The sequence below is a fragment of the Paenibacillus sp. FSL L8-0470 genome (assembly GCF_038008625.1).
Taxonomy (GTDB): Bacteria; Bacillota; Bacilli; order Paenibacillales; family Paenibacillaceae; genus Paenibacillus_AQ.
The window spans coordinates 4998168-5228853 of record NZ_JBBOZM010000001.1 but is presented as its reverse complement, the minus strand read 5'-3'; the positions used below and the strand labels follow the sequence as shown (position 1 = coordinate 5228853).

219 protein-coding genes, 2 pseudogenes and 2 riboswitches (1 of these 223 running past the window's edge) are annotated in these 230686 nt (G+C 49.9%); of the genes and pseudogenes, 172 read left to right on the top strand and 49 right to left on the bottom strand.

The window, feature by feature from the left end; translation table 11 throughout:
- From NST99_RS23995 to NST99_RS23985, 3 genes are all read right to left on the bottom strand, one after another.
- Positions 1-1483: the 5' portion of an MDR family MFS transporter gene (locus NST99_RS23995; RefSeq protein WP_341094922.1), read on the bottom strand. It extends 140 nt beyond the left edge of the window; the window shows 1483 of its 1623 coding nt (coding positions 1-1483); its start codon is at positions 1481-1483; its stop codon lies off the left edge, out of view.
- A gap of 22 nt (positions 1484-1505) precedes the next feature.
- The gene (locus NST99_RS23990) at positions 1506-1934 is read right to left on the bottom strand and encodes a MarR family winged helix-turn-helix transcriptional regulator (protein WP_341094920.1); all 429 of its coding nucleotides are present in this window, start codon (positions 1932-1934) and stop codon (positions 1506-1508) included.
- Positions 1935-2847: 913 nt separating this feature from the next.
- Positions 2848-4062: an ROK family protein gene (locus NST99_RS23985; RefSeq protein WP_341094918.1), complete on the bottom strand. Its 1215-nt coding sequence runs from the start codon at positions 4060-4062 to the stop codon at positions 2848-2850.
- 360 nt (positions 4063-4422) lie between these two features.
- Between NST99_RS23985 and NST99_RS23980 the strand changes: the two genes are divergently transcribed.
- The 5 genes from NST99_RS23980 (at position 4423) to NST99_RS23955 (ending at position 10021) form a co-directional block, all read left to right on the top strand.
- Positions 4423-5241, top strand: coding sequence for a purine-nucleoside phosphorylase (locus NST99_RS23980; RefSeq protein ID WP_341094915.1), 819 nt, complete (start codon positions 4423-4425; stop codon positions 5239-5241).
- A 2-nt stretch (positions 5242-5243) separates the two neighbouring features.
- Complete coding sequence (locus NST99_RS23975; RefSeq protein WP_341094913.1) at positions 5244-6197, top strand: EamA family transporter; 954 nt, start codon at positions 5244-5246, stop codon at positions 6195-6197.
- 36 nt (positions 6198-6233) lie between these two features.
- The gene (locus tag NST99_RS23970; protein WP_341094911.1) at positions 6234-6695 is read left to right on the top strand and encodes a nucleoside deaminase; all 462 of its coding nucleotides are present in this window, start codon (positions 6234-6236) and stop codon (positions 6693-6695) included.
- Between the two features lie 160 nt (positions 6696-6855).
- The gene (gene deoB / locus NST99_RS23965; RefSeq protein WP_341094910.1) at positions 6856-8037 is read left to right on the top strand and encodes a phosphopentomutase; all 1182 of its coding nucleotides are present in this window, start codon (positions 6856-6858) and stop codon (positions 8035-8037) included.
- 727 nt (positions 8038-8764) lie between these two features.
- Positions 8765-10021 (top strand): nucleoside permease, encoded by a 1257-nt coding sequence (locus NST99_RS23955; protein ID WP_341094907.1) that lies wholly within the window; start codon positions 8765-8767, stop codon positions 10019-10021.
- A gap of 499 nt (positions 10022-10520) precedes the next feature.
- Here the strand turns inward: NST99_RS23955 and NST99_RS23950 are convergent, their stop codons facing one another.
- The 7 genes from NST99_RS23950 to NST99_RS23920 all read right to left on the bottom strand — a co-directional run bounded on the left by NST99_RS23950 (position 10521) and on the right by NST99_RS23920 (position 20044).
- The gene (locus tag NST99_RS23950) at positions 10521-12458 is read right to left on the bottom strand and encodes an NAD(+) synthase (protein WP_341094905.1); all 1938 of its coding nucleotides are present in this window, start codon (positions 12456-12458) and stop codon (positions 10521-10523) included.
- Positions 12459-12766: 308 nt separating this feature from the next.
- The gene (locus NST99_RS23945; RefSeq protein WP_341094903.1) at positions 12767-13609 is read right to left on the bottom strand and encodes a sugar phosphate isomerase/epimerase family protein; all 843 of its coding nucleotides are present in this window, start codon (positions 13607-13609) and stop codon (positions 12767-12769) included.
- Between the two features lie 22 nt (positions 13610-13631).
- Positions 13632-14336, bottom strand: coding sequence for a rhamnogalacturonan acetylesterase (locus NST99_RS23940; RefSeq protein ID WP_341094901.1), 705 nt, complete (start codon positions 14334-14336; stop codon positions 13632-13634).
- Positions 14337-14407: 71 nt separating this feature from the next.
- Positions 14408-15808: a glucuronate isomerase gene (uxaC, locus tag NST99_RS23935; RefSeq protein ID WP_341094899.1), complete on the bottom strand. Its 1401-nt coding sequence runs from the start codon at positions 15806-15808 to the stop codon at positions 14408-14410.
- Between the two features lie 42 nt (positions 15809-15850).
- Positions 15851-17338, bottom strand: a complete 1488-nt coding sequence (locus tag NST99_RS23930; protein WP_341094897.1) for a UxaA family hydrolase — start codon at positions 17336-17338, stop codon at positions 15851-15853.
- A 135-nt stretch (positions 17339-17473) separates the two neighbouring features.
- A complete protein-coding gene (locus NST99_RS23925; RefSeq protein ID WP_341094896.1) occupies positions 17474-18889 on the bottom strand; it encodes a tagaturonate reductase in 1416 nt (471 codons plus the stop codon).
- Between the two features lie 159 nt (positions 18890-19048).
- Positions 19049-20044 (bottom strand): LacI family DNA-binding transcriptional regulator, encoded by a 996-nt coding sequence (locus NST99_RS23920; protein WP_341094893.1) that lies wholly within the window; start codon positions 20042-20044, stop codon positions 19049-19051.
- 163 nt (positions 20045-20207) lie between these two features.
- Between NST99_RS23920 and NST99_RS23915 the strand changes: the two genes are divergently transcribed.
- Entirely contained in the window at positions 20208-21164 is a 957-nt protein-coding gene (locus NST99_RS23915; protein ID WP_341094891.1) for a pectinesterase family protein, read from the top strand.
- Between the two features lie 206 nt (positions 21165-21370).
- Here the strand turns inward: NST99_RS23915 and NST99_RS23910 are convergent, their stop codons facing one another.
- Positions 21371-21589 (bottom strand): hypothetical protein, encoded by a 219-nt coding sequence (locus tag NST99_RS23910; RefSeq protein WP_038595062.1) that lies wholly within the window; start codon positions 21587-21589, stop codon positions 21371-21373.
- Positions 21590-21752: 163 nt separating this feature from the next.
- Here NST99_RS23910 and NST99_RS23905 point away from each other — a divergent pair, with 163 nt between their 5' ends.
- The 6 genes from NST99_RS23905 (at position 21753) to NST99_RS23880 (ending at position 25571) form a co-directional block, all read left to right on the top strand.
- The gene (locus NST99_RS23905; RefSeq protein WP_341097736.1) at positions 21753-22103 is read left to right on the top strand and encodes a DUF3139 domain-containing protein; all 351 of its coding nucleotides are present in this window, start codon (positions 21753-21755) and stop codon (positions 22101-22103) included.
- 30 nt (positions 22104-22133) lie between these two features.
- Positions 22134-22664 carry a hypothetical protein gene (locus tag NST99_RS23900; RefSeq protein ID WP_341094888.1) on the top strand — a complete coding sequence of 177 codons (531 nt, stop codon included), beginning with the start codon at positions 22134-22136 and terminating at the stop codon, positions 22662-22664.
- A 275-nt stretch (positions 22665-22939) separates the two neighbouring features.
- The gene (locus tag NST99_RS23895) at positions 22940-24067 is read left to right on the top strand and encodes a hypothetical protein (protein ID WP_341094887.1); all 1128 of its coding nucleotides are present in this window, start codon (positions 22940-22942) and stop codon (positions 24065-24067) included.
- A complete protein-coding gene (locus tag NST99_RS23890; protein WP_341094886.1) occupies positions 24064-24345 on the top strand; it encodes a Dabb family protein in 282 nt (93 codons plus the stop codon). Before NST99_RS23895 ends, NST99_RS23890 begins: the two co-directional genes overlap by 4 nt.
- A gap of 189 nt (positions 24346-24534) precedes the next feature.
- Positions 24535-25065, top strand: coding sequence for a GNAT family N-acetyltransferase (locus NST99_RS23885; protein WP_341094884.1), 531 nt, complete (start codon positions 24535-24537; stop codon positions 25063-25065).
- A gap of 158 nt (positions 25066-25223) precedes the next feature.
- Entirely contained in the window at positions 25224-25571 is a 348-nt protein-coding gene (locus NST99_RS23880) for a hypothetical protein (protein WP_341094883.1), read from the top strand.
- Between the two features lie 503 nt (positions 25572-26074).
- Here the strand turns inward: NST99_RS23880 and NST99_RS23875 are convergent.
- Positions 26075-26629, bottom strand: a complete 555-nt coding sequence (locus NST99_RS23875) for a hypothetical protein (RefSeq protein WP_341094881.1) — start codon at positions 26627-26629, stop codon at positions 26075-26077.
- 161 nt (positions 26630-26790) lie between these two features.
- Between NST99_RS23875 and NST99_RS23870 the strand changes: the two genes are divergently transcribed.
- From NST99_RS23870 to NST99_RS23855, 4 genes are all read left to right on the top strand, one after another.
- Positions 26791-27366: a TetR/AcrR family transcriptional regulator gene (locus tag NST99_RS23870; protein ID WP_341094879.1), complete on the top strand. Its 576-nt coding sequence runs from the start codon at positions 26791-26793 to the stop codon at positions 27364-27366.
- A gap of 150 nt (positions 27367-27516) precedes the next feature.
- Positions 27517-28185, top strand: a complete 669-nt coding sequence (gene rnhA, locus NST99_RS23865) for a ribonuclease H (protein WP_341094877.1) — start codon at positions 27517-27519, stop codon at positions 28183-28185.
- Positions 28186-28265: 80 nt separating this feature from the next.
- On the top strand, positions 28266-28934 hold the full coding sequence (ung, locus tag NST99_RS23860) for a uracil-DNA glycosylase (protein WP_341094875.1): 669 nt from the start codon (positions 28266-28268) through the stop codon (positions 28932-28934).
- 31 nt (positions 28935-28965) lie between these two features.
- Positions 28966-29370, top strand: a complete 405-nt coding sequence (locus NST99_RS23855; protein ID WP_038595039.1) for a hypothetical protein — start codon at positions 28966-28968, stop codon at positions 29368-29370.
- Between the two features lie 100 nt (positions 29371-29470).
- Here the strand turns inward: NST99_RS23855 and NST99_RS23850 are convergent, their stop codons facing one another.
- Entirely contained in the window at positions 29471-30571 is a 1101-nt protein-coding gene (locus NST99_RS23850) for an AI-2E family transporter (protein WP_341094873.1), read from the bottom strand.
- A gap of 233 nt (positions 30572-30804) precedes the next feature.
- On the opposite strand from NST99_RS23850, the gene NST99_RS23845 reads away from it, so the two are divergent.
- Positions 30805-31278 carry a hypothetical protein gene (locus NST99_RS23845; RefSeq protein WP_341094872.1) on the top strand — a complete coding sequence of 158 codons (474 nt, stop codon included), beginning with the start codon at positions 30805-30807 and terminating at the stop codon, positions 31276-31278.
- A gap of 31 nt (positions 31279-31309) precedes the next feature.
- Here NST99_RS23845 and NST99_RS23840 read toward each other — a convergent pair whose 3' ends face one another.
- Complete coding sequence (locus NST99_RS23840) at positions 31310-31600, bottom strand: hypothetical protein (RefSeq protein WP_341094870.1); 291 nt, start codon at positions 31598-31600, stop codon at positions 31310-31312.
- A gap of 308 nt (positions 31601-31908) precedes the next feature.
- Here NST99_RS23840 and NST99_RS23835 point away from each other — a divergent pair, with 308 nt between their 5' ends.
- The 7 genes from NST99_RS23835 to NST99_RS23805 all read left to right on the top strand — a co-directional run bounded on the left by NST99_RS23835 (position 31909) and on the right by NST99_RS23805 (position 39501).
- Positions 31909-32673 (top strand): DeoR/GlpR family DNA-binding transcription regulator, encoded by a 765-nt coding sequence (locus NST99_RS23835; RefSeq protein WP_341094868.1) that lies wholly within the window; start codon positions 31909-31911, stop codon positions 32671-32673.
- Between the two features lie 32 nt (positions 32674-32705).
- Positions 32706-33617 carry a 1-phosphofructokinase gene (gene pfkB / locus NST99_RS23830; protein WP_341094866.1) on the top strand — a complete coding sequence of 304 codons (912 nt, stop codon included), beginning with the start codon at positions 32706-32708 and terminating at the stop codon, positions 33615-33617.
- Positions 33618-33652: 35 nt separating this feature from the next.
- Positions 33653-35575, top strand: coding sequence for a PTS fructose transporter subunit IIABC (locus NST99_RS23825; RefSeq protein WP_341094864.1), 1923 nt, complete (start codon positions 33653-33655; stop codon positions 35573-35575).
- 142 nt (positions 35576-35717) lie between these two features.
- A complete protein-coding gene (locus NST99_RS23820) occupies positions 35718-36218 on the top strand; it encodes a Crp/Fnr family transcriptional regulator (protein WP_341094862.1) in 501 nt (166 codons plus the stop codon).
- Positions 36219-36534: 316 nt separating this feature from the next.
- The gene (locus tag NST99_RS23815; protein ID WP_341094860.1) at positions 36535-37206 is read left to right on the top strand and encodes a YitT family protein; all 672 of its coding nucleotides are present in this window, start codon (positions 36535-36537) and stop codon (positions 37204-37206) included.
- Positions 37207-37697: 491 nt separating this feature from the next.
- A complete protein-coding gene (locus NST99_RS23810) occupies positions 37698-38630 on the top strand; it encodes a phosphotransferase family protein (protein WP_341094859.1) in 933 nt (310 codons plus the stop codon).
- A 76-nt stretch (positions 38631-38706) separates the two neighbouring features.
- Positions 38707-39501, top strand: a complete 795-nt coding sequence (locus NST99_RS23805) for a TIGR00266 family protein (protein WP_076108828.1) — start codon at positions 38707-38709, stop codon at positions 39499-39501.
- A gap of 124 nt (positions 39502-39625) precedes the next feature.
- On the opposite strand, the gene NST99_RS23800 is transcribed toward NST99_RS23805, so the two are convergent.
- On the bottom strand, positions 39626-40420 hold the full coding sequence (locus tag NST99_RS23800) for a class I SAM-dependent methyltransferase (RefSeq protein ID WP_341094857.1): 795 nt from the start codon (positions 40418-40420) through the stop codon (positions 39626-39628).
- A 119-nt stretch (positions 40421-40539) separates the two neighbouring features.
- Between NST99_RS23800 and NST99_RS23795 the strand changes: the two genes are divergently transcribed.
- Together NST99_RS23795 and NST99_RS23790 are read left to right on the top strand one after the other, a co-directional pair.
- Positions 40540-41241 (top strand): response regulator transcription factor, encoded by a 702-nt coding sequence (locus NST99_RS23795; protein WP_076108831.1) that lies wholly within the window; start codon positions 40540-40542, stop codon positions 41239-41241.
- Entirely contained in the window at positions 41238-42212 is a 975-nt protein-coding gene (locus NST99_RS23790; RefSeq protein ID WP_341094856.1) for a sensor histidine kinase, read from the top strand. Before NST99_RS23795 ends, NST99_RS23790 begins: the two co-directional genes overlap by 4 nt.
- Here the strand turns inward: NST99_RS23790 and NST99_RS23785 are convergent.
- Both NST99_RS23785 and NST99_RS23780 read right to left on the bottom strand, forming a co-directional pair.
- Positions 42202-42480 carry a PQ-loop domain-containing transporter gene (locus NST99_RS23785; RefSeq protein ID WP_341094855.1) on the bottom strand — a complete coding sequence of 93 codons (279 nt, stop codon included), beginning with the start codon at positions 42478-42480 and terminating at the stop codon, positions 42202-42204. The genes NST99_RS23790 and NST99_RS23785 overlap by 11 nt on opposite strands.
- Positions 42481-42607: 127 nt before the next feature.
- On the bottom strand, positions 42608-43042 hold the full coding sequence (locus tag NST99_RS23780) for a MarR family winged helix-turn-helix transcriptional regulator (RefSeq protein ID WP_341094854.1): 435 nt from the start codon (positions 43040-43042) through the stop codon (positions 42608-42610).
- Positions 43043-43291: 249 nt separating this feature from the next.
- Here NST99_RS23780 and NST99_RS23775 point away from each other — a divergent pair, with 249 nt between their 5' ends.
- From NST99_RS23775 to metE, 5 genes are all read left to right on the top strand, one after another.
- Positions 43292-44062 (top strand): ABC transporter ATP-binding protein, encoded by a 771-nt coding sequence (locus tag NST99_RS23775; protein ID WP_341097735.1) that lies wholly within the window; start codon positions 43292-43294, stop codon positions 44060-44062.
- Positions 44037-45986 carry an ABC transporter permease gene (locus NST99_RS23770; protein ID WP_341094853.1) on the top strand — a complete coding sequence of 650 codons (1950 nt, stop codon included), beginning with the start codon at positions 44037-44039 and terminating at the stop codon, positions 45984-45986. The genes NST99_RS23775 and NST99_RS23770 overlap by 26 nt, the downstream gene beginning before the upstream one ends.
- 17 nt (positions 45987-46003) lie before the next feature.
- Positions 46004-46636 (top strand): DedA family protein, encoded by a 633-nt coding sequence (locus tag NST99_RS23765; protein WP_076108835.1) that lies wholly within the window; start codon positions 46004-46006, stop codon positions 46634-46636.
- A 72-nt stretch (positions 46637-46708) separates the two neighbouring features.
- Positions 46709-47569 (top strand): undecaprenyl-diphosphate phosphatase, encoded by an 861-nt coding sequence (locus NST99_RS23760; RefSeq protein WP_341094852.1) that lies wholly within the window; start codon positions 46709-46711, stop codon positions 47567-47569.
- 286 nt (positions 47570-47855) lie between these two features.
- A riboswitch (cobalamin riboswitch) is annotated at positions 47856-48066 on the top strand.
- Between the two features lie 163 nt (positions 48067-48229).
- Positions 48230-50530, top strand: a complete 2301-nt coding sequence (gene metE / locus NST99_RS23755; RefSeq protein ID WP_341094850.1) for a 5-methyltetrahydropteroyltriglutamate--homocysteine S-methyltransferase — start codon at positions 48230-48232, stop codon at positions 50528-50530.
- Positions 50531-50764: 234 nt separating this feature from the next.
- Here the strand turns inward: metE and NST99_RS23750 are convergent, their stop codons facing one another.
- Positions 50765-50917 carry a DUF1540 domain-containing protein gene (locus NST99_RS23750; RefSeq protein WP_076108838.1) on the bottom strand — a complete coding sequence of 51 codons (153 nt, stop codon included), beginning with the start codon at positions 50915-50917 and terminating at the stop codon, positions 50765-50767.
- A 407-nt stretch (positions 50918-51324) separates the two neighbouring features.
- Between NST99_RS23750 and NST99_RS23745 the strand changes: the two genes are divergently transcribed.
- Complete coding sequence (locus NST99_RS23745; protein ID WP_341094848.1) at positions 51325-52446, top strand: DUF4349 domain-containing protein; 1122 nt, start codon at positions 51325-51327, stop codon at positions 52444-52446.
- Positions 52447-52584: 138 nt separating this feature from the next.
- On the top strand, positions 52585-53199 hold the full coding sequence (locus NST99_RS23740) for a hypothetical protein (protein ID WP_341094847.1): 615 nt from the start codon (positions 52585-52587) through the stop codon (positions 53197-53199).
- Positions 53200-53281: 82 nt separating this feature from the next.
- Here NST99_RS23740 and msrA read toward each other — a convergent pair whose 3' ends face one another.
- Positions 53282-54268: a peptide-methionine (S)-S-oxide reductase MsrA gene (gene msrA, locus NST99_RS23735; RefSeq protein WP_341094846.1), complete on the bottom strand. Its 987-nt coding sequence runs from the start codon at positions 54266-54268 to the stop codon at positions 53282-53284.
- Positions 54269-54438: 170 nt separating this feature from the next.
- Positions 54439-55047 carry a TVP38/TMEM64 family protein gene (locus NST99_RS23730; RefSeq protein ID WP_341094844.1) on the bottom strand — a complete coding sequence of 203 codons (609 nt, stop codon included), beginning with the start codon at positions 55045-55047 and terminating at the stop codon, positions 54439-54441.
- A gap of 135 nt (positions 55048-55182) precedes the next feature.
- On the opposite strand from NST99_RS23730, the gene NST99_RS23725 reads away from it, so the two are divergent.
- The 11 genes from NST99_RS23725 to NST99_RS23675 all read left to right on the top strand — a co-directional run bounded on the left by NST99_RS23725 (position 55183) and on the right by NST99_RS23675 (position 65374).
- Positions 55183-56118: a Gfo/Idh/MocA family protein gene (locus NST99_RS23725; RefSeq protein WP_341094843.1), complete on the top strand. Its 936-nt coding sequence runs from the start codon at positions 55183-55185 to the stop codon at positions 56116-56118.
- A 22-nt stretch (positions 56119-56140) separates the two neighbouring features.
- The gene (locus tag NST99_RS23720; RefSeq protein ID WP_341094842.1) at positions 56141-56464 is read left to right on the top strand and encodes a hypothetical protein; all 324 of its coding nucleotides are present in this window, start codon (positions 56141-56143) and stop codon (positions 56462-56464) included.
- Between the two features lie 125 nt (positions 56465-56589).
- The gene (locus NST99_RS23715; RefSeq protein WP_038594991.1) at positions 56590-56907 is read left to right on the top strand and encodes a winged helix-turn-helix transcriptional regulator; all 318 of its coding nucleotides are present in this window, start codon (positions 56590-56592) and stop codon (positions 56905-56907) included.
- A 371-nt stretch (positions 56908-57278) separates the two neighbouring features.
- Positions 57279-58001 carry a hypothetical protein gene (locus tag NST99_RS23710; RefSeq protein WP_341094840.1) on the top strand — a complete coding sequence of 241 codons (723 nt, stop codon included), beginning with the start codon at positions 57279-57281 and terminating at the stop codon, positions 57999-58001.
- A 211-nt stretch (positions 58002-58212) separates the two neighbouring features.
- On the top strand, positions 58213-59142 hold the full coding sequence (locus NST99_RS23705) for a MerR family transcriptional regulator (RefSeq protein WP_341094838.1): 930 nt from the start codon (positions 58213-58215) through the stop codon (positions 59140-59142).
- A gap of 194 nt (positions 59143-59336) precedes the next feature.
- Positions 59337-60005: an iron-sulfur cluster repair di-iron protein gene (ric, locus tag NST99_RS23700; protein WP_341097734.1), complete on the top strand. Its 669-nt coding sequence runs from the start codon at positions 59337-59339 to the stop codon at positions 60003-60005.
- 136 nt (positions 60006-60141) lie between these two features.
- Positions 60142-60903 (top strand): hypothetical protein, encoded by a 762-nt coding sequence (locus NST99_RS23695; RefSeq protein ID WP_341094836.1) that lies wholly within the window; start codon positions 60142-60144, stop codon positions 60901-60903.
- A 226-nt stretch (positions 60904-61129) separates the two neighbouring features.
- Positions 61130-63556, top strand: a complete 2427-nt coding sequence (nirB, locus tag NST99_RS23690) for a nitrite reductase large subunit NirB (protein ID WP_341094835.1) — start codon at positions 61130-61132, stop codon at positions 63554-63556.
- Between the two features lie 25 nt (positions 63557-63581).
- Positions 63582-63923, top strand: a complete 342-nt coding sequence (gene nirD, locus NST99_RS23685; RefSeq protein ID WP_038594983.1) for a nitrite reductase small subunit NirD — start codon at positions 63582-63584, stop codon at positions 63921-63923.
- 29 nt (positions 63924-63952) lie between these two features.
- On the top strand, positions 63953-64744 hold the full coding sequence (locus NST99_RS23680) for a formate/nitrite transporter family protein (RefSeq protein ID WP_038594981.1): 792 nt from the start codon (positions 63953-63955) through the stop codon (positions 64742-64744).
- 141 nt (positions 64745-64885) lie between these two features.
- Positions 64886-65374: an NUDIX hydrolase gene (locus NST99_RS23675; RefSeq protein ID WP_341094831.1), complete on the top strand. Its 489-nt coding sequence runs from the start codon at positions 64886-64888 to the stop codon at positions 65372-65374.
- A 152-nt stretch (positions 65375-65526) separates the two neighbouring features.
- Here NST99_RS23675 and NST99_RS23670 read toward each other — a convergent pair whose 3' ends face one another.
- Positions 65527-66246, bottom strand: a complete 720-nt coding sequence (locus NST99_RS23670) for a Crp/Fnr family transcriptional regulator (RefSeq protein ID WP_379140765.1) — start codon at positions 66244-66246, stop codon at positions 65527-65529.
- A 314-nt stretch (positions 66247-66560) separates the two neighbouring features.
- On the opposite strand from NST99_RS23670, the pseudogene pgmB reads away from it, so the two are divergent.
- From pgmB to NST99_RS23555, 23 genes and pseudogenes are all read left to right on the top strand, one after another.
- Positions 66561-67183: pseudogene (gene pgmB / locus NST99_RS23665) on the top strand (beta-phosphoglucomutase).
- Positions 67184-67267: 84 nt separating this feature from the next.
- Positions 67268-68071 carry an alpha/beta hydrolase gene (locus NST99_RS23660; protein WP_341094829.1) on the top strand — a complete coding sequence of 268 codons (804 nt, stop codon included), beginning with the start codon at positions 67268-67270 and terminating at the stop codon, positions 68069-68071.
- A 161-nt stretch (positions 68072-68232) separates the two neighbouring features.
- Positions 68233-70026: a cache domain-containing sensor histidine kinase gene (locus NST99_RS23655; protein ID WP_341094828.1), complete on the top strand. Its 1794-nt coding sequence runs from the start codon at positions 68233-68235 to the stop codon at positions 70024-70026.
- 16 nt (positions 70027-70042) lie between these two features.
- Positions 70043-71365 carry a response regulator gene (locus NST99_RS23650; RefSeq protein WP_341094826.1) on the top strand — a complete coding sequence of 441 codons (1323 nt, stop codon included), beginning with the start codon at positions 70043-70045 and terminating at the stop codon, positions 71363-71365.
- A gap of 114 nt (positions 71366-71479) precedes the next feature.
- On the top strand, positions 71480-72403 hold the full coding sequence (locus tag NST99_RS23645) for a carbohydrate ABC transporter permease (RefSeq protein WP_341094824.1): 924 nt from the start codon (positions 71480-71482) through the stop codon (positions 72401-72403).
- A gap of 1 nt (position 72404) precedes the next feature.
- The gene (locus NST99_RS23640) at positions 72405-73277 is read left to right on the top strand and encodes a carbohydrate ABC transporter permease (protein ID WP_341094823.1); all 873 of its coding nucleotides are present in this window, start codon (positions 72405-72407) and stop codon (positions 73275-73277) included.
- 134 nt (positions 73278-73411) lie between these two features.
- Positions 73412-74884 (top strand): ABC transporter substrate-binding protein, encoded by a 1473-nt coding sequence (locus NST99_RS23635; RefSeq protein ID WP_341094822.1) that lies wholly within the window; start codon positions 73412-73414, stop codon positions 74882-74884.
- Positions 74885-75326: 442 nt separating this feature from the next.
- Positions 75327-77948, top strand: coding sequence for a bifunctional acetaldehyde-CoA/alcohol dehydrogenase (gene adhE / locus NST99_RS23630; RefSeq protein ID WP_341094821.1), 2622 nt, complete (start codon positions 75327-75329; stop codon positions 77946-77948).
- Positions 77949-78208: 260 nt separating this feature from the next.
- A complete protein-coding gene (gene pflB, locus NST99_RS23625; RefSeq protein WP_341094820.1) occupies positions 78209-80470 on the top strand; it encodes a formate C-acetyltransferase in 2262 nt (753 codons plus the stop codon).
- A 136-nt stretch (positions 80471-80606) separates the two neighbouring features.
- Positions 80607-81347 carry a pyruvate formate-lyase-activating protein gene (gene pflA, locus NST99_RS23620; RefSeq protein ID WP_341094819.1) on the top strand — a complete coding sequence of 247 codons (741 nt, stop codon included), beginning with the start codon at positions 80607-80609 and terminating at the stop codon, positions 81345-81347.
- Between the two features lie 357 nt (positions 81348-81704).
- Positions 81705-83111, top strand: coding sequence for an extracellular solute-binding protein (locus NST99_RS23615; RefSeq protein WP_341094817.1), 1407 nt, complete (start codon positions 81705-81707; stop codon positions 83109-83111).
- 97 nt (positions 83112-83208) lie between these two features.
- Positions 83209-84093 carry a carbohydrate ABC transporter permease gene (locus NST99_RS23610; RefSeq protein WP_038594963.1) on the top strand — a complete coding sequence of 295 codons (885 nt, stop codon included), beginning with the start codon at positions 83209-83211 and terminating at the stop codon, positions 84091-84093.
- On the top strand, positions 84093-84920 hold the full coding sequence (locus NST99_RS23605) for a carbohydrate ABC transporter permease (protein ID WP_038594962.1): 828 nt from the start codon (positions 84093-84095) through the stop codon (positions 84918-84920). The genes NST99_RS23610 and NST99_RS23605 overlap by 1 nt, the downstream gene beginning before the upstream one ends.
- A gap of 27 nt (positions 84921-84947) precedes the next feature.
- On the top strand, positions 84948-86798 hold the full coding sequence (locus NST99_RS23600) for a cache domain-containing sensor histidine kinase (protein WP_341094814.1): 1851 nt from the start codon (positions 84948-84950) through the stop codon (positions 86796-86798).
- Positions 86776-87558 carry a response regulator transcription factor gene (locus tag NST99_RS23595; RefSeq protein WP_341094813.1) on the top strand — a complete coding sequence of 261 codons (783 nt, stop codon included), beginning with the start codon at positions 86776-86778 and terminating at the stop codon, positions 87556-87558. Before NST99_RS23600 ends, NST99_RS23595 begins: the two co-directional genes overlap by 23 nt.
- Before the next feature lie 343 nt (positions 87559-87901).
- Entirely contained in the window at positions 87902-90091 is a 2190-nt protein-coding gene (locus NST99_RS23590) for a copper amine oxidase N-terminal domain-containing protein (protein ID WP_341094812.1), read from the top strand.
- A 237-nt stretch (positions 90092-90328) separates the two neighbouring features.
- Positions 90329-90790, top strand: a complete 462-nt coding sequence (locus tag NST99_RS23585) for a Fur family transcriptional regulator (protein WP_341097733.1) — start codon at positions 90329-90331, stop codon at positions 90788-90790.
- A gap of 2 nt (positions 90791-90792) precedes the next feature.
- Positions 90793-91056 (top strand): membrane protein insertion efficiency factor YidD, encoded by a 264-nt coding sequence (yidD, locus tag NST99_RS23580; protein WP_341094810.1) that lies wholly within the window; start codon positions 90793-90795, stop codon positions 91054-91056.
- Positions 91057-91415: 359 nt separating this feature from the next.
- Complete coding sequence (metG, locus tag NST99_RS23575) at positions 91416-93437, top strand: methionine--tRNA ligase (RefSeq protein WP_341094807.1); 2022 nt, start codon at positions 91416-91418, stop codon at positions 93435-93437.
- A 258-nt stretch (positions 93438-93695) separates the two neighbouring features.
- Positions 93696-94703: a metal ABC transporter solute-binding protein, Zn/Mn family gene (locus NST99_RS23570; RefSeq protein ID WP_341094805.1), complete on the top strand. Its 1008-nt coding sequence runs from the start codon at positions 93696-93698 to the stop codon at positions 94701-94703.
- A gap of 34 nt (positions 94704-94737) precedes the next feature.
- A complete protein-coding gene (locus NST99_RS23565; RefSeq protein ID WP_341094804.1) occupies positions 94738-95487 on the top strand; it encodes a metal ABC transporter ATP-binding protein in 750 nt (249 codons plus the stop codon).
- A gap of 525 nt (positions 95488-96012) precedes the next feature.
- On the top strand, positions 96013-96816 hold the full coding sequence (locus NST99_RS23560) for a metal ABC transporter permease (RefSeq protein WP_341094803.1): 804 nt from the start codon (positions 96013-96015) through the stop codon (positions 96814-96816).
- A gap of 48 nt (positions 96817-96864) precedes the next feature.
- Entirely contained in the window at positions 96865-97578 is a 714-nt protein-coding gene (locus tag NST99_RS23555) for a cytochrome c biogenesis CcdA family protein (RefSeq protein ID WP_038594949.1), read from the top strand.
- Position 97579: 1 nt separating this feature from the next.
- Here the strand turns inward: NST99_RS23555 and splB are convergent, their stop codons facing one another.
- The gene (splB, locus tag NST99_RS23550; protein WP_341094802.1) at positions 97580-98656 is read right to left on the bottom strand and encodes a spore photoproduct lyase; all 1077 of its coding nucleotides are present in this window, start codon (positions 98654-98656) and stop codon (positions 97580-97582) included.
- A gap of 191 nt (positions 98657-98847) precedes the next feature.
- Here splB and mntR point away from each other — a divergent pair, with 191 nt between their 5' ends.
- From mntR to NST99_RS23535, 3 genes are all read left to right on the top strand, one after another.
- Positions 98848-99273 carry a transcriptional regulator MntR gene (gene mntR, locus NST99_RS23545; protein WP_038594947.1) on the top strand — a complete coding sequence of 142 codons (426 nt, stop codon included), beginning with the start codon at positions 98848-98850 and terminating at the stop codon, positions 99271-99273.
- Between the two features lie 178 nt (positions 99274-99451).
- The gene (locus NST99_RS23540) at positions 99452-101128 is read left to right on the top strand and encodes a family 10 glycosylhydrolase (RefSeq protein WP_341094801.1); all 1677 of its coding nucleotides are present in this window, start codon (positions 99452-99454) and stop codon (positions 101126-101128) included.
- A gap of 94 nt (positions 101129-101222) precedes the next feature.
- Complete coding sequence (locus NST99_RS23535) at positions 101223-102170, top strand: patatin-like phospholipase family protein (RefSeq protein WP_341094799.1); 948 nt, start codon at positions 101223-101225, stop codon at positions 102168-102170.
- A 242-nt stretch (positions 102171-102412) separates the two neighbouring features.
- Here NST99_RS23535 and NST99_RS23530 read toward each other — a convergent pair whose 3' ends face one another.
- Entirely contained in the window at positions 102413-102748 is a 336-nt protein-coding gene (locus tag NST99_RS23530; RefSeq protein WP_341094797.1) for a hypothetical protein, read from the bottom strand.
- A 7-nt stretch (positions 102749-102755) separates the two neighbouring features.
- On the bottom strand, positions 102756-103706 hold the full coding sequence (locus NST99_RS23525) for a DUF1385 domain-containing protein (protein ID WP_445745042.1): 951 nt from the start codon (positions 103704-103706) through the stop codon (positions 102756-102758).
- Between the two features lie 207 nt (positions 103707-103913).
- On the opposite strand from NST99_RS23525, the gene NST99_RS23520 reads away from it, so the two are divergent.
- The 4 genes from NST99_RS23520 (at position 103914) to NST99_RS23505 (ending at position 107639) form a co-directional block, all read left to right on the top strand.
- Positions 103914-104405, top strand: a complete 492-nt coding sequence (locus NST99_RS23520) for a YqhR family membrane protein (RefSeq protein ID WP_341094793.1) — start codon at positions 103914-103916, stop codon at positions 104403-104405.
- A 74-nt stretch (positions 104406-104479) separates the two neighbouring features.
- Complete coding sequence (locus NST99_RS23515) at positions 104480-105550, top strand: M24 family metallopeptidase (protein ID WP_341094791.1); 1071 nt, start codon at positions 104480-104482, stop codon at positions 105548-105550.
- A 45-nt stretch (positions 105551-105595) separates the two neighbouring features.
- On the top strand, positions 105596-106153 hold the full coding sequence (gene efp, locus NST99_RS23510; RefSeq protein ID WP_076108880.1) for an elongation factor P: 558 nt from the start codon (positions 105596-105598) through the stop codon (positions 106151-106153).
- Between the two features lie 232 nt (positions 106154-106385).
- Positions 106386-107639: an aspartate kinase gene (locus NST99_RS23505; RefSeq protein ID WP_341094789.1), complete on the top strand. Its 1254-nt coding sequence runs from the start codon at positions 106386-106388 to the stop codon at positions 107637-107639.
- A 75-nt stretch (positions 107640-107714) separates the two neighbouring features.
- Here the strand turns inward: NST99_RS23505 and NST99_RS23500 are convergent, their stop codons facing one another.
- A complete protein-coding gene (locus NST99_RS23500) occupies positions 107715-108581 on the bottom strand; it encodes a YitT family protein (RefSeq protein WP_341094788.1) in 867 nt (288 codons plus the stop codon).
- A gap of 339 nt (positions 108582-108920) precedes the next feature.
- Between NST99_RS23500 and NST99_RS23495 the strand changes: the two genes are divergently transcribed.
- The 26 genes from NST99_RS23495 (at position 108921) to spo0A (ending at position 130953) form a co-directional block, all read left to right on the top strand.
- Positions 108921-109184, top strand: coding sequence for a YqhV family protein (locus NST99_RS23495; RefSeq protein WP_445744984.1), 264 nt, complete (start codon positions 108921-108923; stop codon positions 109182-109184).
- An 83-nt stretch (positions 109185-109267) separates the two neighbouring features.
- Entirely contained in the window at positions 109268-110269 is a 1002-nt protein-coding gene (gene spoIIIAA, locus NST99_RS23490; protein WP_341097731.1) for a stage III sporulation protein AA, read from the top strand.
- Entirely contained in the window at positions 110262-110780 is a 519-nt protein-coding gene (gene spoIIIAB, locus NST99_RS23485) for a stage III sporulation protein SpoIIIAB (RefSeq protein WP_341094786.1), read from the top strand. The genes spoIIIAA and spoIIIAB overlap by 8 nt, the downstream gene beginning before the upstream one ends.
- Positions 110781-110793: 13 nt before the next feature.
- Positions 110794-110997 (top strand): stage III sporulation protein AC, encoded by a 204-nt coding sequence (gene spoIIIAC, locus NST99_RS23480; RefSeq protein WP_020426549.1) that lies wholly within the window; start codon positions 110794-110796, stop codon positions 110995-110997.
- An 8-nt stretch (positions 110998-111005) separates the two neighbouring features.
- Complete coding sequence (gene spoIIIAD / locus NST99_RS23475; protein WP_038594936.1) at positions 111006-111395, top strand: stage III sporulation protein AD; 390 nt, start codon at positions 111006-111008, stop codon at positions 111393-111395.
- Between the two features lie 49 nt (positions 111396-111444).
- Complete coding sequence (gene spoIIIAE / locus NST99_RS23470; protein ID WP_341094785.1) at positions 111445-112710, top strand: stage III sporulation protein AE; 1266 nt, start codon at positions 111445-111447, stop codon at positions 112708-112710.
- 96 nt (positions 112711-112806) lie between these two features.
- Positions 112807-113574: a stage III sporulation protein AF gene (gene spoIIIAF, locus NST99_RS23465; protein ID WP_341094783.1), complete on the top strand. Its 768-nt coding sequence runs from the start codon at positions 112807-112809 to the stop codon at positions 113572-113574.
- 51 nt (positions 113575-113625) lie between these two features.
- On the top strand, positions 113626-114270 hold the full coding sequence (gene spoIIIAG / locus NST99_RS23460; protein WP_038594934.1) for a stage III sporulation protein AG: 645 nt from the start codon (positions 113626-113628) through the stop codon (positions 114268-114270).
- 36 nt (positions 114271-114306) lie between these two features.
- Positions 114307-115203 (top strand): SpoIIIAH-like family protein, encoded by an 897-nt coding sequence (locus NST99_RS23455; RefSeq protein WP_341094781.1) that lies wholly within the window; start codon positions 114307-114309, stop codon positions 115201-115203.
- 151 nt (positions 115204-115354) lie between these two features.
- The gene (gene accB / locus NST99_RS23450) at positions 115355-115864 is read left to right on the top strand and encodes an acetyl-CoA carboxylase biotin carboxyl carrier protein (protein ID WP_341094780.1); all 510 of its coding nucleotides are present in this window, start codon (positions 115355-115357) and stop codon (positions 115862-115864) included.
- 54 nt (positions 115865-115918) lie between these two features.
- A complete protein-coding gene (gene accC / locus NST99_RS23445) occupies positions 115919-117262 on the top strand; it encodes an acetyl-CoA carboxylase biotin carboxylase subunit (RefSeq protein ID WP_038594931.1) in 1344 nt (447 codons plus the stop codon).
- A gap of 117 nt (positions 117263-117379) precedes the next feature.
- Positions 117380-117796, top strand: coding sequence for an Asp23/Gls24 family envelope stress response protein (locus NST99_RS23440; protein ID WP_341094779.1), 417 nt, complete (start codon positions 117380-117382; stop codon positions 117794-117796).
- A 74-nt stretch (positions 117797-117870) separates the two neighbouring features.
- Positions 117871-118410, top strand: coding sequence for an alkaline shock response membrane anchor protein AmaP (gene amaP / locus NST99_RS23435; protein WP_341094777.1), 540 nt, complete (start codon positions 117871-117873; stop codon positions 118408-118410).
- A 14-nt stretch (positions 118411-118424) separates the two neighbouring features.
- Positions 118425-118658 carry a DUF2273 domain-containing protein gene (locus tag NST99_RS23430; protein ID WP_038594928.1) on the top strand — a complete coding sequence of 78 codons (234 nt, stop codon included), beginning with the start codon at positions 118425-118427 and terminating at the stop codon, positions 118656-118658.
- A 385-nt stretch (positions 118659-119043) separates the two neighbouring features.
- On the top strand, positions 119044-119493 hold the full coding sequence (nusB, locus tag NST99_RS23425) for a transcription antitermination factor NusB (RefSeq protein ID WP_340897300.1): 450 nt from the start codon (positions 119044-119046) through the stop codon (positions 119491-119493).
- 45 nt (positions 119494-119538) lie between these two features.
- Positions 119539-120396: a bifunctional methylenetetrahydrofolate dehydrogenase/methenyltetrahydrofolate cyclohydrolase FolD gene (gene folD, locus NST99_RS23420; protein WP_341094776.1), complete on the top strand. Its 858-nt coding sequence runs from the start codon at positions 119539-119541 to the stop codon at positions 120394-120396.
- Between the two features lie 10 nt (positions 120397-120406).
- On the top strand, positions 120407-121792 hold the full coding sequence (gene xseA, locus NST99_RS23415) for an exodeoxyribonuclease VII large subunit (RefSeq protein ID WP_341094775.1): 1386 nt from the start codon (positions 120407-120409) through the stop codon (positions 121790-121792).
- Complete coding sequence (xseB, locus tag NST99_RS23410; RefSeq protein ID WP_038594924.1) at positions 121764-122021, top strand: exodeoxyribonuclease VII small subunit; 258 nt, start codon at positions 121764-121766, stop codon at positions 122019-122021. Before xseA ends, xseB begins: the two co-directional genes overlap by 29 nt.
- A complete protein-coding gene (locus NST99_RS23405; protein WP_341094774.1) occupies positions 122008-122955 on the top strand; it encodes a polyprenyl synthetase family protein in 948 nt (315 codons plus the stop codon). Before xseB ends, NST99_RS23405 begins: the two co-directional genes overlap by 14 nt.
- A 96-nt stretch (positions 122956-123051) precedes the next feature.
- Entirely contained in the window at positions 123052-124956 is a 1905-nt protein-coding gene (gene dxs / locus NST99_RS23400) for a 1-deoxy-D-xylulose-5-phosphate synthase (RefSeq protein ID WP_341094771.1), read from the top strand.
- A 44-nt stretch (positions 124957-125000) separates the two neighbouring features.
- Positions 125001-125873, top strand: coding sequence for a TlyA family RNA methyltransferase (locus tag NST99_RS23395; protein WP_341094769.1), 873 nt, complete (start codon positions 125001-125003; stop codon positions 125871-125873).
- A gap of 100 nt (positions 125874-125973) precedes the next feature.
- Positions 125974-126441 carry a hypothetical protein gene (locus tag NST99_RS23390; protein WP_341094767.1) on the top strand — a complete coding sequence of 156 codons (468 nt, stop codon included), beginning with the start codon at positions 125974-125976 and terminating at the stop codon, positions 126439-126441.
- Between the two features lie 29 nt (positions 126442-126470).
- A complete protein-coding gene (gene ahrC, locus NST99_RS23385) occupies positions 126471-126920 on the top strand; it encodes a transcriptional regulator AhrC/ArgR (RefSeq protein WP_341094765.1) in 450 nt (149 codons plus the stop codon).
- Between the two features lie 42 nt (positions 126921-126962).
- On the top strand, positions 126963-128690 hold the full coding sequence (gene recN, locus NST99_RS23380; RefSeq protein ID WP_341094763.1) for a DNA repair protein RecN: 1728 nt from the start codon (positions 126963-126965) through the stop codon (positions 128688-128690).
- Positions 128691-128861: 171 nt separating this feature from the next.
- Positions 128862-129938 (top strand): SpoIVB peptidase, encoded by a 1077-nt coding sequence (gene spoIVB, locus NST99_RS23375; RefSeq protein WP_341094761.1) that lies wholly within the window; start codon positions 128862-128864, stop codon positions 129936-129938.
- A gap of 196 nt (positions 129939-130134) precedes the next feature.
- Positions 130135-130953, top strand: coding sequence for a sporulation transcription factor Spo0A (gene spo0A / locus NST99_RS23370; protein ID WP_076108893.1), 819 nt, complete (start codon positions 130135-130137; stop codon positions 130951-130953).
- Between the two features lie 151 nt (positions 130954-131104).
- Here spo0A and NST99_RS23365 read toward each other — a convergent pair whose 3' ends face one another.
- Positions 131105-132844: an ABC-F family ATP-binding cassette domain-containing protein gene (locus tag NST99_RS23365; protein ID WP_341094760.1), complete on the bottom strand. Its 1740-nt coding sequence runs from the start codon at positions 132842-132844 to the stop codon at positions 131105-131107.
- 154 nt (positions 132845-132998) lie between these two features.
- Between NST99_RS23365 and NST99_RS23360 the strand changes: the two genes are divergently transcribed.
- Positions 132999-133772 (top strand): RNA ligase family protein, encoded by a 774-nt coding sequence (locus NST99_RS23360; RefSeq protein WP_341094757.1) that lies wholly within the window; start codon positions 132999-133001, stop codon positions 133770-133772.
- Positions 133773-133798: 26 nt separating this feature from the next.
- Positions 133799-134518, top strand: coding sequence for a hypothetical protein (locus NST99_RS23355; RefSeq protein ID WP_341094755.1), 720 nt, complete (start codon positions 133799-133801; stop codon positions 134516-134518).
- A 97-nt stretch (positions 134519-134615) separates the two neighbouring features.
- On the opposite strand, the gene NST99_RS23350 is transcribed toward NST99_RS23355, so the two are convergent.
- A complete protein-coding gene (locus NST99_RS23350) occupies positions 134616-135407 on the bottom strand; it encodes a FlxA-like family protein (protein ID WP_341094753.1) in 792 nt (263 codons plus the stop codon).
- 171 nt (positions 135408-135578) lie between these two features.
- Between NST99_RS23350 and NST99_RS23345 the strand changes: the two genes are divergently transcribed.
- Both NST99_RS23345 and NST99_RS23340 read left to right on the top strand, forming a co-directional pair.
- Entirely contained in the window at positions 135579-136238 is a 660-nt protein-coding gene (locus NST99_RS23345; RefSeq protein ID WP_038594913.1) for a helix-turn-helix domain-containing protein, read from the top strand.
- 120 nt (positions 136239-136358) lie between these two features.
- Entirely contained in the window at positions 136359-136667 is a 309-nt protein-coding gene (locus NST99_RS23340) for a hypothetical protein (RefSeq protein WP_341094751.1), read from the top strand.
- A gap of 196 nt (positions 136668-136863) precedes the next feature.
- On the opposite strand, the gene NST99_RS23335 is transcribed toward NST99_RS23340, so the two are convergent.
- The 4 genes from NST99_RS23335 to NST99_RS23320 all read right to left on the bottom strand — a co-directional run bounded on the left by NST99_RS23335 (position 136864) and on the right by NST99_RS23320 (position 138921).
- Positions 136864-137043: a sporulation histidine kinase inhibitor Sda gene (locus NST99_RS23335; protein WP_341094749.1), complete on the bottom strand. Its 180-nt coding sequence runs from the start codon at positions 137041-137043 to the stop codon at positions 136864-136866.
- Positions 137044-137270: 227 nt separating this feature from the next.
- A complete protein-coding gene (locus NST99_RS23330) occupies positions 137271-137606 on the bottom strand; it encodes a LytTR family DNA-binding domain-containing protein (RefSeq protein WP_341094748.1) in 336 nt (111 codons plus the stop codon).
- A gap of 143 nt (positions 137607-137749) precedes the next feature.
- Positions 137750-138193, bottom strand: coding sequence for an accessory gene regulator B family protein (locus tag NST99_RS33770; protein ID WP_445745041.1), 444 nt, complete (start codon positions 138191-138193; stop codon positions 137750-137752).
- Between the two features lie 71 nt (positions 138194-138264).
- Positions 138265-138921: a hypothetical protein gene (locus NST99_RS23320; RefSeq protein WP_341094744.1), complete on the bottom strand. Its 657-nt coding sequence runs from the start codon at positions 138919-138921 to the stop codon at positions 138265-138267.
- A gap of 137 nt (positions 138922-139058) precedes the next feature.
- Here NST99_RS23320 and NST99_RS23315 point away from each other — a divergent pair, with 137 nt between their 5' ends.
- Both NST99_RS23315 and NST99_RS23310 read left to right on the top strand, forming a co-directional pair.
- A complete protein-coding gene (locus tag NST99_RS23315; protein WP_341094741.1) occupies positions 139059-139577 on the top strand; it encodes a DinB family protein in 519 nt (172 codons plus the stop codon).
- A 141-nt stretch (positions 139578-139718) separates the two neighbouring features.
- The gene (locus NST99_RS23310) at positions 139719-139892 is read left to right on the top strand and encodes a hypothetical protein (RefSeq protein ID WP_341094740.1); all 174 of its coding nucleotides are present in this window, start codon (positions 139719-139721) and stop codon (positions 139890-139892) included.
- Between the two features lie 49 nt (positions 139893-139941).
- On the opposite strand, the gene NST99_RS23305 is transcribed toward NST99_RS23310, so the two are convergent.
- On the bottom strand, positions 139942-140511 hold the full coding sequence (locus NST99_RS23305; RefSeq protein ID WP_074085406.1) for a thymidine kinase: 570 nt from the start codon (positions 140509-140511) through the stop codon (positions 139942-139944).
- A gap of 220 nt (positions 140512-140731) precedes the next feature.
- Between NST99_RS23305 and NST99_RS23300 the strand changes: the two genes are divergently transcribed.
- The 3 genes from NST99_RS23300 to NST99_RS23290 are packed head-to-tail and all read left to right on the top strand — an operon-like array spanning position 140732 to position 144575.
- Complete coding sequence (locus NST99_RS23300; RefSeq protein ID WP_341094735.1) at positions 140732-140941, top strand: hypothetical protein; 210 nt, start codon at positions 140732-140734, stop codon at positions 140939-140941.
- A gap of 18 nt (positions 140942-140959) precedes the next feature.
- The gene (locus NST99_RS23295) at positions 140960-142747 is read left to right on the top strand and encodes an ABC transporter ATP-binding protein (RefSeq protein ID WP_341094733.1); all 1788 of its coding nucleotides are present in this window, start codon (positions 140960-140962) and stop codon (positions 142745-142747) included.
- Complete coding sequence (locus NST99_RS23290; protein WP_341094731.1) at positions 142728-144575, top strand: ABC transporter ATP-binding protein; 1848 nt, start codon at positions 142728-142730, stop codon at positions 144573-144575. The genes NST99_RS23295 and NST99_RS23290 overlap by 20 nt, the downstream gene beginning before the upstream one ends.
- A 112-nt stretch (positions 144576-144687) precedes the next feature.
- Here the strand turns inward: NST99_RS23290 and NST99_RS23285 are convergent, their stop codons facing one another.
- The 3 genes and pseudogenes from NST99_RS23285 to NST99_RS23275 form a co-directional block, all read right to left on the bottom strand.
- Positions 144688-145416, bottom strand: coding sequence for a hypothetical protein (locus tag NST99_RS23285; protein WP_341094728.1), 729 nt, complete (start codon positions 145414-145416; stop codon positions 144688-144690).
- A 2-nt stretch (positions 145417-145418) separates the two neighbouring features.
- Positions 145419-146096, bottom strand: a pseudogene (locus NST99_RS23280) (ATP-binding cassette domain-containing protein); the annotation flags it as partial.
- A gap of 128 nt (positions 146097-146224) precedes the next feature.
- On the bottom strand, positions 146225-146530 hold the full coding sequence (locus NST99_RS23275) for a DUF2627 domain-containing protein (RefSeq protein ID WP_076108915.1): 306 nt from the start codon (positions 146528-146530) through the stop codon (positions 146225-146227).
- Between the two features lie 167 nt (positions 146531-146697).
- Here NST99_RS23275 and lpdA point away from each other — a divergent pair, with 167 nt between their 5' ends.
- From lpdA to lipB, 5 genes are all read left to right on the top strand, one after another.
- Positions 146698-148119 carry a dihydrolipoyl dehydrogenase gene (lpdA, locus tag NST99_RS23270; protein WP_341094726.1) on the top strand — a complete coding sequence of 474 codons (1422 nt, stop codon included), beginning with the start codon at positions 146698-146700 and terminating at the stop codon, positions 148117-148119.
- A 252-nt stretch (positions 148120-148371) separates the two neighbouring features.
- Complete coding sequence (locus NST99_RS23265; RefSeq protein ID WP_341094724.1) at positions 148372-149403, top strand: thiamine pyrophosphate-dependent dehydrogenase E1 component subunit alpha; 1032 nt, start codon at positions 148372-148374, stop codon at positions 149401-149403.
- 3 nt (positions 149404-149406) lie between these two features.
- A complete protein-coding gene (locus NST99_RS23260) occupies positions 149407-150393 on the top strand; it encodes an alpha-ketoacid dehydrogenase subunit beta (RefSeq protein WP_038594755.1) in 987 nt (328 codons plus the stop codon).
- A 158-nt stretch (positions 150394-150551) separates the two neighbouring features.
- Complete coding sequence (locus tag NST99_RS23255) at positions 150552-151964, top strand: dihydrolipoamide acetyltransferase family protein (RefSeq protein WP_341094722.1); 1413 nt, start codon at positions 150552-150554, stop codon at positions 151962-151964.
- A 53-nt stretch (positions 151965-152017) separates the two neighbouring features.
- Complete coding sequence (gene lipB / locus NST99_RS23250) at positions 152018-152758, top strand: lipoyl(octanoyl) transferase LipB (protein WP_341094720.1); 741 nt, start codon at positions 152018-152020, stop codon at positions 152756-152758.
- Positions 152759-152804: 46 nt separating this feature from the next.
- Here the strand turns inward: lipB and prli42 are convergent, their stop codons facing one another.
- Positions 152805-152906, bottom strand: coding sequence for a stressosome-associated protein Prli42 (prli42, locus tag NST99_RS23245; RefSeq protein ID WP_144024217.1), 102 nt, complete (start codon positions 152904-152906; stop codon positions 152805-152807).
- 95 nt (positions 152907-153001) lie between these two features.
- Here prli42 and NST99_RS23240 point away from each other — a divergent pair, with 95 nt between their 5' ends.
- Positions 153002-154129, top strand: coding sequence for a M20/M25/M40 family metallo-hydrolase (locus tag NST99_RS23240; protein ID WP_341094719.1), 1128 nt, complete (start codon positions 153002-153004; stop codon positions 154127-154129).
- Positions 154130-154455: 326 nt separating this feature from the next.
- Here NST99_RS23240 and NST99_RS23235 read toward each other — a convergent pair whose 3' ends face one another.
- Complete coding sequence (locus tag NST99_RS23235) at positions 154456-154629, bottom strand: hypothetical protein (RefSeq protein ID WP_341094717.1); 174 nt, start codon at positions 154627-154629, stop codon at positions 154456-154458.
- Between the two features lie 76 nt (positions 154630-154705).
- On the opposite strand from NST99_RS23235, the gene NST99_RS23230 reads away from it, so the two are divergent.
- The 11 genes from NST99_RS23230 to NST99_RS23180 all read left to right on the top strand — a co-directional run bounded on the left by NST99_RS23230 (position 154706) and on the right by NST99_RS23180 (position 164594).
- Positions 154706-155278: an NUDIX hydrolase gene (locus NST99_RS23230; protein ID WP_341094715.1), complete on the top strand. Its 573-nt coding sequence runs from the start codon at positions 154706-154708 to the stop codon at positions 155276-155278.
- The gene (locus tag NST99_RS23225; RefSeq protein WP_341094713.1) at positions 155269-156474 is read left to right on the top strand and encodes an endonuclease Q family protein; all 1206 of its coding nucleotides are present in this window, start codon (positions 155269-155271) and stop codon (positions 156472-156474) included. Before NST99_RS23230 ends, NST99_RS23225 begins: the two co-directional genes overlap by 10 nt.
- 98 nt (positions 156475-156572) lie before the next feature.
- Positions 156573-157205 (top strand): stage II sporulation protein M, encoded by a 633-nt coding sequence (spoIIM, locus tag NST99_RS23220; protein WP_341094712.1) that lies wholly within the window; start codon positions 156573-156575, stop codon positions 157203-157205.
- 144 nt (positions 157206-157349) lie between these two features.
- Complete coding sequence (locus NST99_RS23215; RefSeq protein ID WP_341094710.1) at positions 157350-157814, top strand: hypothetical protein; 465 nt, start codon at positions 157350-157352, stop codon at positions 157812-157814.
- Between the two features lie 152 nt (positions 157815-157966).
- Entirely contained in the window at positions 157967-158434 is a 468-nt protein-coding gene (fur, locus tag NST99_RS23210; RefSeq protein ID WP_038594739.1) for a ferric iron uptake transcriptional regulator, read from the top strand.
- A 264-nt stretch (positions 158435-158698) separates the two neighbouring features.
- Positions 158699-158932, top strand: a complete 234-nt coding sequence (locus tag NST99_RS23205) for a DUF4227 family protein (protein ID WP_038594738.1) — start codon at positions 158699-158701, stop codon at positions 158930-158932.
- Between the two features lie 158 nt (positions 158933-159090).
- Positions 159091-159984: a site-specific tyrosine recombinase XerD gene (gene xerD / locus NST99_RS23200; RefSeq protein ID WP_341094709.1), complete on the top strand. Its 894-nt coding sequence runs from the start codon at positions 159091-159093 to the stop codon at positions 159982-159984.
- 285 nt (positions 159985-160269) lie between these two features.
- A complete protein-coding gene (gene deoB, locus NST99_RS23195; RefSeq protein ID WP_341094707.1) occupies positions 160270-161448 on the top strand; it encodes a phosphopentomutase in 1179 nt (392 codons plus the stop codon).
- Between the two features lie 47 nt (positions 161449-161495).
- Positions 161496-162320, top strand: coding sequence for a purine-nucleoside phosphorylase (locus NST99_RS23190; protein WP_076108927.1), 825 nt, complete (start codon positions 161496-161498; stop codon positions 162318-162320).
- A gap of 82 nt (positions 162321-162402) precedes the next feature.
- Positions 162403-163263: a purine-nucleoside phosphorylase gene (locus tag NST99_RS23185; protein WP_341094704.1), complete on the top strand. Its 861-nt coding sequence runs from the start codon at positions 162403-162405 to the stop codon at positions 163261-163263.
- Entirely contained in the window at positions 163263-164594 is a 1332-nt protein-coding gene (locus tag NST99_RS23180; protein WP_341094703.1) for a pyrimidine-nucleoside phosphorylase, read from the top strand. The genes NST99_RS23185 and NST99_RS23180 overlap by 1 nt, the downstream gene beginning before the upstream one ends.
- Positions 164595-164772: 178 nt before the next feature.
- Here the strand turns inward: NST99_RS23180 and NST99_RS23175 are convergent, their stop codons facing one another.
- Entirely contained in the window at positions 164773-165795 is a 1023-nt protein-coding gene (locus NST99_RS23175; protein WP_341094701.1) for a serine hydrolase domain-containing protein, read from the bottom strand.
- 344 nt (positions 165796-166139) lie between these two features.
- Between NST99_RS23175 and NST99_RS23170 the strand changes: the two genes are divergently transcribed.
- From NST99_RS23170 to sigF, 16 genes are all read left to right on the top strand, one after another.
- Complete coding sequence (locus NST99_RS23170; protein WP_340897330.1) at positions 166140-167090, top strand: DUF1177 domain-containing protein; 951 nt, start codon at positions 166140-166142, stop codon at positions 167088-167090.
- A gap of 60 nt (positions 167091-167150) precedes the next feature.
- The gene (locus NST99_RS23165; RefSeq protein WP_341094699.1) at positions 167151-167819 is read left to right on the top strand and encodes an AroM family protein; all 669 of its coding nucleotides are present in this window, start codon (positions 167151-167153) and stop codon (positions 167817-167819) included.
- A gap of 15 nt (positions 167820-167834) precedes the next feature.
- The gene (locus tag NST99_RS23160) at positions 167835-168779 is read left to right on the top strand and encodes an aminopeptidase (protein ID WP_341094696.1); all 945 of its coding nucleotides are present in this window, start codon (positions 167835-167837) and stop codon (positions 168777-168779) included.
- A gap of 54 nt (positions 168780-168833) precedes the next feature.
- A complete protein-coding gene (locus NST99_RS23155; protein WP_341094695.1) occupies positions 168834-169487 on the top strand; it encodes an aspartate/glutamate racemase family protein in 654 nt (217 codons plus the stop codon).
- Positions 169488-169705: 218 nt separating this feature from the next.
- Complete coding sequence (locus NST99_RS23150; RefSeq protein WP_341094693.1) at positions 169706-170116, top strand: hypothetical protein; 411 nt, start codon at positions 169706-169708, stop codon at positions 170114-170116.
- 273 nt (positions 170117-170389) lie between these two features.
- Positions 170390-171916: a PucR family transcriptional regulator gene (locus NST99_RS23145; RefSeq protein WP_341094691.1), complete on the top strand. Its 1527-nt coding sequence runs from the start codon at positions 170390-170392 to the stop codon at positions 171914-171916.
- Between the two features lie 256 nt (positions 171917-172172).
- The gene (locus NST99_RS23140) at positions 172173-173183 is read left to right on the top strand and encodes an ABC transporter permease (protein ID WP_341094689.1); all 1011 of its coding nucleotides are present in this window, start codon (positions 172173-172175) and stop codon (positions 173181-173183) included.
- Between the two features lie 29 nt (positions 173184-173212).
- Positions 173213-174112 carry an ABC transporter permease gene (locus NST99_RS23135; protein ID WP_076108936.1) on the top strand — a complete coding sequence of 300 codons (900 nt, stop codon included), beginning with the start codon at positions 173213-173215 and terminating at the stop codon, positions 174110-174112.
- Between the two features lie 189 nt (positions 174113-174301).
- Positions 174302-175903, top strand: a complete 1602-nt coding sequence (locus NST99_RS23130; RefSeq protein WP_341094686.1) for an ABC transporter substrate-binding protein — start codon at positions 174302-174304, stop codon at positions 175901-175903.
- Between the two features lie 88 nt (positions 175904-175991).
- Positions 175992-177278: a M20 family metallopeptidase gene (locus tag NST99_RS23125; RefSeq protein WP_341094682.1), complete on the top strand. Its 1287-nt coding sequence runs from the start codon at positions 175992-175994 to the stop codon at positions 177276-177278.
- 19 nt (positions 177279-177297) lie between these two features.
- A complete protein-coding gene (locus tag NST99_RS23120; RefSeq protein ID WP_341094681.1) occupies positions 177298-178275 on the top strand; it encodes an ABC transporter ATP-binding protein in 978 nt (325 codons plus the stop codon).
- Positions 178272-179234, top strand: coding sequence for an ABC transporter ATP-binding protein (locus NST99_RS23115; protein WP_341094679.1), 963 nt, complete (start codon positions 178272-178274; stop codon positions 179232-179234). The genes NST99_RS23120 and NST99_RS23115 overlap by 4 nt, the downstream gene beginning before the upstream one ends.
- A gap of 132 nt (positions 179235-179366) precedes the next feature.
- A complete protein-coding gene (locus NST99_RS23110; protein WP_445744983.1) occupies positions 179367-180581 on the top strand; it encodes a D-alanyl-D-alanine carboxypeptidase family protein in 1215 nt (404 codons plus the stop codon).
- Positions 180582-180755: 174 nt separating this feature from the next.
- Positions 180756-181109: an anti-sigma F factor antagonist gene (gene spoIIAA, locus NST99_RS23105; RefSeq protein WP_038594706.1), complete on the top strand. Its 354-nt coding sequence runs from the start codon at positions 180756-180758 to the stop codon at positions 181107-181109.
- Positions 181106-181561: an anti-sigma F factor gene (spoIIAB, locus tag NST99_RS23100; protein ID WP_341094677.1), complete on the top strand. Its 456-nt coding sequence runs from the start codon at positions 181106-181108 to the stop codon at positions 181559-181561. Before spoIIAA ends, spoIIAB begins: the two co-directional genes overlap by 4 nt.
- Positions 181562-181572: 11 nt before the next feature.
- Entirely contained in the window at positions 181573-182328 is a 756-nt protein-coding gene (sigF, locus tag NST99_RS23095) for an RNA polymerase sporulation sigma factor SigF (RefSeq protein WP_038594702.1), read from the top strand.
- 147 nt (positions 182329-182475) lie between these two features.
- Here the strand turns inward: sigF and NST99_RS23090 are convergent, their stop codons facing one another.
- A complete protein-coding gene (locus NST99_RS23090) occupies positions 182476-183330 on the bottom strand; it encodes a manganese catalase family protein (RefSeq protein ID WP_341094675.1) in 855 nt (284 codons plus the stop codon).
- A gap of 184 nt (positions 183331-183514) precedes the next feature.
- Between NST99_RS23090 and NST99_RS23085 the strand changes: the two genes are divergently transcribed.
- Both NST99_RS23085 and NST99_RS23080 read left to right on the top strand, forming a co-directional pair.
- Positions 183515-184756 carry an MFS transporter gene (locus NST99_RS23085; RefSeq protein ID WP_341094673.1) on the top strand — a complete coding sequence of 414 codons (1242 nt, stop codon included), beginning with the start codon at positions 183515-183517 and terminating at the stop codon, positions 184754-184756.
- A 70-nt stretch (positions 184757-184826) separates the two neighbouring features.
- Positions 184827-186269: an amino acid permease gene (locus tag NST99_RS23080; RefSeq protein ID WP_341094671.1), complete on the top strand. Its 1443-nt coding sequence runs from the start codon at positions 184827-184829 to the stop codon at positions 186267-186269.
- On the opposite strand, the gene NST99_RS23075 is transcribed toward NST99_RS23080, so the two are convergent.
- The 6 genes from NST99_RS23075 to NST99_RS23050 form a co-directional block, all read right to left on the bottom strand.
- Complete coding sequence (locus tag NST99_RS23075) at positions 186266-186925, bottom strand: LysE family transporter (RefSeq protein ID WP_445744982.1); 660 nt, start codon at positions 186923-186925, stop codon at positions 186266-186268. The two genes, NST99_RS23080 and NST99_RS23075, sit on opposite strands and share 4 nt — an antisense overlap.
- Positions 186926-187002: 77 nt before the next feature.
- Complete coding sequence (locus NST99_RS23070) at positions 187003-187503, bottom strand: spore coat protein (protein ID WP_341094669.1); 501 nt, start codon at positions 187501-187503, stop codon at positions 187003-187005.
- A 61-nt stretch (positions 187504-187564) separates the two neighbouring features.
- Positions 187565-188086: a DUF3231 family protein gene (locus NST99_RS23065; RefSeq protein WP_341094668.1), complete on the bottom strand. Its 522-nt coding sequence runs from the start codon at positions 188084-188086 to the stop codon at positions 187565-187567.
- A gap of 94 nt (positions 188087-188180) precedes the next feature.
- Positions 188181-189848, bottom strand: coding sequence for a ribonuclease J (locus NST99_RS23060; protein WP_445745040.1), 1668 nt, complete (start codon positions 189846-189848; stop codon positions 188181-188183).
- Between the two features lie 243 nt (positions 189849-190091).
- Positions 190092-190262 (bottom strand): hypothetical protein, encoded by a 171-nt coding sequence (locus NST99_RS23055; RefSeq protein WP_341094665.1) that lies wholly within the window; start codon positions 190260-190262, stop codon positions 190092-190094.
- A 2-nt stretch (positions 190263-190264) separates the two neighbouring features.
- Complete coding sequence (locus NST99_RS23050; RefSeq protein WP_038594678.1) at positions 190265-190594, bottom strand: RNA polymerase sigma factor; 330 nt, start codon at positions 190592-190594, stop codon at positions 190265-190267.
- Positions 190595-190785: 191 nt separating this feature from the next.
- Here NST99_RS23050 and NST99_RS23045 point away from each other — a divergent pair, with 191 nt between their 5' ends.
- The 10 genes from NST99_RS23045 to NST99_RS23000 all read left to right on the top strand — a co-directional run bounded on the left by NST99_RS23045 (position 190786) and on the right by NST99_RS23000 (position 202324).
- A complete protein-coding gene (locus NST99_RS23045) occupies positions 190786-190995 on the top strand; it encodes a hypothetical protein (RefSeq protein WP_341094662.1) in 210 nt (69 codons plus the stop codon).
- 176 nt (positions 190996-191171) lie between these two features.
- Positions 191172-192752, top strand: coding sequence for a sigma-70 family RNA polymerase sigma factor (locus tag NST99_RS23040; protein WP_341097727.1), 1581 nt, complete (start codon positions 191172-191174; stop codon positions 192750-192752).
- A gap of 110 nt (positions 192753-192862) precedes the next feature.
- Complete coding sequence (locus NST99_RS23035; protein WP_341094660.1) at positions 192863-193174, top strand: hypothetical protein; 312 nt, start codon at positions 192863-192865, stop codon at positions 193172-193174.
- Positions 193175-193386: 212 nt separating this feature from the next.
- Positions 193387-194445 (top strand): FecCD family ABC transporter permease, encoded by a 1059-nt coding sequence (locus tag NST99_RS23030; protein WP_341094659.1) that lies wholly within the window; start codon positions 193387-193389, stop codon positions 194443-194445.
- A 2-nt stretch (positions 194446-194447) separates the two neighbouring features.
- Positions 194448-195482: a FecCD family ABC transporter permease gene (locus tag NST99_RS23025; RefSeq protein ID WP_341094657.1), complete on the top strand. Its 1035-nt coding sequence runs from the start codon at positions 194448-194450 to the stop codon at positions 195480-195482.
- Between the two features lie 47 nt (positions 195483-195529).
- Entirely contained in the window at positions 195530-196570 is a 1041-nt protein-coding gene (locus NST99_RS23020) for an NAD(P)/FAD-dependent oxidoreductase (protein WP_341094656.1), read from the top strand.
- A gap of 106 nt (positions 196571-196676) precedes the next feature.
- Positions 196677-198235, top strand: a protein-coding gene (locus NST99_RS23015) for an IS3 family transposase (RefSeq protein WP_341091255.1) whose coding sequence is annotated in 2 segments (ribosomal slippage) — positions 196677-197310 and positions 197310-198235 — 1560 coding nt in all. Because the reading frame shifts where the segments join, the coding sequence is not laid out codon by codon here.
- A 205-nt stretch (positions 198236-198440) separates the two neighbouring features.
- Positions 198441-200012 carry a spore germination protein gene (locus NST99_RS23010; protein ID WP_341094654.1) on the top strand — a complete coding sequence of 524 codons (1572 nt, stop codon included), beginning with the start codon at positions 198441-198443 and terminating at the stop codon, positions 200010-200012.
- Positions 200002-201210 carry a Ger(x)C family spore germination protein gene (locus NST99_RS23005; RefSeq protein ID WP_341094652.1) on the top strand — a complete coding sequence of 403 codons (1209 nt, stop codon included), beginning with the start codon at positions 200002-200004 and terminating at the stop codon, positions 201208-201210. The genes NST99_RS23010 and NST99_RS23005 overlap by 11 nt, the downstream gene beginning before the upstream one ends.
- Positions 201211-201226: 16 nt before the next feature.
- Positions 201227-202324 carry a GerAB/ArcD/ProY family transporter gene (locus NST99_RS23000; protein ID WP_341094650.1) on the top strand — a complete coding sequence of 366 codons (1098 nt, stop codon included), beginning with the start codon at positions 201227-201229 and terminating at the stop codon, positions 202322-202324.
- A 4-nt stretch (positions 202325-202328) separates the two neighbouring features.
- Here NST99_RS23000 and NST99_RS22995 read toward each other — a convergent pair whose 3' ends face one another.
- The 3 genes from NST99_RS22995 to NST99_RS22985 form a co-directional block, all read right to left on the bottom strand.
- The gene (locus tag NST99_RS22995; protein WP_341094648.1) at positions 202329-202556 is read right to left on the bottom strand and encodes a hypothetical protein; all 228 of its coding nucleotides are present in this window, start codon (positions 202554-202556) and stop codon (positions 202329-202331) included.
- A 183-nt stretch (positions 202557-202739) separates the two neighbouring features.
- Positions 202740-203747, bottom strand: coding sequence for an ABC transporter substrate-binding protein (locus NST99_RS22990; protein WP_341094647.1), 1008 nt, complete (start codon positions 203745-203747; stop codon positions 202740-202742).
- Between the two features lie 69 nt (positions 203748-203816).
- Positions 203817-205433, bottom strand: coding sequence for an AraC family transcriptional regulator (locus tag NST99_RS22985; RefSeq protein ID WP_341094644.1), 1617 nt, complete (start codon positions 205431-205433; stop codon positions 203817-203819).
- A gap of 147 nt (positions 205434-205580) precedes the next feature.
- Between NST99_RS22985 and NST99_RS22980 the strand changes: the two genes are divergently transcribed.
- From NST99_RS22980 to NST99_RS22910, 15 genes are all read left to right on the top strand, one after another.
- The gene (locus tag NST99_RS22980) at positions 205581-205940 is read left to right on the top strand and encodes a (2Fe-2S) ferredoxin domain-containing protein (RefSeq protein WP_341094643.1); all 360 of its coding nucleotides are present in this window, start codon (positions 205581-205583) and stop codon (positions 205938-205940) included.
- A gap of 109 nt (positions 205941-206049) precedes the next feature.
- The gene (locus NST99_RS22975) at positions 206050-206988 is read left to right on the top strand and encodes a carbohydrate ABC transporter permease (RefSeq protein WP_341094640.1); all 939 of its coding nucleotides are present in this window, start codon (positions 206050-206052) and stop codon (positions 206986-206988) included.
- A 25-nt stretch (positions 206989-207013) separates the two neighbouring features.
- Positions 207014-207853, top strand: coding sequence for a carbohydrate ABC transporter permease (locus NST99_RS22970; protein WP_038594650.1), 840 nt, complete (start codon positions 207014-207016; stop codon positions 207851-207853).
- A gap of 155 nt (positions 207854-208008) precedes the next feature.
- Complete coding sequence (locus NST99_RS22965) at positions 208009-209403, top strand: extracellular solute-binding protein (protein WP_341094638.1); 1395 nt, start codon at positions 208009-208011, stop codon at positions 209401-209403.
- A 97-nt stretch (positions 209404-209500) separates the two neighbouring features.
- Entirely contained in the window at positions 209501-211312 is a 1812-nt protein-coding gene (locus NST99_RS22960; protein WP_341094637.1) for a sensor histidine kinase, read from the top strand.
- Positions 211305-212918 carry a response regulator transcription factor gene (locus NST99_RS22955; protein ID WP_341094635.1) on the top strand — a complete coding sequence of 538 codons (1614 nt, stop codon included), beginning with the start codon at positions 211305-211307 and terminating at the stop codon, positions 212916-212918. The genes NST99_RS22960 and NST99_RS22955 overlap by 8 nt, the downstream gene beginning before the upstream one ends.
- 31 nt (positions 212919-212949) lie before the next feature.
- Positions 212950-214839 carry a hypothetical protein gene (locus tag NST99_RS22950; RefSeq protein WP_341094634.1) on the top strand — a complete coding sequence of 630 codons (1890 nt, stop codon included), beginning with the start codon at positions 212950-212952 and terminating at the stop codon, positions 214837-214839.
- Positions 214840-214994: 155 nt separating this feature from the next.
- Complete coding sequence (locus tag NST99_RS22945; RefSeq protein WP_341094632.1) at positions 214995-216131, top strand: glycoside hydrolase family 88 protein; 1137 nt, start codon at positions 214995-214997, stop codon at positions 216129-216131.
- 219 nt (positions 216132-216350) lie between these two features.
- Positions 216351-216521, top strand: coding sequence for a hypothetical protein (locus NST99_RS22940; RefSeq protein ID WP_341094631.1), 171 nt, complete (start codon positions 216351-216353; stop codon positions 216519-216521).
- Positions 216522-216910: 389 nt separating this feature from the next.
- Positions 216911-218788 carry a DUF2264 domain-containing protein gene (locus NST99_RS22935; protein ID WP_341094630.1) on the top strand — a complete coding sequence of 626 codons (1878 nt, stop codon included), beginning with the start codon at positions 216911-216913 and terminating at the stop codon, positions 218786-218788.
- A gap of 410 nt (positions 218789-219198) precedes the next feature.
- Positions 219199-220008: a GNAT family N-acetyltransferase gene (locus NST99_RS22930; RefSeq protein WP_341094629.1), complete on the top strand. Its 810-nt coding sequence runs from the start codon at positions 219199-219201 to the stop codon at positions 220006-220008.
- Positions 220009-220048: 40 nt separating this feature from the next.
- Positions 220049-220780 carry an SDR family NAD(P)-dependent oxidoreductase gene (locus NST99_RS22925; protein ID WP_341094628.1) on the top strand — a complete coding sequence of 244 codons (732 nt, stop codon included), beginning with the start codon at positions 220049-220051 and terminating at the stop codon, positions 220778-220780.
- Positions 220781-220795: 15 nt separating this feature from the next.
- Positions 220796-221011 carry a phosphorylase family protein gene (locus NST99_RS22920; RefSeq protein ID WP_341094627.1) on the top strand — a complete coding sequence of 72 codons (216 nt, stop codon included), beginning with the start codon at positions 220796-220798 and terminating at the stop codon, positions 221009-221011.
- A gap of 262 nt (positions 221012-221273) precedes the next feature.
- The gene (locus NST99_RS22915; RefSeq protein WP_340897385.1) at positions 221274-222428 is read left to right on the top strand and encodes an AI-2E family transporter; all 1155 of its coding nucleotides are present in this window, start codon (positions 221274-221276) and stop codon (positions 222426-222428) included.
- A 20-nt stretch (positions 222429-222448) separates the two neighbouring features.
- Positions 222449-223930, top strand: coding sequence for a carboxylesterase/lipase family protein (locus NST99_RS22910; RefSeq protein WP_341094626.1), 1482 nt, complete (start codon positions 222449-222451; stop codon positions 223928-223930).
- A 154-nt stretch (positions 223931-224084) separates the two neighbouring features.
- Here the strand turns inward: NST99_RS22910 and NST99_RS22905 are convergent, their stop codons facing one another.
- The gene (locus NST99_RS22905; protein WP_341094625.1) at positions 224085-225257 is read right to left on the bottom strand and encodes a PstS family phosphate ABC transporter substrate-binding protein; all 1173 of its coding nucleotides are present in this window, start codon (positions 225255-225257) and stop codon (positions 224085-224087) included.
- A gap of 205 nt (positions 225258-225462) precedes the next feature.
- Positions 225463-225612: riboswitch (FMN riboswitch) on the top strand.
- 129 nt (positions 225613-225741) lie between these two features.
- On the opposite strand from NST99_RS22905, the gene NST99_RS22900 reads away from it, so the two are divergent.
- From NST99_RS22900 to NST99_RS22890, 3 genes are all read left to right on the top strand, one after another.
- A complete protein-coding gene (locus NST99_RS22900; protein WP_341094624.1) occupies positions 225742-226695 on the top strand; it encodes a DMT family transporter in 954 nt (317 codons plus the stop codon).
- 503 nt (positions 226696-227198) lie between these two features.
- Positions 227199-228929: a sensor histidine kinase gene (locus NST99_RS22895; protein WP_341094622.1), complete on the top strand. Its 1731-nt coding sequence runs from the start codon at positions 227199-227201 to the stop codon at positions 228927-228929.
- A gap of 29 nt (positions 228930-228958) precedes the next feature.
- On the top strand, positions 228959-230599 hold the full coding sequence (locus NST99_RS22890; RefSeq protein ID WP_341094621.1) for a response regulator: 1641 nt from the start codon (positions 228959-228961) through the stop codon (positions 230597-230599).
- Positions 230600-230686: the final 87 nt, after the last annotated feature.

The window sequence follows — 230686 nt, the reverse complement described above, 5'->3', positions numbered from 1 at the left end:
TCAGGAACACGGTGGACAATGTCTGGCCCAGAGCGTCACGGATGCTGTCAATCATCTGTACGAAGATCGGCTGGGCATCGGCTGGCAGGCTGGCTTGTGTCTGCTCAAGCAGCGGCTTGTTCATCAGTGCCTGCGGATTGGCGAAGGCCGTCATTTGCTGGGTCACTGCCGGATCCAGCTGAGAGAAGTCCGCTGCCGAGGAAGACTGCAGGGCTTCCTTGAGATGTTTCGTAAGATTGTTCGACATAACAGTCCCCATCACTGCGATACCGATGGTGCCGCCGAGGTTACGGAACAGCTGAGACGAAGCGGTAACTGCACCCAGCTCCGTATGGGAAACTGCATTTTGCGTAGCCAGCGAGAATACAGGCATACCCAGACCAAGACCGAGGCCGAATACGATCATACTCAGGACTGCCATTGGCACATTGTTCATGAATACCATAATTGCCATGCCGGCAATCATAACCGGTACGCCGATCAAGGCATAACGTTTGTATTTTCCTTTTTTGGCGATCATCTGACCGGTAAAGGTACTGGCAACCACCATAACGATCGACATCGGCATTGTGACATAACCGGCGTAAGTGGCGGAGATACCGAGCACACCCTGCACGAAGAACGAGAGATAAATCATCGCGCCCATCATGCTGAAGTTCATAATGAACCCGATCAGGTTGGAAATCGTAACTACACTGTTTTTAAATAAATGAAGCGGCAGAATCGGATTCTTCGCTCGGGTTTCGGTGAACAGAAAGATAAGCAACGAAACAACGGATCCGGCTAACAGGCCAAGAATTTGGGATGAACCCCAATCATATTCTGTACCTGCCCAAGAGAAGGCCAGCAGCAGCGGAACAATGGTCGTCGTCAGGAACAGTGAGCCGAGATAGTCGATGCTTGTAGACTCTCCGCGTTTGGCTTTCGGGAACAGGGCCAGGATCAGCGCAAAAGCAACAAAGCCGAGCGGCAGGAAGATCCAGAAGAGCCAGTGCCAATCCATATGGTCAACAAGATAACCGCCGAGTGTCGGTCCAAGTACACTGGAGAAGCCGAAGACGGCCGTCATTAGGCCCATCCATTTGCCGCGTTCACGCGGAGGGAACAGGTCGCCTACAGCTGTGAATGCGGTGGACTGGATAATACCGGCGCCCACCCCTTGAATCCCACGGTAGATGATGAACTGATACACATCATCCGAAGTACCGGTCAGAAAAGCTCCGACCATAAATATCAGAATCCCTGCCAGCAGAAAGGGCTTGCGGCCGAACATGTCGGACAGCTTGCCGACAAGCACCGTGGCGATTGTTGAAGTCAGCATGTAAATATTGATCGTCCAGGTATAGTAATCCATACCGTCCAGGATCGCGATAATGCGCGGCATAGCCGTGCTGGTAATCGTCTGATTGATCGCGGCAAACAGCATAGCTGCCATAATGGCGATCATAATGGTAAGCTTGCGCTTATCAGATAAATGTTCCATTGATTTTTTCCCCACCGTTTTTTTATTTTTTGTCTAATTCCGAAATTAATACTCCAAAAATTCTTCTTAAATGTGCGATATCCTCATCAGGCAAGATGCTGAAGTAGGAGCCCATGATCTCCTTTTGTTTATTATGCGCCTCCTCGATTGCAGCTTCCCCTTCCTTCGTCAGTGTAATATTAACCACTCGCCGATCGTCAGCCGCCCGTTCCTTCCCGACGTAACCTTCAGCAAGCAGCGAGTCTGTAACACCTGTGATTGCCGCAGGGGTCATGTTAAGCGCAGCGGCCAGCTGGGATACCATCATCGGGCCTTCCTTGGACAGAAAATGCAAAGCCTTGAATTGGGTCAGGCTAAGGGCAAAGCCTTGTTTATTCCAACCATGAGCCATTCCTTTCAGTAACGTTTTGAACATGGTAGAGATTTCAAAAAAATCATTGTGATCGGACAAAACTTCACCTCCGTAAGCTGTATGGAAAAACGCGGACAAGTTAATTTAGCGTTTAATCATTAATTGATAAATAGTTAAATACTAAATTATTAAGCTGTGAATCAATATATCACCCTTTTTTTATCCCGTCAAGACAACAAGCTATATAGATTGAACTTAAAAACTTGAGAGAAGGGAAAGGAGGAAAGTACTTTTTATTACCGCACATCCCCTAGTGGAGTCCGCATCTTATAGCTTTGCTGTAGGTAAAGCATAGATAAATATGTGTTCGTCACGCCTTTTTGGAATTTTTCATATCTTCGGTGATGAAAGCTTATATTGATGCTGTTCCTGTGGCATCGTCACCTTCAAGTCATCATGAATTTCTTCGGTGTACCTTCATTCTATTGCGAGAGCTAAAGATCTTGCCAATGTGGGATGCTTACTGTGGATGGTGTTATGGATTCTCGAAGGGCCTGCGGACATTTCATCAAAATCACTTAGAATTACCGATCAAAGTGTTGTCGGGTGGTCTTTTTGTATACAAAGCACCGGTTGGTAAAAACCTTCAAGTAATCAATTACCTTCAAGAATTCAGTCCAACCTAAGCAGCCAGTCGCCGAACTTCGGTGGCTGGCTGCTTAACATTTACAAGGTGTTTCCTCTGTCCTGTTCGCCAGGAGTACACAGTTATGAAAACTCAGCTTGGTTAAACCAAAGTTCTCTAATCTAATGGGTTGAAGAAAGGTTGAAATCATGACTAACAGTTTGTACCCTTTATGACGAGCAACTTACCGATCCCCATTTTCTTTACATGCTTCTTTTTCTGCTGAAGAATAATCATGTGAATGCACTTCTTCCAAACTAGGTAATATGAATTGAAATGTTAAAGGATTCAGGTTCCTATCACGTAGATAGGAACCTGAATCCTTATTTATACAGGTATTTCTTCAGTGAAATAATCCAATACCATACAACCAGCCCCCTGAGCCACAATGTTATAGGCTGCTGTTGATTTAATTATTTCGACTTTAGTATTTGGATGAGAACTTATACGGTCCTGTGCAGTTTTAGCAGCGACATCAAAAAAACGCGGTTTCGGCACTAGTGTACCTCCAAAAACGACAATTTCAGGACGCAATAAAAAAATAAGATTACTAAGGCCAATCCCAAAATAATAAGCAGCATCTTCTACCACAGATAAACAGAGCTCATCGTTTTGTTCTAAAGCATGCAATATATGAAATAGATCAATATCTTCAACATCATTTACTTCATGTGAAAGCATGGAAGGTTTGCCGCGTTTTATGAGCCGAACCATCTCCTCGCGAATAGCTGGTAAACTACTGTAAGCTTGAAGACATCCATATGAACCACATGAGCAACGCCGACCATGGATATCAATAATGATATGCCCAAAGGTATCCTCCACTTCACGTTTACTACTGACTAATTTTCCTTGTGAGATCGTACCACACCTAATTCCGATATCACTGGATACAAACACTAAGTTGTCCGTCTCCTTCCAATAGTTCATTCGATATTCAGCAAGAGCAGCTAAGTTGGTTCCGTTTTCTAAGAAAACAGGAATATCCATTTTGTTTTTTAAGTAGTCAACAATATTCAGATCCCATCCACCTGCAGGAAAGTGCTGAGGGTGCGAAATAACCCCCATGTCAGGGTTGAACGAATCCAACACTCCAATTCCAATACCTAATAAATTCTCTTTAGGAATCTGATTCTGAGCCAATAAGCTATCAACGCATGTTGCAATATAGTTTAATGTAAATTCTCCAGTGAATTCAGACGTCATTTTTAATTTTTCAACGCTTATGATATTAAGCTTTAAATCAAGGAGTAAGATCGTAGTAAATAGACTTGTTAGTTCTACACCAACTAAATAATTCGAATCTTGCTTAATAACATAGGCTAGAGGTTTACGTCCACCACTTGATTTTCCAATCCCACTATCATAGATAAGACCTTCCTCAACGAGCTCTTCCAGTAAACGACCACAAGTTACATGTTTAAACCCAGTATGTTCAGTTAATGTATTAATGGTTACAGGACCCAATCTACGTACTAAGCTATATAACAGCTTCAAATTTTTTGCTTTAGGTGAGGATAAGTCCTCAAATTTATTTAGCATTTTTTTTCTCCTTGATCTGTGATCTATAGGAAACCAATCAAAACAGATATAGTTTATTATCCAACTTTTTTAATCATAGTTCCACTTCATTTAATTATTATTCTACAAAATCACAACCATTAAATAAAACTGATTTAAATAGCATATTGCATTAATCACTTTTATGATTAAAGTTTGAAAAAAAGACGGGTTAAATAGAGGATATCCAATTGAAAATAATATACTTTTTATATAAATGATAAATAGTTGTTTACAAATAGAGAATAAGCCATTAGAATTAACTACAGAAAGTTCTGTAGTAAGAAATTTGAAATGTGCGTTAAGCATTTTATAGCACCATAAATTTAGGAGGAATACAACATGCAAAAAACGAAAAATATTCAGGAAGCTAGAGATTTTATCTTAAGTAAGACCTCGTATCGTCCAACAGTTGGGATGATTTTGGGATCGGGATTGGGTACATTAGCTGATGAAATTGCAAACCCTTTCACAATTCCCTATAGTGAAATTCCTTACTTTGCAAAATCAGAAGCAGTAGGGCATGCGAATGAATTAGTTATTGGGGAGCTAAAGGGGAAAACTGTGGTTGCGATGAAAGGACGCTTTCATTATTATGAAGGTTTTACTTTGGACGAAGTAACTTTCCCTGTTCGTGTAATGAAGGCGCTAGGAGTTGAAAACCTTCTTATCACCAATGCGTGCGGTGCTGTCAATAATAATTTTAAACCGGGTGAGTTGATGTTGATTACGGATCACCTCAATTTGGTAGGTACGAATCCATTGATTGGACCAAATAATAACGACTTAGGTACTCGTTTTCCTGATCTTTCCCAAGTGTACAATGCTGAATTGCGACAAATTGCTACGGAAGTTGCAAAAGCGCAAAATACAACTTTACGTGAAGGCGTATACTCCTGGTGGAGTGGTCCGGCTTATGAAACACCAGCTGAAATTCGCATGATTCGTACATTAGGCGCAGATGCCGTTGGTATGTCGACTGTACCGGAAGCCATCGTAGCTGTTCACTCGAACATGAAGGTCCTAGGAATCTCCTGTTTAACCAACATGGCTTGTGGAATTCTAGATCAGCCTCTAAGTCATAACGAAGTTATTGAGGTAGCCGCTATGGTAAGAGAAAGTTTCATTGCTTTAGTTAAGGGAATTATAGAGAAGGTTTAGTAATGATAAAATCAGATGAAGAAAAAGGCGGGGTTATGAAAGGGTATATATATGTCATATTAGGTGCGATTTGTTATGGTTTATTATCTACCTTTGTGAAATTAGCCTACAAAGATGGTTTTATCGTTAATGACGTTGTTGGAATACAACTCTTATTAGGATCGATATTATTATGGGGCGGAGTGTTTTTTACTAAAGGCAGGGAGAGTACAAAACAGAAGAGGTTTGTAACGCCAAGTAAAAGGGAACTGCTTTTATTAATGACTGTAGGGTCTACAACGGGACTTACAGGAATGTTTTATTATCTCTCACTTCAATATATTTCAGCTTCATTGGCTATCGTACTCCTTTTTCAGTTTACATGGATCGGTGTGTTACTTGAGGCAATTTTCAATAGAAGAATTCCTGAAAAAGGAAAGCTACTATCAATTATTCCTTTACTTATCGGAACGATAAGTGCAACGAATATTTATTCGACTGGAATTTCTGCCGTTCATTGGCTTGGCTTTTTGTTTGGTCTGCTTGCAGCATTATCCTATTCCATTTTTATGCTTGTTAGTGGTAAGGTCGCCGTTCAAGCAAATCCGATTATGAAGACAGCTTTCATGACTACCGGAGGTCTGATCGTTTGTTCGGTCATTTTACCTCCAACGTTTTTGACAGACGGAAAGCTTCTATTACAACTGGCCGTTCAATATGGTTTTGTTTTAGCTTTTGTCGGCCCTTTTCTGTCCACACTACTGTTCTCGAAAGGTGTTCCGTTAGTGGGATCTGGAATAGCATCAATATTGGGGGCTATGGAGCTTCCAACAGCCTTACTAATGTCTGTCTTCGTCCTGAATGAGCACATTGGTGTTCCGCAATATGTAGGGATCGTCCTAATCCTAATTGGAGTATCATTACCTGGATTACTGAAGAAAAACAAAAAGGACACCTTAAGCGTTAAGACGTTTTAAGCAAGTTAATAATTATTGATTAGGGAGGAATTTGGAATGATAAACAAAGATGAAATCTTTATGAAAAAGGCAATTGAAGTTGCCCTACAATCCCGAGAAGAGGGAAATGAGCCTTTTGGTGCAATTTTGGTCAAAGGAGAGGAGATCGTAATGGTTGGGGAAAATAAAATTAATACATTTTGTGATCCAACACATCATGCAGAAATCGGTTTAATCCGGAAATTTTGTTCTGACAACAATATATTTGATTTAAACGAATACACTTTGTATACAAGTTGTGAACCTTGTGTAATGTGTTCGGGTGCCATGGTGTGGTCTAACCTGGGCAAAATAGTATATAGCGTATCACATGATCAGTTAGCTGAAATCGCTGGGAGCAACATTATGATCGCTTGTAATGAAGTGTTTGAAAAAAGCCCTCAAAGACCTGAACTGGTAGAACAAGTGCTCAACGAAGAAGGTTTAAAAGTATTTGATGGATACAAATTTTCTCATTAAATAAGTTATTTAATAAGATGGGAACTTTATGAATTCATTGGGCAACTTCACTCTAAAGTGAAGCTGTCCTCTTTTATGTGTGTTGTGTTACTGCTTAGAATCTAATTACTAATAATTTGACTATAATACAAGGCTGAGAGTGGAAAGGTGAGATTGACATATGAATAATAAATTTCAACGAATTCACATAATTGTTCTTGATTCTGTTGGTATCGGAGAAGCACCAGATGCAGCATCTTTCGGGGACGGGGGTGCTGATACGTTAGGACATATTGCAGAAAGAAGAAACGGATTGAATATGCCCAATTTGGCTGCGCTTGGTTTATCAAACATTAAAGAAATACAAGGTGTACCTAAGGCGGACCATCCATTGGCTTATTGGACCAAAATGCAGGAAGCATCTAACGGTAAAGATACGATGACAGGACATTGGGAAATTATGGGTCTAATTGTTGACAAGCCGTTTCAGGTATTTCCAAATGGGTTTCCTGCTCCATTGATTGATTATCTTGAGAGGGAGTCCGGTAGAAAAATCATTGGAAATAAACCTGCAAGCGGCACTGAAATATTAGAAGAGCTAGGGGAAGAGCACATGAAAACAGGAGCTTTGATTGTCTATACATCAGCGGACTCCGTTTTGCAAATTGCTGCCCACGAAGATATCGTACCATTGGATGAATTATACCGTATCTGTGAGATCGTACGTGAATTAACTAAAAGCACTGAGTATATGGTTGGTCGCATCATAGCTAGACCTTTTATTGGAGAAATGGGGACGTTTAGACGTACAGCTAATCGACATGATTATGCATTGAAGCCTTTTTCCAGGACAGTCATGAATGAGTTGAAGGATGCTAACTTTGATGTCATAGCTATAGGGAAAATTTCAGATATTTATGACGGAGAGGGCGTCACCGAGACTATTCGGACCGTATCCAACATGGACGGGATGGACAAGTTTATTCAAGCTGCAAAGAAAGATTTCACCGGTTTGTCTTTCTTAAATTTGGTTGACTTCGATGCTCTTTATGGTCACCGGCGTGACCCGGAAGGCTATGGTAATGCACTTGAAGAGTTTGATGCTCGGCTGCCAGAACTGTTAGACAATCTCACAGAGAAAGATTTGCTTATTTTGACTGCGGATCATGGCAATGATCCGATTCATCATGGGACAGATCACACTCGCGAGTATGTCCCGTTACTCATTTATTCCAAGGCGTTTTTAGAAGGCAGAGAACTGTCTGTTCGCAATACATTTGCAGATATTGGAGCTTCGATAGCTGAAAATTTCGGAGTCAAAATGCCGAAGCACGGCAGCAGCTTTATTCGGGATCTAATGTAACTTTACAAAGATCACAGGGCTTGATTTTATCATCTATTGTATGCCCAGGGAAAAGTAAAGAGGAATGTGACATCGATGTTAAAGAGATGGCTCCGGAAAAGTCTTTATTCGAGGCCATAGGCAACGGAGCTATACTTGGTGGAAAAACAGCTCTGATAGTTGGAGCAATGTTAATCACGTATATCGTCCTTCCAAGAAATTAAACGTTATATCTTTGCGCCAATTGCTCTAATAATGGGGATACCTGTGCCCGAAATTGTAGCATATTTGATATCCTTTGCTAATTTCTCATCTTTCGGGATCCTATTACTTTTTAAAGGCTTAGCTAGTACACACTAGCTGGCCTATTTGGTTTGCACATTTTACTCAAAATATTATAGTAATATTATATTTATATAAAAAGATGGAGTTGAATTATAGAATATCTAATGTGAATAAAGGTATATCTTTATTCTTTTTATATAAATGAAAATTAGTTCTTTACATTGCGAGTCTTGCCGGATAGAATATGGATATCAAAACTAATAGTTTTATTACTTTGAGGAGCATCAAGGGGGAGTTTAACTATTGTAAATACATTAAGAACTTTTGCTTTAAGCCGTGTTCGATTTAATATTAAAACCCTTATAGAATTTCTTGAATGAATGTGTAACCCCTTACAAAAATCAAAAGTACATTGGTTAAGAAAAAAACAAGCAACAAGTAGAGCTCAAAAGGAGACATTAAAATGACAATGAAAACAAGACTTAGAATTATGAATTTCTTTCAGTTCTTTATTTGGGGATCTTGGCTTGTTACCTTAGGTTCCTATATGATAAACACATTACATTTTACAGGTGCTCAAGTTGGATTAGTTTATAGCGCAAAAGGGTTAGCGGCCATTATTATGCCAAGCTTGGCCGGAATTATTGCGGATCGCTGGATCAAAGCTAACAGACTATATTTAATTTTTCATGGTCTAGGAGCGATTTCTTTATTTATCGCAGCACAAGTTTCAGATCCAACGACAATGTTTTGGGTAATATTTTTTAATTCGGTAGTGTACATGCCTACCAGTGCTTTGACAAATGTTATATCATATGTTGCGCTTGAAAAAGCAGGGCTGGATACAGTGAAAGATTTCCCGCCAGTTCGGGTGTTTGGAACCATTGGATTCATATCTGCAATGTGGTTAGTTAGCCTCAATGGACTTGAATTAAGCAACATTCAATTATATATAGCTGCAAGTATTTCGCTTTTGCTAGCTCTATACTCACTTACGCTGCCTGATTGCCCAACATCTAATGAGAAAAGAGACAAGTCATGGATTAGTCTTTTTGGCTTAGATGCGTTTGTGTTATTTAAACAGAAAAGAATGCTTATATTTTTTCTATTCTCAACACTTCTAGGTGTTGCACTGCAAATAACCAATACATTCGGTAACCCATTTTTACATGATTTTGGGTTGAATCCTGATTTTAAAGATAGTCTCGTGGTACAGTATCCATCCATTCTATTATCAATATCACAGATTTCTGAAGTATTTTTTATTCTTGCTATTCCATTCTTCTTGCGGAACTTTGGAATTAAAAAAGTTATGCTTATTAGTATGGTTGCTTGGACATTACGTTTTGTATTTTTCGCGTATGGTGGCCCATCTGGATTTGGCTTCACACTCCTCCTGTTATCCATGATTGTGTACGGGTGTGCATTTGATTTCTTTAACGTCTCTGGAGCTATTTTCGTGGAAAAGGAAGTTAATCCTCGTATGCGTGCAAGCGCACAAGGTTTATTTCTAGCCATGGTAGATGGAATAGGAGCATATGTAGGAGCTATTGTAAGTGGAAAAGTTGTAGATTACTTCACAGTAGACGGCGTAAAGGATTGGCACAATATATGGTTAGTTTTTGGGGCATACACACTCGTACTGGCAATTATTTTCTCTGTTAGTTTTAAATATAAACATGATCGGAATGCTATGAAGGATGTAACTGACAGTCATTAATTACTTTACAAGCAGCTACCAAACATCTGTTATAAAGACAGACTAGCGAAAAACATGTCTAGAGCCATACTGGCGTCAGAGCAGACACTAAAGAACGGGAGGTAAACTGCCAATAATTGTTCAGACGTTTCAATGTTTAGGACGAGAGCCTGCACGGTGATTTCCCCTTCAAGCATACTCCAGCGTCCAGGCGATGCCATAAAGACGGACCGTCCGGGCGGGGGGATTAACCGCTATCCATGTGCCGACATCTGAAATGAATGATCAAATTATTACAAATTCTAAGTAAAGGAATAATTGCCTCTCCTTGTGGGAATCGGATGATCTTGTGAACTGGTCCGATCAGAGAATGATTGAACTTGGTGATACAGATTTCGGCTGTGCTGGCTATAACAAAGGAAGAATACAACCGGATCAAGGAAGCATTCGCCGGACAATAGAACAAAAGGAGCATCCGCCAGCGCAGCGGATGCTCTTTTTTGTTCATAAGCCTGTATCTCTACAATTCCTCTACTTCCCGCAGCCAGAGCGCGGCGGAAGCGTCGCTTGGCATCCGCCAGTCGCCGCGCGGTGAAAGACTGACGGTCCCGACCTTCGGGCCGTCCGGCAGGCAGGAGCGTTTGAACTGTTGGGTGAAGAAACGGGTGATGAATACTTTCAGCCACCCGACCAGCTGTTCCCGGGTATAGCCATCGCCGAAGGCATGTTGGGCGAGGTACAGGATTTTGCCGGGGGAAGCGCCGGTGCGGAGCATATAATAGAGGAAGAAATCATGCACAACATAAGGACCGAGTATATTTTCGGTCAATTGGACAATTTCCCCTGTCTTCGAAGGCGGCAGCAGCTCTGGGCTGATCCCCGTTTCAATAACGCTGTAGAGCAGTTTGTTCACCGTCTCGTCCGCTTCGTGATCCGCGTACCAGGCAACGACGTACTGGATCAGTGTCTTCGGAATGCCTGAGTTGACACTGTACATCGACATATGGTCCCCGTTATAGGTACACCATCCAAGCGCCAGCTCGGACAAGTCGCCGGTGCCGATGACGATGCCGCCGTTTTTGTTAGCCAAATCCATCAGGATTTGTGTCCGTTCTCTGGCTTGTACATTTTCATAGGTCAAGTCATGAACATCCTTGTCATGGCCGATGTCCTCGAAGTGCTGCAGACAGGCAGCCTTGATATCGGCAACCTTAAGTGAAGCTCCAAGCGCTTTAATCAGGCCGACAGCATTATCATAGGTCCGGTTCGTGGTGCCGAAGCCCGGCATCGTAACGGCGAGGACGTCGCTTGCCGGGCGGCCGAGCAGCTCCATGGCCCGTACGGCCACCAGCAGCGCAAGCGTGCTGTCCAGGCCGCCGGAAATGCCGATAACGGCCTGCTTGGTGCCGATATGGCGGATTCTTTTCATCAGGCCGGAGGTCTGGATGGAGAGGATCTCACGGCAGCGTTCGTCGCGCTGAAGCGGATTGCCGGGAACAAAAGGATTAACGCCGACGGTACGAACCAGTTTCCGTTCACTGTTAAGGAGGGCAGGCTCAGCATACAGCACCTCACGATAATTGCGGCCGCCCTTTCCGGCACGGAAGGTACCCATGACCGCGCGGGAATACTGGATTTTCGGGATGTCGATATCGGCGATGATGATCCGGGTCTCATGGGTAAAACGCTCCGATTCCGCAAGTGTCAGACCATTCTCAGCGATCAGGGAATGGCCGCCGAATACGACATCGGTTGTGGATTCGCCGGCATTGCAGCCGGCGTAGACATAACCTGCCACGCAGGAGGCGGACTGGCTGGAGACAAGCTGGCGGCGGTAGTCTGCTTTGCCTACCAGCTCGTTGCTGGCTGAAGGGTTAAACAGCAGCACAGCGCCGGCTTGAGCCAGCAGACTGCTCGGTGGAACGGGAACCCACAAGTCCTCACAGATTTCAACGCCAAAGGACAAATTGCTGTTCGCTTCACATGCGAAAATAAGATCATTGCCGATGGGAACGGTGATTTCCCCGAGACGCAGCTCTGTGATCTCAAGCTCTTCGGCACCTGCAAACCAGCGCGGTTCATAGAACTCACTGTAGCCGGGAATACAGGTTTTGGGCACAATGCCCAAAATATTCCCCTGCTGGATGACGGCGGCACAGTTGAACAGCCGCCCCTTAATGGCAATGGGCAGCCCGGCAATGACTACCATGTGAAGTCCGGCACTTGCGGCGGCAATACTATGAAGGCTCTTCAGAGCCGCATCCAGCAGCGCGGGCTGCAGGAATAAATCTGCGCAGGTATAACCGGTGATGCAAAGCTCGGGCAGCACCAGGTACTCTACCTGTTTCTCGTCCGCCTGCTTGATCACCTCAATAATTTGTGCTGCATTAAACTCGCAGTCAGCCACCCGCAGTTCCGGGGAAGCGGCAGCCACCCGCGCGAATCCGTAATGATGCATTGGTTTCACCTATCCTTTTTATAATAACGCGTTTCTAGTAATTGTACCCATGATTCCCCATCAGTAACAAGCGGCAGTTTCATGAGTTATAGATTACGCGCAGCGGGGCGGGGACGGTGTCGCAGCAGCATGGTTAAAGTAGAACTGTGCGTCGTTACATAAAAATGCCCGGAACTCCAGAGAGCCCGGGCATTCAAGTGCAGCCCGGATGATTTCAGATTATATATTCTGGGATCATTCGGCATATTAGACGCGGTAAACTGGTCCTAAAATGTGTTTTGCATCATCCTAAGAGGTGAAGCATTTCGCTAGACTTCGCTGTATAACCGCTGCAGGAAATCTACACTTTCCCGCAGATGGGGTTCGGAGGTGCTCTCCAGAAGGCCCTGAATATGCGGGCGGTTATATTTCATATAATGTAGAATGGGGGCAAACTGCAGCTGCCCCTGACCGACAGGAACAATAACGATCCTGCCGTCTTCGACCGTGAAATCCTTCAGATGAATCACCGCGATTCTGTCCCCAAGCAGCTCAAGTGCTTCGGTAATGACACCTTCCTGCTGCCGGTAATTATCGGGCGACATCAGATTCGCGCAGTCCAGAATGATCTGCAGATTATTGGAGGGAATCAGATCCAGCAGCCGCCTCGTCAGCTTCGCAGAGTGCAGAGGATGATTCTGGCCTGCCTCGATGCCTACCGTTACGCCGAAACGTTCCGCTTCCGCCACCATTGCCTTGACCGAAACGACTACCTCCTGAAAGGCTTCCTCCGTAAAGTTATCCGTTGTATAGCCCTTGCCTACGCTGCCAGTTTCTGTACCTACCAGGCTGGCTCCGAAATCACGTGCCAGGCGAAGGTGGGTGCTGAAATCATCTAGCGCCTGCGCCCTTTTGCCGGGATCGGGATCAATGATATTCACATAACAGCCGAGAACGGCAATCCGGACCCCGGCTTGCCGGAACGCTTCGCCAAAGTATGCCGCCGTTCCCGGGCTTAATGCCGCCAGAGAGGGGACGCTTTCGGGAAAAGATTTGCGTACCGCAAACTGAATATGCTTAAAGCGGTATTGATCCAGCTTGGCGATCAGCTCCGGCAAAGGAAGCCGGGCAAAATCATGGGCGCGGATGCCAAGATGAAGCGGTGCGGACATAGGGTACATCCCCTTTTCTTAGTTAAATCCGGTTCTGTTGCAATGGTTGCATGTGTTGAATAAGGGTGGGCAAGCCTGCAGAATGGCGGATTGCTTCTGCTATCAGCTCTGCTACTTGTTTGGCCCCTTCATTAGAGAAATGGGTATCATCCGTAATTCCTTCCGGATAATTGGGATGCCCGTTCTTGGGCAGATGCATAAATAAATGCCTGGACCCCTCAATACCGAGCTTCCGGTAGAGCTGCTGGGAAGAAGCGAAGATATCAAGCAGAGGTGTGCCGGTAAACTTCGCCACTTCACGCATCGCCTGCGGGTAAGCTCCCACCGCCAGCGGATCGGGATCGCCCTGCGGAGTGAAGCGGCGGCGGCTGACAGAGGTCAGCAGAACAGGGAAACCGCCGCGGCTGCGGGCTGAATCAATAAACGTGATCAGATTGAGGCGGTAGTCCTTGCCGGGATCGGTATAGCGGGCCGGATCCTCCTGCTTCTCGTCATTGTGGCCAAATTGGATCAGCAGAAAATCACCGGGCTGGAAATCCTGTTCAATATCCGCGAGCCGTCCTTGCTCGAGATATGATTTGGTGCTCCGCCCGTTAATTGCGCGGTTGTCCACGGTGATTTCCGGGCCGAAATGGCCCTGGAGGTATTCTCCCCAGCCGGTCATCGGCTTCTGGTCCGCACCTTTCTGCGCTGCGGTGGAGTCACCGGCGATAAATAGTGTCGGCATGAAGTATTCTCCTTCATTACATATTAGTGTTTTTGCGCCAGCTCTTGCAGAGTAGATTGCGTCTGCTTTCTTTATTCCCCGGTTGGAAAACCGAAGAATCCGGCAGCGTTGTTATACGCGATATTCTCCACCAGTTGACCCAGCAGCATTTCGTCATCCGGCGCTTCACCGCGCTCGGCCAGTTCACCGATCAGCCCGCACAGCACACGGCGGAAATATTCGTGGCGGGTGTAGGAGAGGAAGCTGCGGGAATCTGTCAGCATGCCGACAAAATTGCCCAGCAGGCTGTTGTCCGCAAGCAGTGTCAGCTGCTCGCGCATTCCGCTGCGGGTGTCGTTGTACCACCAGCCGGAACCAAGCTGGAGTTTGCCCGGCGTGTCTTTTTGATAGCAGCCCATCAAGGCCAGCAGGGCGGGATAATCGCCCGGATTCAGTGAATAAAGAATCGTCTTCGGCAGGCCGATCCCGCATTCTGCGCGGTCGAGCAGCTTAGACAACGCTTCGGTCAGCGGCAGGTCATTCAGGCCGTCATAACCGGTATCCGGTCCCAGCTTCCGGAACATTGGTGTATTATTGTTGCGGAAGGCGTGCAGATGCAGCTGCATCGTCCAGCCTTTATCGTGATAGAACCCGATTAAAGCCGACAGCAGCTCCGTGCGGTAGAGTGTGATTTCGTCCGGAGAGAGGATTCCGCCCTCCAGCCGCTTGGCGAAGATGGCTTCGGCATCAGCAGGCTCACCTGCACGGTAGCGCAACACATCCAGTGCATGGTCGGACAGGCGGCAGCCGTTCTCATGGAAGAATTCTACCCGGTTTCTCAGTGCGTCCAGCAGCGAAGCATACGACACCACGCTTAAGCCGGATGCTTCTTCCAGCCGCTTGATCCAGACCGGGAATCCTTCCGCGTCAATGTTCAGCGCCTTGTCAGGACGGAAGGTAGGGAATACCTTGAAGGCCGTCTCCGAATCTTTTAACAGCCGGTGGTACTCCAGCGTATCAGCCGGATCATCGGTAGTGCAGATGGTCTTGACTCTGGAGCTGCGGATCAGTCCACGGCGCGAGAAGGCCGGTTCCGCAAGCTTGCGGTTGACTTCCTCCCAGATGGCCGGGGCAGACGTTTCGTTTAGCAATTCATGGATACCGAAAAAACGGCGCAGCTCCAGGTGAGTCCAGCTGTACAGCGGATTGCCTACGGCTTGCGGTACGGTCCGGGCCCAGGCCAGAAACTTGTCATAATCCGAGGCATCTCCGGTAATATGCGATTCCGGAACCCCGTTGGCACGCATCAGCCGCCATTTGTAATGATCTCCGTAGAGCCAGGCCTCGGTCAGGTTGCTGAATGCACGGTCTTCATAAATTTCTTTTGGATCGAGATGGCAGTGGTAATCAATAATGGGCATAGCTTTGGCATGTTGATGGAACAGAAGCCGTGCGGTATCGGTTGTTAATAGAAAATCATCGTTTAAAAACATAATGACGCTCCCTTTGCATGGATTTGGAATGGAAATAGGGTATTATAGCGTGACTCCAGTTTTGAAAATAGCCAGCTCGCGCACTTCGTTTTGCTCATTCCGTGTTTTTTGGCCGCTGGCAACATCGATAATATAGCCGATAAACTCCTCAAGCACATCGGCCATCGGAACCTCCAGCAGCGGACCGGCGTTGAAATCCATCCAATGGCCTTTTTTGGCGAAAAGCTCATTGTTGGTTGCCACCTTAACCGTAGGCACAAAGCTTCCGAACGGGGTTCCTCTGCCTGTTGTGAACAATACCAGCTGGCAGTCCGATGCGGCCAGCGCAGATGCGGCCACCAGGTCGTTGCCCGGTGCCTGCAGGAGACTGAGCCCTTTTTTGCGCAGCTTTACACCGTATTGCAGCACATCCACCACTGGGGAGGTTCCTGCCTTCTGGGTACAGCCCAGCGATTTGTCTTCCAACGTGCTGATGCCTCCGGCTTTATTGCCGGGAGAAGGGTTCTCATAGACCGGTTCCCCGTAAGAGAGGAAGTATTGCTTGAAGTTATTGATCAGGGATACGATATCTTCATAGACCTCACGGCTTTCCGCACGGGCCATCAGCATTTTCTCTGCTCCGAACATTTCAGGCACTTCGGTCAATACCGAGGTTCCGCCCTGGGAGATAATGAAATCGGAAAAAGCGCCCAGCAGCGGGTTGGCGGTAATGCCCGAGAATCCGTCAGAGCCGCCGCATTTCAGCCCGATGTTCAGCTCGCTGAGCGGAACCGTCTCACGGGCATCATCCTTAGCTGCTTCATACAGCTCCTCCAGCAGCGTGAGACCTGCTTCCACTTCATTACCCACCTCCTGGGCGACGAGGAATTTGACCCGCTTCTCGTCATAATCACCCAGCATGCTGCGGAACTCGGAGACGATGTTGTTCTCGCAGCCGAGTCCGAAGACGAGCACACCCCCGGCGTTGGGATGATTCACGGCATCCAGCAGAATGCTGCGGGTCATCCGGTGGTCATCGCCAAGCTGGGAGCAGCCGTAAGGATGCTTAAGCACGGTAAAGTTGTCGAAGGTGCCCATATCCGGATGTTCAGCCTTGAACTCCTGGAGCATTTGCTCAGCGATGCCGTTCACACAGCCTACTGTGGGAATAATAAACAGATCGTTGCGGATACCAACCTTGCCGTTTGTCCGGCGGTAGCCCTGAAAGGTCAAATCACGGGAAGGGTAAGTGACCGGATGAAGATCGGGCACGTATTCATATTCTTCTTCACCTGCCAGATTGGTCTTGATGTTATGCGTGTGAATCCATTCTCCCGCTTGAATCGTAGCAATCGCGTGGCCGATAGGATAACCATATTTCGTAATAACGTCATCCGCCGCAAAGCTGGTCAACGCCATTTTATGACCCTGCGGGATGTCCTGGACTGCCTTAAGAGTCATTCCTTCAAAAACAAGCTCTTCTCCGGCGGAAATGGGGCGCAGCGCCACAGCTACCGTATCCCGGGGATTCATTTTCATTAGACGCTTCATGCTGTCCCTCCTAAAAGTATGGTGATTTCATTAACTTTCTTGATCAGCTTCTTCTAAAGCTTGCTTTGGAACCTTTAGAAGAAGCTGTGATTATTAGTCCGCCTATCGTTCATTTACCTGCCAAGGGTAGAAGTCTCAGCTTACAAACTGCTCCAGTGCAGCCCGGCTGTCCGAGCTTTCCAGCTTCTGCAGATGGGACGCAAGCACCTCGGCCAGCCCCGGCACCTGCGACAAATCTTCGCCCCACAGGCTCTCGTCCTTCAATATCGCCTGAACGAAGTTGGCAGGATTGCTCCATGCTTCATCAAAAATGGCCAGCACCTCCGGACTGTCCTGACGCGCCACAAGGTCTCCGCGGTAGCTGAGCAGCAGGCCGGCAAAGGAGAGGGTAATCAGCTCCGGCAGCTTGCCGCGCTCCTGCTGGTACTTAAGCAGCACAGGGAGCAGCCGGGTTTTGAATTTGGAGATGCTGTTCAGGGAAATGGATGTAAGCTCATGACGGATAAAAGGGTTCTTGAACCGCTCCTGCACAGCGTCAGCATAAGGCAGAAGCTCCTCTTTCGGCAGATCCAGCATCGGGATCAGTTCTTCCTCTATCAGTTCCCGCACAAACCGGGAGAAGGTTTCGTCATTCATCACATCCTCAACCGTCTCAAGGCCGGCCATCATGCCCAGTGGCACCATCGCCGTATGAGGTCCATTCAGCAGATGAACCTTCCGTTCACGGTAAGGTGTCATGTCATCCGTTACCACGACATTCAGCCCGGCTTCCGCCAGCGGCAGCTTCTCTGCAAGCCATGCCGGACCTTCAATGACCCAGAATAGAAACGGTTCAGCAGTCACCATCAGGTTGTCGAGATAACCGAGTTCAGCCTCCAGCTCCGCGGCTTTATCGCGGGGATACCCTGGTACAATCCGGTCTACCAGACTGCAGCAGAACGTATTCTCCTGTTCCAGCCATTGCAGGAAGGTTTCACCCAGGTTCCATTCCGCAGCGTACTGCTGTACAATTTGCCGCAATTTCTCGCCGTTGCGGTCGATCAGCTCACAAGGGATGATGACGAAGCCTTTTTTACCGAGTTGAAAACGCCGGTGCAGAAGTGCTGTCAGCTTAGCCGGGAAACTCTTCGGCGGCGTACCGTCTGCGCGGTCACCCGGATGATAGGCAATCCCGGCTTCAGTGGTGTTGGAAGTGATGAATTCCAGCCCATCGTCCTCAGCCAGAGCGAGATAAGCTTCATAATCGGTATAGGGGTTAATCACCCGGCTGACACTGGAGATAATCTCGCGTGAATTCACCGGCTGCTGCTGCATGATTCCGTTTAGCAGTACAGTGTAGAGGTTATCCTGGGCGGCCATCAGCCCGCCAAGACCCTGCTCGATCGGCTGAACCAACACTGCACTTCCGTTAAACAGTCCTTGATTGTTCATTTGCTGCAGCTGCCAGTCTACGAAGGCGCGCATAAAGTTGCCTTCACCGAACTGAATCATCCGTTCGGGATGCAGGGGCAGATGGGGATGAGTGCTTCGGGATAAATGGTTTGTCGACATTAGTTTGATCTCCTTTGAGTTCAAATAGTTATATGCACACGTTAACATTTTATTTTAAAAAAGAGAGGCTCTTTTTTAAACAATACCAGGGGCCCGGTATTTGCTCTGCCGGAGCGCATTGGACCGGCAGGGCAGGGGCGGGCAGATCCTTCCACATCCCTAAATTTCTGTGACCGTGTCCCGTACGACCAGCGAAGTCTTAACGAACAGCTGCTGGGGTTTGGTCTCCGGCTGCTGCAGGAGCTGAATCAGCATCTTGGTGCCGAGCTCACTGATATCGGCAATAGGCTTGCGGACCGTAGTCAATGCCGGATTCGTGTAGCGGGCGAACATAATATCGTCGAAGCCGATGAGTGAAATCTGTTGCGGAATGCTGACCTTACGGGCATAGCAGGCATTCATGGCGCCGATAGCCATATCGTCATTGGAGCAAAAGACGGCCGTAGGCGGATCAGGCAACTCAAGCAGTGTTGTCATTGCGGCATATCCGCTTTCAATGCTGTAATCACCGGCTGCAAAATAACTTGAATTCAGCTGAAGCTGGCGGGCGATCAGGCTATCTATGAAGCCCTGTTTGCGTTCGGTTGAGGACTTGAAGCCGGGTTTGCCTTCAATAATTGCAAAACGCTGATGCCCTTGTGTTACGGCATAGTCGATCGCTTCCTTCACACCTTCGCGGTCATTGGCTACAACGTTCATAATGCCGGGATCCTCCAATTGGCGGTTCAGTACCACAAGCGGGATGCCCATTGTTTTGACATGGTAGATAAAAGCGTTATCCTCGTCGCTCTGGCTCATGACCAGAATACCGTCAAAGCGCTGCGGCTGAATGTTGGCGTAATTGTGAACGCCGTCAATTCCGTTTACAGTCAGGTTAAAGTTCTCATCCAGTACATGGCTGATCCCTTTAATGACGTCAACCAGAAAGCTGGACGATGTTCCCTGATCAATACTGGAGAAGAACAGCCCGATGGTAAAGGACCGTTTGGTAACCAGACTTTTGGCGCTGTAGTTCGGCACATAATTCATTTCCGCGGCGATTTTCTCGATCTTGTCCCGGGTTACTTTCTTGATTAGCGGGCTGCCGTTTAGTGCTCTGGAAACGGTGGTATGGGAAACGCCGGCAACTCGTGCAATATCTTTGATAGTAATCATAATATCTCTCCGGGAAATAGAATTGTTAACGATTCCAGTGTAGTTCCTGAACGGGATCAAGTCAAGCGATTTATGAAATGCACACGTTAAAATTTATACTGGCAGAACACGCTGCCGGGCGCTATAATTTATTTGCATGCGGACGGAAGAGGAGGAAAATGAAATGCTGGTGGGCAAAGAGGGCTTTTGCGATTTTCATTCGATCCAGGAGGCGGTGGATGCGCTTGAACGGCTGCCTTCAGGTAAAACGGAGACGTTGTATATTCTGGCTGGTATTTATGATGAGGCTGTGCGGATCTATCGTTCGGACCTGAGGATCAGGGGCATCGGACAAGTTGAGATTACCAACAACCGTTACGCAAGGCAGAAAGATGAGACTGGAGAGGAACAGGGCACCTTTGCCACTCCTACCTTGTTTCTGGGTGGGAGCAGGCTGGTGCTGGAAAACCTGACCCTATCCAACACGGCCGGGCAAGGCAGTGAAATCGGGCAAGCACTTGCAGTATATGCACATTGCGACGAAACGGTCTTCCGCAACTGTATCTTAAAGGGGCACCAGGATACCCTGTTTACCGGTCCGCTGCCTCCGGCGAACAAACAGGGGGGAGCTTTCAGAGGAATCCCCCTCAAAGAGCGGCATAACCATTACCGCCAGCTGTATACCCATTGCTACATAGAAGGTACGGTGGATTTTATTTTTGGCGGTGCGTCTGCTTATTTCGAGCATTGCGAAATCCGCAGCCTGCGGCACTACAATGATGGTCCTGGCTACATTACGGCAGGCTCCACACCGCCGGGCCAGCCTTACGGCTACCTGTTCAAGGATTGTTATCTGACAGCTGACCCGAATGTGGATGAAGTGTATTTGGGCCGTCCCTGGCGCGGCTACGCCAAGACCGAGATGGTGAATTGCCGTATGGGCGGGCATATTCATCCAAGCGGTTGGAATAACTGGGAGGATCCGGCCAATGAAGAGACCGTCCGTTACCGCGAATATGGTTTGGCGAAGGGTGACCCTTTGAGAAAACAGCGTGTAAGCTGGGCTATTTTGCCGGACATGGGGGAAGCGGCGCCGGGCAAAGAGCAGGTTTTTGCCGGTACGGATTTTTGGAAAGTGTAATTCCCTGCCCGATTTTGAACATTTGTTTAAATGCAGGGATAACATAGCCCGCTGCAAGGGCATAAAAAAGTGGACACCGTGTCAATTCAAGTGTCCGCTTTTTTGCGTTGGGGTCATCTTTAAATCCGGATAGCTATTGTTTTACTAGAAAAAGCAGGGGAATTGCCCTGAAAGGGGAAATTAAAATAAAGCTTATGTGCGGTGCGTTAGGCCTTATTATGCTGAAACTTCGTAATATCCCTGTCATAGTGCGAGATGGAGCCGTCGAATCTTTTTAAGCGTACATACTCTTCGGAGAATTTCTCAACAATCCCGAAGCCTACCTGGGAGTACATTCCATCGGGGTCAAGCTGCAGTGCGGACACAAAGGTCTGCGACAAGGCAGCAACAAAAAAATCGGCATTTTTAACAAGTGTTTGCGGCATATCCCGTTCCTCCGTTTATCAGCTCGAATTTTAATCGTTCCATAAAGTCATTTCAATCATTTTACGACAGGCTGTGACTTTTGAAAATAGGATTTAATTTGTAATATTTGCGAAAATAAAACTGTGGTTATGCAGGGAGGCAGGTGGCTTTCTAGTGAGGCCTATGAGGAAATTCGCTTATAACCTACTTGTTGTGCTGATTCTGCTAGTTATTTTGACTCCTGAGGTATACGTGCAAGTCAACAAATTCATCTTTGCTCACAGGGTAAAGGCCTATCTGATCGAAGAGAAGGGGTATAGCGATGATGCGATATCTTCGGTAAAAGGAGTTTGGGGAATCAAAGCACCGCCTTTTTATGCCGTAGTGAGTTTTAGCGATGAGCCTGAAGTGGAGTATACTTATTTTGCCCATGATGAAGTAATGCAGTTCAGCCATGAGATCAGTCTTAAAGGCCGGAAGTCGGGAATCCGCGAGTCCAGTCTTAAGCATATTGAGCCCTATAATCCTTATTAAATACAATCTACAGAACAAGGTGGAACCCTCATGAATGACCTGACACAGCAAGCAAAAGAATGTTTTGCCCGTTATTTGGGCAGCTTTGTGCAAATGCACCGTGAAGGTGTGCTGGAGCAGTACAAGCAATATGAAATCCCAAGGGAAATGGAGCTGCAATGGTTGCAGGAGATGGTAACCGGTTATTTGCAGCAATTGTCTATCCGTGATTGGGAGGCGGTGTCCGCACTGGGTGCACTTTCCAGACAGTTCCAGGATCCTGTTATCGTAGAAAATACAGCTTCCTTCGCTGCCCGCAACCTGCTCAGCGCCGACAGCATCGTCCGGCTGATGTATGCCGAAAGTCTGGTGGGAATCCTCCGCTCGAACAAAGGGGTCATTCCCCGCGGGCTTTTGTTCAGCGCTTGCCGCACAACGGTTCAATTGCTTGAGTCTGTGATTGCAGAGCCGCTGGTCATAGATCCCGGACATGAACTGCAGCCGCTTGGACTTAAAGATAAGCGCGGGCTGAACAGCAGAGCGAAAAAAAGCATAGAAGAGATAGAAGTGCTGATCAATTAAAGCAAGCAACGGTATTTGATCTAAATTACCGTGCTTTTGGAAACCGCAAGGATGAATCGAGGCTGATTGAAAGAATAAGAGAGTCGGCAGACTTCATTCCTGAGCTTTCCATTGTGGCTGTGGAGAATGAGATGGTCATCGGCCATCCCTCCCATTATCCCAAATTCGGCTTTACACCAGCACCCTTAAATGAATATGACATAAGGTTGTCTGGTTCGTTATGCTACGCTTTCCTGACAGAGAGTCGGAATGAAACAGCAGGAGGAGACTAACGTATGGCTGAACCATTAAAAGTAATGTACAACGAGGAATTTCTGCGCGGCTTCGGCGGAAAGATTAAAGCCGTATACGGGCTGTTCGATCTGGAAGGCTTCGTCCAGTCGGCGATGAAGGCGCCTTGGGAGGAACTGGAGCTTAAGGGACGGATGCGGCGCATTACAGAGACGCTTGGGGCTTTTTTGCCCCCGGGATATGAGGACGCCTTGGATATTCTGTATGCAATAGATGCTCAATGTGTAGGGTTTCCCTACCTGATCTTCCCCGACTTTGTCGAGGTGTACGGGCAGGCGGAGGAACACTGGGAACGGTCGATGGCGGCACTGGAGCGATTCACAAGAGGATCGTCGGCGGAATTTTCCGTTCGTCCCTTCCTGCTGCGCGATCCGCAGCGGATGATGGCGCAGATGCTGCGCTGGTCCGGCCATTCCAGCGAGCATGTGCGGCGGCTGGCCAGTGAGGGTAGCCGGCCCCGTCTGCCGTGGGGGCAGGCGCTGCCGATGTTCAAGCGTGATCCGGCTCCGGTGCTGCCGGTGCTGGAACGGCTGAAGGCTGACCCGTCGCTGTATGTGCGCAAGAGTGTGGCCAATAATTTGAACGATATCGCGAAGGATCATCCTGATGTTGTCATCGGGATTGCCCAGCGCTGGAAAGGTGAGAATGAGTACACGGACTGGATTGTGCGGCATGCCTGCCGTTCGCTGATCCGCAAGGCGGTCCCGGAAATTATGGCGCTGTTTGGATATGCGGCTGAAGCGGAGGACACACCGCTTGTTGCAGATGCCTCGCTTTCTGTCGATCCGGCTATCGTGCAGATTGGGGGAAGCTGCGAACTGCGGTACAGCCTTCATATTGCTCAAGGCGGCCCCGTGCGAATCCGGATTGAATACGGCATTGATTTTGTGAAAGCCGGAGGAAAGACATCACGCAAATTATTTCTCCTGTCTGATAAAACAGTGCCCGGCGGCAGTACTTTAAAGGCCACACGGACACACCGCTGGGGTGATTTGACGACCCGGCGCCATTATCCGGGAGAACACCGGATAATGCTGCTGGTGAACGGACGCGAAGCTGCTACAGCCATGCTGCAACTGGAGAAGCAGGAGAAGGGGGATATCAGGCTGTGATTATCAACAACTTATTAATCAAGCTGAACGACAGCAGTCCGGGCAGTATAGCCAAGACAAGAGAGGTATTGCTTGGTATGCGCGAGAGAATAGAGTATATCCGCGATCTGAAAGTAGAGATTGAGGTCCGAAGCGGCTCATATGATCTTATGCTAATCGTTCAGTATGCATCAATGGCGGACATGGAGGCTTATCTGGTGCATCCTTATCATCTTGAGGTGTCCGGTTACATTGCGGGCGTACTGAAATCGTCAGCCTCCCTCTGCTATGAATCGTGAGTTACTGGTAAGAGAGGAGTGACTACTATATAGATTGAACTTAAGAATTACATGTAGGGAAAAGTGGCGGAGGGCAATTTTGGAGCTGGAGGAGCGGTAGCGGCCGGAAGTCCAAACATTCTCTGTAGTCACGGCCAATCCAAATTAGAAGAATTATTGATTCAATTTTTATAGGGGGGAATAAAGTGAATGTTTGAATTTCCTGTATTGGAGACGGACAGGCTTAGATTAAGAGAAATTACAGCAGAGGATGCCGAGGGGATCTTTGCCTGCTTTTCCAGCAGCGAGGTCATGCGCTACTACGGGCAGGGGCCGCTTACGACACTTGCACAGGCGGGAGAATATGTTGATTTCTTCGCAGACAGCTTCCGGGACAAGCGAGGTATCCGGTGGGGCATTGAGCTTAAGGGCAGCAAAGGGCTTATCGGGACGATCGGGTTTAACGCCTGGTCACCAAAGCACCAACGGGCCGAAATTGGCTATGAGCTCAATCCCGATTTTTGGCGCAAAGGTTATGCTGGGGAAGCGGTGTCCAGGGTTCTAATTTATGGCTTCGAAAGAATGGAGCTGACCCGGATCGGCGCTGTAGTATTCACTGGAAATGAAGCCTCTAAAGCGTTGCTGGTTAAACAGGGGTTTCAGCAAGAGGGGCTATTAAGAAACTATATGGTCCAGGATGGCAAGCCGCATGACACAAATGTATATTCCATCGTAAAATGAGCAAGTGTTCTCTGAGTACAGCAATTTCAAAGATACGATCCCACGCGGATGGTATCTTTTTCTAGTTTTCGGCAGCCTATCTGCAACATATTGGAGTGTTATCATCGTTTAGAAAGAAATGGAGCAAGCGCGGGAAACCGCCAAAGGAGGAAATGAAGATGTCTAAGCTGCTGGCCTGTCTGCCGCTGCTGCTGATTCTGCTGCTAGCAGGGTGTGAAAGCACGGATGGAGGAAACGGAAGCACTATACAGTCTGCAACTCCACTGCAGAGGCCTGACCACCTTATGCCTGAAGTGATGCCGGAGGATTTTGCCTTCTCTGTCCGTTTCGGAATTACCGGGAAGAATGAAATCAATACCTTTGAAGGTACCGTAACCAAGGATTTGGTGACCCAAGGTGAGGCAACTGCGGAGCTGACGTTTACCGAGAGCGAAATGGCAGACATCTATACCCGCCTGCGGGATATTGATGTAATGGGTGAGCTGAAGCTGGAACCGGCGAGGTAAAACTGCAACCAGACACCCTATGATGAAGAGCATTGGCAGATAAGGCTGAATGGAGAAGAGCAAACACTGGAATGGTCCGAGGAAAAATGCGAGGTCACCGAAGATGCCAAAAAGCTGAAGGAAATAAGAAGCTATATCTTTGAACTCGTCAAGACAAAAGCGGAATATCTGGAGCTGCCTGAAGCGGTGGGCGGATATGACTGAGTGAGCGAAGGGGCGTCCATCTAAGTGATCGCGTTAATCCTGCTCAAAAAACGAGAGTTGTCGTTTGAACATTGAATCGTCATCCTCCTTAGAACTTCTGCATAATAACTCTGCTCTGCCCTGACTTGAACGCAATCCGCTGTCCTTAAACATTAACGCTCCGGCAGTGTCACCTGCAGTTACTGGTTAACCCTCAGTTCACGCCCGGCCATTCCCAGGACATGAACTCCGCAGTCCGCCAGAGAGAGTATTCAGCAAGGCTGCGGATATCGAGATTGCCGGCAATCAAGTCCTTCGGTTTATTTCTTCACTTCTGTGACGCCGGATACAATGCCCTGATCTGATGAGTCGAAGGTGGATTGATATTGAGCATTCGCGAAATAGACGTTGCCATTGATGGTGGCATTCACAACGCTGAAGCCGTCCGCCTCCACATAAACGTCCCCGACAAAAGTACCGCCCTGAATCCGGGCATTTTCACTCCTAATGGTGATTTTGGGAGCAGTCAGTATGAACGAGTTAGTGATATTGTGCTCCGCATCCTGAGTATAGAGGGCGATTTTGCGAGCCGGTTCTTCCTTGTTGATGAACTGGCCGTCCACAACGAGATCTTCGGTGAACGTAAGGTCATTTAAGGTTGCGGCAATCCAGGTGCCGTCTTTACTGATCGCTTTTTTGAAATCCTCTCCATTGTTAACTACGGATGCTGAGGTAACAGCGTCAGTGGTTTCCGTTACATTGGTATTGCCGTTTGCTGACGTATCTGGATTTGCCGCATTATTGTTGCTCGAGTTACCGCATCCTACGAGTAGGGTAAAAGCGAATACTGCGGCCAGGCCTGCACTCTTTCTCATCTAAAGAACCTCCTTAGGGTAGGTGTGACTTTGTGATATGTTCTTTCAAAATTAATGTAGAATGATTAGTGCTGAAATATTGCGGTGGAATTCACATTTCCTTCATTATATTTACCGATCGTTCTATAAATGGTAAAATCGATCCAGAGAGGAGCATGATGATGGCAAGAAGCAAAGAGTTCGATATCGATAATGTACTCGGTAAAGCGATGAATGTTTTTTGGCAGCAGGGCTATGAAAAAACCTCTATGCAGGACCTGGTGACCGGAATGGGAATTCATAAGCGCAGCATGTATGATACTTTTGGCGACAAGCATACTTTATATATGAAAGCTGTAGACCGGTATGTGCAGAATACCTCAGCCAAGATGGAAGAACAAATGAAGGAAGCGGCCTCAGCAAAAGAGGCAATTCGTCAACTGTTTGAACTGATTCTCCAGATGGCAGAAATCGACCCGAAGGGCTGCCTGCTTGTGAACACTGCGGTTGAGCTGTCCTATCATGATCCCGAGGCAGCAGCCAGCGTGAACGAAGCGTTCTTGGATACAGAACAGCTTATTGAAAGATTGCTGCTGGAGGGCCAGGCAAGCGGAGAAATTTCCAGACGCCGTCCGGCGGCGGATCTGGCGGCATATCTGCACAACGCCCTGGTGGGACTGAGGGTAATGGTCAAAACAACCAGGGATGTAGATAAACTACAAGGGATTATAGATACTACGCTTGTGGTGCTCGATTAAACTTCTCGTATAGTATGAGCTAGTGTCTGTCCAAATATCCGCAGATTTTTGAGCGGCAACAGGCTCTGATTATAATTTGACTTCAATATGGCCGCAGTTTGGATTACAATATTCTTCTGATGAATTTTTACGCGAAGGAAGGTCTGTTCCATGGCTAAGCAGAAATTTTATGTAGTATGGGAAGGCAAACAGCCGGGAGTGTACGGTACTTGGGCAGAATGTCAGGCCCAGACGGATCATTACACCGGAGCTAAATACAAGTCCTATGAATCCAGAGCTGCCGCAGACGCAGCGTACAAGGCTGGCTGGAAGGGGAATTGGGGAACGGGGGCATCCTCATCCGCTTCCGGTGGCTCAAAGGGGAAACCGGCTGCCTCACGGGGACGGAGCGCTAGTGTAGAAACCTCGGCAGAGATTGATTATGACAGCATATCCGTTGATGTCGGCACACGGGGCAATCCGGGACCGGTAGAATACAAGGGTGTGGACACTCAGACAGGCGACATTATATTCAGCTGCGGACCCATTAAGAAAGGCACTAATAATCTGGGTGAATTTCTGGCAATTGTTCATGCGCTGGCCCTGCTGAAGAAGGAGGGCAGCAACAGGACGGTTTACAGTGATTCCCTGAACGCGATGAAATGGGTCAAGCAGAAAAAGGTGGCCACGACTCTGCCTAGAGATGCCTCTACGGAGGAGATTTGGATACTGATTGACCGCGCCGAGCGGTGGCTGCAGAGCAATACATATGACAACAAGCTGCTGAAATGGCAGACCAAAGAGTGGGGCGAGATCAAAGCGGATTACGGGCGGAAATAGCCCTGGCAACCCAGCCTTATATTATGTGTATTAACAGGTAATGAATAATGATTACGTGAAAGATCGGAAGGAGAACGGGGATGTTCGGCAACGATTGGGATGAGGTATTGCAGGAGGAAACAATAGAGTCCTATTTTCAGGAACTGCGCTACACGCTTGCGAGTGAATATAAACAACATACAGTTTATCCGCCTAAAGAGCTGTTGTTCTCGGCGCTCAAGCTGACGCCATACAGCAAGACCCGGGTGGTTATTCTGGGACAGGACCCTTATCATGGTGCGGGACAAGCTCACGGGTTAAGCTTCTCAGTGAAGCCCGGGGTGCGTATTCCGCCTTCACTGCGCAATATTTATGCGGAGCTCCATACGGATACCGGGCTGCCGGTTCCGAACCACGGCTCACTGCTGCACTGGGCCGAAGAGGGTGTCCTCATGCTGAACGCAGTGCTGACTGTGCGTGAAGGCCAGCCCAATTCACATAAGGGACTAGGCTGGGAGACATTTACTGACGCCATCATGGAGAAGCTAAATGAACGGACGGAGCCGATGGTATTTATTCTGTGGGGAAGCCATGCTCAGCAAAAAGGGGCTTATATCGACCGGGACCGGCATATGGTGATTCAGTCACCGCATCCGAGTCCGTTCTCGGCACATCGTGGCTTTCTGGGCAGCCGCCCCTTCTCCAGAGCCAATCAGTATCTGGAGTCACATGGCCTTAAAGGAATAGATTGGTCCATACCGAATGTATAGGTAGCACGGACACAGCGAAGGGGGTGGAGCAATGAAGCATTGGGTTGGCAGACCGGTCATTATGTATTGCGGGGAAGAGCCTTACACCATCATGAAGGGCGTTCTGCGCAAATGGGATCCAGCCGCTTCGGTGGCCGTGATCGGCCATCAGGAAATTGCTGTACCTTTTCGTGACATTGTGTTCATTAAGGCTCTGGCTCCCAAAGAGAGAGCTTTGCCCCCGGTTCTTCATTCCGTCGGATATGTCATGAGAGAGCGCCAGCAGTTCGATAACGCAGTATATTTTAAATCAGCAGTAACCGTGTGGAAAGGTGATCAGCTGATTGCTTTTAATACAACCATAGCTTCACATACCAAAGGTTCGGTTACCCTGGTGGACGGGCAGAATCTGATGAAAGGTACACACATCTTTGTCGTCCGCTCCCTGCGTGGCTGAGGAATCAAAACAAAAAACGGCTGCACCCTCCCGATTAAGGATGGCGCAGCTGTTTTTTGTTTCAGGGGCCTATATGAGAAGTTAGCCTAACCAACAGCTGCTATAGCTGTTCTTCCTTGACGACCTCAACTTCTTCAATACGTTCCGCGATGATAATCTCATAGATTCGCAGAAAGATGATTTTGATAATCATATACACGGGAAGAGCAATCAGCACACCGATGATGCCGAAGAAATCTCCGCCGATCAGCACAAGGAGTACCGTCGTGAGCGGGTGAACATCCAGCGACTTGCCGTAAATAATCGGAGAAAGCACATTATCTTGAATTTGCTGGGCAACCACAATAATGACCAAAGACCAAATCGCCATGGATGGCGAATCAATGAATCCCACAATGACTACCGGAATTGCCGCCAGAAGGGAGCCGACATAAGGAATGAAATTAAGCGGTATGGAAATTACGGCGAGCAGGAGCGAATACGGCAATCCAATAATCAGAAAGCCGATATAGAGCATAATTCCCAATACAACATTGAGCAGAACCCGGGTCACGATAAAACCGCTGAGTGCGCTGTCGATATCCTTCAGCATTTCCTGGCCTTCCTTGCGGTACTTTTTCGGAATCAGGCTCTGAAGAATAGGGGACAGCTTGTGTCCGTCCTTCAGCATGTAATAAAGAATAATCGGCAAAGTGGCGATGACGACCACAATGCTTGAAACGACACCGATAAGATTGGTCATCGAGTTAGTAACCCAGGTAATCCCAGCGTTCAAATATTCCGAGAGCCGGGCAGCCACGTCGGTATCCCCTTTGAAGAATCTTGACAAGGAAGGATCATTCTGCAGCTTGTTGAACTGATCCTGCATTCCCTGAACCAGGTAAGGGGTGTTGTCAATAAAGTTCTGAATCTGTTCACGAAGTGTCGGCCAGACCAGCACCCAGAACAGGATGAACAGTCCCACAGCGACAAGATAGATCAGCAGGATGGATAATCCGCGTCCCAGTTTATGGCGCTCCAGGAATGAGACCAGCGGCCGCAGCAGATAATACATGAATCCGGACAGCATCATCGGCACAAGCAGCAGATTCAGGATCGCCACCACAGGAGTGAACAGAAAAATAACTTTGGAGCCCAGATACAGAATCGTCAGAAAGGCGATAATGGCTAGGCATGTTCGAAAATACTTGCTTTGTAGCATAGCAGCCTCCCCTTCATTCAAAATAATGCCCGTATGTATCAGCATCAGAATCATTGGTAGATCTACCAATATACTAATAGTACATTAAAATCGCAATAAATCTAAACCCGATTCTATCTTTATAACCGATATACGAGAGTTTGATTCAAGTTTATCCGGAACCAGGGCAACCGGCCGGCAGGTTCAAGCCGCAAAGGTGGCGGTTAATATCGCTTTAACAGGAGGGATGTCATATGACTATGCTGGTTGTAGGAATATTCGGGCACCGGAGCGATGCAATACTGGCGATAGAGGCGGTGCTGGAGCTCGGAGTCAAAGCGAAGCAGATATCGGTTGTGACGAAGGAGAAAAATACGCTGGAGGTTATCAGCCACGATACAGGGATTGGCAAGCCCGAAGCCGGGGAAGGCAATGCAGGCTTGTTCGGAACAGCGAGAGGCCTGGGGGTGGGGCTGGATATGTTGTCCGATACGGCGGTGGCAGCGGGGCCTGCAGCGAAGAAGCTGGCTGGGGCTGATCTCGATATCGACGGTCTTGCCGTCAGCCTGATTAGCATCGGAATCCCCAAGGACGATGCGGAGGCCTATGCCAAACATGCTGACCTCGAGCATATTATTGTGATTGTCACACTTAAAGATGAAGAACCTCGCTGGAAGATAAACGCCATATTTGAAAAGCATCAGGCCATACCTCTTGCGTCTGCCTAATGCGAAAGAATTTATTGCCATAGATTAAGCTTTAACGCGGTGGACGGGATTTCCGTCGGGCCGCTTTTTTTTTTCTGGATTGTATGAATAAAAGCGGGTCGATATCTACCTGGCCTCCGGTTTCCTTGGTCACTTGCTTCGCTTTGACGAGGGCCAAAAATGCGAACACTTCTCCCAAAGCGGCTAGACCGGCAGCGATAATTTCATAATCTTCAGCGCTTAGCTCCGCGGATTCTACCGGATTGCTGGCACCGGGATTATTATTCAGATTGCTGTTGCCTATGCGGTTGCGATTTCCAAAGTTGTTTTTGTAATTGGCCATTTCCTGTTCACCCGCTTTTCCCCATATGTATTATAAAATATGTAACACCCCGGGCAGATGAAATAGGCGTTCAGGAGGATATTTCAGACAGCCGGCTTTGAGCAGATCTGCTCAAGAAAAAGGAGCTTTACAGATGATGAAAACGCTGTTATTATCATAAGTGAGCAGAAGTAATCACAAATGGTCATATTCAATCAAAATCGAGCAGTTGATTCTATTCGATCAAAATATGGAGTATAAGGATTATTGTTATTTCAGATCCTAAAGAAGCCGGAAGGTAACGCTGTTCCGTTAAGGAGTGAACCGTCATGCTGTTTGAAGAGGAAAGAAAGCGTAGCATCGTGCAGTTTGTCGAGAAGCATACGAGGGGCTCGGTGCAGGAGCTTAGCCAGCAGCTTGGCGTATCCGAATCGACAGTACGCCGCGATCTTAAAGAGCTGGAGGAAGCACGGCTGCTGAAACGGACGCATGGCGGGGCGGTCTCCCTGCAGAGCGTCAACTTTGAAGCGGTATTTCAGGACAAGGAAGACCGGTTCCTGGAGGAGAAGCTGCGGATCGCCCGCAAAGCGGTGGAGATGATCCAGGACGGTGATGCGATCCTGCTTGACGGAGGAACAACAACCCTGCAGATTGCCAGGGAGCTGAAATCCTTCTCTAATCTTAAGGTCATTACTAACTCTATCATGGCGCTAAATGAGCTGAAGGAATGCCGTAATATCGAAGTATCCATCACGGGCGGTATGCTTCGTCCGGATACACTTGCTTTTGTGGGACCGATGACGGAGCGGTCACTGGAGATGGTTCGGGTGGATAAGGCGTTTCTCGGTACGAACGGGCTGGATGTGCATGAAGGCATTACCACACCGAATATGCTGGAAGCCGCCACCAAACGTAAAATGATCTCCGTTGCCAAGCAGGTCATCCTGCTGGCCGATCATAGCAAGGTCGGGCAGGTATCTTTTTGCAAGGTGGCGGATCTGCAGGAAATTGATCGTTGCATTCTGGATTCGGAAACGCCGGAGAGTTTTATCCGCGAGCTTGAAATGATGGATATGGACTATACATTAGTTTGAAAACTAGAAAACCATAATAATGAGGGATAATCATGATATATACTGTGACACTTAACCCTTCCATTGACTATATCGTGGAAGTTGACCAGGTAAAGCTTGGCAGCCTGAACCGGATGAAACGTGATTTGAAGCTGCCGGGCGGTAAAGGGATCAACGTCTCGCGTGTTCTGAACCAGTTGAACGTCCAGAACAAGGCAATTGGCTTTCTTGGGGGCTTTACCGGCCGTTATATTGAAGATTGGCTGCATGAAGAAGGCATTGCGAGTGATTTCGTATCCGTCTCGGATGATACCCGGATTAACATCAAACTCAAAGCCGGAGAGGAGACGGAGATTAACGGAATGGGTCCGGTAATCCGGGATAACGAAGCTGAGGCTCTGCTTCAGAAGCTTGCTACTTTGCAGGCGGGTGACATCGTTATAATGTCCGGAAGCATTCCTCCTTCGCTGGGTGAGGATTTCTATAACAGGCTGATTGGCGTATGCAAGCAGCACGGGGCCGAATTTGTTATTGATACGACCGGACATGCATTGCAACAGGCATTGCCTTTGGGACCGCTGCTTGTTAAGCCGAATCATCATGAGCTGGCAGAGCTGTTCGGGGTTCAAATCAGCAGCAAGGACGATCTTATCACCTACGGGCGCAAGCTGCTGGAGCTCGGGGCAAAGCATGTGCTGGTCTCCATGGCCGGAGAGGGGGCTCTGTTCATATCAGAGAATAGCCTGTTCCGCGCCAACGCGCCGGCAGGCAAGGTGAAGAATTCGGTAGGTGCGGGGGACTCTATGATTGCTGGTTTTGTCGGCACATTGTCCCTGACAGGAGATGTACTGCAGGCATTCCGTGCAGGAGTAGCTTCCGGCAGCGCAACCGCATTCTCCGATGATCTGGCGGACAGAGAACTTATTGAGCAGCTCAAGCCCTTGATCGAAATTTCACAGTTGTAAACAAGCAGTTCAAGAAAAAAGGGGAGTTGAAATAAATGAGAATTACGGACTTGATGATAAAAGAAACGATGATTATGGACCTCAAGGCCACGACCAAGGAAGCGGCGATCGACGAACTGATCGCCAGTCTTGCAGGCAGCGGGCGCATTAATGATCCCGTGCAGTTCAAGGAAATGATCCTGCTTCGGGAAGCCCAGTCCAGCACTGGCATTGGCGGAGGCATTGCAATGCCACACGCCAAAACCCGGGCCGTCAACGAGGCAACGGTAGTATTTGCCAAAAGCGCAGCGGGCGTTGATTTTGCCTCACTCGATGAGGAACCGGCACAGCTGTTCTTTATGATTGCCGCGCCGGAGGGTGCTGGAAATATGCACCTACGTACACTGGCTTCATTGTCCAGGTTGCTCATTGAAAGCGAGTTCATCGAGGCGTTGATGAAAGCTTCCACCCCGGAGGAAGTATCCGCTTTGTTCGATGCCAAGCAGGCAGAGCAAGAGGCCAAGGAAAAGGACAATGAATCCGGAAGCAGCACAAAGCAGGCTTCTGAACGCGTAATTACAGGCAACCCCGCTTCTTCAAGCTTCGTCGTTGCGGTCACGGCGTGTCCTACAGGAATCGCCCATACCTTTATGGCTGAGGATGCATTAAAGAAAAAGGCCCTGGAAATGGGTGTCAACATCCGTGTGGAGACAAACGGTTCTGAAGGGGCACAGAATGTGCTGACCGAGGACGAAATCCGCCGGGCCAGCGGTGTTATCATCGCTGCCGACAAAAATGTGGAGATGGCCCGGTTCTCCGGCAAGCCGGTGCTGCAAAGACCGGTAAGCGACGGCATCCGCAAACCCGAAGAGCTGATCACCAAAGCAATGAATGGAGATGCGCCGATATACCGCAGTGAAGGCCGCGGTAGCGGGGATGCCCCAGCAGGGAACTCCTCCAGCATCGGAGGCAAGATCTACAAGGACCTGATGAACGGCATTTCACATATGCTGCCATTCGTAGTCGGCGGGGGGATTCTGCTGGCGATCTCCTTCCTGTTCGAACAGGTGGCAGGTGTAGATAATCCGTTTGTGAAGCTGCTGCAGACGATCGGCGGGGGAGACGGCGCCTTCCATTTCCTGATTCCGATTCTCGCCGGATTTATCGCGCTAAGCATCGGCGACCGCCCGGCACTCATGCCCGGGATGGTCGGCGGTTATATGGCCTTGAACTCCAATGCCGGATTCCTTGGCGGACTTGCTGCAGGTTTCCTGGCAGGGTATGTGGTCATCCTGCTTCGCAAGGTGTTCGCCGGTCTGCCCAAAACCCTGGACGGCTTGAAGCCGATACTGCTCTATCCGGTATTCAGTCTGCTCATTACCGGCGGCGTTATGTTCTACCTGTTTGATCCGGTATTCAGCTGGATCAATGAAGGACTTATCGATGGTCTCAACAGTCTGGGCACCAGCAATATGATCATTTTGGGAATTATTCTCGGTGGAATGATGGCGATTGATATGGGCGGTCCCTTCAATAAAGCAGCCTACACTTTTGCCATCGGTGTATTTACATCCAGCGGTAATACCAACGGATTGATGATGGCGGCTGTCATGGCGGGAGGAATGGTTCCTCCGCTGGCCATTGCGTTAGCAACGACATTCTTTAAGAACAAGTTCACAGAAACGGAACGCAAGTCAGGTGTAACGAATTATGTGCTCGGCTTGTCATTCATTACCGAAGGAGCTATTCCCTTTGCCGCAGCCGATCCGCTGCGTGTCCTGACCAGCTGTATTATTGGTTCAGCTGTAGCTGGCGGACTTACACAGCTGTGGAACATCAACGTCCCGGCTCCGCACGGCGGAATTTTTGTAGCCGCGCTGTCCAGCAACGCTCTGCTGTTCATTCTGGCTGTTCTTATCGGAGCTGTTATCTCCGGCCTGACGCTGGGACTTTGGAAGAAGCCGATTAAGGCTAATTAAGACAGTAAACCATTCGTACTGCGGGATTCAGAATTCAACTCTGAGTCCCGCAGTATTTTTTTGCCTGAACGAACTGCATTTTGCAGGCGTATTTCTGTATAATTACTAATATATATAACGAGAAGATAAAGGAGCGAGCGAGATGATTCTGCACAAAGGGGAGGCTTTGTTCCGCCAGGGAGACAGCTGCCAAAATCTGTACAAGGTAAAGAGCGGGCTGTTTAAGGTGACAAGGCTGCATGAGAACGGGAACATGGTGCTGTTCAACCTGTTGTATCCCGGTGAGACCGTTCCCCATCATTCCCTCATTTCGCCAAAGGAGGCGCATGGAACGGCGGTGGCGATGATGAGGAGCGAGGTGGAGGTCATTCCGGCTGCGGAATGGTACCGCGAGCTGCGTGAGGAGCCGGATAAAGTGATGGAAATCGCTCTGCTGCTCCAGGAGAAGGTTCGTTTTATGCAGACACGCATTGACCACCTTACTGTCGGATCGCCGGGGGAGCGGATGGAGCTGCTGACCCGCTGGCTGAATGAGTACTCATATGGAGCACAGCTGACAGACCTGCTGACACAGGAAGAAATTGGGCAATTGATCGGCGTCCGGCGGGAGACGGTGAACCGTCTGCTGCGAAATCAGGGCTAATTCATGCTTTTTATTGGAAAACTGTTTAGAGTGACTCCTTTGCGTGGTATAATCTAAACAGAACATATCAAACTAAAGAAAGGATCAGGATACCATGTGTCCCCGAAGGACGATTCCCCAAAGGACGATTTGGAAACGTTATGATCTGTCTTATACTTAGCTTCCCTGTAGAATGTGCGCGAACCGTTGTTAATTGACGAAGCCGCCTCTGCGTGGGAAGGGAGTATTGTATGCGAAGGAAGAACTCTTCTGGTTTTACCCCTCGTAGAGGCTGGCGGGACGTCTAAGCCGCCATTTACGATAAGGGGAGACCTGTATGAAGAAACAAGACAGTGGCATGAGGTTGCCGCTACGGCTCATTATTATTTTATCCGGAACATTTTTACTTGCATTTACTTATTATCACATCAATTATCAGAATCATTTGACCGAGGGCGGGTTTGTAGGCCTGGCACTGCTCGGCAAATACGTATTAGGAATTTCACCATCACTATCTACGCTAATCTTAGACATTCCAGTACTCTTGATCGCATTGATATTCAAAGGGAAATCGTTCGTGGTGAACACCTTCATCTCGGTAGGGGCCTTCACGGCATTCTATGGACTGATGGAACGCTATTCCGGATGGGTCATCGACTTGCAGGATAACTTGCCGCTTGCGGCGTTGTTGTCCGGTGTACTGACAGGTCTAGGAGCGGGAATGGTCCTGCGCGGCGGCGGGGCGAGCGGTGGAGACGATATTTTGTCCCTGCTGATCAGTGAATGGAAAGGAATTAAAGTAGGTACGGTATTCATCCTGATGGATGTTATTGTTTTGGCGTTGTCACTCTTCTATATGCCTCTCAAGGAAACCTTGTATACGGTGATGGCCGTGGTTGTAGCCGGTTATGTGATCACCTTTACCACGTCCTTGGGCAGACCGAAGCTGAGCAAGGCGCCGAAGATCCAGCCTGCACGCGTGAAACCGCAGGATGGTACGGTAATGTGAATAGGGCAAAGTTAGCCCCATGTCATGGGGATCATTATGAGAGGCCAACGGGAACTTACCCGGCTGGCCTCTTGTTTGTATGGCGAAGTGAACCACCTTCCGGTAAAAAACAATTAAAAAAGTTGATGCCGGGGGATTGTGTTATATAATGGAAACAAATAAAATAACGGTGGGATCAGTGCTTTGATGATGATTATATTCCTGACAAAAGAAATCGGTTAATCCATTAACTGAATAACGCATGAACTGACCAGGCACAGGTATTCCCGGAGTAATGAGGGATTAGTCCGCATGGCTCAGCCCATGTTTCTTATGTTGAACTATAGTCTAGTCTCAAGCTGCCGTACCCATTACCCGATAGAGGTCTCTCTATTGCCGGTCAACGTTTGCGTACAGCCGTGGATGAACAATGTTCATTCACGGCTTTTTGCTGTGCCCTGGAGGAGGCAGACCGGGCTTTATTTTACCAATTTAAAGGGAGATGATGAGTAATGAACGGAGTTAAACCAAACGTCACTGCAAAGGAAACCGGAAGGATTGTCAGAAATGACCGGGGAATGGAGGCCGAGAATATCAGGGCAATGGAAGGCGGGAATCTCAGCACTGTCTTTTCATTCAAGGCTGAGGAACGCGAGTATGTTATTAGGTTCAGTGCAATGGAGGATGACTTCCAAACCGAGTCCTATGTTGCAAATCTGCTCGCCTCACAGGGAGTACCTTTTCCGAGAGTATTGGGGCTGGGGCTACATAAGGCTTACAGTTATTGTATCTCGGAGCGCATGGCAGGGCATAATCTGGCAGACTTGCAAGCAGAGCAGAGGGCAGCACTGCTTCCCGAGCTGGTTCAAGTCATTACCGGGATGAACGGGGTGAAGCTGGACAGCAGCTCTTCAGGGTATGGTTTCTTGAACAAGGAAGGCAATGGCATCTATGCCAGCTGTGAGGGGTTCATCCGCTCTTTTTACGGGCAGGAGCAGCAGGAAGGCTTCTGGGAGAATTGGTATGAGCTGTTCACCAGCAGCTGTCTGGAAAAGGATGTGTTTGACGAGTGCTACGCCCGGTTGCTTGCATACAGCAAATATAATGCGCCACACCGCCATTTTGTCCATAATGATTGCCATGAGTGGAACATACTCACAGACGGCCGCCGGATTACCGGAATTATCGACAGCAACAGCATTTATGGGGATTTCATGATTGATGTGGCCTCAATGCATGCAATGATACCTGGTGTGGATATGTCACAGGTTTTCCTCAGGCATTATGAAGAGCTGGGGACACCGGTTGCCCATTTTGAGGAGCGCTTAACAGGTGCCCACTATTTTAAAGGGCTGGACGCCATGAGGTTTTACGCAAAAATGGGCTGGGACCATGCTTATATGGAGACGCGCGACCGTCTGCTGTCCATGCCCTGCAATATTTAACATAATGCTGAAACCGCTGCAGGAGGGAGCGCGTATATATCTCATTCAAAAACGAAACTTTAGGGGGATAACAAGGATGAGTGCTCACGAAATTGATTATGTCATTATGGGCGAGGAAATACAGTGTGTGGAGGTGCAGCTTGATCCGGGGGAGAGTGTGATCGCAGAAGCGGGAAGCTTCATGATGATGGACCCGGAGATAACGATGGAGACGATCTTTGGCGACGGATCAGGATCTGGACGGACAAATGGTCTGGTAGGCAAGCTGATGGGTGCAGGTAAACGCCTGCTGACCGGAGAAAGCTTGTTTATGACGATCTTCACGCACAGCGGGGCCTATGGCCGGAAGAGTGTCACCTTTGCCGCCCCGTATCCGGGCAAAATCATCCCGCTTGATCTCCAGCAATACCACGGCAAAATCATCTGTCAGAAGGACTCCTTTCTCTGCGCTGCCAAAGGCGTGTCGGTGGGCATTGAATTCCAGCGCAAGCTGGGCGCAGGCTTCTTCGGCGGTGAGGGATTTATTATGCAAAAGCTGGAGGGCGACGGCCTCTCCTTCGTGCATTCCGGGGGCTATGTGCTGGAACGGACGCTGCAGCCTGGAGAGACAATCAAGATCGACACCGGCTGTCTTGTGGCCATGACTTCGTCTGTAGATTATGATATCGAATTTGTCAAAGGTGTGAAGACCGCGTTGTTTGGCGGGGAAGGATTGTTCTTTGCTACCTTGCGCGGGCCGGGCAAGGTATGGGTACAGTCGCTGCCGTTCAGCCGGATGGCGGACCGCATTCTATCGGCTGCCGGCAACACCGGCCGCAAGGAAGAAGGAAGCATCCTTGGCGGCCTTGGCAATCTGCTGGATGGCAGATAGGATCGCCAGAGACAAGAATCAGAATTGCCGCTTTTTTACCTTGCGGGTACAGCGTGATTAGAGAAACAGCCGTCTTCACCGGATTACCGGGAAGGCGGCTGTTTGTTTAGCTGAGTCCTTAGTGTTATTTTACGGCCAGAATAATATTAGTATGTATTCCTTCAGTAAAGACTCCTTTGGGGTCCAGAAGCAATAATCTCTCTTTCAGCTCTCTCTCGAATAGAGGTGCCTGGTCGCCGAGAAACCGCTTCGAGCCAAAGGAGGTGGAATACAGATTCCCCAGTATGGCTTCTATAGTCCACTGATATTCATACATTGGCAGCCGGTGAGTTTCAAGGCGGAAGCTGGATCCGGCTACGATATCCGTGTGACTTTTGACCGGATGAGAATAGGTTGTATTGCCAGCCTTCCGCTCCTCGCCATACCATTTGCGTACGATCCGGTCCACTTCTTTCTGCCAAGGCAGGGGCGCTTGATCGGGCTTGTATTGATCCACAATAGCGACTCCGCCTCCCGGAGCAACCCGGTTGTAGAGCAGTCCGAGCACCAGGTCCCTGTCCATCCAGTGAAAAGCTTTGGCTATAGTGACTAGACGGTAGACGGGAATGGTGGACAGAGCCAAATATTCTTCCGCTTTTCCCGCAACCCATTCCGTATTAAGCGCTCTCATTTCCTTGCTGATCCGCACCGCCTCATGGATCATTTCCTGTTCGTAATCGAGTCCGGTCACGCGCTGAACCCAATCGGCAAAACGTAAGGCAAGCTGCCCGGTTCCACAGCCCAAATCCAGCAGTTCGCCTTCCCCGTCCAGCCCAAAGCGGTTCACAAGGAATCTTACGAGCCCGGAAGGATAGAGCGGGCGATACTTCGCGTAATAACCTGCCGATCCCTTGAAAAGATCCTGACCATAATCTATCATGCCACTCATCAGCTCCTTTGACTGAAAATTATAACCTATATTTGACTAGCCTGCAGTGACTGTATATATTATTGGGCAAACCCCTTAGCTTTCACTAGGGCGTAAACCGGAGGCCTGATATGTTCAAAATATTTATCATTGAGGATGACCGGGGGCTGGTGGCGCTGCTCCAGGAATATTTACATAGGTTCGGCTATGAAACACAGGCGGTGAACGATTTTGAAGCGGTACGGACCGAGTTTGAGCAATATGCACCGCATCTCGTACTGCTGGATGTTAATCTGCCTAAGTTTGACGGTTATTACTGGTGCCGCCAGATCCGCGGAATCTCGACCTGTCCGATTCTCTTCATCTCTGCACGCGACGGCAAAATGGATCAGGTGATGGCGCTGGAGAACGGAGCGGATGATTACATTACGAAGCCGTTTGATTATGAAATAGCCATGGCCAAAATCAAAAGCCATCTGCGCCGTGCCTACGGCTCCTATGCTGTGGGAGCGAACGAGCGCAGTCTGGCGGTGTCAGGGCTGACACTGGATGTGGAACGTCTGGTGCTGTCGCGCGGCAATGCCAAAGTCGACCTCAGCCATACGGAAGCGAAAATTCTCGACGAGCTGATGAAAAAAACAGGCACCATCGTCACCCGCGACCGGCTGCTGGAGAAAATCTGGGATGACCAGGCGTTTGTTGATGATAATACGCTGAATGTCTATGTCACCCGTGTGCGCAAAAAGCTGGCAGCGATGGGTATTCAAGACGGGCTGCAGACCGTACGCGGGCAAGGATACCGGTTAAGCGACAACTGGGGTGAAGTGACGTGAAGCTATTTTTGCGGGAACAGACGCCGTTAATCGTGATCTACCTTGCCCAGCTGATGATCATTACTCTGGTGTACCGGCTGGACGGAGGAAGCGGTGTGAATGTCAGTCTGTACGCCGGGCTGCTCAGCACCTTTTTGCTGCTGGCCTATCTGGCGTACCGTTATTTCTCCAACCGGTCATTCTATGAGCGGCTGGAGAGCCTGCCTTCATCGCTGGATGAATCGGGAGGGCCCGCACAGGGCTCTCCGCTCGCGGAAAGCCTACGCAAGCTCCTGGCACAGCAGTTCCGGCTCTACCAGAATGATTTGCACAGCTACCGCCACAAGCTGGAGGAGCATATTCATTTCATCAACCAGTGGGTGCACGCTATGAAGACTCCGCTCTCGGTGATCCACTTGATTATTCAGGATAAAGACGGTCCCCCGTTCACGGCCATTGGTGATGAGCTGGACCGGCTGAAAAAAGGGCTGGATACGGTGCTCTATACCGCAAGACTGGATACGTTCGAGCATGATTTCTATGTAGAGCAGCTGGAGCTGGCGGACGTCGTGCGCGGTGTGACTTCAGAACAAAAACGGCTGTTCATCCGCAAACGGGTGTTTCCGGCGATAGCGATGGACAGCGGCATAACCATCACCTCTGACGAGAAATGGCTGACCTTTGTACTGACACAGCTGATAACCAATGCCTTGCGCTATACGGTAGAGGAGGGGCGTGTAGTTCATTTTCGCGGATATCTTCAGGAGAAGGGCAGGGCGGTACTAGAAGTCCGCGACGAAGGAGTCGGCATCCCGCCGGGGGATTTACCGCGCGTCTTCGATGCTCATTTTACTGGTGTGAACGGCCGCAGCTTTCAGGAATCCACGGGGATGGGCCTCTATTTGGTGAAGCAGATCTGCAGCAAGCTGGGGCATGAGGTGGAAATTTCCTCTGAGGTGGGCAAGGGTACGGCAGTGCGGATTATTTTCTGAGCCGGGGCTGAAACCGCAGGATCAGAATAACGACAACCGATACTACGGTTAAAGACATGGTGTTTGTGATAAAAAAAGCAAGTCCCACGCCCGTCAACACCAAGCTGACAGCATAAGCCTCCATTAAACCAATCCCCAGCAGCATCAATAAGTAGGATTTCAGGTTTAAGTCCGCAACCGATTTTGTCTTGAGAATTTGGATGATTTGCGGAAGCCAGCCGAGGGAAAGAATGACACCGCCGATCAGCTGCATAAGCGAAAAGAGCATGAGAGCACCTCACAGTTCTTTTTGTACGTTGTATGCGCCGCGGGCGGAATGGGTTCTTTTCACGCAAAAAAAAACCGCCGCCTCTGGGATGAGGCAGCGGGTCATTCAGGAAGCCAGGATTGCGCCATCATTGCTGTTTCAGACGCAGCAACTGCTCCAGCAGCTCCTGCACTCTGGTGTCAGGGAACGATTGGGCCAAAACCTCGTTAACAGTCACCCGGGCCCGGTCCAGCTTGTCTTGCCCTATGGCAGTAAGCGAGGTATAGATGCTTCTGCGGTCAGCATCACAGGTCTTTCTTTGGAGCGCGTCGCAGCCTTTGGCTTCAAAACGGCTGACCAGTCTGGAGACGGCGCTCTGGCTTAACCCGACCATCGACTCCAATTGCTGCAGCTTCAGCTTCTTCTCCGGGGCTTCGGAGAGAAACAGCAGCAGATAGAATTCTTTTAGAGACAATTTGTAGTTCTCCTGAAGTTTGGTTTCTAACTCATTTGCTACATTCATTTGTATATGGGTCAATGACAACCAGCTGGTTATCAGTTCATTGGCAAGAGTATCCTTCATCACATATCACAATTCCTCTCCCGGCTATATACCGACTCATGAAATTAAATATTCAACTATTATAGCATCATACGCCCGTGGTTTGATAGATACAGAGGAATCGGCTGCGCAGCGTACCGGAATTCTGTCAACGCTATTCTGCTTACAATAATGTAAGGTGACTGTAAGTTTCAGAAATAGCAGCTGTAGTTTACAGTTTGTATAATGAAATCAATCCAAAACGATCAGGTAACGAAGGAGCGGAAGCACTTGCCCATATTAGACGTCCATAATTTATCCAAAATATATGAGGGCAAGGTATCAATTCATGCGCTGAACCATATTCGTTTTGCCGTGGAGAAGGGTGAGTTTGTAGGTATTATGGGACCTTCAGGCAGCGGAAAAACAACACTGCTCAACGTGATCGCCACGATCGACGAGCCTACCTCAGGTGAGGTGATGATCAACGGCGGAAATCCGAATGCGCTCGGGCGCAAGGACAAAGCGCTCTTCCGGCGGAAGGAGCTGGGTTTCGTCTTTCAGCATTTCAATCTGCTTGATACGCTTACCGTAGAAGAAAATATCGTGCTGCCGCTGACGCTCACCGGGGTGCCGCTTCCGGAAATGGAACACAGGCTGCAAGAGGTGGCTGAGCGGCTGGCCATCGGTCCGCTTCTTCATAAACGGACGTATGAAATCTCCGGCGGGCAGATGCAGCGGGTGGCGATTGCCCGGGCAATGATTCACCGGCCGGCGCTGATTCTGGCCGATGAGCCAACGGGTAGCCTGGACTCCAAAACAGCGGCCGAAGTGATGAGCCTGCTGGCAGAAGTCAATGAAGCGGAAGGGTCCACGGTGCTGATGGTCACCCATGACGCAGTGGCGGCGAGCTTTTGCCACCGGGTCATCTTTATCAAGGACGGACGGTTCTACAGCGAGATGTACCGGGGCAGCAGCAGGCCGGCTTTCTTCCAGAATATCATCGACATGCTGTCGCTGCTGGGAGGAGCAAGCCATGACCTTTCGGCAGTTCGCTTATAGAAATGTAACGCGGAATAAGCGTAAATACGCTGCTTATTTTGTCAGCAGCGCATTTTCCGTAATGATCTTTTTTCTCTGTGCACTGTTTATATTTCATCCGGTGATTTCGGGCGATATGATCCTGGATACGGCGGCTGACACCATGATGGTGGCTGAGGGAATTATTTTTGTATTTTGTTCCCTGTTTGTGCTGGTGTCCGTAGGATCTTTTCTGCAGTCCCGCAAGCTGGAATTCGGCATCCTGCTGATGCACGGCATGACGAAGCGGCAGCTGAACCTGATGGTTTTTTTGGAGAATATGATGATCGGCAGCTCCGCCATCCTCACCGGCACTTTGCTCGGTCTGCTGCTGGGCAAGCTGTTCCTGATGATTGGAGCGGGGTTCCTGGGCATTGGCCCGCTGGAATTTTATCTTTCCTGGCACGCACCGGTACTGACGATTTACAGCTTTGCTCTGCTGTTCATGCTGATCTCGTTAAGTACCTTTGCCTTTATCGGGAATGAGTCGGCGAGAGGTTTGTTTCAGGGCGGTCGCAAAGGAGACAAGGAGCCGCGGGTGTCTGCCTTACTGGCGTTCGCTTCGGCCCTGCTGCTGCTTGGAGGCTATATTCTGGCCACTACCACGACCGCAGCATCGGTGGAGAGAGTGATGTTTCCGGTGGTGGCGATTACGGTCGCCGGCACTTACTTATTCTATACACAGCTTAGTCTATATGTGGTTAGGATAATGAGGAAAGTCCGGCGGTTTTATTGGCATAAGACAAACATTATTACACTCTCGGGCTTAACCTACCGCTGGAAAGACAACGGGCGGATGTTTTTTATGGTGACGATTGTTTCGGCGGTATCCTTCACCTCTGTCGGGGTATTTGCTTCTATTCATACACTCTCCAAAGAGCTGAAGCTGGACTATCCGGCAGCGGTCGGTTATGTGGCCAAGGGCAATGAGGCCGGGGCCGTTGCGGAAGAGGATTTAAACGGGATAAAAGCGGAACTGGAGCGGTTGAATCTTCCCTATCGCTCGCTGGAGATCCAAATCAAATATGCGGAAGTACAGTCTCAGACCGGTCCTGACCGTACAGAGCGTCTGCCGCTGATGGCTTACAGTGATTACAAACAGGCGCTCCAGCAAGCCGGATTTACCTCCCGTGAGCAGCCGCTCCAGGGGAATGAAGGTCTGGTCATGATCGGTTCCCAGCGTGACCGCAGCCTGACCTCTGAACGGGTTCATGCCCTTTATAAGCTGAAGCAGGGAGTAGATATTCAGGAAATCGGATATACGGAGCATGTGCCGATTGCTGAATATCTGCTGCCGGAGCTGGATGGGAGGGATGGCGGTGATTTCAGCGGAGTAGTCGTTAGTGACAGCTTGTTCGCCACCATTAATCCCGTGCAAAGAGATTTGTATACCGGGTTCTATGTGGACCCATTCCAACAGACGGTTGGCATTGCTTCGGGACTTGCGGACAAAGGCAAAGTGTCCTACGAGAGCAAATCCCCTTATGCCGTTGTGGTCAGCGGCACGCTGTTCGAAATTCAGCGGACGTTATACAGTACGATGCTGTTCGCTTCGCTTTTAGTCGGCACCGTTTTTTTTATCGCCGCAGGCAGCTTCTTGTACTTCCGGTTGTACATGGATCTTGACCATGACCGGCTGCAGTATTCCACCTTGTCCAGAATGGGCCTGACCGACCAGGAACTGGACCGGACTGTGACCCTGCAATTGTCACTGATGTTCTTTGTTCCGGTGGGGCTGGCCATCCTGCACAGCTTGTTCGCCTTTATTGCGCTGCAGCGGCTGTTCTATCTGTCCATCGCTGCCGAAACGGGAGCGGTGCTTATCGGCTACCTGGCTGCGCAGGGGTTATACTTCTTCCTTATCCGCAGCCGTTATTTGCGCAATCTCAAAAAAAATCTCATCTGAACGCGGAGGAGCACGAAATGAAAACATGGATTACCGATTTTATGGAACAGTTCGGCTATCTGGGCATTTTTCTGATGCTGGCCCTGGAAAATATTTTTCCGCCTATCCCCTCGGAGGTAATCCTTCCGTTCGGCGGTTTCATGACAACCACTTCCGGGATGACCATCCCCGGCGTGCTGATCGCCTCAACGGCCGGCTCGCTGCTGGGAGCACTTGTGCTGTACTGGATCGGCCGGATGCTGGACGTGAACAGACTAGAACGGATTGTGGACCGCTGGGGCGGACTGCTCCGGATCAGCGGAAAGGATATCCGCAAAGCGGATGCCTGGTTCGACAAATACGGCTACTGGACGGTATTGTTCTGCCGCATGATTCCGCTGGTACGGAGTCTGATCTCCATTCCTGCAGGAATGTCGGGGATGAAATTCGGGTTATTCATGCTGTTTACGACGATCGGGACGCTGGGGTGGAATGTGCTGCTTATTCTGCTGGGTGCTGCACTGGGAGAATCCTGGGAGGATATTGGCGTGTACATGGAAGCTTACTCAAGTGTCGTCTACGTATTGATTGCTGTGGGAGTTGTTGTGGGTGGTGTGCTCTATTTCCGCAAACGCCAGTCCGGTAGAAAACCGGTAGATACCACAGATTAATTAAATTCACAGGTTTCGCAGAACTATTTAAAGCCTCTCATAGGGGAGGTCAACAAAAAGGAGGGGATCAATATGGAGCTGTTAACAATTATTAAAGCCATCATTCTGGGCATTGTAGAAGGATTAACTGAATTTGCTCCGGTATCCTCGACCGGTCATATGGTAATCGTGGATGATATGTGGCTGAAATCCCAGGAATTTCTCGGAAAATATGCGGCGAACACGTTCAAAGTAGTCATCCAGCTGGGTTCGATCCTGGCGGTAGTTATCATTTTCCGCAACCGGTTTATCGACCTGCTGGGTCTCAAGCGGTTCAGCCGCAAGGAGCTGACGGCGGTGCCGGAAGGACAACCTCCGGTGGAGACGGAAGGCCGGCTGAAGCTGGCGCAGGTCATTGTGGGACTTATTCCGGCAGGAATTCTCGGATTTCTGTTCGAGGATTACATCGACGAGCATTTATTCTCGACATCGACGGTCCTGATCGGACTAGTCATTGGGGCAATATTCATGATTTTTGCCGACCGGTTCGCCCCCAAAAAAATCAAGACAGAGAGTGTTGACCAAATTACATATAGACAGGCGCTATCGGTAGGTTTGATCCAATGCTTGTCGCTCTGGCCCGGATTTTCACGCTCCGGATCGACCATCTCAGGTGGAGTGCTGCTGGGTATGAGCCACCGTGCGGCTGCCGATTTCACCTTTATTATGGCAGTGCCGATTATGGCGGGTGCGAGTCTGATTTCACTGGTCAAGAACTGGCAGTATTTCACGATGGATGCCCTGCCGTTTTTTATTGCCGGGTTCATTAGTGCATTCCTGTTCGCGCTGCTCTCTATGAAGTTTTTCCTGAAGCTGATCAACCGGATCAAGCTCATGCCGTTTGCGATTTACCGTCTCGTTCTTGCCGGGGTAGTCTACCTCGTCTGGTTCTAAAATACAGTTTGAAACAGCCCGTTGATGGCTATCATTTATCGAAAAGGAACCGGCTGTACCTCCTTACCAAGGACGGTGCAGCCGGTTCTTTATGCTGTATACCAAACGTTCTGCTGAAGCTGCTTCTTGAAGAGAGGCTGTGAGGGAATGTGTGGCAGAATCGCAGCAAAATGAGCCTGCACGGCGCCAGCTATAGGGAATGTGTATAACGGGAATACCCGTAATTCTGTTGCGGATAAGGTATCGGATTCAGTATGATGGCATCAGATTACGGGATGAATACAATTTGCAAATATCGGAGACAGGCGCCAGCCGGAGCATCAGAAAGGCCCGGAGGCTTAATAGGGAAATTCGGTGACAAGCCGATGCGGTCCCGCCACTGTAACGGAAGAGTTCATAGCAGCCCATGTCACTGGCCATCTCTACTTCGCCGGGAAGACTTGCTGATGGATGCCGACGCCGCTAGTCAGGAGACCTGCCTGTCTCAACAGCACTGCAGTACCTACGGAAGATAGGGAGGTGTTAAGACGTTACCCATTGGCAGCCCATGGGCGTCTTTCCCTGCGGCCTGGTTAGGGGAAGACGCTCTTTATTATTGATACCGACTGAAATCATTAACTAAAGCTTAAGGCAATTATTATAAACAAGGGAGTGACTGTAATGACAAACAACATCAAGACGAGCAGCCTCGGTTATCCGAGAATCGGAAAGAACCGGGAGTGGAAAAAGACGCTGGAGGCTTACTGGAGCGGCAAAATCAGTGAAGAAACCTTCCGCGCGGAAATGGCCGGTATTCAGCTTCAGCACCTCAAGACACAGCAGCAGGCCGGGATCGCACTGATTCCTGTCAATGATTTTACCTTTTATGACCATGTGCTGGATACCGCTGCTATGTTTGGCATTGTTCCTCCGCGTTATGCCTACGACGGCGGAGACATTCCGCTCGATCTGTACTTCGCCATGGCGCGCGGCAATTCGGCTGCCCCTGCCTGCGAGATGACTAAATGGTTCAATACGAATTACCATTATATCGTTCCGGAAATCGGCGGGCAGACTCCCCGCCTGATTGAGAACAAACCGCTCGCTGCCTACCGTTTCGCCAAAGAGCAGGCGGGTATTGAAGGCAAGCCGGTTATAGTCGGACTCTATACCTTCCTGAAGCTCTCCAAGGGATTCGCTGCCGATCAAATTGCAGAGGTTGCTGCCCGTTTCCTGCCGGTGTATGTGCAGCTGCTGCAGGAGCTGCAGCAGGAAGGCGTGGCTTGGGTACAGATCGACGAACCGGCTATCGTAACCGGCTTAACCGCGGAAGAAGTTGAACTGCTGGGAACGATCTACAGAGAGATCGCTGCAGCAGTGCCCGGACTTCATGTCTTGCTGCAGACTTACTTTGAAGCTGCAGAGCCGCTGGAAGCACTGCTGGAGTTGCCTGTGCAGGGCATCGGATTGGACTTCGTCCATGACGGCAGGGTCAATCTGGCGTCGATCCGGCGCCTGGGCTGGCCGGACGACAAATGGCTGGGAGCGGGCATTATCGACGGGCGCAATATTTGGCGCTCCGATCTGGATGCCAAGCTTGAGCTGGTCCGCGCGCTGAAGTCCCATGTGCCGGACGAACGGCTGATCCTCCAGCCATCCTCCAGTCTGCTGCATGTGCCGGTAACCGTTCAAGGCGAGGATAAGTTAAAGCCTGCGGTACGGCAGGCGCTGGCCTTCGCCGACGAGAAGCTGGCGGAGCTGAGTCTGATTGCAGCAGCGGCGGGAGAGGATGGGCAGGTCTATGCCGCAGCGCTCGCCGAGAGCCGCGAGGCGCTGAATGTGTTCCGCGCCCTGCCGGAACGCGGGCGGCAGGATGTGGCTGAGCAGGTGCGCAGCCTGGATAAGCTGCCGGACAGCCGCAGCTTGCCCTTCGCGGAACGCGTAAAGGTGCAGCAGCAGAAGTGGCAGCTCCCGCTGCTGCCGACAACGACGATCGGCAGCTTCCCGCAGACGCCTGAAGTGCGCCAGGCCCGGCTCAAATGGCGCAAGGGCGTCTGGAACCAGGAGCGCTATGACGGATTTATCCGCCAGCAAATTGCAGATGCGATTACTTTTCAAGAGGAGCTCGGACTGGATGTGCTCGTGCACGGTGAATTTGAGCGGACGGATATGGTTGAATTCTTCGGCGAGAAGCTGGCAGGGTACCTCTTTACTAAAGGGGGCTGGGTCCAATCCTACGGTTCACGTTGTGTGAAGCCGCCGGTCATTTATGCCGATGTTGCGTTTACCGGCCCTATGACCGTGAAGGAAAGTCTGTACGCCCAGTCGCTCACCAGTCTTCCGGTAAAAGGAATGCTGACCGGTCCGGTGACCATTCTGAACTGGTCGTTTGTCCGTGATGATCTCAGCCGTGAACAGGTGGCCAACCAAATCGCCCTTGCCCTGCGGTATGAGGTGCAGGCGCTTGAGGAGGCTGGAATCGAGATGATTCAGGTGGATGAACCGGCGATCCGTGAAGGCCTGCCGTTAAAGGCAGAAGATCATGAGCATTATTTGAACTGGGCGGTAAGATCTTTCCGTATCGCTACCAACCATGTGAAGGCGACCACGCAGATCCATACGCATATGTGCTACAGTGAGTTCAATGACATGATCGGATCAATCTCGGCGATGGATGCTGATGTCATCTCCATCGAGACCTCGCGCAGCCATGGGGAGCTGATCGTCAGCTTTGAAGAGCAGGAGTATGACAAGGGAATCGGTCTTGGTGTGTATGATATTCATAGTCCGCGTGTACCGAAGGTAGAGGAAATGGCACAGGCCATTGAGCGGGCGCTGCGTGTGCTTGATGCCGGACAGTTCTGGATTAATCCGGACTGCGGCCTGAAGACACGGGGCTGGGAAGAAACCGGAGCGGCGCTGCGCAACATGGTGCAGGCTGCCGTGATTGTCAGAGAGAAGAGCGGGGCGGTCAGCCGCTGATTCGTCCATTATACCGGGCGCCCATTTTCCCAGTGTTCTGTAGGGGCTGAATATCCCCAGGAAGTCCAGCTAGGGTCGTTATATATACTGTAAAAACCAATCCGGGGTATACCACCCTGGATTGGTTTTTTGTGGCGATCTTTTTTAGCATAAACACTTGATAATAATTCTCATTCTTGATAGAATGGGTAACAGAAAAGAAGGAACCGTGGAGGGTCCCTTCTAAGTCTAACCTTATTTACTTTCGAAAGTTTTGCAGTCTGTTTCTTCAGACTGTGTAGGCTCTTTGGAGCTGTGATAAGCTACAAAAATGGACTCAGCGTTGCATTTGTTCTCTTCTGCCCAATAGGTGCAAGAGTTCACTGCGCACAATACGTCTTTTGCCATGAGGGTTCACCTCCCCTTATAGTGGATTGGCAACATAATTAGAACGTTGTGATTTGTCCTGTTCAGCAAGGTGGAGCTTGTCCGAACAGAACCCTGCCCTTATTCCTTGCGAATAGAGGGTTTTTGGTGTTTTGTGTCTTTTCAGACACGATTATTGTAGCAAATTAAGCCTGATTTCGCAAACAGGATCATTCAGTATTCGAATGATCCTGTTTGCGCTGTAAACGTTGTTATTTTTGGGAATAAACATCAAAAAAGGTCCGGAATTCTCCAATCTCCTGCAACCTTCCAGCTTTTGGGACGTCAAAATAAATAACGCGGAAGAGACTCAGAGATCAAAGGGCCTTTCGCCGGAGTAGTTTATATAGAAGAAGCTGAAATTCCACTACACTTTTGGAGGAATGAGAATGCGAAAATGGGGTCTGCATTACTTTTTATTTTTATTGGTTCTAGCAGTTGTGCTGGCGGGCTGCGGTTCAGGCGACGACAACAACTCGGCAGCTGATCAACTCAGTACAAACACCTTCTCTGAGGGAGGGGCGGCAGATTCAGCACCTGCGGCTGCTTCGGTTCAATCGAAGGATTCTTCGGCGGAGTCTGCTACAGTAACAGCAGGCGGGCAGGATCAGAAAACCGATGCGAACAAGACGGGGACAGCCAAGAATCTAGGTACAGAACAGGGTGCTGAACAACCTTCCGGATTTACCGGGAGCGATGTTGCAGCCGGACTGAACAAGAAGCTGATCTACCGGGCAAACCTCAATATGGAGGTAAAGGACTATGCCTCAGCGCAAAGTGATGTACGGAACATGATTACTTTGGCCGGCGGCTATATTATTGAATTTTCGGAGAATATGTCTGAATACGAGAAGGGCGGGACCTTTATTCTGAAGGTGCCGGCTTCCGGATTCGCCTCTTTTCTGGATAATCTGGAGAAGATCAAGAATGAAAAAATTCAGCAAAGCATCACCGGGCAGGACGTCTCAGAAGAATACGTTGATTTGGAATCACGTCTTAAGGCTAAGCAGCTGATGGAGAACCAGTATATCGAGTTTATGAAAAAAGCAACCAAATCGTCCGATCTGGTCGCTTTCGCTAACCAGCTTGGAGCGATTCAGGAGGAAATCGAGCAGATTAAAGGCAGAATGCGTTATATTGATCAAAATGTCTCCTTCTCCACCGTGGAGCTCCGCCTCTATCAGACGGACGAAAGCCTTGCTGTTACGCAGAAGAAAGAGCAGGGTCCGCTGTTAGAGCGGGCATCGGATGCACTCAAGAGCAGCCTGAGCGCTATGTCTATTATGTTGCAGTGGCTGGTTGTTTTCCTAGCAGCGGCACTTCCGGTGCTTCTTGTAGCCGGTGTGGTTACAGTGATTGTCCTCTGGTTCCGGAGAAAATCCAAGCAGCATGAGAAGACGCATATGGAGCGGAGCAACAGGGAGAATCTGAACCGCAGCAGCGCAGAGCCTGCGCCGGAGAATAAAACTGCCCCCGAGGAAGATGGCGGTGAACCTGAGAATAAAGGATAAAGAAGGAGCTCCCTGTAGGGGATGATAAGTTTTTTCGGAGCTTGGTTGTAATTCCCTTGTGAAATTTCCCTAATAGATGAGAAGCAAAGATGGCGCGCCAGCTTCTACTCACTAATAGGTATAGGGAGATGGATAAGAATGAACAGACACGGAGCAGTTAGAACAATTACCAATGCAGCCAGCTACACAGGGGTATCAACAAAGCTTATTCTGCCGACAACCATTAATCCGGTGAATGGCTATGTCGACTGGTACTTGGGCATCGGAGAGGCCTCTATTGAAGCGGGGATTTCCTACTCTTACCTCGGGTTTAAAGTGTTTCTTGGAGCTTCCTACGGAGGAACCAGCACGTACTATAATTCCCAAGTTGTATCGAGTCTTGCCAAAGGCCAGACGGTTGACCTTAAGCTCACTTATGATCATTCCACGCGTCAAGCCACCTTGTATCTGAATGGTGCGGCGCTCCCTTGGACCGACCACAAGGATGTCGGCGATGCGTCGAAGGCGCTGGGGACGTATAACAAAGTGAAAATGATACACGGTGTGGAGGATCAAGGCGCAAGCTCGTACAGCCAGGCCAGCTTCTCCCAAACCCAGCTGCGTACGGACACAGCCGGGGCCAATTACACCCCTTGGACGAGCAGCCTCTCAACCACACAAAAGGTTGCTGTAGGCAGTGGTGATCCAACCAGTGCGAATAAATTCTCAGTGATTAATTTTGCACCACTTATTACGAAGCTTGACCCTGCATAAGCGAATACAAAAAAAGAAACTCTGTAATCAGAGTTTCTTTTTTTGTATTCGTTAGATGTTTAGAATTCCTGTTCTTTATGAATCAGGCATGCTGGAAGAGCACACGGTACTCTCCATAGCCTTCCTTCTCCAAATCTTCTTTCGGCACAAAGCGCAGCGCAGCCGAATTGATGCAGTACCGCAGGCCATTTTCACCGGGACCGTCGTTGAACACATGACCAAGATGGGAATCGGCAGTTTTGCTGCGTACTTCCGTGCGGATCATCAAGTGGCTGAGATCGGTATTCTCCTTGACCGAATAGTCGCGGATCGGCCGGGTAAAGCTGGGCCACCCGCAATCGGAATCGAATTTATCATGGGAACTGAAGAGCGGCTCACCGGATACGATATCTACGTATATACCGTCTCCATGATGATCCCAGAATTCGTTGCGGAAAGGCGATTCCGTAGCGTTGTTCTGCGTCACTTCGTATTGCAGCGGTGTCAAACGTTCCTTCAGGCTGTTCTTATCCTCCTGATGTGTCCAGTGATTCTCGATAAAAGCATCCCGGCCGGAGCCCTTGCGGTAACGCTTGTAGTGTCCGGGATTCTTGTGATGATAACCCTGGTGGTACTCTTCGGCAGGGTAAAACGGTTTAGCCGGCAGGATTGGAGTTACAATTGGCCCCGAGAAACGTCCGCTGGCCTGTAGCGCAGCCTTGGAAGCTTCTGCCTGCTGGCGCTGCTCCTCCGAATGGGTAAATATTGCCGTGCCGTAAGAGGTTCCGCGGTCATAGAATTGTCCTCCGGCATCGGTAGGGTCTATCTGTTGCCAGAACAGCTCCAGCAGCTTGCTGTATGGGAAAATATCCGGGTTAAAGGTAATCTGTACCGCTTCAACATGGCCGGTCGTTTCTGAGCACACTTCTTCATAGGTCGGATTGACCGTATGCCCGCCCGTATAACCGGAGAGGATCTCGACAATACCCGGCAGCTCCTCAAAAGGAGATACCATGCACCAGAAACAGCCTCCCGCAAAGGTCGCTTTTTCTGTTTTGGTGCCTATATGGTTAGACTGAACATCACTCATAAATATCCCTCCATTCATAGAATGCAATTAAATAGATCACAATTCAATTTAATTATAAAGCAAATTAGATCACTCTGCCAGCGGATGCCATTCGTGAGGCAGAATGCTCGTAAGCAACATCCTCATAGCTGCCGGTACTCTCCCTGCTACATGTGTGCTCAGTTGACTCTTTATTCCAAGGAACGGCGGGGCCGGAGGGACCATACGGCCAGTGCGATTACGGCGACATAGACCAGAATAGCTATAACAGCGCTTTTCGGATGAAGGAACAGTTGTCCTCCAAGAAAGGCGTACAGCGATATGCCGGGGATTTTGCCTAGGCCGGTAGCGGCGAGATAACTCCAGAAGTGCAGTCCGGATACACCGGCGTAGATGTTCACCGCCATTTGCGGAATTACCGGAGTCAGACGGGCAAGCACAATGGAAGCAAAGGGGCGCCGCTTCACGGCGGACGAGAATTTCTCAAGCAGTGGTAAGGAGGCTAAATATGTACCCGCCCTGTCTTGAAATATATATTTTACGATGCCGTACACAACCGCGGCAGCGATAGTGGTCGCTAACCAGCAGATGGCTGCGCCGGCTACACTTCCGTAGGCATATCCGAATAAAGCGATGACAGCTTTATAGGGTATGACAGGAATAAAGGCCAGCAATGTGGCCGCGCCGATTGACAGAAGGAGATTGTGATCCTCCCGCAGCCAGTCCAAGATTTCATTTCTATAGATAAACGCAAGGATTACTCCCGAAACATACAGCAAAGCCGTCAGCCATTTTCTCATTCTACTATTCCCTTTCTTCCGTTCATTCATCTCATCATACTGAAAAAAAAGTAATTAATGAAGCAAAGATCATTTGTCGAATGAGCTTGTCACTGTATAATACATCTAAGAATGACAGAAGAGGGAGATGCTGCGATGAATAACACTGCACGTAAAAGAGTGGCGATGGTCGGCATCGGGGATATCGCCCGTAAAGTCTATTTGCCGCTGCTCTCCCGTCATGACCAGGCCGAGGTAGTTGGAGTGCTAAGCCATTCTCCGGTTACGGTTCAGGGAGCGGTTGGTATGTACCGCTTGCCCAAAGGCACCACCGATCTAAATGAGCTGCTGTCCTGGGATCTCGATGCGGTCTTCGTGCACAGTCCCACGCCTACTCATTATGAGATTGTGACCCAGTGTCTGGAGCACGGATTGTCGGTGTATGTAGATAAGCCGCTGTCTTATGAGCTGGAACAATCCCGGCGGATGGCGGAGCTGGCCGAAGACAAAGGACTGCTTTTGGCTGTAGGCTTCAACCGCCGGTATGCCCCGATGTATATGGCAGCCAAGGCCTGGCTAGCCAAGGCAGGCGGTATCAGCCATTGTCAGGCGGTCAAACACCGCACGAAGCTGCAATCCGGAAGCAGCCGTGAAACTGTATATGATGATCTGATTCATATGCTGGACCTGCTGCTCTGGCTCTGCGGCGGGGATTATGAGCTGCTTCACAGCAGTCTTAAGTCCGATCGGGAAGGCAGGCTGCTTCAATCCTCTGGAATGCTGTCCTGGACCAGCGGGGAGAGCGGAATGTACAGCATGGTCAGGGATGCCGGAGCTGACCTTGAGAAGCTGGAGCTGCACGGAAACGGCAGATCAGTAGAAGTGGTGGACATGGAGAAGGTTACGTTATTCGAGAAGGGTTCCCTGCCACGCAACCAAAGCTTCGGAAGCTGGGATACAATTCTGGAGCGGAGAGGCTTCAGCGGCGTGGTCCGTCATTTTTTGAACAATATTCATACCCCGGAGCAATGCGGCATCTCAGCTTCTGCCGTTCTGCCCAGCCATGTGCTGGCAGCGAAGCTTGCCGAATGACAGAAGCAGAAAGGAGCACACTATGGACGAGTACAGCAAATCAATGGAAGAGCAGATTATCGAAAGCTACAAACGGGATGAGGAAATGATGATTCTCGTGTTTGCCCAATGGTGTGTGAACAACAAATTAGACCCGCATGCGCTGTATCTGCAGGCTTACCCGCATCAGGAGGGCAATGCCGCGCTCAGCAGGGCACTGGCGCTGACTGTACCCGAGGAGGAAGCAGGCTTTATCTCCGATGATACGGTTCTTGGAGTGTTGTCCCTCTATAGCAACGATGATCTGGCTTACGTGGTAACCGGGGCGATTGCACAGCGAAAGCCGCCGCAAGGCACCGTGGATTGACATCAGGGATATAATAAGGTAGGCTAGTGAACTTTTTTTTGGTAAACGATGTTCATTACGCTATAAATGTGGTAAAATTATATATACTAACTAATTGTAAGTTTCACAAGTGAGAGGTGAGAACAATGGAAGAACATCAGCTGACGATGTGCCCAAGATTCGAAACGGCCTTCTCTTTCTTAGGCAAACGTTGGAATGGGCTAATTATCCAGACATTGATGAGTGGACCGAAGCGTTTTAAGGATATTTCCGGCCTGATTCCATCAATGAGCGATAAGATGCTGTCCGAACGAATGAAGGATCTGGAATGTGAGGGTATTCTGGTAAGGCATGTGTATCCGGAAACTCCGGTGCGCATCGAGTACGAATTAACCACTAAGGGCCGCGCACTTGAGCCGGTTATGCAGCAAATTCAGTCCTGGGCAGAGAGCTGGGTCGAGTAGCCCGCGCTTCAGCGTCCTATTGATCGCCTCTTTTCCGCTTCATGGAAAAGGGGCTTTTTCAAATTTATTCAAATTTATTCAAATAAAACTTGCACAATCAACCGCAGGATATAATATAATAGAAAAAACTGTTGCCGGACGTGTGCGAGCGTTACCAAGTATATGAATATGCTTTCGAAGTAAGTTTTGTCGTAGTGGACTCGATAGAAGTAACGCTAACAAAACTAAGTGTATGCTTTCGAAGTAAGTTTTGTCGTAGTGGACTCGATAGAAGTAACGCTAACAAAACTAAGTGTATGCTTTCGAAGTAAGTTTTGTCGTAGTGGACTCGATAGAAGTAACGCTAACAAAACTTTTAGGAGGCGAGGAAGATGAAAACCACCTTGTTTTCCCGGGAAATAACATATGGAAAAGATGATGTTGCCGAGCTGGAGACCGCCTCAATTAAAGTTCAGCTCATTTACGACAAGACGTTGTTTATGCTGCACGGGCATCTTCCCGGCTCGTTATGGGATGCGTGGATTGGAGTGCCCTACGAAATCATATCCTCCTTATACAAGGGAGACAACGATAGCGGAAGCGTGTTTCAGAAATGGATTCAGAGCCCGACCGGCTGGAAATGTATCGGCTGTGAACGGCATTGCCTGGAACCATCGGCAGTCCCGGACAATCTCAGCTCCAGCCAGCAGCGCAGGTTCACCTTCCATAATGGCATCAGGCAAAGCATGGTGCTGCAGGCTGTGATATGGTCGCTGTATGAGAATACGGTGCTGTTTCAGCCGTACTTAGGCGAAGAAGCCTTTCTGGATGGCGATGATCTCGATACAATTTCCACGTATTTCGTACCGACCTATATGAATAATCTAAGGCTGGCCGAGATTGGCAAACCCAGCAAAGAATATAAAGAAAAGAACATAAGAGTGTATCAGGAATGGATCGCAGCTCCCGATCTTGTACTGCAGTGGAATGGCGGCCTGACTGAGGGCCGATGGATGACAGGGGTGTATGTAGACCATTCACGCTTTGCCGGGCTGGGACCTTATCTGAAGGACGCTAAGGGCAAACGGACGTATATGCAGGCGACGGTCCGATAGCGAAAATTGATATTTGTAAGAATATAAAATAAACCAGTGGGAATGTCTATGACAACAGCGCGTGCCGGTACAATCGGTGCGCGCTGTTTTGAGTTGGGCTTGAAATCGCAATCAATAATAAGCACGGACAATCTGAACTATGGCTATGGGAAATAAGCTATTGACTGTTCCCTTGGGTATTAGCTTATTTTATTACAAGGAGGTGTTATTGATGAAAATAAGTGCGATTATGGATATTACGGGCCTTACCAAAAAAGCAATAAACTATTACGAGGAAGAAGGGTTAGTAAGCCCTCATGTTAATGCTGAAAACAATTATCGGGAGTATTCGCTAAGTGATGCCGATGTATTGGTGCAAATATCTGTTTTGAGACAATTTGATGTACCCCTGAAAGATATCAAAACAATGATATCGAACCCTCAAAGGTTAAAAGATTGTTTAGAGCAACACTTGGCAAGACTTGACAGTGAGATCAGAAGACTTGAAAAAAGAAAAAATGTGCTTCGATCCAGCCTGAGCAGTTTTGATTCTGATGAGATTGGACTTCTGCAATTAACAAAACAGCTATCGGTTCTGAGTAAAACTCTTGAGCTGGATGAGCGAAGCAGAGAGGGCTTTATGAAAAAGCAGATTGAGCGTATTTTTCCAGGGAACTTTGGGAAGATGTTGATCATGCAATACAGTTCTTTCTTAAATGAACCTATAGATACGCCGGAAAAAGAGGAAGCATGGATTTCCATAATTAAATTCTTAGATGAAGTCGAAGCGATAAAATATCCCCAAGAAATAGTAGACATGTACGAAAAGCTGACCATTAAAGATATTGAAAAGTATGAAAAATATATTCATGACTATATCGAGAAATGGCTTACCATAACAGAGGAGGGATTTGTAAATGAACGAGAGAAAATTTCTGATTATACTTACCGATTAAAAGACGATCCTGATATGCAGGCAGAATATATAAAATTAACAAATCTATCGGAAGGGATGAGGGGATTGATGAATGAAATTGGATATTATGATAAGTTTGTTAAAAATCTAAAAATTCTAAGCAAAGCGTTTTGTGTTTATAATGAAAAAGTGGAAAAGCTTTCGGAATTTTCAAAGTTATCGAATATTACATTTGACGTTCAATAAAATTTTATATATTCAGTGCGTTCAATCACTAGCTTGAGCTTCTCTGGGCGTTAAGGTGGAAGGGTAACAGAAACCAATAACGTAAGGGAGGGGCCATCATGACGGCCAATCAATTCAATAATACAATTACAGGAACACGGGACAATGCGGGAAGCGATTCTGCGGCAGCGCCTATCCAATTTACCGGAGCGGACATGGTCAGAGATATTGTACTGCAATTCCCGAAGGCGGCAGATTATTTCAAGGGACAGCGGATCGATTTCTGCTGCGGGGGCGCAAAGCCGCTGGCCGAAGTGGCAGCTGAGAAAGGGCTTGATTCGGAGACACTGCTTGCAGATCTGCATAAGCTGCTGAAAGAGCATCCGGTGCTTGATGTGGACACTGCCTGGAATGAGGCATCCTCCGCTGAGCTGGTTGAGTATATTGTGGGCAAGCATCACCACTACTTGCGCGAAGAGCTGCCCCTGATCAGTCAGAATGTAACCAAGGTATTCCGCGTCCATGGCGAGGATTCTCCGCATCTGGCTGAAGTTTACCGGTTGTTCAACCTCCTGCGGGAAGATTTGCTCCAGCATACAGCGAAGGAGGAAGAATCCGAATTCCCTAAGATGCTGGCCTACTCCGAGAATCCGAGCGAAGAAGGATTGGCCGAGCTGCGCGGGCTGCTGCATACACTGGAAGAAGAACATGATGGAGCGGGTGAGATTTTGCGGGAGCTCCGCAGAGTTACAAACGACTTCACTCCGCCAGAGCATGCCTGCACAACCTACCGCCTGACCTATGCCCGCCTGGAGGAGCTAGAGGGAATGACCTTCGAGCATGTGCATCTGGAGAATAACATCTTGTTCCTGCGTTATCAGTAAAATAGAGCATGTTGTTCTCAAAGTCCCTGCGGGGACTTTTTTTTATTCTGTACCGTCTCGCTGCCAGATTAAAAACCTGAATTTATCGTTTGAGAACAAAGCTAGTTTGCGTTATTCTTAAAAGATAGTATACATAATGACTAAAGACCTGAGAAAAATGATTGAGGTTATGATCGGGCGGAAGAGGGCGGTGCCGGGAATGTCCACGAAATTTCTGTGGCGTTTATGGGTAGGTTTAATTATCATTGCGACGGTAGGCGGATGCTCGTCATTTGGTTCAGATACGAACGGAAACAATGCCGCAGCCGGGGCTGCAGGCCCGGCTTTTTCACTAATGGCCGGTGATAATGAGCTGGCAGGGAACTCGGGGAGACAGCTCGTCGAAGCATACAAGCCAGGAATAACGCTTATAGAGCTGCTGAAGAGTAGCGGTGTCGTTACTTTTGCCGAAGACGGATTTAGCATACTGGCAGTCAATAAAATTTTTCTTGCCCCGGACATGATCTGGCAGATTCAGCTTGGCGGCAAAATCATAACCGATTGGAATAGTCCAGTCTCGCGGGAGCAGGCGATTGTTATTACTGCGAAGCCGGCAGCCGGAGATGCCCCGCTTCTGCCCATTATTCTTACGGTGAACGGCGGGAGTGAGCAGCCTGAACTGACACATTCACATATTTTATCTTATAGCGAGGACCTGTCTGTCCGGGGTCTGCTGAAGAGCAGCGGAATTGTTCAGTTGGCGGAAGACAACAAGACGGTACTCACGGTCATGGGGTACACTCCGCTCACCAGTGAAGACTGGAAGCTGAAGGTGAACGACAAGACGCTGCTTGACAGCGGAATTGATATGAAGCTGAGACCTCAAGATTTACTCGAGATTTCACTGGTTCTCCGGTAAGAGGATAAATATCATAGCCAGTTTTCCTTAATGCAAGAGGAAGCATAAGGGAAGCTGGCTATTTTTCTTTGACCAATAAACCTAACATAAGCTGGCATAAAAATATGTGAAAACATTCACATTTATTGTGATTTGAATCACAAATGCTCTTCAAATTTAAAACGTATAATTTTGTTATCAGAGATGTATATGAAGAAATCCAGAAGCATTGAGGAGGGTCTTAACAGTGACCGTGGAGAGAGAAAAGTTAGTTTTGATAGGGAATGGTATGGCTGGCGTAGGCACTATCGAACAGATCCTTAAGCTTGGCGGCGCTTATGATATTACGATCTTTGGAAGCGAGCCTCATCCCAACTACAACCGGATCATGCTGTCCTATGTCCTAGAAGGAAGCAAGAGCATTGAGGATATCATTCTGAACGACCGCCAGTGGTATGAGGATAACAATATTACTCTGCATACTGGGACCACTGTTGTCCGGATTGATGAAGCCTCCCGTCAGATCATTACAGATAATGGAATGTCGGTTCCTTACGATAAAGTTATTATTGCAACAGGCTCAAATTCATTCATTCTGCCTGTACCGGGCAGCACAAAGGATGGAGTTGTAGGCTTCCGTGACATTGCGGATTGCGACGCCATGCTGGCTGCGGCACAGCAATACCGCACAGCTGCGGTGATCGGCGGCGGACTGCTTGGTCTTGAAGCAGCCAAAGGACTTGTGAACCTCGGCATGGATGTTACCGTCGTACATCTGCTGGAGGATTTGATGGAGCGTCAGCTTGACCATACTGCTTCCTCCATGCTTCAAGCCGAGCTTGAGCGCCAGGGTGTGAAGTTTGCCATGGGCAAACAGACGGTTGAGCTGACCGGGGAGGAACGGGTAAACGGCCTGCGTTTCAGTGATGGAACCGAGCTGCAATCAGATTTTGTAGTGATGGCTGTCGGAATCAAACCGAACGTCCAACTGGCCAAAGACAGCGGCATCACAGTTAACCGCGGAATTGTCGTGAACGATTATCTCCAGACCTCGATGGCGGATGTCTATTCTGTAGGAGAATGTACAGAGCACCGCGGCACCTGCTACGGGCTGGTAGCTCCGCTGTTCGAGCAGGGGATGGTGCTGGCAAAGCATTTGTGCGGCGCCTCCACCCAGCCGTATGAAGGTTCTGTCGTAGCCACCAAGCTGAAGATCTCCGGAGTGGATGTCTTCTCTGCCGGTGATTTCACTGAAACAGCGGAACATACCGTCATTTCGGCAAAAGATGAATGGAAGAGAACCTATAAGAAAATTCTGCTCAGAAACAATATTATTGTCGGAGCAGTCCTGTTCGGCGATGTGACTGAGTCCGCCAGTCTGCAGAAGCTGGTCAAGCAGGGCACCGAAATGACCGACGAAATTTATGGCGAAGTAATGGGCACGGGCTGCTGCGGCGGAGGCAGTGCAAAAAAAGGCATGTCAGTCGAAGCGATGGCTGATGAGGAGATTGTCTGCGGCTGCAACGGCGTGACCAAGAAGGCGATCGTTGATGCCGTTACGGAGAATGGTTTTACCACGGTAGACGAAATTAAAGCCTGCACCGGAGCTACCCGCTCCTGCGGTGGCTGCAAGCCGGTTGTCGAGCAGATTCTGCAGTTTGTTCTCGGTGACAGCTTCCAGGAAAGTGCGAAGCAGGGGATTTGCGGATGCACCACCTTGAGCCGCGATGAGATTGTAGCAGAGATTACCGCTAAAGGCTTGAAAACGACCAAAGAGGTTATGAATGTGCTGGGCTGGAAACAAGCGGAAGGCTGCTCCAAATGTCGTCCGGCTGTGAACTATTATCTTGGCATGATCTACCCGGATACCCATGAGGATGAGAAGGAATCGCGGTTCGTCAACGAACGGATGAGTGCGAACATCCAGAAAGACGGCACCTTTACCGTTATTCCTCGGATGTACGGCGGGGTAACTACACCGGAAGACCTGAGACGAATTGCCGATGTTTCCTTGAAATATAACGTGAAGGTTGTAAAAGTGACCGGTGGTCAGCGTCTGGATTTGGTCGGTATCCAAAAAGAGGATGTGCCTAAAGTATGGGAAGAGCTGGATATGCCTTCCGGTTATGGCTATGCGAAATCGCTTCGTACGGTAAAAACTTGTGTAGGTTCGCAGTTCTGCCGCTTCGGGACACAGGATTCCATGGGTATGGGAGCTTTTATTGAACGTAAATATGAGCGCCTTGATTTGCCGGCCAAATTCAAAATAGCAGTTAACGGCTGCCCGCGCAACTGTGCGGAATCCTGCACGAAGGATATCGGCATCGTCGGCAACGACGGCGGCTGGGAAGTGTTCATTGGCGGCAACGGCGGGATCAAACCGCGGATAGCCGATGCCTTCTGCAAGGTGAAAACCGATGATGAGCTGATCGAAATCTGCTCCGCCGTGATTCAGTATTACCGTGAAACCGGAAATTACCTGGAAAGAACCTCGGAATGGGTCGAACGCATGGGACTGGAAAATATCCAGAACGTGATTCTGAACAATGAGGACAACCGCAAGGAGCTGGCTGCACGGATTGATTTTGCCCTGGCTCAGGTAACTGATCCTTGGAAAAAAATGCTGAATGACGACAGCACGCGCACCGCGCTGTTTGAGAAGGCAAGAGTCTAATATTAACCCAAAAGGAGAGAGAACAATGGATAGCGCAAAACAAGAATACGCCGTAGGACCGGTACAGAGTTTCCTGCCGCAAATTGGACGTGTTGTAACAGCCGGGAATCTGGAGCTGGCCATATTCCGCACCTCGGACGGAGCTTTCTATGCCGTAGAGAACAGCAGCCCTCATCCCAAGGGTGGGCCTCTCGCTGAGGGAATCGTATCGGGACATTATTTATACGATCCGCTGTATGACTGGAAGATTGACCTTCGCAGCGGCGAGGTTCAGGCACCGGACCACGGTACAGTAGCAACCTTTCCCGTTTCTCTGGACGGAGATATTGTGAAAGTCAGCCTGCAACAGGCAGTTTTTCAAAGCTAAATTAAGATGAGAAATGGCGGGGTGGAGAGATGTTTACGCAAAGTGTCGAGAACATCGTAGAAACAGCAGTAGGCAAACGCGACAAAATGAACGAGAGTCTGCCGAGGTATTTTCTGGCTGCATTATTGGCCGGGGCTTACGTTGGGATCGGAATCATTCTTATTTTCTCACTCGGCGCACCGCTAGCGGCGGCCAAATCTCCTTTTCAGCCGCTTGTGATGGGTACCTCCTTCGGGATTGCACTGACACTGGTCGTATTTGCCGGGTCTGAGCTGTTTACCGGGAACAATATGTTTTTTACCGTAAGTACACTTGCCGGAAGAACCAGTGTCTGGGATACGGTAAAGAACTGGATTATTGTATTTGTCGGCAATGTTGCCGGTGCGGTCATTCTGGCGCTGCTGATTCAAGGAACGGGGCTGTTCAAGGCAGCTCCTGCTGAGCATCTGATCTTTACCGCTGCCGCCAAAAAAATGACACTGCCCTTCTCGGAGCTCTTCTTCCGCGGTATCCTCTGTAACTGGCTGGTCTGTCTGGCCTTGTGGATGTCCTCGCGTGCGAAAAGTGAAGCGGCGAAGCTGGTGCTGATCTGGTGGTGTCTGTTCGCCTTTATCGCCAGCGGATATGAGCACAGTGTGGCTAACATGACTCTGCTAAGCGTAGCCGTACTGCTGCCGAACCATCCGGAGACCATCAGCATTGCCGGCTGGCTGCATAACATGATTCCTGTCACCCTGGGCAATATTATCGGTGGCGGTGTGTTTGTGGGTATGGCCTATTGGCTGATCTCACCGGTGCGCGCTGCCAGAGGCAAACGTTAAGGTAAGGATAAATTTTGAATAGCAAGCAACTATAACTGTCTTGTGGGTCATAGCCCGCAGGACAGTTTTTTTGTTAAACTGTACCTGAACGGAAACTTTACATTAAGTCATATTGTTATATTTTACAGGGAGAGATCTGCGATGAAGAGCTTCAATCATTTTGGGGTTTATGGAATTTGTATGCGTGAGGGCAGGCTGCTGGTTATACATAAAGGAAGAGGGGCTTATACCGGAAGATATGATCTTCCCGGGGGAAGGCTGGAGGATAATGAATCGCTGGCTGATGGCTTGTTCAGAGAATTTATGGAGGAAACCGGGTTGTCCGTCAAGGTGAGAGACAGTCTGGGCACCTTTGATTTCTTTGTGCGGTATCAGGAGAATGACTTTACACATATGCATCACATCGCAGCGCTGTACACTGTGGATATCATGGAACCTCAACATGCTGCTACTATCGGAGTATTCGCGGAGCAGGATTCACTGGGGATGGAGTGGGTGGATCTGGCAGCCATTACGCTGGATTCGGCTTCACCGGTTGCCGTACTTGCAGCGGGTTGGCTAAACGGAGGCAGCTTGTCTCCAGAGGCTGGATATTATGGGGAATGGGAGATGAAAAGAGGCTCCATGTAGTACAGCTTCACAAATGTAGCTTTGCCTCAAGGCAATACAAACAGAAAAAAAGACGCCCGCAAGGCGTCTTAGACCACTCTATCTTTATTGTGAAGAAAATTTGGGTCCTATATGTTTCATTGAGGAGAATAGAGGGTATTATTACAAGGAAATTAAATACGGCAGATTTCGTTCGGACATAATTCACAGTGGCAGATTTCCTGCAGCATGCCAAGATCTTTAATTACGATCATGCCGTTTTCGTATTCCACAGCGTCTTTCTTGCGAAGGTCGCTTAGCATCCGGTTGACACTCTCACGGGTAGCACCAATCATGTTGGACAGATCCGTATGCGTAATTTTTTTGTTGATCAGAATATTGTCGCCGTTCTTCTCGCCGTAAGTGTTGCCGAGGCGGATCAGCGTCGAACAAAGTGCGCCAGGCTTGCCGTACATCATCAAATCACGGAATTTCGTCTGGGTGAGACGGTGGTGAATGCCCATCCATTTCATAAAGTCGATGGCGAAATCACAGTGCTGGCAGATCAGAATCTCCAGATCCTTCTGCTCAATCACACCAACCTCGCTCTCCTCAATCACTTCTGCGGTGAAGCTGTGCTTCGTGCTGAAGAAAGGGTCTGCTTGACCTACCATATCACCAGCCTGATACATATAAAGGATAAGTTCCTTACCCTCGTCAGTAGATTTGGTCAGTTTAACACGTCCACGTTTGATATAAAACAATTTATCCGAGTAGTCGCCTTCCCAAAACAAGTGAGATCCTTCAGGGACCATGCGTTCTTTCATTGTGACAAGAAGTCTGTTGAAGTTCTGTTCGGAGAAACAGTTTGTATTCCCGTGGGCTTCGATAACATTATAATGTTCCTTGATCATAATCGACATCCCCTTTATTCCCTCAGTTTTTCAGTAAATTTTAAATTAATTATACCTTGAAATCCCTCATTATGGGTAAAAATTTTCGCCAAAAAGTGTCGAATTTTTAACATTGTGATAATTTTCACTTCAAATGTGTGAGATTTAATATGCTTTTCAGGGCTGCTCAGCTTTATTGATCATATCCTAAACTGCAGGATTCCTTCAACTCCGTAAAAATGCACATAACTCCATTACAGGCAGACATTGGCCAAGATTCTCCGGAAAGATACTCTTGAAGTGAGCGTCCGGCGTATCCTCTGAGCACAGGGGACATGTGGATGAAGGGCGCAATCTTTGATCTCGACGGTGTGATTGTGGATACGGCCAAATATCATTTCTTGGCCTGGCGTTCACTTGCGAGGAGCTTGGCTTCGTGTTTACAGAAGAACACAATGAACGGCTTAAGGGGGTAAGCCGGTCGAGATCGCTGGATATTCTGCTGGAAATCGGCGGTATGGAATTCAGTGAAGCGGAGAAGCTTGCCATGGCAGACAAGAAAAACCGCCTGTATGTAGAGTACATCTCCGGTCTGACTGAATCTGCACTGCTGCCCGGCGTTAAGGAATACTTGAACAGCCTGAGAGCGCGTGGTGTAGCCATTGCCCTCGGTTCAGCCAGCAAAAATGCCGTGTTCATTCTGGATAAGCTGAACATTGCCGGATTGTTTGATGCGGTTGTTGACGGCAACAAGGTAACCCTTGCCAAGCCGGACCCGGAAGTATTTCAAACCGCCTGCAAGGCGCTTGGTTTGCAGCCCGGCGAGTGTGTGGTGTTCGAGGATGCAGAGGCTGGCGTTGCAGCAGGCAAAGCGGCAGGGATGCTGGTTGTCGGTATCGGTAAAGCGGAGGTGTTGAAGGAAGCTGATCTGGTGGTCACCGGATTGCATGAACTGTAAGGCCTTGATAGACTAATGATAGAAGAGGATAAATTATCCTCCGTCTCATTATTCTATTATAGAAGGAAAGTATGAGGGATGCAGATGGAAACGTTGTTGTTATGGCCGGAGGGAGCTCCGGGAGCTCTGGGAAGTACCGATGAGGACCGTCCGGCGATTACGCCGTATCTGGTAGAAGGAAAGCACAATGCTGCAGTATTGATATGCCCGGGTGGCGGCTACGGCATGCGGGCATATCATGAAGGGGAGCCGATAGCCGAGTGGCTGAATACACTTGGAATCTCAGCCTTTGTACTGCGCTATCGTGTGGCGCCGTATCAATATCCAAGCGCGCTGCAAGACGCCCAAAGAGCGCTGCGCACAATCCGTTTCCGTGCTGGCGAATACGGAATTGATCCCGGTAAACTTGGAATCCTGGGCTTCTCTGCCGGCGGGCATCTCGCTTCGACCACTGGAGTTTCGTTTGACCGGGAAAATGCCGGGGCGGCCGAACCGCTGGACCGTCAGTCCAGCCGCCCGGACTTTATGATTCTGTGTTACCCGGTGATCACCATGTACGCCGCGGCAGCTCATCAAGGCTCCAGAGCCAATCTGCTGGGTGAGACTCCGGAGGAGGAGCTGGTCAAGCTGCTCAGCAGTGAACTGCAAGTAACAGCGGACACTCCGCCGACCTTCCTCTGGCACACCTCAGATGACGGTTCAGTACCTGTAGCGAACAGCCTGCTGTTCGCCGCCGAATTAGAACGTCATCATATTCCGTTCGATCTCCATGTATACGCGCACGGGAGACATGGGCTCGGCCTGGCGGATGAAGAACCTCATACCCGCACTTGGACAGAGGCATGCGCTTCCTGGCTGCAACTGAACGGCTATACCAAACAGCGCTAATATTTAGCTATAAGGCAATGCAAGGGAACTGTCCTGTGACAGTTCCTTTTTTTGTCTGCCCACCGGAGAAATTGCATACAAATACCCATAATAAACTTTAAAATAAACATATGTAAGCGCTTATTCACTTGATATATTATTGAAACTGGAGGTGTATCCAGATGTTGTCTGCACTTATGAAGCCGCTCGTCAGGCTGAATGTTAAGCAGCAGCTGATCCTGCTGTTTCTGATTATGGTCTCACCTATACTGATCCTGAACAGCTACGGAAATTACAAGGCGGAGGAGATTCTGAAGCGGCATGTCACCAATGCTTATGTAGAGCTGAATAAACAGAATTTTGCAATCATTAACAGGGACATTGATACAGTTAACAAAATCACTACGACGGTCATCCAGAACCCGATCCTGCAGCAGCTGAATATGCAAGGGGATGATACGGTATTGGAGCGGGTCGAACGTTATGAAACAATTGAAAAACTCCTGGGGAGTTATTCACAGGGAGCCGAACACGGCGACGGAATCTTCTACTCTCTCTATGTGTACGATCCGGATAACTATTACTTTTTCGCACCCAACTTCCCGCAGGTGAAGAAAGCAGGCGTTTATTTTTTCTCCACAGGGGAGGAGCCGTATTGGTTCGATCAGGTGGTGCATGAGAAGGGCCGGGGATATCTCATGTTTACGGAAAGACTCAGTCCGCAGGCGGAAAATATGAAGACACTTACCTACGTCAGAGCGGTCAACAACATTTATAGGGGATCAGGGACGATAGGCGTGCTGGTGGTGACCAAGATGGAATCCAAGATCGGCGAATCATTGAAATCCATCTCTCTGCCTGACGGAGAAATTTACTTAACGGATATGAGCAACCGTGTGCTGGCGTCCACTGCAAATTCCACCGGTGAAGTGATTAAGCTGCCGGAGGGGGCAGAGAGCGGAAATCCCGAAGGGACGCGGGATGTGATTACAGATGATTTCATTTATGTTGTGAACAACAATCATATGCTGGGGCAGAAGCTGGTTTATAAGGTTCCGGTAAAAGCGCTGCTGCAGCAGCAGAATGAAATGAAGCAGGTCATTCAATACATAACGGTCGCCTATGCGCTATTCGGGATTATCATCATCACCTATTTTTGGCGTTCCCTAATGACACCGCTGCAGAAGCTGGCCTTTTTCGTCCGGAAATTTGAACCGGGGAACCGTGTGCCCGAAACCCCCAGAAGAGGAACCAACGACGAAGTCAGCGTCCTGATCTCCTCGACCTATGATATGGCCCGCAGGTTAAACGGCTTGATTATGTATAAATACCAAATGGAGCTGAAACAGAAAGAATCCCAGCTGCAGCTGCTTTATCAGCAGATCAATCCGCATTTGTTGTATAACACGCTGGAGAGCATCTACTGGAAAAGCTCGCTGGAAGGTAACGTGGAATCGGCGGAAATGATCAAGGAGTTATCCAAGCTGATGAAGATCAGCCTGAGCCGGGGCAGGGAACTGATTACGCTGGAAGAAGAACTAGAGCATGCCAGTGCCTATATCAAACTGCAGCAGCACCGCTATGATTATGTTTTTGCTGTTATCTGGAGAATTGAGCCGGACACCAAAAGAAATCTGATTCCCAAGATCACTTTGCAGCCTTTGATTGAGAATGCCATCATACACGGTGTCAAAAACATGGATGAGGACGGAGAGATTATCATCTGCGCAAGCGCGCAGGATGACTTCATCCAAATCACAATTGAAGACAACGGATATAAGCAGGTCGACTATGAGGCGATTATACAGGTGCTGAACGATGAGAGTCCGAACCCTGCCAGCGGCTATGGCATCCGCAATATTAATCAACGCGTGCATTTGCATTTTGGTCCTGATTATGGAATCAGTTATGCGCCGCGCCGGGAGGGCGGGACGGTAGTAACCGTCAAGCTTCCGAAGTCGGAGAATCAGGAATAGAAAGGGGAATCTGCATATGTTCAATATTTTGGTTGTGGACGATGAACCGCTCATTTGCAAAGGACTTAGCAGCCTGCTTGCTTCCTCTGGGCTGGATATCGGTCATATCTATACCGCGGGCAGCGGTTTTGAGGCTTTGGATTGCGTCCGCATGGAAGAGATTGATCTGCTTGTTACCGATATCCAGATGGGAGCGATGAGCGGCATTGAACTGATGCAGCATGCGAAGCTGGCGAAACCCTGGGTGCAGACCATCGTCATTTCTGCCCATGAAACCTTTCAATATGCCCAAATGGCCGTAAGGCTGGGAGCTAAGGATTATTTGATTAAACCGCTGAACAGTGAGCAGTTTCTCGACTCGGTACGCAATGTGCTGCTCAAGATGGATAAGCCATCACCGGAGCTGGCGACTTTAATGAGCGGTATCGGCGACAGCTTCCGGCTTGAGGAGCCGCTTCCGGCATACAGCCAGCTATTGAATGCGCTGCTCGCTGATCCGGGCATTGTGTTAGGCAATGAGGAAGGGATGCGCAATCTGGATGAACTGCAGATGAAGGGGCCTTATTTCTCGGTCATCAAGCTCAAGCTTCCGGGAGTAGGACTGGGCAAGAAGTACAATGCCCGCGATAGCGGCTTGCTGCGTTACGGTGTGCTTAACATCGCCAAAGAGCTGCTGGATCAGGAGTGGAACTCCATCGCTTTTTATTCTCCCGGGGAAGAAATTACCGTTATCATCCAGTGGGATGAGAAAAGCTACGAGGAATCGGCGGCAGGCCAAGTGGGCAGGCTGGATATGCTCGGCCGCAGTCTGCATTTTAATATCCATAAATATCTGCATCTGAACGTGGTGATCGGGATCAGTCAGATTCTCAAGGGATTGTCGTTCATGGAGGTGCTGAACCGTCAGGCTTCCAAGGCTATTCTGTGGAACAAGGAACATAACGATCATTATGTGTTCTACTACGGAGATTTCAATTGGAACAATTATACCGCTGACCCCTCTGCAGAGGAACTGCATACACGCAGCAATCTGATCGTGCAGAAGGCCAAGGAATATATCGACGGGAATTACGCCCAGAAGGGCTTGACCATTCACGAGGTAGCCAAAAAAAATCATGTCAGCCCCAATTATTTAAGCTATCTGTTCAAAAAAAATACGGGCCATAACCTGTGGGAATATGTTATTAAGCTGCGGATGGAGGACAGCCGGGAGATGATTCTGCATACGGACCTGCGCCGTTATGAGATTGCCGAGCGGGTCGGCTACGAATCACCGGAGCATTTCAGCAAGATTTTCAAAAAATATTATGGAATCAGCCCTAGTGAATTGAAGAAGTAAGAACGCTTACTACTTCGGTAGATATAGACATGTTCAGCCTCCCCCGCCTTTCCTACAATTAAGGTAGGAAGCACTTTGTCAAAGTGCTGAAGACGAAAGGAATGAGGGAGCTAGATGAACCAGACCGCTGCGTTACACGAGGGGCTGCCGGCGAAGCTCGAGAACAAACCGTACAAACAGAACCGCTGGAAAAAAAACTTTTGGGGCTATATGTTCCTCCTGCCAGCAATCATCATCTTTATCATGTTTATGTGGGTACCTATTTTTAAAGGATTTTTGTACAGCTTCTATACTGTAGATTTTGTTAAAGGCAATACCTTTGCCGGCATGGACAATTATGCGAGAGCCCTCACGGACCCTGATGTTCTGATTGCCGTCAAAAATACAGTCTACTATATGGGACTCTGTCTGGTTATAGGCTTTTGGGTACCGATTGCTTTTGCTATTGCTATCTCGGAACTTAGAAAATTCGGCGGTTTTGTACGCGTTGCGGCTTATCTGCCTTATGTTATGCCGGCCGTAGTGCTATATGGGCTGTGGAGATGGCTGTATGATCCCGTGGGCCCGATCAATGCCTTGCTGGGCACGATGGGTGCAGATCAGATCCCGTTTCTGACGGACAGCAGGTGGTCGATGATCTCACTGGTGTTCATGGAAACCTGGCAGCAGTTCGGCTCCGGGATGCTGATTTATCTGGCAGCCGTGCTCAGTATTCCACGCGACTGGTATGAAGCTGCGGAAATTGACGGTGCCGGTGTCTGGGCCCGTATCCGCCATATCACACTTCCTTCACTGCGCAATCTGATTATCCTGATGCTGATCCTGCAGGTCATCGCGACTTCCCAGGGATACCAATCACAGCTGGCATTGCTTGACGGCGGACCCAATAAGACGACGCTGACCTATGCTCTGCTAATTGTGAAGTATGCATTTACCAGACTGGATTATGGAACCGCGACTGCACTGGGCATGCTGATGTTTGTTGTCCTCGGCGGTTTGGGCATTTTACAGTTCAAGCTGAATAAGGAGGACAATTAAGATGAAGAGCGCAGAGAGAGGGATTCTTTCCGAACATGATTTGAAGAAAACAAGCAACAAAATCGTCTACAGAATTATGGTGTTTTTCATTCTAATTATGATCTTTACCATGCTGTATCCCATCCTGATGACGATGTTCAACGGCCTGAAATCCAATCAGGAGGTCAACTCGTTCCCGCCGCATTTTTTCCCCCAGGAATGGCATTTCGCCAACCTGAAAGATGCGCTGGATTACATTGACCTGCTGAAATTCCTCAGGAACACGATTTATATTTTTGTCGGGAATATGATTATGACCCTGGTTGTGCTCGGTCTTGCTTCTTTCAGTATCTCGCGGATGAATGTGCCGTTCAAGAGAGTTTTCTATTTCTTCTTCCTGATGACGCTGTTTATTCCGGCGACCAGCTATATGATCCCGAACTTTGTCAATCTTAAGGAACTCGGACTCCTGAACCAGTATGCAGCTTTCTGGCTTCCTGCCGGGGCGAATACGTTTTATTTCCTGCTCCTGAAGAACTTTTTTGACGGGCTCCATCCTGAGATTTTTGAAGCTGCGCGGATTGATGGTGCCTCGGAACCGCGAAGCTTCTTCTCAATCGCCGTACCATTGTCCATTCCAATCTTCGCCACACTGGCGATCTATATCTTCTCGACAGCCTGGAATGACTGGTTCTGGCCATCGCTCGTCATGCATAGTGAGGACAAATATACACTTGCGACATCGATCTATAAATATGTGATCAACGTCAAGGCGCTCAATACTAATATCAAGTTCGCTATTCTTTTTCTAGTCTCGCTGCCGCCAATTTTGGTCTTCCTGATTTTTCAGAGATTCATTATGCGCGGGGTCGCGCTGTCAGCGGTTAAGGGCTGAATCAGAATATGACTTCTTCTATGCAGAGATCGTAAACATGCACACATAAAGAATATAAATACACCTCGTTTGTAAGCGATTTCTCTTTTATGATGATTTTGTTAGCTAAGTATGAATTGAAAAGGGGAGTTTCAATGCGTAAATATTCCAGCGTTTTAGCCTGTCTTCTTGTGACCGGCTCGTTGTTATCCGCCTGCGGCGGCAACAATAACAACAACGGAAATGCACAGGGGAATAAGGGAGGGGAAGCTTCACCGGCAGCTACTACTGATACAGCGGATAAAACTGCTGCTCCAACGGATGCGCCCGTGGATGATATCACTCAGAGAAAAGTAACGATCAAAATTCACTATCCTACGCCGGACTTGACAGAAATGAGGGCACAGGAAGATGACCGGATCAAACGCTTCCAGGCAGAGTATCCGAACGTCGAGATCGTTAAAGACGACTGGCAGTACAACGTAAGTGAAATCGGTGTGAAGATGGCTGCGAATGAAGCGCCGACCTTCTTCAACACTTATGCTACAGAAGCCAAATTCCTGATTGAAAAAGGCTGGGTTGCCGATATTACCGATCTTTGGAACAAATATGAATACAAGGATCAGATCAATCCGGTGCTGCAGAACCAGTTCATTATTGACGGTAAAGTCTATGGGGTAACACAGAAGGGTTATGTTACCACGACAATGATCAATAAAAAAATGCTGGATGACAAAGGTGTAGCGGTGCCTGCAATGGATTGGACCTGGGATGATATGCTAAATACAGCCAAAGGTGCAGCAGATGCCAAAAAAGGAATTTCCGGTATTGCACCTATGGGCAAAGGCAATGAAGCAGGCTGGAACTGGACCAACTTCCTGTTCGAAGCGGGCGGAGAAATTCAAAAAGTTGAAGGCGGCAAGGTTGTTGCAACCTTCAACTCCGATGCAGGTGTGAAAGCGCTGGACTTCTACAAGAAGCTGAGATGGGAAGCAGAAGCCATTCCTCAGGATTGGGCACTTGGCTGGGGTGATGCTGTAGGTGCATTCCAACAAGGACGTACGGCCATGGTAATGGCGGGTTCCGACGGAGTTATTGAGCAAGCGCTGAACCAAGGGGGATTGAAGCCTGCAGATGTGCTGACCTATCCGATGCCTGCTTTTGAAAAAGGCGGCAAGCATACCGGAGTACTTGGCGGAGACTATCTGGTCATCAATCCTAACGCTACAAAAGACGAGCAGGAGATGGCGTTCCGTTACATTACCTTTGATTATTTCTCCGATAAAGGTCTCGATGCGCTCGACGCTATTCTGCAGCAGCGTAAAGCGGACGGCAAATACTTCATCCCGCCGCTTCTGGACTACTATGCTGCAGATTCCGAGTTCGGCAAGAAGACCAAAGCGGTATATGACAAGTATTCCGATATCGTGTACCAATATAACCCGGATATTATGGCCCTCTTGGACGGCAAACCGGAAGCACAGTACAATACTCAAGATTATTATGCAACCCTGTCCAATGTGATTCAGGAGCTATTCTCCAAAAAAGGAACCGACTCCAAAGCACAGCTTGATGCTGCTGCCAAAACTGTGCAGGAGAAATTCTTTGATACTATTAAAGTAGAGTAGGAAGTTTATAAAATGGGAATTTTTATAAATGAAATGTAAAAAGCGGAAGAGGCAGGGGACGTTGTTCCCCTGTCTTTTTGCTGTAAATAGTTCTCCAAAGGTTAGGTGAGGGAGGAGGAAATCAAGGATAAGGCGGGAGGAATGAGATAAAGAAATATAGATGTAATTAGCAATAAATAGCAAAAAAATGCTTTATGAAGCCCTATAACGGGTTCATACGGTTAGAGTCCTTATTTTGCTGTTCGCAGATTGGACAAATATAAACGAATTATACCATATAAAATGGAAATAATACCTGAATATGATTAAATGAAAGCGCTTTGAAAACAAATCAAAAAAAACTTTATACTTTGTGAAAGATTTCACTTTAAATGTTGGAGAGGATGTGATAAGATAAACGTGTAGAGAAAAACAACTAAAAATTGACAGGAGGACGAGGGAGATGGCAGTTAAAAACGAAGTCGCCGCCCAAGTGAAACAAACCACCGCTGAAGAGTATATTCAGATTTTGGTGGATAAAGCAAAGAAAGCTCAAGAAGCATACATGGCCCTGGATCAAGAGCAAGTTAACACAATCGTTCATGCAATGGCATTGGCTGGGCTCGACAAGCATATGTACCTGGCAAAATTGGCTGTAGAAGAAACAGGACGCGGTGTATACGAAGACAAAATTACGAAGAACATCTTCTCAACTGAATATATCTGGCACGGAATTAAATACGACAAAACAGTAGGCGTCGTTGAAGATAATAAATATGACAGCTTCCAAAAAATTGCGGAGCCGGTCGGAATCGTAATGGGTATCACACCGGTAACCAACCCAACATCCACAACGATGTTTAAAGCACTGATTGCCGCTAAGACACGTAATCCTATTATATTCGGTTTCCATCCATCAGCGCAAGAATGTAGTGCCGCAGCAGCAAAAATTCTTCATGATGCAGCTGTGAAAGCAGGCGCTCCTGAGAACTGTATCCAATGGATTGAGCTTCCGACAATGGACAAAACAAACGCATTGATGAACAATCCGGACGTCGCTCTTATCCTGGCAACAGGCGGATCTGCAATGGTTAAAGCGGCATACAGCTGCGGTAAACCGGCTCTCGGCGTAGGCCCTGGTAACGTACCTGCCTTCATTGAGAAAAGTGCTGATATCGACCAAGCGGTTACCGACCTTATTCTTTCTAAGACTTTCGACAATGGTATGATTTGTGCTTCCGAGCAGGCTGTTATTATTGAAGAAGCGATTTTTGACCAAGTGAAAAAGAAAATGATCGCAAATGGCTGCTACTTTGTAAATAAAGAAGAAGCTGCTAAGCTGACTAACGGCGCAATGAATGTAGAAAAATGTGCGGTTAACCCGGCAATCGTAGGTCAATCCGCTGTGAAGATCGCTGAAATGTGCGGTATCCAGGTTCCTGCCGGAACGAAGATTCTGGTAGCTGAACTCGAAGGCGTAGGCACCAAGTACCCGCTGTCCGCTGAGAAACTTAGCCCGGTTCTGGCTTGCTACAAGGTTAAGAACGCTGACCAAGGGATTGAACGCGCAGCTCAAGTCGTCGAATTCGGCGGTATGGGACACAGCTCGGCGATCCATTCCAACAATGAAGAAGTTATCATGAAGTTCTCGAACCGTCTGCAAACTGGACGTATTCTTGTTAACTCGCCTTCAACACATGGCGCCATCGGCGACATTTACAATACAAATATCGCTTCGTTGACTCTGGGCTGCGGATCTTATGGACGCAACTCGGTATCGCAAAACGTAACTGCCATCAATCTGATCAATGTGAAAAGGGTGAACCGTCGTACCGTGAATATGCAATGGTTTAAGGTGCCTGATAAGATTTATTTCGAAAAGGGATCCACTCAATACCTGGCCAAAATGCCTGATATTACCCGCGTAGCAATTATCACTGACCCTATGATGGTTAAACTGGGTTATGTAGAAAGAGTAGAGCACTACCTGCGTCAACGCCAGACTCCTGTAGCGATCGAAGTGTTCTCGGAAGTTGAACCGGATCCATCGACAACTACCGTGGAAAAAGGTACAGCTATGATGAACAGATTCCAGCCGGACTGCATCATCGCACTTGGCGGCGGTTCCCCAATGGATGCTGCAAAAGGAATGTGGCTGTTCTATGAACACCCGGATGCTGACTTTAACGGTCTGAAACAAAAGTTCATGGATATCCGCAAACGGGTATACAAATTCCCTAAGCTAGGCAACAAAGCGAAATTTGTAGCTATTCCAACAACATCGGGTACAGGTTCGGAAGTAACCTCTTTCGCGGTTATTACTGACAAAACTACTGCAAATAATACTAAATATCCGCTTGCAGACTACGAGCTGACTCCGGACGTAGCGATCATCGACCCTGAGTTTGTATATAGCTTGCCTAAGACTGCTGTTGCCGATACAGGTATGGACGTATTGACACATGCGATTGAAGCCTATGTTTCCGTTATGGCAAGTGACTACTCCGATGGTCTGGCTATCAAAGCTATCCAGCTGGTATTCCAATACCTGGAGAAATCCGCACTTGAAGGCGACAAACTTGCCCGCGAAAAAATGCACAACGCATCGACGCTGGCTGGTATGGCATTTGCCAATGCATTCCTGGGCATCAACCACAGCTTGGCGCACAAATGGGGCGGTCAATACCACACGGCTCATGGACGTACCAATGCCATCCTGATGCCGCACGTTATCCGTTACAATGCCAAGAAACCAACGAAGTTTGCTTCGTTCCCTAAATATTCGCACTTTGTAGCTGACGAACGTTATGCTGAAATCGCCCGTATTCTGGGATTGCCTGCACGCACTACCGAAGAAGGCGTAACCAGCCTGATCAATGCAATCCGCGACATGAACAAAAAATTGGGCATTGAAGAGTCGTTCCAACAACTCGGCTTTGATCCTAAGGATTTCGAATCCCGCGTAGACTATCTGGCTGACCGTGCATTTGAAGATCAATGTACTACTGCCAACCCTAAACTGCCGCTGGTTACTGAACTTGCTGATGTATACCGCAACGCATTCTACGGAAAATTCGACAACTAATTGGTGATTGCTTAGCAAAGGATAAGGTTATAGGTTAATATGGAAGGGGATGGCAGTGACAAATATCACCGGAAAGGTGATATTTGTCACAGTCCTTTTTCAGAAAATAAACTAAAATGTTTATATAAAGAACGGTCCCAGTTATGAAGACGCGATTGTGAATTTAATTACAACCATATCTTTGGGATCACGAGACACGGGATTAACCTTCAAGCCCGCGATCTCTACAAATATAATAAATATAAATGGAGGGATTTAGCATGTCGGTGATTGAAAAAGATGTACAAGAAGTGAAGTCGAGTTGGAGAAGTTTTACAAAAGGTAAATGGGCCAGAAAAGTCGACGTTAACGAATTTATTTCCAAAAACATCAAGCCTTATGAAGGAAACGAAGATTTCCTTGTGGGTCCTACCAGCAACACTACTGAACTGTGGAAGATTATCTCCCAGCTGAGCAAGGAAGAAAGAGAAAGAGGCGGCGTATGGGACGTTTCCCTGGATACTGTCTCCACCATCACTTCCCACAAGCCAGGCTACATCGACAAGGACAAGGAACAAATTGTAGGCGTACAGACTGACGCTCCTTTCAAACGTTCTATTCAACCGTTCGGCGGTATTAAGATGATGATCGATGCCACCAAAGCATATGGCTTCGAGCTTCCGAACAACATTGTCGAAATGTTTACGAATATCCGCAAAACGCATAACCAAGGCGTATTTGATGCATATACACCTGACATGAGAGCGGTGCGTAAATCCGGCGTTATTACAGGTCTTCCTGATGCTTACGGCCGCGGACGTATTATCGGTGACTACCGCCGCATTGCCCTGTACGGTATTGACTTCCTGATCAAAGACAAGAAACAACAATTAACGGAGCTTGAAGTTGATTCCATGACTGAAGAAGTAATCCGGTTGCGCGAAGAGCTGTCGGAACAAATCCGCGCTCTGGGTGAGCTGAAAGAAATGGCTGCCGCTCACGGTCTTGATATTTCCAAACCGGCGAACAACTTCAAAGAAGCTACTCAATGGGTATACTTCGGTTATCTGGCAGCAGTAAAAGAACAAAACGGTGCTGCAATGTCCCTGGGACGTGTATCCTCCTTCCTCGACATCTATGCACAGCGCGATTTTGAAGAAGGTACACTTACTGAAGAACAAGCACAAGAAATCGTTGACCATTTCGTAATGAAACTGCGTATTGTGAAATTCCTGCGTACGCCTGACTATAATGAACTGTTCTCCGGTGACCCTACTTGGGTAACGGAATCCATCGGTGGTATGGCTGAAGACGGAACAACACGCGTAACTAAGAACAGCTTCCGCTTCTTGCATACCCTGTACAACCTGGGACCTGCTCCAGAGCCTAACTTGACGGTTCTGTGGTCCGAAAGACTGCCTGAAGGCTTCAAGAAGTATTGTGCCAAGGTTTCCATCGAAACCAGCGCTATCCAATATGAGAATGACGATGTAATGCGTCCATATTGGGGTGAAGATTACGCAATTGCTTGCTGCGTATCCCCAATGCGCATTGGTAAACAAATGCAGTTCTTCGGCGCCCGCGCCAACCTGGCAAAAGCTTTGCTGTACGCGATCAATGGTGGAGTAGACGAGAAATCAGGCGTACAAGTTGGACCTGAATTCCCTGCGATCACTTCCGAATATCTGGATTACAACGAAGTAATGAAACGCTTCAAACCGATGATGGAGTGGCTGGCTAAGACTTATGTCAACACCCTGAACATCATTCACTACATGCATGACAAATATTCCTACGAACGCATCGAAATGGCGCTGCATGACCGTGACATTCTGCGTACGATGGCTTGCGGTATCGCCGGCCTGTCCGTTGCTGCTGACTCCCTGAGCGCAATTAAATTTGCAAAGGTTAAACCGATCCGCAACGAACAAGGCATCGCCATCGACTTTGAAACCGAAGGTGAATTCCCTTGCTACGGCAACAACGACGATGCTGTTGACAACATCGCGGTTGAACTGGTTGAAACCTTCATGTCGATGATCCGCAAACACAAAACTTACCGTGATGCTATGCCGACTCAATCGGTATTGACCATTACTTCGAACGTAGTTTACGGTAAGAAGACTGGTACTACTCCTGACGGACGTAAGAAAGGTGAACCGTTCGCTCCAGGTGCTAACCCAATGCACGGACGCGACAAGAAAGGCGCACTGGCTTCCTTGAACTCTGTTGCCAAACTGCCGTATTCCGAGGCACAAGACGGTATTTCCAACACGTTCTCCATCGTTCCTAAGGCGCTGGGTAAAGACGAAGAGTCCCGTAAGTCCAACCTGGTATTCATGATGGACGGATACTTCCACAACAACGCTCAGCATTTGAACGTTAACGTGTTTAACCGTGAACAACTGATCGATGCTATGGATCATCCGGAGAACTATCCTCAATTGACCATTCGTGTATCCGGCTATGCTGTTAACTTCATCAAGCTGACCCGTGAACAACAGTTGGATGTTATCAACCGTACATTCCACGGTACAATGTAATTAAATTAACTGTGTAATACAGTTCTTGTATAAGATGTAATAGGAGTGAGGTGATACCGCCCTTGATTCAGGGGGCGGTAAAATCTTGCTAAAAATTAATTAAAATTTTAAGTTCTTTTCGAAAGGAAGTCATCATATGGCTAATGGACATATACATTCCTTAGAAACGTTCGGGACCGTAGACGGGCCTGGTATCCGTTTTGTTCTATTTATGCAGGGCTGCTTATTGAAATGCCAGTATTGTCATAACCCGGATACCTGGGGTCTTAATGAAGGCAGAGAAATGAGCATCGAGGAAGTGCTGGCGGAAATCGAACCTTATCTGAATTATTATAAGTCTTCAGGTGGCGGGCTTACCGTATCTGGCGGCGAACCAACGCTGCAGGCGCATTTTGTCAAACAACTGTTCACTGAAGTGAAACAGCGCTGGAATCTGCACACCACACTGGATACAAATGGCTATAATGATGGTTCGAAGATCAGCGATTTGCTCGATGTTACTGATCTTGTGCTGCTTGATCTCAAGCATATCGATGATGAAGCGCATATTAAGCTGACCGGTAAGTCGAATGATCGTACATTGAAGCTGGCCCGCTGGTTGTCAGATCATAACCGTAAAATGTGGATCCGCCACGTGTACGTTCCTGGCATTCATAATAAGGAAGAGGATTTGCTAAATCTCGGCCGATTCATTGGAACGCTTAATGGGGTAGAGAAGTTTGAAATCCTGCCTTATCACCAAATGGGGATTTATAAATGGCAAGAACTTGGCCGTCCCTATGAGCTAGAAGGGGTACCCTCACCGACCGATGAAGAAGTGCAGCGCGCTTACCGGCTGATTGAAGAAGGACGCAACGAGACAGCACTTGTAAAGTGATGATACCTATTATAGGAAGCCGAAGCCGTATCTTGCAGTAGCTTATGTACTGCGGAAACGGCTTTTTTGCTTTTCAATTTTACAGAAGGCATGTTATGTTCCAGCAGATTAAGGGAATATTTTGCAGGGAGAATGATTTTGTGTAGAGGTTTAATGACGCAAGGTCTATTTTCTATGGAATTATTTTTCAACATATGTAACTATAAATAACGTGGTATGTGAATGATTAGAGATGTATTCGCTTACATTAGAGTATTTTATCCCTATAGTAGATGAATCTTAACCTTACGATTACACACACTGTTTTTTATAATAAGAGTTGTAAGGGAAATTAATAAATAGGGAGGGTCACCCGTAATGAGAAAAAGTATGACTATGCTGTTGTCCCTGGTTTTTGTCTCTTCTGCTTTGCTGGCTGGTTGTGGAGGCAACAATAATAAGTCAAGCAACAATGGAGAAACTGCAGCACCAAGCAATTCAGCTGCTGCAACCAATGCTGCTGCCACTGATGAGCCTGCCAGCGCTGAGCCTTTCGAAATGACGATCCGTCATACACAGGTTGGTGCCGATAAGCAGAAACGTCTTGCTATTCTGGAGGATGTGGTAGGCAAGGTTCAGAGTGAAGTGCCGGGCCTGACATTCAAACTGGATGGTGTAGATTCTGATGTGAACCGCAAAGAGAAGCTGCGCGGTGAAATGGCCGCCGGCAATCCTCCGGCAGTGTTCGATCTCTTTGGGAGCCCTGACTCCAAAATATACGCCAAAGAAGGAAAATTGCTTGACCTGACCCCGATTCTCGAAGAATTGGGCATTAAAGATAAATTCTCGAATCTTGATCCATTCACTTATGAAGGGAAAATTTACGGATTGCCAATCGGCGGTTCCGGTGAAGGTTTCTTCTATAATAAAGAATATTATGGCAGCAAGGGCTGGGAAGCTCCGAAGACCTTTGCAGAGCTTGAGCAGCAACTGGCCGATATTAAGGCTGATGGCAAAGTACCACTGGCTGGCGCATCCAAGGCTGGCTGGGTGCCACTGATGCTGGCCAACCACCTCTGGTCACGTTATGCCGGACCGGATGTAACGGCTAAATTCGCGACTGGTGAAGCCAAATGGAGCGATGCTAATGTAGTGAAAGGTTTTGCGAAATACAAGGAATGGGTAGATAAAGGCTACTTCAAAAAAGGCGAGCTTGGTTTCGAATATGCTGAGTATACCACCCAGTTCACTAGTGGCGAAGCCATTCTGCTCTATGATGGGACTTGGAAATCCTCTGTATTCAAAGCAGGACAATCCGGTGAAGGTCTGATCGGCAAGGTTGGATTCTTCAATATCCCGGCGGTTGACGGCGGGGTAGGCGACCAAACGGCACTGATGCGCGATGTGAACAACGGTTACGGGTTCTCGGCTTCAGCGGCAGATGACGAGCGTCAGCTGGCTGCAGTGAAATCTTTTATCAAGAATATGTACAATGAAGAAATGCAGCTTCGCGGTCTGGTAGAGGACGGAGTGCTGCCGGCCATGAAGATTGATCAGAAAATCCTGAACGAGAATATTACCGATGATCTGATGAGTGAAATCGTAGCGGTACTGAATAATTCCCAGTCTTCATTCCCTGCCTTTGACTCTCTGGTTCAAGCGGATGTCACCACCGAGATCAGCAACATTCAAATTCAGAAGCTGATCGGCGGACAGACAACACCTGAAAAAATGGGCGAGGCGCTGCAAAAAGTTCAAGAAGAAGCTAACGCAGCAGTGGAATAGGAACGGTAAATTCTATGTACCCTGGTGCTTGCTCCAGGGTGCATTTTTAAAATCTGCCCTAATCGCTCCCAGATAGTATAAGCAATCGGAGGTAGTCATGAATAAATCACTCAGAAATCCATTGGTCTTTATCCTGTTTGTTATTCCTGCACTTGTATTGTTCTTCATGTTCTTTATATATCCGATCTTCAGCTCACTTTATTACAGCTTCACCAGTTGGAACGGAGTATCGGATACGGTTAAATTCACCGGCCTCACTAACTTCAAAAAAGCGCTTGGAGATGAACGCTTCTGGGTTTCGGTGAAGAATAACGGCTGGTTTATCCTGTTCTCCGTGTGCGTGCAGGTTCCCCTGATCGTATTCTTTTCACTTTTGATTGCCAACGTTAAGAAACTGAAAGGACTCTACAAGACAGCCGTATTTATGCCTTCTATAATGTCTACTGCGGTAATCGGCATTCTGTGGGGATTTATTTATGAGCCCAATATTGGTCTCTTTAATAAGCTGATTGGTCTCGTTGGCATTGAGCCGGTGTACTGGCTGTCGGATGAGCGGTTTGCCATGCTGTCCATTCTGATCACGAATGCCTGGCAGTGGACCGGATTCTACATTGTTATGGTGCTGGCGGCTATTCTATCCATTCCTAGTGAACTGGATGAAGCTGCGGCCATTGACGGCGCTACCGGCTTTCAGCGTGCCACACGCATCACACTGCCGCTGATTGTGCCGATCATTTCCGTAGTTATTATGCTCTCCATCGCTGGTGCAATGAAGGCTGCGGATATCGTCATCGTGATGACGAAAGGCGGCCCGGCTGGATCGACTGAGGTCATGGCAACTTATATGATAAAATACGCGATCACCAATTTTAAATACGGCTACGGCAATGCCATCGCAGTTCTGATCTTTGCATTCACGCTTGTGGTTACGGCGCTGTATCATCTGCTGTTTGCCCGGCGCAATGAAAGGATTGAATACTGATGCCACGCCTAAAAAAGAGTCTGCCGCATGTTGTGCTGTTGTCATATCTGCTTGTTATTCTTTTTCCTTTCCTGTTCGTCCTGTTCTCTTCAGTAAAGAAAGACAACAACGCGATCGCCCTGAATCCATTTGGCATTCCGAAGGAATTTGCCTTCTCCAACTATGTGGAGGCCTGGGTCAATGCCAAGATCAGCACTTACTTCTTTAACAGCTTGTACATTTCAGTGTTGGCTTCCGTTGTTTCTATTTTGCTGGCGTCGATGTTTGCCTTTGCAGTCACACGGATGCGGCAGGGCAAATGGAACGGTATCCTGTTCTCGCTTGTACTGGTTGGAATGCTTATTCCTAACAATGCGCTGATGCTGCCGATTTATACGATTGTGCGCAAACTGCACATTCTGAATACACATTGGGCATTGATCATCCCTTATATTGCCAATGCAATACCGTTTACGATTATTATTTTGGCCGCATTTATGCGTTCGTTGCCCAGTGAAATTGAAGAAGCGGCAGTTATGGATGGCTTGAAGGCTCCCGGTATCTTTGCTAGAATTATTGTACCTCTGACGGTTCCCGCCATGGTTACAGTATTCATTGTTAATTTCCTGGGAAATTGGAATGAATTTTTGCTGGCTAACTATTTTCTTTCGAATGACGAGCTGCGCACACTTCCGGTGGGAATGGTCCAATTCCGCGATCAGTATCAGATGAATTATGCGCAAATGTCTGCAGGCATTGTCTACAGTGTGCTGCCGGTCATTATTATTTACGCCATTTTGCAGGAGAAAATTATTGAAGGCGTAACAGCAGGCAGCGTAAAAGGATAACCTTATTCACAGTCAGGAGCACTGCCGATGAATTTGCGCTATAAATTATTTACGGCATTTTTGGGCCTGATTATCATCCCCTTGTTTATTCTTGGCATGATTATGTTCTTCGTTACTTATAATTCAATTGAGAAGAAATACAGCCAGCAGTCCGAGTATTCACTTAAAGCGATCAGCTACAGCATCTCCAGCGTCTTTAAGGACATGAACAACGTGACAGACAACGGAATTGCTACCTCGGTGTTTCATATGGCGCTCAGCGCGGATGATCCTTCGAAACAGGATCTGACTGATGCTGAGCAGCTGAGCCTGAATGCCAGCCAGCGAAATTTCCGTAGTCTGCTGTATAATCACCCTTCGATCAGCTATGCCTTTCTGTACAATTTTAACGGTAAAGGCAGCTCGGAGATCGTATCGGTATTCAACAAGGAAAATTTCCGCACACTCCCTTACGATAAATTCAAAGGAAGTGCTCTCTATCAGGAGGTCATGAAGCTCAATGGTGTGCCGAAATGGCTGGCACCGCATGAATATCCGGAACTGACAGGAACAGAAGCAGTGTTCACACAGATCCGGCTAGTGAAGGAGCTTAGCTTCTTTGAGGACATCGGCATTCTGGTCGTGCAGATTAAGAACTGGGAGTTCGAATCCATATTCCGGAATTTGAAGATTGGGGACAGTAACCAGAAGGTCTCTTTCATGCTGGTGAACGATGACGGAATGATTCTGCTGGATCCGGACCGCAAGCTGGACGGACAGGATTTCCAGTCGTTTACGGCGAAAAATATTACCTTCAAGGAAGGTTTTCAAAGCTTCAAAACCCAGTTCGACGGGGAGAAAAGTATTCTGTCCGTCTATCATTTGAAAGAATATCCATGGAGCCTCGTTTCTATCACCTCGTGGGGTTCATTGTCACGGGAGGTTACAGTGTTCGCCCGCTGGTTTGTCGGGGTTATCTTTCTCTGCTTCCTGGCTGCCGTCATCTTTAATTTGTTCTTTATGAACCGGATAACGGGCGGGATTGCTGTTATTGTCCGCTTTATGCGGCGGGTGGAGGATGGCGATCTTACTTCAAGGGTTGAGGAAAAGGGCAATGACGAGATGACATTGCTTGCGAAGGGCTTTAACGATTTGATGGATAAAATCAACGGCTTGTTTAATCGGATTCATCTGGAGCAAAGGCGGAAGAATCAGGCTGAGATGCGGGTTCTGCAGGCACAGATCAAGCCGCATTTCCTGTTCAACACGCTGGAGTCGATCAATGTGCTTGCTGTACAGAATGAAGGCCGCAAGGTTAGCGAGATGGTCTACCGGCTAGCCAGCATTCTGCGGATCAGCATTCAGGACAGGGATGAAATCACACTGGAAGAAGAAGTCACCCACCTGCGCAATTATCTCGATATCCAGAAATTCCGCTTCGAGGATGTATTTGATTATGAAATAGACATCCCCGAAGGGCTTATGGGCTGCGGTATCCTCAAGCTGACACTGCAGCCGCTGGTGGAGAACAGTATCCAGCACGGGTTTGAGGGGATCGGATACAAGGGCAAGGTGACTGTAAAGGGCTGGGAAGACCGCGGCAACTTGATCCTGCAGATTGAGGATAACGGAATCGGGATGACTCCGGCCCAGCTCTCGATGTTCCAGTATATGATCCATGAATCTGCGGAGCAGGCGGGACAGAACCAGGAGCATGGCATTCATCCGGAGCGGCGTGGTCTTGGGGTGCGCAGTGTGGCCGACCGTATCCGGATTGAATACGGCGACCGATACGGGATATTCATCTGTGCCAGTCCCGGTGAAGGAACAATCATTCATTGTGTCATACCTAAATACGGGCAGGGAGAAGATCATTATGCTAAAAGTATTATTGGTTGACGATGAAGCCCCTATACTGAACAATCTCAACAAGGTGCTGCCATGGCAGGAGATGGGGATGGAAGTTGCCGGCATGGCCCGCAGCGGCATGGAAGCCTTACGAATTGCCGAGGAGAACGCGCCTGACCTTGTGCTATGCGATATCCGCATGCCGGTGATGGACGGCTTGACGTTCATCGGCAAGCTGCGGGAGATGGGACTGGAGAGCGAGGTACTGCTGCTTAGTGGTTACCAGGAATTTAATTACGCCCGGGAAGCCATACGCCTTGGTGTAAAGGAATATATCTGCAAGCCGATTCATTATGAGGAGCTTGGCAACAAGGTGCGGGAGATCGGTACGCAAATCCGCAGCAGGCAGTACAAGGATAAGCTGTACAACAGCATTCCGCTGTTTCAGGAAGTGCCTGCAGCCGACGATTCTGTCAAAAAAACACCGGATCAGTTGATGAATCTGGCAGTACAATATATTTCGGAGCGGCTGCATTATGATCTGGGCATAGAGGAAGTCGCGAACAAGATAGGTATCAGCGGCAGCTACTTCTGCCTGTTGTTCAAGAACCGCTTTGCGATGACCTTTGTGGAATATGTGACTCAGCAGCGGATTGAAGCCGCCAAGTTCATGCTGGCGAGCAGCGACAAGAGCATCACGGCGATTAGCTCCGGAGTAGGTTATCAGGAGCGGCGTTATTTTACTAAAGTGTTTCAGAAGCAGACAGGGATGTCCCCCAAGGAGTACCGTAATCAATCCAGGGAAGTGTAATTGTGTTGCTGTCAGGGCGAGTGTAAGGCCTGGCGCAAGTAATGTAAGAGGAAACCGGCATTGTAAATAACTATAAAAGGCGATTAACCTTGAACGTGAAGGCAAATCGTCTTTTTTGTTTGTAATTTCTCACAGGTTAAAAATGGATTTTGATCTTTCTTTACATTTAATGAAACTTTTAAGGGCTTACTGCGTCTAATACTATGTTTTGTAAAAAGCATGTGGCAAAATTTTGCCTGCTTGTCCCTTTGGGGGCATCATGCGTTTTGCGGGGAATATAAGGATTACAGAGAGAGAACTGCAGGCCTTATATACTACAACTGGGAGTAGAAGGAGTCATATCATGAATTTTAAGAAATTATCATTAGCTGCTGTTTTGGCCATTGCACAGGTTGCCGCAGCAGTACCGGCTTTTGCCGCACCCGTCAGCACCACTTCACCGAGTAACGTGAGTACCGCAGAGGCGACACCAACACCGTCTGCATCATCTGTACCCCTATCTACTGACCCGTCGTCAGGCGGATTGTTGGACGGTACAGCATCACCGACTCCGTCTGCAGAGCCTACGGCAACACCGTTGCCGCCTGCAACGGTTACCGGTCAAACGTACATGCAGACGAACGGTATGGATCCGCAAATGCTATCAGCTACAGGCGATGACCAGCTTGTGCTGATGTTGAACAGCAACAAAATGTACGTAAACGGTGTGTTATATTTGGCCAATCAGCCGATGGCAGTCAAGAACGGCGTGTCCTACGTCTCTATCCGGGCGATGGTGGAACGTGTAGGACTGCAGGTTACTTATGATTCCAAGGCCAAGGAAACCGTAGTTACAAAAGGCAGCGATGTAATGCGCTTTAAGCTGAACAGCAAAACCTATACAGTCAATGGCAAGAAGTCTACAATGAAGGGTGCAACCTACCAGTACAAAGGAACGTTTATGATTCCTTTGACCTCGATTACATCGGCACTGAAATTAAATTATGTATTGGATACTGCTGGGAAACGTGTAATTCTTACGCTTTCCACAAAGCCTAAGGCTTCTTTTACCGTTCAACCTACTGAAATTTATGCCGGTCAAACCATGGTCAACTTTGTGACCTCCAGCAGTTCACCGAATAATACACCTATCGTTAGTGATATATGGAGTGGAGACAAGCGGGACTATTATGATGAACCCGGTATTTATACCGTTACTTATTCCGTTGTGGATGCCAATGGACGCACGAGTGATCCGTACACTGCGACCATCAATGTTCTGAAGCCGAATGAAGCGCCGGTGGCAAATTTCGTCACCGACAAGGAACAGTACAAAATGGGTGAACCGATCACTTATACGGATAACAGCAGTGATCCAGACGGCGACACGATTACAGTAACATGGACCAATAAAGCCCAGGCGTTCTTTACACCCGGTCCAAAAGTCATCAGCCTGACTGCTACGGATTCCCATGGAGCCGTCAATACGTTTGAGAAAACAATTATTATTACGGAAGAACAGCTGTATAATGAAGAGGATTTTAACCGCCTGTTCGCGGTACCTGGTACAGCATTCAAATTTGACGGCACCCCGGTCCCTACTTGGCCGAATCTAAATTACGCCACGTCTTCCGAGCCGTTTACCCTGATCCGCAGCAACAGCCCGGAAACTGTGTTCAGCGAGGGTGTTCTGTACCGTGAAACGGCTACAGGTGCAACACGTTTCCTGATTCACCATAAGAATAATTTGTCGATCAACACCAAGGTATATGTGATTGCCACAAATGACAATATGTATCCTGCGACAATTACAACCCAATATTCTGGATTTGGTGGCCCTAGCTCATTTGCAGAGCTTACCGGACAGAAATCTGTAACACGGTACTGGGAGTCGATGCTGAACGGGAGCTCGTACAAGCAAACGGTAATCCAGCCAGGACAAAGCGTATCGATTCTTACGGAACTGAACACTATAGCCATGAAGCCAAATGATAACGTCTCGATGCAAGCTGATATGTATAGTGATTTAGCAGTTACCTATTCCGTAATGATGATTGATGCGAATAAAGAGCCGATTTCTTCACTGCCTTTGACGCCTATCTTGCCGCGTGACGGAGTGCATAATCGTGGTACCTATCCGGATTCTACTCGTCTCATTAACGTTTCGGATTTGGTGGGAACCTCTCCAGCCAGACTCGTGATCGGCGATAATAACAATGATCCGAACTTGCTCGGCCTCGATGCCCTGACAGGCCTCCAGGAAACCAATCTGGGGAACTTCGGTGTACTGTACAAAATCAGGCTGGAGCGGGTAGCGGCCAATACGCTGATTACCTTTAACCCGCGTGGAGGAAACTATATGGGCACCGTTCTTGTTAACGGCAATCAAGTCGTACAGGTGCCAAACGAGAAAAGTCTGGGTAGTTCCGATTTGAACAGCGTTGTGTACCGGACCGGTGATTATGAAGGTCCAGTAGAGATCCTGTTTACTCCGGCTTCCGGCAGTAACCTGTCGGTCAACTTCCTGTTCACACCACTTCCTCCGAAGAAATAAACAGTGAAGTACTTAAGTAATACTGGATTGTCCGGCAACGGACATTCCAATCCACAAAAAAAGGCTGCCGCTTCCATCAAGGAAGGGTAGCTTTTTTTGTGTCAAATATAGGGTCATTGGATCTGAAGTCTTCCAGCAAGCAAGTCTTGGGTGGCACGTTTCATTGACGGGGCATTTGTTTTGGGGCATTATAAAGAGAGTGCAATACAAATGACCTTTGTTATGGGAGATGAGCGAATGCTGTCGACAGAACAAATACTGGAAGCCATGTCGGGGCAGGGACTGCGAATCACCGATCAGCGCAAAACGCTTGCCAGGTTATTCGGCGAGAATACGGGATATTTGTCGGCGAAGGATGTTTATGAGCATATGGGCCGCAAGTACAGCGGGCTCAGCTTTGATACAGTTTACCGCAACCTGCGTGTCATGGAGGAGCTGGGTGTGCTGGAGCAGGTGGTCTTTGAGGATGGCGTCAAGTTCAAAGGCAGCTGCAATCAGGATCACCACCATCACCATATGATTTGCCTTCAATGCATGAAGACTTACCCGATTCAATTCTGCCCGATGAATTTAACGGATACTCCGGATCAGTTCCGGGTGGTCAAGCATAAATTTGAGGTGTTCGGTTACTGCAAGGATTGTGAACAGAACCGTGAAGAAGAGACGGGACTTGCAGCGCACGGCAAAGAAGGGCACTGATTATGCCTATTATACGCAGAACGATCCAGGCCCCAATCCGCGTGTACCGCAAATTTATTTCGCCGCTTAAACCGGCGACCTGCCGCTTTTATCCGACTTGCTCAGCCTACGCGCTGGAAGCAATCGAAATCCATGGCCCGCTCAAGGGTTCGTGGCTTGCCGCGAAGCGAATTGGCAAATGCCATCCCTTCCATCCCGGGGGACTGGACCCGGTACCGCCGTGCAAAGAACACTCTGCCGGGGACGAAGCAGCTCCCACGACTTGACATGACGCCTGCATTTTGGGTATATTTTGGATAATAACATTAATTTCCGAGGAACGGATGAGTAGATCGGGACGACCATTACAGAGAGCCGGGAAGAACAGCTGGGAGCCGGTATGGTACGCAGATTGAATATGGTCCGGGAGGAACTGTGTTCGAGCTGGAGCCGATTGTCGCGGCTTAAGTAAGATAGCAGCGTGTTCCAGCGTTAATGGACAGTTCCGGAAGGGAACTGGCGAAGCCTGTGTTCTGTGAAGAACCAGGGAACTTTGGGTGGTATCGCGTGAGTATACTCTCGCCCCATAAAGGGGCGGGAGTTTTTTGTGTTTATTGTGTTTGCCAAGACGAAAGGATGACATGAAATGAGCGATAAGAAAACTTTTTACCTGACTACACCGATTTATTATCCGAGTGACAAGCTGCATATCGGGCATGCTTACTCTACGGTAGCTGGAGATGCTATGGCCCGCTACAAGCGCCTGCGTGGCTATGAGGTCCGTTATCTTACCGGTACGGATGAGCATGGGCAGAAGATTGAACGAAAGGCTGCTGAAGCTGGCAAGACCCCACAGCAGTTCGTTGACGATATTGTCGTCGGCATTAAGGATCTGTGGCGCAAGCTGGATATTTCCAACGATGACTTCATCCGCACGACGGAGGAACGGCACAAGAAAGTGGTACAGGATATCTTTGACCGCCTGCTGAAGCAGGGCGACATCTACAAAGGTGAGTATGAAGGCTGGTACAGTATTCCAGATGAAACCTTTTACACCGAAACTCAGCTGGTGGATATCGAGCGGGACGCGAACGGTGCCATCACCGGCGGTAAAAGCCCGGACAGCGGCCACCCTGTCGAATTGGTCAAGGAAGCAAGCTATTTCTTCCGCATGAGCAAGTATGCTGACCGTCTGCTGAAGTATTATGAAGAGAACCCGGAGTTTATCCTGCCGGAATCACGCAAGAACGAAATGATCAACAATTTCATCAAACCCGGGCTGGAGGACCTCGCGGTCTCCCGTACGACCTTTGATTGGGGCGTTAAGGTCAAGGGCGACGAGAAGCATGTCGTGTATGTATGGATTGATGCATTGACGAACTATATCACAGCCCTTGGCTATGGTTCCGAGGACCGCAGCTTGTATGACAAGTTCTGGCCTGCGAATGTGCATATTGTCGGTAAGGAAATTGTGCGTTTCCATACGATCTACTGGCCGATCATCCTGATGGCGCTGGGCGAGCCGCTTCCGAAGAAAGTGTTCGCACACGGCTGGCTGCTGATGAAAGACGGCAAAATGTCTAAATCCAAGGGTAATGTCGTGGATCCGGTTACGCTGATCGACCGCTACGGATTGGACGCGCTGCGTTACTATCTGCTGCGTGAAGTGGCATTTGGCTCGGATGGCACCTTTACGCCTGAAAGCTTTGTAGACCGGATCAACTATGATCTGGCCAATGACCTTGGCAATCTGCTGAACCGGACCGGGGCGATGGTTGAGAAATATTTTGGCGGTGAACTTCCGGCTTACGAAGGCAAGGTAACGGCGTTCGACGGCGAGCTTGAAGCGGCTGCGGGCAGCACCTATGCCAAAGTTGAAGAAGCGATGGAAAAAATGGAATTCTCCGTGGCCCTTACCGCGATCGGGGCATTCATCAGCCGTACGAATAAATACATTGATGAGACCCAGCCTTGGGTGCTCGCGAAGGATGAGAGCAGAACCGGCGAGCTGGCTTCCGTCATGAGACATCTTGTGGAGGGCCTACGCACCGCTTCGATTCTACTGCAGCCGTTCCTGACCAGCGCACCGGCGAAAATCTGGGAGCAGCTCGGCATTCAGCCGGGTGAGCTGACAGCCTGGGACAGCGGCAAAACCTTCGGCCTCATTCCAGCCGGAACGAAGCTGGCCAAAGGCGATCCAATCTTCCCGCGCCTCGATGTTGCTGTAGAGGTTGCCTACATCGCCGAGGCGATGGGTGCCGGCAAACCGGCGGCACTAGAAGCGGAGCCTGCACCTGCAGGCGCTGAAAGCGGCGCAGCAGCTGAGCCGGAGGAAGAGCATAAGGAAGAAATCAGCATCGACGATTTTGCCAAAGCCGAGCTGCGCGTGGCCCAGGTCATCGCCGCTGAGCCGGTGAAGAAGGCAGACAAGCTGTTGAAGCTGCAGCTTGATCTCGGTTATGAGCAGCGTCAGGTGGTGTCCGGGATTGCCAAGTTCTACACTCCAGAAGAGCTGGTGGGACAAAAGGTAATCTGCATCGTCAACCTGAAGCCGGTGAAGCTGCGCGGCGAGCTGTCGCAAGGCATGATCCTGGCCGCCTCCAAAGGCGACAAGCTGACGATCGCAACCGTACCGGACAGCATGCCGAACGGCGCAATTGTGAAGTAAGCAGGCAACCAGAACAAATAACGGGTCTAAATGGGCAAATTCAACTGACCCGCCGAACGTCTGCAAGGGAACGCATGCACGCCAGCAATGGCTGCGGGCGTTCCTTTTTGTGATGGATACATGGGATACATGAAGCTTTGAAGCTGTATTTGACTCTGGCAGCAGAACGTCCGGGAGAACATGAGAGTTGACTTATCGTAACCATTACTATTATAATTCTCATAGTAAAATTTACGATTTAAGGAGTCGATAGCAATTATGTCTTTAACAAAACCACACAGAGGGCTGCTGCTGGTGCATGCTCTGCTGGTAATCCTAACGCTTGCGGCCTGCGGTCCCAAGAGCAGCGGGAGTATCGTTGAGGGTAAAGTGAATGTAGTCACTACTTTTTATCCTATATATGAATTTGCCAAAGAAATTGGCGGGGAAGATGCCAATGTCATTAATCTGCTTCCGGTCGGTGTGGAGCCTCATGATTGGACCCCGCGCAGCCAGGATATCATCAATACTTCCAAAGCCCAGCTGTTTCTGTACAATGGTGCCGGACTTGAAGGCTGGGTGCCGAACTTCCTTAAAAGCCTCAACAGCGACAGTAAAGCCAAGGCTGTTGAAGTCAGCAAAGGCGTCAATTATATTATGACGGATGAAGAAGACGGGCATGATCATGGAGGCGAGGAACATGCGCATGAAGGTGAGGGACATGCGGATGAAGAGCATTCCGAAGAAACAGGCACCGACAGCCTGCATACGGATCCCCATACCTGGGTAAGTCCAAAATCCGCGCTTGTGATGGCTGAGAACATTAAAGAGAGCCTCCAGTCCGTCGATCCTGAGCATAAATCTGGTTATGAGGAACGTTATAACAAACTTACAGAGCGCTTGCAGGCGCTGGATAGCAAGTTTACGACAGAGCTTGCCAAGCTGCCGAATAAAGAAATCGTCGTGTCCCACCAGGCGTTTGCTTATCTCGCGCGTGATTATGGTTTGAAACAACATGCCATCATGGGCTTGTCCCCGGATGCGGAACCACGCGGGCAGGATTTGCTGGATCTGGCGGCTTTGGTAAAAGAGGAAGGCATCCGTTATATCTTCTTCGAGGAACTGGTTTCTGACAAGCTGGCCAAAACCTTGGCTGGTGAAGCCGGTGTGGAGACGATGGTGCTAAATCCGGTTGAGGGACTTACCACCGAACAGGACAAGAATGGAGACAACTATTTCACATTAATGGAGAAAAATTTGCAAAATCTAATTCTGGCTTTACAATAGTAAGGAAAGTATAAGTGAAAGGCGGTACTTCACAATGCAATCGGTATCCTTGGACTGCCATCAGCATATGATCGAGATACAGGATCTTTCCTTCTCTTACGGAGAGCAGAAGGTGATTTCCAATCTGAATTACACCGTGAAGGAACGGGACTTCCTGGGAATTATCGGTTCCAACGGCGCCGGCAAAACAACCTTGCTGAAGATGATCGTCGGGCTCCTGCCCGCAACCAGCGGAGATATTAAATTATTTGGCCAGTCTGTCCGCAAGTTTAAGGATTGGGAGCGCATAGGCTATGTCCCGCAAAAAAATGCTTTCAACCCCTTGTTCCCGGCAACGGTCCGTGAAGTCGTGCTGTCCGGCTTGTACAACAATAAGAATCTGATCCGCAGAGTGTCCAAAGCGCAGCAGCGCCAGTGTGAGGACGCCCTTGAGGTAATGCGGATTCAGGATATTGCTGAGAAAAGAGTTGGTCAGCTGTCCGGCGGTCAACAGCAGCGTGTATTCCTGGCCCGTGCGCTGATCAATCATCCGGATTTGCTCATTTTGGACGAACCTACCGTGGGGATTGATGCCGAAACGCAAGCCGGGTTTTTCGACCTCATTCTGCATATGCATGCCCATCATCATATGACTTTCCTGATGGTGTCGCATGACATCGACATGATCAAAAATTATCTGGGGCAGGAGCCGGTTCAGAAAAACGGCAAAATCAATTTCTACTGCCGCCACTCTCATGACGTTCAGGATTGCGCCGTGGAGAACCTGCAGCATACACTTACCTGATCCGGGGCTGCACACAAATACACTTAATACTTCATACCAGTCGCTGACATACTAAATAGCTGCAGTAAATACAATATGCCGGATACCGTACCGTTAACCATCAGTCTGTTGCATCAGCAACTCAACCAGCAACTAAATGCAACAGAATTCCATATCAGCGCCAAAAGTGAGCAATCTATTGTATCATCTGCAGTAGGTTGCTCTTCTCCGCTGAAACAAGCAGGTTTACCGTTGGTCATCCATTGTACAATGATGACCAGGCTTTTGACCTTAGCCTTTATTCCGTACCCAGATCCCGCACCGGTAAAGCGTGTCCCGTAAGGGAGGAAAAGCGTTCATTCCTCCGCAATCACCAGATACCGCAATACACTTCTCCCACGCCAGCTGCACTTAAGCGGGTGTCCAGAGGGCAGAGCCCTTGGGGCCCTCCCTTGGAAGGGAGGGTTTGGGAGGGGTCGTAATTGTTTGAAATTTGGTTTGAAGCTTCTAAAAATAGATCTATCGAAATTCAGAGGAGAATATATCTTGGAAATTCTATTCAGTGACTTTTTTCAGCGGGCGCTTGCGGGCGGGCTGATGATCGGCATTACCGCGCCGCTTATAGGCGTTTTTCTTGTGCTCAGACGATTGTCGATGATCGGAGACACGTTGGCCCATGTGACCATCGCAGGTGTGGCGCTGGGCTTCCTGACCGGGTTTTATCCGCTGGGGGCAGGTCTGATTTTTGCGGTGGTGGCCTCCTTTGCCATCGAAAAGCTGCGCAAGGCGTACAAGAGCTACGCTGAGCTGTCCATCGCAATTATTATGTCAGGTGGGGTAGCGCTGGCTTCACTCTTTTTCACCTTAGGCAAAGGGTATAATGCGGATGTGATGAGCTATCTGTTCGGGAGTATCTATACGCTCAATAATACCGATCTGATTGTAGTGGGTATCGTGACGATTGCCGTAGTTGTAGTCGTGACGCTGTTTTTCAAGGAGTTTTTTCTGCTCAGCTTTGAGGAGGATGCGGCGAGTGTCAGCGGCCTGCCCGTGAAGCTGCTCAACATGCTCATTACGGTGCTTACGGCGCTTGTGATCAGTACGGCCATTAAGATTGTCGGTTCGCTGCTCGTGTCTGCGCTGCTGACGATTCCGGTGGCGATTAGTCTGCTGCTGTCACGCAGCTTTAAGTCTTCGGTTGTACTGTCGGTTATCATTGCCGAGATTGCTGTTGTGGGAGGTCTGGTAGTTGCGGGGGTCTGGAATCTGGCGCCTGGGGCAACAATCGTTCTACTGCTTATTGCCCTGCTGACCCTTACACTGATCGGCAAAAAAGGATTACCCTCTTAAGAATGTAACTAGCAAAGTGACCCTGAACCCGGAAGGAGAGCTGCCGCTTTGTCGAACCTGAATGCAGGAATTGCTTTTGCCGCTGGTGTGGCGTCGTTTATATCACCTTGCTGTCTGCCGCTTTATCCTTCGTACTTATCTTATATTACCGGGTTGTCCGTGCAGCAGCTAAAGAGTGGCAGTAACAGCAAAGAGGTACGTTTCCGCACCCTGTCGCATACGCTGGCTTTTATCCTGGGGTTTTCAGTAGTCTTTTATACGCTCGGCTTTGGGGCCGGGCTGTTCGGGCAATTTTTCAACGGGCAGCGTGATCTGATCCGCCAATTGTCGGCTATCCTAATCATTGTGATGGGACTGTTCCTGCTGGGGATTTTTCAGCCACAGTTTCTGCTGCGGGAACGCAAGCTTGATTTGAAATGGAAACCGGCGGGTTACGCCGGCTCCTTTATTTTTGGCATCGGCTTTTCCGCGGGCTGGTCACCTTGCATCGGGCCGATTCTGACGGCAATCATCGCGCTGTCTGCCAGTGATCCGGGAACTTGGTTTACGATGATTACCGCATACAGTATCGGCTTCGCCTTGCCGTTTTTCGCACTGGCCTTCTTCCTGGGCGGGGCGAGAAAAATCCTGAAATATTCCAATGTGCTGATGAAGATCGGTGGCGCACTAATGGTCTTAATGGGGGTTTTGCTGTTTACAGATCAAATGTTCCGGATAACGATCTGGCTGCAGGGAGTCACGCCGGACTGGCTGATCTTCTAGCTTAGGTAAAATAATCAATTCCCGCTTCCGGGAAATGTTCAAAAATCCGCTCTGTGATGAACTCCCGCAGGGCGGTTTGTTGTTCATCGGGGTACACATATTTATTTTGGCCCCAGCGGCCCCATTTCTTTTTGCGCTTTTCGATATCCATCTCCAGCTTTGATTTGGGGTAACGTTTCTCGATCACGGTTTTGGCCGTTTTGGTGAAACGGTGCTGAATCATCTCAAAAGTCAATCCTTTGCCCACATCCGGCGGAAGGGTTTTGGCCAGTTTCTCCAGCAGTTCCGCATAGCCTTCTTCCCAGCCGTCATGCCAGATAATCGGTGCGATGATAAAGCCCAGCGGATATCCGGCCCGGGCTACTTTTCCCGCAGCCTCAATCCGCTCCTCAAACCGCGAAGTAGCCGGCTCGAAGTTCTTGATGACATAGTCGGCATTCACACTGAAACGGATTCGTGTATGGCCGTTATGCTTCAGTTGAAGCAGCGGCTCAACATGCTGGTATTTGGTTACAAAACGCAGCCGCCCGAGCGGCTCTGCGGCCATGAAGTTGATCAGCTCCGTCAGGGAGCCGGTAATATGCTCCAACCCGAGCGGATCGGAAGTACAGGCGGCTTCAAAGGTAGTGATTTCCGGAGCGCGCTCTTGGAGATATTTTTTAGCGGCTTCGATGACGTCCCCGGTATTCACATAGACACGGATATAGGGCTTGGCCCCCAGCGTGGTTTGCAAATAACAATAATGGCAATGTCCCATACAGCCGGTGGCAATCGGAATCGCATAATCCGCAGACGGCTTGGACTGGTCAAAGGTTAACGTTTTGCGCAGGCCGACCACCAGTGTTCTTTTGGCGATTTTGTATTGCTCAACCTCGGTTTCGCCGGGCAGGTTCGTAATACGGTTATGCGAGGTCGTCATGCGGTAGGGGATGTTCTGGGCTTTGACCCATTCCATAATCTGTACTCCTTTGGGATAATTAAGCGAATCCGGCTCGAAAAAAACCAGCTCTGGAATGAAAAGACCGGTCGGCTTTTTCTGTCTTTTGGCCGAGGGACGTTCGGGCGTTACTACAGTCATGGGTTCACGCTCCTTAGGGATGAGGATATCGTTATTGTGCCGGTTAAGGGCGGAATAAAATCATGGTAAACATCGCTATGCAGGGCAACAAGGGGCCGGAGGACTTGCCAAAGAGCGGCAGAAACATGTATCATTGTTAGAGCAAGGTTGGCCCCCGCGCCACGCTCATTATAGAAAAGAGGTAAACTTGAATGCCAACACCCAGCATGGAGGATTATTTGGAGCGCATATACAAGCTCATCGACGAGAAAGGATATGCGCGGGTTTCGGATATTGCCGAGGGACTGGAAGTACACCCCTCCTCTGTAACCAAGATGATCCAAAAACTGGATAAGGACGACTATCTCATCTATGAGAAATATCGTGGGCTTGTCCTAACGAGCAAAGGTAAAAAAGTAGGAAAACGTCTCGTTGACCGTCATCAGCTGCTGGAGGAGTTTCTTGGCCTGATCGGAGTACAGCAGGAGCATATTTATAAGGATGTGGAAGGCATCGAACATCATTTGAGCTGGGATTCTATCACGCGGATTGAAACGCTGGTGGAATATTTCCGGCGCGATGAAGCACGTCTCCAGACCTTATACGATATTCACCATGAGCTGGTCAGCGATTCTTAAACGAAGCAGATTTTTCTTGCTTTGCGCAACTTTTCCAGTTTTTTTACGTCAAAACGGGTAACGTTCTTTTTTTCTATGACCCCGTTTCCAAAGCAAACGGCCGTCTCCCTTATTTAAGGACGAGAGGGCCGTTTCTTTTTGTTTATACACATTTCAGAATGTAAACCTGGGAGGAATTATGAATTACCGTAAATGGATTGTAGGATTGCTGGTTTTTGTCTTGTGCCTGTCTGTAGGGTTACCCGGTGTCCGTGCGGCAGCGGTGCCGATTACGATTGAGCTGGATGGGGAAACATTGAGCAGTGATGTGCCGCCGTACATTACCGCTTCCAATGTAACGCTAGTGCCTGTGGCTGTAGTCAGCAGGGGACTTGGCGCGATAGTGGATTGGAACCAGAGCAGCAAGACGGCCACGATCAGCAAAGGGAACACCGTGCTGAAGCTGACCAGCGGCAGCACAACGGCCCTCGTGGACGGAGCTTCTATCAGCCTTGAAACATCGGTTCAGAGCCGGCAGGGCCGGGTGATGGTGCCGCTTCGTTTTGTAGGCGAACAGCTTGGGCTACAGGTGGCCTGGAATAAGGCAGCAAATAATATCGCCCTGTACTCGAATACCGAAATTATCAGTCCTGGGACCCCTTCGGTTCCAACTACACCGGCAACGCCTGAGGTGCCAACACCTACCGTGCCAACGCCAACGGTGCCGAAGCCAACCGTTCCTGAAATCCCGTCCATTCCGGGAGCAAAAACAGGCAAGGCGATGAAAGGTGCCTGGATCTCCACCGTATTTAATCTGGATTGGCCGTCGACTTCTTCGGCGAACAATGCCGACAAACAGAAGAAAGAGTTCAGCACGATGCTGGACAAGCTGCAGGCCACTGGCTATAACGCCGTATTTGTCCAGGTCAGACCGTCAGGGGACAGCCTGTATCCTTCGGTGCTTGTTCCCTGGTCCAAGGTGTTAACGGGAACGCAGGGGAAAAATCCCGGTTATGATCCGCTGGAGTACATGGTTAGCAGTACACATGAACGCGGCATGGAGTTTCATGCCTGGTTCAACCCGTTCCGTGCAACCACGGATGCCAGCACTTCAAGCCTTGCCAGCAATCATGTAGCCAAGGCCCATCCGGAATGGATCGTAAATGCAGAGAACAAGCTGTACATTAATCCGGGGATTCCCGAGGCGCGCCAGCATATTATCGACACGGTGATGGAGGTTGTCAAAGGCTACGACATTGATGGTGTGCATTTGGATGACTACTTTTATCCCTCCGGCTCTTTCGCCGATGACGCGGCGTTCAATACATATAACGCCAAGGCTATCTCTAGTAAAGGGGATTGGCGGCGGGACAACATCAATGAATTTATTCGCCAGCTTGGCCGGGAGATTCACAGCGCGAAATCTGATGTTTCTTACGGTGTAAGCCCGTTTGGCGTATGGCGCAACAAGAAGGCCGACAGTACCGGATCGGACACAACGGCAGGCGTATCGGCCTATGATAACATGTATGCAGATACCCGGACATGGATCAAAAATGGCTGGATCGATTATATTGCACCGCAGATTTACTGGAGTTTATCCTTCTCCGCAGCCCGCTATGACAAGCTGGTAGACTGGTGGGTAAATGAAGTTAAGGGTACCGGAGTGAAGCTGTACATTGGCCAGGCAGCTTATAAGGTTGGAGCAAGTGATCAGAAGGCCGAATGGCAGAGCGGAGAGCAAATCATCAACCAGCTCAAATATAACGAACAGTACGATGAGGTTGCCGGAAGCATTATGTTCCGTGCGAATGATATAGTTGTGCGTGATCCGTTCGGACTCTCCAGCTTATTGACGTTCTATTTCAAATCCTGATGAATTACCGGCAATTGCAATCATAAGAAGTCATGAAACTTCCCCCGTGCTCATAGATAAGCAATAGGATCTATGGAACGGGGGTAAACTCTGTATGGAGATTAATGCTGTGTTTGAAGGCGGTGGGGTAAAGGGAATATCGCTCGCAGGAGCGGTAGAGGCGACGGAACATGCGGGCCGCACCTTCCGTAAAGTAGCCGGAACCTCCTCGGGTTCCATTATCGCCTCGATGCTGGCTGCAGGTTATAACGGTGAAGCCATGAGCCGGATTATAAAAGGAACTTCTTTTTCTTCTTTTTTGAAACGGGGAGCGTTGTACAATACAGCTTACATAGGTCCTGCACTGCGGGTGATGATTAAAAAAGGCCTGTACTCGGGAGAGGCGCTGGAATCCTGGATCCGCGGCATTTTGCGGGAGAAAGGCATTGTCACCTTCAGCGATTTACCGCGCGGGAAGCTGTCCATCATTACTTCAGATATCTCGAACGGACGAATTGTTGTCCTTCCGGACGGACTGGAGGAATACGGCATAACCCCAGGCGGGTTTGAAGTCGCCAAGGCAGTCCGCATGAGCTGCAGCATTCCTTATTTTTTCGACCCGGTTATGCTGCGTTTAAGCGGGCAGGCTGCCCGGGGGAAGTCATTCACTGAACAATTCGTTTATTTCGTCGACGGAGGACTGCTCAGCAATTTTCCGTTATGGCTGTTCGATGAGAAACAAGCAGGTTTTATAAGTCCGGGGCACAACATCCCTACAGTCGGCTATCAGCTGATCGGGAGGACGGATCCCCAGCCTCACCGGATCACCGGTCCCTTTAGTATGCTGCAGGCACTGGTAGGGACCATGCTGTCGGCCCATGATGAACGTTATATCGAAACAGAGAAACTTGTGCGGACGGTCAAAATTCCGACACTGGGGATTTCTACAACCAGTTTTCATATTTCCCCGGTGCAGGGTGATGATCTGTACGCGGCGGGATATAAGGCGGGGGAGGAGTTCTTCAAAAACTGGAGGCCGCCCGTTCACAAGCTCACCCAGTGAGTCTCAATAGGGAACCCTCTCTCCCCGAGCCCCCATCTTCCCACCCCAGCAACTATATTAAAAAAGGCATCCCACACGTCAGTTATGCAACGTGGAGATGCCTTTTTGAAAAGATAAGAATTTATATGTTTCACGCTATAAATTATCCTTCTATTTCTCGCTGAAACGGATACCGTCCTTTTGAGGACGGCAAAGCCGTTTCCACTTGTGCTTACAGTTTTTGCTTGAGCAGCAAGAACCTGTTAATGATACTTTGGAAGCTGATCGTCGCTTTTACCCTTACTGCCCTCGATAACCTGGAACGGATAGCTTTTGCGTTTACCGGGTGCGGTTTGGGCTTTGCGTACCCCGGCCACTTTAGACATGGTTTTCTGTGAAGGCTTTACTTTTGTGCGCGGTCTGCCGGGAGTCCGTGTTTTTCCAGCCGGTGTCATCTTGTACCCGTAATAGAGCAGACCGAGTAATACCAAAGGAAAAAGGAATACCGACAACGTTCCGAAAACATCACTCAACATTCCTGTAACGAGACCCAGTACCGCAAGCGATACCGAAATCCAAAAAATTATAGCATGCCTCATAGGCCACTCATCCTTTCGCAGGATCCAATATGCCGCCTGACACTCTCACTTCTGTATATTCCCCTGCTTCAATTGCGGCATCAAGCTCCCGCATCCGGTTGAACGAGGCGATGGAGACTTCCACCATATCATCCTTTGGTTCCTTAGTGGTGAGCAGCTGCAGCCACAGCCCAGGATAACCTAAATACTTGAGACCCGGAATGTCCCGTACAGCGTTGGTGCCCTTCAGCACTTCAAACGATACGCCAATGACGACAGGAAGGAGAATAATCCGCTGCAGTACGCGCTGGGTAAGGTTATCCCAAGGGACAACGGAGTAAATGATTACACCCAGCACAATGGTCAGCATCATAAAGCTGCTTCCACAACGGTAATGCAGGCGGCTGTACTTCTGTACATTCTGAACAGTCAATTCCTCACCGGCTTCAAAGGCACTGATGACCTTATGCTCGGCTCCGTGATACTGGAACAACCGCTTGACCACCGGGGTCTGCGAGATTGCCCATAAATAAACGAGCAGAAGAACCAGCTTGATCGCACCTTCTACGAGGTTGTGCAGAACATAGTTATCAAATGCATTGCCGAATAAAAAATCTTCAACGAATACCGGCACCAGCGTAAATATTACCTTGCCGAAGAGAAAGGAGAGAATACCCATAACCGCCACGCCAAAAATCATGCCGAGGCTCCAGCCCTCATCCTTCTTCTTTTCTTTTTCTTTCTGCTGCTTGGCAAGCTCTTCCGGCTCTGTTTCATCCTCGGCATACGATTCCGCTGAGTAATTCAGATGTTTGGAGCCTTTGGCGCTGGAATCTATAATACTGACAATGCCGCGAAGCAGCGGAATCTTGCGCAGTTTAACGACCCAGCTCTTATCGCTTCTCGGCACCTCCAAAAATGTGATTTCCTGATTTTTCCTTCTTACGGCTGTTACGTTGATATGCTTGCCGCCGAACATGACGCCTTCAATAACGGCTTGGCCGCCGTAACTTGGAGTTTCTTGGGACAACCAATTCACCTTCCCATGTATTAATATGATTTATATAATACATTGTAACTAATTTATGCCCACATTGCTAGTTGGATTGCCTTTTCCTGTGCATACTAGCATTTAGAGAGCGGAGGGGCCGAAAAGCAATCCATATATTGAAAGTGAGGCAGTAAGATGAATAATGCAGGAAAGCAAAAATCGCAACATACGAACCCTTTTTATTTTGCCGTTGAACTGGGCTTTTTTGCCGGAATAATCTGGGGAGGGATCCGCTGGCTGATGTATGCCTTTCATTTTACCAAGGTTCTTCCGGGTTTTTTGGCCGAGCCTTTCTTTAAACATGAATTTCTGATGACAGCAGCCGGACATTTGGCCGGATACCTGTCTTTTATCGTGTTCTCGGTAGCAGCATCACTCTTTTATGTGCTGATCTTCCGCAAGCTGAAGGGCCCCTGGCCGGGGATGATTTACGGTGTTCTGTGCTGGTCCGCAATCTTTCTTGCCGGGTCGTGGCAATTTCTCATGCAGCCTCCGTTCAGGCTTCCGTGGAACTCTGTAATCAGTGAATTTTGTATCTTTTTACTCTGGGGTTTGTTCATCGGCTATACTGCGGCGATCGAGTATACGGATGAGCGGAAACGTGAGCAGCAGACAAGCCTGGCTTAATGGCCCGAAAAAACTTCTCAAGGGCATGACCCTATGTTAAAATACAATGTGGCTATTTCGAGAGGAGAATGAAAATGGGCAACGAGCGCGTCTCCAAGCTGCGTACGGTTTTGCAGGAACAAGGATTGGATGCGATGTTAATAACCAGCGGCATCAACCGCCGTTATTTGAGCGGATTTACCGGCTCTTCCGGTTATGTACTGGTGACCGGTGATGACAGTTATCTGCTGACCGACTTTAGGTACATGACACAGGCTGCAGAGCAGGTGAACGGACTTAAAGTGGTTCAGCATGGTGCGAAATTCATTGACACTGTACGCGAGCTGCTGCCGCAGGGCGGTAATGTCCGTGTCGGCTTTGAACAGGATGATGTAACCTTCAGTGCTTACACCGCATATGCTGCGGCTCTGCAGCCGGCGGCACTGGTTCCAGTCTCCAAAGCAGTTGAGAACCTGCGCATGTTCAAGGACAAGGAGGAGCTGGCCGTCATGCAGCGGGCAGCGGATCTGGCAGATGCAACATTCAGCCATATTCTGAATGTGATCAAGCCCGGCATGACCGAGCGTGATGTAGATCTGGAAATGGAATTCTACATGCGTACCCATGGGGCTACTTCTTCATCGTTTGACACCATTGTGGCTTCCGGTGAACGTTCGGCAATGCCTCATGGTGTGGCAAGCAGCAAGGTCATCCAGAACAACGAATTCGTAACCTTCGATTTCGGTGCGCTGCTGGACGGCTACTGCTCGGACGTAACCCGCACCATTGCGCTGGGAACTCCGGATCCCAAGCTGAAAGAAATCTATGATATTGTACTTGAAGCGCAGCTGCACACGCTGGCTAACATCAAGCCGGGTATGACCGGACGGGAGTGCGACGCTTTGGCGCGTGACATTATCACCCGTTATGGTTATGGGGAATATTTCGGCCACAGCACAGGCCATGGCCTTGGCATGGAAGTCCATGAATGGCCGCGGTTGTCCAAGCTTGCTGATGAAATTATGCAGCCGGGTATGGTAGTAACCGTGGAGCCGGGCATTTATTTGGAAGGCCTCGGCGGTGTGCGCATTGAGGACGACATCGTGATTACAGACAGCGGTATTTCGCTTCTCACACATTCGTCCAAAGATTATACGGTATTGTAAGGATCGCTTGAACAGGTAAATTATTGATTCCAGGAGGGATTTTTTGTGATTTCAGTTAACGATTTCAAAACAGGCTTGACCGTAGAGGTAGAAGGCGACATCTTTACTGTACTTGATTTCCAGCACGTTAAACCAGGTAAAGGTGCGGCATTTGTCCGCTCCAAACTGAAGAATTTGCGCAACGGCAACACAGTAGAACGTACATTCCGTGCAGGTGAAACTATTGGCCGTGCGATCATCGAGAACCGTGGTGTGCAATATCTGTATGCCAGCGGTGCAGACCATGTATTTATGGATAACGAAACTTATGATCAATTCGAATTGTCTGCTAAGCAATTGGAATGGGAGCTTAATTTCCTTAAAGAAAACATGACGGTGAACATCGTCAGCTACCAGGGCGAAATTCTCGGAATCAACCTGCCTACCAGCGTTGAGCTGAAGGTTGTAGAAACAGAGCCGGGCATCAAGGGCAACACGGCTCAGGGCGCTACTAAATTTGCTAAGGTAGAAACCGGATTGAACGTTCAGGTTCCTCTTTTCATTAATGAAAACGATGTTCTTCTGATTGATACCCGCGAAGGTAAATACATCTCCCGCGCGTAAGATTTGCCCTGCCTTAACTTACATTTATACCAACCGGCCTCCCTTGCATCCTGCGGGGGAGGCTTTTGGCTATCCGGGTAAAGGCAGCTGGTAAATCACGGAAAGAAACGGAAATTGGACGCTTTTTTTGTGAAACCATTAACGCATGATATGGTTTTCGTATTATACTGGTTTAAAGCGGGAAATCAAATATAAGCTACTACATAGAGCGAAATAGGGAGTGAATGGGACTTTGTCACTTTATGTCATGAAATTCGGAGGCAGCTCCGTCGGCGATATTGAACGCATGCAGCGTGTCGCCAAACGCATCGCAGACAAGCAGGATGAAGGGCACCGCTGTGTTGTGGTTGTATCCGCCATGGGGGACACCACGGATGATCTAATTGATCAGGCGAAGCAGCTGAACGCTCAGCCGCCCGCACGTGAAATGGATATGCTGATGACGACGGGGGAACAAATCTCTGTTGCGCTTCTTTCCATCGCATTGCACGGAATCGGACGCAGTGCCGTATCGTATACAGGCTGGCAGGCCGGCTTCGTCACCGATGAGACTCACGGCCGGGCACGGATCAATGAAATTGATCCACAGCGCGTACTGGAGTCACTGGAGCGCGAGCAGATCGTCATTGTAGCCGGATTCCAGGGGATGACCCAGAGCGGCGAAATTACCACGCTGGGCCGCGGAGGTTCGGATACGACAGCCGTAGCACTGGCAGCCGCCATCAAAGCGGATGTATGCGAAATTTACACGGATGTGGATGGCATCTACTCCACAGATCCGCGTATCGTGAAGAGAGCGCGCAAGCTGAAGGAAATCTCTTATGATGAGATGCTGGAGCTGGCCAACCTGGGAGCGGCAGTACTACATCCGCGCGCCGTGGAATATGCCAAACGATATCAAGTGAAGCTGGTCGTCAGATCGAGCTTTAATCATAATGAAGGTACTGTGGTGAAGGAGGAAGCGAGCATGGAGCAGGGAGTAGTAGTTAGTGGAATTGCCTATGACAAGAACGTGGCCCGGATCAGTATTCTGGGAGTGCCTGATTTTCCCGGCGTATTGGCCCAAGTGTTCGGCAAGCTGGCCGAAGAAGGCGTTGACGTAGATATTATCGTACAGAGCGGCGTGCAGAATGAGAAAGCGGATTTCTCCTTTACGGTGGCGCTTAGCGAGCTATCACGGGCCAAGGAAGTGATCGAGGGGCTGCACAGCGCACTGCCCTACCGTGAAGTCACTTCAGAGGATAATCTCGTCAAAGTATCGATCGTAGGCGCAGGCATGGTCAGCCATCCGGGTGTGGCCGCGCAAATGTTTGAGGTCATTTCCCAAAAGGGCGTAAGCATTAAGATGGTCAGCACCTCCGAGATCAAGGTATCTTGCGTGATTGAATCCGGCAATCTGCAGCAGATCATTCAGGCGCTTCATACCGCCTACAATCTGGATACAGAGGAGCAAGCCTTCGTCGGCGGTCCGCAGGACCGCCGCTAAATAACAAAAAAAGTCCTATTCCCGCTATAAAAGTGGAGAATAGGACTTTTTGTTATGTGCAGCTTTCCGCTGCTGTTATCCGAGACGCCGGAACCGGCCGACAATCTCTACGGTCTCCAGGACGTTGACGAAGGACTTTGGATCGGTTTCCAGAATCGTTTTTCTCAGTTCGGCAAGCTCATATCGGGTCGTTACAGTCATCAGCATTGTATTGCCTTCATGGCTGTAGCCGCCTTCCGCATTGACGACAGTAACGCCGTGAGGCAGGAGCTTGAGGCGGGTCAGCATTTTTTCCCGCTCTTTCGTGACGATGAAGCAGGTCAGCTTAATGTGGCGGCTGTGGATCATATCGACTACACGGCTCTTGACGAAAATACAAAGCATAGCGTAAAGGGCAGAATCCCAGCTTTTGAAGAAGCCGAGGCTAAGGATGACCAGACCATCCATTACAAAGAGAACGGTCCCCATTGGAATATCGTGTTTGCGCGTAATAATAGAACCAAGTATATCAAAACCCCCGGAAGAACCCCCTGCACGAAGCGAGAAGCCTACCCCGCCCGCAATAATTACCCCTCCGAAGATACTGGCAAGGATCGGGTCCTTGGTCAGTTTCACCAGGGGGATGACGGTCAGAAACCAGGTAGTGGCCAGTACCGAAAGCATGCTTAAGCAGATATACTTCTTCCCTACGACAATGAAGCCCCAGATCAGGATTGGAAGATTGATACCAAAATAGAACAGTGAAATGTACTTCGGATTCGTTAAATAACCAAGGATGGATGCCGTCCCTGCTACCCCGCCACTGAGCAGCTGATGAGGAATAAGGAACAGCCGGAGTCCGCTCGCCACCAGAAAGGCCGAGAAAATAATGATGGCCACATCCCTCACCTGTTTGGCTACTGTGTTTGAAACAAGCGGCACTACGAAATTACGAACTTGCATAACATAAATCCCCTCTTTTTCCGATGTCTTTATCCAACTATGAAAGTGTAACAAGAAGCTTGAAGCGATAAGTCCGGTTGTAGTTTATCCCACAGGCAGCCCTTATATTTTCCAGCTCCTCTTTTTTAGTACTGCAAAAATTATTTTATCATACTGATGATATTTTTTTATAGAGGGATTCACTATGATTTCTTTCACATCTTCCAATTGAAAACCGCCCATTTCTTATTGTCTAAAGTAGGCAAGTCCAGCATATCCATGGATAACAGCAGTTTTCCCGCGGGTAAAGTCTGGCAGGTTGCATTTCAATTTCCAAATGTAAAAAAGGAGTTGAACAGATTGGACAAGTATGTGAGCTGGATGGCGGCGCTTCGGCTGCTCTCAGGCAGTGTGGAAATAACGGCTGCGCTGATCATGCTGCGGCTGAATCAGGTGGACAAGGCACTGGCGGTCAATTCCGGGCTGGCTCTGGTCGGACCTACGATACTGGTCTTAACGACCGCGGTTGGCCTCACAGGGATGGCGCAGGAGCTGTCCTGGGGCAAGCTGGGCTGGATTGGCTGCGGGGTAGCCTTTCTCTTAATCGGGATTCTGAAAAAATGATAGATGATAGTCATAAAGCACAGGTACAAGCATAAATATGGAATAAAGCTATTAAAGTAGAGGACAACTTGGGGGTACTCTGTATGGCTAACGACTGGCTTTTATTGTTTCCCGAAAAAGTAAGGGCGCTGCTGAGAGGACTTCCTGTTCATTTGCTGGACAAGGTGGAGGAAATCCGGGTCCGCGAAGGGCGTCCGCTGGAGATCAACTATTCCGGCAAATATCATTTCCTCACCGGCGACGGCAGTCTGACCCAAAGACCCGAAGAAGCGTACAAGCCAAGCCGAGAGGACACTCACCGGCTGCTTGACCTGATCAGCAATCATTCGCTCTATACGATGGAAGAAGAACTGCGCAAGGGCTTTATCACCATCCCCGGCGGACATCGCATTGGACTTTCCGGCCGGACCGTCTTAAGCGGCGGCGGTGTGGAGCACTTGCGGGACATCACCGGCTTCAATGTCCGGATTGCCCGTGAGCTGCCCGGCATTGCCGACGGAATTCTGCCCTACCTGCTGGAAAGGGGGAGGCAGCGGGTCATGCACACGCTGATCCTCTCGCCGCCGCAGCATGGCAAGACTACACTGCTGCGCGATCTCGCCAGGCAGATCTCGACGGGGAGCCCAAGAGGGCGGGAGGGCAACCGGCCGGGACTGAAAGTTGGCATCGTCGACGAACGTTCGGAAATCGCCGGCAGCCGCCGCGGCATCCCGGCCTTTGACGTGGGTCCGCGTACGGACATCCTCGACGGCTGTCCCAAGGCGGAAGGCATGATGATGATGATCCGCTCCCTGTCGCCCGATGTGCTGGTCGCCGATGAAATTGGCCGTCCTGAGGATGCCGAAGCCGTCACCGAAGCGCTGCACGCCGGTATCTCGGTAGTGGCTTCGGCCCATGGCAAGGAAGTGTCCGAGCTGGCCCGGCGGCCCGGCCTTGGCGGACTGCTGGAACATCATATGTTCGAGCGTTATGTCATCCTGCACCGGACGGACGCCGGGCTGTCGTTCCGCATCCTGGACGGGCAGAAACGCGGGCTGCTGCTGGTCTCGCCTGAAGAGCGGCTGGGCGGTGACCGCCATGCTTAAGCTGTTCGGAGCCGTGCTGATCGTGCTGGCCGGTACGCTGGCCGGGTTCAAGCGGGCTGCGCAGTATGCTGACAGGCCCCGGCACATCAGAGGCCTTATCGCAGCGCTGCAGCGGCTGGAGACCGAGATTCTGTACGGCTTCACCCCGCTCCCGGAAGCGCTGCGCCGGATTGGGCTGCAGTCCAAGGATCCGCTGAAGGCGTTTTTTATGAGAGCGGCTGAAGAGATGAGCCCGCCACATGACCGCAGCGCCGAGGAAGCTATCCAGCGGGCGATGGATGCCCACTTCAAAACCGCCTCCCTGAAGGGAACGGAGCAGGAGATCCTCCGGCAGCTGAGCTGCACGCTCGGCACCAGCGACAGGTCGAATCAAAGCACGCATATCGCGCTGGCTTTGCAGCAATTGAAGCAGGAGGAGACAGTGGCCAGAGAAGATCAGGGCAAATATGAAAAAATGAGCAAAAGCCTGGGTCTGCTGCTTGGAGCATTGATCGTCATTTTGATCTTTTAGCGAGGTGCCAGGAATGAATATTGAAGTCAACGCGATCTTTCAGATTGCCGGCATCGGCATCATCATCGCCATGATTCACACGGTGCTCAAACAGATGGGTAAAGAGGACATCGCCCATTGGGTGACGATAGTCGGTTTCATCATTGTGCTGTTTATGGTGATCCGCATGCTGGACGGACTGCTCCAGGAAATTAAAACGATTTTTCTTTTTCAATAGGCAGCCTTATGGAAATCATTCAAGTGGTAGGAATAGGGCTCCTGTCAACGGTTCTGATCCTTGTTCTGAAGGAACAAAAGCCCATGTTCGCCTTTCTGCTGACGACTGCGGCAGGCATTCTGATTTTCCTGTTCCTGATCGGCAAGATCGGCACGATTCTGGGCACGCTCGAGCGGGTGGCGGAGTCCTCCGGGATGGAAATGATCTATCTCAAAACCGTATTCAAAATCATCGGAATTTCCTATATCGCGGAGTTCGGAGCACAGATTGTGCGTGATGCCGGACAGGAATCCATCGCCTCCAAAATCGAGCTGACCGGCAAGGTGCTGATCATGGTGCTTGCCGTACCGATCATCAGCATTATTATCGAAACGGTGATGAAGCTCCTGCCCGCCTGATCCGTGACACGTAGTAAAAAGAAGCCAGAGAAAGGCGGGAGGAAAGGATATGCGTCAACGCAGTATTTTTCGTCCGCCAAAACTAAAAATGCTGCTGCTACTCCTGTTCTGCCTGCTGTTTCTGTGGTGTGCGGATACCGCCAAGGCTACAGCCGCTGCGCCAACCACTGCTCCAACTGCCTCACCAACGTCTCCACCCACCCAGGGAGGAACTTCCTCTCCAGTGGATCAGTGGGTGAAGGGGCAAATGCAAAGTCTGCCGACAGACAAGGTGGAGTCGTACTGGGACCAGCTGATGAAGGATTACGGAGGATTTTTTCCGGACGGGAAGACTCCTTCGCTGATGGATATGCTGCTGCCGGGGGAGAAGGGACTCAGCTTCAAAAGCGTGCTGACCGGACTGACCTCCTACATGTGGCACGAGGTGCTATACAACGGCAAGCTACTGGTGACGATCGTTATGGTCAGTGTGCTCAGCATGATTCTGGAGACGCTGCAGACCGCTTTTGAACGGAAATCAGTCAGTAAAATCGCCTATATGCTCTGTTACATGGTTGTGCTGGTCATCGCAGTCAACAGCTTCAATATCGCAATCGGTTATGCCAAGGATGCCATCGACCGGATGATCGATTTCATGATGGCGATGATCCCGCTGCTCTTCGCGCTTTTGGCTTCGATGGGCAACATCGTTACGGTGTCGGTTACCCATCCGCTGATTGTTTTTATGATCCATGCGGTGGGCACGCTCATCCACACCGTCGTGTTCCCGCTGCTGTTCTTCTCGGCGGTGCTGCATCTGGTGAGCGCAATGTCCGAGAAATACAAGCTGACCCAGCTGGCCAATCTGCTGCGCAACATCGGAGCGGGAATGCTCGGCGTACTGCTGACCGTGTTCCTGGGCGTCATATCTGTCAGAGGGATTACCAGCTCGGTTACGGACGGAGTGACCATCCGTGCCGCCAAATATATTACGGGGAATTTCGTGCCGGTAATCGGCAAAATGTTCGCGGACGCCACCGATACGGTGATCTCGGCCTCACTGCTGGTGAAGAATGCCATCGGGTTGTCGGGCGTCATTATCATCCTCTTCCTTTGTGCTTTTCCGGCGATCAAAATCCTGGTTCTCGCGCTGATCTACAATGTGGCCGCAGCAGTCATGCAGCCGCTGGGCGAGACACCGATTGTAACCTGCCTGCAGACGATCGGCAAAAGCATGATTTATGTATTCGCGGCGCTGGCCGCCGTATCACTGATGTTCTTCCTGGCCGTCACGATCATGCTGACAGCCGGCAATGTCACCGTCATGATGAGGTGAACAGGGAACAGCTTCAAAGCGGTTTTTTCTCCAAAGTAAGTATTATCGAAGCGAGTACTGCGATGCAGTCCTAACAAAACTTGTAGGAGGTAGACAATGACCTGGTTGGGCGGATGGCTGCGGGAGCTCATTCTGGTGGTGCTGATGGCCGCCTTCGTGGAAATGCTGCTTCCGAGCAAGTCGATGGAGCGTTATGCCAGGCTGGTGCTCAGTCTGCTGGTCCTGCTTACTATGCTGAGCCCGATTGTCTCTTTTCTGAAAGGAGATGCTGCAGCAGAGCTGAGTGTGGCGATGGTGCAGCAGGAGAAACACGGCGGTCTTTTGTCCGGTGCAGGTGACGGAGCAGACTCGCTGGAGAAAATCCTGGCGGACGGGCGGATGCTGGCTGCAGGAGCGAAGGAACAAAGTCTGAAGCTGGCCGCCGAAGAGGTGGCTGGGCAGATGAGAGACCAGATTGCCGGCAGCACAGGGGTAGGCGGGGCAAAAGTCACCGTAACACTGGAGATGGGCAAGGCTCCGGGGGAGGGCGGCGGTGAAGAGGTTCCGTTAATCTCTTCGGTGACCGTCTCCTTGCCGGCAGCGGCCGGGGCAGTGGAGGCTGGGGGTACAGGTGCGGAATTAAACAATGGCGCAGACACAGCAGAGCCGATCATCATCCAGCCTGTGGAACCTGTGCAGGTTAGCCTGGGCGGTGAAGAGGGAGAGGCGGCTGAGGTTGGAACAGAAGCCGGGACATCGGTTGAAGACAGCTCCAGTGCAACTACCGATGAGGAATTGATCATCAAGCTGCTGGAGCAGAACTGGAATTTAGAACGCGGTGCAATTCATATTCAAGGCGGTAAAAACGGCGCCGAGAAATTATAGATATAGCTCTACCAATACGGCATACGCCGGTAACCGGAGGAGGGATAAGAAGTGGGCAATTGGCTGAAGAAACTGGAGCAATGGGCAGGGGGCGGGTCCGGCAGTCCGAAAAGGAGTCATACCTTCCGTTGGCTGATTATTTTGGGACTGCTGGGTGCGGCAATCATGCTGTTCAACTCCTTCGTGAACGTGAAAAAGCTGGACAGCGAGAACACTGGAAGAGAACCGCCGGTAAGCGAGAGTTCGCAGGCAACGCTGCAGCAAGGGGAATTGAGCACTCCCAATTCATTTGATGGCATTGAGCTGGCAATGGAGAACCGCACGAAAGAAATTCTGGAGAAAATCGTTGGTGTAGGCACGGTCGATATTATGGTCACTGTGGATTCTACTGAAGAAATTGTCGTGGTCCGGGATATGAACGATTCCCAGCAGCAGAGTGAAGAGACCGATGCCAACGGAGGCAAACGGCACACTACCCAATACACACGGGATGGCGAGATCGTCACCTACAGCCAATCGGGCGACGAAACCCCGATTATAACCAAGCGGATAAAACCCCAGGTGCGCGGCGTTCTCGTCGTTGCCAAGGGAGCGGAGAACAAAGTCGTCCGGGGATTGATTGAAGAGGCTGTCGAGAAGGGTCTGAACGTGCCTAGCTACCGCATATCCGTAGTGCCGCGCAAGCAGGAGCAGTGATTGATTACATGTACAAACTTTGAGGAGGAATAAAAAATGAAGGGCAAAAGACAAACGATTTGGTTGGTATCCATGCTCAGCTTAATGGTTGTGCTATCCGCATACTATTTATTCACAGAGGACTCCGGGGCCTCGGTCCCCCAGGAAACAGCGGGAAGTATTCAAGTGGATAACCTCAAGGAAACTGGCGCGAATTCAACAGTACTGGATAACGGCTTGGTCATTAATGAAGTGGACACAAAGGACGCACTTACTGCTGATGCCGGAACAACGGGTACTGCGGACGACAACACTGCCGTCGCTGCTGATGACAGCACCAATGACAGCACTGTCGCCGCGAAAGGTGACAACGATGATGCCGCAGTAAAAGATGACAGCACCCTGCCGGCGAATGCCAAAGGTGAAGACGCCGATAAGACAGCGGCCGCAAAGGACGACAAATCAAGCGATTCAAAAACCGCAGCTGCAGATACCTCCGCAGCAGCCGATAAAGATACTACAGCAGCTTCCACAGAGAAAACTCCAGCCAAGGGCGACGATGAAATTCTGGATGAGGTAGCCTCCCAGAGTGTTTCTGCAAGCAGCCTGTTCAACAACTACCTCTATGAACGCGAGCAGCAGAATCTGAAGAATTACAACGATTTGCTGGCCCTGATCAATGACATGGACAAAACCCCTGCCGAAAATGCAGTTGCCCATGAACAGCTGAACAAGCTTGAAGAAAAAGAAACCAAAATCACCGGAATTGAAGAGCAACTGCAGAAAAAATATGGTGAAGCCATTGTCAAAGAAGAATCCGGAGATGCTTACACCGTGGTGGTGCTGAGCGAGAAGCTGGATGTGAAGCAAGCAGTTGGAATCGTGGATCTTGTGATGAAGGAACTAAGCGTTTCCCAGGACAAGATCAGAGTCCAATATGTCAGCGAGCAATAATCAGCCTGTCGAAAACTAAAGAAAATGCCGAAAGAGCCCGGGTGCGCCCCGGGCTCTTTCCATTTCTATCGTTTGTGATATAATACATAAAGTTATCTTGACCGTATCAGAAGAGTGGCTTCGAGAGAAAGCTGAAGGAGTGAACTATTAAATGTTCAAGTTAAGCGAAATTAAGGAATTGATTAAATTGTTGGACCAAACCTCCTCCGTACACGAGCTGGAGATTGAAAGCGAAGGAATGAAGCTGGCTATTCGAAAACCGGATCGCCCTGAAGCTGATGGAACAGCAATACAGGCGACTCCTTATGGCTATCCCTTTACGCCGGCACCGCAGCCGCAAAGTCCGCAGCAAGTTGCACCTACGGCCGTTTATGAGATCCCTGCTGCACAGCAGCCGCCATCTTCACCCGCTGAAGGCGCATTACATAAAATTGTCTCACCGATGGTAGGGACTTTCTATAGTGCTGCTTCACCGGAAACCCCGTCTTTTGTTAATGTCGGCGACCGGGTCAGCGAGAAATCAACGGTTTGCATTATTGAAGCGATGAAGCTGATGAATGAGCTGGAGGCTGAAGTGCGCGGAGAGATCGTTTCCGTCCTTGCCGAGAATGGCCAGCTTGTGGAATACGGCCAGCCGCTGTTTCTGGTGAAACCGGAATAAAGCACGCAGAACTTGAGGAGCTTGCAAGCTTCGTTAAACTTTGGGAGGAAACGCATGAACATTCAAAAAGTGTTGATTGCCAACCGCGGCGAAATCGCGGTCCGCATTATTAGGGCCTGCCGTGAACTGGGCATTTCCACCGTGGCAGTCTATTCGGAGCCTGACCGGGATTCACTGCATGTCCGGCTGGCGGACGAAGCTTACTGCATCGGCCCGATGCTGTCGAAGGATAGTTATCTGAATTTTACAAATATTATGAGTGTGGCCACGCTTACTGAATGCGATGCCATTCATCCCGGCTACGGTTTTTTGGCTGAGAATGCCGATTTCGCAGAAATCTGCGGATCCTGCAATATTACCTTCATCGGACCGTCCCCCGACGCGATTACGCGTATGGGCGACAAGGCTGTAGCCAAGGAAACGATGAAGCTGGCTGGCGTGCCGATCATTCCCGGCTCTGACGGGCTGGTGGGCGATGTGGAGGAGGCTATTATGCTGGGCCGCGATATCGGCTATCCGATTATCGTTAAGGCTACCGCAGGCGGCGGAGGCAAGGGCATCCGCATTGCCGAGGATGAGGAATCACTCGTGAAGCAGATTACCGCCGCGCAGCAGGAAGCACAGAAGGCTTTCGGCAATGCAGGCGTATACCTGGAGAAATTCCTGACTGGCATGAAGCATGTGGAGATTCAGATCATTGCTGATAACCACGGCAATGTTGTCCATCTAGGCGAACGGGATTGCTCCGTACAGCGCCGCCGCCAGAAACTGGTGGAGGAAGCTCCATGCTCCGTACTTACGCCGGAGATCCGCGAAGCTATGGGCCAAGCAGCGGTGCGGGCCGCACTGGCGGTCAATTACTCAGGAGCGGGTACGCTGGAGTTTCTGCTGGGTCCGGACGGACAGTTTTATTTCATGGAGATGAATACACGGATTCAGGTTGAACACCCGGTAACGGAGATGGTTACGGGCGTTGACCTGATTAAGGAAATGATCTCTGTGGCTGAAGGGAACCCGCTGTCCTTTACACAGGAAGATATCGTGATTAACGGCTGGTCGATTGAATGCCGTATTAATGCAGAGGATCCGGAGCGTAACTTCATGCCTTCACCGGGAAAGATTGGCTTTTATCTGCCTCCGGGCGGACTGGGTGTACGTGTAGACAGCGCAGCTTATCCGGGATATACAATCTCACCTTTCTATGACTCGATGATTGCCAAATTGATTGTGTGGGCGCCTACGCGCCAGGAAGCGATTGCGAAGATGAAACGTGCGCTTGCTGAATTTGCTGTGGAAGGCATACATACTACAATTCCTTTCCATCAGAAACTGCTGGAGCACCCGGTGTTTCTGGACGGCAATTTCGATATCAAATTCCTCGAGGAGTATGAAATTTAGGACGGCTTCTCATTGTTTGTCATAAAGTTCGGCAAATGATATAGTATGTTTAATAAGAGACGTGCTTGGCGCTTGAAATTGTGAACAACTTTTTGATTGAAAGGTGTGAAGTCCAAAATGAGTACATTGCCGACGGAATTCGAACGTACGGAGATCGGTGAGATTCAGATCGCTCCTGAAGTGATCGAGGTTATCGCAGGTTTGGCAACCGTAGAAGTTAAAGGTGTGGCTGGCATGAGCGGCGGCTTTGCCGGAGGAATCGTGGAGCTTCTCGGACGCAAGAACCTGTCCAAGGGCGTTAAGGTAGAGGTTGGCCAACGTGAGGCGGCTGTAGATGTATCCGTCATTATTGAGTACGGCAACCGTCTCCCGGAAGTGGCTGGAGAAATTCAGCGCAACGTGAAACGTTCCATCGAGACAATGACAGGTCTGACTGTTGTGGAAGTAAATGTGCATATTCATGATGTGCAATTCAGAAACAATAACACTCCAGACAAGAGTGAAGATACAGACGCGGTTCTCCGCGTGAAATAAGGGCCAACGTTCTTCCATAAACCCCCGACAGCACCGTCGAGGGTTTACTCTAATTTAAGGAGGTTAAGTGACTCGTGGCAAAAATTTTGGACAGACTTCTGCTGTTTCTGTACAGCTTAAGTATCGGAATATTATCTGTAATTGCCATCCTCCTCTTAAGCGGCGCTATTCCGGATACGCTGGAGATTCCGGATGACCCTGCAGCGTATATAACTGTAATAGCCGTGGCTGTTATCCTGTTCTTGCTCAGCATCCGATTCTTCTACATCTCTTTGCGCCGGGACCGGGCCTCGCTGCCTTCGGTGGATCAGCGCACGGAGTACGGGGATATTCAGATCTCAATAGAGACCATTGAGAATCTGAGCCTCAAGGCTGCCGCTAAAGTAAAAGGGATCAGGGATTTGAAATCGCGCATTCGCGTTTCCCAGGCCGGTCTCGAAATTATGATCCGTGCAGTGGTGGACGGCGAGCATTCCCTTCCGCTGCTTACAACGGAAGTGCAGCGCCAGGTGCATGATTTCGTGCAGGAAACAACCGGAATTCCGGTTGCTGACGTTTCTGTATATATTGCCAACCTTACTCAGTCTCCAAGCTTCAAAAGTCGAGTGGAATAGAGGTGAGTTTCCCTATGTTCTGGAGAGAAGTATGGGAAAGTCACGGGGGGAGAATCGCCGGAGTCACCTTCGGCATCGTTCTCGGATTGATTTATTTGATTAGCGGTTTTTGGGATATGCTGTTCTTTGCACTGGTAGTGTTCATCGGATATACGTTCGGCAAAAGAAAGGATACCGCGCAGGGTCCCCTGTTTCAGTGGCAGGAGCTCGTAGCGCGGCTGTCCGGACGCTGGCGTCCCTTCAAGTGAACCGCTATAGTCTTTCTCCCGGAGCTGGAACCCGTTCGTTAGAGTTGCCTGTTTTGCCGGAAGAAGGGCTGTGCGGTTTTTTTTCTGGAGCAGGGCGGTAATCGGCTGGAACGTTGCAGGATTGCCCGCAGCAGTATCTCAATTCCCTCTGGCTAGCAGTTGAGATTAGGCTACAGGTTTATTTAACTAACGTAAAATGAAGTTTTGCGCTTGTTTAATTGCATTTTGTACATTTAAAATTGCAGTATTGGTCCGCAAAGCTTGTTTAGGGATAGAATTTGCTTGATTTAGCTTAAAATAATTGTATGAAATGCAACGCGACAGGCTGGTGTGGAAACACGGCAGTGTAATATAAAATGCAAGATTAGATTGTAGGAGGAAACACATGAAAAGACGTTTAGCGAGAGAGATTATTGTCCAAAGCCTGTACCAGATGGAAATGAATGACGTAGACAGTGCGGAAGCCGTGGAGATGCTGATTGAGGAAGCTTCGGAAGAGAATGAGACTGAACGTGTCATTACAGATGAAATTGAATTGAAGGCGTATGTCGTTGAGCACGTAAATGGCGTATGGGAGCATAAGGTTGCGATCGACGATATGCTTGAGCATTATCTTAAAGGCTGGCAGATGAGCCGGCTGTCCCGGGTGGACCGTCAGATTCTGCGCCTGGCCACGTTCGAAATGGTGTTTGGCAATGATGTGCCGGCTAAGGTTGCCGTCAATGAGGCGATTGATCTGGCCAAGCACTTCGGTACGGACGATTCCGGCAAGTTCGTCAATGGTGTTCTCGGCAAGATGATTCAGGAGATTGACACGCTCAAAGCAGACCTTTAAAGTATTCTATTTATATCTTAATCAGACAAAAGGGGAGAGACTTACATGACAGCAGCAATCATCAGCGGTAAACAGGTATCCGACGAAATTCGTATCGACATTGCCCGGGAAGTTACCGGACTGGCCGAACGCGGCGTGAAGCCCGGTCTTGCTGTCGTTCTTGTCGGTGAAGATGCGGCTTCTCAGGTGTATGTCCGCAATAAAGAGAAATCCAGCACCCAGCTTGGCTTCCATTCGGAAGTTCACAGGCTGGATGCCTCCACTTCCCAGGAAGAGCTTCTGAAGCTGGTGGCAGAGCTGAACAGCCGTGATGATATTGACGGTATTCTGGTTCAGCTGCCGCTTCCGAAGCATATTGAAGAGAAGGCAGTCATTGACGCTATATCTGTGGAGAAAGATGTTGACGGCTTCCATCCTATCAATGTCGGCAATCTGGTCATCGGCGATGACAGCCTGCTTCCTTGTACGCCTGCCGGAGTCATCGAACTGATTAAACGTACCGGCACTGAATTGTCGGGCAAACATGCTGTAGTCATCGGGCGCAGCAATATCGTCGGCAAACCGGTCTCACTGCTGCTGCAGCGTGAGAATGCAACGGTAACAATGTGCCATTCGCGCACCGCGAACATTGCTGAGCTTAGCCGCCAGGCAGACATTTTGGTGGTAGCCATCGGCCGGGCTAACTTCATTGACGGATCTTATGTTAAGCCGGGAGCTGTTGTGATTGACGTCGGGATGAACCGTTTGGATAACGGCAAGCTTGCCGGTGATGTCGATTATGAGAGTGCCAAGGAAGTTGCCGGATACATTACACCAGTACCGGGTGGAGTGGGGCCAATGACGATCACCATGCTGATGAGCAACACGCTGATAGCGGCCAAACGCCGCCGCGGCCTGGAATAGGTCAGGGCTCATGGCGGCAGAACGGCAAGTCTACTCGATAAAGGATCTTAACCGTTACATCCGCATGAAGCTCGATTCCGACAACCTGCTGTCCGATGTGTGGATTCGCGGTGAAATCTCGAATTTCACCCATCACGGCAGCGGGCATATGTATTTCACGCTGAAGGATGAGAGCAGCCGGATCAAGGCGATAATGTTCGCTTCGCATAACCAGCGCCTGCCCTTTGTCCCGAAGGAAGGCACCAAGGTTATTGCCAGAGGCAATGTAACCGTATATGAACGGGACGGGCAGTATCAGTTCTATGCTACGCATATGCAGCCTGACGGGATCGGCAGTCTGTACATGGCTTACGAGCAGCTTAAGCGCAAGCTGGAGCAGGAGGGGCTGTTCGCGGCCGCACGCAAACGGCCGCTGCCGCGGTTCCCGCGCTGTATCGGGGTTGTGACTTCTCCTACAGGCGCGGCGGTTAGGGATATTGTGATTACGCTGCAGCGGCGTTTTCCGCAGGTGGCGATTGTGCTCTATCCCGTGCTTGTCCAGGGCAAAGGTGCAGGCCCTTCCATTGTGAAGGCCATTGAAACCTTAAATGACATGGGCGAGGCCGATGTGCTGATCGTCGGCCGGGGCGGCGGCTCACTGGAGGAGCTATGGGCCTTCAACGAAGAAGCTGTCGCCCGGGCCATCGCGGCGTCAAGCATTCCGGTCATCTCGGCCGTCGGCCACGAGACCGACTTTACGATCGCCGATTTCGCCGCCGACCTGCGGGCGGCGACGCCTACGGCCGCCGCAGAGCTGGCCGTGCCGAGTGCGGCTGAACTGGCCGCCCAGCTGCGCACGGCTGAGCAGCGGCTGCGCCAGGGCCTGCTGCGCCGCTCCCAACGCGGCGGCGAGCGCCTGGCTTCGCTGCAGCGCTCGCTGGCGCTGGTCGGCCCGCGCCGCCAGCTGACCCAGCACGCGCAGCGGCTGGATATGCTCCGCACGGCGCTCACACGCGCAGCGGAGACCCGGAACCGCCGTGCGCGTGAGCGCCAGGCGGTGCTGCACCACAGCCTGCAGCGGTTCCATCCGCTGGGCAGTGTCAGCGCTGCCCGCCAGCAGGCGGAGAGCATGACCCGCCAGCTGGCGGGGGCCATGCAGGCGCGCCTGCAGGACAAGCGCTCACGGTATGTGTCGGAGCTGCGCCATCTGGATGCGCTCAGCCCGCTCAAGGTCATGTCGCGGGGCTACAGCCTCGTCTACGATGAACAGGAACAGCATTTAATCAAATCGCTTAAGGAAGTTGAGCTTGGCGATGTAGTGAATATAAAGCTCAGTGACGGACAGCTAAGCTGCCAGGTATGGGGAATGAAGGAGGATGGCAAAGACGATGACGAAGGAAGCGGAACTGGATTTTGAAGGAGCCATGGAGCGGCTGGAGGAAATCGTACGTGAGCTTGAGCACGGCGACGTTCCCCTGGAGAAAGCTATAGATTTGTTTCAGCAGGGCATGAAGCTCTCGCAGCTGTGCGGCAGCAAGCTGGAACAAGTGGAACGCAAGATTGAGATGATTACCCTGGAGGATGGGGAGCTGCGCAAAAAACCGTTCGGTGCCCGCCTGGAAGGGGATGCCGATGAGCCGCTTTGAGCATGACTTGGAGACAAGCGCTGCCGGCAAGGCGCAGCAACCGCCGCTGAAGGATTACATTGCCGAAGTCTGCGAACGGGTTGCGGCTGAGATGGAGCGGACGCTTCCGGCAGCCTGGACAGTCCCCGTCCACTTGAAGGAAGCGATGGACTATTCGCTGCAGGCCGGAGGCAAGCGCCTCCGCCCGCTGCTCGTCATCGCTGCCTGTGAAGCGCTGGGAGGCAGCCGCGAGGCGGCTCTGCCGGTAGCAGCGGCCATTGAGATGGTGCATACGTATTCGCTGATTCACGACGATTTGCCGGCCATGGATAATGATGATTACCGGCGCGGCAAATTGACGAATCACAAAGTATTCGGTGAAGCGACGGCAATTTTGGCCGGCGATGCGCTTTTGACGCATGCGTTCTACAGCGTGGTACAGGCTTCCCGCCGCCATGGCATTCCTGCGGAGCAGGTGCTGTCCATCGTGGAGGACCTGGCCGAAATGGCCGGTCCGCGCGGCATGGTCGGCGGCCAGGTTGCCGATATGGAGGGTGAGCAGGGGCTGACCGATCTGAAACAGCTGCAGTACATTCATCTTCATAAGACTGGCGATCTTATCGTTTTCTCGCTGCTGGCGGGCGGACGGATCGCCGGAGCCGATAAGAAGCAGCTGGAGGCGCTCCGTGAGTTCGGCACCCATATCGGGCTGGCTTTTCAGGTGCAGGATGATATTCTGGATCTGGTCGGCGACGAAGGCAAACTCGGCAAAAAGACAGGCAGCGACATCAAGCAGCAAAAGGTGACCTACCCGTATTTCATCGGGCTGGAATCCTCGCGCGAAGAGGTGAAACGCCTAACAGACGCTGCCCGGAGCGCGGTGCTTGAGGGCGGATTTGCCGACAATACACGGCTGCTTGAAATCGCGGGGTATTTAATGGCTCGCGATCATTAGAAAAATTTAGGGAGCGGCTGTGTTACGACAGCCGTTTCGTTTGTGTTATAATGGGTTTTATATATTTTACAACATCTAGGAAAGCGGGGAATACTCGTGCTGCTTCCACAAATAAATGATCCGGAGCAACTTAAATCCTTGTCAACCGAGGAGCTGGCTACCCTTGCGGAGGAAATCCGCCGGTTTCTGATCGAGAAGCTTACTGTAACCGGCGGGCACCTCGGATCCAACCTGGGGGTAGTGGAGCTTACACTGGCTTTGCACTATTGCTATGACAGTCCCCGGGACAAAATGATATACGACGTAGGGCATCAGGCTTATGTGCATAAGATACTGACCGGCCGCCAGGACCGGTTTGACACGCTGCGCAAGCGTGATGGGCTATGCGGCTTTGTAAAGCGTTCTGAAAGCGAGCATGACGTATGGGAAGCCGGGCACAGCAGCACCTCTTTGTCAGCTGCGATGGGTATGGCTATGGCCCGTGATTTGAAGGGCGAAGACAACAAGGTAATTGCTGTGATCGGCGATGGCGCGCTCACCGGCGGGATGGCTTTTGAAGCCTTGAACCATATCGGTCATGAGAAACGCAAGCTGATGGTCATACTGAACGACAACGAAATGTCCATTGCTCCCAACGTCGGGGCGATGCACAATTATTTGAGCAAAATCCGTTCCGACCGCCATTACCTCCGGGCCAAAGATGAAGTTGAAAGATCCCTCAAGAAGATTCCGGCGATCGGCGGCAAGCTGGCCAAGACCGTTGAGAAGATCAAGGACAGTCTTAAATATATGATGGTTCCCGGAGTGCTGTTTGAAGAACTGGGCTTTACCTATCTTGGGCCGGTAGACGGGCATGATCTGGAAAAGCTGGTTGATACCTTCCATCAGGCGGATAATGTGTCCGGACCTGTGCTGGTGCATGTGCTGACCACTAAGGGCAAAGGTTATAAACCGGCTGAAACCGATTACTATAAGTCGCATGCCATTTCTCCTTACAAGATTGAGTCTGGACAGTCCCTTAAGGCTGTGGGCAATCCGATGTACACTGAAGTCTTCGGGCAGACGCTGATTGAACTAGGTCATGAGGACAAGCGCCTCATTGCCGTTACCCCGGCGATGCCTGGAGGTTCGGGTTTATTCCCGTTTGCCAAGGAATTTCCAGATCGGATGATTGATGTCGGGATCGCCGAGCAGCATGCGGCAACACTCTGTGCGGCACTTGCAATGGAAGGCATGAAGCCGGTATTTGCCGTGTATTCGACCTTTATGCAGCGGGCGTACGATCAAATCGTTCACGATATCTGCCGGCATAACGCCAACGTAATGTTCGCGATTGACCGTGCCGGCTTCGTCGGCGCTGACGGCGAGACGCATCAAGGGGTGTATGACATCGCCTTTATGCGCCATATTCCGAATCTGGTCATGATGATGCCGAAGGATGAGAATGAGCTGCGCCATATGATGAAGACGGCGCTGGAGTACAACGACGGTCCGATTGCCTACCGTTATCCGCGGATTGACGGAACCGGAGTTCAACTGGACGCCGAGCTGCGCAGCCTGCCTATCGGCTCTTGGGAGCGTCTGCGCCCGGGTGACGATTATGCGGTGCTTGCCTGCGGACCGATGGTCCAGGTAGCAGAGGAAGCGGCGGAGATTCTGAAGCGTGAAGGCATTCAGGTAGGTGTTGTGAATGCGCGGTTCCTGAAGCCGCTCGACAACTCCATGCTGCTTGAGCTTGCCCATGCCGCAACCAGCATGGTAGTGCTGGAGGAAGCCAGCCAGGCCGGTTCTCTGGGCAGTGCTGTGCTTGAATTTTATGCCGAACATGAAATTTATGATGCCCGCGTTCACTTAATGGGTGTGCCGGATCTGTTTATTGAACATGGCTCGATTAAAGAGCAGCGCCAGGAGACGGGACTTACCGTGGAAGCGCTGTGCGGACGTATAAAGGCAATGAAGGCTTCAAGCAAATATACTTACAAGACGACTTCTACTTCCTGAATGAAGGAAGCTGAACTTGGGAGCCCAATGATCGGGAGATGAACATGGAACACCCTAAAGAACGTATAGATGTACTGTTAGTTGAACAAGGCTTTTATGAAAGCCGCGAGAAGGCCAAGGCTGCCATTATGGCCGGCCTGGTGCTTGCGGATGAAGAACGGATCGAGAAGGCGGGCATGAAGGTATCGCGCGGTGCAACCCTGAAGGTCAAGGGTGCTGTCCATCCTTATGTCAGCCGCGGGGGACTGAAGCTGGAGAAGGCGCTCCGCCAGTTTGGTATCGAACTGACCGGGAGAATAATGCTGGATATTGGCGCTTCTACCGGAGGGTTCACCGATTGCGCGCTGCAGAATGGTGTAAGCCATGTCTATGCGATTGACGTCGGTTATAACCAGCTGGATTGGGGTCTGCGCAATGATGAGCGGGTCAGCGTGATGGAACGGACCAACTTCCGCTACATGACGCCGCCTGATCTGATCGGACCGGTGCCAGATTTTGCAAGCATAGATGTCTCTTTTATCTCGCTCAAAATTATTCTCCCGCCGCTCAAAGCGCTGGTTAACCGCCCTGCGGACATCGCCGCACTCATCAAGCCGCAGTTCGAGGCTGGCCGTGAAAAGGTAGGCAAATCAGGAGTGGTGCGTGATCCTGCCGTTCATAAAGAGGTGCTGGTGAATGTGCTGACTATGGCTTCAGAGCTGGGCTACCGGCTGGAAGGTCTGACATTCTCACCGATTACTGGCGGAGAAGGAAATATCGAATTTCTGGCCCATTGGAAGCTGCTGCCGGAAGCTGTGGAAACAGCATCGGTGGCGGACCCGGGGACTTCGTTTGCAGAGCTTGCTGATGCCGTAATTAAGGAAGCGGCGGCGACATTTACTGCCAATACCACTGGAAACTCATCGAAGAAACGATGAGTTTCTTTTGCTAGTTCAGCAACAAATAACCAAGTGCTCAGTACGGCAAGCAGGATTTCAGCGATCCTCAAGCGAATAAATCACCGAGGTGATTGCTTTGGTGAGCTCTGATAAAGTGGTTATGATACTCATTGGAGTGGCGGTATCGATCTTCCTGATTTACCGGATATTTATATGGCTGCAGAGCTCTCCGCGTTCGTTCATCAAGGACCGGCTGCCCCTCAATAAAGACATTCTGCCCCATCCTGCCATAGATCTGCTGGAGGCGGCTGGATATGAGGTGATTGGTGGCAAACTGAAGATTCCGCTATCCTTTCAGGTGGACGGGTCTCCAATGTACAGCAGGCTTTTCATTGACTACGTTGCCAGTAAAGAAGAGGACAATTTTTACCTGGTGATTTTATCCCGCCCGCGCAAAGGGCTGGAGTTTACCGGCAGCGGCCTGCGGGATACCCTGCTGCCTTATCTGCTGATTTATCCCGAATGCAGTGGTGTTCTGTATGTTAACACGTCTGCTTCGGCCATACATCTCATCAAACTTGGTAAAGATGATGGGGAATCGAATTAATGTTCATTTTTTAAATACGGGAGGCAATAATGAAGGGACATAGGCATATCAAGATACGTGAAATTATTACACAGAGGGATATTGAAACGCAGGATGATCTGGTGGAAGCATTGCGCGACGCCGGTTTCCAGGTCACTCAGGCTACGGTATCGCGTGACATCAAGGAACTGCTGCTAATCAAGGTTCCGATGGATGACGGCAGATACAAATATTCTCTTCCGACCGACCAGCGCTACAACCCGATTCAGAAGCTGAAGCGCGTGCTGGTGGACAACTTTGTTCATATTGATTTCTCCGCCAACCTTGTGGTGATGAAATGTCTTCCGGGTACTGCCAATTCAGTAGCAGCTCTGATCGACAATATTGACTGGCCGCAAATTATGGGTACCATTTCCGGTGACGACACTATTCTGATTATTTGCCGTCAGCCGGAGGACAGCAAAAATGTTATTTCGCAAATTATGGGCTATATCTCTTAATTTAAAAAACTCAGTGATCATCTTTTCGGAGGTGTTGTATTCGTGTTAGAAACCTTGTCGATCCGCAATCTTGCCGTTGTTGAAGCAGTGGATGTGCATTTTTATCCCGGTTTTCATGTGCTTACAGGGGAAACCGGGGCAGGTAAATCGATTATTATAGATGCGCTTGGACTTATTGCAGGCGGACGCGGATCAGCGGATTCGATCCGCTACGGCTGTGAGAAGGCAGAAATGGAAGCGTTATTCAGCTTACCCGCCAGCCATCCGGTATGGGAAACCCTAGATCGTCTTGGCATCGGAGCCGACCGGGAGGAGCATCTGGTTATCCGCCGTGAAATCACCTCCCTTGGCAAAAGCACCTCGCGGGTCAACGGGCAAATGGTGAATCTCAGTATGCTGCGTGAGATCGGCGAACAGCTGGTTAATATTCACGGGCAGCATGAGCACCAGAACCTGCTGAAGGCAGAACGTCACCTGGGATTGCTGGATACATACGGAGATGCCGTGATCGGCCCTCTTAAGGCTGATTATCAAGAGAAATATTCCGCTTTTGCCAAAGTAGAGAAAGAACTGCGGGAGCTGCAGGAATCAAGCCAGAAGGCTTACCAAATGCTCGATTTGTACCGCTTTCAATTAGAGGAAATTTCTTCTGCAGGATTAAAACCCGGAGAAGATGAATTACTTGCTGAAGAAAGGGTCAAACTATCCCACAGCGAGAAAATGATGGATTCCGTATCCGGCGCATACGAGCTGCTGTATGACAGGCAGGGATTGGAATCAATTGGTAACGTGATCTCGAAGCTGGAGGACGCGGTGCGTTATGATGAAAAGGGTCTCCGGGCTGTGCTTGATCAGCTGCAGTCCTCTTATTATCAGCTTGAGGATGCGGCGTTTCAGCTGCGCGACTACCGTGAGGAAATCGAGTTCAATCCGGTCAGGCTGGAGGAAATTGAAAACCGTCTGGATCAGATTACTGGATTGCGCCGGAAATACGGGGAAAGTGTAGAGCAGATTCTGGCTTATTATGAGCAGATTGAACGGGAAACCGACCTTCTGGAGAATAAAGACGAATATATAGAGAAGCTGACCGTGAAGCGCGATGGATTGCTAAACGTTCTAATGGAGGCAGCCGGGAAGCTCAGCGTCGCGCGCAGCCAATGTGCGGTGGATCTGTCTACCCAGGTTGAAGGTGAACTGAAGGATCTGCAGATGGAACGGACTTCGCTGCAGGTCAAGCTGGAACCTCTGGAGGACCCCCGGGGTATCGAACATCAGGGGCGGCGTTACCGTCTGACCCGACAGGGAATCGACAGCGCCGAATTTATGATCTCCCCGAACCCGGGAGAACCGCTGAGACCGCTGGGCAAGATTGCCTCCGGCGGTGAGCTGTCGCGGATTATGCTGGCGATGAAGAGCATATTTGCGCGGACCGATGCGATTCCGGTTCTTATCTTTGATGAAGTGGATACCGGTGTCAGCGGCCGGGCTGCCCAGTCCATAGCGGATAAGCTGTTCAGGTTGTCATCTTCTTGCCAGGTCTTTTCAATTACGCATTTACCACAGGTGGCCTGCATGGCCGATCATCAGTATTTAATTCGCAAAAAAGTCGAGGACGGACGCACGATGACCGAAGTGGAGTCCCTCTCAGCGGAAGGCCGGGTGATGGAGCTGGCCCGGATGCTGGGCGGTGTGGAAATTACCGAAAAAACATTGCATCACGCACAGGAGATGCTTGGTCTGGCCGAGGCCAGCAAAGCAGCTTTAGGCTAAGCGGGACAATGATTGACAGTAATAAAAGCCTGGGGGCAAGGTTATCTTATAGGTACGCAATTGGCGACCACCTTTTTCGTCAAGCGAAAGAAGCAAAAGGGAGCGTGACAGCCATTGAAGCCGAACCTCAGGAAGTTAATGCCCGGCCTTTTATTTGCCTTCTTTCTCAGCATGTCAGGAATGACGGGATCTCTCCAGGCCTATGCATCACCCCTGGATATTCCGCCTGACACGCCGGTACAAGGAATTGACAGGGAGCTGAAAGTCATCCCTGGAGGCCAGACGATTGGCGTCAAAGTGAAGTCAGCAGGTGTTCTGGTTGTGGGCCATCATCTTATTGAAGTATCCGAGCAGTCCAAGCTTTCACCTGGAGAGAACAGCGGCCTTATGCCGGGTGATCTGATGATCTCGATTGACGGGAACAAGCTGGACGAGGTATCTAAGGTAGCCAAGCTTGTGGAGCGTGCAGGAATGGCAAATGAGCCGCTGACCATCGTGTACAAACGTGACGGGAAAGAACAAACAGCGAAGCTGAAGCCTGCTTATGACCGTAATGACAAGGTATGGAGATTGGGGCTGTACATCCGCGATTCAGCAGCCGGTGTCGGCACCTTAACGTTCTATGCTCCTGAGCAGGGCGTATATGGCGCTCTGGGCCATGTCATTACGGACATGAATACCGGAACACCGATTGTCGTCGGCAGCGGTCACATCGTCCAGTCCAGTGTGACCTCAATCTCCAAGAGCCAGGACGGCGATCCCGGCGAGAAACGTGCTGTATTTCTAAAGGAGAGCCAAGTGCTTGGCAATGTTCAAAGCAATACGGACTTCGGGATCTTTGGCAAAATGACCCGCAATCCGGAGCACAGCCTGTATAAGCAGCCGATACCGATTGCCATGAGCAGTGAAGTCAAGGAAGGGCCCGCGCAAATTCTTACGGTTGTTGACGGACAGCAGGTCGAGCGGTTCAATGTGGAGATCATCCATGTTGCCCAGCAGCAGTCCCCGGCAACCAAAGGTCTGGTGCTGCGCATTACAGATCCCCGTCTGATCGACAAAACCGGAGGAATCGTTCAAGGCATGAGCGGCAGTCCGATTGTGCAGAATGGACGTTTAATCGGCGCAGTGACCCATGTATTCGTCAATGACCCGAAGTCAGGGTATGGCTGCTTCATCGAATGGATGCTGAAGGACTCTGGTGTGGCTCAGCAGAGCAATATTGCTCCCTACAATCTTAAGGCGGTTTAGCCTTAAGATTTTTTTGTCGAAGCCAAGCGAGAAAGATCGAAATATGAAACAAAATATTTAATTATAATCCAACGCCGAAAAAAAATAAAGAAAAATAATTTTCGACAGAAGGATATTTGATTAGCATGTCGAAAATGTAAGGGAGACAATAAATGTTATTTTCGAATAGCAGATATAAATAAGGAGGAAGCAGCCAGTGCAGAATATTGAAGTGTTGTTGGCCGATGATAACAGGGAATTTACGAACTTGCTTGCTGAATACATTACGGAACAGGAAGACATGACCGTTACAGGCATAGCCTATAATGGTGAAGAAGTGCTTCAAATGCTTAGCGGGGCACGTAAAGTTCCGGATGTGCTTATTCTTGATATCATCATGCCGCATTTAGATGGACTTGGCGTCCTGGAACGCCTGCGTGATATGGATTTGAATCCGCAACCGAAGATCATTATGCTGACTGCTTTTGGGCAGGAGAACATCACTCAAAGAGCTGTGCAGCTTGGCGCGTCCTATTATATTCTTAAGCCGTTTGATATGGAGGTTCTGGCGAATCGTGTGCGTCAGCTTGTCGGTACCCAAGGCAGTATGAGCTCCTCCTCCAGCATGTCCAATTATTCCGGCTCCAGAAATAACAACAATGTTGTGCCACTCTCCAAAGGCAAAAATCTGGATGCCAACATTACCTCAATCATTCATGAAATCGGCGTTCCGGCCCATATTAAGGGTTACCAATATTTACGGGAAGCCATTACGATGGTGTACAACAATATCGAAATCCTCGGTGCTATCACCAAGACACTATATCCGGCCATCGCTGAGAAATTCAAGACCACACCTTCACGCGTAGAGCGCGCGATCCGTCATGCCATTGAAGTGGCTTGGACCCGCGGCAACATCGACAGCATCTCCCACCTGTTCGGCTATACCATTAATATCTCCAAATCCAAGCCGACTAACTCAGAATTTATTGCCATGGTAGCCGACAAGCTGCGGATTGAGCATAAGGTTTCTTGAAAAGGTTAGGAGCAGTGAGCGTGAGCAGTAAGGGAGGTTTATGATTTTCTAGCGCAAGAGCTATTCAGAAATGAATGCAGTAAAAAGACACTGAGATCCTATTCATCAGTGTCTTTCTTCTTGTAAATATTTCATTCCAGAAGGTTGTAGTTTAAAGCAACTTAATCAGCTCTTCCAGCTCATCAACCAATACTTTTGCAAGTTCAAAATCAGTATCTTTTAAAGCCAATTCTATTTTCATTTCAATTGATTTTTTCTTTTGTTCAGTTTCTAAATAGTCTCTATCAAAATGACTAGCATAAATCATCTTTCTGAATTTTCGCATACTCATTTTTCTAATCGTCTTATCGGCAAGGATTAAAACATAATCCATACCATTTACCACAGAATAGAAATCATGAGAAATCATGAGAATCGCACCTTTATAGTCTTCAATGGCTTTCTCCAGTGCTATTTGTGTATAGGTGTCTAAATGGCTTGTCGGTTCATCAAGAAGCAATACGTTTGCTTTACTGGCAGAAACTTTAGCCAATTGAAGCATATTTTTTTCTCCACCAGATAAAGATTCTATCTTTTGATTAACGATTTCTCCTTCAAAGCCATAGTTTGAAATATACGATCTTATCTCATCATAAGTTTTAAACCCGTCATCGATGAATTCTTCCAGTATTGTATTAGAATCCTTTAGTATTTCGCTTTGAAGCTGAGATAAATAAGCCATTTTAACATCCGCGTTTATTTCAATTGAATCATGATTATTTTTAAAGATTTCTCGGAGTAAAGTCGTCTTCCCAGTTCCGTTTGAACCGATAAGGGCTACTTTATCAGTTGATTTTATCTCAAAGTTAACATTTTCTAAAAGCAATTCATCAAAGGAAACACTATAATTATTGACATTTACAACAACGGTGTCTTCAATTTCATTATCAATACCTAAACTGATATTCGGTTGCTTAATATCTACGAATGGCGCTTTAATTCTACGCGCTTCCAATCTCTCTTGAAACCTAACTCTAGCTTTTAAAGCTCTCCCTCTAGATGCTTCTGAATTATAGGTTGCGATAACTCTAAGATTATTGATGATGTTCTCGTTTCTCTCAATTTCTTCATGCTCAGCGACCGTGAGCTCCTGTAACTCAATTTTAGTTTGAAGTAATGAGAAGTTATAATCAATATATCGCCCATTAAACTCTTGGATCTCCATGTTTTCAAGGTGTATAATTTTGTTGAAACAATGATTCAATAGATATCGGTTGTGCGTAACAACTAGCAGCATTCCTTTGTGGGAATTAATAAGATTTTTAAGCGCATTTAGGTTTTCAAAGTCTAAAAATACATCTGGTTCGTCCATAATCATTAAGTCTGGACTACTAAGCATTTCCTTCATCACTTGAATAAGTTTGAATTCGCCGCCACTCAGGTCGGATACCCTAAGATCTTTTAGCTTCATGAGGTTTGCTAGATTTAGTTTCTTTTTAATATTGCTTTCAAAATCATCCCCGCCAATTGAATCAAATGCGTCTAAAGCTAATTGATACTTTTCTAGTAACGAATCAATATCCGATGATGTTTCCATTTCAGTGCAAATAGATTTTATTTCATTTTGTATCTTAATAAATTCTTCTCCTACATATTCAAAAACTGTTGTTTCTTTAGATTTGTCCAGTTGCGAGAACTGACTTACATACCCAATTGTGCAAGCCGGTTCCATCTCTAACATGCCATCGAAAATATATCTTTCTGGGTCCATCAGTATATCTATCAGTGTACTTTTTCCACTGCCACTTGTTCCTATAAAAGCGCAATGTTGTGCCTCTTCTAACGTAAATGAAATATTTTTATAGAGTTCTTTTTGCGGAAATGAAAAGGATAAGTTATCAACTTTTATCATAGTATTACCTTTCTTTATAACTAAAATAGTGAATATTAATAGAGGTATTGAAGATTTGAGTTTACCGTTGATAGAGTAACACTGTTTACAACCAACTTCAATCATTTCGCGATCATGCTTGAATAATATTTTCATTGAGAGAGGAAGTTATATATTGAATTTGAAGAAAATTAATTCTTTAACAAAGTACCCAAGCATTCTTACCTATCATCAATTAGGTGAACGTGGCCGCTTAAATGATGTATTAACGGAGTCCAAAGGCTTCTCAGAATCAGACGATGTTTTTGTTTACGAAAAAGTAGATGGTGAAAATTCAAGAATCATTCTATTTAAAAATGATTATAACGAAGTTGATTATCTAATTGGTTCCAGAGAAGAATTGTTATATGCAAAAGGAGACAGAATCGGTAATCCTTACGGGAACATTGCAGAATTCCTTAAACCGTTAGCAGAGAAAGTAACAGCAGATATCTTTTCACAGGGGGACTGGGCATTAACCGTAATTTATCAGGAATCTTATGGAGGAAAAACTAAAGCATCTAAGAACTATTCTGACAGAAGAACTCAAGGGTATCGTGTATTTGACGTGTTCTCCTTGGATAAGGATGAATTAATTAGATTACTAGAATTATCGCAGGAGAAAATTGCGGAGTGGCGAGATCATGGTAATCAGCCGTTTTATGATGAAATTGAGAAGAAGAGATTTGTAGAGCGCATGGATTTGCAGTCCGCACCCCTTCTGGAAACCATCAAGGGTTCGCAATTTCCAACTTCTCTTGAGAATACATATTCTTACTTAACAAGGTTCGAAAATACGCAAGTGGGGATCGAAGCAACAGGCAAATCAGAAGGAATCATTGTTAGAACAACTGACCGTAAACAAATTAGAAAGATCCGTTTCGAAGATTATGAACGAACGTTTAGATAATAACTGTTCAAAGTAAGGGAGCTATTATGAAGAGTCATTATACAAGAGCCGTAAATCGAATTAACAATATTGATGCTGAGTATTATATAGATATCTCTAATAAAAGGTATGAAGATGTGAGGTCTAAAGGTGAATATACGGCAGACGCTACACTTATCGCTGAATACTATCGTAGAGTTGGCGTTTTATTACAATTTATGTCTATTGAAGGCGTTAGTATTTTTGCGGGCATGGCCAAAATCATTAATAATGAAATGGAGATTCTCGATTTTGATAATCTGTATGAAATTTGTCCTAATCTTGAGCCGATAAATTTAACGGTTCTAAAAATAATTTGCATCAACTATATTCAATGGTGCATTCTGATTGATGCCGGCAACCCGGTTGCTGTTAAATTTCATGATACATATGAGCCAATCATCAAGTTGTTTGAAAGAGGTGGAGGACGTATTAGTACTCATCATCACGAATTGGTTGGAGGGTTTGGTGCGTTTGGCCGGTCTATACATGCTAGTAGAGGAGACATGAAAGAATTCGATATCAGTGACCAAGCACTTAGACAAGAAATCAAAGGGGTAGAGCATGCCGAAGAATACGTTAAAGAGTATAAGTTAGATAGCAGCGTAACAAAGAATTGCCTACGATGCGGAAATAGACTGGTTGTACAAGAAAACGAGGGTTATGGTGGTAAATGGTACAAAATTAAATGTGAAACTAATATATGTTTTGATCAGAATTTTAGTTGAAATCTTCAATGAAACAAATCTCAGTTTAGCTGAACCGCTATTCATTTGATTAACTAATCGAGTGAATAGCGGTTTTTGTTAATCTCCTCGAAAGCCTTCACACCCGTACGTCAATTGATTTTACCACCCCGGAAGCTCCAGCATCATCCCCAGTTTTTTGGTCTCCCGAGAGCGATTTATCTTTCGAAGTGCTGTCTTTGGTATCCTTCTTATCACTATTCGTATCTTCCTCAAGTCGGGAAATTTCCGGTACGGCTTTATTTGCTTGTGACAAGCGGGAGTTATCCTCTTTGAGCTCGGAAACCAACTCGCCAATTTTTTGATCGACATTATGTATGGTAGAGCGGATATCCAGTATCCGTTCCCGTTTGGTCTGCAGGACGGTATATTCTGCATTCTCCAGCATTTCGTATCTGCCAATATCTTTGGTAGGGTTGTTAGCCAGTCTGTCGTGCTCCATCTTGGATTCGCTCTTTAACGGGTCTATAGAGCCTTCCAGCTTCTTGCTCAGGCCCACCAGCTTGCCTAGGCGGTCATAAGTCGTGCTGTGCTTTAAAACAACGTCCAGCACTGCTGCAGAGCTGTCTGTTGACATTGGTTTGCTGTCCTGCTGCTCGGGCCGGTTGCGTTCAGCTTTTTCTTGCATTTCTTGGGCTTTGAGCTCGGCAATTTGGGCATCAATGTTTTGGATTGAGGTCCTCAGGGACTGAACCCGTTCGGCCTTCATCTTCGTGTCCAAATCTTTATCGGCCTTAACCGCGCTGATTTCTTCATTCAATTTGCTTTTTTGGCTTAATAAGCTTTGGATTTCCTTGCCACGGGGAGAAGCAATGGTTTGGTTTGCGGTATTAGTGTTAACGTTACTTGAGATTGAGGGGATGGATTTCATGGGTATTTCCTCCAAATAAAAGAATTATTTACCATACAAATGTTTTATCGGTAAAGCATGACGCTAAAATAAGAATAATGCTTAAATAAGCAGCAAGTATTTTAGGGATTAATTGTTATATTGAAACACAAAGTGTTATCTTGTGTTATGATATAGGTAGAGGTGACTCCCATGAACGATTTCGATAACTATCCTGATGAGCTGGGGGATTTTATCCGGCACTTCAGAAAAGCACGCGGGTTGACCTTAAGAGGACTGGAAGAGAAGAGCGGCATCAGTTACTCTCAGCTCAGCAAGATTGAACGCGGGGAAAGTATTCCTCTCAAAGATAATCTGGATAAGATCATTGAAGCGCTTGGAGCGGATCTTAAGAACCGCATGTATCATCTGGCTGATTATATGCCGGATATTGAATACATCAAGACGCTTAAGCAGGGCTACAAGCTGCCTGTCCTTAATCAGTCCCAGGATTATATATATGAGACGGCATTTAACAAGCTGAAGGAGTTTCGTTCCAAGGAAGGGAAAGAGACTTCGTACGTTTCGTTTGATTCCGATGAGGTCATCGTTTATGAAACGGAATATGGGGCAGGAATGGTAATAGAAAAAATTGAGAAATATAACCTTACCGATGTGCTCAACGACAAATTTGAAGGCAATCTGGATTCACTCCGCAAGCAGCCCCGAAAAGGCCGGCAGGCCTATATTTTCGGCGAGTGGCTGCGGGAATGCATCTATGAGCTGAAGGATGAGGAGCAGGACGAGGTTATCCAGGCACTTAAGGAGTTTACCCAATTTAAGGTGCAGCAGGTTAAGGGCGCGTTTAAATGAGCGTGCGTCTGTTCTATTGTTTTCAAAAATGAATAATGTTGCCCTTTCTTGCAGCCATCTATTCATCTTGATCCATAAACCAACAACAAAAATGGTTACACAGAAAAGGGGATATCTCAAATGAGAGTTAACATGAAATTTACCAGCAAGGGAAAAGCAGCAATCGAAAATTTCAACAACGAAGAGCTGCTGGAGATCTTCGCGAGATACATCAAAACATTGTCCAAGAAATATGATATCGAAGTGGACGTGCCTCTCGAAGTGAACCAGAATATCGTGGGGGACGGAACCGTAATCGCCATGGCACAGAATGTGAAGTGTGATATCGAAACCTTCTTCAAAGAACTGGGCCGGGATATCAAGGTGCCTCTCAAAAAAAGACTGGGCGGAAAGCTCGACAACGTCTTCAAGACAGAATTCATCGAGTAGTCCTGAAGTACTCTCCTTTATCTATTCATTAATCATCCCAATAAAAGAAGCCACCCTGCACATTGAAGTGAGGATGGCTTCTTTGCTGTTTATCGGGCAGGCGGGTAGAATCAAACCATCTATTCATCATGACTGCATGGTGAATAGATGGCCCGTGAGTAAAACTATGTAAGAATATGCTGAGATTATAACAGCATCAAGCATCCAGGTGCTCTGAGCCCATTAATTTTCTCCCGTTCAGTACATTTTTAATAATTTCAATAAAATCAGGCGAAGCCTTCGCCTCCACCGCCAATTCATAGATGTTCAATAACTGTTCGTCAGATAACATTTCAAGGGATGAGGGGCGCGGAGAAGGATGAAAGTAATAATCCATTAGATTCCTCCATCGGTTATTTAGAATGACTTAAATTATAGTAATCCATCTAAATGGTACCATTTGGAAAGAAATCCGTCTCCTGGTATTCACAGCGTGAATTCCCCTTTACAAAAAATGAATGATATGGGAAAATGAAGGATTGGGTCGAAGGATGTTGAATAAAGGCAACGATCCCAGTGCTAATGTGCACCGGGATCACTGCTTGTGATGCTGCCTTTGTTCTCTTATTGCGAGGAATCTTTTTTGCGTCCTGCCAAGTGTTTTTTGAGGCGGGCTTCATTGGACTCAGATACCGTGGCGAATTGTTCTCCTTGATTAAAAAGAACGATCTTCCGCTCCGCATCATAACTGTCCACATTGCTGAGACTCACGACATTGCTGCGGTCAAGACGCTCAAATCCTTTACCCTTGTAAGCAACCAATAGATCGGAAAGAGTAGTGGGGAGAACAAACTCGCCTTCTTTCGTATGGACGAATATTGCATTTTTGTAGCTGGAAAAATACAATATCTCTTCTTCCTGGATGTCCAGGGAGGAGCCGTCGTTTTGTAAGACACGCATGTTTTCCCCATCCTTGTTTAATTACTTCCGCAATTCTTTTGGTGCTTCAGGGCTGTGTAAACTAATTTTCATAACGGAGACGAAAAAACGGGCGGATGCTTCAAGTGCAGCTGAAGCGCGTTTAGCCACAAGTGCTTTCATAGTTAGTACCTCCTTCTCCAAGGTATTACTGTTAAAGACTGGACGAGAAAGGCCAGTCCAAAGACAGACGATCCAATGAAAAAATTTAAAGAGACAATTGCTATTGAGGCGGCCTTCAGCCCCGGATACCAATGGAGAGGTATTTGGGCATTTTTGTCCGGATTAGGAGCAAAGAAGATCATTATTATTAAACTGGTTGCATTGATTAACAACAGTTTACTTCCTGAAAAGTGGAGAAAAAAGGGTATAAGGACGCATAATAGAGTTGTTACTATGTTGCAGGCAGTTGCCGTCCTTAAATGAAAGCCTCCCGAACAGACCCGCAGGAAGGAGAAGCTTACAAAAAATAATAAGGTTGCAGCTAGATTATTTATGAACCATCCAATCACTGCCGAGCTTACCAGCATTAGAAGTGTGTTCAGTATAATATTCAGGGAGTATTGCATGACCTCGATAGAACCTGTTTCTTCGGGATTCGCCTTTTTAATAGCAGTTGAAATCTTAAGAGCCAAGCTATTCAAAACTCATCACCACGATTCTTTTGACTTGAATAATACAGATACCCAAATAAAAGCATCCCATAAAGAAGAGGGATAAGAAAGAACAAGTTCGGTAAATATTCAACAAGGTACAGCATTAATATTACTAAAAGAACAGAGGGTATACTTAGGGCGAATAATATTTTATCGCGTTTGCCAATATCAATTCTTCCTTCTGGCTTGTCCGGTACAAAATCAAACCCTTTTCTTTTTTTGCCAATGTAGTAAGCAATAATAAGAGAAGCTGTAACAGTTAATAACTGCAACAGGTAGGAGCCCGTGGAAAGTGAAGGGAAATTCATTTTAACCAGACCGGTGAGATTCATGAACAAGTACAGTAGCGACTGGATTAACATATACGCTTGATAGGTCATACCTGTCATAATAACAGCATAAAATATATGAATGCGAAACAGAAGCCAGATGAAGAGAAATACCAAAGTATACTGTAAGAATACATCTGTTTTCGACATCGAATAATTAAAGCGTAAGCAATATGAAAAGAAAGCCATAATCAAACCGGCAAAGACTATCTCTTTCGGATAAAGATCAATCTTGAATATCTTAAATGCCAGATAAAATAATGCGGTACTTTCGAGTACCGAAAACACGATAAATAGTACAGAATCCAGCATACCGACACTCCCGAAGGTCAGATTAACGCAACCTTTAATCTTGCAAATATTATACCTAATGAACTAAAATACAACAATAAGATTTTGTTCTTTTAACCAAATTTTTCTTAATATTGTTGGAAGTGAGGCGATAATTGATGAATCAGCGTCCGGAAAAAAATGAGTATCTTGAGGTTCAGGAGCGATATATCGCTCTAGTACCAGCTGATGGAGAGTTGGCGGCCATTCTGAGGGAGCAATCCAGAAGCTTTTTTGATTTGCTGGGAGCCTTAAGTGAAGAGCAGGGGAATTACCGTTATGCACCGGAGAAGTGGAGTGTTAAGCAGATGATTGGCCACCTGACCGACAATGACCGGATTATGTCTTACCGCTTGCTTTGTTTTGCCAGAGGAGAACAAGCGCCACTGCCCGGGTACGAGGAAAATGATTATGTGGCAGCAGGTGATTTTGAACGTTTCACTCTGCAGGAACTGGTCAGCCAATACAAGACGGTCCGCCAGTCTACCCTGGCTCTGCTGGACAGTCTGCCGGAAGATGCCTGGACCCGGAGAGGAATGTTTCGTTCGACAGAAATGTCGGTTAGAGCACAGGCCTGCCTCATTATCGGACATGAACTTCATCATTTGAATGTGCTGAACGAGCGTTACTTGAATTAGTTGCGGCTGCAGTTGATGGCAGTGAGGGGTTGGAACAGGAGGAGGACGCAACTGAGCTTTTTAACGGGCATCTTACATTTCTTTGTTCCGCGGGAGAGGACACTGCTCTTCAATACATTTGATCAGGCCCAGTATTTCAAGGTGAAGAGCCGTCTTGCCGCAGCGGGTATCCGTCACCGTTCCAAGATTAATGGAGGCATGCGGGCTGCAACCAACCGTGCAAATTATGGTGGGAACCTGCCAGTGCAGCATGAACTGTTTGTGAGCAGGGAAGACGAACATAGGGCGTTGAAGGAGATATCGTCATCGGACTAACTAAAAAAGCATTCCGGCTCTTTGTAAAGAGGCTGGAATGCTTTTATATTTACAAGGGCGGATTCTTGTGGCATTTGCGGCAGACCGGATAATAAGCTTCGTTGCCGCCGATCTGGATTTGCTTGCCGCTGTAAACGGGTTTGCCGTTCTCTACGCGCAGCGCCATTGTGGCTTTCCGTTCACAGAACCAGCAGATCGTCTTCATCTCTTCAATTTTATCCGCGTAGATCAGCATATATTTACTGCCTTCGAATAAGTTGTTCTGAAAATCATTTTTTAGTCCAAAAGCCATTACCGGTATGTTCAGCTCATCCACAATACGCACAAGCTGGAGAATGCAGTCCTTGGTCAGAAACTGGCATTCGTCGATCAGCACGCAGTGAGGCTTCGGCAGATTGCTGCTGACTATGCTGTATATATCTGTGTTCTCGTCGATAGCTATGGCCTGCTTGCGCAGTCCGATGCGGGAGGAAATATACCCGACCTCGTCCCGATCGTCCAGGGATGGAGTGAAGATGAGCACCGACTTGCCCTGCTCCTCGTAATTATGGGCTACCTTGAGAATCTCAATGGATTTGCCGCTGTTCATTGCTCCATACTTGAAAAACAACTGTGCCACGTCCATCTATCCTTTCGTTCTTCAACCTGTGTAATAGTATACCGAAAAATGCGACTTTATTAGAGTATCATACTCGTGGCTGAACTTGCCAGTGAAATCATTGCCATCGTGTTTTTAAATTCAGCAACCGCTTTAAAGTGTGCTTCCCTGGTGATATGTTATAATATACGCAATTATGGACTTCCACAGGAGAAGCCTTGACAGAAAGGAAGTTTGGCAGTTGACGGAGAAAATGGAGCATTATAAGGAGAAAATGGCAGCACTTCAGGAGAGTGGGGAACTGTCCCCGGAAACGCAAAGTTTATTGACGGAAATGCTTGATGAATTAGCAGAAATGAACCGGAGCAACAAGGCGCTGCGGCGGGTGATACTCAAGACGGGGCAGGGTTCGGCAATGTCCACCCGCCTGCGGGATGCGCTCTACGAATAATCAAATGGGGTAACGTCGATGAACTTAATTTTTTCTTATCTCAAAAGATACCGGGTGGCGGCAATCGCCGCCCTGGTAATGATGCTTATCGAGCTTTCGGTGGAACTGTCGCAGCCTTTGCTGATCTCCAAAATTATCGATAATGGGATCAGGGAGAAGGATAATTCAGTAGTCTGGCTGTGGGGCGGTGTACTTGCAGTAAGCGCGGTTATAGCGTTTGCGGCGGGTGTGCTCAGCTCTTTTTTTGCGTCTCATGCCAGTCAGGGGTTTGCCTTTGATCTCAGGGATAAGCTGTACGGGAAGGTGCAGTCCTTCACCTATGAAGTGTTCAGCCGTTTTCCGACCTCGTCACTGATTACACGCCTTACGGGAGATGTGACCCAGCTGCAGGATACAATATTTATGGGGCTGCGGTTTATGACCCGGGTGCCGCTAGTTGTCTTGGGTAGTGTGATTATGGCTTTGGTCGTGCATGTGAAGCTGGGGCTGCTGCTGACGGTGACATTGCCGGTGCTGATTCTGTTCCTGGCGTGGGTGATACGCAGGTCATCAGGTTTGTTTCGCAGCGTCCAGGTCCGGCTTGATGGAGTAAACGGCGTTATTCAGGAGAATCTGACCGGCATCCGCTTAATTCGTGTGTTTGTACGTATGGGCCATGAGATTGGCCGGTTTGCTTCATTCAGCGGAGAGCTGATGAAGTCAACTGTAGCTGCACTGCGATTGACGGAAACAACAGCTCCGCTGATTATGCTGATCGTCAACGCGGGGATTATGGCGGTTTTATGGTTTGGAAGGATTGAGATTTCTGCAGGGGAAGCAACCCTGGGACAGACCGTGGCGGTCATTAACTACTCTTTGCGGACGATAGGTGCTATGTCAGCCTTGTCTTCGATCATGGCGACGTTCTCGCGTGCAATAGCTTCTTCGCAGCGGGTGGCGGAAGTGATGTCGGCAGATGCAGTTCAGGACGTAACGGCGGAGCAAGGCATACAGGCCTATGAGCGTAAGCGTGGCGTTTCTGGACGCAGTGACTATACCGGATCTTTTGCTATACAGGGTGAGGTTGAATTTGAAAATGTCAGCTTCAGTTATCCGGGGAGCGAGATCGCAGTGCTGGAAGAGATCTCCTTCAAGGTGAAATCTGGAGAACGGGTGGCGATTATGGGGGCAACGGGCTCCGGGAAGTCCTCGTTGGTCGGACTGATTCCCCGGTTATATGAGCAGAACCATGGGGTGATCGCAATTGACGGTGTGGACAGCTCGGAGCTGGACATTGCCAAGCTGAGGGGAGCGATTGGTTATGTGCCACAAGAGGTACTGCTTTTCACCGGCTCGGTACGTGACAATATTGCCTGGGGGAATGAGCACGCAACCCGGGAAGAGATCGAGCGGGCAGCAGCTGCGGCGCAAATCCACGAAACGGTGACAGGTCTTCCTCAAGGCTATGACACCATGCTGGGGCAGCGGGGGGTCAATCTGTCCGGCGGGCAAAAGCAGCGGCTGACTATCGCCCGGGCGCTTGTGCGAAAGCCGGCGATACTCATTCTGGATGACAGCACCAGTGCGCTAGATGCAGTAACGGAAAGTCTTTTGCTGGAGGAACTGAAGCATATGTCCTGCACAACCTTTCTTATTACCCAGAAGATCAGCTCCACGGTATCGGCAGACCTGATCCTGCTGCTGGATGAAGGCCGTTTAATCGCCAAAGGTACCCATGGAGAGCTTATGACCGGCTCTTCGCTCTACCGGAGAATATATGAATCCCAGGGTAAGGAGGCGGTGCATCATGTTCAAAGCATTAATTGAACCTTTCAAGCATCCGAAGCTGGATCTGGGGCTTGGAGAGGGTAGAAGCTTCGGGGCGGCCTCGAGCCGCAAGCCCCAAGCGAAAGCGAAAAATTGGCCGGCTACGCTGAAACGGATCTGGAGTTATCTTGCCGAGCGCAAAGCCAAGCTGTTCCTCGTGCTTTTGATGGTGCTGTTCAGCTCCGGTCTGGCGCTGCTTGGACCTTATCTGATCAGCCGGGCGGTCGATCATTACCTAGAGGGATCGGGGGGCAGAACCTGGGGGACCTTCCTCATTACCCTTGCACTTGTATATGTGCTCAATTCATTAACTTCCTGGCTGCAAAATATTTGGATGATCGAAATTGCCCAGGAGACAATCTACCGGATACGCACCGATTTGTTTGCCCATCTGCACCGTCTGCCGATTTCCTTCTTCAACCGCAGACAGCAGGGGGAAATTATGAGCCGCCTGACCAATGACATCGAGAATATCAGCTCCACGCTAAACAGCTCGGCGATCCAGATTTTCTCCAGTGTTCTTACGCTGCTGGGTACCGTAGGTGTCATGCTATGGCTCAGTCCGCTGCTAACGCTGCTGACGTTCATTGTAGTGCCGCTGATGACGCTGGGGATGCGCTGGATAACGCGGCGTACCGGTCCGCTGTTCAAGGAGCGGCAGCGCAGCATGGGCGAGCTCAACGGCTATATAGAAGAAACATTGTCAGGACAACGGATTATCAAGGCGTTCTCGCAGGAGGAGCGGGTCATTTCCGGTTTCCGTGAACGCAATACGCGGATTATGCTGTCCGGGTATTGGGCGCAGTCCATTTCCGGCTTCATTCCCAAGCTGATGAATGGCCTGAACAATCTGAGCTTTGCCATTGTTGCCGGTGTGGGCGGCCTGCTGGCGGTCCGCGGCCTGGTCACTGTCGGTGTAATCATCGCCTTTGTGGAGTATACACGTCAATTTACGCGGCCGCTTAATGATCTGGCGAACCAGTGGAACACACTGCTGTCGGCGATTGCCGGGGCGGAGCGGGTGTTTGAGGTTATGGACGAAGAGACTGAAGCCAAGGATGAAGGCGCGGCGGTATCGCTGGAACAGGTAGAGGGGGCGGTAACGTTCAAGGACGTCTCTTTCTCTTATGACGGCGGCGCCGATATATTGCAGAATATCAGCTTTGAGGCGAAGCCGGGCGAGATGATCGCCCTCGTCGGACCTACAGGGGCCGGCAAGACAACACTGATAGGCCTCTTGTCGCGGTTCTATGATCCGGGCAAAGGAAGCATTACGCTGGACGGCATGGAGCTTTCGTCCATCCGCAGGGAAAGTCTGCGCAGCCAGATGGCTTTTGTGCTGCAGGATTCCTTCTTGTTCAAAGGCACAATCCGCGACAATATCCGCTACGGCAGGCTGGACGCTACGGACGAGGAAGTGGAGCAGGCGGCGAAGCTGGCGAATGCCCATTCCTTCATCATGCGGATGCGCGGCGGCTATGAGCGGATGCTCTCCGTGGACGGCAGCGGGATCAGCCAGGGGCAGAAGCAGCTGCTGGCGATCGCAAGAGCGATTCTCGCCAATCCTTCCATGCTGGTGCTGGATGAAGCGACCAGCAGCATTGATACGGTGACTGAAATCAAGATTCAGGAAGGGCTGCAGGCGCTGATGAAAGGCCGGACCAGCTTCGTGATCGCCCACAGACTGGGCACCATCCGTGCGGCGGACCGTATCCTGGTATTGCAGGGCGGACGTTTGCTGCAGCAGGGCACACATGACGAACTGCTGCAGCAAGGCGGACTGTACAGCGAACTGGTTCGGGGTACTAAGGATGAGGCAGCGATATAAGGGCACAGTCCAGAATTAGAACGGCTAACGGGAAGCAGCAGGATACGTCATCCAGACAAGCAGTGGGACTGGGGCGGGTTTGCTGCTTTTTGGACTTTTCCGAAAAATGGAGCTACTGTTTGTAGGATAATATAATGCTTTCATTGCTCAGCTTCCCGTTTAGAGAGGAGCGCACAGCGGTGCAGAGTGCAGCGAGGAGAAGCAGCATGCAGCCGGTAATCCAGAGGATGGCGTTACCATCCGGTGTAATCCCGAGCTTGCGGAGGAATGTGCCAGGCAGTGAGGCGGCAAACACAAACAGAACGGCACTGACCGAAAGGAAAGTCCTCACCCGCTCGGGGGACTTGGAGAGCATGGAGAACAGCGTCAATGTTCCGGTGGCCGCATAGGTAAACAAGAGATAAGCCGCAGCAAACATCACAAAAGCAACATTCTGGAACAGATGGAGCAGCAAGGCTTCCCGGGAAACCAGGGCATAGGCAAACACGAGAGCATTAAAAAGCAGGATAGGAGCAATGCTTAGCACAAAGGCGGAGCGGCTGTATAAAGAAGTTAGCTGGCGGATATCGACCTTATTGGCAAGGTAATATTCGCAGCGCCCCGAGGTTTTTTCGGAAATAACTATTAGACTGAGGGCAATCATATTAAGAAAGAGATAGATCGAGAGGTTCAGGACAAGGTAAATATATACCGGAATAAAGGCCATTGGGCCGGTGTTGGTTCTCAGAATTTGCAGCAGGGAGTTAAACGGCAAGATTATCATGATTAGGAGCATGGCAACATAGGAGGGGGTTCTCAGGACATCTTTAATATTCAATTTGTTCACCGGATGCAGCCTCATTATCTAGCCTCCTTAAGTATAGTGAAGAACCGTTGCTCCAAATCACCGCAGAATTCTTGATTATGAATGGTTTCTACAATGGAACCGCCGATCAGAATGGTGATCCAATCGCTGATTTTTTGAACCTCCGCCAAATCGTGAGAGGTAAGGATAAGTGTTTTGCCTTCATCCTTCAAACCGCGCAGAACACTGCGCATGACCAGTCTTGATTCGGGATCGACACCGGAGGTGGGCTCGTCCAGCAGCAGGATGGGGGAATCCTTCAGCAGCGTAATCAGCAGCGACAGCTTTCGTTTCATGCCTTTGGAGTAGGTAGCCACTTTATTATCAAGTGCGGTTTCGAGCTGCAGAAGAGCAGCGTATCGTTCGATCATCGTAGAAGCTAATGCGGGACTTACGTCCAAATAGATGCAGAAATCACGGATGTTTTCACGCCCGGTTTTGGTCTCAAATAAGTAATCGTTCCTTCATCCAGAGTCAAGAGACCCGTGATGAGACGCAGCAGCGTTGTTTTGCCCGCTCCGTTCGGGCCGATGATGGCGAAAATGCTATTTTGAGGCACAGCGAAAGAAACGTTGCGGATGATCTTGGTCTGATTTAATGTTTTGCCTGCGCCGGATACGATAATCGCATTGCTGTCCAGTACTGGGGCCTGTTGTTGATGCAGCAAGACATACCACTCCCTGATTGAAATAAGTTACAGGGAAAATATACCTTATTTCCTAAAGGATTCATAGAATCAAAAAAGAAAAAGGCATCTCCGAATGACTTCGGAAATGCCTGGACAAGTGATTTAAGTTAATTACAGTTAAGGATTACTTTTCGCAGCAGGCGGCTGCTGGATTTTTTGCTTCTCTCTGAACCGGGGGCCGACATAGTTCTTTTTACGGTCACGCGTCAGAATCCAGCCTCCGAGAAAGCTCATCCCGGCCAAGAAGAGCAACAGCCCCCCGCCAAAATGCAGCCAGGCAAAATCCGGTGTCACGGCATCGTCACCATGCATGGAAATATAGTTGAAAATATCATCTTTCATCATAAGGAAGCCCGTCATGGCCAGCAGGCCGGGAATAACCAGAATAAGGATGGCAATGAAGCGTGAAATCAGCAGTTTCATGAGGGTTCCATCTCCTTCGCAGCCCTTTGGATTCCCCCATATGATAACGCTTCACCAGGAAAAAGTCCATGAATACATGACGATTATAAGTTTGTAATGGGCATAAAAGAGAGTACAATGTAATAGGTTATGCAGAACTTATGAGTAATGACTGGAGGATACATATCATGACAATATCCTGTGACGTGGCAATACTGGGCGGTGGAACCGGAGGTTATGTGGCGGCGATCCGCGCGGCCCAGCTGGGAAAGTCGGTTGTCGTCATCGAAATGGACAAACTGGGCGGCACCTGCCTGCACCGCGGCTGTATTCCAAGCAAGTCGCTGCTGCGCAGCGCAGAAGTGTATGCTGAGATAAATGAGAGCGAAAGTTATGGCATCGAAACAACAGGCGTGCAGCTGGTATTCCCGAAGGTGCAGCGCCGCAAGGAAGCTGTGGTGGAACAGCTTCATGAGGGTGTGCAATATTTGATGCGCAAGAATAAAATCCAGGTCCTCAAAGGGAAAGGCCGGGTCATCGGGCCTTCGATTTTCTCTCCGCGCAGCGGTGCTGTGGCGGTGGAACTGGAGAATGGCGAGATGGAGACTGTAGTCTCATCCAATCTTATTGTCGCTACAGGCTCACGCCCCCGCGTGCTGCCGGGACTTAAACCGGATGGCAAGGTTATTCTGAGCAGTGAAGAAGCGCTGACGCTTGAAGAACTGCCGTCTTCGATCATTATTGTGGGCGGCGGAGTAATCGGAGTGGAGTGGGCTTCAATGCTCGTTGATTTCGGTGTACAGGTGACTGTGGTCGAGGCCGCAGGCCAGCTGCTGCCGCTGGAGGACGAGGAAATTGCCCGGGAGCTGCTGCGTCTGCTCAAAAAACGCGGGGTCAAAGTTCTGACGGGGACAACCGTGGATGCTGAGACTTGTGTGGTAACGGAGGACGGCGTAACGATTGAAGCCCGCAAGGGAGAACAGAGTCAGAGCTTGTCCGCAGAGAAGCTGCTGGTATCTGTCGGCAGAGTAGCCAATATCGAAAATATTGGATTGGAAAATACCGATATCCGCTTCGATAAAGGTGTGATCGAGGTTAACACCAACATGCAGACGAATGAGCCGCATATCTACGGTATCGGCGATTGCATCGGCGGTCTGCAGCTGGCCCATGCTGCCAGCCATGAAGGTATTCGCGCGGTGAACCACCTGGCAGGTGAGAAGCTCCATCCCTATCATATCCATCAGGTACCCCGCTGTGTCTACACACGGCCGGAAGTGGCCAGTGTCGGATATACGGAGAAAGAGGCCAAGAATCTTGGCCATGATGTCGTGACCGGGAAATTTCCGTTCTCGGCTATCGGCAAAGCTATCGTCTACGGGATGAAGGACGGTTTTGTCAAAGTCGTTGCCGACCGAAGCAGCGGGGATATTCTCGGTGTTCAAATGATCGGACCGCATGTGACCGATCTCATCGGCGAAGCGGCGCTGGCGCAGCTGCTGGACGCCACCCCTTGGGAGATCGGCGAAGCCATCCACGCCCATCCGACGCTTTCTGAGATTATTGGAGAAGCCATGCTGGCGGTAGATGGCAAATCAATCGGTTTTTAGTATACGAGAAAGGTCCCCAAAGAGAATGCCGGATAGAGCTGGTGAAGCGTTATACGCCGAAATAGCTCTATTCCGGCTTTTCCTCTCTTTTCTTTTTGTACAGAAAGGGATTATAATGAACTCAAGCCATGTATTAGTACCAGGTTATAAGATCAGGCACAGGTTGTTATAATTTTAAACATCTAATGCAAGTTTGTACGAAACCAATTTAGTGGGATTAGGCTCACAAAACTTTTAGGAGGTACCTCTCATATGGAATCTCAAGGTACTGTAGGAGCAGTCAACAGACATCAGGAGCTTGGACTCAGCGACGGCCAGGTCATAGATATGTACAAATATATGCAGATGGGACGGAAGTACGATGAGCGCAGTCTGCTGCTGCAGCGCGCCGGGAAGATTAACTTCCATGTTTCCGGCATCGGCCAGGAGGCGGCGCAAGTGGCGGCGGCCTTTGCACTGGACCGGCAGAATGATTATTTCCTTCCGTATTACCGCGATTATGCCTTTGTGCTTACCGTGGGCATGACCATGCGCGAGCTGATGCTCTCCGTGTTCGCCAAGGCAGAGGATCCCAACAGCGGTGGACGGCAGATGCCGGGCCACTTTGGAAGCAAACGTCTGCGCATCGTAACCGGCTCAAGTCCGGTGACTACACAAGTTCCGCATGCGGTAGGTTTCGCGCTTGCGGCCAAGATGCAGAAGAAAAAGTTTGTTTCTTTTGTTACGTTCGGAGAGGGCTCCAGCAACCAGGGTGACTTTCATGAAGCGTGCAATTTCGCCGGTGTGAACAAGCTGCCGGTCATTATTTTTTGCCAGAACAACCAGTACGCCATCTCCATCCCTGCCCATAAGCAGCTCGCCGGCAAAGTCAGTGACCGTGCGCTAGGCTACGGCTTCCCGGGCATCCAGGTAGACGGCAATGATCCGCTTGAAGTGTACCGTGTTGTTAAGGAAGCGCGGGAGAGAGCTCTTAGAGGAGAAGGACCAACGCTAATCGAAGCGATGATGTACCGCCTGTCACCGCATTCCACCTCGGACAACGATCTGGCTTACCGGACCAAAGAAGAGGTTGACGAGAACTGGAAAAAGGACGGCGTCGCCGCCTTCCGCAACTATCTGATAGAGCTGGGCCTGTGGAGTGACGAACAGGAACGCGATCTGGCTGCGCAGTACAATCTTGAACTGAAAGAGGCTATTGAATATGCTGACAATGCACCGTTCCCGAAACCGGAAGATACGCTGCTGCATGTATACAGTGAATCAGACCTCAAAGGAGGAGCATAATTCATGGCAATGATGGAATATATCGATGCGATCCGGCTGGCGATGAAGGAAGAAATGGAACGCGATGAATCCGTGTTCGTGCTGGGTGAGGATGTTGGCGTTAAGGGTGGTGTGTTCACCACTACCAAAGGGCTGCAGGAGCAGTTCGGGGAAGAACGCGTGATGGATACCCCGCTGGCAGAGTCGGCGATTGCCGGAGTGGCCATTGGAGCGGCAATGTACGGCATGAAGCCCATTGCCGAAATGCAATATTCAGATTTCATGCTCCCGGCAACCAATCAGATTATTAGCGAAGCGGCCAAAATCCGTTACCGCTCCAATAACGACTGGAACTGCCCGGTTGTTATCCGCGCGCCTATCGGCGGCGGTATATTTGGCGGGCTGTATCATTCCCAGTGCCCCGAATCAATTTTCTTCGGCACACCGGGACTGAAGATTGTGGCGCCTTATTCAGCGTATGACGCCAAAGGTCTGCTGAAGGCAGCGGTCCGTGACCCGGATCCGGTCATATTCTTCGAGAACAAGAAATGCTACAAGCTGATTAAGGAAGATGTGCCGGAAGACGATTATACCGTGCCGATCGGAGAAGCGAACCTGCTGCGCGCAGGCAGCGATATTACGGTGATCGGGTACAGCCTGCCGCTGCATTTTGCGATGCAGGCGGCGGAGGAGCTGGAGCGCGAGGAAGGCATAACCGCACACATACTGGATCTTCGCACGCTGCAGCCGCTGGACCGTGAAGCCATTATTGCCGCTGCCCGTCAGACCGGCAAGGTGCTGATTGTCCATGAGGACAACAAGACCGGCGGAATCGGCGGCGAGGTGGCGGCCATTATTGCCGAACATTGCCTGTTCGAGCTCGACGCGCCGATCTTCCGGCTCTGCGGCCCTGATGTGCCCGCGATGCCGATCAGCCCGCCGATGGAGAAATTCTTCATGCTGAGCAAAGATAAAGTGAAAGCGGAGATGCTCCGGCTGGCGCAATACTAAACATTCTGATTCTGCGGGTACATGCTTCCGAAGCGAGTTTTGTACGAAGAGTGCTACAGGAAGTATTGCTTACAAAACTTAAGCGTATGCTTCCGAAGCGAGTTTTGTACGAAGTTGCTGCAAGAAGTATTGCTTACAAAACTTTAAGGAGTGACAATATGTCTGACAATACAAAGCTGATCGACGTGATTCTGCCGCAGCTGGCTGAGTCGCTGGTATCGGCGACGATCGGCAAATGGCTGAAGCAGCCGGGCGATCAAGTGGATCAATATGAGCCCATCTGCGATTTGATTACAGATAAAGTCAATGCAGAGCTGCCTTCCACCGTGGAAGGAACACTGGTGGAGCTGCTCGCGGAAGAGGGCCAGACCGTCAACGTTGGCGAAGTTATCGCCCGTATCGCTGTAGCTGTGGCTGCTCCCGCAGCCCCAACGGTTCCGGCAGCTCCATCCGCCGGAGCTGGCCAGGTTAATTCCGCTCCGCAGGCGCATGCAGCAGCCAAACCGCCGTTACCAGCTGCCGGGGGTCCAGCTGACGCTCCCATGCGCTCCCGCTACTCACCGGCAGTGCAGACACTCGCCGCCGAGCACGGTATTAATCTTGCCGCTGTGCCGGGAACCGGTATGGGCGGCCGTATCACCCGGAAGGATGTGCTGACGTTCCTGGAAAGCGGCGGGGCCGCAGCCGTCCATGCCTCCAATGGAGCAGCTTCGGCAGCCGGACGGCAGGCGCACGAAGCCGCTCAGCAACCTGTGCTGCAGGCTGTTCAGACCGAAGTGCAGGAAACGCGGGAGCACGTTCGCCAGTCCGGACTGCACCTGAGCGAATCTCCGCGTATTCCGACGATTGAGGTGGAAGGCGGCCGGGGCAGCAGTTCAGAATTTTTGATCGACGTCACCCCGATCCGCAACACGATCGCCACAAGAATGCGCCAGAGTGTCTCTGAGATTCCCCATGCGTGGACAATGATTGAAGTGGATGTGACGAATCTCGTCGTGCTGCGGAATAAGCTTAAAGATGAGTTCAAGCGCAAGGAAGGCATCAACCTGACTTACCTCGCTTTTATGATGAAGTCTGTAGTCAGTGCGATTAAGGATTATCCGATTATGAACTCCGTCTGGGCGGTTGATAAAATCATTGTCAAACGCGATATCAATATTACACTTGCTGTTGGCACTGAAGATTCCGTTATGACACCGGTAATTAAGAAGGCCGATCAGAAGAACATCGCCGGACTTGCCCGGGAGATCGACGAATTAGCGCAAAAGACCCGCGACGGCAAGCTGCGCCTGGAAGATATGCAGGGGGGGACCTTTACCGTCAACAACACCGGTTCTTTCGGCTCTATTCTGTCCTACCCGATTATCAACTACCCGCAGGCGGCAATATTGACCTTTGAATCCATTGTGAAGAAGCCTGTGGTCATCAACGATATGATCGCTGTGCGCTCCATGGCCAACATTTGTCTGTCTCTGGATCACCGGATTCTGGATGGCGTCATTTGCGGCCGCTTCCTGCAGCGCGTGAAGGATAACCTGGAAGGCTACACGCCGGATAGCAAGCTGTATTAATATTTTGCAACATTCAGTGACTGGCGACTCTAATTCAAAGGGGACCTGACGTTATGAATAACCCGCAACCTGGTAAGCTGGAAGTTTCATATCACCCCCTGATGGAATATGGTGCGGCCTGGGAGCTGCAGAAGGAACATGTGCAGGCCATTGATGCCGGAACAGGCCTGGAACAGCTGATCCTTTTGCAGCATCCGCCCACTTATACCATCGGTTCTCAGAATCACCCGGAGCATCTTCTCCTCAGCGGTGAACAGCTCAAGGAGCAAGGGATTGCGCTGTTTGAAATCGACCGCGGGGGAGACATTACATATCATGGGCCGGGCCAGCTTGTCGGCTACCCGCTGCTGAAGCTTGGGGAGGACGGAAGGGTCGATCTGCACGGGTATCTCCGCCGGTTGGAGGCTGTCATTATTGATTATTTGGCTTCCTGCGGAATAGAGGGTGACCGCAAGCCCGGGTATACCGGCGTTTGGGTTGGCGACCAGAAGATTTGTGCGATTGGTGTCAAGTTTAACAGAAGCAAATCACGCAGAGGCTTTATTACCAGCCACGGCTTTGCCTTCAACATCTCTGCGGGGATTGGCGGGCGCGGGTTTCAGGGGATTATCCCCTGCGGCATTGCGGAATATGGGGTAACTTCGCTGGAGGAATGCACCGGCCGGCCCATGGATCCTGAGCAGGTATCAGAGGAGCTGATTCCTTATTTCCTGCAGCACTTTCCGTATAAGGTGATCAACCCGGCGAATCCGCATGCTCAGGCCGATTTGACGGTAACCCGGGATGTCAAATAGCGCCCGGGTAGCCCGGACGCTATTATTAACGTTCTACTTTTTGCTGTTAACCGGCCAGGAAAGGCTCGATAACCATCAGCAAGGTAGAGCCGACCATGGCGATCAGCATGACATAAATGAAGATACGGAACCATTTTTGACGTTGCATGAGTGACTCCTTTAGAATTAGTTTAAGTTAAGAGCGTACAGATATTTAAGACAGTACCACTATTGTAACGCAATCGTGAAAGAGAGGGAAGTCCAATGATATCACAAGACCGATTGATTCAGGAATTTATGGAGCTTGTCCGTATTGACAGTGAAACAAGAAACGAACGGCAAATTGCCGATGTGCTAAAAGAAAAATTCAGCGCCTTGGGTCTTACTGCTATCGAGGACGATTCCCAGGAGCGCACCGGACATGGGGCAGGCAATCTGTTCGTTACCTGGCCTGCCGATAATGGAGCTGCGGCTCCCAAGCTGCTGTTCACCTGCCATATGGATACAGTGGTTCCCGGACAGAATATCAAGCCTACTCTTGGAGAAGACGGCTGGATTACGAGCGACGGCAGCACAATTCTCGGGGCGGATGACAAAGCGGGGTTAGCTGCTTTGTTCGAAGCGATCCGTGTCATTCAGGAACAGGGTGTTGCTCACGGTCAGATCCAGTTTGTCATTACAGCCGGTGAAGAATCCGGGCTGCTTGGTGCCCGGGCCATGGACCCCAAACTGCTGGATGCTGACATGGGCTTTGCGCTGGATTCCAACGGCGAGGTTGGAGCGATTGCGGTTGCTGCGCCTTCCCAGGCTAAAGTAACAATGCAGATCTTCGGCAAATCCGCCCATGCCGGCGTGAATCCGGAAGATGGCATCAGCGCCATTCAGGTGGCAAGCAAAGCCATCTCGGCGATGAAACTGGGACGCATCGACAATGAGACTACGGCCAATATCGGCAAGTTCGCAGGCGGCGGACCAACAAATGTGGTTTGCGACCATGTGCAGCTGGATGCCGAAGCACGCAGTATTGTGCAGGAGAAGGTAGACCGGCAGGTGGCTTCCATGCGCGAAGCATTGGAGACCACAGTGCGTGAGCATGGTGCAGAATGTGAATTCCGCAGTGAGATTATTTATCCGGCCTTCAGCTTTAATGAGCATGATCCGGTTGTGATGCTTGCGGACCGCGCCATAACCTCACTCGGTCTGAAGACACGCCTGTTCCCGTCCGGCGGCGGCAGCGACGCCAATGTGTTCAATGGTCTAAAGGTACCAACGGTAAATCTGGCCATCGGTTACGAGCACATCCATACCACTAAGGAACGGATCAAAGCCGAGGACATCGTCAAAGCGGCTGAGCTGGTTGTAGCCATTGTTAAGGAAAGTGTAAAAGCTTAAAATATCATGTGCAGCAGCTGAGGCTGGGTATATGCAGTGAAGGAGCTGTTTCCGGGCGATGCCCGGGAACAGCTCCTTATGTTTTTCCTGAAAAATTGGGAACGTTCCTTCAAGCGCATGGGGACTCTCGGTGGCTTAGAATGTGGACTAGAAGCTGCCGGACTCCATGGACTTTATTTTAAATAATTGCCTGTTTTTTACAAGGGAATGGACTCCAGAGACACTATTGTTCTGTTTTGAAGCCGATTTTCCCCCTTGCCAAGGTAATAACGTCTTTCCGGTCCGGATACATTCTGGGATGGAAAGGGAAAAATTCTGCGAGCGGGTTACCCCGCTTTAGGCGGACTCAGCCGTGATTCGGCTTGCAGCCGCAGGATGTAGGACAGGGGCATATCACGTCCGTACTGCAGGGTCCACCCGGCGATTACTGCTTTAATCTGCTCCGGAGTACCTACCATTGTGACTGCTTTTGAGCTTGTACGGATAAGGATGTCATTCATGCCTACATTCCTTCTTTCCCCTTAAGTTTGCTATAATACACCCTATGCAGAACTGAGCTAAAGGAGACCATAAACTATGAAAAAAGATGAAACTCACCGCAATCCCGCACTGGATGAAGAGACATTGTCTACACAGCCGATTTTTGAAGGCAAAATTATTACCCTGCAGGTGGATACGGTTAAGCTGCCGGATGGCAATACCGCAACCCGCGAGGTCGTAAAGCATCCCGGAGCTGTAGCTGTGCTTGCTCTGAATCAGGGCAAGATGCTTGTAGTGGAGCAATACCGCCAGCCGATGCACCGCACCGAGGTGGAGATCCCCGCAGGAAAGCTGGATAAAGGCGAAGATCCCTTGGCCGCTGCCGGCCGGGAGCTTCAGGAGGAGACGGGCTTCCACAGCGGCGACCTTAAGCTGCTGAAATCCTTTTATACCTCGCCCGGATTCGCGGATGAAATTATTCATTTGTATGTGACAGACAACGCCCAGGCGGGAGATATGGCACTCGATGAGGACGAATTTCTGGAGGTCTCCGAGCTTACACTGGAGGAAGCTTACCAGTACATTGCGGACGGCCGCATCGCCGACGCCAAAACGATGATGGCGGTGTATGCATGGCATCTCTATACGCTGACGGGCCAATGGCACTAGAAGGGGAAAACAAGCTGCACAGCTTCTACTGTGACCTGCATGTTCATATCGGCCGCACTACGGAAGGACAAGCTGTCAAAATCAGTGGCAGCAAGAATCTCACCTTTGCCGGAATCGCCAAGGAGGCCGCAGAGCGCAAGGGGATCGGGCTAATCGGGATTATTGACAGCCACTCCCCCGGCGTGCAACGCGATATCCGCCAGTCGCTGGAATCCGGAGAGATGACAGTGGCAGACGGTGGAGGTATTGCTTACAGGGGCACCACGATCCTGCTGGGGTCAGAGATTGAAATCCGCGAATCTGGCCGGAAGGAATGCCATGTGTTAGCCTTTATGCCGGACCTGGAGACGATGGCGGATTTCAGCAGCTGGATGAGCAAGCATATGCGCAACGTAAATCTCAGTTCCCAGCGGCTGTATGCCCCATCCAGGGAACTGCAGGATGAGATTTACGGACGCGGGGGCATTCTAATTCCGGCGCATATTTTCACACCGCATAAAGGTCTTTACGGCTGTGCCGCAGAGCGTATGGCCGAGCTGTTTGACCTGGAGCGTATCGCAGCAGTTGAGCTTGGCCTTAGCGCGGATTCGGAGATGGCAGGATACATTTCTGAGCTGGACAGCTATACCTTCCTGACCAACTCTGACGCCCACTCCCTCGGCAAAATCGGCCGTGAATACAATGTCATCGAGCTGGCTAGGCCGTCCTTCAGCGAACTGAAGCTGGCACTGGAGCGTAAGGCAGGCCGCAGGGTCAGCGCTAATTTTGGACTGAACCCGCGCCTGGGCAAGTATCACCGCACCTATTGCGCCGGATGCGGCAGCATCATTGATGAAGCGTATGCCACTTCGGAACGTTGTCCTTATTGCGGCAGTCCCAAGCTGGTGCAGGGGGTGTTTGACCGGATTCTGTCCATCGCCGACCGCGGGCAGCCCCTCGTACCGGACCATCGTCCGCCGTATCACTATCAGGTGCCGCTTGAGTTTATTCCGGGACTTGGCCCGGCCAAGATGAACGCGCTGCTGGCGGCTTTTGGCACGGAGATGAATATTCTGCATGGCGCCGGCGAGGCGGAGATTGCTGCAGTAGCGGGAACGGAGCTGGCTGCGCAGATTGTTCTTGCCCGCACGGGGGAACTTGCACTATCGGCAGGAGGCGGAGGGACGTACGGTAAAGTAATGGTGAACAAAAAGTAGAATTGCTGTGCATAACAGCGACCTGTCCAAAGGACAAGTCATAGAGCGGGATGTCTCCTCATATGGTGTAATATGTGACCGGAAAGGAGAACGTCCCGATGCGCAGTTTAAGGCTGATGATGAAGGAACAGACGCCTCTTTATATTTTTGTTGCCGTATTATTTCTCGTTGGTGTCGTTTTCGGGGCTCTGATTGTCAGTGCGTTAACGTTGGACCAGCAGCAGGAGCTGGGAGATTACATGGGGAATTTCTTCGTCACCGTTGATCAGCAGGGCCTGCCGGCTGCGCCCGACTCTTACTGGAGTATCGCCGCGCTCAATCTGAAGTGGGTGGGACTCATTTGGATTCTTGGCTTGTCGGTCATTGGGCTTCCCGGTATTCTGATCCTGGATTTTCTCAAAGGCGTGCTGATCGGCTTTACCGTCGGCTGTCTCGTCAGCCAGTATTCCTGGCACGGCATGCTGTTTGCCCTCGTCTCGGTTGCTCCGCACAATCTTGTGCTGATCCCGGTTCTGCTCGTATGCAGCGCAGCGGCTATTGCCTTCTCGCTGCTGATGATCCGCAGCAGGGTGCTGGGGAAGCGGCGTACGCCGGTGACAAGGCCTTTTGCGATGTACACCTTATTATCGCTCGGAATGGCCGTACTTGTCCTGGGCATTTCCGGTTTTGAGGCCTGGGTGACGCCGGTGATGATGAGATGGGTGACACCCATGCTCGTATCTATAGGGTGAATTAAAGAATGCTGCCGGGTGGGGTTTTCACTGGGCAGCATTTTTTTATTCCTTTGATTGCAAAAAGTTATGAATAGTAGATATTTGCAAATATAGGAATTAAAATGGTGTTGGGTGAGCAGCCGAGGAAGGAGGATACAGCAGGTGAAAAAAATAGGGATTCTGATGATTTTTTTGTTTATGGTGTCTACGAATGTTTTCGCAGAACCCGTTCAACAGAGTTTTTCAGACGGCATTCTTACCAGTGATTCGCAACTATTTGCATTGTCGGACCAAAATAAAGTTATTTGTAGTAAGATCGATAACTCGATATCTGTTTTTAACCTGTCCTCAGGCAAGGTAGCTTGGACCAAACGCTATTCCAAATTATACGATGTAAATGTGGTGAGTTCTCCGGAGAAAATCATTGTGATCGCCAAAGACAAAAACAATAAGCTGCAAAAGATCGTCCTGAGTAAGGCCGGAACGACACTCTCCACTACGGCATTTAACAGCGCTCCAATCACTAAATCAATAACAAGCAATGGGGAGTTGATCAACTGGACTCTTTTCATACGAGAAGAAAACGGAGCTGAAATTCAAGTAATCCACACCACTGCTGTTAACTAGTCCATTGAACCGTTGTCAGAGCTGTATTGCCATCACGGAATACCACTATTGAACACACTCTAAAAGCGTTTGACTTCTCAAAGCGACTCCCCCTATAATGGAAGAAGTGGTTTTATGCCCGGTGCGGTAATTTTCCAAGGGGGAGGGATACTATGGAAGCCCGGATAGACAAGATAAAGCAACAGCTACAATCCCAAGGATATAAGCTTACACCCCAACGGGAAGCAACCTTAAGAGTGCTGCTGGAGAACGAAGACGATCATTTAAGTGCAGAAGATGTGTTTATGCTTGTAAAAGAAAAGGCTCCCGAGATCGGTCTCGCCACTGTATACCGGACCCTGGAACTGCTCAGCGAGCTTCATGTCGTGGAGAAGATTAATTTCGGAGACGGAGTTGCCCGTTATGACCTGCGGACAGATACGGCGAAACATCATCATCATCATTTAATCTGTGTGCAATGCGGCACAATGGATGAAATCCGTGAGGATTGGCTCGGACCGCTGGAAGAGCGGCTGGAGAACGATTATAATTTCACGGTGCTCGATCATAGACTTGATTTTCACGGGATTTGCCACCGCTGCAAGGACAAGAATACTACGGATGGCAATACGCCCGAATAGGCTTATAGATGATAAATTACCGCACAAGCTCTCCCCGGTGTACTGCCGGAGGGGGCTTTTTAAATGATTTCATCAGGCCGACATACATATCACCGCCCGCCGGCGCATAAAGTGAAGGACGAGTTATGCTTCCGAAGCGAGTTCTGTCCGCAGCAATTCCCGGAAGTATAAGCTCACAAAACATAAGTTTATGCTTCCGAAGTGAGTCTTGTACGCAGCAACCCTGGGAAGTATAAGCTCACAAAACTTTTAGGAGGAATCCTAATGATTATTTCTGTGCCTGGAACGGTGCGCCGGCTGTATTTTTTGACCCTGCTTGTTGCATTGAGCTGTTTCTTGTATTACGCCCTGAGCTGGCTAAGCGGATGGATCAGTCCGATAGATCATTATGAAATCCCGGAAGGCACGGCAGTCCGGGCCTTTAAGGATGCCCCTGTCAGTGTGGACAGTCTGAATGCAGGGGAACGTCTGCGGCTATATTACTGGTATGGCGAGTGATTGCCCGGCCCGAAGCAGGAAGAAGCCGGAACACTGTCGAATGAACCTTAGGTGAGTTCATGCATCTGGCTTGCCGCTGTGCAGCCAGATGCTGAACTCCATGCCTAAATGCTGCATAGCCGCGAAGAGCAGCCTGAGCAGACAGGAGCGTGAATGAAATGAAGTCACACTTGCAGCCTTTTATGCAATATTTAACCGTAGAGAAAGGTTTATCTTCCAGCACGCTCGAGTCCTATGGACGAGATGTGTCGCAGTTTCTGGAGTTTGCCGAAGGCCGTGGTGCCGTTACACCGGAGGAGATTAGAAGATCGCATATTATGCAGTATCTCGCTGAGCTCCGCACCGCAGGGCGGGCAACCGCAACAGTGAACCGGAATACGGTGTCGCTGCGGGCGTTTTTTCACTATCTGCTGAAAGAACGGCTGATCATGCAGGACCCAACGCTGGATATGGAAATGATCAAACCGAGCAAAAAACCGCCGATGATCTTAAGTATCGAAGAAATCGAACGGCTGCTGGCGGCCCCTGATGATGCTACCCCCCAGGGGATGCGCGACAAGGCGATGCTAGAGCTGCTGTACGCCACCGGCATCCGGGTTACAGAACTGATTACCCTGAATGTAGAGGACGTGCATACGGACCTGAAGTTTGCCCGCTGCAGCGGGGCTTCCGGGAAGGAACGGGTAGTGCCGATCGGCGCTATTGCAGCGGAGTGCGTGGCGGGGTATACATCCGGGATGCGGGACAAGCTGCTGCGGGGAAATCAGGAGGAGCCTGCCCTGTTTCTGAACAGTCTGGGCGGACGGCTGACCCGTCAGGGCTTCTGGAAAATCATTAAAAAGTATGCGCGTGAAGCTCAGATTGAGCAGGATATCACTCCGCATACCCTTAGACATTCATTCGCTGCTCATTTGCTGGAAGGCGGTGCGGATCTGCGTTCCGTGCAGCAGATGCTTGGTCATGCGGATATTTCCACAACGCAGATCTACAGCGGGATTGCCCGCAAAAATATGAAGGAAGTCTACGAAAGCCACCATCCCCGGGCGAGGTAACTGCTGCTGCGGAATGGGTATAAGACCTGAATCGCGGGTAATCCCCGGGGAAAGGGTAAAAAGATGCTTTTTGTGAGTAAGATCGTTATGATGGAAATATACTGAAAGGATAGACCGGAGCGTGTGAACCCCGGGAGTTACTTTCGGCAGAAACGGGTACCTAAAAAGCGGGGCAATGGGCCGCTGGCTTCGGAAGGGCTGTCCCTTCGGAAGAAGGTAGAGCCGTTTCTTCTTGTTTTGCTGTAACCTAAAGAATATGCATACTACGAAGGAGTGAAGACGGACATGTCCTCATTTAAACGAATTGGATTTATCGTTCTTGATAGTGTTGGTATCGGCGAAGCGCCGGATGCGGAAAGTTTCGGTGATAAAGGGTCCCATACGCTGGGACATATTTTGGAGCGGGTGCCGGGTCTTAAGCTGCCTAATCTGCAAAAGCTGGGTCTCGCCAATATTGCACCGCTGCCGCCGCTGGAGCCTGTAGCAGCACCTGCCGGATATTACGGCAAAATGCAGGAGGTATCGGTAGGCAAGGATACAATGACCGGCCATTGGGAGCTGATGGGACTGAAGATTGAAGTTCCGTTCAACACCTATTTTGACGGATTCCCGGCAGAGCTGATTGAGAAGTTCGAAGCGGCAACCGGACGCAAGGTGATCGGCAATAAGCCGGCTTCCGGTACAGAGATTCTGGTCGAATATGGCGAAGAGCAAATGAAGACCGGGGCCTGGATTGTGTACACTTCCGCCGACAGCGTATTCCAGCTTGCTGCTCATGAAGATATTATCCCGCTGGAAGAGCTGTACAGCGCCTGCAAAATCGCCCGCGAGCTGACGATGGCTCCTGAGTTCTCGGTAGGCCGCGTAATCGCCCGCCCCTATGTCGGCGAACCGGGGAACTTTGTGCGTACTCCCAACCGCCATGACTATGCGGTCAAACCGCCGGAGCCGACGGTAATGAACGCGCTGGAGGATATCGGTAAAGACGTTATCGCTGTGGGCAAGATCAACGATATCTTCACAGGTGAAGGCGTAACAGCCACTTATCCGACAAAAAGCAATGAGCATGGCATCGAGATTACGATCCGGGAGCTGCGCAAGCCGTTTGACGGCTTCCTGTTCACGAATCTGGTAGATTTCGATTCCCTGTATGGCCACCGCCGCGATCCGGAGGGGTACGGACATGCTCTTGAGGTATTCGATCAGGCGCTTCCGGAGCTGCTATCTACACTCGGCGAAGATGACCTGCTCATTCTCTCAGCAGACCACGGCAATGATCCGATCCATAGCGGAACTGATCACACACGCGAGTATGTGCCACTCTTGATTTATAGTCCAAGATTCAAGACTCCGGGCAACCTGGGCATCCGCCAGACGTTCTCAGATGTGGCAGCGACAATTGCTGACAACTTTGGGGCCAAAGCGCCGCAATACGGGACAAGCTTTTTGGCAGAACTGAAATAATACGAAATCCTATGAAGCATCAATACCCCTCAAGGAGGCAATAAACCATGGAAGCAGTTAGCCAAAAGCACATTCAGGAAGCAGCGGTTTATATCAAGGATAAATGTACAGTCGCCCCGGAAATCGGGCTGATTCTCGGCTCAGGTCTGGGCGTTCTGGCAGACCTCATTACGGATGAGGTTGTAATTCCCTACAACGAGATCCCCCATTTTCCTGTATCTACAGTAGAAGGACATGAAGGCGAACTGCTGATCGGAATGATCGAAGGACGACGAGTTGTAATGATGAAGGGCCGTTTCCACATGTATGAAGGCTACGGCCCGGAGACGACGGCTTTTCCGGTGCGCGTAATGAAAGAGCTTGGCGTAACCAGCCTGCTCGTTACTAACGCCGCAGGTGGCGTGAACACGGACTTTACACCCGGCGATCTGATGCTGATTACCGATCATCTGAACCTGACCGGGCGCAATCCGCTGACCGGCCCGAATGACAATGCTCTTGGCGTCCGGTTCCCGGACATGTCGACTGCATACAGCCCCCGCCTGATTGCAGCGGCGAAGGAAGCTGCGGCAGAGCAGGATTTTGAATTCAAGGAAGGCGTATATGCCGGATTGCTCGGCCCTTGCTATGAAACTCCGGCTGAAATTGTCATGCTGCGCCGTCAAGGTGCGGATGCTGTAGGCATGTCCACCGTCTCGGAGACGATTGTGGCCCGCCATGCCGGTATCGAGGTGCTTGGCATTTCCTGCATCACCAACATGGCTGCCGGCATTCTTGACCAGCCGCTGAACCATGCGGAGGTTATGGAGACGGCTGAACGTGTGCGTGAGCGCTTTTTGAAGCTGGTACTGGCCTTTATTCCGAAGATGTAGGCTTTATAGATCAGACTCAATGGCATCGGAATTATGCCAATATTATTCATCCACAACAATTCATACCCGGGAGGTTCAATTCATGACACAAACCAATATTTCTTACGGCAATCAGGTGAAAGAAGCAGCAGAATACGTAAAATCCAAATTCGGAGCGTATTCACCGTCCATCGGGCTGATTCTGGGCTCAGGTCTTGGCGATCTGGGCGACCAAATCGAAGATGCAGTGTATCTGCCTTATGAAGAAATTCCTCATTTTCCGCGTTCTACGGTAGAAGGCCATGCTGGCCGGTTCGTCATCGGGAAGCTGGAAGGCAAGGATGTTATTATCATGCAGGGCCGCTTCCACTTCTACGAAGGCTACGAGATGCGCAAAGTTGTGCTTCCGGTCTATGTAATGGCAAAGCTTGGCGTGGGTACGCTGGTGATCACGAATGCGGGCGGCGGAATGAACCGGGCGTTCAAAGCAGGCGATCTGATGCTGATTACCGACCACCTCAATATGACTGGCGATAACCCGCTGATCGGACCTAATGATCCGGAGCTGGGTGTGCGTTTCCCGGATATGTCCCGTGCTTATGACCCTGAGTACATGGCTTTGGCCAAAAAGCTTGCAGCTGAAGTTAAAGGTGTAGATGGTGAAGCGCTTGTACTGCAGGAAGGCGTATATGCCGGCATCAGCGGTCCGACTTATGAGACACCGGCGGAGCTAAAAATGCTGGCGTACCTCGGCGGCGATGCTGTCGGGATGTCTACTGTGCCTGAAGTGATCGTCGCCAGCCACAGCAAGCTGCGTGTACTCGGCATTACCTGTATCACCGATATGGCGATCGGGGATGAGCTGGAGCCGCTGACGCATGAGCAGGTGGTTAAGGTTGCCAATCTGACTAAACCGAAGTTTATCGGCCTTGTGCGCGCCTTTGTGCGTGAGGTACAGGTGTAATGCGAGCGGTTGATCTTATTCAGAAAAAAAGAGACGGCGGGGAGCTTAGCCGTGAAGAAATAGCTTTTCTGATCCAAGGCTACAGCAAGGGTGAAATTCCCGACTACCAAATCTCGGCTTGGGCAATGGCGGTGTATTTCCGCGGGATGAATGCACGGGAAACCGGCGATCTGACGCTGGAAATGGCCATGTCCGGTGATCAGGTCGATCTCAGTCCAATTGCCGGCATCAAGGTGGACAAGCATTCCACCGGCGGCGTGGGCGATAAAACGACTGTGGTGCTGGCACCCCTTGTTGCCGCTGCCGGAGTTCCGGTGGCCAAAATGTCCGGCCGCGGGCTGGGACATACCGGGGGCACCCTCGACAAGCTTGAGTCGATCAGCGGCTTTTCTATCGAGATGGGCCGGGAACAATTTTTCGCCCAGGTAGGGGAGATCGGCGCTGCTGTAATCGGCCAGTCGGGCAACATTACACCTGCGGACAAGAAGCTCTACGCACTGCGTGATGTGACAGCGACAGTGGAATCCATTCCGCTGATCGCCAGCTCCGTCATGAGCAAAAAAATCGCCGCGGGTGCCGATGCCATCGTACTTGATGTGAAGACCGGCAGCGGCGCGTTCATGAAGACACTTGACGATTCTATTGCCTTGGCGCAAGCCATGGTGGATATCGGGACCCATCTGGGCCGCAACACGGTTGCGGTCATCAGCGACATGGACCAGCCGCTTGGCTACGGCATCGGCAACGCCCTGGAAATCAAGGAAGGCATCGAAACCTTGAAGGGCCACGGGCCGAAGGATCTGCAGGAGGTCTGTCTTATTCTGGGCAGCCAAATGCTGGTGCTTGGCGGCAAGGCGAAGGACGAAGCCGAAGCCCGCTCCATCCTGATGTCTCATATTGAGGATGGCAGTGCTCTGGACAAGTTCAAGCAAATCGTATCTGCGCAGGGCGGAAAGGTGTCGCAGGTCGAAGCGCCGGACACATTGCCGGCAGCACGGAGATTTATCGAAGTGAAAGCAGCAACCGCTGGTTATGTGGCGAGCATCCAAGCCGAAGAGATTGGTGTAGCTGCCATGCTGCTTGGCGCAGGCCGCGAGACCAAGGAATCGGTCATTGATCTCGCCGTCGGCATCCTGCTGTCGCTGAAAGTCGGCGATGCCGTAGCCGCAGGTGATACGCTTGCTGTATTGCATGTGAACGATGCCAGCGAGAACAAAGTGCAGGAAGCGGAAGCCAAAGTGCTGGAAGCTTACCGCATTTCCGCTCAGCCCGTTCCGCCTCAGCCGCTGGTGTTTGCGCTTGTGACCAAAGATGGCGTAACCCGGTACTAGGATTCAGTGCAGGAATGTGATGGGTTCTTGATACTTCTGTGATAAATCAGCATCATGTAAACGAAAAGCCGTACAGAACAGTCAAATGTTCTGTACGGCTTTTTGCAATTTGATGTAATCTAGACCCTCCGGGAGTTTGACGTTAAATATCATCAAACTTGCGCCTGGCCATGAAGAATTACTGCAGCAGCCATTCCTCTACCACCTTCAGGATAGGGTAGGCTCCCCGGCTTTTGTTACACAGGACAACAACGGTTGCTCCGCTTGCAGGATAGAAGGCGGAGTGGAAGGACACCCCGGGATCATACCCCATCAGATGGTATTTCAGTGCTTCGCCGTTTCGCTTGGTGATCCATACTCCGTAACCGTAGTACTCCTCATTGTCATCATGAATATGCGGAGTAAGCAGCAGGGCCGTCAGCTCCGGATTTAGCAGCGTATGATCAAGCAGTCCCTGCCATAGCCGCTGCATATCCGGCGCGGTGACGAAAGCGCCGCCGTCAGCGCCTCCTTTTACGGGAATGGAATAGATGTTGGTGACCCAGTTTCCATCCGCTTCTTCGATATATCCCACGGCGGTATTGGCTGGAAGCGCATCTAGTGCGAAATACCCGGAATGCTTCATTCCGCAAGGCGAAAAAATATGCTGCTCCACGTAATCCGTAAAGGGCATCCCGCTAATCTTCTCAACCAGCAGGCCAAGCATGATGTATCCGGCATTGTTGTAGTGAAATCTTTCTCCCGGTGTGAATTTCATCGGATGCTGCGAGAACATCGGCACGAAATCCTGGAGCTTGCGCAGCAGGTACATGGGCTGGTTCAGCCACAACGCCGCGTAATCATCCATGATTTCTTCATCAAAGTAATCCGCAATACCCGAGCTATGCGTCAGCAGGTGATGAACGGTCATGTCATGGCTGAACCGGGCAAACTCTTTTCCATTCAGCACATCCAGCACCTTGCTGCTGAAAGCAAGCTCCCCCTGTTCCACCAACTGGCAGACAGCAATCGCCGTAAACAGCTTGCAGCCGGAGGCGATGCCAAAGCGGGTGTCCGGAAGATTTAGCCGCTCCTCTGAAATGTTGGCACTGCCGTAAGAAGCGGCCAGGGTGTGGCTCTGTTTGTTGACCAAAACTGCTCCAGAGAATCTTTCGGTCTCAGCTTCAGCGCCGAGCTTATGCTGCAGATATTCAAGCTTCATGGTGGCTCCTCCGATTCAGTTCATTGTTAGTAGCTTAGCTAAGAAATTCGCCTGAAAGATACAAGTTTCCTTTATTTGATCCTTATTTATGAGGCGAGAATTGGAATAACGACTGAAGACTGTACGTGCTGCGTAAGGTTTATCTGCAAAGGACAAGAAAAGCACATCAGTTTTGGCAGGGCGGTACATTGTGGACGTTTTGGAATTTAAGATACTATAAACTCTAACCTTACAATAAAAGTTTTGTACAGACTGGCGGCGGTTGGCTGCTTTTTCATGAAATGCCGTTAGCGTTTCTACAGATTATCAAATCCGCGAGTCAGCACATCCGAGGAGGAATTATAATGGCACTTCATCAAACGATAACGGTATTGAACACACTGGACAGCGCTTATGCTAACGGTGAACAGGTCAGGCAGCTGTTTGCAGCTTATCCGGCAGTGAAGGTAGACGTCCATAAGGTTGAGGGTGAAAAGGGCAGCACGGAATTCGTCAAAATCTCAATCCCGGGCAGCAACGGAAAGCTGGCGGGCGGCACGGCGCCGACCTTCGGAATTGTGGGCAGACTTGGCGGAATCGGCGCCCGTCCCAGCCGGATCGGGATTGTCTCCGATGCGGACGGCGCAGTTGCTGCTATTGCTTCAGCACTTAAATTGGCCCATATGCAGACCCAAGGGGATGTGCTCAAAGGAGATGTGCTGGTAACGACCCATATTTGCCCGGATGCTCCGACGCTGCCGCATGAACCGGTGGATTTCATGGATTCCCCGGTCGATATTCTGCAGATGAATGAACATGAGGTGCTGCCGGAAATGGAAGCGGTTCTGTCCATTGATACCACTAAAGGCAACCGGGTGGTCAACCACAAAGGCATTGCAATTTCGCCAACGGTCAAGGAAGGCTACATCCTGCGGGTGAGCGAGGACCTGCTGCGTATTCTGGAAATGACGACTGGCCAGTTTCCGGTTACTTTTCCGGTGACGACCCAGGATATTACGCCTTACGGGAACGGTCTCTATCATATTAACTCGATTCTTCAGCCTGCCGTTGCAACGAATGCTCCGGTTGTAGGTCTGGCGATAACTGCACAGTCCATGGTTCCCGGCTGCGGCACCGGGGCGAGCCACGAGGTTGATATTGCTTCCGCAGTACGTTTTGCAATTGAAACCGCCAAAGAAGTGACCGGGGGATCATGCTCGTTCTATAACGAAGCGGAATTTGACCGCATTACAGAATTGTACGGCACGATGAGTGTATTGCAGACACTGGGCAAACCGGCTGTAACCTCCCGTTAAACCCGGGTTTATAGCGATTGTACTGAAGTGAAACTCCATGAATATCTAGGAGGAAGCAAATTGAAAAAAATTGGATTGATCACGATTGGACAGTCCCCCAGATCCGATGTGGCGCCGATTATAGAGAAATATTTGGAGGGCCGTGCGGAGCTGCTGCAGTCGGGGGTACTGGATGGATTCACCCCGGCGCAGGTTCGCGAATACTACAGTCCGCAAGAAGGAGAATATGTTCTGACGACCCGGATGGCGGATGGTACTGCGGCGATTATCTCCCGCGAAAGGATAAAGACGGTGCTGCAGGGAAAAATTGATGCCATGGAGGCTGCTGGAATCCGCCTGATTCTGCTGCTCTGCACCGGTGTGTTTCCTGAGCTGCACACGAATCGTGCCCATTTGCTTGAGCCGGACCGGATTATACCACCGGTAGTGCAGGCAATGATTGGCAAGCGCCGGTTGGGGCTGATCGGCCCGTTGCCTGAGCAGGAAGAGAATATGGTTGAGAAATTTGCGGGGCCGGGGACAACCCTTCCTTTTGCTGCTGTCTCCCCATATACCGGTACTGAAGCGGAATTCCGCGCCGCAGCGAGCCGGCTGAAAGACCAGGCGGATGTGATTGTGCTTGACTGCATGGGTTATGTGGAGCAGCATAGAATATGGGCGGCCTCAGCAGGAGTGCCAGCCGTACTGTCAAATGCCCTCATAGGGAAACTGATGGCGGAAATGGTGTAATCAGGAGGAACGAATATGAGTGAAGAGCGGATAATAATCAGTATGAATGTCCTGAAGGATTGCCTGGGACTCAGCAGCGGTGAACTGCTGGCCGTAGTGGCGGACGATGACAAGCGGGAGCTTGCCGAATCCGTCTACGAGGCCGGCAAAAGACTTGGAGCCGAGTCGGTGCTGCTGATCATGCAGGAACGGAGCAAGTCCGGTGAAGAACCGCCTGCTCCGATTGCGGAGGCGATGGCCAAAGCGGATGTGGCGGTGTGTATTACGAAACACTCCATGACACATACAGCGGCCCGCAAGCAGGCTGCTACAGCGGGAACACGGGTAGCTACCATGCCGGGTATGACGGACGACATGTTCAGCCATGGAGCCATTACGGCAGACTATGGACAGGTGAAGTCGTTGACGGAACAAGTTGCCCTGCTTCTGTCCGCAGGCCGTGAGGTACGTGTGGAGAAGGACGGGCTAAGCCTCTCCTTTTCCATAGAAGGGCGGGACGGAGTTCTGAGTACCGGACTATACCTGAATCCTGGGGAATCCGGGAATTTGCCTTCGGGCGAAGCTTATATAGCACCGCTTGAAGGCACTGCCGCAGGACGGATTAAAGTAGACGGGTCCATAGCCGGTATTGGCGCCTTGGCCAGTCCAATGGTGCTGACGGTGGAGCAGGGCCGGCTTACAGCAGCTGAAGGAGAAGGCGGAGACAAGCTGCTGGGGATGCTGGGAGCAGGCGATGGCCGGCTCCTGGGTGAGTTCGGCATTGGCACGAATAATAAGGCGAGAATTACTGGTGTGGTGCTTGAGGATGAGAAGGTCTACGGGACCATTCATGTAGCCTTTGGCAGCAATAACACCTTTGGCGGCATTGTTGCGGCAGGTGTACATATAGATGCCGTAGTGATGAAGCCGGATGTGTATATTGATAACAAAATCATTATGCGTGCCGGGGAATTGCTCTAGTCTTGCCAAGCACCTAAGCGGTCGTTACAAGCAACCTGAAAGGGAGGGATACGGATGCTGGGAATCATACGTGTAATAACACTTCAAGAAGAGGGCTCGATCCATCTGCACGGCGAGCTGATAGAACGCCGCTATGGTCTGCCGGTCATAAGCCGCTGCATTCAGGATCAGCCTCAAGGCGTATACGATGCCCTGACGGAAGCGGAATCCGTACCGAAAATCATTGAACTTGCACGGGAGCTTGAAGCAAGCGGATGTACGGCGATCGGCATCAGCTGCGCGGCGGATCCGGCGCTGCTGGAAGCGAGGGCTGCAGTACGGATTCCTGTACTCGGTGCCGGGTCCTGCGCAGCGCATATGGCGCTGGCCTTCAGCAGCCGAGTTGGCGTTCTGACGATCCTGACTGAGGTGCCCCTCTTCATTCGAAGCATCCTCGGGGACGCCTATCTCGGAATGGATCGCCCCGACGGTGTAACAACGACGCTTGATCTGAACACGCCTGCGGGACGTGCCGGAGCCCTAGCCGGAGCGGCAAGGCTCGTTGAGCGCGGAGCAGAAGCGATTGTGCTGGCCTGTACCGGATTTGCAACGATCGGTTTGGCTGCTGAACTGGAAGAGAAGCTTGGAATCCGTGCGCTCGACCCGATTCTCTCACTGGGTGCCGCAGCGGCTTCGGCTGCTTCTCTGCCCGGGCTTGTCAGCCGCTAAGCCTTTGTCTACGGCTGATTTGCTGGGCAGACAGCTATCCACACTCAAGTGAAACGTTCTTCCGGACTATCGGTCCGGCGAGGACGTTTTTTTGTGGATCACTCGAAGGCTTGATGAAACACAGGAGCGGAGTCTCGATCGCGTAATGTGGTGGAACAGATGGTGGAATAAGATGTAAAAGTACATCTGATTTCGCCGCAAACGTGCTGCATGACAGTATGAGAAGTAAAAGTGCATCTGATATTGCCGTAAACGTGCTGCATGACAGTATGAGAAGTAAAAGTACATCTGATTTCGCCGTAAGTGTGCTGCATGGCAGTATGAGAGGTAAAAGTGCATCTGGTTTCGCCGCAAACGTGCTGCATGACAGTATGAGAAGTAAAAGTACATTTGATATTGCCGTAAACGTGCTGCATGACAGTATGAGAGGTAAAAGTACATCTGATTTCGCCGTAAGTGTGCTGCATGGCAGTATGAGAGGTAAAAGTGCATCTGATTTCGCCGTAAACGTGCTGCATGGCGGAATGAGAGGTAAAAGTGCATCTGGTTTCCACATTACATGCGGACCACGGTCGCGTAATTCCTTGGAGAAACGGCAAATTGCCGGCAATTTCATACAATTGCAATAGCCACTGTGATGTCCGCAGATTGCCGAAATTGGGGGGATCGAACTAACAGCGCTGGTGTCCGGGTAAATCACCGCTACAATGTAGTTTGCGGGATGTCTCTACTTCAGCGATTTTCTCCAGAAAGTTTTACTGCAGGATGTAGTTGTTATCTGCAATTTGAAATATTTGCCCTGTGGTTCGCAGGCGAATTCTGATAAACTATCGGGAACGCCAGACTATGGCATATCTCAGGAAAACTTGAAATACTGTAGACAGCGGAGGGAGGAAGGAATATTGAACACACGAGGAATTACGTTGAGAGAGCTGCTGCAGCTGCCGATACTCGGCACAGCCACCGTAGTCAGCGGTGGACAGGGGCTGGACCGGATTGTCCGCTTTGTAGATATTATGGAGGTTCCCGACCTGAAGGGTTGGATTAGTGAAGGCGTCATGCTGCTCACTACGGCCTATTCGATCCGTCATGACCCTTCACTGCTGACTGAGCTGGTATACACACTGGACAAGCTGGGGGCAGCTGCGCTGGCGATAAAACCAGCCCGGTTCCTGAAGGAAATTCCTCAAGCGGCGATTGAAGCGAGCAATGCCTGCGGGCTGCCGATCGTCGAGATTCCGCCTGAAATCCCTTATACGAACATTACCCAGCCGGTGATGGAGCTGCTGCTGGGCCGTCAGGCTATGCTGCTGCGCCGGGCAGAAGAGGTCTACCGCACACTCACAACGATGGTGCTGGAGAACAGCGGAATTCAGGCGGTGAGCGATAATGTGGCCGACTTTCTAAAAGCGCCTGTCGCACTGGTGGATACGCAGCGCAGTATTATAGTTTCCTCACCCTCCAATTTTGACTGGTCACAGAAGACTTCGCCGCTGAACTGGAACATTAATGTGGACAAGCGGACGGTGGCCAGGCTGCTGGTAGACAAGGAGAAGCTGGATGATATGGAGGAAGTGGGGATCGAGCAGGCCAGGCTGGTGTTTGCCCTTGAGCTGATGCGGAGAAAGGTAGCCGAGGATACCGAGTTTCGCTTGCGCGGCAATTTCATCGACGAGCTGCTGACGCCTCCGCTGCCTTCAAGGCATGAAGTGGAGCGGCGGGCACGTCAGCTTGGTATGAATCCTGAACATAAATGGGAGGTTGCCGTCATTGAAGGTGAGACCGCTCCTAGTGAGGAGACCGTGAACCGGCTGCTGGACCGTGAAGCGCGCAAGCGCGGAGTGACTCCCCATGTGGAATACCGCTCAAGCCGGGCTGTGTTGTTCTTGCCGACACCGGAAGGCCGTAAATTTACGGGAGCTGCAGGCGGGGAGGAACCATGGGCGGCAACGCTGGAAAGCTGGCTGCATGACAAAAGCGAAGGTCTTAGCGCCTACCGGACCGGTATCGGTACCCCGGAGGATTTGTGGAATATCCACACCAGCTATAATGAAGCGCGCAAAGCGCTGTCGGTCTCCAAACGTCTGGGCCAGGGGGCTGGTGCAGTCACCCAATACGAGGAGATGGAGGTCTACCATCTGCTGGAGGGGTTAAGCGGGCAGGGCTTCGAGGTGTTGTTCGAGCGCAAGCTGGGCAAGCTGCTGCGATATGACCAGGAGCATGACAGCAACATGCTGTTGACATTTTATCATTATCTGGAGCACCGGGGGAGTCTGATTGACACGGCCAGCAGTCTCTACATACACCGCAATTCAGTGAAGTACCGGCTGGAGCGGATCCGTGATATTACAGGGTTCGATCTAAATGATCCGCGTGAGCAATTTGTCTGCCATTTGTGCCTGATTTACTATTACCTGCAGGAAAAATAGGGCGTGCTGGAATTTTTACGGAAGTTAATGTTAGGTAAAGTGACATTTAGAGGCGGTAATAGTGCACAACCGACAAACGGTTGTGCTTTTTTTTAGCTAAACGGGACGTAGAGTGGACATGAAATTGTATGTAGAATTAGCTCAACTACTAAAGAGAATAAAGAAACAGCACAGTACCTGACATGGAACCGCAGGTTCTGCCAAAGAAAGGGCTCACCGCCTGGATTGCAACAGAAGCCGTAAGGGGGTTGATTCATTGTTTGCTTACACATTAAAAAGACTTACGCAGATGATTCCGGCCTTGCTTGGTATCATCGTCATCACATTCATTCTGTCCAGGGTACTGCCGGGTGATCCCGCAATTATGCTGGCCGGTGAACAGGCCCCGGAGGAAATTGTGAACAAGATCCGCCAGGACATGGGGCTGGACAAGCCGCTTTACGTTCAGTTCTTTAGCTACATCGGGCAGCTGTTTCAAGGGAATATCGGCTATGCCTATCATACGGGGCATTCGGTAGCCAGTGATTTGTCCTCACGGTTTCCGGCCACCGTTGAGCTGACCTTGACCAGCATACTGATCGCGATTCTGGTGGCGATTCCCGTAGGAATTGTTGCTGCGACCCGCAAGGAATCCATCCTCGACCATATTTCGCGTGTATTCTCGCTGATAGGCGCTTGCGTGCCGATCTTCTGGCTCGGTCTGATGTTCATTTATATTTTTTATTCGATCCTTGGCTGGGCTCCGGCACCGATGGGGCGAATCAGCGGTGATCTGAATCCGCCGGTCCACATTACGGGTTTGTACGTGCTGGACAGTCTTCTCTCGGGTGATACCGCCGCTTTGAAAAGCAGCCTGGCCCACCTGCTGCTTCCGGCAATCTGCCTGAGCACAGGCACAATGGCCATTGTAGCCCGCATGACCCGTTCGAGCATGCTGGAGGTAGTCGATCAGGACTTCGTGCGCACCGCCCGGGCCAAAGGTCTGCGGGAGTCAGCCGTAATTTATAAGCATGCACTTGTGAATGCCCTCATTCCTACACTTACTGTGCTAGGACTGCAGTTTGGCTATCTGATGGGCGGTGCGGTCATCACTGAGACGATCTTCTCCTGGCCGGGCATCGGCGGGTATGTCACAGATTCCATACTGGCCGCGGATTATGCGCCGATTCAGGCGTTTACCCTAGTGAGTGCGATTCTCTATTGCGGCATTAACCTGGCAGTAGATCTGATATACGGTCTGATTGATCCGCGTATCCGCTATGAATAAACAGCTTTTTGGAGAGGAGGAGATTTCTGTTGAGCACTGCAGCACATTCAGCACAGGGCAACCCTGCCAAACCCGCAGCTGCGCCGAAACCCAAAACATTACTGACGCTGCTTCTGCATAACCGTCTGGCTGCCATCGGCCTCATCTTTATTCTGATCTGGACGGTGATTGCCATCATTGCACCCTGGATTGCTCCGCATGATCCTTACATTACAGATATGGCGAATAAACTGCAGGCCCCTTCAGGAAGCCACTGGTTCGGAACGGACAACTTCGGCCGGGATATTCTCAGCCGGGTGCTGTACGGAGCAAGGATCAGTATCTGGACCGGTCTGATCGCCGTGGCGATTTCTTTTCTTATCGGCGTACCGCTGGGCGGAATTGCTGCTTACTACGGCGGAAAGACCGGAACGGTCATAATGCGCTTGATGGATGTCCTGTTATCCTTCCCTTCACTGGTGTTGTCCATGGCAATTGCCGCTTCCATCGGGGCAGGCTTAACCAGTGCAATGATCGCTGTAGGAATCGTTGGTATTCCGGAGTTCGCGCGGCTGATGTTCGGCCAGACCGTCTCCCTCCGCGAGAAGGAGTATGTTGAAGCCAGCCGGGCAATCGGTGTGAAAAATTCAGTGATCCTATACCGCCACATTTTGCCCAATGCACTGGCCCCGCTGATGGTACAGGCTACCCTCGGAATGGGCTTCGCCATCCTGACGGCATCAAGTCTCAGCTTTCTCGGCCTTGGAGTCAAACCTCCGATTGCCGAGTGGGGGGCGATGATCTCAGAGGGCAGGGAATACATCATTTCCGGTCAATGGTGGTTGGTCACTTTTCCTGGATTGTCCATCGCCACTTCGATTCTGGGCTTTAATCTGCTCGGCGACGGATTACGGGATGTTCTTGATCCACGGTTGCGGTCGGGCAAATAGAGCGGAGTGCAGGCAGGGAAGTCCCGCTGCACATCCGCAGGTTGCCCGATAAATATAGATTAGTGTCTGCCGGAAGGGCTGCTGCAGACAGGTGAGACCCTCGGAAGCAGATCCAGCCCCTCAAGGAGCATGATCACAAGCAGCAATATGTTGTTAGCAGGCAGGATATAGAAAAGGGAGGAATTACTGATGAAAAGAGTCAAGCTGCTGTCCACATTCATCGCTTTTTCAATTATGCTGGCTGGTTGTGCAACCAGCGCCAATCCGCAAACACCGGCTGCCTCACCAGCGGCATCGGGAACCACAGGAGAGACGGCTGCTGCCAAACCATTCCTGACCGTAGCTTATTCCGAGGGCGGCACCACACTGGACCCGGCGGAAGCGAATGACCTGACCTCCGATACACTGGTACTTGCCGCATACGATCAGTTGGTTACCTACGGAATTAAGAGCGAAAATGGCGCAAATATCGCCAACACTGAAGATATTCAGCCCATGCTTGCCGAGAGCTGGGAAGCCTCGAGCGACAATACTGTCTATACCTTCAAGCTGACGCCCGGAGTGAAATTCCAGAGCGGCAATCCCGTGGATGCAGCATCGGTTGTGTATTCCTTTGACCGTGTTGCCAAGTCCAGTTCCGGCAGTTTTCTCTATGGGATGGCTGCGATTAAAACCGTAACCGCCGTAGATGATGCTACAGTTGAAATCACCCTGACTAATGCCAATCATAATTTCCTGCAAATACTGGCCATGTACACCTTCTCGATCGTCGATCAGAAGACGGTGGAAGCACAAGGTGCCGATTATCTCAAGACCCATGCCGCCGGCTCCGGCCCGTTCAAGCTGGAGAAATGGGACCCGGCTACGGAAGCAGTGTTCACACCTAACGAAGACTACTGGCAGGGTGCTGCGAAACTTGGCAAGGTGACCCTGAAGTTCACCAAGGAAGCCTCCAACCGGGTGCTGCTGCTGGATAAAGGTGATGTAGACATGGCAATTGAGATTCCGCCTAAGGATGTATCCTCCCTGAAGAGCAACACCGCCCTGACCGTTGCCTCCAACGCGAGCAACCGGATTCTCTACTTTGCGATGAACAGTAAAGTGAAGCCTTTTGACAACGAGAAGGTCCGCCAGGCGATTAATTATGCCATTCCTTATGATGAACTGCTGAGCGGCGTCATGTACGGCCAGGCGAATCAGATGAAGAGCGCCGTGGCCAGCAACACTCCGGGCTTCACCGATGCAGGCTACGTCTACGAGCATAACCTGGATAAAGCGAAGGAATTGCTGAAGGAAGCCGGTTATGAGAACGGGTTTAAATTTGACTTCACCCTGGGCTCCGGTTTTGACGACTGGGAAGATGATGCCGTACTGATTCAGGCTGAGCTTGCCAAAATCGGTGTCACTATGAACATCAACAAGCTGGCACGCGCCCAGTTCCTGGAACAGCAGAAAACAAAGAACCTGACCGCTTATATTTCTAAATGGACTTCTTTTGTCAATGATCCCGGCTATCATCTTGGTTTCCTGATGTATGGCAAAGGTTCCTCCAACTACAACAACTATCAGAATGCCGAAGTAGACAAGCTGTGGGAACAAGCCAATACGGAGACGGATCAAGCCAAACGCAATGAGCTGTACCAGCAGGCACAGGAAATTATTACAACAGAAGCGCCATGGGCGTACCTTTACGAATACAACCGCATCGTTGGCATGAGCAACAAGATCAGCGGCTATGCGTTCTACCCGGATGAGGTCATCCGATTCTATCCATTGTCGGTGAAGGAATAAAATTCGACTTACAAAGAGCGGACGGGCCATGAGGCTGCGGTCCCTCTTTTTTCACAAATTCATGGGAGCTATAGGGAGGCCACTACCAATGACAGACTGGACAAGCGAAGTGCTGAATGCAATCGACGAAGGGCAGGATCAGCTGCTGGAGCTGTGCTCACAGTTGATCCGTTATCCTTCGGAGAATCCCCCGGGCGATTCGCGTGAGATCAGCGCCTTTATTATCGATTATCTGAAGCAGGCGGGAGTGAACACGACCATTTACCCGGCCACTGAAAAGATGCTGAATCTCGTATCCACATTGACAACAGCAGCTGAACAGCCTTCCGATAAAAAGTTGATTTTCTGCGGACATACCGATGTGGTTCCGGCTGGTGATCTGTCCCGCTGGGATTTTGATCCCTTCTGCGGGGATATTGTCGACGGATACATGCTTGGCAGAGGCGCATCCGATATGAAGGCGGGTCTTGCCGGACTGATCTATGCCGTGGCCCTGCTGTCGAAGCTGGGCGTGCCGCTCAAAGGCGATCTGTCCCTGCTTATCGTGCCGGATGAAGAAACGGGCGGCCACCTGGGCGTGCCCTGGGTGCTGGAGCGCGGGCTGATTTCCGGGACAGCAGCAGTTATTGCTGAGCCCTCCGGCCCGCTGAATCCGACGATCGGCCAGAAGGGCAGCTGCTGGTTTGAATTCACAGTGGAAGGCACGCCGGGACATGGCAGTCTCTCCCCAGTGGTTGGTGAAAGTGCAATCGTCAAAGCGGCCAAAGGTATTGAGGCCTTGCAGCGCCTATGGGATATCAAGCCGGATATTCCGGAGGAGGTCAAAGAAATTATTCGTATCTCCCAGGATTATGTGAAGAAGCGCGAAGAGTACGGTACGGTCGCCTACCAGGTGTTCGACCATGTTACCGTGAATATCGGAACCATTCAGGGCGGTACGAAGGTCAACGTAGTTGCCGACCGCTGCACCATTCAGGTGGATTCGCGGGTGCCTTTCGGCGTTGATTACCGCGATGTGCTTGACCGTGCCCGTTCCCTGCTGCTTGAGGCAGGCATTGAGTCCGAGGTCAAGGGCTTCGGCTTTCAGGGAAATGCGAACTGGACCTCCCCGGAGGAGCCGGTCGTCAGCGATCTCGTTGAGAGCATTTGCGAAGTGAGCGGAGAAGAGGCTTACGGTGTGCTTCAATGGGCATCCAGCGATGCGCGCCATTTCCGGACACATAACATTCCGGTGCTGCAATACGGACCTGCCGAGCTGTCCACCATTCATAATTTCAATGAAAAAGCACCAGTCTGGCAGATCATTCAATGCGCCAAGGTTTATGCCTTGACTGCGCTTAAATACCTGGGTGTGGAGGAAGACACGCAAAGATAAACGTAACGGAGGGGAAAAGATGACAGAACTGCTGGAAGTATCGGGATTATGCACCGAATTCGTAAGCGCTGCGGGCACTGTCCGCGCGGTGGACGGCATCAGTCTGTCAGTGCGCAAAGGTGAGACGCTGGGCATTGTCGGTGAATCCGGCTGCGGCAAAAGCATAACCTCGCTGTCGATCATGCAGCTCCTGCCCAAGCGGATCAGCCGGATCGCCGCCGGGCAAATCCGTTTTGAAGGCAAGAATATGCTGGAAATGCCGGCGAAGGAAGTGCGCAATATCCGGGGCAACCGGATTGCGATGATTTTTCAGGAGCCGATGACCTCGCTCAATCCGGTATTCAAGATCGGGCGGCAGATTTCCGAATCTGCCCGCTTTCACCTCAAGCTGGGGAAGAAGGAAGCGAATGAGCGTGCGGTTGAGATGCTGCGAAAGGTCGGCATTCCCCGTCCAGAGAAGATTGCCGAGCAGTATGCCCATCAGCTCTCCGGCGGTATGCGCCAGCGCGTGATGATCGCCATGGCGATGGTCTGTAACCCTCAGCTGCTGATTGCAGACGAGCCGACAACGGCACTGGACGTCACGATCCAGGCTCAGATTCTCGACCTTATGCGCGATTTACAGAAAAACGAGGGCATGTCCATTCTGATGATAACCCATGATCTTGGGGTGGTTGCAGAGATGTGCGACAGAGTGGTCATTATGTATGCAGGACAGATTGTGGAAGAAACAGATGTGGCGACGCTCTATAATAATCCGCTGCATCCGTATACCCAAGGGCTGCTGGCATCGCTGCCTCAGCTCGCGGGAGACAATGACCGTCTGAGCTCAATTCCGGGTCAGGTGCCGAACCCGGCCAGCCTGCCGTCAGGCTGCCGGTTCGCTCCCCGTTGCCCGATGGTGGTTCAGCGCTGCTATGAAGAACGCCCGGAGCTGCTTGAGATTCAGCCGGGACACACTTGCCGATGTCTGCTGCAGCAGGAGGAAATATCATGAGTACAATTCTGGAAGTCCGCAATCTTAAGAAACATTATCCGATCCGCAAAGGGTTCTTCTCCAAGCAAGTAGGTGCCGTGAAAGCCGTTGACGGCATTACGTTATCGGTAGAACAAGGAGAGACCCTAGCCGTAGTGGGAGAGTCCGGCTGCGGCAAGTCTACTACAGGGCGGGCCATCCTGCGCCTGATCGAACCAAGTGAGGGCGAGATCCTCTTCAACGGCACGGATGTGCGCAGCCTGGGTACCGAGCAGCTGCGCCGCTTCCGCACCGATATGCAGATGGTGTTCCAGGACCCGTATGCTTCGCTGGATCCGCGCTGGACCGTGCAGCGTATCCTGGAGGAGCCCATGCGCACACATGAACAGGCGGCAGGAAATGAACTGAAGAGCCGGGTCGAACACTTGATGGAGGTTGTCGGACTCTCCCCTTATCAGGCGCACCGTTTTCCGCATGAATTCTCCGGAGGCCAGCGGCAGCGGATCGGAATCGCCCGGGCGCTGGCACTGAACCCCAAGTTCATCGTCTGCGACGAGCCGGTATCTGCATTGGATGTATCGATCCAGGCCCAGGTGCTGAATCTGATGCAGGATCTGCAGGAGCAATATGGACTGACCTATATGTTCATCTCCCATGACCTGTCGGTCGTGAAATTTATCAGCGACCGTGTGGCCGTCATGTACCTGGGGCGGATCGTTGAGCTTGCGCCTACAAAGGTGTTATTCGCGAAGCCGCTCCATCCGTATACACAAGCGCTGATGTCCGCAGTACCGGTGCCAAATCCGGCCCTGAAGCAGCAGCGCATTGTCCTGAGCGGAGATGTTCCGAACCCGGAAACTCCGCCAAGCGGCTGTGCCTTCCATCCCCGCTGTCCCCATGCAATGGACAGATGCCGGACTGAAGAACCGGTGCTGCGCGAGCTGGAATCAGGGCATCAGGTTTCCTGCCACTTGTATTAACTGCATAGAGCAAGATAATGAGGCCATCCGGATGCGGGTGGCCTTTATTTTATAGAGCATTTTGCTGGTAAATGGAATAATTTTCACCCTTTCTGCCCAAACTGGAACACAGTACCTATGAATTGAAGGTTAATGTTCAGGAGGGGAACCATTGTGAGAAGAATACGTTATGTTATGTTAGTGCTGTGTATTGCTGTATCGGTTCTGGGAGCGTCCTCAGGGGCGTATGCGGAGGAAAAAGCCAAAGGTACCGGCAGTACTGCCGCCGTTGACCTTGCGCCGGGTGCGCGTTCCGCCATCCTGATGGATGCGGACACCGGCACGGTAATCTATGAGAAGAACAGCCATGATAAGCTGCCTCCGGCAAGCATTACGAAAATTATGACAATGCTGCTCACCGTCGAGGCGCTTGACGAAGGGAAACTGCAATTGACCGATAAGGTACGGACCAGTGAATACGCGGCATCCATGGGCGGCTCGCAGATTTTTCTGGAGCCCGGTGAAGAAATGACAGTGGACGAGATGCTGAAGGGCATCGCAATGGCCTCAGGCAACGATGCTTCGGTGGCAATGGCGGAGAAAATCGCCGGTTCCGAGACTGCATTTGTGGATCTGATGAACAGCAAAGCTGAAGCGCTGGGACTGAAGGACACCCATTTCGCCAACTGCAACGGTCTGCCGGCGCAGAATCATTATTCTTCGGCGCATGACATTGCCGTAATCAGCCGGGAGCTGCTGAAGCATGAGCGGATCATCAAATATACCGGCTCCTACCAGGATTATCTGCGAAAGGATTCGGCCAAGCCGTTCTGGCTGGTGAATACGAACAAGCTGGTCCGTTTCTATACAGGAGCCGACGGACTGAAAACGGGTTATACCTCCGAAGCCAAGTTCTGCCTGTCTGCGACTGCGGCCAGAGACGGACTGCGTGCTGTTGCAGTCGTGCTGGGCGAACCGAACACTAAGACGCGCAACAGCGAAGTGTCGGGGATGTTCGATTATCTCTTTTCCCAATATAAAATGCACACTATTCACAAAAAAGGCGACGCTATCGGCACCCTAAAGATTGAGAAGGGTGTGAAAACGGAGCTGCCGCTGACCGCGGAGGAAACCTACAGCGTCCTGCTGAAGAAAGGCGTCACACAGGAAGGCATCCGCCATGAGCTGGTACTGCCGGCAAACCTCAAAGCTCCTGTAGCTGCTGATCAGATCATAGGCAAACTGGTAGTTTATCAAGGGACGAATGTAATTAAGGAATATGAGCTCAAGGCAGGGGAAGATGTGGCGAAGGCAGGCTGGTGGAAGCTGTTCAAGCGGACGACGGGTTCGCTGTTCACGATTGATTAATTTCTGGTATTTTGTAGATTGCTCATGAGTCTCCTGTAGATTCATAGGGGTTTTCTTCTAGTTTTGTCGTGGGGCAGGAATCCTCAATTGCCATGTAGAAAACCTTGTCCTTGAAGGGGAAAACATTTAGTTTCAGGGCGGTTTTGAAAGCAACGAAGAGGAGAGTGGCAGGCAATGAATTCTCATGTGGAGATGGAGCATCACCGGGGTGTGCTGATTGTCCGTTTGTTTGGAGAGCTGGACCATCACGCAGCCGATTATGTACGTATGGAAATGGATGAAGCGATTATGCGCGGCCAGGTCGAGCATATGATCCTCAGCCTGAAGGACCTGCAGTTTATGGACAGCTCGGGCTTAGGAGTCATTCTCGGGAGGTACAAGCTGATTCGCAGCAAAGGCGGCAAAATGGCAGTCTGCGATGCCACCGCACCTGTGAAGCGGCTGCTGGAAATGTCGGGCCTGTTCAAAATCATGTCCCTATATGACGACGAGAGCGCTGCACTCTCGGATTTGGAGGTTGCGTTATGACAAAGAGTGAAGCTGGTAACTTCATGAGTGTGCAGTTTGCTGCCCTGTCGGAGAACGAATCGTTCGCGCGTGTAGTAGTGGCAGCCTTTGTCTCCCGGCTCGATCCCACAATGGAAGAGCTGAATGATCTGAAGACGGTCGTTTCGGAGGCAGTGACCAACTGCATTATTCACGGATATGACAGTGACCCGGAAGGGATTGTCAGCATCTCCGCATCGATTGAGAACGAAACCGTGCGTCTGACCATAGAGGATCAGGGACGCGGGATTGAGGATTTGGAGCTGGCGCAGCAGCCGCTGTACACCTCCAAGCCGGAGCTGGAGCGGTCGGGTATGGGTTTTACAATTATGGAGAATTTCATGGACGAGTTCGAAGTTACAAGTGAACCGGGGCGCGGTACTTCCATCTCAATGAAGAAAACCATCGTCTCGAAAAAAGCTTTATACAATTAGGGGTTGGAGCCATGGATGCAGAGTCAAAAAAAGCTCCGCCGACCTATTTGGACGATGCGGAGGTCAAACGTCTTATCGCGCTCAGTCAGGCTGGAGATAATCTGGCCCGCGACACGCTAGTAAGCTGCAATATCCGCCTCGTCTGGTCGGTGGTGCAGCGGTTTATGAACCGCGGGTATGAGCCTGATGATTTGTTCCAGATCGGCTGTATCGGACTGCTGAAGTCCGTAGATAAATTCGACCTCAGCTATGAGGTCAAGTTCTCCACCTACGCGGTGCCGATGATCATCGGCGAGATCCAGCGTTTCCTGCGCGACGACGGCACCCTGAAGGTCAGCCGTTCGCTGAAGGAGATGGCGAACAAGGTACGCAAGATGAAGGATGAAATGTCCAAGACATTGGACCGCCTGCCGACCATCGGCGAGGTCGCGGAGGCGCTGGGCGTGACGCCTGAAGAAATCGTCTTCGCCCAGGAGGCCAACAAGCCGCCGACCTCGATCCACGAGACTGTCTTCGAGAACGACGGCGACCCGATCACCCTGATCGACCAGATCGCTGACGAAACGCAGGAGCGCTGGTTCGACAAGCTTGCGCTGAATGAGGCCATTGGGGCCTTGACCGAACGCGAGCGCCTGATCGTCTATCTGCGCTACTACCGCGACCAGACGCAATCCGAAGTCGCCAGCCGGCTTGGCATTTCGCAGGTCCAGGTGTCGAGGCTGGAGAAGAAAATCCTAGCGAACATCCGCGAGCAGATTGCGCAGTGAACCAAGGATAAGTATGGGCAGTGAATGTGACGGGTGAAATCCAGGGTGTATGAGCAAGAAGAAGGGGCCGCCTCGGGAGAGGCGGCTTTTTTGTGGACCAGCCCCTTGATTGTACTGTACTTTATGGTTAATAAGTGGAGAGTGGGATTACATATGCATATCCTGTATCCCAGGGCTATGTTCGTTAGGCATTTCAGGCATAACCGGCACAGGGAAACCCTCTGGAGGAGCAACTACTTCAAGGTTCCCTTTGTTGCGGCTAGGAGAAGTACCTTGGAATATTTCCGCCATTCTTGACGGATCCAAGCTAAAGTTAAATTGAATGTTATGGTAACCCATGTCTACGAATTTACGGCATTCCGGGTACTTATTGATGTCATAGTTCGGAACAGGGAATATGTTTCCCCAATTGACGCCAAGAGTCTCAAGCGCCTTAGCGAACGCGTTTTGATGGGCATTATCGCGTACGATCAGGAAGGCCAGTGTTTCGCGGAATGTTTTGTTTGAGCTCATCTCATAAATTCGGGTCTTCTGCAGCACCCCCGTCGATTCCAGCACGACATTATTCAGAAGATCACTAATCAGATTTCCATGGCTGTAGACGTAGTTTCCTAGCCAAGGATTGCCCAGGGCATCCACAGGCAAGGAGGCTTGTGCGCCCACAATAAAATGATGGGGATTTGCATATTTCACAGCTTCGTCCAAAGGAGCCCCATCTTTCCCCCCATTTCCAGCCTGCTCTTCACCCGACCCGTTTAGCAACTGGTTAATAGTATGCTGGACCAGATCCACATGAGCAATTTCCTCCAGAAATACCCCGCGGAGCAAATCGCGAAACTGTAGTTCTTTCCCGCGAAAATTGCTGCTTTGAAAGAAATACTGCATCATTGTACGCATCTCTCCGTAATGGCCGCCCAATATTTCCTGAAGTACTTTAGCGGCAGCGGGATCGGGCTTATCGACGATGATGCCATTAATCAACCCTTCTTTATAGAAATACAAATTGAAGGTCCTCCTTATATCTGATTTGATATTTTCCCGTCTAGTTTCCTCTTCAGCCTGCTTGTTTATGCACCTGGCTGAAAGGAAGTAACCCGGAACAACTGTTTCCGATGAAATCAAACGTATAATTATGTCCGTTTAAACCACAATAAGCGATATGTGAATATAAAAAGGTGGTTCGTGCATGAAAGGAAAAAAAGCGGCACTGGTTGCACTAGCTTCCATTCCGCTAATTATGACACTCGGAAATTCCATGCTGTTGCCTATTCTGCCGCAAATATCAAAGGAGCTTAATATCAACGCATTTCAAGTGAGCATGATCATCACGGTTTATGGCCTTATAGCCATACTGATGATTCCGGTTGCCGGCTATTTATCCGACCGCTACGGAAGAAAAATCGTTATTTTACCCAGCCTCATTATAGCTGCCTTGGGGGGATCAGTTTGCGTAGCCGCTGCATGGTTCATGGCTGGAATAAGTGCTTACTGGGTCATACTGGGGGGGCGCCTATTGCAGGGGATTGGTGCAGCAGGCGCATTCCCAATTGTGCTTCCTTTTGTGGGGGATCTGTTCAAGGATGAGAAAGAGGTTAGCAAAGGCCTGGGAGTGATTGAGACCTCCAACACCTTCGGAAAGGTGTTAAGCCCGATCCTTGGAGCTTATCTGGGAACTTTACTTTGGTATGCTCCCTTTATAGCCATTCCTATTCTTTGTCTGGTTTCATTTGTGCTGGTTGTGCTCCTGGTGAAAAAGCCAGAGGCAGAGGAGCGGTCTGAAAAAATGAAGCTGAGTCAGTTTTTGTCGGCAATCAAAGATATACTCCATGAGAAGGGCCGCTGGCTCTATGCGATATTTGCCATCGGCGGAATATGTATGTTTGCAACCTTCGGAGTATTGTTCTATTTGTCTGAGACCTTGGAATCCGAATATAACTTATATGGTGCTTCAAAGGGATTTGTATTGGCGATACCACTTGCACTGCTGTGTCTGGCTTCTTATGGGACGGGGAAAATTATCGGACAAAACAAGACGCTAATGAAATGGCTGGGCTTTAGCGGCATGGTTTTGCTCACGGCTGCAATGCTTACTACAGGATTTAGCCGGAATATTTATTTTATGGTGGGTTTTCTTAGTTTAAGCGGAATAGGGATTGGTATGGCATTGCCTTGTATGGATGCGCTGATCACGGAAGGGATTGAGAAGGAGAAGCGCGGCACCATTACTTCCTTATACAGCAGTATGAGGTTCATCGGAGTTGCGGCAGGGCCGCCAGTAGTATCCTTGCTGATGAATAGAGGGCATTGGGTCTTATTCGGTACTATGGCAGCGGTAGGGGCAGTTGGCGGACTACTGTCATTGTTTGCAGTTACTCCAAGCAAAGGTGATGGCGGAAAAAATAAGCAGAGACAAAACAAATTTTCATGAAATTAAACTGCGCAGGGAACTCTAGAAGGAAAAGAAATCTCAAATTCCAAAAGTGATGAGGACGTAATACATGAACCAAACTTCCAGCAAGACCAAAGAGGAAAAAAAACTGAAATGGTGGCAATTAAGCTTATTGGGAGTCGCAGGGACTATAGGCACCGGTTACTATCTTGGCTCTGGTCTGGCGATCTCCACCGGGGGCCCTGCGGTGCTGCTTGCTTATATTCTGGCAGCTGTTGGAACCTATGTCGTATTTGATGCCCTGGCGCGAATGACGGCACAGCACCCGGAGCAGGGTTCCTTTCGGTCCTATGCCAAAAAGGCATTCGGAAGCTGGGCAGGGTTCGGCAGTGGCTGGATGTACTGGTTCTCGGAGCTATTGATTATGGGGAGCCAGCTAACAGCATTGTCCATTTTTTCACGCTTCTGGTTCCCTGCCGTGCCGATGTGGGTCTTTGCAGCCGGGTTTGGTGCTGTAAGCCTGTTAATCGTATTTTTTGGTAATAAGGGGTTTGATCGGGTTGAAAATGTGCTGGCTATCATCAAGGTGGCGGCTATTCTAATGTTCCTGGTGATTGCAGCAGCTCTTCTGGCTGGCTGGATCGGCGGAGGCAAATATGCTCCCAAACTTCCGCTTAGCTATTCTGCGTTGTTTCCGGCAGGGGGCTTAGGGTTGTGGTCTGCCTTTATTTTTGCTTTTTATGCCTATGGCGGCATAGAGGTAATTGGCATTATGTCCTACAGACTCCAGAAGCCTGATGATGCACCTAAAGCTGGAAAGGTCATGCTGCTGGCGCTGGCTGCTGTATATGTCCTGTCTATCGGGCTTGCTGTAACAATGGTACCCTTTAAGGCTTTTAATTCAAAAGAAAGCCCGTTTGTGCTTGCTCTCAGCAGTGACAATCTGGCTTTTGTCCCTCATTTGTTTAATGGAGTGCTGATCATTGCCGGCTTCTCCACGATGACCGCATCGCTTTACGCCATAACTTCAATGATGATTACCCTAGCGCAGGAAGGGGACGCCCCCCGCTTGTTCTCTAAAAAGTGGAAGGATAAGTATCCATTCTTTGCGTTGTGTCTGATTTCTGCGGGTCTAGTTGGAGCCATTATGATGTCACTGTTGCTGCCGGGGAAAGTATATGAATATATCACTACCGCTGCAGGGTTGATGATCCTGTATAACTGGTCCTTTATTTTGCTCTCATCAGGCAGGCTGCTGAAACCAAGTAAAATAAGCGGAATTAAGCGATGGACCGGGCTGTTGCTTATCGGGATAGCGGTTACAGGCACTCTTTTTCATGCACTCAGCCGTCCAGGCTTCTACATCAGTCTCCTGATTCTGTCGCTGATCGCGCTCAGTGATTGGATCGTCCAGCGGGTAAAGAAAAAACATGCAGCTGTTTCCGCTGGACACAAGCCTCCAGAAGACAAGGGAATGAATGAACACGAAACATTGCCGGGTGGGCCTGAGTTTCGGATCAAAGGCATCAGGCTGCGGAAGAGCAAGCTTTAGTGGAAAAATAGCAGCTGGATAGCCTGTACCCCAAAATACAAACCAAAGCCAACCAGCGACAGGCCGGACACAACGGAAATTCCCTTTAAGACCTGCACGGTCAACAGCCTTCGAAAGATACTGGAGGCTGCAGCCATCGAAACATCCCAAATGAGAATCCCGATTACGATAGCCCCGCTATACACTAATAACTGCTGCATGGGATATTCATTTGCCGCCTTGGCCAGGACCGATCCGTAAATGCCCAGCCAGAATAAAATAGATAAAGGATTGAACAGTGACATTAGAAAACCTGACAAATAGGATCTGTACAGCGAAGCTTCCCTTCCTCTCATGTCGGGTGCTGAGATGACACCTGCATTTTTGATGCTCTCCACACCTGAATAGACCAGTACAAAGAAACCAAATAACCATAGGAAGGCTTTAACAAACGGAGCTTCGAGCAAATGTATAATTCCAAAATAGACCAGCAGCATATAAATAATATCTGCGCTGATCGCCCCGAGGCCTACCACCCAGGCATGCCAGAAGCCTCCGCGAATACCCTTGTCCAGCTGCGCGGCATTAATGGGACCGATAGGAGCCGAAAGCGATAATCCGAGAAAAACATATCCTATAAATATATTAATGCTGACCTCCCCCTTTACGTTAAGCATATTCGCAGAAAGCCGTTTGTAGGACAACAAAACGAAGGCCCGCAACAGGATTGCGGGCCTTCGAACATTCTGACTCACTACAGAGATAATGCATTGTTTGCCGTGGCTACATCGTTTGAGAGGAGCTTGGGAAGATCATATGCAGGATAAAGGCCGCGTTCCAGCATAAAGTAGAACACCTTCCCATGTAGTAGGATCGCTGCATTCAATTGCTTCTGCAGGGTTTCCCTGAGCTTCGGTGTAGCCGTTTCAGTAATTCCAATCGCATAACTGCGTACCGCTGTCTTAGCGAAACCCAACAGCTGACCGGCATAGAAAGCAGTGAGGTCGATTCCCTTGCCGCTGTTTCTGGTTCCTTGCGGAGCGAGCGGGAAATACTGAAGCAGTTCCTGCAAATTCTGTTCCACACTTTGGATAGCCTCGGAATACAAGGCGTGAAGCTGGGAATCCTTCACATCACCAATAACCATCTTGAAATGAATCAGCTGGTTGCTCTGGTATGCCGTCAGCTCATGTAGTTCGAGAGTTTCATGCCAGGCCAGATGTTGGTGCTGTCTTTGCGGTTCGTAAGTATACAATCTAATCCCTCCCAAATAGTATGTGTTAGCCTATTCAGGAGAGGACTTTATTGTGAGTGAGTTAAGCCTTAACAGTTTCTGGTCTTTTTACTTGAAGAGGCGGAGGAATCAACCAGCCCTTTTTCTTGTTCAGATGCAGAATTTTAACGCCTATAGCTGCTTTGGTTAGGTGATATTTGGCGAATAAGGCACCGACATCTTCTCTGATAGATTGTCCCATAACCTGACTGCAGGCAACCAACCCGGCTGCGTTATCAGCAGCAATCTTGGCAGCAATCTCCGGATCTGTGAATCGGGCACCTACAGGAATATCCTCAAGCTTGGCTTCGGGTCTACTTGGCATTACCGGTGCTGAAGCAATACCGTTATCAGACAGCAGCGTATCGCACTCGCTGATTTCCAGCTCGGCTTGATTAATTAATGCGGCTAATACTTTTTTGAGATCATTATCACCGGCATGATACGTATAGGCCCGGTAACAGGAGAGTGCCCCTTTCGCTGCCATTGAGGCTTGCCACACGCTAAAGATCTCTCCATAATGCATCGGCTCTTCTTTGGGGTTCCCGCCTAAAATTCCAGTCATAAACAAGCTCCTTTACTTTTAAATTTGATCAAATGTAGCATACCCATTAATACACCGAACTATTGCAGATTTCACATGGCCGATGGAATTACAATTACACTTCAATAATGATCGGAAGAATCATCGGACGGCGTTTTGTTTTGTCGTACAGATATTTGCTCAAGGCATCTTTGAGCGTCTGCTTCATAATATTCCATTGGCCCAGATCCCCTTTGCTCATTTTCTCCAGAGTTGCTGCAATAAACTGATTGATTTCTTCCATTAGCTTGTCTGAATTCCGTACATAAATAAAGCCGCGGGATATCGTGTCAGGGGCGCTCAGCATCCGGCCATCCGTTTGGCTAAGGGTAATGACAGTGATTAACACACCATCGGCAGACAATTGGCGGCGGTCCCGCAAGACCACATTGCCGATGTCGCCGATTCCCAGGCCATCCACAAATATTTGACCGGCGGTAACCCGTCCCGATTGACGGACAACCCCTTCCAGCGATTCAACGACCTCGCCGTTTTTCAAGATAAATATGTTGTCCTCCTTAACTCCGACTGCTTCTGCCAAGAGGCTATGATGATGAAGCATGCGATATTCTCCATGAATCGGAATAAAGTATTCAGGCTTCATTAGGGTAAGCATCAGCTTCAATTCCTCCTGGCTGCCATGTCCGGATACATGAAGCTCGCTCTTCGATCCGTAGATGACCCGTGCGCCAAGCATGTATAGATTATCAACAATCCTGGATACATTGCGCTCATTGCCCGGGATCGGATTGGCAGCGAGAAGAACGGTATCCCCGGCTCCGATTTCCATCAGCCTATGGCTGGAGTTAGCCAAACGGGACAATGCTGCCATGGGCTCACCTTGACTGCCTGTGCAGAGGACCGCTATCTGCTCTGGAGGAAGCTTCGCAGCTTCTGCAGGTTCCACCAGCATCCCTTCCGGGATGCTCAAATAACCCAGCTCCTGGGATACGGAGACTACGTTCACCATGCTTCGGCCAAGCAAAGCAAGCTTACGTCCGGTAAGGATAGAGGCATCAACAATTTGCTGCAGGCGGTGCACATTGGAGGCGAAAGTGGAGACAAATATTCTGCGGTCTGCTTTTTGAAAAGCTTCCTCCATATGGGCGCCTACAAGCTTTTCAGACGGCGTGAATCCAGGGCGTTCGGCATTCGTACTCTCGGAGAGCAGAATTTTAACACCGTTTTTACCGATTTCGGCCATTTTATGTATGTCCGGATATTGTTTATTGACAGGCGTCATATCGAACTTGAAGTCGCCCGTATGGACAACCGTTCCTTCAGGAGTATCAAAGACGACACCGAGACAATCAGGAATGCTGTGATTGGTACTAAAAAAGGTTGTCGTAATGGAACCGAAGGTGAGGCTCGACTCGGCATCAATGCAATGCAGGCTGGTCTGGCGGAGCAGACGATGTTCCTTAAGCTTGTTCTCAATTAATCCCAGTGTCAGACGGGACGCATAGATGGGGATATCTAATTGTTTGAGCAGGTAGGGAATCCCTCCAATGTGGTCCTCATGCCCATGAGTCACAATCAGTGCTCTTAACTTGTCGACATTATTTAATAAATAAGATACATCTGGAATGATAAGGTCAATGCCAAGCAGACTTTCGTCCGGGAATTTAGAGCCGCAATCGATGACAAGAATGTCATCTGCGTATTGCAGGAAATACATGTTCTTACCAATTTCATGAACACCACCTAAGGCTGCAATCGATAACCTTTTTTCTGACATTTTTATATTCCCTCCTTATTAGAATCCTCTATATTATGTTTAGAGTCTTTAATAACTATCCATGGTTTCGGCAGGTGAGTTAGGACAACACAGAACAAAAATAAAGCTGCGTTCCCCGTAACATGACGGAGAGCGCAACTTTATGTCTGAAAGGATCCAAATGAATCGTAATATAGCCTTCCTTTGCAGCAATCTGCTCGTGAGGAACATGGTGCAGTTGAATAATCTAGTAAACGTATTCCAAGTGTATTAAACTTGCTTTTCGCTATGGATTAATTCCAGGAACTCTACGATAATTTCGGAAGTCACATCTTCCGCCGGCAAATGTATAAATTGACTTAGCCGGAGAATGACCGGCTTGTACAGCTCAATCAGTTGAAGTGTGGCTTCGGGGTCTTTGTTTCTGACCTCGTTCAGCAAATTTAAAAATTCGCGATCTGGGATAGGCGCTGAATCAGCTTCCTTTTCCATTTGTGCACCCCCTGTTGACTGATATTGAGTTGGCGAGCGACTTCAGCTTCCGTCAAGCCTTCCAAATAGATTTTTTGTAAAATAGATCGCTCGTATGGGGACAGCATGCTGATTAGCTGTTCCGCAGCGATTTTGTTATCTGAAGATTCTGTGAATGAAGGGACGGCAAGCTTGTCATCGTAGCTGTTCTCTTGTCGCTTGATCTTCTTTGCCCGATATTGCAGCCTCCAGCCAATTCGGTATATTTCGGTTTTATAGCGGTTATATTCACTCTGCTGCACACCAACACTCCCCTTTCTACTATTTAACGTTTATGTATATAGGGAACTTTTAAGAGGGAAATAACAACCAAAAAAGGAACATGTGTTCCTATATATTATACACGTTTTCCAATTTAATGGAATCGGTTGTAAAACAAAGCCCGAAGTTTCCCTTCAATTAAAACGTCGGTTTAGGAAGGGAGGGGAGATTTATGGAAATTGCAGATGTTGTCAGCTTGATTACTAATGTGGGCTTTCCGGTCACACTCTGCTTTATTCTGATTCGTTATGTACTGGAAACGGTAGGGGAGAAGCTGGATAAACTGGATGCTTCGCTTCATCAGCTCACACAGGCTATTCAAACACTGGAAGGCACAGAAAAGGCAGTAGAGTTCAAAAGTGCTAAATCTAAGCAAGTTTGACAAGCGTATCGCTTCAGCACAAAAAGCTTCCCACAAGAGGAAGCTTTTTGCCTTGAACTGTAAACCTGCTAATCATGGATGGTAGGTTAGCGTATAATATGATTTAGAAAATTGTAACCTTTCTTCCCAAAGAAGGCACCTAGAGTTAAGAACATGTGAAAAGAGGATCGAAAGTGATGCGGCAATGGGTTGAAGAGGCAAAACAAGAGAATTCGGAGGCGTTCGCGCAGTTAATGCGGCATTTTCGCGGTATGGCTTATGCTGTAGCTTACGACATGCTGAAAGATGTACATCTTGCTGAAGATGTTGTGCAGGAAGCGTATATTGAAGCTTATTTGAATCTAGGAAAGCTGCAGGAGCCGGCTGCGTTTCCGGGATGGTTCAAGACGATTGTCGTAAGGCAGTGCCAGCGGAGTCTGAGAGGTAAACGACATCTATTGCTGCCTCTTGATGACGCCCTGCACATCTCGGAAAAGTCGCCGGGCGTTGCGGAAATTGCCGAGCGCAGAGAAGGGGAGCAGCTGCTGCAGAAAACGGTTGCGGCGTTGTCTGCGAAGCTGCGGGTGCCCATGCAGCTGTTTTATTATTATGGTTATTCCCTTCAGGAGATCTCTGATTATCTGGGGATTCCGGTTTCGGCGCTGAAGAAGCGGCTGTATGATGGGCGGCGTAAGCTGAAGGGAGCTCTTCCCGTTGCCGATCTCGCCTCCATGTTCAACTATCTGTATGAAGGAGGCAGAAATATGCTGCATATTGTGAACGGAGACAGTGTGGGTGAAATGCTGAAGCAGGGAATTGTCCAGGGCGAGGTGCTGGTCTGGCGGGAAATCTATTCCGCGGGTCCGATATTCGTCAATCCGGCAGCCACCGATGAACGGATACAGCGGGCCGGGGTTCTGGAGAAGACATTAGGCATTCCTTCTACAGAGTATGTAGCAGGGTGTGAGGCACAAGAGGCGAAGCTTGGCGAATTCAAACGTTATGATGAAGTAGTACTGTGGTTTGAGCATGATCTGTTCGATCAGAGCATGCTTGCTTATCTGCTCCACTGGTTCAAGGGACAGAAGCTCGGCAGTACGAAGCTGAGCCTGCTCTGCATTGGTGAATTTCCGGGGATTGAGCTGTTTCACGGTCTTGGCCAGCTGACTCCGGCGCAGCTTGGCACATTGTCTGGAACCTGGCAGGGCATTGGACGCAAAGAATTGGAACTGGGCAGCGACCTTTGGCAGGCCTATGCGTCTCCCGATCCTGGAACGATGGCTGATCTGCTGGAGGAGAGAAGGGGAGAACTTTCGGCATCTGCGCTGCCTTTTGCCTATGAAGCTTTCAAAGCCCATCTCTCAAGGCTTCCTTCGGTTCATAACGGCCTGGGCATCGTAGAAGAGACTACGCTTCAGGCTGTCCGCCATGGCGCGCTTACACCGATGGAACTGTTCCCTCTGGTTTCCGACAAGCTGCACCGGCTCGGCATGGGTGATCTTGATTTTGGCCGTTATCTGCACACTCTGGCGTATAACAGGCAGCCTCTGCTGACTATAGAGGGAGCAGAGGCAAATACGGATTTCCGGCAGATTCCGGAATTTTGGAGCCGCCGGGTCGCCATCACTGAGCTTGGTGAGCAGATCCTTGACGGGTTAGCAGACAGGGTAGAGGTTCAAGGCCTAGACGAATGGTACGGCGGGCTGCATCTGGAGGGTCACGCCGTTCCATGGCGCTGGGACAGCTCATCCGGCGGTTTGGTCCGGTCTGAATTGTAAGCTCCTTAGTGCAGCGGACACCGATATTCGCTGAGGCATGCAAAGAGTCTATGAATCATAGGATTGTATAAGAGCTGTGTCCATTCAACTGCAGCAGGAGGGATTGGTGTATGGACGGGAAGATGAGTGCAATCATTATGCAGTTAGACGCCCTTGCAACCGAAATCATTGTACCTTTGCGCAGAAAAATCATTAATGAGGCCGGATTTATGCGGCTGTATGCCGTTCTGGAAGAGGTTTATGTGTTGATTGAGCACGAAAGGCAGATCGACAGGGAGCTGGCGGCCATTGTATTCCTGATCTATTCACAGCTTGTGACCCAGGCTAATTATGTGTATGACAAAAGCACTTTTGTGCCTCATATCGGCAAAATGCAGGGATACATCCGCAAAATATTTGGCGGCACGCTGCAAAATGACTAGTCCCAAGGTACAGGAAATCTCCGTTATCCGTCCTATGATCAGGAGAGATAACGGGGGTTTTGTATTATTTAGGGTGAAAATTTGTCATTTTAACGGAAATTAGAGGTTTTTGGGCGCTGTGCTTTCATTTGTCCATTGCCAAACAACGCCATTTTCATTTACAATATTACAATGATAATGAGAATCAATTTCATAGAAAACGGGTGACTTTAATGAATCAACAGGCAACGGCCAGCAAAGGGCTAATCCAGGGGAGAGATCCGGTGAAGTTCCGTTCACGCCCATGGGCAGCAACGCTGATATTGGTCGGCGGTCTGATTGCATTAGCACTAGGCATTGCGCTTTCGGTCTCGTTCGGAGCCAAAGACATTAACTTTTCTGTAGTGTGGACCGCTGTGTTTCACTTCAATCCGGATATTACGGATCATCAAATTATCCGCGAGCTGCGGCTGCCGCGCGTGCTCGGCGCGGCCATGGTAGGTGCCAGCTTTGCGGTGGCAGGAGCGATTATGCAGGGGATGACCCGCAACCCGCTCGCGGATTCCGGGCTGATGGGCATAAACTCTGGAGCGGGGTTTGCGCTTGCACTCTGCTTTGCATTCTTTCCGAATTTACCGTTCATGTATCTGATTTTATATGCATTTGTGGGAGCCGGAGCCGGGGCGGCAATTGTGTATGGTATCGGGTCCATGGCTAAGGGCGGCCTTACTCCTGCCCGCCTGGTACTTGCCGGAGCGGCCTTCAGTGCGCTGCTCTCTGCGCTCAGCGAAGGCGTAGCTTTATATTTTCAGATTGGACAAGATCTGGCTTTCTGGTATGCAGGAGGCGTAGCCGGTACGAAGTGGATTCAGCTCAAGATCATGTTTCCCTGGATCGGCGGGGCGATTATTGGAGCCCTCATCTTATCCCGCTCCATCTCTATGCTCAGCCTGGGTGAGGATATCGCCAGAGGCCTCGGCCAACGGACGGGTCTGGTCAAATTGGCTGGTGCATTAATCGTGCTGATTCTTGCCGGTTCCTCGGTAGCAGTAGTTGGAGCAGTGGGCTTTATTGGACTGATCATTCCCCATCTGACGCGTTATCTTGTAGGGGTGGATTATAGGTGGATTATCCCTTGTTCCGCCATTCTGGGCAGTCTGCTGGCTGTATTTGCCGATCTGACCGCCAGAATGATCAATCCGCCGCAAGAAGTGCCCCTGGGTGCTATCATTTCGCTAATCGGTGTGCCTTTCTTTCTGTATTTGGCCCGTAAAGAAAGAAGGGAGCTGTAGTTATGCAGAGAACAACAGCTTTATCCTATGAATCTGCCAGACGCAGACGCGGATTGACCATTCTGGCTGTGATATCCGCATTAATCGTACTCGTGTTTATTATCAGCGTGAATACAGGATACATACGACTTACTCCTATGGAACTGCTGAACACTTTGCTCGGCAAAGGTACGGACAAGCAGGAGCTGATCCTGTTCGATTTCCGTCTGCCGCGCATCGTTATCTCCGTTCTGATCGGAGCGGGACTTGCCGTTTCCGGAGCGGTCATGCAAGGCGTCTTCCGCAATGACCTGGCTGATCCCGGCATTCTCGGCATCAACGCCGGAGCCGGTCTGATGGTTATGCTGATGGTTTCTTTTTATCCGTCCACGGCTGCTGCACCGGTATACCTGCTGCCGCTCGTTGCTTTTGTCGGAGCGGGACTGACTGCGGTTTTGATTTATGTACTTGCTTATAAGCGGTATCAGGGGATATCTCCGATCCGCCTGCTTCTGACCGGCGTAGCAGTTGCAGCCGGAATCAGCGCAGCAATGATTGTGCTGACGCTGCGGCTTGATCCTGATAAGTATCAATTTGTCGCTACCTGGCTGGCTGGCAGCATCTGGGGCACCAGCTGGAAATTTGTGCTTTCCTTGCTCCCCTGGATTGTGATTCTGCTGCCCTATGTGATCTACAAAGCCCGGGTAATGAATGTGCTTAATCTGGGTGAGCAGACAGCCACCGGCCTTGGAGCCGCTGTTACCAGAGAGCAGTTCAAGCTGCTCGCAGCCGCAGTCGGACTTGCAGCTTCTAGTGTCGCTGTCAGCGGCGGGATCGGTTTTGTCGGCCTGGTCGGCCCGCATTTAGCCAGACGTCTGGTGGGTCCGAAGCATCAGCTGATGCTTCCGGCTTCCGCGCTGCTTGGTTCCCTGCTGGTTATCACTGCCGATACGATCGGCCGCTGGATATTGCAGCCCTCGGAGATCCCAACAGGTATCGTGGTTGCTGTAATAGGCGCACCTTATTTTCTCTATTTGCTGACCCGGACGAAGTCTTGATAGAGACCAAAAATACTCAAGCCAAAAACACTTACGGAGGGAAATAAATGAGTAATCAACTGGAATTATACGATGTAACGATCATTGGCGGGGGACCCGCAGGTATGTATACAGCATTTTATAGCGGCATGAGAGATTTGAAGACAAAGCTGATTGAAGCCAAGGAAGAGCTTGGCGGGAGAATGCTCATCTATCCCGAGAAAATGATCTGGGATGTGGGTGGAGTCACCCCAATTCTCTGCGGCCAATTGATTAAACAGCTGGAAGAGCAGGCCCGGACCTTCGATCCGACGATTATTCTGGGGCAGCAGATTATTGCTCAGGAGCGGCAGGAGGACGGAACCTATATTCTAACTTCAGATACAGGCGAACAGCACTGGACGCGTACGATCATTCTGGCGATCGGCTATGGTATTCTGCAGATGGCGAAGCTGGAAATTGAAGGCGCGGACCGCTACGAGGTTACGAATCTGCATTATACGGTGCAAGAGCTGGAGCCATTCCGCGGCAAAGCGGTGCTGATCTCCGGCGGTGGCGACTCCGCAGTAGACTGGGCCAATGAACTTGAAGGTATCGCAGCCAGCGTAACCATTGTGCACCGCAGAGAGCAGTTCGGCGGACATGAGAAGAACATCGCACGGATGAAGGCTTCCTCCGTAGAAGTACGAGTGCCTTTTGCGGTAAGCCAGCTGCACAGCAGAAATGGAGAGACGATCGATCAGGTGACGATCAGCCATATTGAATCCGGGGAAACAGAGCAGTTTGCGGTGGACGCGGTAATTGTGAACCATGGTTTAAAAAGCGATTTTGGGCCACTCAAGGAATGGGGCCTCGATATGGGAGACTGGTGCGCCAATGTCAGCGGACGGCTGGAGACGAATCTGCCAGGAATCTTCGCCGCAGGCGATTTTGTGGATTACAGCAGCAAGGTCCGCCTGATTGCCGGCACCTTTACCGATGCCGTTCTGGCCTTGAACAGTGCCAAGCTGTATATGGATCCCGATGCACCCAAAGCAGCCTATGTCTCCTCGCATAATGACCGTTTCAAAGAAAAGAACAAGGCGCTTGGCGTAAGCGATGAACACTAGCATACAGCATAATGATTGATAAATATGGCTGTCCCAAAGTGATATGCTCCCCATATAGTAGACAGGTGAAATAATAAAAACCTGTTACTGTATGGGGAGTATTTTTATGGAACAAAAGAAGTTTACAGCATTTGAAAAATTAACGATTCTCCAAGAGGTTGAATGCGGCCAGATCGGGCTCAAGGCTGCAGCTCGAAAGTACGGATTATCTAAAACATCTCTAGTGAAGTGGCGACGACGTTATCAATTGTACGGTTTTGAGGGGCTGGAAGTCCGGTCCTGCAACCGAAAATATACTGTGGAAATTAAGCGCCAGGCCGTTAAAGATTATATGGAGGGGGCATTGTCGCAATATCAAATCATCGACAAGTATAAGATCGCAAGTCGAACCCAACTCGCCAACTGGATTAAGAAGTATAATGGTCATAGCAGCAGCTTAACAGCTAATTCAGGAGGAACTAGAGCTATGACCAAAGGACGCGTAACCACTTGGCAGGAACGGATGGATATCGTGCTGTACTGCCTGTCGAATGGACAAGACTACACAAAGGCAGCAAACCATTTCCAGGTTTCTTACCAACAAATATATAGCTGGGTGAAGAAGTACGAAATAGGGGGCGAAGAGGCATTACGAGACGGCAGAGGACGTACCAAAGCACCTGAAGAGCTCACAGAAGCAGATCGCCACAAACTCGCGATGCAAAAGCTGGAATATGAGAATGCGCGGCTGCGTGCAGAGAATGCTTTTCTAAAAAAGTTAGAGGAACTCGAAAGGAGGAGACGCTAAGTCACGTTCGTCAGGAGAACATCTACCTGGCTATTCAGGCCATTCAGCAAGAGGAGTCTTGCTCTATTCAGCTTTTGTGTAACATCGCAGGGATCTCACGGTCAAGCTACTACAAATGGTTGAATCGTGAACCCAGTTCCCGGGAGACCGACAACGTGAAGCTTACACAGGCCATGCTTCTCCTGTATGAGAAGGTGGAACGAATCTTTGGGTATCGTCAATTGACCCTGCATTTGCGCAGACAAATGGGTAGAGTCATTAACGCGAAGCGAGTGTACCGTCTCATGAGGCTCCAAGGCATCCAGTCCGTCATCCGCAGAAAGAGGAAGAAGTACGTAGGCTCTGCGCCTCAGCAGGTTGCAGAGAACGTACTGAACCGTAAATTCGAGGCGGAAATGCCAAACCAAAAGTGGGTAACCGATGTAACGGAATTTAAATATGGTAACGGGCGGAAGGCGTATTTAAGTGCAATAAAAGATCTGCATGACAAGTCCATTGTTGCTTACGTTCTGGGTCATTCTAATAATAATTCGCTGGTTTTTAAGACGCTGGAGTTGGCTTTGCAGGCAGCACCAGAGACCCACCCCTTACTTCATAGCGACCGTGGTTTCCAGTATACCTCTCTGCACTTTAAGCAGATGCTGGACGAGGCAGAACTAACGCAGAGCATGTCCCGGGTGGGCTGCTGCATTGATAACGGACCCATGGAATCCTTCTGGGGGACACTGAAATGTGAGAAGTATTACTTGCATACCTACCGGACCTTTGAAGAGCTCCAAAAAGACATTGATAATTACATACATTTTTACAATTACGAACGGTTACAGGCAAAACTAAACGGCCTCAGTCCCAATGAATTCAGGACTAAGGCCGCTTAAGGATCTTTTATTATTTACGCTGTCTACTTGACGGGGTGCAGTTCAAAGTAGAAGAATCTACGGCGGGGCAGCCTTTTCAGTTTCCGCATGGATAAATTCAGAAATGAAGGACATCGGCTGGAAAGCCTCATGCCATCTCACACATTCCATAACCTGCATAAAAGGAGAGTGACAGGCGAATAGTAAAAGGCAGGAGGTGCCGAAGATGGCTAAACGTAACACAGGACCCAAGCCCGCCGGGGCGCATGAAGGCAGCACTTCAAGCCCCCCGCTCTCCTTAAGCCTAGACGATAATGTTAAAGTGATTAGATCCAGACTTGGAAACAGCCCGGATCTCATTATACGCGAGTACAAAACAATAGATAATGCCAACCAGATGTCTGCAGTATATATCAACGGCATCATCGACAAGGAACGGGTAGAAGAGTTCATTACCCATGCCTTTTCGTTTGGAATTCAAAGCGAAGAGAAGTCTGCTGAGCTGACAATCTTAGACTTGTTCGTCTATGTGCAAGAAAAGGCGCTCACTATCGGTAAAGAAAAACTCATTCAGGATCTCAATAGTCTTCTAGAAGCCCTCATGTCGGGAGACACGGTATTGCTGTTCCATGGTCTGAAGGATGCCATCAGCCTAAGTACAAGCGGCGGTGAAAGCAGAGCTGTCACGGAAGCCGCAACCCAGGTAGCCATTCGCGGCTCCAAGGAGAGCTTTACGGAATCGCTTGGCACGAATATCGCCCTTGTGCGCAGGAGAATCAAAAGCCCTGATCTATGGATCGAGACAATGACCCTTGGGGCTGTAACCAAAACTGATGTCACCATGATGTATATTCACGGACTTGCCCCGGAAGAGACACTGCAGGAGTTCAGGAAGAAGCTCCAGGAAATCCATGTGGATTCTATTCTGGAATCGGGATACATTGAGCAGATGATTGAAGAGAACAGGTTCTCTCCTTTTCCGACGTTATACAATACGGAACGGCCGGACAGTGTGGCCGGAAATCTGCTGGAAGGCAGAATAGCTTTGTTTGTGGACGGGACCCCTTTTGTGCTGATCGCACCTACAACCTTCCTTATGTTTTTTCATACAGTTGAGGATTACTATCAGCGGTATGATATATCGACATTAATCCGTTTACTAAGATTACTCTGCCTGGTGATTTCCTTATTTGGTCCAGCCGTTTTTGTTGCAGCACTAAATTTCCATCAGGAGATGATCCCTACACCCTTGTTGATTAATCTGGCCTCACAGCGGGAAGGTGTACCTTTTCCTACATTCGTTGAGGCGCTGATGATGGAGATTACCTTTGAGATCATCCGTGAAGCCGGGATTCGGATGCCTTCTCCCATTGGTCAAACCGTCTCGATTATTGGGGGGCTGGTTCTGGGACAGGCGGCTGTTCAGGCCGGGATTGTGTCTCCCGCCATGGTTATTGTGGTTTCATTAACGGGGATCTCGAGCTTCGCCACGCCTTCCTTTAATATGGCGTTGTCCATACGCGTACTCCGTTTTGTTATCATGTTTATTGCTGCTTTTATAGGTCTTTACGGCATAGCTATTGTCAGCCTGATACTGGTTGCCCATATGTGCTCCTTGCGTTCCCTTGGTGTTCCTTATCTCTCCCCAATCGCTCCGTTTGCACCGGGTGATCAGAAGGACGTCATATTACGGACACCTTTGCATTTCATGAAGACCCGCAAACGTTTGATCAACCGTAGTAGTACTGAAGCCGGCCAGAGCGGTCAGAACCGGCAGGGAAATAACAATGAGAACTAAAATGCCGGTTCTGCTGTCGGTTTGGCTGATCCTATCTCTGATCCTCACAGGATGCTGGAACAGCAGAGAACTAAATGACCTTGCCATTGTGAGCGGTATCGGAATTGATCTAACGGCAAACAATGGGGAGTTCCGGGTTACCTTTCAGGTGGTTAATCCGTCGGCTTCATCTACAAGTATGGGTTCCGGGAACGGAATGCCTGCGGTTACTGTGATTTCTGCAAGCGACCGAACGGTATTCGGGGCATTGCGTAAAGCCTCCAAGCGGGCGACGCGTCAGCTGTTTTTTGCCCATTCTCAGCTCGTTGTTGTGGGTGAATCGCTGGCCAGAAGCGGAATTGAAGGCTTGTTCGATATTTTTGAACGATCACATGAACTTCGCCTGAACTCGCCTGTGCTGATTTCCAGAAATTCAGATGCCGCATCTGTGCTCAAGATTTTGACGACGCTGGAGAGTCTGCCCTCCATGGGGGTGGTCAAAAAGATGCAAAATACCTCCAGAGTATACGGAGAGAACCGGAATATGAATGTTTTTGAGATCATTAACGGGATCACGGGAGAAGGGGATTTGACGATTAACGGCCTGCGCCTTATCGGGGATCCAGCCGATGGAATGAAGAAATCCAGCCTCGAACAATCAGAAACGAAGGCAGGAACAATAATGAGCGGACTGGGTGTCTTTAAGGACGATAAGCTGATTTATTGGATGGACGGGCCTGCGGCGAGAGGCACTCAATGGGTGCTTAATAAAGTCAGAGAAACTAATATTGACGTTGCCTCTGGGGATAAAGATGAGGATATTGCCGTCAATGTGTTCTACTCGAAGACCACTGTCAGGATTGAAGTCAGGAACGGTGTACCGGTCTTTCATCTGCGTATTCGTGAGGAAGGTATTATAAATGAAACGGGAAGCTATGTGGATTTGGGCCTCAAGGAAGAAATTGTGAAGCTGGAAGCCGAACTGGAGGAGAAAACCAAGGAGGAAGTTGAGCTGGCTATACGAACCGCGCAAGCGTCACAAACCGATATCTTTGGTTTTGGCAATGAACTGAAGCGTACTAATCCGGCAATCTGGGACAAGGTAGGGAAGGAATGGAGCACCGCCTTTGCGCAAGGAGAATTGGATATTCAGGTTGAAGCATATATCCGCAGCACCGGGATGAGGTTGAAGCCTTACATGGCTCCAGAAAAAGAATGAATGGGTGAGCAGATTCATGAGAAAAGAAGTTATCGGGCCGATTCAATTATTTTCCATGATAGTACTGTTTGAACTGGGGACGGCGATTGTGGTACCCATTGGGCTGGAAAGCGGACATGCCGTCTGGCTGTCGATCCTGATAGCTCTGCCCGGGGGGATTCTCCTATATTGGATTTACGTCGATTTGTATCTTCAATTTCCCAATATGATTATCAGCGGTTATACACAACAAATTCTCGGCAAATGGATCGGCTGGCCGTTGAGTCTGCTGTTTCTTCCCATTTTGCTCTATAACGGCTCCCGGAATTTGCGCGAAGCAGGAGACCTCCTCATCTCGGCTTCATACGACAGGACGCCTGTGTTTATCATTAATGCGATTATGGTAATCGCCGTGATGTATATCCTGTACAAGGGGATCGAGGTGTTCGCAAGAACGTCAGAGATCTACTTTTTTATCACCATCCTTATGGGTTTGCTCTGCAACTTTGTAGTTATTGCGGCGGGGCTGACTAAGTTCAAGAATCTGTTTCCAATTCATGCCGGGGAATGGATGGAAGCATTGCGCTCCGCTTACCCGAGCATATGGATTTTCCCTTTTGGCGAACTTGTCTGCTTCACGACGATACTTCCCCATTTGAACAAAACGCGGAAGGTCAGGAAGACTGGAATCGCCGCTATTCTTTTAAGCGGATTTCTGCTCAGCTTCACGCATGCTGTTGAGATGTCGGTGCTTGGAACAGACATTTACAGCCGCACAACCTTTCCGATGTTTACGACCATTACGCTTGTCAATGTGGCCAATTTTATTCAGCGCTTGGATGCGTTTGTCATCCTGACCCTGATTATTGGGGTGTTTTTCAAAATGTCGATTTATTGCTATGCAGCTGTCATGATTGCGGCTGATTTATTCAAGGTTAAGGATACGCGCAGGCTGGTCATCCCGGTAGGGGTTGTGGTATTGTTCACTTCGTTTGTCAGTGCGGAGAATTACCCTGTTCATATGAAAGAAGGCAGTGTTTTTCTAAAGAATATCCTGCCTCTTCTGTGTGCTGTCATCCCGATTCTGCTGTTTCTTGTACACAGGCTGCGGCGCAGATTCGGACTGTACCGGTAAATTATTATTTCTGTGGAGCTCTGTTCCGTTTGATAAAGCGGGAAATTGCGGCAACAATAGGCAGAGCAGCAAATACAACCATGATGAACGCTTCCTGCAGGGGAGTGGTTATAAATACGGTATAGAAGGAATGCACCGACATCGCGAGGCTGGTGCCTGACAGCAGATCGACAACTACCAACAGTGAAAATGTTAAAAAAGCGAGCAGAAAATAGATACACAGAACCTTCATCCGGTTGTCCTCCTTGGCGGCAAGTGTTTGAAAAGTAATCCTCTTTCGGGAACTGTAGACTAGAGGTATTATCTCCATTTCTGGATGGGTTAATCAGAGTGCCTCTTGTATACTCCGCGCTGCAGAAGATGACCATAAAAAAACCGGCAGACCAGCCAATCAAGGCTAATCTCCGGCTTGTGCTTATTGTCCTTTAGTCAGCCATTCCGCCAATTCCTCAGTCTGGGACAATACGGCAATGGGGTCATAATACCACGAACGTTCCTCTTTCCATACATAGAGATGATCGTTTTTGACTGCAGGGAGGCTGCCCCAAACAGGATCATCTTTAAAGTCCTGGACGGTGTAGCTGTTATCGGTCACGATGAGATAATCCCCTGCATACTTGTTTAGCACCTCAGCTGATAATTCCGCCCACTGCTTCTCCATGATCTCGGCGGCGACCTCGGTAGGAGGCTTACGGCCCAACGCCTGGTAGACCGGCTGTCCGCCCCGTCCAAAATTGTCCCCGTAGACCCAGGTGCTTTTATCCGAATGCTCCAGGATACTGAAGGTTGCATCTGCAGGAATGGCTGCATCTACCTTAGCTTTAGCAGCGGCGATCCGTTTGTCGTATTCGGCCAGCCAATCCTTTGCTTCCTGTTCCTTGCCCAGCAGCTCACCGAAATAGGTCAGTTCCTGATGAGCATCCTTTAGATCCCCGTAAGGAACAATGACCGTTGGCGCGATTTGGCTTAAAGCTTCATAGCTGTCGGCATTGCCGGAGATAATCAGGTCCGGATCCAGCGCGATGATTTTCTCGGGCGACATCTTTCCGTAGGTTCCGGTATCCGCTACACCTGTAAGGGATTCCTTGAAATACATATTTTGCAGCGTCAGGCCAGGAGCGCCGACGGGAATGGTGTCCAGTGCTATCAGGCTGCCCAGATATTCCTCGGCAACGATCCGCTTCGGCTGAACGGGGATTTCAATATCACCGTTTCCAGTTGTCACTGTTTTGAACGATGCCGGTGCGGTTGTTTCTGCAGGCTGCTGTGAAGGTGCCAAAGCTTTGGCAGCACTTCCTGAATTAGTTGCAGAGCCAGTGCTCTGGTTGCTGCCACAGGCTGTGACCAGAAGAGTCAGGGTCAAGAGCAGCGGGTAGACGAGCCAGCGCTTCCGGGTGTTGCTGTTATGTTGCCGGTTAATCAACTTATATGCCTCCTTATGTAGAACGATTATCATTCTCAATTACACTTTACAGATTTCAGCGGGTGAACACTATGGCTTAATGTGATCTTGTCCTATGGAAATTTGTGATCTTATTGTTCTCATGAGCGTCTTTAGCTGAGCCAATGAAGAGAGGGGGTCAAACCCATAGAACATGTCCGGCTGATCGAGTAGATAGACATGCCCGCTGCGGGCTGCGTCAAGCTCCTGCCAGCGGGCGGAGCGCAGCAGGGTCTCGAAGCGCCGCTGACCCTCAGCGGTTGAAGCGCTGCTGGTGAAAAAGATATGATCTGCCGGATAATCGGCTATATGCTCAGCCGGTATTTCCAGATAGCCACGGTTCATCAGCCCGTGCTCCATCAAGACGCCGGGCGGCTGAAAGCCGAGATCGCCATATAAAATCTGGCAGCCATGGCCATAGCTGCTGCTGAAGCAGTATGCGCTGCTCGTGCCGAACTCCCAAATGACGGCTGTGCCCCGTGTACCAAGCAGCCGGTCCAATTGCAGGTTAGCTTCGTAACACAGCTGATCATAACGTCTCAACCAGGCTTCGGCCTGAGGCTGCCGGTCTGCAATCCCGGCGATCATCCGAAACTGCTCGCGCCAGTCCATTTGCATGTAAGGCAGCTCTATCACTGGAGCTACCGGCAGCAGCTGCTTACTCTCTCCGGGAAGGTCATAGCTGATGATGACATCCGGGCGCACAGCGGCAACCCTGTTATAGAGCATGGCCGCGCTGCTGCCTTCGAGCTGAAGCTTAAGCGCAGAAGGAACCGCCTCATGACGTTCCATCCACCCGGAATACACTCCAAGCTGTGGCATAATCTCCAGAGCCCGCAGGCTTGCGGTATGGTTGAAATTGAGGGCCACAATTCTTTTATTCTTACGGTGGTAGGCTGCAGGAGAAATGCCAACGACCTGCTTGAATTTCCGGCTTAAGTAGGTCCCTTCAACATAGCCGACCTCCAGCGCGAGCTGAGACAAATTCGGAGCACCGGTCAGCATACGCTTCTGGGCTCTGCGGATGCGCTGCAGGGTTACATATTCATTGAAGGTTTGTCCGGTAGCTTTGCGGAAGACCCGCGAGAAGTGTTCCGGGCTAACCCCTGCCTGTTCGGCCATCTGACTTCTTGTGATATCCTCGGAATAATGTGCTTCTATATATTCCAGCACGCGGTCAAGCCAATGCGCCGGGGATTGGCTATTCTCTCTGATTTCGCCATAAAGCTCGGTCAGCAATTCGGTGAATACCTGCTGTACGGTGAAAGGGGACTGAATTTCGCTCCCCTCCCAGACTCTCAGCAGGCGGGCTGCGATTGTGCAAATCTTGGTCGAGCAATTTCCCAACGGGTGCCTGTCGTTTAGGGGATTTGTATCATTGCTCTGCAGCGGAAATGTAGAGTATTCAATCCATACGCCCTGCAACTGATGCTGCGGGCTTAGAGAAACACCGGATTGTGTACTGCAGCACAGCATACTGCCGCCGGATAGGCTAAGGCGTTCGTCTTGAATATCGATAGTTCCGCTGCCTCCGGTTACAATAACAGACAAGTGTCCGGAGGATCCGGGAGCAATGCTTGCGGCTAATCCGGCTAGATTTTCAACGCGTACCGGGAAGTAGAAAGGATGGGGATGAGAACGGGATTCGCCAGGTTGCCGGAGAGGCATGGATAGAATCACTCCTTTGATGTTTGATAATAATTCTCATTTGTATTATAGCAGTCTTTCACCCTATTGACGATTGTCCGGGCAATCGGTAGAGTTTAGAAGAATTCATGTAAAGGTATTATTGTTCAGAAAGAGGTGGGACATTCCATGACGACCTGGAATTTGCAAGGAACAGTAAGCCATCTGCTGATCTGCAATGGGAGCAGCTGCAGAAAGCATAAGGGTGAAGAGGTGGCTGATGCAATTGAGGATGAGATCGAGAAGCAGGGCGCGGAACGGCTGATTCATACGACGGTTACCCGCTGCAACGGAAGATGCTCGGATGCCTGCGTAGTGATTTCCTATCCGAAAGGAGTGTGGTATAAGGAGATTACCCCCAAATCGGCCAAAGCGCTGGTGCGCAAAGTTCTGGAAGGCGAACGTCTGGAAGACAACGTGCTTTATACTTACGATGGAGAGCTCATTGCAGCAACCGAGAAAGATGCGAAGGGCAAAAAGAAGAAGTAAAAATTACATCCAATATGATCAAAATACCGTCAAAGCGCTGGCGGTATTTTTTTTATACTAAATTTATAAATAGCGCATAACCAATAACGAAACTATTGAGGTGTTAGACATGGGACAAAACCTGGAAACTTTACCGCAACAACCGCCTGTGCGCAGCCGTAGAGCCTGGTCGCTGCAAAAGGGTGAGACGCTTTCCGGACTGCTGTTCGTAAGCCCGATGCTGGTCGGGGTGACGATACTGGTGCTGATTCCGATCATCGCCACGTTATTCCTCGGATTTGCCGATTGGAACTTTGTTCAGGGCTTTGACGGCATCCGCTGGGTAGGCCTGCAGAATTTCACCAATCTGCTGCAGGACGAGATGTTCATCCGTTCGGTGCGCAACAATTTTCTGTTTCTGCTGACGGTGCCGGTGTATTTGCTGGTGTCGATGGTGCTGGCGATTCTGATTGACCGTTATGTGTATATGAAGGGATATTTCAAAATTGCCTATTTCGTTCCTTATGTGTCCATGACCGTAGCGGTAGCCATCGTATGGCAGGTGCTGTTCCAGCCCTCCTATGGACCTATTAATGAAATGCTCAAGGCTATCGGAATTGCCGACCCGCCGAAATGGATTGCCGACCCGCATTTCGCGTTGATCTCGATCATGATGATCTCTGTCTGGATCTCCATCGGCTTCAATATGATTATTTACATCGCCGGACTGCAGTCCATTCCGAAGGATCTGTATGAGGCGGCTGACATTGATGGAGCAGGCGCCTGGACAAAATTCAGACGGATCACCTTCCCGCTGCTGTCACCAACGACCTTTTTTCTTCTTGTAACCGGTATTATTGCCACTTTTAAAGTGTTTGATATTATCGCTGTCCTGACGCAGGGCGGCCCTATCGGCTCAACGACAATGATGGTCTGGTACTTATACGATACAGCTTTTGTAAATCTGAAGGTTGGTTATGCGTCGGCCATCGCTGTGGTCTTGTTCATCTTCGTGATGCTGATTACTTTCGGCCAGTGGCTGGCAGAGAAAAAATGGGTTAATTACTAGGGCGGCAAGGGAGGGAAGAGAAACTATGGAAATACGCACAGGCTTGGACTGGCGCAAAGTAATTATTACGGTTGTAATGTTTGCGGGAAGTGTTTTGTTCCTGCTGCCTTTTATATGGATGCTGGTAACGTCGTTCAAAGTAGAGTCGGAAGTGTTTGCTTACCCGATCCAGTGGCTCCCCAAGAAGTGGAATGCCATTGAGAATTACAAGGAAGTCTGGTTCGGGGATTACCCGTTCACTCTATATTACTGGAACTCGATTAAAGTAGCGCTGATCACGACGGCGTTGTCCTGTCTGGTCTCGGCAATGGCCGCCTACGGCTTTTCGAAGATCAAATTCCGCTCCAGTAATTTCCTGTTTATGATCGTACTCGTGACGTATATGATTCCAGGACAGGCGATCCTGATTCCGCAGTTTATCCTGTACCGTAATATCGGGCTGTTTGACAGCCATTTTGGACTGATTCTGCTCGGCAGTTTCAGTGTGCTTGGCACCTTTATGCTGCGGCAGTTCTTTATGGGACTGCACCAGGAGTTCATTGAATCAGCTAAAATAGACGGTGCGGGCCACCCCAGAATCTTCTGGTCGATTGCACTTCCGCTGGTGAAGCCTGCTGTGGCCACTTATGCTATACTCCGGTTCATCTGGACCTGGAATGATTATCAGAATCCGCTGATCTTTATCCGAAGCGACAAGCTGCTGACCCTTCCGATAGCTATTCAAAAATTCACTTCCATGAGCGGAGAGTTCTATTCCCTGATCATGGCGGCCGCAGTGTCGGCAATTCTTCCGCTCATTATTATCTTTATCCTTGGCCAAAAAAGTGTTATCGAAGGAATTGCTCTTGGCGGTGTTAAAGGGTAAGCTGCAAGCGGGAACTCTCCTATATTTAATAGAAGTAAAAATAATTCAATAAAAGTAAATATTGTTTCATGTGTCAAATGAAAGCGTATTCTATAATTCAGTTGTCAGTTTCAAGTAAGTGAAAGCTGAAGAAAACTTTGAGGAGGGTTATAGAAATGAGAACAAAAGTATGGGCAGGAGCAATTACGGGGGTTCTGATGTTAGGCCTGCTGTCGGGCTGCGGCGGTAATAACAATAACAATGCTGCGGACGGTGGAGCGACTGCAGGCACAAACGGCGGGGCCTCCGGCAGTACCGAGACCACTAATCTGCGGCTCTACACCTACGGTACTGAAGAAGCCTATAATTGGAAGCATACGCTGGAGGCTTATGAAGCGGCAACTCCGGGCGTGAAGATTGAGCTGGTACAGCTCAGCGAGAAGGGAGATACACAGGAGGCCTTCAAAAAGCTGGATCTGGAGGCAGCGTCCTCAGCCCAGATGGATATTCTGATGTTCAGCGATGCGGCGGGTTATGCGCAGCGTGTCGCGCTTGGCATGGCGGAACCGCTGGATGAGTACATTGCCAAGGATAACTATAAGGTGGAAGAGGATTACAAGGTGGATACCCATCTGGACGGCAAGGTCTTCGCGCTTCCGGGTAAATTCAATCCATGGTATGTGCTGCTGAACAAGGACCAATTGGACGAAGCGGGTCTTGCGGTGCCGGCCGAATGGACCTGGGATGATTTTGCTGACTACGCCAAGAAGCTGACTAAAGGTGAAGGTGCGGAGAAACGCTACGGAACCTACTTCCATGGCCCTCAAGCCGGCGGCTGGATGGAATTCCTGAAGCTGAAGCTGGAGAATCAAGCGCAGAACTCCGAGTTTCTCAAAGCCGATGGCACGTCCAATCTGGACGATCCAAACTTCAAGGCGACGCTTGAGCTGAGACTGCGGATGGAGAAAGAGGATAAATCCTCGGTGCCCTATTCCGATATGATCTCCCAGAAGCTGGCCTACCGGACACAATTCTTCAACCAATCCGCCAGCATGATTCTGATCGGCAGCTGGATGAACACGGAAATTGGCGGTACGGAAAAGGTGCCTTTGAACTTTAATGTGGCGGTTGCCCCGTTCCCTAAGAACACTGCAGGCGATGAAAACGGTCTGACTCCGGTTACTACAGACTATGTGGCTGTGGCAGCCAAATCTAAGAATAAAGAAGCGGCTTACAAATTTGTACGCTGGTACACAACGGAAGGACAGCTTGTCCAAGGTAAAAACATCCCGGCCTGGAGCAAGGTGACCAGCGATCAGGTGGAAGGCATCATTGATACGATTCTCACCGGCACCAAAAATCCGGAGAATGTGGACAAAAAGTCACTGGTAGATACTCTCGTAGCTTCTAAAGCTTCGGCGATTATTCCACCCGCCACCTACCAGGCTGAGGTCTACAAGGCGATCAATGAGGAATACGAGAAAATGATCCTCGGCGATCAGGATGTGGATACAACGGTGAAAAACGCCAAGGAGCGGGTCGACAAAATTATTGCTGCCAACAAAAAATAATTGATATAATGTTTTAACCTTATACTTCTTGCAGAAACGGATGCCTTCCTTCAAGGGGAGGCGCACCGTTTCTACTTGTTTCAGGGGGACATCCGATATGATTAGCAGACTGAGGGAACTTGCCCCTAAATCCATCCGCCATAAGCTGATCCTGGCAGCTGTGGCTTGTATTCTCGTTCCAGCCGCTCTGACACTAATCATTTATAATTCCTTGACCCAAGAGGCCGTAAAACGGCAAGCGGTTTCAAATGCGGAGGATTCTCTGCAGCTGGTGAGCGGTTCAGTAATGAACAGCTTGAAGGGAATGGTGACCATTGCCAATTACGTGCAGACCAATCCCGGGCTGAGAGCCTATTTCAAGCTGGTGGCCTCGGGCAATGCCAGCGGCAATGAGTATGAACGCTTTATGGACAGTAACCGGGTGCTGGAGCAGCTTGATACCCTTACGGTTGTAGGCCAGAACTGCTATGTTACGATTCTGCTGACCAACAATGCTTACTATATGAACTATTCTGTTAGCGATTACAATCCGCTGGATCTTAAGAAAAAGCCCTGGTTCCAGAAGCTAATGGAACTGAAAGGGCTGGAATCCTATTGGATAGGTGTCGAGTCTACCGACTTCTCCTATGACAAATTTGATCATCCGTATCAGTTGACCGTTGCCCGTACGCTGCGGCTGGACAGCACAGAGATTTACGGCTATGCCATTGTCACGATTATGGAGGATCAGCTCCATTCGATTTTTGGCAATCTTTCCGCCGGCCAGAAGGTGACGCTGCTGGACAGTGCCGGCATGATCGTCTCCGGTGGCGATCCCGAAAGTATCGGCAAGCCGTTTCCATATACCGCTGCTGTGGATCATCTCAAGGATTCCACTGTGGTATCCATAGCAGGAGAGCGGTATCTGGTCGCCCAGCAGCAGATTCCATTCAACGGCTGGAGGCTTGTGCTGATGCAGCCATATTCACAGAGCATCGTCGATATCAGCTCCATATTCAACCGGGTATTTACCATACAGCTCATTTCCTTTTTTGTGTTTCTGCTGCTGCTGATTACGCTGGTCCGTGCCTTTACGAAGCCGCTGGTGCGACTCGGCAAAGTGACAACGGCAGTGCAGCGGGGCAATCTGCTGGTGCGTTCGGGGGTCCGGGGCAATGACGAGATCGGGCGTTTGGGCCTGCTGTTCGATCAGATGCTGGACCGGGTCAAGGAAATGATAGCCGAAGTGTCCGATACCCAGGCGCGCAAAAGAAAAGCGGAGCTTAAAATGCTCCAGGCCCAGATCAACCCGCATTTTCTCTTTAATGTGCTCAACTCGATCCGGATGAAGGTCATGAAGCGGGGAGACCCGGACAGCGCCAAAATGATCGGTTCGCTGTCCATGCTGCTGCGGATGACGATCAGCCGTGAGGAGGATGAGATTTTCCTGCATGAGGAGATCGATCTGGTCTCCCATTATGTCAGTTTGATGAATCTGCGCCAGAAGGAAGAGGCCGCACTTCAGCTGGATATTGATCCGGAAGCTTTTCTCCTTAAAGTGCCACGTTTCTTTCTTCAGCCGCTTGTCGAGAACGCGCTCATTCACGGTCTCAGCCAAAAGCCGGGAACGATCAGCATCCGGGCAGTCGTGGAAGAGAAGGTCATCGTGCTTACGATTGAGGACAACGGGCGGGGGATGGACAGCAGCGAATTATCCAGCCTTACCCGCAAGATAAGCTTGGAAGCGGAGAGCCTTCCCGGGAAGGCAGAGCTTAAGGACTCTTTTTCCGGCATGGGACTGCATAATGTGGTCGAGCGGATGAGAATTCTTTTTGGCGGAGAATTTGCTATTGAAGTCAGCAGCATAGCAGGGGAAGGTACAGCAATCAGGATGTTTATTCCGCACAGGGAGGTGATCCGGGATGTATAAAGTCATGCTGGTGGATGATGATTATCCTGTAATTGAGCTTTTATCCGAAAGTATCCGCTGGGAGGAGCTTGGCCTGTGTCTGATGGGGACGCATGAGAATGGCTGGAACGCCTGGGAGCATGCCCGGCTGGAGATGCCGGATATTCTGATTACGGATATCGGGATGCCGCGGATGAACGGATTGGAGCTGTCTTCACTCGTGAAGGAGCTGAAGCCGGAGGTGCGGATTGCCATTCTTTCCTGCCATAACGAATTTCAGTACGCACAGCAGGCGATGAGGCTGAATGTGCAGGATTATTTGCTGAAGGATGCGCTGGACCCGGAGGATCTGGTGCAGCTCCTGCGCAGATTCAAGGAATCGCTGGATGAGGAAACCAAGACAGGCTGGGAGAATTCCCGGATCAAGCATTTGTTCGGGGAGACCCGGGAGCTGCGCAAGGAGCGGAGCATCAAGAATTTTATCCACCAGCCGCTGCTTTCACCGGAGAAATGGATGGATGAAGCTGCCGAATATGGATTGTTCCAGAATGGAGAATGCTGCCTGCCGGTGATCGCCTATCTTGAGGACTACCGGCATGTGAAATACCGCTTCTCCTCGGATCAGACCCTGCATTTTGCTGTATGCAATGTGATGAATGAGGTGCTGGACGGAATGAAGCCGAGCGGGCTGTATGTCGGTTACAATGTGAAGTCTTCATTCTTGTTATTCTCCTATAAGCCCGGTCTTCAGGGCAATATTTATGCCGAAGCCGCCGCCGGGCTGAAGATGATCCAGTCTACCTTGTTCAGGGTGCTGAAGATTCAAATGTCCTTCATTACAGGAGAAGGGACCGGTTCGCCGGAGGGGCTGAAGCAACAGCTTGGCCAACTGCTGGCGGGGGAAGAACAACGTTTCTATCTGGAGCAGGGGGAGATTGCGAAGCGGAAGTCCCCGCAGTCTCCGGTCAGCAGCCACACCAACAATCTGTTCGCTCATTATGACCAGGCCAGTATGGAGCTGAGAGAGGTGCTGCTGGGCAGGTCCGTTGATTTGTCGTGCACGATAACGGATAAATGGATAGCGCAGATCCGGCAGGAGAAGTATGCACCGGAAGTGGTTAAGGATTGGACGCTGAAGCTGCTGCTCGATCTGAAGCTGAAGCTGCATTCCCTGCAGTCGGTCCGGCCTGCTTATTCGGCGGATACGCTGCATAAGGAGATTGTGGATATTGATTCACTGCCTGCCCTGCGGGAATGGCTCGATAATCACCTGAAATCCATCGCCCGCGCCAAAGGTGCGGGCGCCGGGGCAAGCAAACGGGCTGAGGTGATGGAAGCCTGCCAGTATGTCTCTCTGCGTCTGGGCTCCAGAATCAGCCTGGATGAGGTGGCGGATCACTTGCACCTGAATTCCAGCTATTTCAGCAGGCTGTTTAAGAAGGAAACCGGCACTACTTTTATCGAATATGTAACCAAGCTGAAGATGGAACGGGCCAAGGAACTGCTGGACGGAACGAACTCTACGGTCGGTGAGATCTGTGAGCAGCTTGGGTATGACAACCAGAGCTATTTTATTAAGACATTCAAGTCGCATGCCGGAGTTACACCCGTGGAATACCGGGGCTGATATTCAGGTGTGCCAGGAAAGGCGGCGTAATATGCAAAGGATTGAACTGCATCCCATTATTGCAGCGATGGAACCGTCGGATGTCCGGTTGTATTATCCTGAAGGTGATCAGAAGACATTCTGGAGTTATGTGCTGGAATCACCGCTATACTGTGATGAGCTTGCGGAGATCCGCCGGGAAGGCGAACGGCTGAATGATGTTCCTATTCCTGAGCTTACGTATGAGCTGTTCTCCAGCTTTGCCCGCACGGGTTCAAGGCTGGAATATGAGCGGGTCTATTTCGAGCGCAGGCGAATACTGAATACGGCTGTTCTGCTGGCGCTGCTGGAACCCGGGCGGGAGAAGCATTTAACGGCGGTGTGTGAGATTGTGTGGAGCATCTGCAACGAATATACCTGGTGTCTCCCCGCTCATCTGGGAGATACCGGCATCACAGAGACGATTGATTTGTTCTCGGCAGAGACAGGCTTTGCACTCAGCGAAATCAATTGTCTTCTTGGCGAACGGCTGCCTGCCCTGCTGCGGGCCCGGATCAAGGCAGAGATAGATAAGCGGCTGTTCGTACCGTACTTAACCTGCGGACCCTATCATTGGGAGACTTCCACCCATAATTGGTCGGCGGTTTGTTCCGGCTCTATAGGCTCGGCGGCACTTTTGCTGATGGAAGATAAGGAAACGCTTACCGAGATCCTGTACAAAGTGCAGGGCAGCATGGAATATTACTTGCAGGGCTTTGGTGAAGACGGCGCTTGTCTTGAAGGGTTGGGGTACTGGAATTACGGATTTGGCTATTTCGTCTACTATGCTGATCTGCTTCGCCAAAAAAGCCGGGGGCAGCTGGACTGGTTCCGGCGTGATAAGGTAGGCAGCATCGCGGCCTTCCAGCAGAAATGTTTTCTCGGCGGGCAGCTTGTGGCGAACTTCTCCGATTCACTGGAGTCAGGCCATGTATTTCTAGGACTCAGCCATTATCTGGCTTCCGCGTATCCTGAAGTGGAGGTACCTCCGCTGTCGCTTAGAGCCGCTTACACTGAGGATCACTGCAGCCGGTGGGCTCCTGCGCTGCGTAATCTGATCTGGCGTAAGCCGGAGGAAGGACAAAGAGATTGGGGCAGCGCCAGCTATTATCTTCCGGATGCGCAGTGGCTGTTGTCCCGTCATTCGGGTACGGATGGCGGTTTCGGGTTTGCTGCCAAGGGCGGCAACAATGACGAACCTCATAACCACAATGACCTCGGGGGATTTATCCTGCAGGGAGAAGGAACGGTATATATTTCCGAGCTGGGCAGCGGGGAATACACTTCAGGTTACTTCGGAACAGAGCGGTACTCCTATGATTGCAACGGTTCTCAAGGCCATAGCGTGCCAATTATAGACGGGCAGTACCAGGTTGCGGGAGCGGAGGCTTATGCTGAAGTTCAGGAAGCGAAGGCCGGGGACGGCAGTGATGTGCTGGAGCTTGATTTGACCCGTGCATACCGTGTTGGCAGCTTGGAGGGCTTAACACGCCGCTTCAAATGGGAGACAGGCGTTAATCCTCCTGTACTTGCGATGACTGATGAATTCCGGTTTGCGGAAGCTCCAGCGGCGCTGGTTGAACGGTTTATTACCTTTATTCCGCCTGTTCTGGAGGAAGATACGGTGCTGCTTGAGAGGCAGGGAGACGGAGATGGGTATGAACAGGGACAGGGACAGGCAGATGATGGACAAGCTCATGGAAAGGCAAATAGAGGAGCAGCTGGGCAGGGGCAGCGTGGGTTGCGTATCAGCTATGACATTGCGAAGCTGAAGCCCGAAATTTCCGTGCATAGCTATAACGACCATTTCGGTAAGGTGAAGACTTGGTATGGTCTGGATTTTTATGCCGGGAAGCCGGGTAAGCATGAAAGATATCATTTTGAATTCAGATTCCTGGACTAAATATGCTTTCAACCGTGATGAGCGGTTCAATAGAAGAAATCTGGGGACAACAGCGGCCGGAAGTTCAAACATCCCCCGCAGTTACAACCCGATCTAATATGGAAATCTAGAGTTCAACATGTATCATCCAAAACAATGAATGGCGGTGGCTAGAGATGACAGCGGAAACAAAGCTGGGCTGGGTAGAGGAAGCGTGGAGCAAGGCACTGGAGAAGACACGGAAGAACAGCCGGAGAATCGGCGCGGGCTTTCCCCATGCCAGTCAAGGCGGCCAATATGAACTGGCCCAGCCGTACTGGTGGACAGCCGGCTTCTGGCCGGGACAGCTGTGGCTTCTGTATAACGACAGCAAGGACGAGTCTTTGCGCGCGCTGGCAGAGGACTGTGAGGAACAGCTGGACCAGGTTCTGAATGATTATGTCCGACTTGACCATGATCTGGGCTTTATGTGGACTTTGACCAGCGTGGCTTCCTACAAGCTGCTAGCCAGCGAGGATTCCAAGGTTAGAGCGTTGAAGGCAGCGAATTTTCTCGCGGCCCGCTTTAATCTGAAAGGAAGCTACATCCGGGCCTGGAATCCCTGGTATGAAGGCGAAGATAACCGCGGATACGCGATCATTGACTGTGCGATGAACATGCCGCTGCTTTTCTGGGCAGCGGAGACCAGCGGAGATCCGCGTTACCGCCATATTGCCGAAGCACATATGGACACGGTCGTGAAGCACTTCATCCGCCCGGACGGCTCCGTGTATCATATTGTCCGTTTCGATCCCGTAACCGGCGAATTCCTCGAAGGCATCGGCGGCCAGGGTTATGCCGCCGGGTCGGCCTGGTCCCGCGGCACAGCCTGGGCGATCTATGGACTGACGCTGGCCTACCATCATACCGGCAAGGCTGAATATCTCCATACCGCCCAGAAGGTGGCCCATTTCTTCCTGGCCCGTTTGCCGGAGGACCACGTCCCGCACTGGGATTTCCGCGCACCCGGAGAAGCGCGCGGCTTCCGCGATTCGTCAGCCGGCGCTTGTGCGGCAAGCGGTTTGCTGCTGCTTGCCGACAAAGTCGGAGAGACCGAGGCACCGGTCTACCGGGAGCCTGCGATCCGGATGCTGGAATCGCTCTACCGCAATTACGGCACCTGGGACAACGACGCTGAGGAGGGATTGATCCTCCATGGTACGAGCAATTATCCGGCCGGAACAAACATTGATGTTCCCCTTATTTACGGAGACTTCTTCTATGTCGAAGGACTGGCACGGCTGAAGGGGAATGGCCCGTTCTATTGGGAGTAAGCGCCCACCGTCATGCTGTGGGAATAGGGGGGGAATTCGTGGGCAACACGTTTTTTGGGAGCAGGCAGTAGATACGCAGAGAAGCTGCGGACTCCAGAGTTCTTATTTTCCGGATTTCGCTTGCTTGGCCTGCTTGCCGGACTCCAGCGCACTTATTTGCTCGTAGATCAACTAAATCATCGACTTTTACTAGGGATAGCGTCATCTGTCCTGTCGTTCGTGCGAAGAGGCCATTATTGCAAAATAACGTCACTGGAGTCCGCAGAGCAGCAGACGCTGGTGGAAGGAGCAGCTTTCCAAGAAGATGCGTTGGTGAGAGTGCTGACGAGATTGTTGGAAGATGCACTGGTGAGTGCCGATGACGATGCCAGAAGATATGCTGGTGAGTAAGGGGGATATTGCTGGGATGTAGGTTACTGGTGGTGAGTGTGGTTAGGGAGTGGAAATAGGTTGCTTAGGTACATTAGCGAGCGTGGCGGGTTTGCTGGAAGTAGCACCAGCGAGCGCGGATGGAGTGCTAGTAGAAACATTGGTCAGACCCGATGAGGTTGCTAGAAATTGCACTAGTGTTTGCGGATGGTTTGCTGAAGTTAAAGCAGCGAGCATGAGCACGGATGAGGTTGCTATATATTGCATTGGCGGTGCGATGGGACCGCAGAAGATGATCGGAAAACACCAACAGCACAGCAAAAGTTGCATCAGTGAGCGCATCGATTCTGAACGTGTATAGTTGGAGCCTGACTCTATAAAAATTCGAGAAGCAATTAGGAGTGATGTCGATGAGTAGCCAATGGGGACCAATTGGGGCTAATCCGCTGGTCACAAAAGAAGATATGCAAAATGCTTTCCGTCAGCTGGCCTATCCGCTTAAGCCTTACTATAGTGAGGGACGTGCCCGTCTGAAGCTGGGGGTAACCGGAGTTCATTACGGGCCCGATATTGCCGAAATGGAGGGCTTCTCCCGGGTATTATGGGGATTTGTGCCGTTTCTGGCCGGTGGCGGCGAAGATGACATGTGGGAGATGCTGCTGGACGGCATCCGCAACGGGACCGACCCGGAGCATAAGGAATACTGGGGTGAGGTCGGTGATTATGACCAGCGCCTTGTGGAGATGGCAGCATTTGGCTACGGGTTGGCGCTGATCCCGGACCGGATCTGGGGGCCGCTGAGCGAACGGGAGCAGAGGAATTTGTTCAATTGGCTGAACCAGATGAACTCACATCCTTGTTATGACTGCAATTGGCTCTTCTTTAATGTGCTGGTTAATCTAGGCTTCCGCAAGGCTGGCCTACCGTATGATGCCGATCAACTGGAGCAGAATCTGCGGCGCATGGATGATTTCTACTTGACCGATGGCTGGTACAGCGACGGGATCGGCGGTCATAGTGATTATTATGTTCCGTTCGCCATCCATTTCTACGGGCTGCTCTATGCCGAACTGATGGGTGAGGAAGATCCTGAGCGGGCAAGCGTGTTCAGGGAACGGGCCGGAAAGTTCGCTGCTGAATTCATCTATTGGTTTGCTGCGGACGGCTCCGCGCTTCCGTATGGCCGCAGCTTGACCTACCGGTTCGCCCAATCGGCCTTCTGGGGGGCCCTTGCTTATGCAGGAGTTGAAGCTGTGCCTTATGGTGTTGTCAAAGGGATCGTTCTGCGCAACTTACGCTGGTGGTTCCAGCAGGATATTCTGAACGCGGACGGCGTATTGAACATCGGTTATACCTATCCCAACCTGGTGATGGCCGAGAACTATAACTCGCCGGGGTCGCCGTATTGGTCCTTGAAATTCTTCCTGCCGCTGGCCCTGCCGGATTACCATCCCTTCTGGCAGGCGGAGGAGCTGCCGCTTCCGGAGCTTGAAGCACTAGCCGTGCAGCAGCCTGCTCATCTTGTTATTTGCCGCCGGGCAGAAAGCGATCATGTCGTCGCCTTCAACAGCGGGCATAAAGGCACCAATGAGCATACCCATACTTCGGCCAAATATGAGAAGTTCGCTTATTCCACTGCTTTTGGGTTCAGCGTTCCCCGTTCGGAATGGGGAATCTCCCAGGGCGCATTTGATTCCATGCTGGCGCTCAGCGAGGCGGGCGATAATCTGTACCGGGTGAGAAGACAAAATGAAGAGACGCGGATTGAAGACAATCTGCTCTTCTCCAGATGGAAGCCGTGGTCCAATGTGGAGGTGCAGACCTGGGTTGTGGCTGGTCTTCCCTGGCATATCCGGATTCACCGGGTAGAAACAGAAAGAACACTGGATGCCGCAGAAGGCGGTTTTGCCTTGGCGCTGGAGCCTGGACTGCATGAGATACTTCCTGCTGAAGGAGCAGGTATGACAGCGATCAGCAGCCATGGCACCAGCGGCATTCTCGGCTTGGCCGGCTACAGCGAAGCAGTGCTGATCCGTCCTCATACCAATACCAATGTGCTGCGGCCGCGGACAGTCATACCGACGCTGCAGGCTAAGCTTGCTCCCGGGACCCACTGGCTGATTTCGGCCGTGTATGGCGAGCCGGGAGACAGCGGTGAAGGAGACGAGGCTATGGCTGCCGAACCAGCAGGTGACCCGTTGCAGCTTCTCGGTGTGGAGCTGACAGGGCATGAAATCCGGGTTGCTACTCATACCGGCCAGAGCATCACCATACCGCTGGATAAGTAGAATCTCCCGTCGGTACAACATTCAGGCTGGCTGGCGGAGAGGGCACCCAGAGGGTGAGGGTTGGCCAGCAGGTACCACAGTAACGGGAATAGTTACCGCTGTATTAGGCTTATTTAGTGAAATAGAGCTGTTGCCGGGAAATCAGCCCGCTAAAATTTCAATATATTACGTAGCAGGGGAATTCGACTTAATTACCGTTAGGAATTCCCGCTACCCTCCCGGTAATCGGGATTCTGATGAAAGTAAAGGGTATTATTCCCGTTACTTTCCCAATGCCCAACAAGTACGCCAATTGGCGAAACCTGGTGGTTTGACCAACAGCCCGAACCGGATATTCTGGTGAAGGGCTGTTTATTTTTTCCGGCAGGCGCATTATGATTGAAATAAAGGAAAAATTAGGGGGTTGAGAGATGTTTGAGAATTTTGAGCCGGATGATAGAGTGCTGTATAGCAGTGGGTTTAAGCAAGAGGAGGTTCTACATAATCTGATTCACCGCATTACGGAGTACGCGGATGCGATCAAGCTCAAAAGCATTGATGATCAACTGATCTTCACCCAATCGACAGGTCACAATGCCTGGTTATGGGTTTCGAAGGAGCTTGAAGTACAGCAGCGGGATGATTTGGTGCGGCAGCTGGCGGAACGGGTGAAGGATAGCGGAATCCCTGGAATCAGCGCAGAGCCGGAGACGGCTAAGGCATTCGCGGAAGCTTTTTGCGCGGCCAAAGGGAAACTTCATCATACCTATATGATGCTAAAAGCTTACCATTGCCCGGAGGTGCGGAAACCCGGTCATGTCAGTGGGTCGCTGTTGCAGGCCGGTGAGGCCCATATTCCGGTGATCGCGGAGTTTACAGCCCGATTCGTAGAGGATGCCTTTGGGACTTCTGAGCAGCAGGAGAATTTTCTTTCCTATGCGGATGAAGCGGTTCGTGCCGGCAACCTGTATTTGTGGGTTGTGGAAGGTGTGCCCGTATCAATGGCGGCCATCGCACACCGCTCGGCGAGACATGTCCGGATTAATAATGTCTATACGCCGCGCACTCACCGTAAACAAGGGTATGCCAGCGCAGCCGTGGCTGAACTATGCCAAATTTTGCTCGCCGAAGGCTTAACTCCGGTGCTGTACGCAGACGACAAAAACCCGGATTCCAACAAGGTCTACCAAGCTGTAGGATTTGTGGAAGCAGGGCAAATTGCAGATATTAAATTCGACTGAAGCAGCTGTAAAGCCGCTGTGGAACAAGGAGACAGATCATATGCTGAATGCCATGAAAATTATAGTAACCGGAGCCGCTTCCGGGATTGGCAGGGAAATTGTCCGGCTTGGTCTGCGGGAGGGTGCGGGCGTCATAGCCTGCGATATCAACGGCCCGGCGCTGGAGCAGTTGGAATCGGAAATGGCTTCCGGCAAGTTGTCCGCCTATCGGCTGGATGCCAGTCATCACCGCGAGGTGAAACAATTCTTTGCCTATATAGAGCAGCAGCATGCGGATATCAATGGTTTGGTCAACAATGCAGGCATCTATTTGGGCAAAAGTATCCTTGAGTATGCCCCTGATGAAATAGATCGGGTGCTGGATATCAACGTGAAAGGTTATGTCTATTTCTCTCAGATGTTCGGCAGGCTGCTGCTAGGAAGCCGTCGCCAAGGCGCAATCGTCAACATGTCGTCCGTATCCGGACAGGAGGGAAGCTCGGATGCCGTTTACGGCTTGTCGAAAGCGGCTATTCTGGGTTTGACGAAGAGCTGCGCGATGAACTTCGCCCCCTATATCCGCGTAAACGCGGTTGCGCCGACAATGACGAATACACCGATGATGAGCCATATTCCCGATTGGAGACAGACGGAATATCTGGAGCATCAATTGACTAAGGAGCCGCTGCTGGCAGAAGAGATTGCCGAAAGTGTTGTTTTTTTGTTGAGCAGAAAGTCAAGGGCTTATACCGGTGCAACGTTTGATATTAACAATGGCTGTTATTTACGCTGACGGGAGGTTGTTTTTGTGATCTCTCGTGTAATAGGACCATCGGATGAAGAAATTGAACATCTGATAAAGAAATGTTATATAGATTCGGTTTATGAAAAAGCATCCCTGAAATTCTATTCCGGATTCTACGGAGAGGCTCAAGTGGTTCTGGTAATCTGCGGGGTGGGTAAAGTCAACGCCTGCATTGCGACGCAGGTGCTGATTGACATATGCGGACGAAGAAAGTGTTGAAAGCTTTGAAACCCATGTGGAATCGGTCTCCCTGAATGCATTGTGCCTAGTGGAAAAGCTGCTGGTAAGTTTACATAAACCTTTGATTTGAGGATGACATCTGGATCTGGAGCTTTCAAAAACGCAGCGTAAAAGGTGCGGAATTCCATAGAGGGGGGCAAGTGCTGAAAATTTGACTTGCAACCCCTGCGTTGACTATGCTAATAGCAAGTGCAATTTATCACACTTACAGATAAGTCTTTGTATTAGGGGGAAAGCAGTAATGGAGAGGGTGCAGGTATGGCCTGAGAGGTTTAAAAAGTTTTTTTTAAATAACAAATTTGTGGTTTCTTTACTGATTATTTTACTTATCGGGGTTACGATTCTAGTGTTCTCCAAGGTTCCGTTTATCTTCAAGCCGATATCGGTCCTGCTGCACACAGTGGCGGCTCCGCTGCTGCTCTCCGGAATCGCCTACTATTTGCTGAATCCGCTGGTTGACCGGTTGGAGAGAAGAAGTAAAGTGAAGCGTGCCTATGGGATTGTGATTCTGTATCTGGTGATCGCCGGGATTATTACACTAATTCTGCTGACAGTCATTCCGATAATCCGCACCCAGCTGCTTGGACTGATTGATAATTTCCCTAAATACAGTGAGCAGATTCAGCAGGAATTCGTTAATCTGACCGGCAGTGAGCAGTTCGAGCGCATTCAGGAGAATATTGGCATGGACTTCACTAATATCACCAGCAAGGTGACAACATGGGCTACCTCCTTTCTGAATAACGCAGTGAATGGCGTTGGCAGCTTCGTTGGGGCATTGACCGAAATTGTTCTGGCTGTGGTAACCACGCCATTTATCCTGTTCTACCTGCTCCGTGACGGCAAAAAGCTGCCTGATTACCTGATGAGGTTCATCCCTACAGGCTTGCAGCCGCAGACTCGGGAAGTAATGTCCGAAATGAACAGCCAGGTGGCTTCCTATATCCGCGGACAAATTATCGTAAGCTGCTGCATCGGTGCGCTGCTCTATATCGGGTATTTGATTATCGGGCTGGAGTATTCCCTGGTGCTGGCGATCGTTGCAGCCTGTACGGCGGTAGTTCCCTATTTGGGTCCGGCCATTGCCATTACTCCAGCCTTAATCGTTGCGATGGTAACTTCTCCTTTCATGCTGCTGAAAATGATCTTCGTCTGGACTGCGGTCCAGCTGATTGAAGGTAAATTTATTTCACCGCAGATCATGGGCAAGTCGCTGAAGATACATCCGATTACTATAATTTTCGTCATTATTTTTGCCGGTAAAATGTTCGGCGTGCTTGGCATTATCCTGGCTGTTCCGGGTTATGCCGTGCTGAAGGTGGTCGTTACCCATGTCTTCCAGTGGTTCCGTTTCCGCTCCGGATTATATCAAGTGATCGAAGAAAAAAAGGAATAAAGCGAGAGGATGATTGTTTTATGACAGGACCCGTGGCAGATACATTATATGGGAAGCTGCAAGGAACACAAAGTGACGGTGTGAACATCTGGCGCGGAATTCCTTTTGCCGCCCCGCCTGTAGGTGAGCTGCGATTTCGCGCGCCACAGCCGCCGGAGCCATGGAATTCTATTAGAGAGGCCAGGGAATTCGGCCCGGTCAGCCATCAGCCTGTCAGTACCGGCAGTACCCGATTCGGAGGTACAACTCCTGAATATTCCGAAGATTGCCTGTACCTGAACATCTGGTCGCCAGCGGCTGAAGGTGAAGCTCTGCCGGTCATGGTATGGATTCATGGGGGCACTTTTGAAACCGGAGCCGGCAGCCAGCCGATGTTCGAAGGTACCCATATGGCCAGTAAAGGAAAGGTCATTGTGGTTACAGTCAATTATCGGCTGGGACCGTTCGGTTTCATGCATTTGTCGCCGTTTGGCGGCGGCTTGGCCTCCAATGCCGGTCTGCTGGACCAAATTGCCGCACTGCAATGGGTGCAGGGCAATATTGCCGCGTTTGGCGGCGACCCGAAACGGGTTACCCTCTTCGGCGAGTCTGCGGGCAGCATGAGTATTGCCGCGCTGCTGGCGATGCCTGCGGCACAAGGCTTGTTTGCCGGAGCTATTATGCAGAGCGGGGCTGCACAGACCCTGAAGGCGCAGCAAGGTGAAGAGATTGGCGCAGCTTTTCTGGCCGAGCTCGGGATTCGTCCAGGCGGCGATACCACACTGCTGGACACACTCCCGGCAGAGCAAATATTGAAGGCAGCAGGGGCGATGGTTTACAAGCTGTCCGGCAATGCGATGAGTATGCTGTTCCAGCCCGTTATTGAGCCGGATACTTTGCCGGCAGATCCGGCGCAGGCTATTGCAGAGGGTGCAGCAAGCGGTATACCGCTTGTGATCGGGACGAATCTTCATGAGGGCAACCTGTTCTTCCGGGGAAGTGGTTCGGCAGAGAACTTTGACCAGTCACTTCAAGCTCTGGAAATGATGATGGGAGTAGAGAATCTGGCTGAACTCGCGCTCCATTATCCCAAGACCGTGGAGGGACAGGCTGATTTTCTGACGGACCTCTATTTCTGGGACAGCTCCATTTCTATCGCTGAGCGGCAGCATCGCTATGCCCCGGTATGGATGTACCGGTTCGACTGGACCATACCCGGCCATCCGCTGCTCGAGAAGGCTGTGCACAGTGCGGAAATCTGCTATGTATTTAATAATTTATCGCATATGGCGCATTATGGAGTAGAGGTTACTCCTGCCATGGAGCGATTGTCGGATGCGATGCTCTACGCCTGGACAGCCTTTGCCCACCGTGGCGATCCGTCGGTGCCAGACCTGTCTTGGCCGCAGTATACACTGGAAGACCGCGCTACCCTGATCTTTGAGCAGGATATCCGCATCGTGGCTGATCCGGACCGAAAGAAGCGGACACGGCTGCTGTCAGCACAAGAGAACTCGCCTTAAGGCTCATCTACCGGGACGTTGTCAGAGTAGCAGCAGTCAGATATGCTTGTGTACAAAGAAGATCGGCATTATAGAGAAGCAGCAGGGACCCGGGTATGCGGGAACCTGCTGCCTTTTTATGTATCTGCGTTTGGGGTAGGGAGTAGTCCGAAGCTTATTTTACCGGGGTATAGCCGGTCTTTGCCACCAGTTCCTGACCCTCGGGAGAAACTACCCAATCCAGAAAAGGCTGGATATGCGGATTGGTGCTTCCGGCGGTTACGGCATAAAATTCGGAGGCAAAAGGATAGGCTCCGCTGCGAATGCTCTCCCTGCTGGGCTCAACCCCGTCGACGGCGAGCAGCTTGATCTCGTTATTACTGTTCATCTCCGAGGCGTAGAACAGGAAGCTGAAGCCAAGAGCATTTTTATAATTCCGGTAGCTGGCGGTCTGGCTGATAATGCCGCTCATCACATCCATAACATCTTTTTGCGGAGCTGTCATGAGCGGGGTACCCTCCATGATTTTCTCAAGCATGGTTTGGCTGCCGCTGTTTTCTTCCCGCTGGAACGCCCGGATCGAGTCCCGTTTGCCGCCTACTTGTTTCCAATTCGTCAGCTTGCCGGAATAGATATCCTTGATTTGCTGTGTGGTCAATCCGTCCACCTTGTTCCGCTTATGAACGAAGAAGACAAAGGCCTCGCGGCCAATAGGCGTAAGAACTAGCTCTTTGCCGGCTGCTTTGGCTGATTTCTGTTGGGAGAGAGAGGGGGCTGCTGCAAAAATAATATCCGTATCTCCTTCGATCAGACGGTCATAAGCAGTGGAGGTCGAAGTGCAGACTACCGTACTGCTCTCAAAATCATATACGCTATAGTCGTCCTTCGGGTAGACGGCTTGAACAAAAGCGGAATATAGCGGGTAGAGTGCGGTTGCACCGTCTAGCCGCGGAAGCTCGTCTGTGATCTTATAAGTGGAGGTTTGGTCCAGTATGGCTATCTTGGATTCCGGCTGGAAAGGTTTATATTTCTCCAGAGAAATCTCCCGGTCATTCACTTCAGCGAGGCTGTTCACATAAGCCTGGTTGATTTCATAAACGCCTGCCGCCAGTAGACATACCCCGGCGAAAGAGGCGAGCACGATCCGCCGGATACGCAGATTGAACAAGTCAAAGATCGCCAGCACCGCATAAACTGCAAGGGCAAAAGCGACAACGGCGGAAAGCGGGGCATAAAATTGCATCCCTCCAAACAAGGAGATAGCGAAAAAGGCGATAGTTTCGGCAAATGCAATAGCGGCTACAGCGATAAATGATAACGGCAAGTTTGTTCCAAGTGGTCTTTTCATAAGGGCCTCTCTTTCATTGGATGAAGAATATGGATAATTCACATAATTCTATTATAACTTAATGAATTCAGCAGGAATTACAAAAAAATATCATTTAGAGGGCGCGAAATGCGGTGGTGAATGAAATAATATAATTTTTTCATGAAATACTGGACGGAAATCATAAACGGGAGTATCCTAAGATTGTGAAAAAAATAACGGAATACAAGATTCTCGGGGTAAGGTGAAATTCCTGACCGGCGGTGATGTTCAAAGCGAACTCAGCCCGCGACTCCTTCTCGCTGACAGCAGCGGAAAGGACTGATCTGGTGACATTCCAGAGCCGACGGTAAAGTCCGGATGGGAGAGGATCATAAGATAAAGACGACAGGTTTATTCCTGATGGTCTTTATTGATAATGACCCCCGATGCTTGCCCCTCAGAAGGCAGCGCGGGGGTTTTTGGTCTCTTATCGAGGGTTTGTATCGACAAGGAGAATGGAATTATGAGTAATGTAACTGCTTCAACTTCAGAGATGCGCCAGGCGCCGCTGCGCGGCGGGTTCTGGCTGGTTGTGCTGGGAGCGGCGTTATGGGGCGTCGATCCGCTGTTCCGCATCATCCTGCTCAAATCAATGACCTCTTCACAGATCGTTCTCCTGGAGCATGTTGTGCTCTTTCTGGCTGCCGCGCCGGTACTTTGGCGGCATCGCGCTGAACTGAAAGGAATTCGTCTGCGTCAGGCCGGAGCGTTAATGGTTGTATCATGGGGCGGCTCCGCCGTGGCTACGATTCTCTTCACCAAAGCCTTGTCCAGCGGAGACCTCAATGCGGTGCTTCTGCTGCAGAAGCTGCAGCCGATCTTTGCCATCGGACTGGCGGCTGTCATCCTTAAAGAACGCCTGCCCCGAAATTTCGGACCGCTTATAGTGATTGCACTGGCAGGGACTTATCTGCTGACCTTTGGCTGGACCGCACCCTTCGGACATGTGAACAGCTTCATCAGTGTCGGCAGTCTGCTGGCGCTCGGTGCCGCTGCCTTGTGGGGCGGATCTACAGTAATGGGCCGCTATTTACTGGGTTCAATGAAGTATGAAACGGTGACTTCACTACGGTTCATTCTGGCATTGCCTCTCTTGTTCGTCGTCACTGCTATGGAGGGTGCTCCCTGGCAGGTACACGGCGGACTGGGCGCTTCAACGGCGATTGCGATCAATCTGCTGCTGCAGGCACTGTTGCCCGGACTGCTCAGTATGCTGCTGTATTACAAAGGTCTTAACACCACCAAAGCTTCCGTTGCCACCTTGGCAGAGCTCAGCTTCCCGATGACGGGAATCCTGATCAACTGGATTTTCTTCGGTCTGCTGGTAACCTTGCCGCAAATTATCGGCTTCGCGCTGATTTGGACCGCACTATTTCTTATCTCTAATCAACAGAGCCGTCAGGAAGCACTCGATTAGAGGGAGGCGGCTTTCTGAGTAATATAAAGTAGGCCTGAGGGGAGAACCCCCGGGGCTTTGAGTAGAAGCGGAGGATGTTCCCTGCAGCCATTCGGCTGTGGGTGACATCCTTTTTTTTAAAATATAAGAATTTATATGCTGCACGCTATAAATTATCTTTCTATTTCTCGCTGAAACGGATACCGTCCTTTTGAGGACGGTATCCGTTTCCACTTGTTTCAGCCCATCCGGAGAATTTCGTTCTTCCAAGTTTGTGAAACATCCATATTGGCTGCAAAAACTGCTGAAATGTTGCGTAAGTGAACTATATGGCTATATGTGAAGCGTTTACACTTAAGTGGAGACCAAGCTGAAATCAGGCTGGAAGGATATTCCAGTTTTCCATTTGCGGGGAGCTGCCGGTAATCTAAAACCGTTTGTTGCGGGTTCCAGCGATTACCTTTGCGTCCTCAGGGAATCTTTGTACAATTAGAGCTATGTCAATTCGCGGGGTGTGTAGAGAGATGTACAGATATAACTTATTTACGAAGATGGTGAGCATCATGATCATCATGCTGATTCCAATCACGATTCTTTATTTTTATTCCAATAAGACAACTACCGATGTGCTGCGCAGCGAGCTGAATACCTCGAACAACAATCAGCTTAGTTTTTTTCAGAACCAGGTGGAGACGAATATGGAACTGTTGTCCTCTTGGCCGATTCTGCTGATTCATGATCCCGACATCCTCAATCTTAAGGATACTTATCTGGCCGGACACGATCTCGACCTCGAGGCAATCAATCTGGTGAAGCGCATTCAGACCAAAATCAGCATTCAGGAGAGCTCGTCCAACTGGAAAAGCAAATTATATCTGTACTCCCCCTCAATTCACCGGATCGTTACCGAAAACGATGCCCAGCCCTACAAGGACGAGGATCTCAAGCGGGAAGTGAAATCAGGCTGGCAGGTAGAGAGGATTACCGAGCAGGGCGAAGAACGGTTTCAGTTCTCCTGGTTTTCTTTTACCCCTTATATGTCGCAGTTCTCCCCGGAGCGGGCAACCACTATTATGAAGGTAGTGTTCGACAGCCGGAATATTGAGGATATGCTGGATAAATTCAAAAGCGGCGGCAGAAGAGACCCCTTCTACTATAAGCAGGGCGCGGGCGAGATCTTTAACCGCAGTGCCGACCGTCCGCTTGCCGCCCAACTGGTGAACAAGCTGGAAGAGGAGACGCTTCAGGGAAGTGAGAACCGGACGCTGGAGATTGATGGCGAGTCCTATAGCGTAAACATCGTTTATTCCGACAAAATGGGCTGGTACTTAATCGACTATATGCCGCTCACGGAAATCCTGCAGCCGATCCATACTTCGAACCGCCTGTTCTACGTATCCGTCAGTGCTTTGCTGCTGATGAGCTGCGTGGTTGCCTATTTCCTCTATGTGCAGGTTCAGGTGCCGGTGCGGCAATTGGTGGGAGGCTTCCAGCGGTTGAAGCAAGGGGATTACTCGGTCCGGGTAGGCATCAGGGGCAAAAATGAGTTCAGTTTTCTCTCCGGACGTTTCAACAGCATGGTGGAACAGATCCAGGAATTGATTGAGAATGTGCTGATGGAAAAAATACATGTGCGGGAAGCCAGGCTGAAGCAGCTTCAATCACAGATTAATCCGCATTTCTTCTATAATTGCTTTTCGTTCATCACAAGCATGGCGAAGCTCGGCAACCATGAGGCAGTGGTTGGAATGTCGCATAACCTCTCCCGCTATTACAGGTACACCACCCGGCAGGAACGGGATCTTGTGGCGCTCTCCGAGGAGGTGGAATTTGTGACCCATTATCTGGAGATTCAAAATATGAGAATGAGCCGCCTGCAGTACACTGTGAACATTCCACCGCAAATGCGCAGGCTGGACCTTCCTCCGCTTGTGCTGCAGCCGCTCGTCGAGAATGCGGTGCTGCACGGCATTCAGCCGCTGGCTGCCGCCGGAATGCTGCGGATAACCGGCTCCTGCAGCGGCAGAACGATGACGCTCACCGTCGAGGATGATGGACAGGGCATGAGACCTGAGGCGATTAGGGAGCTTGAGTCTAAGCTTGGCCGGGCAATGGATGAGGAGATGGGCTGCGGGCTGTGGAATGTCCACCAGCGGATGCGCCTCAGGTTCGGGGAGGAAGCGGGCTTAACCTTCGCTGCTTCTCCGCTGGGGGGGGCTAAGGGTCACTTTGCTGTGGCAGCTGCCCGAAGATAATACAGAGAACTGGTCCGGGAGGAACAACAATGATTGAAATCTTACTGGTAGACGACGAAGCATACGTAACAGAAAGTCTGGCCCGCACCATTCCGTGGGAAGAAATCGGTGTGTATCAGGTACATCAGGCAGCTTCGTCGGCTGAAGCACTCGATATACTGGAACAGCAGGCGATTGATATTATGGTCACGGATATTTCGATGCCGGGCATGACAGGGCTTGAACTGATTGAGACGGCAAGCGAACGCTGGTCTAATCTCCGCTGCATCCTGCTGACGGGCTACTCCGATTTTCAATATGCCAAAAAAGCAATTCAGCTGCAGGCCTTCGACTATATCCTGAAGCCTGTCAGCGACGAGGAGTTTATCAAGAGTGTCTCCGGGGCCATCGAGTCCCTGCGGGATGAATGGGAGGCGCATGATAAATATCATCAGCTGCTCTATAACCGCAAAGCCAGCTACAGCGTACTGCGGGCCAATCTGATGCATGATCTGCTGCTGGGACGAGTGATGTCCGAGCGGACGCTGGCTTCGAAGCTGCAGGAGGTTGAAATCTCCTTTGATCCAGAGACATCGGCAGTTATGCTGGTGATTCAGCTCGGCAAACATTATACGGCAATGGATCATCATTCTGTCTCACTGATGGAATATGCGATCGGCAATATCGCCGAGGAGCTGTTCCATGAGCAGTTCCATGTCTGGTTCGGCAAAGCGCCGCATGATTGCCTGATTTTGCTCGCTGAGCTTAATGCGGCTACGCGCCGGGACATCGAGATGTCGGACCGCTATGAGGAGCTTCGCCAGAAATTGCTTAAGGCTGCGATTGCCCGGTTCCGCGCGGGGGTCAGCAATTATCTGAAGGGGGACATCTCTCTGGTGGTCACGGAATGGTTCACCTTCCCCGAAGGAATGCCCGCCGCGTACCGTAGCGCACTCAGTTCGATGTATTTAGCGGCGCATAATGAATCCGGCCCGGTGCTGTTTCTGGAAGAGAACCAACTGCAGCAGCGGGTGGCGATCAAGTCTCTGGAGAGCTTGTACCGTCCGCCAACTCTGATTCATCTGCTCGAATCGAAGCAGTGGGAGACTGCCCGTGAGAAGATTACAGATGTGTTCAGCGACATGGAGACGGCCCGCTTCTCCAGGGAGCATCTGTATGAGGTGTTTCTGTCCATCACCAACGCGTTTATGTACATTGCCCATAAGGGCGGGCAATTTATCTCACAGATCGACCAGTACGCGTTTGATCCGCTGCTGACCCAGAGCATCATTGTTTCTTTTGACAAGCTGCGGGAGTGGGCGCTTGATATGCTGGCGAAGCTGCAAAAGAAGCTGTCGGAAAGCGACCAATATACCAAAAGCTATATTATCAAACAGGTGCATGAACTGGTAGGCAGCCATTCCGGCCATGATCTGTCGGTGAAGACGATCGCGGACCATGTGTTCCTGCATCCGGTATATTTGTCCAAGATCTATAAGGCGGAAACAGGCGAGGGGCTCGGCGATTATATCATCCGCATGCGGATGGAGCGTGCACTATACCTGCTCAAGCACACGAACAAGAAGATCTACGAAATCACCACAGAGCTGGGCTACCAGAATCCGCAATATTTCAGCAAAATGTTCAAAAAGCACTATAATATGACGCCAAATGAATTCCGGGACGGATAGAGGTTGGCAAAGGTGCAGAAACCTTGTTTAAATGACGTATTCCTCCAAACTGCCTTTCCCTATAATGAAGACATCACCAATACTTAT

Coding starts and splice junctions, on each gene's coding strand:
- NST99_RS23780 (WP_341094854.1), bottom strand. CDS start 43,042: ATGAAGGATACTCTTGCCAATGAACTGATAACCAGCTGGTTGTCATTG.
- sigF (WP_038594702.1), top strand. CDS start 181,573: ATGGATGCAGAGTCAAAAAAAGCTCCGCCGACCTATTTGGACGATGCG.
- NST99_RS23010 (WP_341094654.1), top strand. CDS start 198,441: ATGGCTAAACGTAACACAGGACCCAAGCCCGCCGGGGCGCATGAAGGC.
- NST99_RS23680 (WP_038594981.1), top strand. CDS start 63,953: ATGTTTACGCAAAGTGTCGAGAACATCGTAGAAACAGCAGTAGGCAAA.
- NST99_RS23295 (WP_341094733.1), top strand. CDS start 140,960: ATGAACTTAATTTTTTCTTATCTCAAAAGATACCGGGTGGCGGCAATC.
- NST99_RS23515 (WP_341094791.1), top strand. CDS start 104,480: ATGGGCAACGAGCGCGTCTCCAAGCTGCGTACGGTTTTGCAGGAACAA.
- NST99_RS23750 (WP_076108838.1), bottom strand. CDS start 50,917: ATGGCAAAAGACGTATTGTGCGCAGTGAACTCTTGCACCTATTGGGCA.
- NST99_RS23695 (WP_341094836.1), top strand. CDS start 60,142: ATGACTAAAGACCTGAGAAAAATGATTGAGGTTATGATCGGGCGGAAG.
- NST99_RS23705 (WP_341094838.1), top strand. CDS start 58,213: ATGAAAATAAGTGCGATTATGGATATTACGGGCCTTACCAAAAAAGCA.
- NST99_RS23855 (WP_038595039.1), top strand. CDS start 28,966: ATGAAGCATTGGGTTGGCAGACCGGTCATTATGTATTGCGGGGAAGAG.
- msrA (WP_341094846.1), bottom strand. CDS start 54,268: ATGAGTGATGTTCAGTCTAACCATATAGGCACCAAAACAGAAAAAGCG.
- NST99_RS23235 (WP_341094717.1), bottom strand. CDS start 154,629: ATGAATGACATCCTTATCCGTACAAGCTCAAAAGCAGTCACAATGGTA.
- xseA (WP_341094775.1), top strand. CDS start 120,407: ATGGCGGCAGAACGGCAAGTCTACTCGATAAAGGATCTTAACCGTTAC.
- NST99_RS23880 (WP_341094883.1), top strand. CDS start 25,224: ATGTCTAAGCTGCTGGCCTGTCTGCCGCTGCTGCTGATTCTGCTGCTA.
- NST99_RS23675 (WP_341094831.1), top strand. CDS start 64,886: ATGAAGAGCTTCAATCATTTTGGGGTTTATGGAATTTGTATGCGTGAG.
- NST99_RS23910 (WP_038595062.1), bottom strand. CDS start 21,589: ATGCCGCAAACACTTGTTAAAAATGCCGATTTTTTTGTTGCTGCCTTG.
- NST99_RS22900 (WP_341094624.1), top strand. CDS start 225,742: ATGAGTAATGTAACTGCTTCAACTTCAGAGATGCGCCAGGCGCCGCTG.
- NST99_RS23040 (WP_341097727.1), top strand. CDS start 191,172: ATGCGGCAATGGGTTGAAGAGGCAAAACAAGAGAATTCGGAGGCGTTC.
- NST99_RS22910 (WP_341094626.1), top strand. CDS start 222,449: ATGACAGGACCCGTGGCAGATACATTATATGGGAAGCTGCAAGGAACA.
- accC (WP_038594931.1), top strand. CDS start 115,919: ATGAACATTCAAAAAGTGTTGATTGCCAACCGCGGCGAAATCGCGGTC.
- NST99_RS23810 (WP_341094859.1), top strand. CDS start 37,698: ATGAACGGAGTTAAACCAAACGTCACTGCAAAGGAAACCGGAAGGATT.
- metE (WP_341094850.1), top strand. CDS start 48,230: ATGACAAACAACATCAAGACGAGCAGCCTCGGTTATCCGAGAATCGGA.
- spoIIIAF (WP_341094783.1), top strand. CDS start 112,807: ATGACCTGGTTGGGCGGATGGCTGCGGGAGCTCATTCTGGTGGTGCTG.
- NST99_RS23835 (WP_341094868.1), top strand. CDS start 31,909: ATGCTGTTTGAAGAGGAAAGAAAGCGTAGCATCGTGCAGTTTGTCGAG.
- spoIIM (WP_341094712.1), top strand. CDS start 156,573: ATGCGCAGTTTAAGGCTGATGATGAAGGAACAGACGCCTCTTTATATT.
- NST99_RS23035 (WP_341094660.1), top strand. CDS start 192,863: ATGGACGGGAAGATGAGTGCAATCATTATGCAGTTAGACGCCCTTGCA.
- NST99_RS23745 (WP_341094848.1), top strand. CDS start 51,325: ATGCGAAAATGGGGTCTGCATTACTTTTTATTTTTATTGGTTCTAGCA.
- spoIIIAD (WP_038594936.1), top strand. CDS start 111,006: ATGGAAATCATTCAAGTGGTAGGAATAGGGCTCCTGTCAACGGTTCTG.
- NST99_RS23905 (WP_341097736.1), top strand. CDS start 21,753: ATGAGGAAATTCGCTTATAACCTACTTGTTGTGCTGATTCTGCTAGTT.
- NST99_RS22975 (WP_341094640.1), top strand. CDS start 206,050: ATGGGACAAAACCTGGAAACTTTACCGCAACAACCGCCTGTGCGCAGC.
- NST99_RS23160 (WP_341094696.1), top strand. CDS start 167,835: ATGAGTGAAGAGCGGATAATAATCAGTATGAATGTCCTGAAGGATTGC.
- NST99_RS22945 (WP_341094632.1), top strand. CDS start 214,995: ATGACAGCGGAAACAAAGCTGGGCTGGGTAGAGGAAGCGTGGAGCAAG.
- splB (WP_341094802.1), bottom strand. CDS start 98,656: ATGACTGTAGTAACGCCCGAACGTCCCTCGGCCAAAAGACAGAAAAAG.
- NST99_RS23005 (WP_341094652.1), top strand. CDS start 200,002: ATGAGAACTAAAATGCCGGTTCTGCTGTCGGTTTGGCTGATCCTATCT.
- NST99_RS23530 (WP_341094797.1), bottom strand. CDS start 102,748: ATGAGGCATGCTATAATTTTTTGGATTTCGGTATCGCTTGCGGTACTG.
- spoIVB (WP_341094761.1), top strand. CDS start 128,862: ATGTCAGGAATGACGGGATCTCTCCAGGCCTATGCATCACCCCTGGAT.
- NST99_RS23535 (WP_341094799.1), top strand. CDS start 101,223: ATGGAGATTAATGCTGTGTTTGAAGGCGGTGGGGTAAAGGGAATATCG.
- NST99_RS23030 (WP_341094659.1), top strand. CDS start 193,387: ATGAATCAACAGGCAACGGCCAGCAAAGGGCTAATCCAGGGGAGAGAT.
- NST99_RS23760 (WP_341094852.1), top strand. CDS start 46,709: ATGGAGCTGTTAACAATTATTAAAGCCATCATTCTGGGCATTGTAGAA.
- lipB (WP_341094720.1), top strand. CDS start 152,018: ATGAATAACCCGCAACCTGGTAAGCTGGAAGTTTCATATCACCCCCTG.
- NST99_RS23150 (WP_341094693.1), top strand. CDS start 169,706: ATGAGAAGTAAAAGTGCATCTGATATTGCCGTAAACGTGCTGCATGAC.
- NST99_RS23185 (WP_341094704.1), top strand. CDS start 162,403: ATGACACAAACCAATATTTCTTACGGCAATCAGGTGAAAGAAGCAGCA.
- NST99_RS23985 (WP_341094918.1), bottom strand. CDS start 4,062: ATGCTAAATAAATTTGAGGACTTATCCTCACCTAAAGCAAAAAATTTG.
- NST99_RS23540 (WP_341094801.1), top strand. CDS start 99,452: ATGAATTACCGTAAATGGATTGTAGGATTGCTGGTTTTTGTCTTGTGC.
- NST99_RS23345 (WP_038594913.1), top strand. CDS start 135,579: ATGAACGATTTCGATAACTATCCTGATGAGCTGGGGGATTTTATCCGG.
- NST99_RS23730 (WP_341094844.1), bottom strand. CDS start 55,047: ATGAGAAAATGGCTGACGGCTTTGCTGTATGTTTCGGGAGTAATCCTT.
- NST99_RS23520 (WP_341094793.1), top strand. CDS start 103,914: ATGAATAATGCAGGAAAGCAAAAATCGCAACATACGAACCCTTTTTAT.
- NST99_RS22965 (WP_341094638.1), top strand. CDS start 208,009: ATGAGAACAAAAGTATGGGCAGGAGCAATTACGGGGGTTCTGATGTTA.
- NST99_RS23045 (WP_341094662.1), top strand. CDS start 190,786: ATGGAAATTGCAGATGTTGTCAGCTTGATTACTAATGTGGGCTTTCCG.
- NST99_RS23365 (WP_341094760.1), bottom strand. CDS start 132,844: ATGATAAAAGTTGATAACTTATCCTTTTCATTTCCGCAAAAAGAACTC.
- NST99_RS23785 (WP_341094855.1), bottom strand. CDS start 42,480: ATGCTCTTTTCGCTTATGCAGCTGATCGGCGGTGTCATTCTTTCCCTC.
- fur (WP_038594739.1), top strand. CDS start 157,967: ATGGAAGCCCGGATAGACAAGATAAAGCAACAGCTACAATCCCAAGGA.
- lpdA (WP_341094726.1), top strand. CDS start 146,698: ATGACAATATCCTGTGACGTGGCAATACTGGGCGGTGGAACCGGAGGT.
- NST99_RS23605 (WP_038594962.1), top strand. CDS start 84,093: ATGCCACGCCTAAAAAAGAGTCTGCCGCATGTTGTGCTGTTGTCATAT.
- NST99_RS22960 (WP_341094637.1), top strand. CDS start 209,501: ATGATTAGCAGACTGAGGGAACTTGCCCCTAAATCCATCCGCCATAAG.
- NST99_RS23170 (WP_340897330.1), top strand. CDS start 166,140: ATGGCACTTCATCAAACGATAACGGTATTGAACACACTGGACAGCGCT.
- NST99_RS23915 (WP_341094891.1), top strand. CDS start 20,208: ATGCTGGTGGGCAAAGAGGGCTTTTGCGATTTTCATTCGATCCAGGAG.
- NST99_RS23870 (WP_341094879.1), top strand. CDS start 26,791: ATGGCAAGAAGCAAAGAGTTCGATATCGATAATGTACTCGGTAAAGCG.
- NST99_RS23945 (WP_341094903.1), bottom strand. CDS start 13,609: ATGTCCGCACCGCTTCATCTTGGCATCCGCGCCCATGATTTTGCCCGG.
- NST99_RS23330 (WP_341094748.1), bottom strand. CDS start 137,606: ATGCGTGTCTTACAAAACGACGGCTCCTCCCTGGACATCCAGGAAGAA.
- uxaC (WP_341094899.1), bottom strand. CDS start 15,808: ATGTTTTTAAACGATGATTTTCTATTAACAACCGATACCGCACGGCTT.
- NST99_RS23715 (WP_038594991.1), top strand. CDS start 56,590: ATGGAAGAACATCAGCTGACGATGTGCCCAAGATTCGAAACGGCCTTC.
- nirD (WP_038594983.1), top strand. CDS start 63,582: ATGGATAGCGCAAAACAAGAATACGCCGTAGGACCGGTACAGAGTTTC.
- NST99_RS23805 (WP_076108828.1), top strand. CDS start 38,707: ATGAGTGCTCACGAAATTGATTATGTCATTATGGGCGAGGAAATACAG.
- NST99_RS23725 (WP_341094843.1), top strand. CDS start 55,183: ATGAATAACACTGCACGTAAAAGAGTGGCGATGGTCGGCATCGGGGAT.
- NST99_RS23590 (WP_341094812.1), top strand. CDS start 87,902: ATGAATTTTAAGAAATTATCATTAGCTGCTGTTTTGGCCATTGCACAG.
- NST99_RS22895 (WP_341094622.1), top strand. CDS start 227,199: ATGTACAGATATAACTTATTTACGAAGATGGTGAGCATCATGATCATC.
- NST99_RS23925 (WP_341094896.1), bottom strand. CDS start 18,889: ATGTCGACAAACCATTTATCCCGAAGCACTCATCCCCATCTGCCCCTG.
- NST99_RS23290 (WP_341094731.1), top strand. CDS start 142,728: ATGTTCAAAGCATTAATTGAACCTTTCAAGCATCCGAAGCTGGATCTG.
- NST99_RS22935 (WP_341094630.1), top strand. CDS start 216,911: ATGAGTAGCCAATGGGGACCAATTGGGGCTAATCCGCTGGTCACAAAA.
- NST99_RS23350 (WP_341094753.1), bottom strand. CDS start 135,407: ATGAAATCCATCCCCTCAATCTCAAGTAACGTTAACACTAATACCGCA.
- yidD (WP_341094810.1), top strand. CDS start 90,793: ATGCCTATTATACGCAGAACGATCCAGGCCCCAATCCGCGTGTACCGC.
- spoIIIAC (WP_020426549.1), top strand. CDS start 110,794: ATGAATATTGAAGTCAACGCGATCTTTCAGATTGCCGGCATCGGCATC.
- nusB (WP_340897300.1), top strand. CDS start 119,044: ATGAAAAGACGTTTAGCGAGAGAGATTATTGTCCAAAGCCTGTACCAG.
- NST99_RS23585 (WP_341097733.1), top strand. CDS start 90,329: ATGCTGTCGACAGAACAAATACTGGAAGCCATGTCGGGGCAGGGACTG.
- NST99_RS23660 (WP_341094829.1), top strand. CDS start 67,268: ATGGAAACGTTGTTGTTATGGCCGGAGGGAGCTCCGGGAGCTCTGGGA.
- NST99_RS22985 (WP_341094644.1), bottom strand. CDS start 205,433: ATGCCTCTCCGGCAACCTGGCGAATCCCGTTCTCATCCCCATCCTTTC.
- NST99_RS23875 (WP_341094881.1), bottom strand. CDS start 26,629: ATGAGAAAGAGTGCAGGCCTGGCCGCAGTATTCGCTTTTACCCTACTC.
- NST99_RS23795 (WP_076108831.1), top strand. CDS start 40,540: ATGTTCAAAATATTTATCATTGAGGATGACCGGGGGCTGGTGGCGCTG.
- NST99_RS22950 (WP_341094634.1), top strand. CDS start 212,950: ATGCAAAGGATTGAACTGCATCCCATTATTGCAGCGATGGAACCGTCG.
- NST99_RS23770 (WP_341094853.1), top strand. CDS start 44,037: ATGACCTTTCGGCAGTTCGCTTATAGAAATGTAACGCGGAATAAGCGT.
- NST99_RS23315 (WP_341094741.1), top strand. CDS start 139,059: ATGAATCAGCGTCCGGAAAAAAATGAGTATCTTGAGGTTCAGGAGCGA.
- NST99_RS22955 (WP_341094635.1), top strand. CDS start 211,305: ATGTATAAAGTCATGCTGGTGGATGATGATTATCCTGTAATTGAGCTT.
- NST99_RS23255 (WP_341094722.1), top strand. CDS start 150,552: ATGTCTGACAATACAAAGCTGATCGACGTGATTCTGCCGCAGCTGGCT.
- NST99_RS23600 (WP_341094814.1), top strand. CDS start 84,948: ATGAATTTGCGCTATAAATTATTTACGGCATTTTTGGGCCTGATTATC.
- NST99_RS23895 (WP_341094887.1), top strand. CDS start 22,940: ATGGCTGAACCATTAAAAGTAATGTACAACGAGGAATTTCTGCGCGGC.
- NST99_RS23815 (WP_341094860.1), top strand. CDS start 36,535: ATGAAGAAACAAGACAGTGGCATGAGGTTGCCGCTACGGCTCATTATT.
- spoIIIAE (WP_341094785.1), top strand. CDS start 111,445: ATGCGTCAACGCAGTATTTTTCGTCCGCCAAAACTAAAAATGCTGCTG.
- spoIIIAB (WP_341094786.1), top strand. CDS start 110,262: ATGCTTAAGCTGTTCGGAGCCGTGCTGATCGTGCTGGCCGGTACGCTG.
- NST99_RS23320 (WP_341094744.1), bottom strand. CDS start 138,921: ATGCTGGATTCTGTACTATTTATCGTGTTTTCGGTACTCGAAAGTACC.
- NST99_RS23075 (WP_445744982.1), bottom strand. CDS start 186,925: ATGCTTAACGTAAAGGGGGAGGTCAGCATTAATATATTTATAGGATAT.
- NST99_RS23340 (WP_341094751.1), top strand. CDS start 136,359: ATGAGAGTTAACATGAAATTTACCAGCAAGGGAAAAGCAGCAATCGAA.
- rnhA (WP_341094877.1), top strand. CDS start 27,517: ATGGCTAAGCAGAAATTTTATGTAGTATGGGAAGGCAAACAGCCGGGA.
- NST99_RS23130 (WP_341094686.1), top strand. CDS start 174,302: ATGAAAAGAGTCAAGCTGCTGTCCACATTCATCGCTTTTTCAATTATG.
- ung (WP_341094875.1), top strand. CDS start 28,266: ATGTTCGGCAACGATTGGGATGAGGTATTGCAGGAGGAAACAATAGAG.
- NST99_RS33770 (WP_445745041.1), bottom strand. CDS start 138,193: ATGCAATACTCCCTGAATATTATACTGAACACACTTCTAATGCTGGTA.
- NST99_RS23825 (WP_341094864.1), top strand. CDS start 33,653: ATGAGAATTACGGACTTGATGATAAAAGAAACGATGATTATGGACCTC.
- prli42 (WP_144024217.1), bottom strand. CDS start 152,906: ATGCAACGTCAAAAATGGTTCCGTATCTTCATTTATGTCATGCTGATC.
- NST99_RS23635 (WP_341094822.1), top strand. CDS start 73,412: ATGCGTAAATATTCCAGCGTTTTAGCCTGTCTTCTTGTGACCGGCTCG.
- NST99_RS23085 (WP_341094673.1), top strand. CDS start 183,515: ATGAAAGGAAAAAAAGCGGCACTGGTTGCACTAGCTTCCATTCCGCTA.
- NST99_RS23525 (WP_445745042.1), bottom strand. CDS start 103,706: ATGTTCGGCGGCAAGCATATCAACGTAACAGCCGTAAGAAGGAAAAAT.
- NST99_RS23190 (WP_076108927.1), top strand. CDS start 161,496: ATGGAAGCAGTTAGCCAAAAGCACATTCAGGAAGCAGCGGTTTATATC.
- NST99_RS23230 (WP_341094715.1), top strand. CDS start 154,706: ATGAAAAAAGATGAAACTCACCGCAATCCCGCACTGGATGAAGAGACA.
- NST99_RS23595 (WP_341094813.1), top strand. CDS start 86,776: ATGCTAAAAGTATTATTGGTTGACGATGAAGCCCCTATACTGAACAAT.
- NST99_RS23430 (WP_038594928.1), top strand. CDS start 118,425: ATGTTCTGGAGAGAAGTATGGGAAAGTCACGGGGGGAGAATCGCCGGA.
- ahrC (WP_341094765.1), top strand. CDS start 126,471: ATGAAGGGACATAGGCATATCAAGATACGTGAAATTATTACACAGAGG.
- NST99_RS23110 (WP_445744983.1), top strand. CDS start 179,367: ATGTTCAGGAGGGGAACCATTGTGAGAAGAATACGTTATGTTATGTTA.
- NST99_RS23720 (WP_341094842.1), top strand. CDS start 56,141: ATGGACGAGTACAGCAAATCAATGGAAGAGCAGATTATCGAAAGCTAC.
- NST99_RS23000 (WP_341094650.1), top strand. CDS start 201,227: ATGAGAAAAGAAGTTATCGGGCCGATTCAATTATTTTCCATGATAGTA.
- NST99_RS23120 (WP_341094681.1), top strand. CDS start 177,298: ATGACAGAACTGCTGGAAGTATCGGGATTATGCACCGAATTCGTAAGC.
- NST99_RS23125 (WP_341094682.1), top strand. CDS start 175,992: ATGACAGACTGGACAAGCGAAGTGCTGAATGCAATCGACGAAGGGCAG.
- deoB (WP_341094707.1), top strand. CDS start 160,270: ATGTCCTCATTTAAACGAATTGGATTTATCGTTCTTGATAGTGTTGGT.
- ric (WP_341097734.1), top strand. CDS start 59,337: ATGGTCAGAGATATTGTACTGCAATTCCCGAAGGCGGCAGATTATTTC.
- pflA (WP_341094819.1), top strand. CDS start 80,607: ATGGCTAATGGACATATACATTCCTTAGAAACGTTCGGGACCGTAGAC.
- NST99_RS23020 (WP_341094656.1), top strand. CDS start 195,530: ATGAGTAATCAACTGGAATTATACGATGTAACGATCATTGGCGGGGGA.
- NST99_RS23065 (WP_341094668.1), bottom strand. CDS start 188,086: ATGACTGGAATTTTAGGCGGGAACCCCAAAGAAGAGCCGATGCATTAT.
- NST99_RS23930 (WP_341094897.1), bottom strand. CDS start 17,338: ATGAAGCGTCTAATGAAAATGAATCCCCGGGATACGGTAGCTGTGGCG.
- NST99_RS23840 (WP_341094870.1), bottom strand. CDS start 31,600: ATGGCCAATTACAAAAACAACTTTGGAAATCGCAACCGCATAGGCAAC.
- NST99_RS23405 (WP_341094774.1), top strand. CDS start 122,008: ATGAGCCGCTTTGAGCATGACTTGGAGACAAGCGCTGCCGGCAAGGCG.
- NST99_RS23740 (WP_341094847.1), top strand. CDS start 52,585: ATGAACAGACACGGAGCAGTTAGAACAATTACCAATGCAGCCAGCTAC.
- NST99_RS23260 (WP_038594755.1), top strand. CDS start 149,407: ATGGCAATGATGGAATATATCGATGCGATCCGGCTGGCGATGAAGGAA.
- NST99_RS23885 (WP_341094884.1), top strand. CDS start 24,535: ATGTTTGAATTTCCTGTATTGGAGACGGACAGGCTTAGATTAAGAGAA.
- pfkB (WP_341094866.1), top strand. CDS start 32,706: ATGATATATACTGTGACACTTAACCCTTCCATTGACTATATCGTGGAA.
- xseB (WP_038594924.1), top strand. CDS start 121,764: ATGACGAAGGAAGCGGAACTGGATTTTGAAGGAGCCATGGAGCGGCTG.
- NST99_RS23285 (WP_341094728.1), bottom strand. CDS start 145,416: ATGAGGCTGCATCCGGTGAACAAATTGAATATTAAAGATGTCCTGAGA.
- NST99_RS23765 (WP_076108835.1), top strand. CDS start 46,004: ATGAAAACATGGATTACCGATTTTATGGAACAGTTCGGCTATCTGGGC.
- NST99_RS23570 (WP_341094805.1), top strand. CDS start 93,696: ATGTCTTTAACAAAACCACACAGAGGGCTGCTGCTGGTGCATGCTCTG.
- NST99_RS23240 (WP_341094719.1), top strand. CDS start 153,002: ATGATATCACAAGACCGATTGATTCAGGAATTTATGGAGCTTGTCCGT.
- NST99_RS23615 (WP_341094817.1), top strand. CDS start 81,705: ATGAGAAAAAGTATGACTATGCTGTTGTCCCTGGTTTTTGTCTCTTCT.
- NST99_RS23650 (WP_341094826.1), top strand. CDS start 70,043: ATGTTCAATATTTTGGTTGTGGACGATGAACCGCTCATTTGCAAAGGA.
- NST99_RS23670 (WP_379140765.1), bottom strand. CDS start 66,246: ATGATCAAGGAACATTATAATGTTATCGAAGCCCACGGGAATACAAAC.
- NST99_RS23800 (WP_341094857.1), bottom strand. CDS start 40,420: ATGATAGATTATGGTCAGGATCTTTTCAAGGGATCGGCAGGTTATTAC.
- NST99_RS23275 (WP_076108915.1), bottom strand. CDS start 146,530: ATGAAACTGCTGATTTCACGCTTCATTGCCATCCTTATTCTGGTTATT.
- NST99_RS23980 (WP_341094915.1), top strand. CDS start 4,423: ATGCAAAAAACGAAAAATATTCAGGAAGCTAGAGATTTTATCTTAAGT.
- NST99_RS23180 (WP_341094703.1), top strand. CDS start 163,263: ATGCGAGCGGTTGATCTTATTCAGAAAAAAAGAGACGGCGGGGAGCTT.
- NST99_RS23455 (WP_341094781.1), top strand. CDS start 114,307: ATGAAGGGCAAAAGACAAACGATTTGGTTGGTATCCATGCTCAGCTTA.
- spoIIAA (WP_038594706.1), top strand. CDS start 180,756: ATGAATTCTCATGTGGAGATGGAGCATCACCGGGGTGTGCTGATTGTC.
- NST99_RS23440 (WP_341094779.1), top strand. CDS start 117,380: ATGAGTACATTGCCGACGGAATTCGAACGTACGGAGATCGGTGAGATT.
- NST99_RS23175 (WP_341094701.1), bottom strand. CDS start 165,795: ATGAAGCTTGAATATCTGCAGCATAAGCTCGGCGCTGAAGCTGAGACC.
- folD (WP_341094776.1), top strand. CDS start 119,539: ATGACAGCAGCAATCATCAGCGGTAAACAGGTATCCGACGAAATTCGT.
- NST99_RS23710 (WP_341094840.1), top strand. CDS start 57,279: ATGAAAACCACCTTGTTTTCCCGGGAAATAACATATGGAAAAGATGAT.
- NST99_RS23820 (WP_341094862.1), top strand. CDS start 35,718: ATGATTCTGCACAAAGGGGAGGCTTTGTTCCGCCAGGGAGACAGCTGC.
- NST99_RS23565 (WP_341094804.1), top strand. CDS start 94,738: ATGCAATCGGTATCCTTGGACTGCCATCAGCATATGATCGAGATACAG.
- NST99_RS22925 (WP_341094628.1), top strand. CDS start 220,049: ATGCTGAATGCCATGAAAATTATAGTAACCGGAGCCGCTTCCGGGATT.
- NST99_RS23025 (WP_341094657.1), top strand. CDS start 194,448: ATGCAGAGAACAACAGCTTTATCCTATGAATCTGCCAGACGCAGACGC.
- NST99_RS23975 (WP_341094913.1), top strand. CDS start 5,244: ATGATAAAATCAGATGAAGAAAAAGGCGGGGTTATGAAAGGGTATATA.
- NST99_RS22905 (WP_341094625.1), bottom strand. CDS start 225,257: ATGAAAAGACCACTTGGAACAAACTTGCCGTTATCATTTATCGCTGTA.
- mntR (WP_038594947.1), top strand. CDS start 98,848: ATGCCAACACCCAGCATGGAGGATTATTTGGAGCGCATATACAAGCTC.
- NST99_RS22930 (WP_341094629.1), top strand. CDS start 219,199: ATGTTTGAGAATTTTGAGCCGGATGATAGAGTGCTGTATAGCAGTGGG.
- accB (WP_341094780.1), top strand. CDS start 115,355: ATGTTCAAGTTAAGCGAAATTAAGGAATTGATTAAATTGTTGGACCAA.
- NST99_RS23950 (WP_341094905.1), bottom strand. CDS start 12,458: ATGCATCATTACGGATTCGCGCGGGTGGCTGCCGCTTCCCCGGAACTG.
- NST99_RS23850 (WP_341094873.1), bottom strand. CDS start 30,571: ATGCTACAAAGCAAGTATTTTCGAACATGCCTAGCCATTATCGCCTTT.
- spoIIAB (WP_341094677.1), top strand. CDS start 181,106: ATGACAAAGAGTGAAGCTGGTAACTTCATGAGTGTGCAGTTTGCTGCC.
- NST99_RS23610 (WP_038594963.1), top strand. CDS start 83,209: ATGAATAAATCACTCAGAAATCCATTGGTCTTTATCCTGTTTGTTATT.
- NST99_RS23645 (WP_341094824.1), top strand. CDS start 71,480: ATGAACCAGACCGCTGCGTTACACGAGGGGCTGCCGGCGAAGCTCGAG.
- spoIIIAA (WP_341097731.1), top strand. CDS start 109,268: ATGGCTAACGACTGGCTTTTATTGTTTCCCGAAAAAGTAAGGGCGCTG.
- NST99_RS23080 (WP_341094671.1), top strand. CDS start 184,827: ATGAACCAAACTTCCAGCAAGACCAAAGAGGAAAAAAAACTGAAATGG.
- NST99_RS23225 (WP_341094713.1), top strand. CDS start 155,269: ATGGCACTAGAAGGGGAAAACAAGCTGCACAGCTTCTACTGTGACCTG.
- NST99_RS23205 (WP_038594738.1), top strand. CDS start 158,699: ATGATTATTTCTGTGCCTGGAACGGTGCGCCGGCTGTATTTTTTGACC.
- NST99_RS23920 (WP_341094893.1), bottom strand. CDS start 20,044: ATGATTACTATCAAAGATATTGCACGAGTTGCCGGCGTTTCCCATACC.
- NST99_RS23155 (WP_341094695.1), top strand. CDS start 168,834: ATGCTGGGAATCATACGTGTAATAACACTTCAAGAAGAGGGCTCGATC.
- deoB (WP_341094910.1), top strand. CDS start 6,856: ATGAATAATAAATTTCAACGAATTCACATAATTGTTCTTGATTCTGTT.
- adhE (WP_341094821.1), top strand. CDS start 75,327: ATGGCAGTTAAAAACGAAGTCGCCGCCCAAGTGAAACAAACCACCGCT.
- NST99_RS23940 (WP_341094901.1), bottom strand. CDS start 14,336: ATGCCGACACTATTTATCGCCGGTGACTCCACCGCAGCGCAGAAAGGT.
- xerD (WP_341094709.1), top strand. CDS start 159,091: ATGAAGTCACACTTGCAGCCTTTTATGCAATATTTAACCGTAGAGAAA.
- NST99_RS23265 (WP_341094724.1), top strand. CDS start 148,372: ATGGAATCTCAAGGTACTGTAGGAGCAGTCAACAGACATCAGGAGCTT.
- metG (WP_341094807.1), top strand. CDS start 91,416: ATGAGCGATAAGAAAACTTTTTACCTGACTACACCGATTTATTATCCG.
- NST99_RS23335 (WP_341094749.1), bottom strand. CDS start 137,043: ATGGATTATTACTTTCATCCTTCTCCGCGCCCCTCATCCCTTGAAATG.
- NST99_RS23970 (WP_341094911.1), top strand. CDS start 6,234: ATGATAAACAAAGATGAAATCTTTATGAAAAAGGCAATTGAAGTTGCC.
- NST99_RS22995 (WP_341094648.1), bottom strand. CDS start 202,556: ATGAAGGTTCTGTGTATCTATTTTCTGCTCGCTTTTTTAACATTTTCA.
- NST99_RS23845 (WP_341094872.1), top strand. CDS start 30,805: ATGACTATGCTGGTTGTAGGAATATTCGGGCACCGGAGCGATGCAATA.
- NST99_RS22890 (WP_341094621.1), top strand. CDS start 228,959: ATGATTGAAATCTTACTGGTAGACGACGAAGCATACGTAACAGAAAGT.
- NST99_RS22915 (WP_340897385.1), top strand. CDS start 221,274: ATGGAGAGGGTGCAGGTATGGCCTGAGAGGTTTAAAAAGTTTTTTTTA.
- NST99_RS23395 (WP_341094769.1), top strand. CDS start 125,001: ATGGAACACCCTAAAGAACGTATAGATGTACTGTTAGTTGAACAAGGC.
- NST99_RS23640 (WP_341094823.1), top strand. CDS start 72,405: ATGAAGAGCGCAGAGAGAGGGATTCTTTCCGAACATGATTTGAAGAAA.
- NST99_RS23115 (WP_341094679.1), top strand. CDS start 178,272: ATGAGTACAATTCTGGAAGTCCGCAATCTTAAGAAACATTATCCGATC.
- NST99_RS23655 (WP_341094828.1), top strand. CDS start 68,233: ATGTTGTCTGCACTTATGAAGCCGCTCGTCAGGCTGAATGTTAAGCAG.
- pflB (WP_341094820.1), top strand. CDS start 78,209: ATGTCGGTGATTGAAAAAGATGTACAAGAAGTGAAGTCGAGTTGGAGA.
- NST99_RS23355 (WP_341094755.1), top strand. CDS start 133,799: ATGAAGAGTCATTATACAAGAGCCGTAAATCGAATTAACAATATTGAT.
- NST99_RS22970 (WP_038594650.1), top strand. CDS start 207,014: ATGGAAATACGCACAGGCTTGGACTGGCGCAAAGTAATTATTACGGTT.
- NST99_RS22980 (WP_341094643.1), top strand. CDS start 205,581: ATGACGACCTGGAATTTGCAAGGAACAGTAAGCCATCTGCTGATCTGC.
- NST99_RS23955 (WP_341094907.1), top strand. CDS start 8,765: ATGACAATGAAAACAAGACTTAGAATTATGAATTTCTTTCAGTTCTTT.
- NST99_RS23900 (WP_341094888.1), top strand. CDS start 22,134: ATGAATGACCTGACACAGCAAGCAAAAGAATGTTTTGCCCGTTATTTG.
- NST99_RS23500 (WP_341094788.1), bottom strand. CDS start 108,581: ATGCAAGTTCGTAATTTCGTAGTGCCGCTTGTTTCAAACACAGTAGCC.